At 59.9% G+C, this 230,686-nt stretch carries 204 protein-coding genes, 7 tRNA genes, 3 rRNA genes and 2 pseudogenes (1 of these 216 cut by a window edge); 131 read left to right on the top strand and 85 right to left on the bottom strand.

The annotated features are described in order from the left end of the window. Nucleotides 1–158, bottom strand: the 5' end (the start) of a protein-coding gene (locus HU715_RS23730) for a choline ABC transporter substrate-binding protein (RefSeq protein ID WP_186707122.1). The gene continues 790 nt to the left of window position 1, outside the view; 158 of the gene's 948 nt are visible here — the first part of the coding sequence; it begins with the start codon at nt 156–158; the stop codon falls past the left edge of the window. A 424-nt stretch (nt 159–582) separates the two neighbouring features. Here HU715_RS23730 and HU715_RS23725 point away from each other — a divergent pair, with 424 nt between their 5' ends. Together HU715_RS23725 and gbdR are read left to right on the top strand one after the other, a co-directional pair. Beyond that, nucleotides 583–1,959: an L-serine ammonia-lyase gene (locus HU715_RS23725; RefSeq protein ID WP_186707123.1), complete on the top strand. Its 1,377-nt coding sequence runs from the start codon at nt 583–585 to the stop codon at nt 1,957–1,959. 576 nt (nt 1,960–2,535) lie between these two features. Next, complete coding sequence (gene gbdR, locus HU715_RS23720; RefSeq protein ID WP_042731607.1) at nt 2,536–3,639, top strand: choline metabolism transcriptional regulator GbdR; 1,104 nt, start codon at nt 2,536–2,538, stop codon at nt 3,637–3,639. 127 nt (nt 3,640–3,766) lie between these two features. On the opposite strand, the gene HU715_RS23715 is transcribed toward gbdR, so the two are convergent. The 6 genes from HU715_RS23715 to choX all read right to left on the bottom strand — a co-directional run bounded on the left by HU715_RS23715 (nt 3,767) and on the right by choX (nt 9,244). Next, complete coding sequence (locus HU715_RS23715) at nt 3,767–4,030, bottom strand: hypothetical protein (protein WP_186707124.1); 264 nt, start codon at nt 4,028–4,030, stop codon at nt 3,767–3,769. Nucleotides 4,031–4,401: 371 nt separating this feature from the next. Continuing rightward, nucleotides 4,402–5,565, bottom strand: coding sequence for a gamma-butyrobetaine dioxygenase (locus tag HU715_RS23710; protein ID WP_186707125.1), 1,164 nt, complete (start codon nt 5,563–5,565; stop codon nt 4,402–4,404). Between the two features lie 20 nt (nt 5,566–5,585). Then, nucleotides 5,586–6,062: a thioesterase family protein gene (locus HU715_RS23705; RefSeq protein ID WP_186707126.1), complete on the bottom strand. Its 477-nt coding sequence runs from the start codon at nt 6,060–6,062 to the stop codon at nt 5,586–5,588. 126 nt (nt 6,063–6,188) lie between these two features. Further along, entirely contained in the window at nt 6,189–7,154 is a 966-nt protein-coding gene (locus HU715_RS23700) for an L-carnitine dehydrogenase (RefSeq protein ID WP_186707127.1), read from the bottom strand. Between the two features lie 185 nt (nt 7,155–7,339). After that, the gene (cdhC, locus tag HU715_RS23695; protein ID WP_186707128.1) at nt 7,340–8,227 is read right to left on the bottom strand and encodes a 3-dehydrocarnitine:acetyl-CoA trimethylamine transferase CdhC; all 888 of its coding nucleotides are present in this window, start codon (nt 8,225–8,227) and stop codon (nt 7,340–7,342) included. A 72-nt stretch (nt 8,228–8,299) separates the two neighbouring features. Then, a complete protein-coding gene (gene choX / locus HU715_RS23690; protein WP_186707129.1) occupies nt 8,300–9,244 on the bottom strand; it encodes a choline ABC transporter substrate-binding protein in 945 nt (314 codons plus the stop codon). A 187-nt stretch (nt 9,245–9,431) separates the two neighbouring features. Between choX and HU715_RS23685 the strand changes: the two genes are divergently transcribed. Both HU715_RS23685 and HU715_RS23680 read left to right on the top strand, forming a co-directional pair. Beyond that, complete coding sequence (locus tag HU715_RS23685) at nt 9,432–10,391, top strand: GlxA family transcriptional regulator (RefSeq protein WP_186707130.1); 960 nt, start codon at nt 9,432–9,434, stop codon at nt 10,389–10,391. Nucleotides 10,392–10,459: 68 nt separating this feature from the next. Continuing rightward, complete coding sequence (locus HU715_RS23680; protein WP_186707131.1) at nt 10,460–11,635, top strand: ATP-binding protein; 1,176 nt, start codon at nt 10,460–10,462, stop codon at nt 11,633–11,635. A 232-nt stretch (nt 11,636–11,867) separates the two neighbouring features. On the opposite strand, the gene HU715_RS23675 is transcribed toward HU715_RS23680, so the two are convergent. From HU715_RS23675 to HU715_RS23660, 4 genes are all read right to left on the bottom strand, one after another. Next, nucleotides 11,868–12,284, bottom strand: a complete 417-nt coding sequence (locus tag HU715_RS23675) for a DUF3010 family protein (RefSeq protein WP_186707132.1) — start codon at nt 12,282–12,284, stop codon at nt 11,868–11,870. Between the two features lie 32 nt (nt 12,285–12,316). Then, nucleotides 12,317–12,640, bottom strand: a complete 324-nt coding sequence (locus tag HU715_RS23670; RefSeq protein WP_003206335.1) for a helix-turn-helix domain-containing protein — start codon at nt 12,638–12,640, stop codon at nt 12,317–12,319. Then, nucleotides 12,624–12,878, bottom strand: coding sequence for a type II toxin-antitoxin system RelE family toxin (locus HU715_RS23665; protein WP_186707133.1), 255 nt, complete (start codon nt 12,876–12,878; stop codon nt 12,624–12,626). The genes HU715_RS23670 and HU715_RS23665 overlap by 17 nt, the downstream gene beginning before the upstream one ends. Before the next feature lie 88 nt (nt 12,879–12,966). Further along, nucleotides 12,967–13,368, bottom strand: coding sequence for a lysozyme inhibitor LprI family protein (locus HU715_RS23660; protein ID WP_186707151.1), 402 nt, complete (start codon nt 13,366–13,368; stop codon nt 12,967–12,969). Between the two features lie 233 nt (nt 13,369–13,601). On the opposite strand from HU715_RS23660, the gene HU715_RS23655 reads away from it, so the two are divergent. The 10 genes from HU715_RS23655 to HU715_RS23610 all read left to right on the top strand — a co-directional run bounded on the left by HU715_RS23655 (nt 13,602) and on the right by HU715_RS23610 (nt 30,037). Beyond that, entirely contained in the window at nt 13,602–14,579 is a 978-nt protein-coding gene (locus HU715_RS23655; RefSeq protein WP_030139307.1) for a dipeptidase, read from the top strand. Nucleotides 14,580–14,657: 78 nt separating this feature from the next. Continuing rightward, the gene (locus HU715_RS23650; RefSeq protein WP_018612374.1) at nt 14,658–15,188 is read left to right on the top strand and encodes a DUF5943 domain-containing protein; all 531 of its coding nucleotides are present in this window, start codon (nt 14,658–14,660) and stop codon (nt 15,186–15,188) included. Nucleotides 15,189–15,203: 15 nt separating this feature from the next. Then, nucleotides 15,204–17,264: a dimethylglycine demethylation protein DgcA gene (gene dgcA / locus HU715_RS23645; RefSeq protein WP_045157161.1), complete on the top strand. Its 2,061-nt coding sequence runs from the start codon at nt 15,204–15,206 to the stop codon at nt 17,262–17,264. 164 nt (nt 17,265–17,428) lie between these two features. Beyond that, nucleotides 17,429–19,378, top strand: a complete 1,950-nt coding sequence (gene dgcB / locus HU715_RS23640; protein WP_186707134.1) for a dimethylglycine demethylation protein DgcB — start codon at nt 17,429–17,431, stop codon at nt 19,376–19,378. Further along, the gene (gene etfA, locus HU715_RS23635; protein WP_186707135.1) at nt 19,378–20,598 is read left to right on the top strand and encodes an electron transfer flavoprotein subunit alpha; all 1,221 of its coding nucleotides are present in this window, start codon (nt 19,378–19,380) and stop codon (nt 20,596–20,598) included. The genes dgcB and etfA overlap by 1 nt, the downstream gene beginning before the upstream one ends. Before the next feature lie 15 nt (nt 20,599–20,613). Beyond that, nucleotides 20,614–21,384, top strand: coding sequence for an electron transfer flavoprotein subunit beta (gene etfB, locus HU715_RS23630; protein WP_186707136.1), 771 nt, complete (start codon nt 20,614–20,616; stop codon nt 21,382–21,384). A 186-nt stretch (nt 21,385–21,570) separates the two neighbouring features. Further along, nucleotides 21,571–22,137, top strand: coding sequence for a GNAT family N-acetyltransferase (locus HU715_RS23625; RefSeq protein WP_186707137.1), 567 nt, complete (start codon nt 21,571–21,573; stop codon nt 22,135–22,137). A 1,155-nt stretch (nt 22,138–23,292) separates the two neighbouring features. Further along, nucleotides 23,293–26,745: a GMC oxidoreductase gene (locus HU715_RS23620; protein WP_186707138.1), complete on the top strand. Its 3,453-nt coding sequence runs from the start codon at nt 23,293–23,295 to the stop codon at nt 26,743–26,745. A 151-nt stretch (nt 26,746–26,896) separates the two neighbouring features. After that, nucleotides 26,897–28,765: a c-type cytochrome gene (locus tag HU715_RS23615; protein WP_186707139.1), complete on the top strand. Its 1,869-nt coding sequence runs from the start codon at nt 26,897–26,899 to the stop codon at nt 28,763–28,765. A 27-nt stretch (nt 28,766–28,792) separates the two neighbouring features. After that, nucleotides 28,793–30,037, top strand: a complete 1,245-nt coding sequence (locus HU715_RS23610) for a metallophosphoesterase (RefSeq protein ID WP_186707140.1) — start codon at nt 28,793–28,795, stop codon at nt 30,035–30,037. 128 nt (nt 30,038–30,165) lie between these two features. Here HU715_RS23610 and gbca read toward each other — a convergent pair whose 3' ends face one another. Continuing rightward, entirely contained in the window at nt 30,166–31,461 is a 1,296-nt protein-coding gene (gbca, locus tag HU715_RS23605; RefSeq protein WP_186707141.1) for a glycine betaine monooxygenase oxygenase subunit, read from the bottom strand. A gap of 283 nt (nt 31,462–31,744) precedes the next feature. Between gbca and gbcB the strand changes: the two genes are divergently transcribed. Next, the gene (gene gbcB, locus HU715_RS23600; RefSeq protein WP_186707142.1) at nt 31,745–32,845 is read left to right on the top strand and encodes a glycine betaine monooxygenase reductase subunit; all 1,101 of its coding nucleotides are present in this window, start codon (nt 31,745–31,747) and stop codon (nt 32,843–32,845) included. 242 nt (nt 32,846–33,087) lie between these two features. Here the strand turns inward: gbcB and HU715_RS23595 are convergent, their stop codons facing one another. After that, on the bottom strand, nt 33,088–34,128 hold the full coding sequence (locus HU715_RS23595) for a threonine aldolase family protein (RefSeq protein ID WP_186707143.1): 1,041 nt from the start codon (nt 34,126–34,128) through the stop codon (nt 33,088–33,090). 193 nt (nt 34,129–34,321) lie between these two features. Here HU715_RS23595 and HU715_RS23590 point away from each other — a divergent pair, with 193 nt between their 5' ends. The 8 genes from HU715_RS23590 to fdhA all read left to right on the top strand — a co-directional run bounded on the left by HU715_RS23590 (nt 34,322) and on the right by fdhA (nt 44,459). After that, nucleotides 34,322–35,026: a TraX family protein gene (locus tag HU715_RS23590; RefSeq protein WP_186707144.1), complete on the top strand. Its 705-nt coding sequence runs from the start codon at nt 34,322–34,324 to the stop codon at nt 35,024–35,026. Nucleotides 35,027–35,336: 310 nt separating this feature from the next. Further along, nucleotides 35,337–36,590 carry a serine hydroxymethyltransferase gene (gene glyA / locus HU715_RS23585; RefSeq protein ID WP_003206308.1) on the top strand — a complete coding sequence of 418 codons (1,254 nt, stop codon included), beginning with the start codon at nt 35,337–35,339 and terminating at the stop codon, nt 36,588–36,590. 22 nt (nt 36,591–36,612) lie between these two features. Next, entirely contained in the window at nt 36,613–37,863 is a 1,251-nt protein-coding gene (locus tag HU715_RS23580) for a sarcosine oxidase subunit beta (RefSeq protein ID WP_003177603.1), read from the top strand. 14 nt (nt 37,864–37,877) lie between these two features. Next, a complete protein-coding gene (locus HU715_RS23575) occupies nt 37,878–38,207 on the top strand; it encodes a sarcosine oxidase subunit delta (protein WP_186707145.1) in 330 nt (109 codons plus the stop codon). Continuing rightward, nucleotides 38,204–41,221, top strand: coding sequence for a sarcosine oxidase subunit alpha (locus HU715_RS23570; protein ID WP_186707146.1), 3,018 nt, complete (start codon nt 38,204–38,206; stop codon nt 41,219–41,221). The genes HU715_RS23575 and HU715_RS23570 overlap by 4 nt, the downstream gene beginning before the upstream one ends. Nucleotides 41,222–41,415: 194 nt before the next feature. Continuing rightward, nucleotides 41,416–42,048 carry a sarcosine oxidase subunit gamma gene (locus HU715_RS23565; RefSeq protein WP_186707147.1) on the top strand — a complete coding sequence of 211 codons (633 nt, stop codon included), beginning with the start codon at nt 41,416–41,418 and terminating at the stop codon, nt 42,046–42,048. Between the two features lie 160 nt (nt 42,049–42,208). Beyond that, nucleotides 42,209–43,066 (top strand): formyltetrahydrofolate deformylase, encoded by an 858-nt coding sequence (gene purU / locus HU715_RS23560; RefSeq protein WP_039590651.1) that lies wholly within the window; start codon nt 42,209–42,211, stop codon nt 43,064–43,066. Between the two features lie 193 nt (nt 43,067–43,259). Beyond that, nucleotides 43,260–44,459: a formaldehyde dehydrogenase, glutathione-independent gene (gene fdhA, locus HU715_RS23555; RefSeq protein ID WP_122566627.1), complete on the top strand. Its 1,200-nt coding sequence runs from the start codon at nt 43,260–43,262 to the stop codon at nt 44,457–44,459. A gap of 84 nt (nt 44,460–44,543) precedes the next feature. Here the strand turns inward: fdhA and HU715_RS27375 are convergent, their stop codons facing one another. Then, nucleotides 44,544–45,530 (bottom strand): RHS repeat-associated core domain-containing protein, encoded by a 987-nt coding sequence (locus HU715_RS27375; RefSeq protein ID WP_225917686.1) that lies wholly within the window; start codon nt 45,528–45,530, stop codon nt 44,544–44,546. 119 nt (nt 45,531–45,649) lie between these two features. On the opposite strand from HU715_RS27375, the pseudogene HU715_RS23545 reads away from it, so the two are divergent. Then, nucleotides 45,650–45,811, top strand: a pseudogene (locus tag HU715_RS23545) (formaldehyde dehydrogenase, glutathione-independent); the annotation flags it as partial. A gap of 114 nt (nt 45,812–45,925) precedes the next feature. On the opposite strand, the gene HU715_RS23540 reads toward HU715_RS23545, so the two are convergent. The 5 genes from HU715_RS23540 to HU715_RS23520 form a co-directional block, all read right to left on the bottom strand. Continuing rightward, the gene (locus HU715_RS23540) at nt 45,926–46,939 is read right to left on the bottom strand and encodes an RHS repeat-associated core domain-containing protein (RefSeq protein WP_186707148.1); all 1,014 of its coding nucleotides are present in this window, start codon (nt 46,937–46,939) and stop codon (nt 45,926–45,928) included. Between the two features lie 27 nt (nt 46,940–46,966). Continuing rightward, on the bottom strand, nt 46,967–47,179 hold the full coding sequence (locus HU715_RS23535) for a cold-shock protein (protein WP_186707149.1): 213 nt from the start codon (nt 47,177–47,179) through the stop codon (nt 46,967–46,969). Between the two features lie 189 nt (nt 47,180–47,368). Further along, entirely contained in the window at nt 47,369–47,641 is a 273-nt protein-coding gene (locus tag HU715_RS23530; protein ID WP_018603560.1) for a hypothetical protein, read from the bottom strand. 1,719 nt (nt 47,642–49,360) lie between these two features. Beyond that, nucleotides 49,361–49,936 (bottom strand): hypothetical protein, encoded by a 576-nt coding sequence (locus HU715_RS23525; protein WP_186706913.1) that lies wholly within the window; start codon nt 49,934–49,936, stop codon nt 49,361–49,363. A 106-nt stretch (nt 49,937–50,042) separates the two neighbouring features. Next, a complete protein-coding gene (locus HU715_RS23520; protein WP_186706914.1) occupies nt 50,043–50,465 on the bottom strand; it encodes a DUF3757 domain-containing protein in 423 nt (140 codons plus the stop codon). A gap of 300 nt (nt 50,466–50,765) precedes the next feature. Between HU715_RS23520 and HU715_RS23515 the strand changes: the two genes are divergently transcribed. After that, nucleotides 50,766–51,341, top strand: a complete 576-nt coding sequence (locus HU715_RS23515; protein WP_186706915.1) for a DUF2780 domain-containing protein — start codon at nt 50,766–50,768, stop codon at nt 51,339–51,341. A 36-nt stretch (nt 51,342–51,377) separates the two neighbouring features. Here HU715_RS23515 and HU715_RS23510 read toward each other — a convergent pair whose 3' ends face one another. The 3 genes and pseudogenes from HU715_RS23510 to yihG all read right to left on the bottom strand — a co-directional run bounded on the left by HU715_RS23510 (nt 51,378) and on the right by yihG (nt 54,199). After that, nucleotides 51,378–51,785, bottom strand: a complete 408-nt coding sequence (locus HU715_RS23510; protein WP_186706916.1) for a DUF3757 domain-containing protein — start codon at nt 51,783–51,785, stop codon at nt 51,378–51,380. Between the two features lie 900 nt (nt 51,786–52,685). Next, a pseudogene (locus HU715_RS27370) lies at nt 52,686–53,224 on the bottom strand (RHS repeat-associated core domain-containing protein); the annotation flags it as partial. Nucleotides 53,225–53,305: 81 nt separating this feature from the next. Further along, complete coding sequence (gene yihG, locus HU715_RS23500) at nt 53,306–54,199, bottom strand: 1-acylglycerol-3-phosphate O-acyltransferase, YihG family (protein ID WP_186706917.1); 894 nt, start codon at nt 54,197–54,199, stop codon at nt 53,306–53,308. Nucleotides 54,200–54,495: 296 nt separating this feature from the next. Here yihG and rloA2 point away from each other — a divergent pair, with 296 nt between their 5' ends. The 4 genes from rloA2 to creD all read left to right on the top strand — a co-directional run bounded on the left by rloA2 (nt 54,496) and on the right by creD (nt 58,773). Then, entirely contained in the window at nt 54,496–55,002 is a 507-nt protein-coding gene (rloA2, locus tag HU715_RS23495; protein ID WP_186706918.1) for a retropepsin-like aspartic peptidase RloA2, read from the top strand. A gap of 69 nt (nt 55,003–55,071) precedes the next feature. Further along, nucleotides 55,072–55,752 (top strand): two-component system response regulator CreB, encoded by a 681-nt coding sequence (gene creB / locus HU715_RS23490; protein WP_186706919.1) that lies wholly within the window; start codon nt 55,072–55,074, stop codon nt 55,750–55,752. After that, entirely contained in the window at nt 55,752–57,170 is a 1,419-nt protein-coding gene (creC, locus tag HU715_RS23485) for a two-component system sensor histidine kinase CreC (protein WP_186706920.1), read from the top strand. Before creB ends, creC begins: the two co-directional genes overlap by 1 nt. 229 nt (nt 57,171–57,399) lie before the next feature. Further along, nucleotides 57,400–58,773 carry a cell envelope integrity protein CreD gene (gene creD, locus HU715_RS23480; RefSeq protein WP_186706921.1) on the top strand — a complete coding sequence of 458 codons (1,374 nt, stop codon included), beginning with the start codon at nt 57,400–57,402 and terminating at the stop codon, nt 58,771–58,773. 181 nt (nt 58,774–58,954) lie between these two features. Here the strand turns inward: creD and HU715_RS23475 are convergent, their stop codons facing one another. The 8 genes from HU715_RS23475 to HU715_RS23445 form a co-directional block, all read right to left on the bottom strand. Then, nucleotides 58,955–59,584: a glutathione S-transferase gene (locus HU715_RS23475; protein ID WP_186706922.1), complete on the bottom strand. Its 630-nt coding sequence runs from the start codon at nt 59,582–59,584 to the stop codon at nt 58,955–58,957. A gap of 175 nt (nt 59,585–59,759) precedes the next feature. Beyond that, on the bottom strand, nt 59,760–59,939 hold the full coding sequence (locus HU715_RS27550) for a hypothetical protein (protein WP_346343465.1): 180 nt from the start codon (nt 59,937–59,939) through the stop codon (nt 59,760–59,762). After that, nucleotides 59,936–61,066, bottom strand: a complete 1,131-nt coding sequence (locus tag HU715_RS23470; RefSeq protein WP_186706923.1) for a PepSY-associated TM helix domain-containing protein — start codon at nt 61,064–61,066, stop codon at nt 59,936–59,938. The genes HU715_RS27550 and HU715_RS23470 overlap by 4 nt, the downstream gene beginning before the upstream one ends. A gap of 222 nt (nt 61,067–61,288) precedes the next feature. Continuing rightward, a complete protein-coding gene (locus HU715_RS23465; RefSeq protein ID WP_186706924.1) occupies nt 61,289–63,727 on the bottom strand; it encodes a TonB-dependent siderophore receptor in 2,439 nt (812 codons plus the stop codon). 233 nt (nt 63,728–63,960) lie between these two features. Then, nucleotides 63,961–64,935 carry a FecR domain-containing protein gene (locus HU715_RS23460; protein WP_186706925.1) on the bottom strand — a complete coding sequence of 325 codons (975 nt, stop codon included), beginning with the start codon at nt 64,933–64,935 and terminating at the stop codon, nt 63,961–63,963. After that, nucleotides 64,932–65,450: an RNA polymerase sigma factor gene (locus tag HU715_RS23455; protein WP_018607416.1), complete on the bottom strand. Its 519-nt coding sequence runs from the start codon at nt 65,448–65,450 to the stop codon at nt 64,932–64,934. The genes HU715_RS23460 and HU715_RS23455 overlap by 4 nt, the downstream gene beginning before the upstream one ends. 242 nt (nt 65,451–65,692) lie before the next feature. Next, the gene (locus HU715_RS23450) at nt 65,693–66,400 is read right to left on the bottom strand and encodes a 3'-5' exonuclease (RefSeq protein WP_186706926.1); all 708 of its coding nucleotides are present in this window, start codon (nt 66,398–66,400) and stop codon (nt 65,693–65,695) included. Next, nucleotides 66,397–68,331 carry a putative nucleotidyltransferase substrate binding domain-containing protein gene (locus tag HU715_RS23445; RefSeq protein ID WP_302474889.1) on the bottom strand — a complete coding sequence of 645 codons (1,935 nt, stop codon included), beginning with the start codon at nt 68,329–68,331 and terminating at the stop codon, nt 66,397–66,399. The genes HU715_RS23450 and HU715_RS23445 overlap by 4 nt, the downstream gene beginning before the upstream one ends. A 257-nt stretch (nt 68,332–68,588) precedes the next feature. Here HU715_RS23445 and HU715_RS23440 point away from each other — a divergent pair, with 257 nt between their 5' ends. Beyond that, nucleotides 68,589–69,035: a response regulator gene (locus HU715_RS23440; protein WP_053126003.1), complete on the top strand. Its 447-nt coding sequence runs from the start codon at nt 68,589–68,591 to the stop codon at nt 69,033–69,035. Nucleotides 69,036–69,276: 241 nt separating this feature from the next. On the opposite strand, the gene HU715_RS23435 is transcribed toward HU715_RS23440, so the two are convergent. Then, complete coding sequence (locus tag HU715_RS23435; protein WP_186706928.1) at nt 69,277–71,454, bottom strand: malate synthase G; 2,178 nt, start codon at nt 71,452–71,454, stop codon at nt 69,277–69,279. A gap of 525 nt (nt 71,455–71,979) precedes the next feature. Between HU715_RS23435 and HU715_RS23430 the strand changes: the two genes are divergently transcribed. After that, nucleotides 71,980–72,498: a glycine cleavage system transcriptional repressor gene (locus HU715_RS23430; protein WP_186706929.1), complete on the top strand. Its 519-nt coding sequence runs from the start codon at nt 71,980–71,982 to the stop codon at nt 72,496–72,498. 217 nt (nt 72,499–72,715) lie between these two features. Here HU715_RS23430 and rarD read toward each other — a convergent pair whose 3' ends face one another. From rarD to HU715_RS23405, 5 genes are all read right to left on the bottom strand, one after another. Next, nucleotides 72,716–73,603 carry an EamA family transporter RarD gene (rarD, locus tag HU715_RS23425; protein ID WP_186706930.1) on the bottom strand — a complete coding sequence of 296 codons (888 nt, stop codon included), beginning with the start codon at nt 73,601–73,603 and terminating at the stop codon, nt 72,716–72,718. Between the two features lie 224 nt (nt 73,604–73,827). After that, complete coding sequence (locus HU715_RS23420) at nt 73,828–74,802, bottom strand: serine/threonine protein kinase (RefSeq protein ID WP_186706931.1); 975 nt, start codon at nt 74,800–74,802, stop codon at nt 73,828–73,830. A 197-nt stretch (nt 74,803–74,999) separates the two neighbouring features. Then, entirely contained in the window at nt 75,000–76,895 is a 1,896-nt protein-coding gene (locus HU715_RS23415) for a PhoX family protein (protein WP_186706932.1), read from the bottom strand. A gap of 67 nt (nt 76,896–76,962) precedes the next feature. Beyond that, entirely contained in the window at nt 76,963–77,727 is a 765-nt protein-coding gene (locus HU715_RS23410) for a TOBE domain-containing protein (RefSeq protein WP_186706933.1), read from the bottom strand. Between the two features lie 58 nt (nt 77,728–77,785). Then, complete coding sequence (locus tag HU715_RS23405) at nt 77,786–78,526, bottom strand: ComF family protein (RefSeq protein WP_186706934.1); 741 nt, start codon at nt 78,524–78,526, stop codon at nt 77,786–77,788. 90 nt (nt 78,527–78,616) lie between these two features. Here HU715_RS23405 and bioB point away from each other — a divergent pair, with 90 nt between their 5' ends. From bioB to HU715_RS23350, 11 genes are all read left to right on the top strand, one after another. Then, on the top strand, nt 78,617–79,672 hold the full coding sequence (gene bioB / locus HU715_RS23400) for a biotin synthase BioB (RefSeq protein WP_186706935.1): 1,056 nt from the start codon (nt 78,617–78,619) through the stop codon (nt 79,670–79,672). Between the two features lie 151 nt (nt 79,673–79,823). Then, nucleotides 79,824–81,002: an 8-amino-7-oxononanoate synthase gene (gene bioF, locus HU715_RS23395; protein WP_186706936.1), complete on the top strand. Its 1,179-nt coding sequence runs from the start codon at nt 79,824–79,826 to the stop codon at nt 81,000–81,002. Next, nucleotides 80,995–81,726 carry an alpha/beta fold hydrolase gene (locus HU715_RS23390; RefSeq protein ID WP_186706937.1) on the top strand — a complete coding sequence of 244 codons (732 nt, stop codon included), beginning with the start codon at nt 80,995–80,997 and terminating at the stop codon, nt 81,724–81,726. The genes bioF and HU715_RS23390 overlap by 8 nt, the downstream gene beginning before the upstream one ends. Next, entirely contained in the window at nt 81,719–82,531 is an 813-nt protein-coding gene (gene bioC, locus HU715_RS23385) for a malonyl-ACP O-methyltransferase BioC (protein ID WP_186706938.1), read from the top strand. Before HU715_RS23390 ends, bioC begins: the two co-directional genes overlap by 8 nt. Then, a complete protein-coding gene (gene bioD / locus HU715_RS23380; RefSeq protein ID WP_186706939.1) occupies nt 82,528–83,208 on the top strand; it encodes a dethiobiotin synthase in 681 nt (226 codons plus the stop codon). The genes bioC and bioD overlap by 4 nt, the downstream gene beginning before the upstream one ends. Before the next feature lie 121 nt (nt 83,209–83,329). Beyond that, on the top strand, nt 83,330–83,626 hold the full coding sequence (locus HU715_RS23375; protein ID WP_186706940.1) for a pyrroloquinoline quinone biosynthesis protein PqqE: 297 nt from the start codon (nt 83,330–83,332) through the stop codon (nt 83,624–83,626). Between the two features lie 276 nt (nt 83,627–83,902). Next, the gene (locus tag HU715_RS23370) at nt 83,903–85,708 is read left to right on the top strand and encodes a phenylacyl-CoA dehydrogenase (protein WP_186706941.1); all 1,806 of its coding nucleotides are present in this window, start codon (nt 83,903–83,905) and stop codon (nt 85,706–85,708) included. A gap of 366 nt (nt 85,709–86,074) precedes the next feature. After that, complete coding sequence (locus HU715_RS23365) at nt 86,075–87,364, top strand: GGDEF domain-containing protein (protein WP_186706942.1); 1,290 nt, start codon at nt 86,075–86,077, stop codon at nt 87,362–87,364. Nucleotides 87,365–87,455: 91 nt separating this feature from the next. Then, nucleotides 87,456–89,252, top strand: coding sequence for an acyl-CoA dehydrogenase C-terminal domain-containing protein (locus HU715_RS23360; protein ID WP_186706943.1), 1,797 nt, complete (start codon nt 87,456–87,458; stop codon nt 89,250–89,252). A gap of 271 nt (nt 89,253–89,523) precedes the next feature. Beyond that, nucleotides 89,524–91,302, top strand: a complete 1,779-nt coding sequence (locus tag HU715_RS23355; RefSeq protein WP_186706944.1) for an acyl-CoA dehydrogenase C-terminal domain-containing protein — start codon at nt 89,524–89,526, stop codon at nt 91,300–91,302. A 347-nt stretch (nt 91,303–91,649) separates the two neighbouring features. After that, a complete protein-coding gene (locus HU715_RS23350; protein ID WP_003177654.1) occupies nt 91,650–91,808 on the top strand; it encodes a YqaE/Pmp3 family membrane protein in 159 nt (52 codons plus the stop codon). A 129-nt stretch (nt 91,809–91,937) separates the two neighbouring features. On the opposite strand, the gene HU715_RS23345 is transcribed toward HU715_RS23350, so the two are convergent. The 9 genes from HU715_RS23345 to HU715_RS23305 all read right to left on the bottom strand — a co-directional run bounded on the left by HU715_RS23345 (nt 91,938) and on the right by HU715_RS23305 (nt 102,316). Continuing rightward, the gene (locus HU715_RS23345) at nt 91,938–93,767 is read right to left on the bottom strand and encodes an alpha/beta hydrolase family protein (protein WP_186706945.1); all 1,830 of its coding nucleotides are present in this window, start codon (nt 93,765–93,767) and stop codon (nt 91,938–91,940) included. Continuing rightward, entirely contained in the window at nt 93,733–94,863 is a 1,131-nt protein-coding gene (pqqE, locus tag HU715_RS23340) for a pyrroloquinoline quinone biosynthesis protein PqqE (RefSeq protein ID WP_189656235.1), read from the bottom strand. Before pqqE ends, HU715_RS23345 begins: the two co-directional genes overlap by 35 nt. Further along, nucleotides 94,856–95,131 (bottom strand): pyrroloquinoline quinone biosynthesis peptide chaperone PqqD, encoded by a 276-nt coding sequence (gene pqqD, locus HU715_RS23335; protein ID WP_030139251.1) that lies wholly within the window; start codon nt 95,129–95,131, stop codon nt 94,856–94,858. Before pqqD ends, pqqE begins: the two co-directional genes overlap by 8 nt. After that, the gene (gene pqqC, locus HU715_RS23330; protein ID WP_186706947.1) at nt 95,128–95,880 is read right to left on the bottom strand and encodes a pyrroloquinoline-quinone synthase PqqC; all 753 of its coding nucleotides are present in this window, start codon (nt 95,878–95,880) and stop codon (nt 95,128–95,130) included. The genes pqqD and pqqC overlap by 4 nt, the downstream gene beginning before the upstream one ends. A 214-nt stretch (nt 95,881–96,094) precedes the next feature. After that, nucleotides 96,095–97,006, bottom strand: coding sequence for a pyrroloquinoline quinone biosynthesis protein PqqB (pqqB, locus tag HU715_RS23325; RefSeq protein WP_186706948.1), 912 nt, complete (start codon nt 97,004–97,006; stop codon nt 96,095–96,097). Between the two features lie 80 nt (nt 97,007–97,086). Continuing rightward, entirely contained in the window at nt 97,087–97,161 is a 75-nt protein-coding gene (pqqA, locus tag HU715_RS23320; RefSeq protein WP_003177660.1) for a pyrroloquinoline quinone precursor peptide PqqA, read from the bottom strand. 170 nt (nt 97,162–97,331) lie between these two features. Further along, the gene (gene pqqF / locus HU715_RS23315; RefSeq protein WP_186706949.1) at nt 97,332–99,764 is read right to left on the bottom strand and encodes a pyrroloquinoline quinone biosynthesis protein PqqF; all 2,433 of its coding nucleotides are present in this window, start codon (nt 99,762–99,764) and stop codon (nt 97,332–97,334) included. Between the two features lie 62 nt (nt 99,765–99,826). Further along, complete coding sequence (locus tag HU715_RS23310; protein ID WP_186706950.1) at nt 99,827–100,621, bottom strand: carbon-nitrogen hydrolase family protein; 795 nt, start codon at nt 100,619–100,621, stop codon at nt 99,827–99,829. Between the two features lie 12 nt (nt 100,622–100,633). After that, a complete protein-coding gene (locus tag HU715_RS23305) occupies nt 100,634–102,316 on the bottom strand; it encodes a flavin monoamine oxidase family protein (RefSeq protein ID WP_186706951.1) in 1,683 nt (560 codons plus the stop codon). Nucleotides 102,317–102,592: 276 nt separating this feature from the next. Between HU715_RS23305 and HU715_RS23300 the strand changes: the two genes are divergently transcribed. Both HU715_RS23300 and HU715_RS23295 read left to right on the top strand, forming a co-directional pair. Then, nucleotides 102,593–102,958 carry a type II toxin-antitoxin system RelE/ParE family toxin gene (locus HU715_RS23300; protein WP_186706952.1) on the top strand — a complete coding sequence of 122 codons (366 nt, stop codon included), beginning with the start codon at nt 102,593–102,595 and terminating at the stop codon, nt 102,956–102,958. Then, nucleotides 102,951–103,265, top strand: a complete 315-nt coding sequence (locus HU715_RS23295) for an XRE family transcriptional regulator (RefSeq protein ID WP_186706953.1) — start codon at nt 102,951–102,953, stop codon at nt 103,263–103,265. The genes HU715_RS23300 and HU715_RS23295 overlap by 8 nt, the downstream gene beginning before the upstream one ends. Nucleotides 103,266–103,325: 60 nt before the next feature. Here HU715_RS23295 and HU715_RS23290 read toward each other — a convergent pair whose 3' ends face one another. The 9 genes from HU715_RS23290 to rpsU form a co-directional block, all read right to left on the bottom strand. Next, nucleotides 103,326–103,787, bottom strand: a complete 462-nt coding sequence (locus HU715_RS23290; protein WP_018607342.1) for an Lrp/AsnC family transcriptional regulator — start codon at nt 103,785–103,787, stop codon at nt 103,326–103,328. 36 nt (nt 103,788–103,823) lie between these two features. Continuing rightward, nucleotides 103,824–106,112 carry a hypothetical protein gene (locus HU715_RS23285; RefSeq protein ID WP_225917685.1) on the bottom strand — a complete coding sequence of 763 codons (2,289 nt, stop codon included), beginning with the start codon at nt 106,110–106,112 and terminating at the stop codon, nt 103,824–103,826. A gap of 230 nt (nt 106,113–106,342) precedes the next feature. Continuing rightward, the gene (locus tag HU715_RS23280) at nt 106,343–106,918 is read right to left on the bottom strand and encodes a PIN domain-containing protein (RefSeq protein ID WP_186706955.1); all 576 of its coding nucleotides are present in this window, start codon (nt 106,916–106,918) and stop codon (nt 106,343–106,345) included. Beyond that, nucleotides 106,915–107,382 carry a helix-turn-helix domain-containing protein gene (locus HU715_RS23275; protein ID WP_186706956.1) on the bottom strand — a complete coding sequence of 156 codons (468 nt, stop codon included), beginning with the start codon at nt 107,380–107,382 and terminating at the stop codon, nt 106,915–106,917. Before HU715_RS23275 ends, HU715_RS23280 begins: the two co-directional genes overlap by 4 nt. 250 nt (nt 107,383–107,632) lie before the next feature. Next, nucleotides 107,633–107,709, bottom strand: a tRNA-Ile gene (locus HU715_RS23270). A 15-nt stretch (nt 107,710–107,724) separates the two neighbouring features. Further along, nucleotides 107,725–111,468 (bottom strand): bifunctional diguanylate cyclase/phosphodiesterase, encoded by a 3,744-nt coding sequence (locus HU715_RS23265; protein ID WP_186706957.1) that lies wholly within the window; start codon nt 111,466–111,468, stop codon nt 107,725–107,727. Between the two features lie 127 nt (nt 111,469–111,595). Further along, complete coding sequence (rpoD, locus tag HU715_RS23260) at nt 111,596–113,443, bottom strand: RNA polymerase sigma factor RpoD (RefSeq protein WP_186706958.1); 1,848 nt, start codon at nt 113,441–113,443, stop codon at nt 111,596–111,598. Between the two features lie 67 nt (nt 113,444–113,510). Beyond that, nucleotides 113,511–115,469: a DNA primase gene (gene dnaG / locus HU715_RS23255; protein ID WP_024616738.1), complete on the bottom strand. Its 1,959-nt coding sequence runs from the start codon at nt 115,467–115,469 to the stop codon at nt 113,511–113,513. Nucleotides 115,470–115,947: 478 nt separating this feature from the next. Then, entirely contained in the window at nt 115,948–116,163 is a 216-nt protein-coding gene (rpsU, locus tag HU715_RS23250; RefSeq protein WP_002551877.1) for a 30S ribosomal protein S21, read from the bottom strand. A 199-nt stretch (nt 116,164–116,362) separates the two neighbouring features. On the opposite strand from rpsU, the gene tsaD reads away from it, so the two are divergent. Continuing rightward, entirely contained in the window at nt 116,363–117,388 is a 1,026-nt protein-coding gene (gene tsaD, locus HU715_RS23245; RefSeq protein WP_186706959.1) for a tRNA (adenosine(37)-N6)-threonylcarbamoyltransferase complex transferase subunit TsaD, read from the top strand. Nucleotides 117,389–117,396: 8 nt separating this feature from the next. Here the strand turns inward: tsaD and plsY are convergent, their stop codons facing one another. Next, nucleotides 117,397–117,966 carry a glycerol-3-phosphate 1-O-acyltransferase PlsY gene (plsY, locus tag HU715_RS23240; protein ID WP_003206189.1) on the bottom strand — a complete coding sequence of 190 codons (570 nt, stop codon included), beginning with the start codon at nt 117,964–117,966 and terminating at the stop codon, nt 117,397–117,399. Between the two features lie 74 nt (nt 117,967–118,040). Here plsY and folB point away from each other — a divergent pair, with 74 nt between their 5' ends. Together folB and folK are read left to right on the top strand one after the other, a co-directional pair. Then, nucleotides 118,041–118,394, top strand: coding sequence for a dihydroneopterin aldolase (gene folB / locus HU715_RS23235; RefSeq protein WP_134926087.1), 354 nt, complete (start codon nt 118,041–118,043; stop codon nt 118,392–118,394). Next, on the top strand, nt 118,385–118,903 hold the full coding sequence (gene folK / locus HU715_RS23230; RefSeq protein ID WP_186706960.1) for a 2-amino-4-hydroxy-6-hydroxymethyldihydropteridine diphosphokinase: 519 nt from the start codon (nt 118,385–118,387) through the stop codon (nt 118,901–118,903). The genes folB and folK overlap by 10 nt, the downstream gene beginning before the upstream one ends. Before the next feature lie 151 nt (nt 118,904–119,054). Here folK and HU715_RS23225 read toward each other — a convergent pair whose 3' ends face one another. The 11 genes from HU715_RS23225 to HU715_RS23175 form a co-directional block, all read right to left on the bottom strand. Then, the gene (locus HU715_RS23225; protein ID WP_186706961.1) at nt 119,055–120,281 is read right to left on the bottom strand and encodes a multifunctional CCA addition/repair protein; all 1,227 of its coding nucleotides are present in this window, start codon (nt 120,279–120,281) and stop codon (nt 119,055–119,057) included. Between the two features lie 63 nt (nt 120,282–120,344). Beyond that, complete coding sequence (locus HU715_RS23220) at nt 120,345–121,910, bottom strand: SpoVR family protein (RefSeq protein WP_186706962.1); 1,566 nt, start codon at nt 121,908–121,910, stop codon at nt 120,345–120,347. Beyond that, on the bottom strand, nt 121,907–123,178 hold the full coding sequence (locus HU715_RS23215) for a YeaH/YhbH family protein (RefSeq protein WP_003206179.1): 1,272 nt from the start codon (nt 123,176–123,178) through the stop codon (nt 121,907–121,909). Before HU715_RS23215 ends, HU715_RS23220 begins: the two co-directional genes overlap by 4 nt. A gap of 118 nt (nt 123,179–123,296) precedes the next feature. Further along, entirely contained in the window at nt 123,297–125,219 is a 1,923-nt protein-coding gene (locus HU715_RS23210; protein WP_003177689.1) for a PrkA family serine protein kinase, read from the bottom strand. A gap of 299 nt (nt 125,220–125,518) precedes the next feature. Further along, on the bottom strand, nt 125,519–125,848 hold the full coding sequence (glpE, locus tag HU715_RS23205; RefSeq protein WP_186706963.1) for a thiosulfate sulfurtransferase GlpE: 330 nt from the start codon (nt 125,846–125,848) through the stop codon (nt 125,519–125,521). 32 nt (nt 125,849–125,880) lie between these two features. Next, nucleotides 125,881–126,756, bottom strand: a complete 876-nt coding sequence (locus tag HU715_RS23200; RefSeq protein ID WP_186706964.1) for a symmetrical bis(5'-nucleosyl)-tetraphosphatase — start codon at nt 126,754–126,756, stop codon at nt 125,881–125,883. Further along, nucleotides 126,756–127,136, bottom strand: coding sequence for a Co2+/Mg2+ efflux facilitator ApaG/CorD (gene apaG, locus HU715_RS23195; RefSeq protein ID WP_186706965.1), 381 nt, complete (start codon nt 127,134–127,136; stop codon nt 126,756–126,758). The genes HU715_RS23200 and apaG overlap by 1 nt, the downstream gene beginning before the upstream one ends. A gap of 116 nt (nt 127,137–127,252) precedes the next feature. Then, nucleotides 127,253–128,071, bottom strand: coding sequence for a 16S rRNA (adenine(1518)-N(6)/adenine(1519)-N(6))-dimethyltransferase RsmA (gene rsmA, locus HU715_RS23190; protein WP_186706966.1), 819 nt, complete (start codon nt 128,069–128,071; stop codon nt 127,253–127,255). Continuing rightward, nucleotides 128,068–129,057, bottom strand: coding sequence for a 4-hydroxythreonine-4-phosphate dehydrogenase PdxA (gene pdxA, locus HU715_RS23185; RefSeq protein WP_186706967.1), 990 nt, complete (start codon nt 129,055–129,057; stop codon nt 128,068–128,070). The genes rsmA and pdxA overlap by 4 nt, the downstream gene beginning before the upstream one ends. After that, nucleotides 129,054–130,370 (bottom strand): peptidylprolyl isomerase SurA, encoded by a 1,317-nt coding sequence (gene surA / locus HU715_RS23180; protein ID WP_139197732.1) that lies wholly within the window; start codon nt 130,368–130,370, stop codon nt 129,054–129,056. The genes pdxA and surA overlap by 4 nt, the downstream gene beginning before the upstream one ends. Next, nucleotides 130,351–133,119, bottom strand: a complete 2,769-nt coding sequence (locus HU715_RS23175; protein WP_186706968.1) for an LPS-assembly protein LptD — start codon at nt 133,117–133,119, stop codon at nt 130,351–130,353. The genes surA and HU715_RS23175 overlap by 20 nt, the downstream gene beginning before the upstream one ends. Before the next feature lie 130 nt (nt 133,120–133,249). Between HU715_RS23175 and HU715_RS23170 the strand changes: the two genes are divergently transcribed. The 3 genes from HU715_RS23170 to HU715_RS23160 are packed head-to-tail and all read left to right on the top strand — an operon-like array spanning nt 133,250 to nt 135,712. Then, complete coding sequence (locus tag HU715_RS23170) at nt 133,250–134,275, top strand: aminoglycoside phosphotransferase family protein (RefSeq protein WP_186706969.1); 1,026 nt, start codon at nt 133,250–133,252, stop codon at nt 134,273–134,275. After that, the gene (murU, locus tag HU715_RS23165; RefSeq protein WP_186706970.1) at nt 134,272–134,943 is read left to right on the top strand and encodes an N-acetylmuramate alpha-1-phosphate uridylyltransferase MurU; all 672 of its coding nucleotides are present in this window, start codon (nt 134,272–134,274) and stop codon (nt 134,941–134,943) included. Before HU715_RS23170 ends, murU begins: the two co-directional genes overlap by 4 nt. Nucleotide 134,944: 1 nt before the next feature. Further along, nucleotides 134,945–135,712: a TerB family tellurite resistance protein gene (locus HU715_RS23160; RefSeq protein ID WP_186706971.1), complete on the top strand. Its 768-nt coding sequence runs from the start codon at nt 134,945–134,947 to the stop codon at nt 135,710–135,712. A gap of 179 nt (nt 135,713–135,891) precedes the next feature. Here the strand turns inward: HU715_RS23160 and HU715_RS23155 are convergent, their stop codons facing one another. Beyond that, entirely contained in the window at nt 135,892–136,884 is a 993-nt protein-coding gene (locus HU715_RS23155; RefSeq protein WP_186706972.1) for an alpha/beta hydrolase family protein, read from the bottom strand. 74 nt (nt 136,885–136,958) lie between these two features. Here HU715_RS23155 and HU715_RS23150 point away from each other — a divergent pair, with 74 nt between their 5' ends. From HU715_RS23150 to trpE, 10 genes are all read left to right on the top strand, one after another. Further along, complete coding sequence (locus HU715_RS23150; protein ID WP_186706973.1) at nt 136,959–139,346, top strand: PAS domain-containing sensor histidine kinase; 2,388 nt, start codon at nt 136,959–136,961, stop codon at nt 139,344–139,346. A 205-nt stretch (nt 139,347–139,551) separates the two neighbouring features. After that, nucleotides 139,552–140,181 carry a response regulator gene (locus tag HU715_RS23145; protein WP_003206156.1) on the top strand — a complete coding sequence of 210 codons (630 nt, stop codon included), beginning with the start codon at nt 139,552–139,554 and terminating at the stop codon, nt 140,179–140,181. 347 nt (nt 140,182–140,528) lie between these two features. Then, nucleotides 140,529–141,653, top strand: a complete 1,125-nt coding sequence (locus HU715_RS23140) for an ABC transporter ATP-binding protein (protein ID WP_053125916.1) — start codon at nt 140,529–140,531, stop codon at nt 141,651–141,653. A 49-nt stretch (nt 141,654–141,702) separates the two neighbouring features. Then, nucleotides 141,703–142,746 (top strand): ABC transporter substrate-binding protein, encoded by a 1,044-nt coding sequence (locus HU715_RS23135; protein ID WP_003206153.1) that lies wholly within the window; start codon nt 141,703–141,705, stop codon nt 142,744–142,746. Between the two features lie 184 nt (nt 142,747–142,930). Next, nucleotides 142,931–144,178: an ABC transporter permease gene (locus tag HU715_RS23130; protein WP_186706974.1), complete on the top strand. Its 1,248-nt coding sequence runs from the start codon at nt 142,931–142,933 to the stop codon at nt 144,176–144,178. A gap of 14 nt (nt 144,179–144,192) precedes the next feature. Further along, on the top strand, nt 144,193–145,017 hold the full coding sequence (locus HU715_RS23125) for an ABC transporter permease (RefSeq protein ID WP_186706975.1): 825 nt from the start codon (nt 144,193–144,195) through the stop codon (nt 145,015–145,017). A gap of 202 nt (nt 145,018–145,219) precedes the next feature. Then, the gene (locus HU715_RS23120; RefSeq protein WP_186706976.1) at nt 145,220–146,368 is read left to right on the top strand and encodes an iron-containing alcohol dehydrogenase; all 1,149 of its coding nucleotides are present in this window, start codon (nt 145,220–145,222) and stop codon (nt 146,366–146,368) included. Between the two features lie 78 nt (nt 146,369–146,446). After that, nucleotides 146,447–147,121 carry a ribulose-phosphate 3-epimerase gene (rpe, locus tag HU715_RS23115; RefSeq protein WP_186706977.1) on the top strand — a complete coding sequence of 225 codons (675 nt, stop codon included), beginning with the start codon at nt 146,447–146,449 and terminating at the stop codon, nt 147,119–147,121. Further along, nucleotides 147,118–147,936 (top strand): phosphoglycolate phosphatase, encoded by an 819-nt coding sequence (locus tag HU715_RS23110; protein ID WP_186706978.1) that lies wholly within the window; start codon nt 147,118–147,120, stop codon nt 147,934–147,936. The genes rpe and HU715_RS23110 overlap by 4 nt, the downstream gene beginning before the upstream one ends. A gap of 70 nt (nt 147,937–148,006) precedes the next feature. After that, nucleotides 148,007–149,488 (top strand): anthranilate synthase component I, encoded by a 1,482-nt coding sequence (gene trpE / locus HU715_RS23105; protein WP_186706979.1) that lies wholly within the window; start codon nt 148,007–148,009, stop codon nt 149,486–149,488. Between the two features lie 153 nt (nt 149,489–149,641). On the opposite strand, the gene estP is transcribed toward trpE, so the two are convergent. Further along, a complete protein-coding gene (estP, locus tag HU715_RS23100) occupies nt 149,642–151,549 on the bottom strand; it encodes an esterase EstP (protein ID WP_186706980.1) in 1,908 nt (635 codons plus the stop codon). A 410-nt stretch (nt 151,550–151,959) separates the two neighbouring features. Between estP and HU715_RS23095 the strand changes: the two genes are divergently transcribed. Genes HU715_RS23095 through HU715_RS23080 form a run of 4 tightly spaced genes read left to right on the top strand, consistent with a single transcriptional unit; the run spans nt 151,960 to nt 155,150 of the window. Further along, a complete protein-coding gene (locus HU715_RS23095) occupies nt 151,960–152,553 on the top strand; it encodes an aminodeoxychorismate/anthranilate synthase component II (protein ID WP_186706981.1) in 594 nt (197 codons plus the stop codon). A 9-nt stretch (nt 152,554–152,562) separates the two neighbouring features. Beyond that, on the top strand, nt 152,563–153,612 hold the full coding sequence (trpD, locus tag HU715_RS23090; RefSeq protein WP_092146427.1) for an anthranilate phosphoribosyltransferase: 1,050 nt from the start codon (nt 152,563–152,565) through the stop codon (nt 153,610–153,612). After that, the gene (gene trpC / locus HU715_RS23085; RefSeq protein ID WP_186706982.1) at nt 153,609–154,445 is read left to right on the top strand and encodes an indole-3-glycerol phosphate synthase TrpC; all 837 of its coding nucleotides are present in this window, start codon (nt 153,609–153,611) and stop codon (nt 154,443–154,445) included. Before trpD ends, trpC begins: the two co-directional genes overlap by 4 nt. 3 nt (nt 154,446–154,448) lie before the next feature. Continuing rightward, the gene (locus HU715_RS23080) at nt 154,449–155,150 is read left to right on the top strand and encodes a lipoate--protein ligase family protein (RefSeq protein ID WP_186706983.1); all 702 of its coding nucleotides are present in this window, start codon (nt 154,449–154,451) and stop codon (nt 155,148–155,150) included. Here the strand turns inward: HU715_RS23080 and crp are convergent. Next, the gene (gene crp, locus HU715_RS23075; protein ID WP_186706984.1) at nt 155,147–155,791 is read right to left on the bottom strand and encodes a cAMP-activated global transcriptional regulator CRP; all 645 of its coding nucleotides are present in this window, start codon (nt 155,789–155,791) and stop codon (nt 155,147–155,149) included. The genes HU715_RS23080 and crp overlap by 4 nt on opposite strands. A 235-nt stretch (nt 155,792–156,026) precedes the next feature. Between crp and HU715_RS23070 the strand changes: the two genes are divergently transcribed. Then, nucleotides 156,027–156,449 carry an OsmC family protein gene (locus HU715_RS23070; protein WP_003206127.1) on the top strand — a complete coding sequence of 141 codons (423 nt, stop codon included), beginning with the start codon at nt 156,027–156,029 and terminating at the stop codon, nt 156,447–156,449. Between the two features lie 125 nt (nt 156,450–156,574). Here HU715_RS23070 and coq7 read toward each other — a convergent pair whose 3' ends face one another. From coq7 to hemJ, 6 genes are all read right to left on the bottom strand, one after another. Continuing rightward, nucleotides 156,575–157,222: a 2-polyprenyl-3-methyl-6-methoxy-1,4-benzoquinone monooxygenase gene (coq7, locus tag HU715_RS23065; RefSeq protein ID WP_060740380.1), complete on the bottom strand. Its 648-nt coding sequence runs from the start codon at nt 157,220–157,222 to the stop codon at nt 156,575–156,577. A gap of 75 nt (nt 157,223–157,297) precedes the next feature. Further along, nucleotides 157,298–157,636, bottom strand: coding sequence for a histidine triad nucleotide-binding protein (locus HU715_RS23060; RefSeq protein WP_003316306.1), 339 nt, complete (start codon nt 157,634–157,636; stop codon nt 157,298–157,300). 83 nt (nt 157,637–157,719) lie between these two features. After that, a complete protein-coding gene (locus HU715_RS23055) occupies nt 157,720–158,508 on the bottom strand; it encodes an SDR family NAD(P)-dependent oxidoreductase (protein ID WP_186706985.1) in 789 nt (262 codons plus the stop codon). Nucleotides 158,509–158,570: 62 nt separating this feature from the next. Then, nucleotides 158,571–159,536 (bottom strand): DUF805 domain-containing protein, encoded by a 966-nt coding sequence (locus HU715_RS23050; RefSeq protein ID WP_186706986.1) that lies wholly within the window; start codon nt 159,534–159,536, stop codon nt 158,571–158,573. A gap of 51 nt (nt 159,537–159,587) precedes the next feature. Continuing rightward, complete coding sequence (locus tag HU715_RS23045; RefSeq protein ID WP_186706987.1) at nt 159,588–160,556, bottom strand: NAD(P)H-dependent flavin oxidoreductase; 969 nt, start codon at nt 160,554–160,556, stop codon at nt 159,588–159,590. 35 nt (nt 160,557–160,591) lie between these two features. Beyond that, nucleotides 160,592–161,023: a protoporphyrinogen oxidase HemJ gene (hemJ, locus tag HU715_RS23040; protein WP_186706988.1), complete on the bottom strand. Its 432-nt coding sequence runs from the start codon at nt 161,021–161,023 to the stop codon at nt 160,592–160,594. 135 nt (nt 161,024–161,158) lie between these two features. Here hemJ and argC point away from each other — a divergent pair, with 135 nt between their 5' ends. Together argC and erpA are read left to right on the top strand one after the other, a co-directional pair. Further along, the gene (gene argC / locus HU715_RS23035; RefSeq protein ID WP_186706989.1) at nt 161,159–162,193 is read left to right on the top strand and encodes an N-acetyl-gamma-glutamyl-phosphate reductase; all 1,035 of its coding nucleotides are present in this window, start codon (nt 161,159–161,161) and stop codon (nt 162,191–162,193) included. Between the two features lie 149 nt (nt 162,194–162,342). Then, entirely contained in the window at nt 162,343–162,693 is a 351-nt protein-coding gene (erpA, locus tag HU715_RS23030; protein ID WP_003177727.1) for an iron-sulfur cluster insertion protein ErpA, read from the top strand. A gap of 67 nt (nt 162,694–162,760) precedes the next feature. Here erpA and HU715_RS23025 read toward each other — a convergent pair whose 3' ends face one another. Both HU715_RS23025 and HU715_RS23020 read right to left on the bottom strand, forming a co-directional pair. Then, nucleotides 162,761–163,852 (bottom strand): anhydro-N-acetylmuramic acid kinase, encoded by a 1,092-nt coding sequence (locus HU715_RS23025; protein ID WP_186706990.1) that lies wholly within the window; start codon nt 163,850–163,852, stop codon nt 162,761–162,763. 2 nt (nt 163,853–163,854) lie between these two features. After that, nucleotides 163,855–165,273 (bottom strand): peptidoglycan DD-metalloendopeptidase family protein, encoded by a 1,419-nt coding sequence (locus tag HU715_RS23020; RefSeq protein WP_186706992.1) that lies wholly within the window; start codon nt 165,271–165,273, stop codon nt 163,855–163,857. Nucleotides 165,274–165,485: 212 nt separating this feature from the next. On the opposite strand from HU715_RS23020, the gene tyrS reads away from it, so the two are divergent. From tyrS to bfr, 56 genes are all read left to right on the top strand, one after another. Further along, a complete protein-coding gene (tyrS, locus tag HU715_RS23015) occupies nt 165,486–166,685 on the top strand; it encodes a tyrosine--tRNA ligase (RefSeq protein WP_186706991.1) in 1,200 nt (399 codons plus the stop codon). Between the two features lie 561 nt (nt 166,686–167,246). Continuing rightward, nucleotides 167,247–168,783 (top strand): 16S ribosomal RNA (locus tag HU715_RS23010). 160 nt (nt 168,784–168,943) lie between these two features. Beyond that, a tRNA-Ile gene (locus HU715_RS23005) sits at nt 168,944–169,020 on the top strand. A 30-nt stretch (nt 169,021–169,050) separates the two neighbouring features. Further along, a tRNA-Ala gene (locus HU715_RS23000) sits at nt 169,051–169,126 on the top strand. A gap of 246 nt (nt 169,127–169,372) precedes the next feature. Continuing rightward, nucleotides 169,373–172,264, top strand: a 23S ribosomal RNA gene (locus HU715_RS22995). Nucleotides 172,265–172,420: 156 nt separating this feature from the next. Continuing rightward, nucleotides 172,421–172,536: ribosomal RNA gene (rrf, locus tag HU715_RS22990) — 5S ribosomal RNA — on the top strand. Together the 16S, 23S and 5S rRNA genes with 2 tRNA genes alongside form the textbook arrangement of a ribosomal RNA operon. Before the next feature lie 133 nt (nt 172,537–172,669). Further along, complete coding sequence (gene birA, locus HU715_RS22985; RefSeq protein ID WP_186707742.1) at nt 172,670–173,626, top strand: bifunctional biotin--[acetyl-CoA-carboxylase] ligase/biotin operon repressor BirA; 957 nt, start codon at nt 172,670–172,672, stop codon at nt 173,624–173,626. Then, nucleotides 173,616–174,365, top strand: coding sequence for a pantothenate kinase (locus HU715_RS22980; RefSeq protein WP_186707740.1), 750 nt, complete (start codon nt 173,616–173,618; stop codon nt 174,363–174,365). The genes birA and HU715_RS22980 overlap by 11 nt, the downstream gene beginning before the upstream one ends. Nucleotides 174,366–174,372: 7 nt before the next feature. Beyond that, the gene (locus HU715_RS22975) at nt 174,373–174,828 is read left to right on the top strand and encodes a hypothetical protein (RefSeq protein WP_186707738.1); all 456 of its coding nucleotides are present in this window, start codon (nt 174,373–174,375) and stop codon (nt 174,826–174,828) included. Between the two features lie 142 nt (nt 174,829–174,970). Further along, nucleotides 174,971–175,055, top strand: a tRNA-Tyr gene (locus HU715_RS22970). A gap of 24 nt (nt 175,056–175,079) precedes the next feature. Beyond that, nucleotides 175,080–175,153 (top strand) — tRNA-Gly (locus tag HU715_RS22965). A 26-nt stretch (nt 175,154–175,179) separates the two neighbouring features. After that, a tRNA-Thr gene (locus HU715_RS22960) sits at nt 175,180–175,255 on the top strand. An 84-nt stretch (nt 175,256–175,339) separates the two neighbouring features. Beyond that, nucleotides 175,340–176,533: an elongation factor Tu gene (gene tuf, locus HU715_RS22955; RefSeq protein WP_186707736.1), complete on the top strand. Its 1,194-nt coding sequence runs from the start codon at nt 175,340–175,342 to the stop codon at nt 176,531–176,533. A gap of 53 nt (nt 176,534–176,586) precedes the next feature. Continuing rightward, a tRNA-Trp gene (locus tag HU715_RS22950) sits at nt 176,587–176,662 on the top strand. A 45-nt stretch (nt 176,663–176,707) separates the two neighbouring features. Beyond that, the gene (gene secE, locus HU715_RS22945) at nt 176,708–177,076 is read left to right on the top strand and encodes a preprotein translocase subunit SecE (protein WP_003206102.1); all 369 of its coding nucleotides are present in this window, start codon (nt 176,708–176,710) and stop codon (nt 177,074–177,076) included. Between the two features lie 9 nt (nt 177,077–177,085). Beyond that, nucleotides 177,086–177,619, top strand: a complete 534-nt coding sequence (nusG, locus tag HU715_RS22940) for a transcription termination/antitermination protein NusG (RefSeq protein WP_003186097.1) — start codon at nt 177,086–177,088, stop codon at nt 177,617–177,619. 117 nt (nt 177,620–177,736) lie between these two features. Then, a complete protein-coding gene (gene rplK, locus HU715_RS22935) occupies nt 177,737–178,168 on the top strand; it encodes a 50S ribosomal protein L11 (RefSeq protein ID WP_003210097.1) in 432 nt (143 codons plus the stop codon). Beyond that, a complete protein-coding gene (gene rplA, locus HU715_RS22930; RefSeq protein WP_003186095.1) occupies nt 178,168–178,863 on the top strand; it encodes a 50S ribosomal protein L1 in 696 nt (231 codons plus the stop codon). Before rplK ends, rplA begins: the two co-directional genes overlap by 1 nt. A gap of 198 nt (nt 178,864–179,061) precedes the next feature. Next, nucleotides 179,062–179,562 carry a 50S ribosomal protein L10 gene (gene rplJ / locus HU715_RS22925; protein ID WP_003206099.1) on the top strand — a complete coding sequence of 167 codons (501 nt, stop codon included), beginning with the start codon at nt 179,062–179,064 and terminating at the stop codon, nt 179,560–179,562. 78 nt (nt 179,563–179,640) lie between these two features. Beyond that, nucleotides 179,641–180,006, top strand: coding sequence for a 50S ribosomal protein L7/L12 (gene rplL / locus HU715_RS22920; protein WP_003206098.1), 366 nt, complete (start codon nt 179,641–179,643; stop codon nt 180,004–180,006). A 220-nt stretch (nt 180,007–180,226) separates the two neighbouring features. Then, complete coding sequence (gene rpoB / locus HU715_RS22915) at nt 180,227–184,300, top strand: DNA-directed RNA polymerase subunit beta (protein ID WP_053125867.1); 4,074 nt, start codon at nt 180,227–180,229, stop codon at nt 184,298–184,300. A 64-nt stretch (nt 184,301–184,364) separates the two neighbouring features. Next, complete coding sequence (gene rpoC, locus HU715_RS22910) at nt 184,365–188,564, top strand: DNA-directed RNA polymerase subunit beta' (protein ID WP_047230482.1); 4,200 nt, start codon at nt 184,365–184,367, stop codon at nt 188,562–188,564. A 216-nt stretch (nt 188,565–188,780) separates the two neighbouring features. After that, entirely contained in the window at nt 188,781–189,152 is a 372-nt protein-coding gene (gene rpsL / locus HU715_RS22905; RefSeq protein WP_003186084.1) for a 30S ribosomal protein S12, read from the top strand. A 102-nt stretch (nt 189,153–189,254) separates the two neighbouring features. Beyond that, the gene (rpsG, locus tag HU715_RS22900; RefSeq protein ID WP_003186074.1) at nt 189,255–189,725 is read left to right on the top strand and encodes a 30S ribosomal protein S7; all 471 of its coding nucleotides are present in this window, start codon (nt 189,255–189,257) and stop codon (nt 189,723–189,725) included. 30 nt (nt 189,726–189,755) lie between these two features. Further along, nucleotides 189,756–191,861 carry an elongation factor G gene (gene fusA / locus HU715_RS22895; protein ID WP_053125865.1) on the top strand — a complete coding sequence of 702 codons (2,106 nt, stop codon included), beginning with the start codon at nt 189,756–189,758 and terminating at the stop codon, nt 191,859–191,861. Nucleotides 191,862–191,891: 30 nt separating this feature from the next. After that, nucleotides 191,892–193,085 carry an elongation factor Tu gene (tuf, locus tag HU715_RS22890; protein ID WP_003186071.1) on the top strand — a complete coding sequence of 398 codons (1,194 nt, stop codon included), beginning with the start codon at nt 191,892–191,894 and terminating at the stop codon, nt 193,083–193,085. A gap of 156 nt (nt 193,086–193,241) precedes the next feature. After that, nucleotides 193,242–193,553, top strand: a complete 312-nt coding sequence (gene rpsJ / locus HU715_RS22885) for a 30S ribosomal protein S10 (RefSeq protein ID WP_003186070.1) — start codon at nt 193,242–193,244, stop codon at nt 193,551–193,553. A gap of 80 nt (nt 193,554–193,633) precedes the next feature. Continuing rightward, on the top strand, nt 193,634–194,269 hold the full coding sequence (gene rplC, locus HU715_RS22880; protein ID WP_003186059.1) for a 50S ribosomal protein L3: 636 nt from the start codon (nt 193,634–193,636) through the stop codon (nt 194,267–194,269). Nucleotides 194,270–194,281: 12 nt separating this feature from the next. Further along, on the top strand, nt 194,282–194,884 hold the full coding sequence (gene rplD, locus HU715_RS22875) for a 50S ribosomal protein L4 (RefSeq protein ID WP_003186057.1): 603 nt from the start codon (nt 194,282–194,284) through the stop codon (nt 194,882–194,884). Next, complete coding sequence (gene rplW / locus HU715_RS22870; protein WP_002555488.1) at nt 194,881–195,180, top strand: 50S ribosomal protein L23; 300 nt, start codon at nt 194,881–194,883, stop codon at nt 195,178–195,180. Before rplD ends, rplW begins: the two co-directional genes overlap by 4 nt. Before the next feature lie 14 nt (nt 195,181–195,194). After that, nucleotides 195,195–196,019: a 50S ribosomal protein L2 gene (gene rplB / locus HU715_RS22865; RefSeq protein ID WP_003186055.1), complete on the top strand. Its 825-nt coding sequence runs from the start codon at nt 195,195–195,197 to the stop codon at nt 196,017–196,019. A 16-nt stretch (nt 196,020–196,035) separates the two neighbouring features. Then, a complete protein-coding gene (rpsS, locus tag HU715_RS22860) occupies nt 196,036–196,311 on the top strand; it encodes a 30S ribosomal protein S19 (protein WP_002555486.1) in 276 nt (91 codons plus the stop codon). A gap of 11 nt (nt 196,312–196,322) precedes the next feature. Further along, nucleotides 196,323–196,655, top strand: a complete 333-nt coding sequence (gene rplV, locus HU715_RS22855; protein WP_003103908.1) for a 50S ribosomal protein L22 — start codon at nt 196,323–196,325, stop codon at nt 196,653–196,655. A 13-nt stretch (nt 196,656–196,668) separates the two neighbouring features. Next, complete coding sequence (rpsC, locus tag HU715_RS22850) at nt 196,669–197,355, top strand: 30S ribosomal protein S3 (protein WP_003176422.1); 687 nt, start codon at nt 196,669–196,671, stop codon at nt 197,353–197,355. Between the two features lie 12 nt (nt 197,356–197,367). Further along, nucleotides 197,368–197,781: a 50S ribosomal protein L16 gene (rplP, locus tag HU715_RS22845; protein ID WP_003186052.1), complete on the top strand. Its 414-nt coding sequence runs from the start codon at nt 197,368–197,370 to the stop codon at nt 197,779–197,781. Next, nucleotides 197,781–197,972: a 50S ribosomal protein L29 gene (gene rpmC / locus HU715_RS22840; protein WP_002555481.1), complete on the top strand. Its 192-nt coding sequence runs from the start codon at nt 197,781–197,783 to the stop codon at nt 197,970–197,972. The genes rplP and rpmC overlap by 1 nt, the downstream gene beginning before the upstream one ends. A 2-nt stretch (nt 197,973–197,974) precedes the next feature. Further along, nucleotides 197,975–198,241, top strand: a complete 267-nt coding sequence (gene rpsQ / locus HU715_RS22835; RefSeq protein ID WP_003176419.1) for a 30S ribosomal protein S17 — start codon at nt 197,975–197,977, stop codon at nt 198,239–198,241. 23 nt (nt 198,242–198,264) lie between these two features. Beyond that, a complete protein-coding gene (gene rplN, locus HU715_RS22830) occupies nt 198,265–198,633 on the top strand; it encodes a 50S ribosomal protein L14 (protein WP_002555479.1) in 369 nt (122 codons plus the stop codon). A gap of 11 nt (nt 198,634–198,644) precedes the next feature. Continuing rightward, entirely contained in the window at nt 198,645–198,959 is a 315-nt protein-coding gene (gene rplX / locus HU715_RS22825; protein ID WP_003186046.1) for a 50S ribosomal protein L24, read from the top strand. A 20-nt stretch (nt 198,960–198,979) separates the two neighbouring features. Then, nucleotides 198,980–199,519, top strand: a complete 540-nt coding sequence (gene rplE / locus HU715_RS22820) for a 50S ribosomal protein L5 (protein WP_003186044.1) — start codon at nt 198,980–198,982, stop codon at nt 199,517–199,519. 13 nt (nt 199,520–199,532) lie between these two features. Next, nucleotides 199,533–199,838: a 30S ribosomal protein S14 gene (rpsN, locus tag HU715_RS22815; protein ID WP_003186042.1), complete on the top strand. Its 306-nt coding sequence runs from the start codon at nt 199,533–199,535 to the stop codon at nt 199,836–199,838. Between the two features lie 210 nt (nt 199,839–200,048). Next, complete coding sequence (gene rpsH, locus HU715_RS22810; protein ID WP_003186040.1) at nt 200,049–200,441, top strand: 30S ribosomal protein S8; 393 nt, start codon at nt 200,049–200,051, stop codon at nt 200,439–200,441. Between the two features lie 12 nt (nt 200,442–200,453). Next, on the top strand, nt 200,454–200,987 hold the full coding sequence (gene rplF / locus HU715_RS22805) for a 50S ribosomal protein L6 (RefSeq protein ID WP_003186039.1): 534 nt from the start codon (nt 200,454–200,456) through the stop codon (nt 200,985–200,987). 10 nt (nt 200,988–200,997) lie between these two features. Further along, nucleotides 200,998–201,348, top strand: coding sequence for a 50S ribosomal protein L18 (gene rplR, locus HU715_RS22800; RefSeq protein WP_003186037.1), 351 nt, complete (start codon nt 200,998–201,000; stop codon nt 201,346–201,348). Nucleotides 201,349–201,351: 3 nt separating this feature from the next. Continuing rightward, on the top strand, nt 201,352–201,852 hold the full coding sequence (gene rpsE / locus HU715_RS22795; RefSeq protein WP_003186035.1) for a 30S ribosomal protein S5: 501 nt from the start codon (nt 201,352–201,354) through the stop codon (nt 201,850–201,852). Between the two features lie 2 nt (nt 201,853–201,854). Next, on the top strand, nt 201,855–202,031 hold the full coding sequence (rpmD, locus tag HU715_RS22790; protein WP_010438202.1) for a 50S ribosomal protein L30: 177 nt from the start codon (nt 201,855–201,857) through the stop codon (nt 202,029–202,031). A gap of 3 nt (nt 202,032–202,034) precedes the next feature. Then, complete coding sequence (gene rplO / locus HU715_RS22785) at nt 202,035–202,472, top strand: 50S ribosomal protein L15 (protein WP_003186032.1); 438 nt, start codon at nt 202,035–202,037, stop codon at nt 202,470–202,472. Then, nucleotides 202,473–203,801: a preprotein translocase subunit SecY gene (gene secY, locus HU715_RS22780; protein WP_018612224.1), complete on the top strand. Its 1,329-nt coding sequence runs from the start codon at nt 202,473–202,475 to the stop codon at nt 203,799–203,801. A 30-nt stretch (nt 203,802–203,831) separates the two neighbouring features. Beyond that, nucleotides 203,832–203,948 carry a 50S ribosomal protein L36 gene (gene rpmJ, locus HU715_RS22775; RefSeq protein WP_002555468.1) on the top strand — a complete coding sequence of 39 codons (117 nt, stop codon included), beginning with the start codon at nt 203,832–203,834 and terminating at the stop codon, nt 203,946–203,948. Between the two features lie 130 nt (nt 203,949–204,078). Further along, nucleotides 204,079–204,435 carry a 30S ribosomal protein S13 gene (rpsM, locus tag HU715_RS22770; RefSeq protein ID WP_003194635.1) on the top strand — a complete coding sequence of 119 codons (357 nt, stop codon included), beginning with the start codon at nt 204,079–204,081 and terminating at the stop codon, nt 204,433–204,435. A 30-nt stretch (nt 204,436–204,465) separates the two neighbouring features. Beyond that, complete coding sequence (rpsK, locus tag HU715_RS22765; RefSeq protein WP_002555466.1) at nt 204,466–204,855, top strand: 30S ribosomal protein S11; 390 nt, start codon at nt 204,466–204,468, stop codon at nt 204,853–204,855. A gap of 18 nt (nt 204,856–204,873) precedes the next feature. Continuing rightward, nucleotides 204,874–205,494, top strand: coding sequence for a 30S ribosomal protein S4 (gene rpsD / locus HU715_RS22760; RefSeq protein WP_003176404.1), 621 nt, complete (start codon nt 204,874–204,876; stop codon nt 205,492–205,494). Nucleotides 205,495–205,516: 22 nt separating this feature from the next. Continuing rightward, nucleotides 205,517–206,518 (top strand): DNA-directed RNA polymerase subunit alpha, encoded by a 1,002-nt coding sequence (locus HU715_RS22755; RefSeq protein ID WP_003186012.1) that lies wholly within the window; start codon nt 205,517–205,519, stop codon nt 206,516–206,518. A gap of 42 nt (nt 206,519–206,560) precedes the next feature. Next, nucleotides 206,561–206,947, top strand: coding sequence for a 50S ribosomal protein L17 (rplQ, locus tag HU715_RS22750; RefSeq protein ID WP_003186009.1), 387 nt, complete (start codon nt 206,561–206,563; stop codon nt 206,945–206,947). A gap of 223 nt (nt 206,948–207,170) precedes the next feature. Continuing rightward, nucleotides 207,171–208,619 (top strand): catalase, encoded by a 1,449-nt coding sequence (locus HU715_RS22745; protein ID WP_186707734.1) that lies wholly within the window; start codon nt 207,171–207,173, stop codon nt 208,617–208,619. A gap of 158 nt (nt 208,620–208,777) precedes the next feature. Next, the gene (bfr, locus tag HU715_RS22740; RefSeq protein WP_186707732.1) at nt 208,778–209,242 is read left to right on the top strand and encodes a bacterioferritin; all 465 of its coding nucleotides are present in this window, start codon (nt 208,778–208,780) and stop codon (nt 209,240–209,242) included. 92 nt (nt 209,243–209,334) lie between these two features. Here bfr and uvrA read toward each other — a convergent pair whose 3' ends face one another. Continuing rightward, complete coding sequence (uvrA, locus tag HU715_RS22735) at nt 209,335–212,169, bottom strand: excinuclease ABC subunit UvrA (RefSeq protein ID WP_186707730.1); 2,835 nt, start codon at nt 212,167–212,169, stop codon at nt 209,335–209,337. A gap of 179 nt (nt 212,170–212,348) precedes the next feature. Here uvrA and HU715_RS22730 point away from each other — a divergent pair, with 179 nt between their 5' ends. Further along, entirely contained in the window at nt 212,349–213,746 is a 1,398-nt protein-coding gene (locus tag HU715_RS22730) for an MFS transporter (protein ID WP_186707728.1), read from the top strand. A 9-nt stretch (nt 213,747–213,755) separates the two neighbouring features. Then, the gene (locus HU715_RS22725) at nt 213,756–214,277 is read left to right on the top strand and encodes a single-stranded DNA-binding protein (protein ID WP_003206078.1); all 522 of its coding nucleotides are present in this window, start codon (nt 213,756–213,758) and stop codon (nt 214,275–214,277) included. Between the two features lie 128 nt (nt 214,278–214,405). Here the strand turns inward: HU715_RS22725 and HU715_RS22720 are convergent, their stop codons facing one another. Beyond that, the gene (locus HU715_RS22720; protein WP_186707726.1) at nt 214,406–215,473 is read right to left on the bottom strand and encodes a substrate-binding domain-containing protein; all 1,068 of its coding nucleotides are present in this window, start codon (nt 215,471–215,473) and stop codon (nt 214,406–214,408) included. Nucleotides 215,474–215,684: 211 nt separating this feature from the next. On the opposite strand from HU715_RS22720, the gene HU715_RS22715 reads away from it, so the two are divergent. Both HU715_RS22715 and HU715_RS22710 read left to right on the top strand, forming a co-directional pair. Next, nucleotides 215,685–217,001, top strand: a complete 1,317-nt coding sequence (locus tag HU715_RS22715) for an MFS transporter (protein WP_186707724.1) — start codon at nt 215,685–215,687, stop codon at nt 216,999–217,001. After that, complete coding sequence (locus tag HU715_RS22710) at nt 216,998–219,385, top strand: glycoside hydrolase family 31 protein (RefSeq protein WP_186707722.1); 2,388 nt, start codon at nt 216,998–217,000, stop codon at nt 219,383–219,385. Before HU715_RS22715 ends, HU715_RS22710 begins: the two co-directional genes overlap by 4 nt. 50 nt (nt 219,386–219,435) lie before the next feature. Here the strand turns inward: HU715_RS22710 and HU715_RS22705 are convergent, their stop codons facing one another. Both HU715_RS22705 and HU715_RS22700 read right to left on the bottom strand, forming a co-directional pair. Next, nucleotides 219,436–219,930, bottom strand: coding sequence for a hypothetical protein (locus HU715_RS22705; protein ID WP_186707719.1), 495 nt, complete (start codon nt 219,928–219,930; stop codon nt 219,436–219,438). Between the two features lie 212 nt (nt 219,931–220,142). Then, nucleotides 220,143–220,700 carry a cysteine hydrolase family protein gene (locus HU715_RS22700; protein ID WP_186707717.1) on the bottom strand — a complete coding sequence of 186 codons (558 nt, stop codon included), beginning with the start codon at nt 220,698–220,700 and terminating at the stop codon, nt 220,143–220,145. Nucleotides 220,701–220,798: 98 nt separating this feature from the next. Between HU715_RS22700 and HU715_RS22695 the strand changes: the two genes are divergently transcribed. From HU715_RS22695 to HU715_RS22685, 3 genes are all read left to right on the top strand, one after another. Further along, nucleotides 220,799–221,797, top strand: a complete 999-nt coding sequence (locus HU715_RS22695) for a GlxA family transcriptional regulator (RefSeq protein WP_186707715.1) — start codon at nt 220,799–220,801, stop codon at nt 221,795–221,797. 332 nt (nt 221,798–222,129) lie between these two features. Next, entirely contained in the window at nt 222,130–223,233 is a 1,104-nt protein-coding gene (locus tag HU715_RS22690; protein ID WP_186707713.1) for a DUF3182 family protein, read from the top strand. Further along, nucleotides 223,223–223,981, top strand: a complete 759-nt coding sequence (locus HU715_RS22685; RefSeq protein ID WP_186707711.1) for an alpha/beta hydrolase family protein — start codon at nt 223,223–223,225, stop codon at nt 223,979–223,981. The genes HU715_RS22690 and HU715_RS22685 overlap by 11 nt, the downstream gene beginning before the upstream one ends. 159 nt (nt 223,982–224,140) lie before the next feature. Here HU715_RS22685 and HU715_RS22680 read toward each other — a convergent pair whose 3' ends face one another. From HU715_RS22680 to HU715_RS22665, 4 genes are read right to left on the bottom strand one after another with little or no spacing between them, the layout of a single operon-like run. Beyond that, complete coding sequence (locus HU715_RS22680) at nt 224,141–225,142, bottom strand: lysylphosphatidylglycerol synthase domain-containing protein (protein ID WP_186707709.1); 1,002 nt, start codon at nt 225,140–225,142, stop codon at nt 224,141–224,143. Beyond that, the gene (clsB, locus tag HU715_RS22675) at nt 225,129–226,427 is read right to left on the bottom strand and encodes a cardiolipin synthase ClsB (RefSeq protein WP_186707707.1); all 1,299 of its coding nucleotides are present in this window, start codon (nt 226,425–226,427) and stop codon (nt 225,129–225,131) included. Before clsB ends, HU715_RS22680 begins: the two co-directional genes overlap by 14 nt. Beyond that, nucleotides 226,424–227,236 carry an endonuclease/exonuclease/phosphatase family protein gene (locus tag HU715_RS22670; protein WP_186707705.1) on the bottom strand — a complete coding sequence of 271 codons (813 nt, stop codon included), beginning with the start codon at nt 227,234–227,236 and terminating at the stop codon, nt 226,424–226,426. The genes clsB and HU715_RS22670 overlap by 4 nt, the downstream gene beginning before the upstream one ends. Next, nucleotides 227,233–228,159 (bottom strand): DUF72 domain-containing protein, encoded by a 927-nt coding sequence (locus HU715_RS22665; RefSeq protein ID WP_186707703.1) that lies wholly within the window; start codon nt 228,157–228,159, stop codon nt 227,233–227,235. The genes HU715_RS22670 and HU715_RS22665 overlap by 4 nt, the downstream gene beginning before the upstream one ends. 289 nt (nt 228,160–228,448) lie before the next feature. Here HU715_RS22665 and HU715_RS22660 point away from each other — a divergent pair, with 289 nt between their 5' ends. Next, nucleotides 228,449–230,536 carry a mechanosensitive ion channel family protein gene (locus tag HU715_RS22660; protein ID WP_186707701.1) on the top strand — a complete coding sequence of 696 codons (2,088 nt, stop codon included), beginning with the start codon at nt 228,449–228,451 and terminating at the stop codon, nt 230,534–230,536. Nucleotides 230,537–230,686 lie beyond the last annotated feature (150 nt).

The raw sequence follows: 230,686 nt of genomic DNA, 5'->3' as shown, positions 1-230,686 counted from the left end.
GCATCCAGCACCACGCTGGTGGTCGCCGTGGTCACGGTAATGTCGGTCCAGCCGACATCGGAGAAGTTGACGGTGCTGCACTTTTCGGGTTCTGCGGCGTTGGCCAGCATCGGAAGACTCAGCATGGCGGCCAACAACAACGGCTTGGAACCTTTCATGGGTGGACTCCTGGTGTTTTATCGGCGGTGTCCGGTCAGGACAACCGCGCTTATGGATGTTGCGGTTGGTGGCGCGTGGGCACTCTTCTGACACGCGGCCTTGCAAACGAGCCGTAACCGATCATGTACCAGTGCAAATCTGACGCCTACAGGGTGGGTCGTATCCAGTACAGGGATGGTCGCATCCAGTGTCGGTGACGTCGTTTACAGATTTTTTCCGCCCCCGATGGACCTCTGACACGCAGAAAAACGCCGCAAAACCGGGGGCAGGGAGGGGCGGCGTTGCTGGGCATGATTGCGTCGGTGTCAGACGTCGGGCACCCAGGCAAAAACCGGATGATGCGGCCATCCCGGCGTTGAGCGTAGCAGCTCCGTCACCGGACGCTCCTGCGCCCGGATGTGCCTGTTCTGGAGGTTATCGGCAATGGCAATCAGCGTTTTCGACTTGTTCAAAATCGGTATCGGCCCGTCCAGTTCCCACACCGTGGGCCCCATGCGTGCCGCGGCGCTGTTCGTTGAAGCGCTGAAGGCCAAGGCCCTGCTCAATGATGTGCGCCGGGTCGAAGTGCAATTGTTCGGTTCGCTGTCGGCCACCGGCATCGGCCACGGCAGCGACAACGCCGTGATCATGGGCCTGATGGGGGAGTGGCCGGACGCAATCGACCCGTCGCAGATCGGCCCGCGCATCGAGTTGCTGCGTGAAACCCAGACCCTGCTGCTCGACGGTCGCCTGCCGGTACCGTTCGTATGGTCCCGGGACATGCGCTTGATCGACGAGAACCTGCCGTTCCACCCCAATGCGATGACCCTGGTGGCCGAGGGCGCCGACGGCGAGCTGCACCGTGACACGTATTACTCGGTCGGCGGGGGCTTTGTCGTCGATCAGGCCCAGGCCACCAGCGGCGTGGTGGACTTGGATCGCACTGAGCTGCCGTACGATTTTTCCAGCGCCGAAGAATTGCTCCAGTTGTGCCGCACTCACGACCTGCGGGTGGCCGAGTTGATGCTGGCCAACGAAAAGGTCTGGCGTTCCGAGGAAGAGATTCGCAGTGGCCTGATGAAACTGTGGCGGGCCATGCAGGACTGCGTCGAGCAGGGCCTCAAGCACGAGGGCATCCTGCCGGGCGGCTTGAATGTGCGTCGGCGCGCGGCCAAGTTGCACCGCAGCCTGCAAGAGCTGAACAAGCCCAATGTCATCGGCTCGACCCTGAGCGCCATGGAGTGGGTCAACCTGTTCGCCCTGGCGGTCAACGAGGAGAACGCCGCCGGCGGGCGCATGGTCACCGCGCCGACCAACGGTGCGGCGGGGATCATCCCGGCGGTGCTGCATTACTTCATGAAATTCAGCGAAGCGGTCACCGACGCCAACGTCGTGGATTATTTCCTGGGTGCGGCGGCCGTCGGGATCCTGTGCAAGAAGAACGCCTCGATCTCCGGCGCCGAAGTCGGCTGCCAGGGCGAGGTGGGATCGGCTTGCGCCATGGCGGCGGCGGGCTTGGCGGAGATCCTCGGGGCCACGCCGGAGCAATTGTGCAACGCCGCGGAAATCGGCCTGGAGCACAACCTCGGCCTGACCTGCGACCCAGTCGGTGGCCTGGTGCAGGTGCCGTGCATCGAGCGCAACGCGATCGCCGCGGTCAAGGCCATCAACGCCGCCCAAATGGCCTTGCGCGGTGACGGCCAGCATTTCATCTCCCTGGACCGGGTGATCCGCACCATGCGCGATACCGGTGCCGACATGCATGACAAATATAAAGAGACTTCGCGCGGTGGCTTGGCGGTCAGTGCGGTGGAGTGCTGAAACCTTGTTTGCACAATACTCTGTGGCAAGAGGGTTCTCTGTGGGAGCAAGGCTTGCCCGCGATGGCGTCAGTGGATTCAACCTGGATGTCGACTGACATACCGTCATCGCGAGCAAGCTATGCTCCCACAGGGATTCCCTTTATCCACGAGATCGAAAACCGCTCGTAAAATGAACACCCATCCGCAAACGCGCCACCTTTTAGCGCGTCGCAAACAGATAAGGCGTGACTTGTCGGTCACGCCTTTGTACGCCGCCCCACCGTCCGTCCCCGCGCTTGCGGTGACAACCCTCGCGCAAACGGCGCAGCCCAGTTCCCACAAGTGCTACCGAACTGCTCACGGCCCTTTGTGACCGGTGCCTGCCGCCATGGATGGCAGCTAAAACCTGGACTTGATCCACCCCTTATATAGACAGGCCGCCATGTCGTTTTCAGGATTTATTGAACACGCATTCAATTTTAGGCATGGCAATTGCTCTATCCCGATAAAGCCCCGTCTCACGCAAGAGAATGATGGGCAATAACAAGAGCCTCCGCCTGAGGCCATCACCCGCTTTGTGTGAGGAGATACCGCGATGACGACGTCCAACTCCGGGGCCCAACCCCAGAACCGTGCGCCTCAATCCATCGGCTTTTTGCTGCTGGACAATTTCACGCTGATTTCCCTGGCGTCCGCGGTAGAACCGCTACGCATGGCCAACCAACTGTCCGGCCGCGAGCTGTATCGCTGGACCACCCTGACCGTCGACGGCGGCCAGGTATGGGCCAGTGACGGCTTGCAGATCACCCCCGACGCCTCCATGCACAAGGCACCGCCCTTGGACACGGTCATCGTCTGTGGCGGTATCGGCATCCAGCGCACCGTAACCCGTGAACACGTGTCATGGCTGCAAGGCCAGGCCCGCCAGTCCCGTCGCCTCGGCGCGGTCTGCACCGGCAGCTGGGCCCTGGCCTGCGCCGGCCTGCTGGACGGTTTCGATTGCAGCGTGCACTGGGAATGCCTGGCGGCGATGCAGGAAGCTTTCCCGCGGGTATCGATGAGTACCCGCCTGTTCACCCTCGACCGCAACCGCTTCACCAGCTCCGGCGGCACCGCGCCGCTGGACATGATGCTGCATCTGATCAGCCGCGATCACGGTCGTGAGCTGTCGGCGGCGATCTCGGAAATGTTTGTCTACGAGCGTATCCGCAACGAGCAGGATCACCAGCGTGTGCCGCTCAAGCACATGCTTGGCACCAACCAGCCGAAGTTGCAGGAAATCGTCGCGTTGATGGAGGCCAACCTCGAAGAGCCGATCGACCTGGACGAATTGGCGGTGTACGTCGCTGTATCCAGGCGTCAGCTGGAGCGGTTGTTCCAGAAATACCTGCACTGCTCGCCGTCGCGCTATTACCTCAAGCTGCGGCTGATCCGTGCGCGGCAACTGCTCAAGCAGACGCCGATGTCGATCATCGAAGTGGCCTCGGTGTGCGGCTTCGTCTCCACCCCGCACTTCTCCAAATGCTACCGCGAGTACTTCGGCATTCCACCGCGCGACGAGCGCGTCGGTTCAAACACCACGCAACAGGTGGCGATGATGCCGCTGCCGCAGGCGCTGGTGCTGTCGCCATTGTCCGGGCCGCTGTCGGCGCTGAGCCAGGCGCGTAATGAGTCGACGTTTGCCAGTGTGAGGCTCTAAACCGCAGCGCTTTTGTGGCGAGGGAGCTTGCTCCCGCTGGACCGGGCTGGCGCTCCAGCGCGCAGCGGTCCCAAGCTTTTTGGGGCTGCTACGCAGCCCAGCGGGAGCAAGCTCCCTCGCCACAAGGTCAGGCGCTGTGGTTCTGCTGGTATTGCGTCAACGCCGGCAACAGCTGCTTATCGATCGCCTGGCGCACGGCTGGCAGGATGGTGGCGCTGCTGGTGTACATGTCCTTGACCATCCGCCGCAATTCATTGGCGCGGGCCCTGTCCAGCCCGCGCACGGCGCATTCGCATGCCTGCTCGGCGGTGGAGCCGCTGGGTATTTGCAGTCCCAGGGCCTTGAGATGGCCCAGCAGGTCTTCCTGGTCGATCAAATCGGCGTGCATCATGACGCTTTTCCTTGTTCAGGGATTGGGGTCGTGTCTCGATTCTGGTAGCCACCCGAAGCGGCGGCAAGGGTAAATGGTCGCAATGTCATGAATGACTATGGAGGCGTCGTTTTCGGCTAACTTGCCCGGGCCTGGACTGGGCACACTGGGCCCAAGCTGAATCACGATGGTTTGGTCACCCTCGCGCGACGGCTCCTCCAGTAACGCTCCTGCCCCGATCCTGTCACGGCTTGATCGGGGATTTTTTTGCCTGTGAAAATCAGGGAAAAATTGGGTTGTTTGGTCGGGCGCCTTCGCGAGCAAGCCCGCTCCCACATGGGAATGCGGATTCCTGTGGGAGCGGGCTTGCTCGCGAATGGCCGTTACGCGGTCTAACGCTGCAACACCAGAATCCGCGACAACAACTCATCCCGATCCACATAACACCCCTGGAAATGCCGAGCCCCGGAGGCCGGGTCGAAGGCGTTGCGGGCATGGAGGGTGCGGCGGTTGTCGAAGCACCAGAGCTGGCCGGGTTCGAGGCGTTGCACCAGGCGAAATTGCGGCTCGCGGGTCAGGGCGATAAAGCGGCGGTAGGCGCGGTAGAGCCTGGGCATTTGCTCGACCGAGGTGTCGAAGGGCCCGCGCAGGAAGTTCGCCATGCGGATTTCCGAGACCTGCCCCAGCGCATCCAGCGCGATGATGGGCGCCAGGCAGCGGTAGTCGCTGTGGCGGTCCTTGTTGCGAAACTCCACCGGGATCTGGCACAGCGCGTCGAAGGCCTCGGGGTCTTCCTGGCGCAGCGTCTGGGCAATGGCAAAACCGTCGACAAAAATGCTCTCGCCGCCGTCGGCGTCGTTCACCAGGCAGTGCAGGAATTGCAAACCCGGTTGCAACTCACGGGTCGGCAGGTCGCTGTGCAGCGGCAGGTTGAAAGCGGTGTACGCGTTGCTGTCGGCATCGGCCTTGGACTGCACGTTGAACAACACGCCGAAGTTGCTCTCGCGGATAAAGGAAATGCGTTGGGCGATCTGTTTCAGCGAGCCGGGCTCGGTGGGCACGCCGCGTACTTGGGTCAGGCCGATGTCGCGCACCGCCAAAAGCCATTGCAGCAGCGCGTCGGCATCCGTCAGCAGTGCCTGGTATTCGAACACAGGCAGTTCCAGGTCATGCCGCCACAGCTGGCGGCGTGGCTTGTTTGCCAGGCGTTCGGCCCTGGATTGATCGTCATACGCATGGGCGCGCAACCAGCCCGGATCGAATAGGCTTCGGTGGCCATCCTGCCAAACCACACACAGGTGGCCCGCGTCGTCGATGTTGATGTGGCGGGGCGTCACGTCTTCCGGGACATCGACAATCTCCAGGACCTGCTCGCGGGTAACGCTGTAGACGCATTGCGGGCACGGGCAGTTGTCCCTTAGCCATTGATGATGGAACGGGCTGACCCGGCCGTCGGCCCACGTCACTTGCACCCGGTCGGTCAAGGGGGTCGCAGCGGTCAATGCCTGGACAAGCGGATAGCGTCGGAAGTCGGCAACAGCGGCAGCGGTGTTCATGGCGATCTCCTGTTCGAGGCTTATCGGGCGGGTGGCAGGGCGATGACCCGACCAATGCAGGTCGGTGTCGGCAAGTCGGCTTGGCTGTCCAACAGGGCTTTGAGTCGGTCCAGGGTCTGCTCGGTAAATGGCGCTGAGCGCGGGCCGGCCAGGTCGACATGCAGTAACATCTGTTCATTGCCGGCCAGCTCTTTATCACCGCCGACCAGGTGCAGGCTGTGGTAGAGGTGCAAGCGTTTGGCGTCGTGGCCGATGAGCTGCGTATGCACCTCGACATCCGCGCCGAGCTTCACTTCGTGCAAGTAATTGAGGTGCAGTTCGAGGGTGAACAACGAGTGGCCGCTGGCTTCGCGGTTCTGGCTGTCCAGGCCGAGCCGGTCCATCAGCGCGTCGGTGGCGTAGCTGAAGATCAGCAAGTAGAAGGCATCGCGCAGATGGCCGTTGTAATCGACCCATTCGGGGAGGATGCGGGTTTGGTAGGTGGTGAGGGTGGGCATGACGACGATCCAACAGAAGAGAGGGATTCATGTGGGAGCGGGCTTGCTCGCGAAGACGGTGTATCTACCGCGCGATATTGAGCGGATGTACCGGCCTCTTCGCGAGCAAGCCCGCTCCCACGGGGGTTATTCAGTGAAAGACATTCCGTGCTTTTCCTTGGTGGTCTTCACAGCCTCCAGCACCGCCAGCAGGCAATCATCACGATAGCGCTCCAGGGCCGAGATGCTGTGGCTGCCCAATTGCTCGCTCGTGCCGTCCACCACATCATCGATCAATTTCTCGGTCAGCTCCGGCGCCGGCAAGTAGGTCCATGGCAGTTGCAGTGCCGGGCCGAACTGGGCCATGAAGTGCCGCATGCCGGCATCGCCGCCGGCCAGGGTGTAAGTCAGGAACGTACCCATGAATGACCAGCGCAGGCCGGCGCCAAAGCGGATCGCATCGTCGATTTCCCCGGTGGTGGCGACACCGTCGTTGACCAGGTGCAGGGCTTCGCGCCACAGCGCTTCGAGCAGGCGGTCGGCGATGAAGCCGGGGACTTCCTTGCGTACGTGCAATGGCCGCATGCCGAGGGATTCGTAGACTTCCATCGCTGCTTGCACCGCTTCGGGGGCGGTGTTTTTGCCGCCGACCACTTCCACCAGTGGCAACAAGTAGACCGGGTTGAACGGGTGCCCGACCACACAGCGTTCCGGGTGGGTGGCGTTCTCATAGAACTCGCTTGGCAGCAGGCCCGAGGTACTGGAACCGATCAACGCGTTTGGCTTGGCGGCGGCGCTGATCTGGGCGTGCAGTTCGAGCTTGAGTTCCAGTCGCTCGGGAGCGCTTTCCTGGATGAAATCAGCGTCGCGCACGCATTCTTCGATGGTGGCGACAAAGCGCAGCCGATCTTGCGAAGCGCCGGGGGCCAAGCCTTGTTTCTCCAGGGCGCCCCAGGCGTTGGCGACGCGTTTGCGCAGCGCCGCCTCGGCACCCGGCGCGGGGTCCCAGGCGACGACGTCGAGGCCATGGGCCAGGGCCCGGCTGACCCAGCCGCTGCCGATCACACCGCTGCCCAGGGCGGCGAAGGTCTTGATGTCGGTGATAAAGCTCATGGTGGTTTCCTGAAAAGGTCGGTGATCTAAAAAGTGTGGGAGCGGGCTTGCTCGCGAAGACGGCATTCCTTCCACAGGAGAACCATCGGATGTACCGGCCTCTTCGCGAGCAAGCCCGCTCCCACATTGGGTCAGTGGTGAATATGGAATCTGCCTTCACTGCAGATCCAAGGAATTGATTCGGTTCAGCCGCGCTGCACCAGGCCCATTTTCTTGCGGCCTTCAGCCGGGGTGAGCACTCGCGCGCCGAGGCGGCTGAGAATCTCGCCGGCGCGCTCCACCAGTTGCCCGTTGGTGGCGAGCACGCCTTTGTCCAGCCAAAGGTTGTCTTCCAGCCCGACCCGCACGTTGCCCCCCAGCAGCACCGCCTGGGCGGCCATCGGCATTTGCATGCGACCGATGCCGAAGCCGGCCCACACCGCGTCGGCCGGCAGGTTGTCGACCATGGCTTTCATGGTGGTGGTGTCGGCCGGAGCCCCCCACGGGATGCCCAGGCAGAGCTGGAACAGCGGGTTGTCCAGCAGGCCTTCCTTGATCAGTTGCTTGGCGAACCACAAGTGGCCAGTGTCGAAGATCTCCAGCTCGGCCTTGACCCCCAGCTCAGTGATGCGCTTGGCGCCGGCCCGCAGTTGTGCCGGGGTGGAAACGTAAATGGTGTCGCCGTCGCCGAAGTTCAGGGTGCCGCAATCCAATGTGCAGATTTCCGGCAGCAGCTCCTCGACATGAGCCAGGCGCGTCAGCGGGCCTACCAGGTCGGTGTTGGGACCGAACTCCATCGGTCGTTCGCCGCCGCCGATCTCCAGGTCGCCGCCCATGCCGGCGGTGAGGTTGACGATGATGTCCACGTCCGCCTCACGGATGCGCTCCATCACTTCGCGGTACAACGCCACGTCGCGGCTGAACTTGCCGGTCTGCGGGTCACGGACGTGGCAATGGACCACCGTGGCCCCGGCTTTCGCCGCCTCCACGGCAGCGGCAGCGATCTGTTTCGGGGTGACCGGCACGTGGGGGCTCTTGGCGGTCGTGTCGCCAGCACCGGTGAGTGCGCAGGTGATGATGACGTCGTGGTTCATGGTGCGGGTTCCTTCAGGCGTGGTGAGTCACTGCGCAGCCCTTGTACTGCTGCGCAGATGGCGATCGGTTGATCAGTTGCTGGTGAGTTTCAGGTTGTCCGCGGCCGGTTTGCCGTCGAAGGTGGTCACGCCTTCGAGCCAACGTTGTTTGTCTTGAGGATGATCCTTGAGCCATTGCCGGGCCGATTCGAGGGGATCCTTGTGATCGAGCAACGGTTGCATCATCCGGCTCTCGTCTTCGGCGCTGAAGGTCAGGTTGCTCAGCAAGCGACCGACGTTCGGGCATTGCTCGGCGTAGTTCGGCGCGGTGACGGTCCACACGGTGGCCATGCCTTCGTTCGGGCCGAGGGCGTCTTCGCTGCCGGTGAGGTAGGTCATTTGCACGTTGACGTTCATCGGGTGCGGGGCCCAGCCGAAGAACACCACGGCTTCCTTGCGCCGCACGGCACGGTCCACGGCGGCGAGCATGCCGGCTTCGCTGGACTCCACCAGTTGGAATTTGCCCAGGCCAAACTGGTTCTTGGCGATCATCGCCTTGATCTGGGTATTGGCGCCGGAGCCGGGTTCGATGCCGTAGATCTTGCCGCCCAACTCTTTTTCGAATTTGGCGATGTCGGCGAAGGTCTTCAGGCCCTTGTCGGCCAGGTAGGTCGGCACGGCCAGGGTGGCGCGGGCGTCCTTGAGGCTGGGCTGCTCCAGCACCTTGACCTGCTTGGCCTCGACGAACGGGGTGATGGTCTGGGTCATCAACGGGTTCCAGTAGCCGAGGAACAGGTCCAGGCGCTGGTCGCGGATGCCGGCGAAGATGATTTGTTGGGAGGCGCTGGTTTGCTTGGTCTTGTAGCCGAGGCCGTCGAGCATCACTTGAGTCAGGGCGCTGGTGGCGATGACGTCGGTCCAGTTGACCACGCCCAGGCGTACGTTCTGGCAGGCGGCGGGCTCGGCGGCCATGGCGGCCGGGCTCAGGAGAGGCGTGGCGCTGAGTGCGAGAACGCAGTAGCTGATCAGTCGTTTCATTGTCAGGTTCCTCGGCAGCTTATTGTTATGGGGCCCGGTGTCTGTGCGCCGGTGATGCCACGTTACGCAGCCCCGGGCAGGGCAAAACGCACAGCGGCGACGTGCTCTTGCACTGCAGCGACTCTTGAACGGTTGTTGCAACTGGCGTATCAAGGTCCGCACGCTGCCCGTCAACCGAGTGCGCTCCATGTCCCAGGATTTCTACTTCTTGTTGATGCCGGGTTTCTCGGCCATCGGTTTCATCTCGGCCATCGAGCCGTTGCGGGTCGCCAATCGCTTTCGCGGCGAGCTGTACCGCTGGCATGTGTTGAGCATCGATGGCGGGGCGGTGCTGGCGAGCAATGGCATGTCGGTCAACGCCGATGCCGCGCTGGAGCCCTTGAAGAAAGGCGCGACCCTTTGGGTGGTGGCGGGGTTCGAGCCGCTGAAGTTTGTCACCCCGGCACTGGAACGCTGGCTGCATCGGCTGGACAACGAAGGCGTGATCCTGGGCGGCATCGACACCGGCAGCGTGGTCCTGGCCGAGGCGGGGCTGCTGGAAGGGCATCGGGTGACGTTGCACTGGGAAGCCATCGAGGCATTCAAGGAGTCTTATCCGCAGCTTGGCGTGACCCAGGAGCTGTTCGAAATCGACCGTCGCCGTATCACCTGTGCGGGCGGCACCGCGTCCATCGACCTGATGCTCGACCTGATCGGCCAGGCCCACGGTTCGGAACTGGCGATCCAGGTCAGCGAGCAATTTGTGCTCGGCCGCATCCGTCCGCGCAAAGATCACCAGCGCATGGAAATCGCCAACCGCTACGGCATTCGCAACAAGAAGCTGGTGCACGTCATCGGCGAGATGGAAACCCACAGTGAACCACCACTGAGTACTTTGGCCCTGGCCGAGTCGATCAACGTCACTCGTCGCCAGCTCGAAAGGCTGTTCCGCCTGCACCTGAACGACACGCCGAGCAACTTTTACCTGCGCCTGCGCCTGGAAAAGGCCCGGCAGTTGCTGCGCCAGACCGACATGAGCGTGCTGGAAGTGAGCATCGCCTGCGGGTTTGAGTCGCCGTCGTATTTCACCCGCAGCTATCGGACCCGGTTCGCACGGTGTCCGCGGGAGGATCGGCGGCGGCAGGGGGATGGGCGGGAGTTGGTTTGACAGGCTTTTATACTCAATTATACTCGCGACTATAAATTATACCTGTCGCCATAATTGAGTATAAAACCATGTCCAAGCACCCCGGTTTTGTCTTCCGGCGTCCCGATCTGGCCCGCAATATTGTCGATGGGCTGGCCGGCGCCGGGATCCAGGATTACACCTCAGGCCTGTTCCTGGCCGCGCCAAGGCGTACCGGAAAAAGTACGTTCCTGCGCGAGGACTTGATTCCCGAATGCGAGACGCGAGGTTGGCTCGCGGTCTACGTCGACCTTTGGGCCAACAAGGAGAAGGACCCTGCCGACTTGATCGCTTCGGCCATCGCCGGGGCACTGGTGCCTTATGAGAAGGGCATCCGCAAGCTCGCCAAATCCATGGGCATCGACAAACTCAGCTTCTTGCGCACGTTGTCCTGGGATTTCAGCCAGCCGCAACTGCCCGATGGGGCGACGCTGACCCAGGCACTGGAGCTGTTGCACCGTGCCGCGGATAAAACCGTGGTGCTGGTAATCGATGAAGCCCAGCATGCCTTGACCACCGAGGCCGGGGTCAACGCGATGTTCGGCCTCAAGGCGGCCCGTGACCAGCTCAACCAGGGGCGCGAGGGCGATACCAGTGGCCTGCGGCTGGTGTTCACCGGTTCCAATCGCGACAAGCTCGCCCACTTGGTGCTGAGTCGCAACCAACCGTTCTACGGATCCAGCATCACGCCGTTCCCTTTGCTGGGCAGAGCCTTCACCCAGGCCTACACCGCCCATTTGAACGCACACTTGGCCCAGACCAATCAGTTCAACGCCGATGACCTGGACCAGGCGTTCGAGTTGGTAGGGCGCCGTCCGGAGATGTTGCGCAGCGTCATCGGCGAAATTGCCCTGGAACTGGGTGAGGCGAGCCATTTGGGGGAGTTGCTGCGCAACAGCGCCGAAATGCTGCGCGCCGGCGCCTGGACCGAATTCGAGAGCGCCTGGAATGCCCTGACGGTGCCGCAACGCGCCGTGTTGCAGGTCATGGCCGAGCGCTCGCAGAACAACGAGCCCTTCGCGCCCTTCACCGATTCAACATTGGAGGCGGTGAGCAAGGCATTGAAGAGCATGGGAAGCGAAGTCGTGCCCGGTACCCAGACCATCCAATCGTGTATCGATGCGTTGCGTGAAAAGGAATTGGTGTGGAAATCCAATCGCGGTGGTTATGCGTTGGAGGACAAGGCGTTTGCGGAGTGGTTGAAGGGGTATCGCCAGCGGCGTTGAAACTTGGACAATTTCCCGTGGCGAGGGAGCTTGCTCCCGCTGGCTGCCCCGTAGCTGTGTAGGAGCTGTGTAGGAGCTGTGTAGGAGCTGTCGAGTGCAACGAGGCTGCGATCTTGTTCCAGACACTTGAGTCTCAAGCGAAAGATCAAGATCAAAAGATCGCAGGCTTCGCCAGCTCCTACAGAGCCGAGCGGGAGCAAGCTCCCTCGCCACCGGTGCGGTGTTGGCAGGTCTATTTCTTCATCAGCGCCGAGCAGGCTGCTTTATAGGCTTCATGCTGATACTTGTTCAGCGTCGCCGGCAGGGCGAAGTCATGTTTCTTGCTCTGCGCATTGATGGTCTGCGGCGACAGCAGCGTTACCTCACAACCCTCCAGTAACTGGAAAACCCCTTCGATCTTGAACGTGGTCGGGCCACCGGCGAACTCGCCTTTCTTGCTGCGCTTCTTGATGGCGATGCGTTCGATGCCGTTGTCCGTCACGAACGTCCGCACCTGGGCAGCGAAAGCCTTGACGTTGGCGGCTTCGTCATCGTCGTCCAGGGCGATTTTCTTGGTGTTCAGCGCAACGTGACTCAACGCCTGTTGATCCAGCGAGGCAACGGCGATGATCGCTTCGCTGCCTTTGATTTCGATGCCGCACGTTTTCATGTGAATCCTTTTGCTGGAGGGTGGCGTGCAGCTTACAGCTCCAACTGGTCAGCATGGATACCAAAGGCCGCAGCAATTTTTTCGCGGGTGGCTCGGCGAGGCTTGGCGACCGACTCTTGCTGGGCAAACGCCGGTTGAGAAATACCCAGGCGCCTGGCGACTTCATCTTGAGTCAGGTTCAGGTGTTCGCGCCAGGCGCGAATGGGCGTGGCGCCGTCGACGATACGGCTGACGACTTCATGGGGAATCAGATCGGGTTCCAGTTTCTGCGCGACGTATTGGGCATATGGAATGACCACAAATGCCGGATGCCCGTCTGCGTCATTGATGATCTGAATATCAGTAGGTACGTTCATCGCGTTTCCTGACCTCTTGAATGCTGACGATCTTGATCGCCCCGTCCCAATCGAACATGACTCGATAGCGGCCTACCCGAAGGCGATAGGCGTAGTCATGGCCGACAAGCGCTTTGACGTTCGCCGCGTCGGGCATCTGGGCGAGCGCCGTAACGGCGTCCCGAACCTGGGCCTGATGGGGAGAATGCAATTTCAGAAGCTGCTTAGCGGCTTTTCTGGTCCAGTGGATGGTGTTCATGAAAGGATATAAGTCTTTTATAAGTTTTGCGAATCCTGACTTATATCCCCTCCAAGGCCAACGCATGAAAGGTGTCTGAATATTGCCCTCAGTCTTGCCCAATCGACTCCAAAAACTCCGACCGATCATCGCTCACCTGGGCCATGCAGTCGTTTTCGGCGATTTTGTAGGCGTCGCTGCCAGGTTTGGCCGGGAAGGCGGCGATGGCGCAGTCGGCGTCGCGCTGTTTTTGCCACAGTTGCTGGGCGGCCTTGACCTTGGCGGTGATGTCGTTGAGCTGGGCCTTGTCGCTGGCGTAGCGGGTTTGCAGGCGCTCCAAGAGGCTCTGCAGGTTTTCGCCCAGTAATTGTTCGGCGGCGGTTTTGCCATAGGCCGAGCAGGCCAGGGTCTGGACGTCGTTTTCAACTTCGTCGCAGGGGTTGGGCTCGGTGTCTTCGGTTGCGTGTGCCAGGGTGCTGATCAATGCCAATGCCAGGAAAAGTGATTTCATCGCGTTGCCGCTCAAGTCCAGTGAAAACCAGTGATGCGGCGGATTCTGGCGCAAGCGTCGGGTAAAGAACAGACGGGCAGGGTGGGCCCGTTGTAGCCCATTGTCGTGGATTGACGCTTTCGGCAATTCCCCTGTCGTTTTTGCACCGGGTCGCGACGGCCCTCAGGCATATGCTGGCCCCAAAGCGCCGGCACACGATTCGGCGCATGAATCGCTAACAAGGGGACTGCCTGATGAGCCCAGCCGAATTGCACGCCGACAGCATCGTTATCGACGGGCTGATCATTGCCAAGTGGAACCGCGACCTGTTCGAAGACATGCGCAAGGGCGGCCTGACCGCAGCCAACTGCACCGTGTCGGTGTGGGAAGGCTTCCAGGCCACCATCAACAACATCGTCGCCAGCCAGAAACTGATCCGCGAGAACAGCGACCTGGTGATCCCGGTGAAAACCACCGCCGACATCCGTCGCGCCAAGGAACAGGGCAAGACCGGCATCATCTTCGGCTTCCAGAACGCCCATGCCTTCGAAGACCAGCTCGGCTACGTCGAGATCTTCAAGCAGCTCGGCGTCGGTGTGGTGCAGATGTGCTACAACACCCAGAACCTGGTGGGCACCGGCTGCTACGAGCGCGACGGCGGCCTGTCGGGCTTCGGTCGCGAGATCGTCGCCGAGATGAACCGCGTCGGCATCATGTGCGACCTGTCCCACGTCGGTTCCAAGACTTCCGAAGAAGTCATCCTCGAATCGAAAAAGCCGGTCTGCTACTCCCACTGCCTGCCGTCCGGCCTGAAAGAACACCCGCGCAACAAATCCGATGAAGAGCTGAAGTTCATTGCCGACCACGGTGGTTTCGTCGGCGTGACCATGTTCGCGCCGTTCCTGGCCAAGGGCATCGATTCGACCATCGACGATTACGCCGAAGCCATCGAATACACCATGAACATCGTCGGTGAAGACGCCATCGGCATCGGCACCGACTTCACCCAGGGTCATGGCCAGGATTTCTTCGAGATGCTGACCCACGACAAGGGCTATGCCCGTCGCCTGACCAGCTTCGGCAAGATCATCAACCCCCTGGGCATCCGCACCGTGGGCGAGTTCCCGAACCTCACCGAGACGCTGCTCAAGCGCGGCCATCCTGAGCGGGTAGTGCGCAAGATCATGGGCGAGAACTGGGTGAATGTCCTCAAGGACGTCTGGGGCGAGTAAACCCCGCTGCATCACTGAATCCTTACCTGCGGCCACTCGCGCCGCAGGCACATCACGAATTTCCGGAGTCAAGTTTTCATGGCCAAGATCGCCCCGCAACTGCCTATCGAAGTCGACAGCGAAACCGGTGTCTGGACCTCCGACGCCCTGCCGATGCTGTACGTGCCGCGTCACTTCTTCGTCAACAACCACATGGGCATCGAGGAAGTGCTGGGCGCCGACGCCTACGCCGAGATTCTCTACAAGGCCGGCTACAAATCCGCCTGGCACTGGTGCGAAAAAGAAGCCGAGTGCCACGGCCTGGAAGGCGTCGCGGTGTTCGAGCACTACATGAAGCGCCTGTCCCAGCGTGGCTGGGGCCTGTTCAAGATCCAGGACATCGACCTGGACAAAGGCACCGCCAGCGTGAAGCTCGAACACTCGGCGTTCGTCTATGTGTATGGCAAGGTCGGGCGCAAGGTCGACTACATGTTCACCGGCTGGTTCGCCGGCGCCATGGACCAGATCCTCGCCGCGCGCGGCAGCCAGATCCGCACCGTGGCCGAACAGGTCTACGGCGGTTCCGAAGAAGGCCACGACGACGGCCTGTTCATCGTCAAGCCGTTGTAAGTCGAGGATCGCGCCATGGCTTTTGAAGCAATGTTCCAGCCGATCCAGATCGGCAAGCTGACCATCCGCAACCGCGTGCTCAGCACCGCGCACGCCGAGGTCTACGCCACCGACGGCGGCATGACCACCGACCGGTACGTGAAGTATTACGAAGAGAAGGCCAAGGGCGGCATCGGCCTGGCGATCTGTGGTGGCTCGTCGGTGGTTGCCATCGACAGCCCCCAGGAATGGTGGAGCTCGGTGAACCTGTCCACCGACCGCATCATCCCGCACTTTCAGAACTTGGCCGACGCCATGCACAAGCATGGCGCCAAGATCATGATCCAGATTACCCATATGGGCCGTCGCTCGCGCTGGGACGGCTTCAACTGGCCGACCCTGATGTCGCCGTCCGGCGTGCGCGAGCCGGTGCACCGTGCCACCTGCAAGACCATCGAGCCGGAAGAAATCTGGCGGGTGATCGGTAACTACGCCCAGGCCGCGCGCCGGGCCAAGGCCGGTGGCCTGGACGGCGTCGAGTTGTCCGCCGTGCACCAGCACATGATCGACCAGTTCTGGAGCCCGCGGGTCAACAAGCGTACCGACGAATGGGGCGGCAGCTTTGAAGGCCGCATGAAGTTCGGCCTGGAAGTGTTGAAGGCCGTGCGTGCCGAAGTGGGCGATGATTTCTGCGTGGGCATGCGCCTGTGCGGTGACGAGTTCCACCCGGACGGCTTGTCCCACGAAGACATGAAGCAGATCGCCAAGTACTACGACGACACCGGCATGCTCGATTTCATCGGCGTGGTGGGCTCGGGTTGCGACACCCACAACACCCTGGCCAACGTCATCCCGAACATGAGTTATCCACCAGAGCCGTTCCTGCACTTGGCCGCCGGTATCAAGGAAGTGGTCAAGGTCCCGGTGCTGCACGCGCAGAACATCAAGGACCCGAACCAGGCCACACGGATCCTGGAAGGCGGTTACGTCGACATGGTCGGCATGACCCGTGCCCACATCGCCGACCCGCACCTGATCGCCAAGATCAAGATGGGCCAGATCGACCAGATCAAGCAGTGCGTCGGTGCCAACTACTGCATCGACCGCCAGTACCAAGGCCTGGACGTGCTGTGCATCCAGAACGCCGCGACTTCCCGTGAATACATGGGCGTGCCGCACATCATCGAGAAGTCCACCGGGCCCAAGCGCAAAGTCGTGGTGGTCGGTGCCGGCCCGGCCGGGATGGAAGCCGCGCGCGTGGCCGCCGAACGTGGGCACGATGTGACCCTGTTCGAGAAGAAGGAATTCATCGGCGGGCAGATCACCACCGCCTCGAAGGCCCCGCAACGGGACCAGATCGCCGGTATCACCCGTTGGTTCCAATTGGAGCTGGCGCGGCTGAAAGTCGACCTGCGCCTGGGCGTGGCGGCTGATGCGGCGACCATCATGGACCTGCGTCCGGACGTGGTGGTGCTCGCCGTTGGCGGCCATCCGAACCTGGAGCAGAACGAACACTGGGGCGCCGCCGAAGGGCTGGTGGTCAGCAGCTGGGACGTGCTCGACGGCAAGGTCGCGCCGGGCAAGAACGTGCTGGTCTACGACACCATCTGCGAGTTCACCGGCATGTCGGTGGCCGACTTCCTCGCCGACAAGGGCAGCCAGGTCGAGATCGTCACCGACGACATCAAGCCGGGCGTGGCCATTGGCGGGACGTCGTTCCCCACCTACTACCGCAGCATGTACCCCAAGGAAGTGATCATGACCGGGGACATGATGCTGGAGAAGGTCTACCGCGAAGGCGACAAGCTGGTGGCGGTGCTGGAGAACGAATACACCGGCGCCAAGGAAGAACGCGTGGTGGACCAGGTGGTGGTGGAGAACGGCGTGCGGCCGGACGAAGAAATCTACTACGCGCTCAAGGAGGGTTCGCGCAACAAGGGCCAGATCGACGTCGAAGCCCTGTTCGCGATCAAGCCCCAGCCATGCCTGGAACAGAGCGGCGATGGCTACCTGCTGTTCCGCATCGGCGACTGCGTGGCCCAGCGTAATACCCACGCGGCCATCTACGACGCCCTGCGGTTGTGCAAGGATTTCTAACGGCTTGCACCAAACCCCTGTGGGAGCGGGCTTGCTCGCGAATGCATTTTGTCAGCCACACATAAGCTGACTGTCACACCGCCTTCGCGAGCAAGCCCGCTCCCACAGTGACCGAGTAAGGCATCTCGACCTGCAAGACCCTGAGGTCTTTGGGAGCAACACCTATGTTGAACACCCTTCTTCCAATCCTGCTGTTCGCAGCCCTCGGCCTCGCGGCCCTAGGCGCCTTGCGGCGGATGAACATGTGGCGCCGGGGACGACCGGCCAAGGTCGACCTGATCGGTGGCCTCTTTGCCATGCCCAAGCGCTACATGGTGGATTTGCACCATGTGGTGGCGCGGGACAAATACATTGCCAACACCCACGTCGCCACGGCCGGTGGGGCGGTGGCGTCGATTGTGTTGGCGATCCTGGTCCACGGTTTTGGCCTGCATAACCGCTTCCTCGGCTATGCGTTGCTGCTGATGTCGGCGGTGATGTTCGTTGGCGCGATCTTCATGTACCTGCGTCGGCGCAACCCGCCAGCGCGTTTGTCGAAAGGCCCGTGGATGCGCCTGCCGAAAAGCCTGCTGGCCTTCTCGGCGTCGTTCTTCCTGGTGACCTTGCCGGTGGCCGGCATCCTGCCGGAAAACTTCGGTGGTTGGCTGGTGGCGGCGATCCTGGGCGTCGGCGTGTTGTGGGGCGTGTCGGAATTGTTCTTCGGCATGACCTGGGGTGGGCCGATGAAACACGCCTTCGCCGGTGCCCTGCACCTGGCCTGGCACCGCCGCGCCGAGCGCTTTGGTGGCGGTCGTTCCACCGGTCTGAAGCCGCTGGACCTGAATGATCCGACGGCACCGCTGGGCGTGGAAAAACCCAAGGATTTCACCTGGAACCAACTGCTCGGCTTCGACGCCTGTGTGCAGTGCGGCAAGTGCGAAGCGGCCTGCCCGGCGTTCGCCGCCGGCCAACCGCTGAACCCGAAGAAACTCATCCAGGACATGGTCGTCGGCCTGGCCGGCGGCACCGATGCGAAATTCGCCGGCAGTCCTTACCCAGGTAAACCTGTCGGTGAGCACAGCGGCAACCCGCACCAGCCCATCGTCAACGGCCTGGTGGACGCCGAGACCCTGTGGTCCTGCACCACCTGCCGGGCGTGCGTCGAGGAATGCCCGATGATGATCGAGCACGTCGATGCCATCGTCGACATGCGCCGCCACCTGACCCTGGAAAAAGGCGCCACGCCGAACAAGGGCGCCGAGGTGTTGGAAAACCTCATCGCCACCGACAACCCTGGCGGCTTCGCCCCGGGTGGGCGGATGAACTGGGCGGCGGACCTGAACCTGAACCTGCTCAGCGAGAAGAAAGCCACCGATGTGCTGTTCTGGGTCGGCGACGGTGCCTTCGACATGCGCAACCAGCGGACCCTGCGCGCCTTCGTCAAAGTACTGAAGGCGGCGAAAATCGACTTCGCCGTGCTCGGCCTCGAAGAACGCGACAGCGGCGACGTGGCCCGGCGCCTGGGTGACGAAGCGACGTTCCAACTGTTGGCCAAGCGCAACATCCAGACCCTGGCCAAATACAGCTTCAACCGCATCGTCACCTGCGACCCCCACAGCTTCCATGTGCTGAAAAACGAATACGGCGCCTTCGACGGCAACTATCTGGTGCAGCACCACAGCACCTACCTGGCGGAAATCATCGACGCCGGCGCGTTGAACCTTGGCCAGCACAAGGGCGACAGCGTGACTTATCACGACCCGTGCTACCTGGGCCGCTACAACGGCGAATACGAGGCGCCGCGCCAAGTGCTGCGGGCGCTGGGCATCGAGGTCAAGGAGATGCAGCGTTCCGGTTTCCGTTCCCGTTGCTGCGGCGGTGGCGGCGGCGCGCCGATCACCGACATCCCGGGCAAGCAGCGCATCCCGGACATGCGCATGGACGACATCCGCGAAACCGGTGCCGAACTGGTGGCCGTGGGTTGTCCACAATGCACCGCGATGCTGGAAGGTGTGGTCGAACCACGGCCGATGATCAAGGACATTGCCGAACTGGTAGCCGATGCGCTGCTGGAAGACGCGGCCCCGAGCAAGCCCGTGGCCCCGGCCAAACGTGAACCCGCGGAGGTGCATTAATGAGCGACATCATCCGCCGCGACCCTCGCGCCGAGTGGATCGCCCGCAACCGCCTGCATCCACTGCACGCAGCCATGCAACCGGTGCAGCACAGCTGGATGGGGCCCAACGGCGTCATTCGCAAGAACGTCCATGGCGTCGGTTTCATCGGCCCCAATGGGATCAAACGGATTGATCGCAGCGGTGCCCAGCAAGGTGGGGCGAGCAAACGCACCGCTGCCGTTGAAGTGCAATTGCCGCTGCATCAGGTGCCGCAACCGGCGTTCCACATCTGTGTCGTCCCGGACATGGTCGGTGGCCGCCTCAGCAGTCACGACCGCGATCTGCTGGGCCTGGCCCATCAGTTGGCCGGCAGCGACGGCGCGGTGTTGGCGGTGGTCTTCGGCGAGCACAAGGAAAGCGCTTTCGCCACGGCGGGTGTCGACCGCTTGCTGGTGCTCGATGGCGAAGAGTTCAGCGGTTATGCACCGGAGCAACGCGTTCAGGGCTTGCGGGCTGTGGATAACCAGTTCAACCCACGCCATTGGCTGCTGCCTGACAGTCGCAGCGGCGGTGGTGAATTGGGCCGGCGCTTTGCCGCAGCCCTGGGCGAGCGCCCGGCCACGCGGGTCTGGCAGGTCAAGGGCGAAGAATGCATCGGCCGCGCCGGTGCGGGCCTGCAAGACTTGGCCCGGCCGTTGGCGCGCTTGATCCTGGCGGCGGCGGAATGCGCCGAGCCGGTCAGCGAAACCCGTCACGAAGCCTTGCCGGTGGAGTTATCCACAAGCGTGGCCCGCAGCTTGTCGCGCATCGAAGACCTTGGCGCGGTTGCCGTGGACCCGGGTGCGATCCCGATGGCCGAGGCCGAATTCATTTTCTCCGGCGGCAACGGGGTCAAGGACTGGGCGCTGTTCCACCAGACCGCCGCCGCCCTGGGCGCCACCGAAGGCGCTTCGCGGGTGGCGGTGGACGATGGTTTCATGGCCCGGGATCGCCAGGTTGGTGCGTCCGGCACCTGGGTCACGGCGCGGGTCTACGTGGCCGTGGGGATATCCGGGGCAATCCAGCACCTGCAAGGCATTGGCGCCTGCGACAAGGTGGTGGCGATCAACCTCGATCCGGGCTGCGACATGATCAAACGGGCAGACCTGTCGGTGATTGGTGACAGCGCGGCGATTCTCCAGGCCTTGATCGCGGCGGTAGAGGCTTACCGCAACGAAGCCAAGCGCGATGCGGCTTAAGCTAAGGAAACGTTCATGAGTACCCAAGTGATCAGCCTCGTCTCCATCGGCGCCCACCCGACCTCTGGCCGACCTCGACGGGCCGAGCAGGACGCCCGGGCCGTGGAGCTGGGCCTGCAACTGGCCGGCAACGACTTGCAAGTGCTGCACGCCGGCGACGTGGCCGAACCGGCCCTGCGCGCCTACCTGGGCATGGGCCTGGAGGAACTCCACGTCCTGGAAAATCCCGATGGGGCCGACGCCCTGCCGGCCTTGACCGACTACCTGCGTGACGCTGGCGCCCAAGTGGTGCTTACCGGCAGCCAGGCGGAAACCGGCGAGGGCTCGGGCATGTTGCCGTTTTTGCTGGCGGAAAACCTCGGCTGGCCGCTGGTGGTGGGTCTGGCCCAGGTCGAATCCATCGAAAACGGCGCGGCCCTGGTGCTGCAAGCCTTGCCTCGCGGCCAACGGCGACGTCTCAAAGTGCGCCTGCCGTTCCTGGCCACTGTGGATAACGCTGCGCCAAAACCTCGGCAAAGCGCCTACGGCCCGGCCCGGCGTGGAGCGTTGCATGCCGAGGAGGTCGAAGTGATCGACGACACGCTGCTGGCGGTAGCCACCCTGCAACCGGCCAAGCCACGGCCCAAGCGCTTGAAAGTGATCAAGGCCAAGAGCGGCGCCGACCGCATGAAAGCCGCCACGGCCAAGGCCAGCGGCGGAGGCGGACAAGTGCTCAAGGACGTGAGCCCGGAGGCAGGGGCCGAGGCGATTCTCAAGTTGTTGGTGGAGGAAGGGGTGGTTCGCTAGACCCAGGCTCAACACAAAACCTGTGGGAGCGGGCTTGCTCGCGAAGGGGAGCATCAGTCAACGAAAAAGGTTGCCTGATACACCGCTTTCGCGAGCAAGCCCGCTCCCACAAGTGAAATATGTGTTGCCCACAATCCTTGTGGGCCCCTTTGTGGATAACCGCCGTCAGCCAAATGGAGCCCAGCAATGGAAGTTGAATTTCGTCCGGCCTTGCCCATGGATGCACGGGAGATCGCCCGTCTGTTCCGGATTTCTTCGGAGGGTGCGTCGGATTACATCTGGAGCCAATTGGCGGAGCCAGGGCAGGACCTATTGGAAGTAGGGGCCGCTCGTTATGCCCGGGAGAATGTCGATTTTTCTTACCAGAACTGTTTTGTCGCCCAGGCGGATGGCCGGGTCATCGGCATGATGCACTGTTATGTCACGCGCGAGGATCCGCTGGCGGCGCCGGTGACGGATCCGGTCCTGGCGCCCTACGCCGACATGGAAGTGCCCGACACCCTCTATATTTCAAGCCTGGCCCTGCATGAAGGCTGGCGTAACAAGGGGCTCGGCGTGCGCTTTCTCGAGTTGGCGCAACAGCGTGCCGACCAACTGGCGCTCAAAGGCCTGAGCTTGATCGACTACGCCGCCAATACCGGCGCCCGGCGTTTCTATGAGCGCCAGGGCTTTGATATCGTCAAAACCTGCCAGGTTTTCCCGCATCCGTTGATTCGGGTGACGGGGGAGGCGTACCTCATGCATCGGCCTTGATCGCCGTGGCGGCTTCACCAGAAACCCTTTGTGGGAGCGGGCTTGCTCGCGAAGGCGGTGTGTCAGTCGGCGATGGGTTATCTGACACACCGCCTTCGCGAGCAAGCCCGCTCCCACATAGGATTGATGGTGTATGTGAATTTTGTATCTGCCCAAACATTATGGGAGCGAGTGTTACCCACAATCCCTGTGCGCGCCTCTGTGGATAACCTGTTCGCCCCTCGCGGCACCCCAGGCAAACCAGGCACTCCAGGCCTGCGATCAAAAAACAGCCAACCTAACCAACGGTTTTTACTGGCTTTTGTTTATGTATAACGCTTCCTTTCAGCCGAAACTTGCCCCCAATCTCTGTTGGCGCTTCTGTGGATAAGATGTTCGCTCTACGCTGCAAGCCAGACAGGCCGGGCTGTTCAGTGAATTGATCATAAACTGATCAAACGATCTTTTTTATCAGGAAAACCTCGGGAAAACCTTGATTTACATGCCGTCCAAAGGGTTTTCCACAGAATCGTCAAATTTACCCCCAAACCCTGTTGGCGCTTCTGTGGATAAGGTGTTCGCTCACCGCTACAGCCCAGGCGTTACAGGGCTTACAGAGTATCGGTTAAAAAACAACCGATAGCGTCGGCAAACCGTCGTTTTCCATAAGTCACGGTTTTTATTCACTTTGCGGCTGAAAGAATTCCCGACCTATCCCACTTGTCCCCATTTGCTGTGGGTGGTCATGTGGATAACTTGTTCGCCAAACGCTGCAAGCCACGGCTGGCATAGCGCACATCGCTATAGGTCAAATTTCATACAGTTCTAAGGAACCACCTTGACGCAGCCCTGTCGCCTGTCTTCACTTCCATGGCACAAGGACATCGCGACTTTATCCACATCAGGTTCAGGGAGAACACATGATGGATAGCAAGGTTCCCCGCTCACACCCGCTCTCCCCACAGACCTGCGTCCCGGCATCGCCCACTTCGTTGCACAAGCGCATCCATCGTCGCGCCACCAATCAGCGTGCGCGTCTATAGCGAGTACCCGATTTCCCCCTGTAACACCGTTGACTGCCGCTGGACCCTGCACGGGACAGTGGCCAGGCGTTTGTGCGCCTGTGGATTTGCAGGCAACCGCAGAGTTGCCCCTTCTGCCTGAGAGGACTTGAACATGACACGGATCTCAACCCCCATCAGTGATATCCAGGAGCACTACGACGTGGTCGTCATCGGTTCCGGCTACGGTGGCGGCATTGCTGCCTCGCGCCTGTCCCGGGCCGGACGCAAGGTGTGCCTGCTGGAGCGTGGCCGGGAAATCCAGCCTGGCGAATACCCCAACACCCTGCTCGCGGCTACCGAGGAACTGCAGGTCCATGACCCCGACGGTCACATCGGCTCGCGCACCGGCCTGTTCGACCTGCACGTCAACGCCCAGCAGAACGTGGTGGTCGGTTGTGGGCTGGGCGGCACGTCGCTGATCAATGCCAACGTCGCGTTGGAGCCCGAGCCTGGCGTGTTCGAGGACCCGCGTTGGCCGCAGGCGGTACGGGACCACCAGGACACGTTGCTCAAGGACGGCTACGCCCGGGCTCGGGAGATGCTCAAGCCCAATCCCTACCCGGCGTCGGCACCGAACCTGCCCAAGCTCGACGCCCACAAGAAATCAGCCGATTACCTCAAGCAAGGCGCGCACTTCTACACACCCCCCATCAACGTGACCTTCGACAAGCTGCCCAACAACCTCAACCACGTCGGCGTTGAACAGTTGCCCTGCAACGGCTGTGGCGATTGCGTCTCGGGCTGTAACAACAAGGCCAAGAACACCACGCTGATGAACTACCTGCCGGATGCCTGGAACCACGGCACGGAGATTTTCTGCCAGGCCGAGGTTCGGCACCTGGAGCGCGACGGCGATGGCTGGATCGTGCATTTTCAGTACCTGGACAGCGGCCGCGAGCTGTTCTCGGCGCCCACGTTGTTCGTGCGGGCCGATGTCGTCGTGGTCTCCGCCGGCACTCTGGGCTCCACCGAAATCATGCTGCGCTCGCGGGACAAGGGCTTGGCCATGTCCAGCCAGTTGGGCGAGCACATGAGCGGCAACGGCGACATCCTCGGGTTCGGCCACAACTGCGACCAAGTGATCAACGGCATCGGCTTCGGCGCCCATTCGGCCAAGGAACTGGAACCGGTGGGGCCGTGCATCACCTCGATCATCGACATGCGCACTGAAGGCGACTGGCGCAGCCGCATGGTCATCGAGGAAGGTTCGATTCCCGGTGCCCTCGGCCGGGCCATGGTGCCGAGCATGGCGGCGTTTGCAGAGATGATCGGCGTGCCCACCGACACCGGTTTCGGCGCCAGCCTCAAGTACAAGGGCCGGGAGGCCGAGAGCTTTCTGCGCGGGCCGTATTACGGCGCGCTGCACAACATGCAGACCTACTTGATCATGAGCCATGACAACGCCAAGGGCCGCATGTTGCTCGACCACAAGGACCAGTTGCGCATCGACTGGCCTGGCGTCGGCGAACAGGAAAACGTCACCCTCGGCAACGAGCGCCTGCACCAGAGCACCAAGGCCCTGGGCGGAATCTGGGTCGAGAACCCGATCTGGACCAAGCTGCTCAAGCACAGCATCGTCTCGGTCCATCCCCTGGGCGGTTGCGTGATGGGCGAGGATGCGACGCAAGGCGTGGTCAACCACAAGGGCCAGGTGTTCAGTGGCGCCAGCGGCACCGAGGTCTACCCGGGCCTGTACGTGACCGACGGCGCAGTGATCCCCACCTCCCTGGCGGTCAATCCGCTGCTGACCATTTCGGCGGTGAGCGAACGCAACATGGGGCTGCTGGCGGCCGACCGTGGCTGGATCATCGACTACACGCTGCCCTCGGCCCCGCGCAAAGCGGTGGCGGCGCCGACCCTCGGCGTGCAGTTCACCGAAACCATGAAGGGCTTCTTTTCCACAGCCTTCACCCAGGCCCAGGGCACCGATCTGAGCCTGTACGAAGCGTCGGCCAAGCGTGGCAAGGCCGACAACTCGCCCATCGAATTTACCCTGACCATTACCGCCGCCGACCTCAATCGCTTGATCAAGGAGCCGGAACACGCCGCGACCCTGGTGGGCACCCTCGATGCGCCGCTGCTGTCGCCCAAGCCATTGGTCGCCAGTAACGGGGTGTTCAATCTGTTCGAGCAGTACCAGGGACAGGTCGGCGTGCGGCACATGAACTACGACATGAAGCTGACCGCCGAAGACGGCAGCGACTATTACTTCAGCGCCTTCAAGACCGTGCCCGAGGACAACGGCGTGCTGAACATCTGGCCTGACACCAGCACCTTGTACGTCACGCTGTATCGCGGACCGGACAAGACCGGCGCGGTGCTCGGCTGCGGCGTGATGCACATCCTGCCGGCCGACTTCGCCAAGCAGATGACCACCATGAAAGTGCTCAACGCCCGCAATGAACGTGAGCGCGTGGAGGCGCTGGCGCGGTTCGGCAAGTTCTTCGCCGGGATCCTGTGGGAGAGCTACGGAGGCGTCTTCGCAGGCGACGTCTACTTCAACCCGGACGCGCCGCCCCGGTTGAAACGGCCATTGGATGCACCGGCGCCGGTGGTGCATTTCTTCCAGACCGAAGACAACGTCGAGCTGCGCCTGACCCGCTATCAGGCCGGCAAAAAAGGCCCGGTGATGTTGGTCCATGGCCTGGGGGTGGGCTCGAACATCTTTTCCACCGACACCATCCACACCAACCTGCTGGAGTATCTGTGCAAGCACGAGTACGACGTCTGGCTGCTGGATCTACGGGTGAGCATCCTGCTGCCGGCCAGCAAGAACGAATGGAACGGCGACCAGGTGGCCCAGTACGATTTCAAGGCGGCCATCGAGCAGATCCGGCAAGCGACGCTGGCCCGTGACGTGCAATGCGTGGTGCATTGCTACGGCGCGACGACCTTCTTCATGTCGATGCTGGCGGGGCTGCAAGGGGTGCGCTCGGTGGTCTGCTCGCAGATCGCCGCCGACACGGTGGTCGCCACCGCCACCGGTCTGAAGGCCGGTTTGCATTTGCCGGGAATGCTCGATGCCATCGGCATCAAGTCCATGACGGCCTACGCCGACACCAAGGAAAGCTGGTTCAACAAACTCTACGACAAGGCCCTTAACGGCTATGCCCGGATCGAGGCCCAGGGCTATTGCACCAACCCGGTCTGCCATCGCATCACGTTCATGTATGCGTCGCTGTACCGCCACGACACCCTCAACGAAACCCTGCACGACAACCTGCATGAGCTGTTCGGCGAGTCGAACATCCAGACCTTCGAGCACCTGGCGCTGATCGTGCGCAAGGGGCACCTGGTGGACTTCAAGGGCAACGACGTCTACATGCCGCATTTCGATCGGTTGAAGTTGCCGATCTGCTTCATCAGCGGCGCCGACAACCAGTGCTACCTGCCGCAAAGCACCCTCAAGACCTACGAGCGGTTGTGCGAGATGCACGGCCCGCATTTGTTCAGCCGCCATGAAGTGAAGGGTTACGGTCATATCGACTGCATGTTCGGCAAGGACGCGGTGGTGGATGTGTATCCGATCATTCTTGAGCACCTGGAGAAGACGGCGTTGGGCTAGCTGACTGCCCTCCGTGGCCAGAGATTGCTCCCGCTCGGCTGCGAAGCAGTCGTCGCTTTTGAAGTCTTGGGGGCCGCTACGCGGCCCAGCGGGAGCAAGCTCCCTCGCCACATGGGTTTTGTGGTGAGTCAAGAATAAGGAAAAGGATGCCATGAACACTTACATCCGCTGGTTCCAACGCATCATCTGGGTCGGGATTGTCATGAACATGTTCTTCGCGATCCCGGCGCTGTTCGCGCCGGCGTTGCTGACGTCCATGATCGGCCTGCCCCCCGTATTGTCCGATCCCTGGCTGGGAAACGCCGGCATGTTGCTGGTGGGGATCAGCCTGTTCTACATGCCCTCGGGGTTCAACGCGCCGCATTTCGTCGTGCACTCATGGTTGTGCGTGCTGTCGCGGCTGGTGGCGGTGGTGTTCTGGATTTACCTGATCAACACCAACAACCAGGGCCAGCTGTTCGTGCCGATGCTGATGGGCGACCTGAGCATGTTCCTGATCCTGGGCGTGCTGCTGTACCTGGGCAGCCCAGTGGCCAATCGTCCGCTGGCCTTGCTCTGCGCCGGTTGGCGGGAGTGGCGCGCCGGCTGGGCGCTGCGCTGGCAGAGCCACGGGTTCAAGGTCGGCACGTTGGTGGTGGTGTTGCTGTTGGGGTTCATCGGCTACCAGACCTGGTACCAGATGATCCGGGAGGTGCCACAGCCGGACTTCGCCTCCGACGAAGACCATTACAAATACGCCGCCATCGGCCTGGGCATCGAGGCGCGGATTCCCTACTACCTGTTCGCCGTGCTGCCGCAGATGTGCCCGGAAAAACTGCCCAAGCCGGGTGGCTACGAGGTATTCGGTTTTCTCTATGAAAACGGCAACGACCTGCCCATCGGCATGGCCAAGCGGCAGCTCGGTTACCCCACCGTGGAGCCGAACTGCGCCCTGTGCCACACCGGTTCCTACCGGGCCAATGCCAGTGACGTCGCGGTGCCGGTCGCCGCCGCGCCGGCCAATACCCTGCAACTTCAAGCCTTCCAATGGTTCGCCTACGAATGCGCCAGCGACCCGAAATTCACCCCCGAGGCGGTGATGACGGCGATCAATGGCAAGTTCCAACTGGGCTTCTTCGAGAAACTGTACAACCGCTACCTGATCATCCCGATGGCCAAGAGTGCGCTGCTCAAGCAGAAACAGGCCTACGCCTGGCAGAAGCTGCGTCCGGCCCAAGGGCCAGGGCGGACCGACACCTTCAACCCGACCAAAATGGTGGTGTTCGGCTTCCCGGATGATTCCACCATCGGCACCGTGGACCTGCCGCAGGTGTGGAACCAGAAGCCCCGCGAGTCCATGTACCTGCATTGGGACGGCAATAACAACAAGATCCACGAACGCAACTATGCAGCGGCCATGGCCGTGGGCGCGACGCCGCAATCGGTGCTGCCGCCGAGTTTCAATCGCGTCACGAACTGGCTGCTGGGCCACAAGGCGCCGGCTTGGCCGTTCGCCCTGGACCAGGCGAAAGTCGCCCAGGGCAAACCGATCTGGGAGAAAAACTGCGCCAGCTGCCATGATTTCGGCCGCAGCGACACCGGCCAGGTCACCACCAACATCGACCAGTTGGGCACCGACCCCCATCGCCTGAATTCCTTCACCACGGGCCTGGTGTCGGCGTTCCACGGCTTCAAGAAACCGCCGTTCGACTTTGGCGCCTATCGCAAGACCCAGAGCTACAGCAACACGCCGACCGACGGCATCTGGTTGCGGGCGCCGTACCTGCATAACGGTTCGGTGCCAACCCTGTGGGATCTGCTGCAAGCGCCGGAGCAGCGTCCGCAGGTGTTCTACACCGGCTCCGACATTTACGACCCGCAGAAGGTCGGCTTCGTCACCAGCGGCGCGCAGATGAAGGCGTCGGCGGATTTCAAATACGACACCCGCCTGGAAGGCAATCACAACGGCGGCCATCTGTACGGCACGCAGTTGTCGGACGTCGACAAACGGGCCCTGATCGAATTCATGAAAACCCTGTAGCCCAGGGCAAAACGAAGGAGCGTTCACATGTCATTACTGCACCATTGGGAACATGAGTTCGACAAGGTCAAGGTCCGCCTGCACGGGTTGGTTACTCGGCTGGAGATGTCCTGGAAGAAACTCATCAACGACCTGGAGCCCGAGGAGTTCCAGGCCATCGTCAAGTTGCTGCAGCGAGGCCACGACCAGGCCCGTCACGTCATCGACCACGGGGATTTGCCGGACGACGAACCGGCCGTGCCCTGGGAACTGGCTCACGGCTTGTCGATCCTGAAGATCGGCAACGCCACGCCGCTGCCGCAAAGCGAAGACGAGTTGCCGACCCGCGTGCTCAAGGACGGCACGTTACTGGGCTGTCGCAAATGGGAACTGTTGGATCTGCTGTGGAGCGAGGCGCTGCTCAAATGGATCGAAAACCTGCGCCACCACGCGCCGTTCGCCACTACCCCGGCGCTGGTGAAGATGGACAACGACGTTGTGCTCGCCATTGCCGGCGACTGGGGCACCGGGCCGTTCGACAGTCACGCCCCGGCGGTGGCGGTGGCCAACCAGATGCAATTGGCCCTGGCCGATTTCACCATCCACCTGGGCGACGTGTATTACGCCGGCACCCACTCCCAGGAAGACGTCGACATGGCCGGTTGGCCCCAGGGCAAGCACGGCTCGTTCACCCTCAACTCCAACCATGAGATGTACAGCGGCGCCCATGGTTACTTCAAGGAACTGGCGGCGCGTTTTCCGGTGCAGCAGGGCACCAGCTATTTCGCCTTGTACAACGATGACTGGCTGGTGGTTGGCCTGGACAGTGCGTACGCCTCGGACGCCATGAACCTGTACATGGACGGCACCCTCAACACCCAGCAGATCGAGTGGATGAAAACCCTGCCCAAGCGCAAGAAGCTGATGGTGCTCAGTCATCACCAGGGCTTCGATATTTCCGGGCATAACAAGACTGCGCTCTACCAACCGGTGTGTGATGCCCTGGGGCGTGAGCCGGATTATTGGTATTGGGGGCATTTGCACAATGGTATTTGCTATGCGGCGCAAGGCGGGTTGCATGCGCGCTGCGCCGGGCATGGAGCGATTCCCTATGGCACCACCAGCGAGTTGAATGGGCATGCGCGGGTGCTGTGGTCGGAAACTGAATTGGCGGGGGACGAGGCGTATCCGGAGCGGGTGTTGAATGGGTATGTGAAGGTGCAGTTGAGGGGGGAGGAGATTGTCGAGACGTTTTATGGGGAGGATGGCAGTGTGCGGTGGTCTTCACATTAGTCGTCGGCTGTTAGACCGCCTTCGCGAGCAAGCCCGCTCCCACATTCGATCTCATTCCTTCTGAAGAAACTCGGTCAACTGTGGGAGCGGGCTTGCTCCGGGCGGCGATCCGACGAAGCTTTTAGTTTTTAGCCCTGGACTGGAACACCTTTGAGGTACGGCGCCGGTTCAGCGCCCAGGTTGTTGAGCATGCGCTCGCTGTACCAGTCCACGAAGTTCACCACGCCGAACTCATAGGTCTTGGAGTACGGGCCTGGCTGGTAGGCGGTGGAGTTGATGCCGCGCTGGTTTTCCTCGGCCAGGCGACGGTCCTGGTCGTTGGTGGCGTCCCAGACCTGGCGCATGCGCTCCACATCGTAGTCCACGCCTTCGACCGCATCCTTGTGCACCAGCCACTTGGTGGTGACCATGGTTTCCTGGGCGCTGATCGGCCACACGGTGAACACGATGATGTGGTCGCCCATGCAGTGGTTCCACGAATGCGGCAGGTGCAGGATACGCATCGAGCCCAGGTCCGGGTTCTTGATGCGGCCCATCAGCTTGGCGCAGCCTTGCTTGCCGTCCATGGTCATCGACACGGTGCCCTTGAGCAACGGCATGCGCACGATGCGGTTGCGCAGGCCGAAGCTGGCGTGGGCGTAAGGAATCTTCTCGGCGTCCCAGGCGGCGGCGGAAGCGGCCACGTGGTCCTTGAAGGCCTGGTCGGCCCGCGGGTCGGTGACGTCGTCCCATTCCAGCAGGGTCTTGAGCAATTCGGGGTGCGAGGCGTTGCAGTGGTAGCACTCGCGGTTGTTCTCCAGCACCAGCTTCCAGTTGGCCTTTTCCATCAAGGTGGTTTGCACCGCCACCTTGGTGTTCTCCATGTCGTAGGGTTCCATGTAATGGTTCAGCGTCGACAGGAAGTCATCGATGGCCGGCGGGTTCTCGGCCAGGCTGATGAAGATGTAGCCGCCAGCGGTCTTCACATTCACCGGCTTGAGGCCGTACTGCTTCATGTCGAAGTCGGCGCCCATCTCGGTGCCGGCGAACAGCAGGCGACCGTCCAGCTCGTAGGTCCACTGGTGGTAGTGGCAGACCAGTTTGGCGACTTTGCCTTTTTCGCTGGTGCACAGCCGCGAACCGCGGTGGCGGCAGACGTTATGGAACGCGTGCACCACACCGTCGGCGCCGCGAATCACGATGATCGGGTTCTTGCCGACTTGCAGGGTCAGGTAGTTGCCCTTGGCCGGGATCTCGCAAGTCATGCCGGCGATCAACCATTCTTTCTGGAAGATTTCCTGCATGTCGATATCAAACAGGCGCTCATCACTGTAGAACGGTTGCGGCAGCGAAAAGGTACGCTCGCGCTCCTGCAGCATTTGCGCGGTGGCCTTGCGTGCGGGTTCCAGCGGATCGCCCAGGCTCAGGGTAGTGGTGACGTCCATCGTTTTATCCTCATGGCCATCTTTGTGGCCGGCGAAAAATGACTAATCGGTTGTGCTACGCAAGGCAGAAAGCTTTGTTTATCTGTTGGGGCGAGTGTGGGGCCGCGCAGGGGCGCAACCTTATCCATGGGCGACATGGCCCAATCTGTTCCCGACGCGCTAGCCCCGGTCGTTGGGGGCTGGTCGCGATAAGTATGTGAATGTCGCAGATAGGTAAATGGTCACCCAGGCGCCTGCGCACAATCGCCCTCATGAAGGCCGACAGTCGGCCGTGGAGATCAGCATGTCCAATAACTTCCTGAACCCGGTCACTACCCAGACCTGGGCCAATGGCCGACATATCGTACGTTGCGTCAAAGTCATCCAGGAAACCTGGGATGTGCGCACCTTCTGCTTCATGGCCGACCAGCCGATCATGTTCTTTTTCAAGCCCGGGCAGTTCGTCACCCTGGAGCTGGAAATCGAAGGCCAGCCGATCATGCGCTCCTACACCATCTCCAGCTCGCCGTCGGTGCCCTACAGTTTCTCGGTGACCATCAAGCGCGTGCCGGGGGGCAAGGTCTCCAACTGGTTGCACGACACCCTGCACGAAGGCCAGGAACTGGCGGTACACGGGCCGGTGGGGTTGTTCAACGCCATCGATTTCCCGAGCCCGAAAGTGCTTTACCTGAGCGGTGGCGTGGGGATCACGCCGTGCATGTCCATGGCCCGCTGGTTCTACGACACCAACGCCAATGTCGACATGACCTTTATCCACAGCGCCCGCTCGCCCAAGGACATCATCTACCACCGCGAGCTGGAACACATGGCGTCGCGGATCGACAACTTCAGCTTGCACCTGATCTGTGAAAGGCATGGTCTGGGCGAGCCCTGGGCCGGGTATCGCGGTTACCTGAACCACAAGATGCTGGAATTGATGGTGCCCGACTTTCTCGAGCGCGAGGTGTTCTGTTGCGGGCCGACCCCGTACATGACCGCGGTCAAGCGCCTGCTGGAAGCGGCCGGTTACGACATGAAGCGTTACCACGAGGAATCCTTCGGCGCCACGCCACCGGAAGCCCGTGCCGACGCCGTGGAACAGGCCGAACAGGCAGCCGATGCTCCGGAAGTCGATGCGGCGGACCTGCACCTGGTGGAGTTCACCTCTACTGGCAAGAGCATTCGCGTGGGGCCGGGAGAAACCGTCCACGCCGCCGCCGCCAAGCTCGGCATGATGATCCCCAAGGCCTGCGGCATGGGCATCTGCGGCACCTGCAAGGTGCTGAAGCTGGGCGGGGAAGTGGAGATGGAGCACAACGGCGGGATTACCGAGGACGACGAGGCCGAGGGTTATATCCTGTCGTGCTGCAGCGTGCCGAAGGGGGATGTGCGGATCGATTTCTGATTTGCTCGCTCAGGCAGGTGTAAATCCCTCTGTACCTGGAGGGATTTACTTTTACTGGGAGGGGTTTATCGGTGGCGAGGGAGCTTGCTCCCGCTCGGCTGCGCAGCAGTCGTCATCTGGTAACCACGAGCTACCTGATACACCGCATGGGGGCTGCTGCGCAGCCCAGCGGGAGCAAGCTCCCTCGCCACAAAAGCTTAAAAGCCCCAGAGCCCAAAAAACCGAAGATATCGGTCGTTGCTTCAGGCGCTCATCACTTCCCGAATATCCGCCGCCAATTCCCGCACCCGCGCTTCCTCGGTGTCCCACGAGCACATGAAGCGTGCGCCGCCCTTGCCGATGAAGGTGTAGAAGCGCCAGCCCTTGGTCGTCAGCGCGGCGATGGCCGGTTCCGAGAGTTGCAGGAACACGCCGTTGGCCTGGACCGGAAACATCAGTTCCACGCCGGGAATGTCGCTGACCAGTTCTGCCAGCAATTGCGCGCAGCGGTTGGCGTGGCGGGCGTGCTTGAGCCAGGCGTCGTTTTGCAACAGGCCGACCCAAGGCGCGGAGAGGAAGCGCATTTTCGACGCCAGCTGCCCGGCCTGTTTGCAGCGGTAGTCGAAATCTTCGGCGAGGTCGTGGTTGAAGAACAGGATCGCTTCACCGACCGCCATGCCGTTTTTCGTCCCGCCGAAGCACAGCACGTCCACGCCGGCCTTCCAGGTCAGGTCGGCTGGAGTACAGCCGAGGAAAGCGCAGGCATTGGAAAACCGTGCGCCGTCCATGTGCAGGTTCAACCCCAGTTCCTTGCAGGTGACGCTGATGGCGCGGATTTCATCCGGCGTGTAGACACTGCCGACTTCCGTGGCTTGGGTCAGGGTCACGACTCGGGGCTTGGGATAGTGAATGTCCTGGCGCTTGAGCGCGATCTCGCGGATCGACTCGGGGGTCAGCTTGCCGTTTTCGGTGCGAGCCACCAGCAGCTTTGAACCGTTGGAGAAGAACTCCGGGGCGCCGCATTCATCGGTTTCGACGTGGGCGGTTTCCGAGCAGATCACGCTGTGGTAACTCTGGCACAGTGACGACAGTGCCAAAGAGTTGGCCGCGGTGCCGTTGAACGCAAAAAATACTTCGCAGTCGGTTTCGAACAAGGACCGGAAATCATCCGCCGCGCGGTGGGTCCATTCGTCGTCGCCATAGGCGCGCTGGTGGCCCTGGTTGGCTTTTTCCATGAACGCCCAGGCTTCGGGGCAAATGCCGGAATAGTTGTCGCTGGCGAATTGTTGGCTCTTGTCGGTCATGGCCTTGCTCCTTGAATAGAGAGTCCTGGGTAAGAGATCCCTGGCGGAATTCCCGGGTGGGGGTTCCTTGGTTCGACGTGCTTGAGTCCGCGACGTCGTGGTCTATGTTGGTGCGCACTTTACCCAAGATTAGCGAGGGAACATAAGTGATGTTTCTGTCAGAAAATCACAACGTCCCAGGGCCAATGCAAACATGAGTCGGCGCGACGGTGCCTTGGACCTGCTCAAATGGCTGGCATTGTTGTCGATGGTGCTCGATCACCTGCGATATGTCGGTTTTTCCGCCGATTGGCTCTACGTGCCTGGACGGTTGGCGTTCCCGTGGTTCTGCCTGGCGATGGCGGCCAATCTTGCGCGCAGTGGGGCCGACAATGCGCGATGGCGTTACCTGGGTTGGCTGTTGCTGTTCAGTGCTGTCAGCGAAATTCCTTATCGCTTGTTCATTCCCGACCCCGCCACCTTGAATGTCATGCCTACGTTGGTGCTTGGGTTATTGGTGGCGCGCTGTTGGCAGACGCCCACCTTGGAAGCGCGCTGCCTGGCCGTGACGGCATTGCTGCTGGCGGCGCTGTTTTCGTCGCGGCTGATGTTCGGTTTCTTTGGTGTATTGCTGCCGCTGGTGATGTTGCTGGTATTCAAGCGTTCCTTGTATCTGGCCTTGTTGCCGGGATTGGTCTGCGTGGCGGCCAACCAATGGCGGGTGTTGTATGGCGCCGCGTGGCTGGGGGATGGGGTGGCGTTGTGGGGGCTGGTGGCTTGCCTGATCGCGCCATGGCTGGGGCTGGTGCTCTTGCGACAGGCCGGTCGTTTTCATCCATTGCCGATGCGGCGTTGGGCTTATGCGCTGTACCCCGCACATTTTTTGGTTCTGCTCGCGGTTCGCCAGATCGTCGCATAACCCATTGTGGCGAGGGAGCTTGCTCCCGCTGGGCTACGAAGTAGCCCCAAGACCAAACACCTGGGTTTATCAGGCAGATCTGCGTGGGCCTTTTTGGGAGGGCTTCGCCCTCCAGCGGGAGCAAGCTCCCTCGCCACAGGGGGGAGTGTTCCATTCCATTTGATCCCATGTCGTAAACGCACCTTTGCGTGGCGTCCATAGGCATTTGACATGCCTGCGCCAGCCATACCATCGCATCCAAAGGGCACGACCGAAACGGTCCGTGCCTCACCGAGACGAAAGGCGCACCGCCGCCGCTGGGAGAGACGCGATGTTCAGCAAGCAAGACCAAATCCAAGGCTACGATGATGCACTGCTGGCGGCGATGAACGCCGAGGAGCAACGCCAGGAAGATCACATCGAGCTGATCGCGTCAGAGAACTACACCAGCAAGCGCGTGATGGAGGCCCAGGGCAGCGGCTTGACCAACAAGTACGCCGAAGGCTACCCGGGCAAGCGCTACTACGGTGGTTGCGAACACGTCGACAAAGTCGAAGCCCTGGCCATCGAGCGCGCCAAGCAGTTGTTCGGTGCCGATTACGCCAACGTCCAGCCGCACTCCGGTTCGTCGGCCAACAGCGCCGTGTACCTGGCCCTGCTGCAAGCCGGCGACACCATCCTGGGCATGAGCCTGGCCCACGGCGGTCACTTGACCCACGGCGCCAAGGTGTCGTCCTCGGGCAAGCTTTATAACGCGGTGCAATACGGCATCGACACCACCACCGGCCTGATCGACTACGACGAAGTCGAGCGCCTGGCGGTCGAGCACAAGCCGAAGATGATCGTTGCCGGCTTCTCCGCCTACTCCAAGACCCTGGATTTCCCACGCTTCCGCCAGATCGCCGACAAGGTCGGTGCCCTGTTGTTCGTCGACATGGCCCACGTCGCTGGCTTGGTTGCCGCTGGCCTGTATCCGAACCCACTGCCGTACGCCGACGTGGTCACCACCACCACCCACAAGACCCTGCGCGGTCCACGTGGCGGCCTGATCCTGGCCAAGGCCAACGAAGAAATCGAGAAAAAGCTCAACGCCGCGGTATTCCCCGGTGCCCAGGGCGGCCCGCTGATGCACGTGATCGCCGGCAAGGCGGTGTGCTTCAAGGAAGCGGCGGAGCCTGGCTTCAAGGCTTACCAGCAGCAAGTGATCGATAACGCCCAGGCCATGGCTGGCGTGTTCATCAAGCGCGGCTACGATGTAGTGTCCGGTGGTACCGATAACCACCTGTTCCTGGTCAGCCTGATCCGTCAGGGCCTGACCGGCAAGGACGCCGATGCCGCACTGGGCCGCGCCCACATCACCGTCAACAAGAACGCCGTGCCGAACGACCCGCAATCGCCGTTCGTGACTTCGGGCCTGCGCATTGGCACCCCAGCGGTGACCACCCGTGGCTTCAAGGTTACCCAGTGCGTCACGCTGGCCGGCTGGATTTGCGACATCCTCGACAACCTCGGCGATGCCGATGTCGAGGCCAATGTCGCGCAGCAAGTGGCGGCCCTGTGCGCGGACTTCCCGGTTTATCGCTGAGTCGGTTTTGGAGTAAATGACTATGCAACGCTATTCGGGCTTCGGCCTCTTCAAACACTCACTCAGCCATCATGAAAACTGGCAGCGGATGTGGCGCACGCCGACCCCGAAAAAGGTCTACGACGTGGTCATCGTCGGCGGCGGCGGGCATGGCCTGGCGACCGCCTACTACCTGGCCAAGGAACACGGCATCACCAACGTGGCCGTGGTCGAGAAGGGCTGGTTGGGCGGCGGTAACACCGCGCGCAACACCACCATCGTGCGCTCCAACTACCTGTGGGACGAATCGGCCCACCTGTACGAACACGCGATGAAACTCTGGGAAGGCCTGTCCCAGGACCTGAACTACAACGTGATGTTCTCCCAGCGTGGCGTCTACAACCTGTGCCACACCCTGCAGGACATCCGTGATTCCGAGCGTCGCGTCAGTGCCAACCGCCTCAACGGCGTGGACGGCGAGCTGCTCAACGCCAAGCAAGTGGCCGACGAGATCCCGTACCTGGATTGCTCGAAGAACACCCGCTACCCGGTGATGGGCGCCACCGTCCAGCGTCGCGGCGGCGTGGCCCGTCACGATGCCGTGGCCTGGGGCTTCGCCCGGGCGGCGGACGCCTTGGGCGTGGACCTGATCCAGCAGACCGAAGTGATCGGTTTCCGCAAGGAAAACGGCGTGTGCATCGGCGTGGAAACCAACAAGGGCTTCATTGGCGCCAAGCGCGTCGGCGTGGTCACTGCCGGTAACTCCGGGCACATGGCCAAGCTCGCCGGCTTCCGCCTGCCGATCGAATCCCACCCGCTGCAAGCGCTGGTGTCCGAGCCGATCAAGCCCATCATCGACAGCGTGATCATGTCCAACGCCGTGCACGGCTACATCAGCCAGTCCGACAAGGGCGACCTGGTGATCGGCGCCGGTATCGACGGCTACAACGGCTACGGCCAGCGTGGCTCGTACCCGGTGATCGAACACACGGTCCAGGCCATCGTCGAGATGTTCCCGGTGTTGTCCCGCGTGCGCATGAACCGTCAGTGGGGCGGCATCGTCGACACCACCCCGGACGCCTGCCCGATCATCTCCAAGACCCCGGTGCCGAACATGTTCTTCAACTGCGGTTGGGGCACCGGTGGCTTCAAGGCCACCCCGGGCTCGGGCAACGTCTTCGCTGCAAGCCTGGCCAAGGGTGAAATGCACCCACTGGCCGCACCGTTTTCCATCGACCGTTTCCACAACGGCGCACTGATCGACGAACACGGCGCTGCTGCCGTCGCCCACTAACAGGAGAAATCCCTATGTTGCACATCTTCTGTCCTCACTGCGGCGAACTGCGCTCCGAAGAGGAATTCCATGCATCCGGCCAGGCGCATATCCCGCGTCCACTGGATCCGAACGCCTGCACCGACGAGGAGTGGGGCGACTACATGTTCTTCCGTGACAACCCTCGCGGGTTGCACCATGAACTGTGGGACCACGTCGCCGGTTGCCGCCAGTACTTCAACGCGACCCGTGACACCGTGACCTACGAGATTCTCGAAACCTACAAGATCGGCCAAAAGCCGCAGTTCACCGACAAGGCTGACAGTCCGAAAGCGGCTGCACAGGCTCTGGGAGAGAAGGTATGAGCCAGATCAATCGCCTGTCCAACGGCGGACGGATCGACCGCAACAAAGTGCTGAGCTTCACCTTCAACGGCCAGACCTACAAAGGCTTCGAGGGCGATTCCCTGGCCGCCGCGCTGCTGGCCAACGGTGTCGACATCATCGGTCGCAGCTTCAAGTATTCGCGGCCGCGCGGCATCTTCGCCGCCGGTGCCGAAGAGCCGAACGCGGTGCTGCAGATCGGCGCCACCGAAGCCACGCAAATCCCGAACGTGCGCGCCACGCAACAGGCGCTGTACCAGGGCCTGGTCGCCACCAGCACCAACGGCTGGCCGAACGTGAACAACGACATGATGGGGATTCTCGGCAAGGTCGGCGGCAAGCTGATGCCGCCGGGCTTCTACTACAAAACCTTCATGTACCCGCAATCGTTCTGGATGACTTACGAGAAGTACATCCGCAAGGCCGCGGGCCTGGGTCGCTCGCCGACCGAGAACGATCCAGACACCTACGACTACATGAACCGTCACTGCGACGTGCTGATCGTTGGCGCTGGCCCGTCTGGCCTGGCTGCCGCGTTGGCGGCTGGCCGTAGCGGTGCCCGCGTGATCCTGGCCGATGAGCAGGAAGAGTTCGGCGGCAGCCTGCTCGACTCCCGCGAGAGCCTGGACGGCAAGCCGGCGACCGAATGGGTCGCGGCTGCGGTGGCTGAACTGCGCGCGATGCCGGAAGTGGTGTTGCTGCCTCGCGCCACCGTGAATGGCTACCACGACCATAACTTCCTGACCATCCACGAGCGCCTCACCGACCACCTCGGCGACCGCGCACCGATCGGCCAGGTTCGCCAGCGCATCAACCGCGTTCGTGCCAAGCGCGTGGTGTTGGCGACCGGCGCCTGCGAGCGTCCGCTGGTCTACGGCAACAACGACGTGCCGGGCAACATGCTGGCTGGCGCGGTTTCTACTTACATCCGCCGCTACGGTGTGGCGCCGGGCAAGAAACTGGTGCTGAGCACCAACAACGACCACGCCTATCGCGTGGCCCTGGACTGGTTCGACGCCGGCCTGCAAGTGATCGCCGTGGCCGACGCCCGCAGCAACCCACGGGGTGCGCTGGTGGAAGAAGCCCGCGCCAAGGGCATTCGTATCCTCACCGGCAGCGCCGTGATCGAGGCCCGTGGCAGCAAGCGCGTCACCGGGGCACGTGTCGCCGCGATCGACGTTCGCGCCCACAAAGTCACCAGCCCCGGCGAATGGCTGGACTGCGACCTGGTGGCCAGCTCCGGCGGCTACAGCCCGGTGGTCCACCTGGCGTCGCACCTGGGCGGCAAGCCGATCTGGCGTGAAGACATCCTCGGTTTCGTACCGGGCGAAGCGCCGCAAAAGCGTGTCTGCGTCGGCGGTGTGAACGGCGTCTACAGCCTCGGCGATAGCTTGGCCGACGGTTTCGAAGGCGGCGTGCGCGCGGCCAGCGAAGCCGGCTTCAAGGCGGTGGAGGGCGTGCTGCCCAAAGCCCTGAGCCGTCATGAAGAACCGACCCTGGCGCTGTTCCAGGTGCCTCACGAAAAATCCACTGCCCGGGCGCCGAAGCAATTCGTCGACCTGCAGAACGACGTCACGGCCGCCGCCATCGAACTCGCCACCCGCGAAGGCTTCGAGTCGGTGGAACACGTCAAGCGCTACACCGCACTGGGCTTCGGCACCGACCAGGGCAAGCTGGGCAACGTCAACGGCCTGGCCATCGCGGCCCGTTCGCTGAACGTGAGCATCCCGCAGATGGGCACCACCATGTTCCGTCCGAACTACACGCCGGTGACCTTCGGCGCGGTGGCGGGCCGGCACTGTGGGCACATCTTCGAGCCGGTGCGTTTCACCGCGCTGCATGCCTGGCATGTGAAAAACGGTGCCGAGTTCGAAGACGTCGGCCAGTGGAAGCGCCCTTGGTACTTCCCGAAGAACGGCGAAGACATGCATGCCGCGGTCAAGCGCGAATGCAAGGCCGTGCGTGACAGCGTCGGCCTGCTGGACGCCTCGACCCTGGGCAAGATCGACATCCAGGGCCCGGACGCCCGCGAGTTCCTCAACCGCGTCTACACCAACGCCTGGACCAAGCTCGACGTGGGCAAGGCCCGCTACGGCCTGATGTGCAAGGAAGACGGCATGGTCTTCGACGACGGCGTGACGGCCTGTCTGGCGGACAACCATTTCCTGATGACCACCACCACCGGCGGCGCGGCGCGTGTACTGCAATGGCTGGAGATCTATCACCAGACCGAATGGCCGGACCTGAAGGTGTACTTCACCTCGGTCACCGACCACTGGGCGACCATGACCCTGTCGGGCCCCAACAGCCGCAAGCTGCTGAGCCACGTCACCGACATCGACCTGGACAAGGACGCGTTCCCGTTCATGACCTGGAAGGAAGGCCTGGTGGGCGGCGTGCCGGCGCGGGTGTTCCGGATCTCGTTCACCGGTGAACTGTCGTACGAAATCAACGTGCAGGCCGACTACGCCATGGGCGTGCTCGAACAAATCGTCGAGGCCGGGAAGCAGTACAACCTGACCCCGTATGGCACCGAGACCATGCACGTGCTGCGGGCCGAGAAGGGCTTCATCATCGTCGGCCAGGACACGGACAGCTCGATGACCCCGGACGACCTGAACATGGGCTGGTGCGTCGGCCGGACCAAGCCGTTCTCGTGGATCGGCTGGCGCGGCATGAATCGCGAAGATTGCGTGCGTGAAGACCGCAAGCAACTGGTGGGCCTCAAGCCGATCGACCCGAATGTCTGGCTGCCGGAAGGCGCGCAACTGGTGTTCAACACCAAGCAGGCGATCCCGATGACCATGGTTGGCCACGTGACCTCCAGCTATGCCCACAACTCCCTGGGTTATTCATTTGCCATGGGCGTGGTCAAGGGCGGCCTCAAGCGGATGGGCGAGCGCGTGTTCGCGCCATTGGCCGACGGCAGCGTGATCGAGGCAGAGATCGTTTCTTCGGTGTTCTTCGATCCGAAGGGGGATCGGCAGAATATCTAAAGGGACTTTGGTCCTGTGGGTGGGCAGCTTCACCGAGTCGCCTGATTCGCGAGCAAGCCCGCTCCCACAGGATCGAAGTCGCCAAAGGAATTTGAGCCAGGCATCAATCCAATGTGGGAGCGGGCTTGCTCGCGATGGCGGCAGAACAGCCACCACAAAGGCCGGAATCATAGAATTCAAGACAGGTGCTCCATATGACCGCAGTCAACGTGTACCAACAACGCCCAACCACCGGGGCCAAGGCCGAGTCGTCGCTGCATCATGCCGACCTCGCCAGCCTGGTGGGCAAGGGCCGCAAGAACGCCGGTGTGACCGTGCGCGAGAAAAAACTCCTGGGCCACCTGACCCTTCGTGGCGACGGCCACGACCCGGCGTTCGCCGCCGGTGTCCACAAGGCCCTGGGCCTGGAATTGCCAGGTGCCCTGGCCGTCGTCATCAAGGGCGAGACCAGCCTGCAATGGCTCGGCCCGGACGAATGGCTGCTGGTGGTGCCCACCGGCGAAGAGTTCGCCGCCGAGCAGAAGCTGCGTGAAGCCCTGGGCGACTTGCACATCCAGATCGTCAACGTCAGCGGCGGCCAGCAGATCCTCGAACTGTCCGGCCCGAACGTGCGCGACGTGTTGATGAAATCCACCAGCTACGATGTTCACCCCAGCAATTTCCCGGTGGGCAAGGCCGTGGGCACGGTGTTCGCCAAGTCGCAATTGGTGATCCGCCACACCGGCGAAGACACCTGGGAACTGGTGATCCGCCGCAGCTTCTCGGATTACTGGTGGCTGTGGTTGCAGGATGCCGCGGCGGAGTATGGGTTGAGCGTGCAGGCGTAAGGACTAAAGCCGACCACGGCTTTTGTGGCGAGGGAGCTTGCTCCCGCTGGGCTGCGCAGCGGCCCTCGCTTTTGGCGGTTGCTGCGCAACCGAGCGGGAGCAAGCTCCCTCGCCACGGGGTTCTGCGTCGCTTCGTTAATTTTGAACAGGAGTCACCGCAATGAGCCGCGCCCCAGACACATGGATCTTGACTGCCGACTGCCCCAGCGTGCTCGGCACGGTGGACGCGGTGACCCGCTTTCTGTTCGAGCAGGGCTGCTACGTCACCGAGCACCACTCCTTCGACGACCGGCTCTCGGCGCGTTTCTTCATTCGCGTGGAGTTTCGCCAGCCCGACGGTTTTGACGAGCAGAACTTCCGCGCCGGCCTGGCCGAGCGCGCGCAAGCCTTCGGCATGGTCTTCGAACTGACGCCGCCCAACTACCGGCCCAAAGTGGTGATCATGGTCTCCAAGGCCGATCACTGCCTCAACGACTTGCTCTACCGCCAACGCATCGGCCAATTGTCCATGGACGTGGTGGCCGTGGTCTCCAACCACCCCGACCTCAAGCCGCTGGCCGACTGGCACCAGATTCCCTACTACCATTTCCCCCTGGACCCGAACGACAAACCCGCCCAGGAGCGACAGGTGTGGCAGGTGATCGAAGACACCGGCGCCGAACTGGTGATCCTTGCCCGCTACATGCAAGTGCTGTCGCCGGAACTGTGCCGCAAGCTCGACGGCAAGGCGATCAATATCCATCACTCGCTGTTGCCGGGTTTCAAGGGCGCAAAGCCGTATCACCAGGCCTACAACAAAGGCGTGAAGCTGGTGGGCGCCACGGCGCACTACATCAACAACGACCTGGACGAAGGCCCGATCATCGCCCAGGGCGTGGAAGTGGTGGATCACAGCCACTATCCCGAAGACCTGATCGCCAAAGGCCGGGACATCGAAGGGCTGACCTTGGCCCGGGCGGTGGGGTATCACATTGAGCGAAGGGTGTTCTTGAACGCGAATCGTACTGTGGTGCTCTGATGGGCGCCTTCGCGAGCAAGCCCGCTCCCACATTCGATCGGGTTCCAACTTTGGAATGCAGCCGAATGTGGGAGCGGGCTTGCTCGCGAAGAGGCCATCACTAACAACGCAAAACAGCATCTACAACCCGAGCAATCAACGCGCTGCCTGCCTGGGCAACGCAGTTCCACAAAAACAACAGCGAGGTGAAAGCATGTCTGGTAATCGTGGTGTCGTGTATCTCGGCAACGGCAAGGTCGAAGTACAGAAAATCGACTATCCAAAAATGCAGGACCCGCGCGGCAGGAAGATTGAGCACGGTGTCATCCTGCGCGTGGTCTCGACCAACATCTGCGGCTCCGACCAGCACATGGTCCGCGGCCGTACCACTGCCCAGACCGGCCTGGTCCTGGGTCACGAAATCACCGGTGAAGTGATCGAGAAGGGCAGCGACGTCGAGAACCTGAAAATCGGTGACCTGGTGTCGGTGCCGTTCAACGTGGCTTGCGGGCGCTGCCGTTCCTGCAAGGAGCAACACACCGGTGTGTGCCTGACCGTCAACCCCGCCCGTGCCGGCGGTGCCTACGGTTACGTGGACATGGGCGACTGGACCGGCGGCCAGGCCGAATACGTGCTGGTGCCGTACGCCGACTTCAACCTGCTGAAACTGCCGGACCGCGACAAGGCCATGGAGAAAATCCGTGACCTGACCTGCCTGTCCGACATCCTGCCCACCGGCTACCACGGCGCCGTCACCGCCGGCGTTGGTCCTGGCAGCACCGTCTACATCGCCGGTGCCGGCCCGGTTGGCCTGGCCGCCGCCGCTTCCGCTCGCCTGCTGGGCGCGGCCGTGGTCATCATCGGCGACGTCAACCCGGTTCGCCTGGCCCACGCCAAGGCCCAGGGTTTCGAAATTGCCGACCTGTCCACCGACACGCCGTTGCACGAACAGATCGCCGCACTGCTGGGCGAGCCCGAAGTCGACTGCGCCGTCGATGCGGTCGGCTTCGAAGCCCGCGGCCACGGCCATGACGGCGTCAAGCACGAAGCCCCGGCCACCGTGCTCAACTCCTTGATGGGTGTAGTCCGCGTGGCCGGCAAAATCGGCATTCCCGGCCTCTACGTCACCGAAGACCCGGGCGCTGTCGATGCAGCTGCGAAAATGGGCAGCCTGAGCATCCGCTTCGGCCTGGGCTGGGCCAAATCCCACAGCTTCCACACCGGCCAGACCCCGGTGATGAAGTACAACCGCCAACTGATGCAGGCGATCATGTGGGACCGTATCAATATTGCTGAAATCGTTGGGGTGCAGGTGATCAGCCTGGATGATGCGCCGAAGGGGTACGGCGAGTTTGATGCGGGTGTGCCGAAGAAGTTTGTGATTGATCCGCATAAGTTGTTTAGTGCGGCGTAAGTGGTAAAGGGCTAGGCGGGGAAAGGGCGACTGTGATGTCGCCCTTTTTATTCATCTCAGCGCAGTGGTTGATGTGCGGCTGTTCTAAAAGCTACGTCGCCTACCTATTTCTTTCCTTATCGCATCGACATAAGTTGGAGGGTCCATGATCTCGTTGGTCAGGTTATCAAGATCTGCCTTGAACTTTTTTAGGTTTTGTTCGTGGTATTGTCTTTTGGTTTGCAAGTTGGAAAGCGATTCGCGGTACACGGGGATTTCAAGGTTTGGTTTTTTTGTGCCTGCTATCATGTGGGCTGTTGATTTTTCAAGGTTGATTAACTGTTCGCTTTCTTTTGTGAGAGCTTCTAAACGGTTGCGAATGGGTAGCGTGTCTTGTTCAGGTTTCAAAACGAACCCTGGCTCTGGATATTTCTTCGTGGGTGCTGTGAAAATGACTGCATCTAATCTGTCGCTAGGGGCGCGGTATTGCACGCCATGGACATCAATCGTTATTTTAGGTTTCTTGATCCTCAATGCTAATTTAATTGATTTAGGTAGCCCAAAATGGCCAGAAGGATCTACCGTGTTAACTGGGTTTCCATGCGTATATGCATAAGCGTTAACCCCCCCCCTTCCGAATGGGCTCATCGAGTCTGGGCTGTTAAACCGCATCAACACCGGATTGAACGCCCGATACCCATTACCCAACAAATAATGCCCCGTCACCGGGTCCGGCCGTTCGCCGTTGAAGCCGAGCAGGCTGAGTAAACCGTTTTCCGCAGGGCGATGACCGTAGGGTGTGTAGGCGAGGGGGGGACGCTGCGTGGCATCGAGCGCGTGCAACACCGAGCGTTGCTGATCGGTGGCGAGCAAGGTGGTTTCGATGCCGCCATCCTGGCGCTGTTGTTGCGCCAGGAGTTGGTCGTCCTGCTGGAATATCGAGCGCCGTACCGAGCCTTGGATTTCGCTGGTCAGGCGCTCCTTCAGGTAGAAGCGCTGGGTGTGGGCCTGGGCCGAGGGGGTGCAGTCGGCCAGGCGATCCAGTGGATCGTAGTGGTAACGGCAGAGCAAGGTTTCATCAGGGGAGGGCATGGGCTTTGCTCTGTGGGAAATACAGATAGCGCTATCATGTTCAGGGGGAAGGGCGGTTGTCTAGCTAGCAGAAGTGTTAGGTTTGATTGCCCAGGCTGGCCACGACCCGGGGGTACTGCCAACTGATGCAGGCGATCACGTGTGACCGTATCAACATTGCTGAAATCATTGGCGTGCAGGTGATCAGCCTGGATGACGCGCCGAAGGGTTACGGGGAGTTCGATGCGGGCGTGCCGAAGAAGTTTGTGATTGATCCGCATAAGTTGTTCAGTGCGGCGTAAGCGGCAAAGGGCAAGACGGAAAAAGGGCGACGGTAATGTCGCCCTTTTTAGAGGGGCAGTGGTAACGTAGCAACTAATAAAAAAACGATTCCATTTTGCTTGGTAAGATAAAGTTTAAATTTGATTGCGTATTTGTTGTGAGTGCTGCTTTGCCCACTCGTAAGTGGGAGGGCCGCCAAGATAGGTAAGATAGAATGATGTTGGTTTGAAGGTGTCGTCAGTCATCTGCTTGATTTCCGTTTCATACATGTGCAGATTGGCTTTGTGAACCGCTCTAGATTTTAGTGTTTTTTGAATATTTTTGTGAAAATCTTCTATTTTGGATGTGGGTTTGTTGGAATTTTTTAGTTGTCGAGCTAAAAATTTTTCGGCTTTGATTATGTCGTTGCTATCTGTCCATAGTTTGAGTTCGAAGCTGGAGATGTATGAAATTTCATGTTCCGGGCCTATAGGTGATATTAGAAATTCCTTTGTAGGAGATTTGAATATATCTATGTTTTTTATGTCGGTCGATGCAGGAAGTGATATGCCATGAACGTCTAGGGTCGGTCTTCCTATGATTTTCAGGTGTCTTAATACAGGCATTAAAAAGTTAGGTAAATGTCCCGTCGGATCGCTTCGATTCACCGGGTCCCCAACGCAGTATCCATACGCATTCAACCCACCCTTTCCAAATGGACTCAAACTGTCCGGGCTGTTAAACCGCATCAACCCCGGATTGAACGCCCGATACCCATTACCCAGCAAATAATGTCCCGTCACCGGGTCCGGCCGTTCGCCGTTGAAGCCGAGCAGGCTGAGTAAGCCGTTTTCCGCAGGGCGATGGCCGTAGGGTGTATAGGCGAGGGGATGAGGCCGGGTGGCATCGAGCGCATGCAATACCGAGCGTTGCAGGTCGGTGGCAAGCAAGGTGGTTTCGACGGCGTCGTCCTGGCGCTGTTGTTGCGCCAGGAGTTGGTCGTCCTGTTGGAATATCGAGCGCTGTACCGAGCCTTGAATTTCGCTGGTCAGGCGCTCCTTCAGGTAGAAGCGCTGGGTGTGGGCCTGGGCCGAGGGTGCGCAGTCGGTCAGGCGATCCAGTGGGTCGTAGTGGTAACGGCAGAGCAGCGTTTTGCGGTTCGCCGACATGGGGTCGTTTCCTGAATGGAAGGGTCTTTATTCCGGCGTCACTCTCGTAGCCTGCATGCCTTTATCGTTCTTCTCGATTTCAAAAAAGACCGTTTGCTTCTGTTTCAATGTTTTATAACCCTCGCCGGCAATGGCCGAGTAATGAACGAACAAGTCCTCGCCTCCATTGCCGCAGATAATGAAGCCATAGCCCTTTGCATCGTTAAACCACTTCACGGTTCCTTTGATTCGGTCGCTCATTTTTATTCTTCCTGCTTGCCCGAATGAAGAAAGGCACAGGGACTGTGGGATGCCCAGAGCCTTGTTTGTCGTTGTCACGGCTGAGCTTAGAGCCCGTAAAAGTGGCTGCCTACTGTCAAGGTTGACAGTAGGCAATACCGAGAGGAAATAACGGCTTGCGCCTTGATAGTCGAATGACTGCCGCAGCGGTCAGGCCATGGCTTGTGCCTGCAAGCGGCGGCCGATCACGTCCAGCACGTCGCAGCCATCGCGCAACGGAATCGCCAGGAGCAGGGCGAAGTCGTGGAGGACGACAGCGTCGGAACTGAGCTCTTCGCGAAAGGCGATGTTTTCCAATAGCTGGGTGACGGCGCGGATGCGGTAGGCGGCGGTTTCGTGGAGGACGTCGAGGGGGGCTTGGGTGTCGATGAGCAAGGCGGCGGGGGAGCAGTCGACGCCGGTGAGGGGCATGTATCGGTTCATGGCTAGAGCCTTTATTGATTAATAAAATTAGGACTTCAGGCCGTGGTGTATCGAGTCGCCAAACCCGAGTCGCCATGTGGACGACGGGACGAACTAAAGGCATCGCGGATTGGCTTGGGCAAGGCCCGCTGTTGCGGGTGATTTCCCAAGTAGTTGTAAGATTTTTAGTCGACGATGTTCGAGCGCTGTTGTGGCGAGGGAGCTTGCTCCCGCTGGGCTGCGAAGCGGCCCCAAAGCCAGTCACCGGGGTGTATCAGAAAGATGCCATCCGCTTCATTGGGGGCGCTGCGCACCCCAGCGGGAGCAAGCTCCCTCGCCACGGGGGTGGTGGTGGCTGGTTTATCTGTGAACACCCTCAGCGCCGGCGAGTAGGCGGGGCCTGGCTGAACACATTCCCCTGTGGGAGCGAGCCTGCTCGCGATAGGGCCGGGTCAGGCAACATTGATGGTGGCTGGTGTACCGCTATCGCGAGCAGGCTCGCTCCCACAGGTTTTTTCAGTGTTTGGTCCATGGGTGTCAGGGCATCACCTGCGCCGGCTCTTGTGGCGAGGGAGCTTGCTCCCGCTGGGCTGCGCAGCGGCCCCAAAGCCAGTCACCGGGGTGTATCAGAAAGATGCCATCCGCTTCATTGGGGCGCTGCGCACCCCAGCGGGAGCAAGCTCCCTCGCCACGGGGGTGGTGGCTGGTTTATCTGTGAACACCATCAGCGCCGGCGAGTAGGCGGGGCCTGGCTGAACACATTCCCCTGTGGGAGCGAGCCTGCTCGCGATAGGGCCGGGTCAGGCAACATTGATGGTGGCTGGTGTACCGCTATCGCGAGCAGGCTCGCTCCCACAGGTTTTTTCAGTGTTTGGTCCATGGGTGTCAGGGCATCACCTGCGCCGGCTCTTGTGGCGAGGGAGCTTGCTCCCGCTGGGCTGCGCAGCGGCCCCAAAGCCAGTCACCGGGGTGTATCAGAAAGATGCCATCCGCTTCATTGGGGCGCTGCGCACCCCAGCGGGAGCAAGCTCCCTCGCCACGGGGGTGGTGGCTGGTTTATCTGTGAACACCATCAGCGCCGGCGAGTAGGCGGGGCCTGGCTGAACACATTCCCCTGTGGGAGCGAGCCTGCTCGCGATAGGGCCGGGTCAGGCAACATTGATGGTGGCTGGTGTACCGCTATCGCGAGCAGGCTCGCTCCCACAGGTTTTTTCAGTGTTTGGTCCATGGGTGTCAGGGCATCACCTGCGCCGGCTCTTGTGGCGAGGGAGCTTGCTCCCGCTGGGCTGCGCAGCGGCCCCAAAGCCAGTCACCGGGGTGTATCAGAAAGATGCCATCCGCTTCATTGGGGCGCTGCGCACCCCAGCGGGAGCAAGCTCCCTCGCCACGGGGGTGGTGGCTGGTTTATCTGTGAACACCATCAGCGCCGGCGAGTAGGCGGGGCCTGGCTGAACACATTCCCCTGTGGGAGCGAGCCTGCTCGCGATAGGGCCGGGTCAGGCAACATTGATGGTGGCTGGTGTACCGCTATCGCGAGCAGGCTCGCTCCCACAGGTTTTTCAGTGTTTGGTCCATGGGTGTCAGGGCATGCACCTGCGCCGGCTCTTGTGGCGAGGGAGCTTGCTCCCGCTGGGCTGCGCAGCGGCCCCAAAGCCAGTCACCGGGGTGTATCAGAAAGAATGCCATCCGCTTCATTGGGGGCGCTGCGCACCCCAGCGGGAGCAAGCTCCCTCGCCACGGTTATCGATGGGCCGTTGCGGTTTCGACCCGTTCGCAGAATTCAGGGTAGAACCCTTTGGCGCTGGGGCCTTGGCAGTAGGCTTGTGCCTGGGCCAGGGCGTCGCCGCTGAATGTCAGGCTGCGGGGCATGCCGGCAAAGGTTTCGTAGCCGCCTTGTTGGGTCTTGATGGCGTCGAACCCCAGCATGTCGTAGACCAGTTCCACGTCATCCTCTGTAAGGATCCCCGCCTTGATCGTCACTTGCGTGTACTGCTTGCCCCCCGGCGCGCTATTGAGCGCCGCCAGGCCGTGGCCGACGACCCGCAGCATATGCGGAACCCAAGGCTCGCAGTCATCCGCGCACGCGCCAGGACGGTAGCGCACAGTCAGCGTTTGCTGGGCGCGGGTCACGTCGGTCAAAGTCGGGTCGGAGCGCTTGATGCGGTGTTCGATGGTCAGCCAGGTTTTTTGTTCGTCGCTGGTGCCCTCGGCAACGTCCGGATTCAGCGGACCGCGCTGGCATTCGTTGACGCCCAGGACGATGAGCATGCCGGTCAGGATGACCGCGAGGGTGGCGCCGCCGATTTGTACGTTCATGGACACACTCTGCTGGAGGAAGTCGCACTGTACGGTAAAGGGTGCAGGCGGTGGCAGAGCGCTTAGAGGCGGTGTGCTGGAACAGTGACGCAGTTGCCATTAGCGGTCAATAAATCAAGTTGAAGTAGTCGCCGTCCATCAACCTGCACATTCGCGTATCCGCGCTTTCGCAGCGATTGCTCACCCACTTTGAAAAGGCCGGCTCCAGGATCTGTTGATAGTCCAGCTTCAGGTTGATCGCCCCGTACCTGCAGGTGATGGTCGCACGGGAGGGTGTCTGCTCGTCCCCATCGTCCTTATGAATCACGTACTCGGCCCCTTCGAATTGCAACGATACCGGGTCGACCACGTCCACCAGACTTTCGCTCGCCCATTCGTGCTCGTCCTGCACATCGACGAAAAAAACGTCTTCCACCGATTCGATGTTTCTACGGATGTCAGTGACGGCGGGGCAAGTTATTTCACCGGCCTGGACGTGGCCGATGATCAGCAGAAGCAGCACCGCGCCTCCAGCCAGTATTTTTTTCATGTGCCAGGCTCCAGGGCTCAGTTCAACGATTCACGGCTTTGGTCGGGCGGGCTACTGTCGAGGCTGACAGTTATTTATGTCAATTTAGAACTGTATAGGGATGTTTGGTAACTTTTGGCTATATAAAAAAGCGTGGTTTTCGTTAAATCAGACACTTCTTACGCTCCTGGAAGAATTTTCTGTGATGGCTATCGGCTATTAGCTCAATACGTTTAGGAACAATCTTCGCCTGCGCCAGTCCAACCCACGCTTTAGCCGCCCTTCATGGGCGGCTTTTTCATGTTCAAGAGGATGTCCCGGATGAAGGTTTCACGCGGTTTTGCACTGTCTTGGCTGTTGATACTGGCCGCCAGCCCGGCCTTCGCGCAGTTCAGCCTCAGCGATGCCGCCAATGTGGTGTCGGCCATGCAGGGCAACCCAGGTGAGGAAGAGGGCATGGTGGCCGCTGCGCCGAAAGCGGCAGGGCTGCTCAATACCCTTGGATCGGAACTGAAGATCACGCCGGAACAGGCCATCGGCGGTGCCGGTGCGATGCTGGGGCTGGCGAGGAATCGGCTTAGCGAGCCGCAATTTTCCGAGTTGAGCAAAAGTGTGCCGGGCTTGGATCAGATCGCCGGTAACAGCGCCATCGGCGGGCTCAATGGCCTGGGTGGCTTGCTCGGTGGCGGGTCGGACAAAAATGCCTTGCTCGACGGCCTGCTGGGGAACGTCAAGGACACTGGCGACCTGAACAATGCCTTCAGCGCGCTGGGCATGGACAGTGGGATGATCGGTCAGTTTGCTCCGATTATTCTGCAGTACCTCGGTCAACAGGGCGTGGCGGGTTCGCTGCTGCAGAACCTTGGGGGAATTTGGGGGAGTGGTGCAGGCGTTTGATGAGGGTGGCGACATCGAAAATCCGCCACAGGGGGATCAGAATCTCAAGCTGAGGTAGTCGGCGTTTTCTCGCCTGCACGTGTGAGGGAACTGGCTGGCGCAACGCGTGTCCAGCCCTGGCATCAAGTTCAGCTCTTGGGGCGTGGGGTAATAATCCAGCGTGAGATTTCTCTCACCGTGTGTGCATGTAATGCTTACCTTTGCCGGTGTCTGTTGATTTTCGTCAGGCTCATGGATCGCGAACTCGGCGTCGTTGAAGGGCAGCGCCGCCGGGTTGAGCTCCTGCACGAGGCTCTGGCTTTGCCATTCGGGATCATCCTGCATTTCTACCGTCGCAGTGTTGTCATGGAGTTGTGTCACGGCTGGACAAGTGACTTCTCCAGCATGGACATGGCCGATCATCAGCAGAATTATTCCACCGCCGCCCGTCATGAAGTTTCGCATGGGTGTGCTTCCGATTAGGGTTCGGGGACATGGTTATGGCTGGGTCTGGTGAGGGGTACTGTCAGGGTTGACAGTTTTTTATGTTGATTTGGAATTAACTATATTCTGTAGATGTTTTTTTTGCATATGTCGAAGGTTCAATTATCTGTTGTTGATCGGCGCCAAGGCGTTGCGTGAGTTTGGGGCAGCGGTGAACCGGCGCGAAGGTTGACGGCGGATAAGCCGGATTGTGGAGCGCAGTGTGCTTTGATTTTATGACAATTGCCGAACTTTCCCCACCAGCGCTTAAAAGGTGGAGTCTTTTTCTATGAGGTAGTTAGGGGGCTCGGATTTCGAGAATTATATCTTTCTGCACCGTTATTGGATCAGTCCTCGGTTTAATAGGATAAAAGGTTACTGGGTCGGAGCGTGGTAGGATTGGTACCAGAAAACCGAACAACCCTCCTTTAAAGACTAGGCTTTCGCGGTTAGTGCCTGTGCCATCTATATTAACCGCAACTTGGCCCCGATAACCCTTTGTCGGTAGGCCCGAGATGTTTGCAATGTTCTGTGCTAATCCACTCTCGACTGAGTAACAAGATAATATGCGGATTGTTTTGTATTTTGCATAATTGACTCCGCCGACATGAAGTAGATCTTCAATATCATGATGGCTCAGACGTCCATTGTTCAACACAAGGCCGCTAAATTGTTCGTTGCCGTGTCCCACTATGTTCAAGCGAGGCCCTCTCTTGGTGACGTCATCGAATATCTCAAGGCCGCTGCCTGGGATGGGGTTCCAGTGATTAAACGCCTTCTTGATTTTTGTTCCATGAATGGGGGTGTGTCTTGCTACTTTAGATGCTATGTAATCTAGTCCTCCAGTTATCCAATTTATAACTGTGGATATGGTGGGTATGAGTGAATGTCCACTCGGATCGGTATTGTTTACCGGGTTGCCGGTGCAATAAGTATATGTATTCAACCCCCCCCCCTCCCCAAACGGACTCAAACTATCCGGACTATTAAACCGCATCAACACCGGGTTGAATTGCCCGGTACCCATTCCCCAACAAATAATGCCCCGTCACCGGATCCGGCCGTTCGCCGTTAAACCCAAGCAAACTGAGCAGACCGTTTTCCGCCGGGCGATGTCCGTAAGGGCTATAGGCAAGGGGATGAAGTCGGTTCGCATCGAGCACATTCAACACCGACCGCTGCTGATCGGTCGACAACAAGGCGGTATCGACCTTCACATCCTCGCGCCGAAGTTGCGCCAACAACTGGCCGTCGTGCTGGAAAACGCTGCGTTGCACCGCGCCCTGTATCTCCGTCGCCAATCGGCTCTTGCAGTAGAACCGCTGGATCCCAGCCTCAGCAGAAAGCGCGCAATCGACCACGCGATCCAGCGGGTCGTAGCGGTAGCGGCACAATACGGTTTCATGAGGGGCAGTAGGCATACGCCGAACTCCGCGCAAGGTCCAAAAAATCCGGACCTCCAGCATCGGAGCTTTTTCAGCCGCTGCCTACTATCAGAACTGTTAGGTTTCCATCCCCTCGTTGCGCAATTGGGCGATGCGCCGGTCCTTTTCAGTCCATAGCCGATTAACCCAGTCCTGCACTTGCTGGCGAAACACCGGGTCGTTTTCGTAGTCGCCTTGCCAGAGCGTAGGGTCCAGTTCGCGGGTCTGGATGTCGATGATGACCCTGGGCACCGCGCCGCTGATCAAGTCCCAGAACCCGGGGATGCGGTCTTGCGGATAGACCACGGTCACGTCCAGCACCGCGTCCAGTTGTTCACCCATGGCCGCCAGCACGAACGCCACGCCGCCGGCCTTGGGCTTGAGCAGGTGAGCGAAGGGCGATTGCTGTTGTTGGCTTTTGGCGGCGGTGAAGCGGGTGCCTTCGAGGTAGTTGACCACGGTGACCGGTTGACGCTTGAACAGCTCGCAGGCGGCCTTGGTGATTTCCAGGTCCTTGCCGGCCAGCTCCGGATTCTTTGCCAGGAACGCCTTGGTGTAGCGCTTCATGAAGGGGTAATCCAAGGCCCACCAGGCCAGCCCCAGGAATGGCACCCAGATCAGTTCTTTCTTGAGGAAGAACTTGAAGAACGGCGTGCGCCGATTGAGGGTCTGGACGAGGGCGGGGATGTCCACCCAGGATTGGTGATTGCTGATCACCAGGTAAGACGTATCGCCGCGCAGGTCAGCGCCGCCGCGGATGTCCCAGCGGGTGGGGATGCACAGGGCAAAGATCTGCTTGTCGATCTCGGCCCAGGTCTCGGCGATCCACATCACGGCCCACGAGGCATAGTCGCGAAAGCGCCCGGGCAAGACCAGTTTGAGCAGGGCGAACACCATCAGCGGCCCGAACAGCACCAGGGTGTTGAGCAACAGCAACAGGGTGACGAAACAGCCGGTGAGCAGGCGGCGCATAGATGACTCTTGCAAACGGGTGGGCGGGCCATGATAAGCAAGCTTCGGGTGGTAGGCCAAATCGGCTTGGACGAAAGTTTCACTTGGGCTAGGTTAGGCTGGGGGCGCTTTTGTGGCGAGGGAGCTTGCTCCCGCTGGGCTGCGAAGCGGCCCCCAATTGGCGGCCATGGCCAGACCGATTTACGACTGCTGCGCAGCCGAGCGGGAGCAAGCTCCCTCGCCACAGGGATGTTTAACCGAACGAATTCGTTGGCCACGGTCTAAAATCCCACGCTCACAATGGAAGCCCTAACTACATGAAATCAGTTCTCGCCCTGCTTTCCCTGATGGCCCTTCCGGTGCTGGCCGCCGAGCCGACCCTGTACGGGCGCTACGAATACATCGCGTTGCCGGAAATCGGCGGCGAAGTGCTCAAGGCCAAGATGGACACCGGCGCCCTGACCGCCTCGCTGTCGGCCAAGGACATCGAAACCTTTACCCGCGACGGCGACGATTGGGTGCGCTTTCGCCTGGCGACCAAGGACGCGAGCAACAAGGTCTACGAACACAAGATCGCCCGCATCAGCAAGATCAAGACCCGTTCCGAAGAAGATGAAGACGACGACGAAAAGATCGCCCCCACCAAGCGCCCGGTGGTCGACCTGGAATTGTGCCTGGGTAACGTCAAGCGCACGGTCGAGGTCAACCTGACCGACCGCAGCAGTTTCAATTACCCCTTGTTGATTGGGGCCAAGGCGTTGCGTGAGTTCGGCGCGGCGGTGAACCCTGCGCGGCGGTTTACGGCGGATAAGCCGGACTGCTGATTTCCCTGATTGACTCCCCCCAAACCTTGCGGCACCGTTCCGGCAACTTTACTGCCGGGCCCGCAAGCCATGCCTCATATCCTGATTGTCGAAGACGAAGCCGCCATCGCCGATACACTGGTGTTTGCCCTGCAAGGGGAGGGGTTTGACACCACTTGGTTGAGCCTCGGCGCAGCCGCTCTTGAACACCAGAAAAACACCCCGGCGGACCTGATCATTCTCGATGTGGGCCTGCCGGATATCAGCGGATTCGAGACTTGTAAAAAAATCAGACGTTTCAGCGACGTTCCGGTCATCTTTCTTACAGCCCGGGATGGCGAGATCGACCGGATCGTGGGGTTGGAGATCGGCGCCGACGATTATGTAGTCAAACCCTTCAGCCCCCGCGAGGTGGCGGCCAGGGTTCGGGCGATCCTCAAGCGCGTGGCGCCGCGGCCGGTGGCGGAGGTGGGCACGGCGTTGTTTCAGGTCGATGCCGACCGCGTGCAGATCAACTATCGCGGCACCCCGCTGAACCTCACCCGCCACGAATTCCGCCTGCTCAATTGTCTGCTGGAGCAGCCCGAGCGGGTTTTCAGCCGCGAACAATTGCTCGATGCCCTGGGCGTTGCCAGCGATGCCGGCTACGAGCGCACCATCGACAGCCACATTAAAAGCGTGCGCGCCAAGTTGCGCCTGGTCCGCGCCGAGGCTGAGCCGATCCAGACCCATCGGGGCCTGGGTTACAGCTACAGCCCGGGGCACAGCTGATGTCGCTGGGGATCCGGATTTTCCTGGTGTATGTGCTGTTTATCGCCTTGACCGGTTACTTCGTGCTCAACACGGTCATGGAGGAAATCCGCCCCGGCGTGCGCCAGTCCACCGAAGAAACCCTGGTGGACACGGCCAACCTGATGGCCGAGATCCTGCGGGACGATTTCAAGGCCGGCACCCTCAACCAGAATCGCTGGCCGCAGTTGCTCAAGGCCTACGGCGAGCGCCAGCCGGCGGCGACGATCTGGGGCTTGCCGAAAAACCAGGTCAGCCATCGCATCTACGTTACCGATGCCAAGGGCATGGTGGTGCTCGACTCCAGTGGCGTGGCGGTGGGGCAGGATTATTCGCGTTGGAACGACGTCTACCTGACCTTGCGCGGCCACTACGGCGCCCGTTCGAGTCGCAGCGATCCGGACGATCCGGCATCGTCGGTGATGCACGTCGGTGCGCCGATTCGCGACAACGGCCGGATCATTGGCGTTGTCACCGTCGCCAAGCCCAACAGTTCCTTGCAGCCTTATGTCGATCGCACCGAGCGGCGGCTGTTGATCTATGGCGCCGGGCTGGTCGCCCTGGGCTTGTTGCTGGGCGGCTTGTTGTCCTGGTGGCTCAGCGCGGCACTGCGGCGTTTGACGATCTACGCCCAGGCGGTCAGCCAGGGGCGTCGGGTGGAAGTGCCGCATTATCGCGGCGGTGAATTCGAGCAACTGGCCGGGGCGGTGGAGCACATGCGCACCCAACTCGAAGGCAAGGCCTACGTCGAGCGTTACGTGCACACACTCACCCACGAACTCAAGAGCCCGCTGGCGGCGATTCGTGGCGCCGCCGAGCTGCTGCAAAGCGACATGCCCGCCGCCCAGCACCAGCGCTTTGTCAGCAACATCGATAACGAAAGTGTGCGTATGCAGCAGTTGATCGAGCGCTTGCTCAACCTGGCCCAGATCGAGCAGCGCCAGGGGCTGGAAGAGGAGGTCGCCGTGCCGCTGGCGGCGCTGATGGCTGAGTTGCTGGAAGCGCGTGGCGGTTGGATCGAAAGTCGCCAGTTGACGGTTGAACAGCAGATCGCTGGCGACCTGGCGCTGACGGGAGAGCCGTTCCTGTTGCGCCAGGCCTTGGGCAATCTGCTGGAAAACGCCTTGGACTTCACCCCCATCAACGGCCTGCTGCGAGTGAGCGCCGAGCGCCGTGGGAATCGTGTCGAGATCCGCCTGTTCAATCAGGCCGCGCCGATCCCCGACTACGCACTGCCGCGCTTGAGCGAGCGCTTCTATTCCCTGCCGCGCCCGGACAGCGGCCGCAAGAGCACCGGCCTGGGGCTCAATTTTGTCGAAGAAGTGGTGCAGTTGCATGGGGGGCAATTCAGTATTGGCAATGTCGAGGGTGGGGTGGAGGTGGTGCTGAGGTTGCCCTGAAAACCCAGTTACTCAGTTTGGAACACTCTTGTGGCGAGGGAGCTTGCTCCCGCTGGGCTGCGAAGCGGCCCCTTTGCGACTGCTTCGCAGCCGAGCGGGAGCAAGCTCCCTCGCCACAGGTTTCATTGGTCAGGTGGATTTCAGTCTCCACACAATCTCCACATTTCCCCCATAAACCCCTCACACAGCCACCCCAGACTCTCCCTCATTCGAACAGGGAGAGCCCCACATGAACCGCAGCCTCGCCATTAAACTGGGCATGATCGCCCTCTTGATCCTCTTGCTGATGATCCCGCTGTTGATGATCAATGGCCTCATCGACGAGCGCCAGGAGTTGCGCGACGGTGTGCTGCAGGACATCGCCCGCAGCTCCAGCTACAACCAGCAACTGATCGGACCGATGATCGTGGTGCCGTTTCGCAAGAGCGTGAAGGTCTGGAACACCAATGAGAAGACCGGTGTGCGTTTCCTGGAAACCGTCGAACGAACAGGCGAGTTATATTTTTTGCCTGAGCAATTCGAGCTCGACGGCCAGATCCGCACTGAAACCCGTGCCCGGGGCATCTACGAAGCGCGGATGTTCCACGCCGACAACCGCATCGATGGCCGCTTCAAGGTGCCTGAGCGCTACGGTGTCGCTGCCAAGGACTTTGCCGATTACCGTTTTGACGAGCCGTACCTGAGCGTCGGCATCAGCGATATTCGTGGCATCGAGAATGCGTTGACCTTGACGCTGAACCAGCAGACCGTCGATTTCCTGCCCGGCTCGCGACTCGGCTGGCTGGGGCAGGGCGTGCATGTACCGCTGCCGATGATCACCGCCCAGGGCGGCCCCGAGCTGACCTTCGGTTTTGACCTGCGCCTGCAAGGCACGGGCGAGTTCCAGATTCTGCCGGTGGGCAAATCCACCAAGGTGCACCTGTCGGCCGACTGGCCACACCCCAGCTTCATCGGCAACTACTTGCCCACCAACCGCGAGATCAATGAGCAGGGCTTCAGTGCTGACTGGCAAACGTCGTTTTTCTCCACCAACCTGCTGGAAACGCTGCAAGCCTGCGAGCCAAGCGATAGTTGTGAAGCGTTCCGCAGCCGTGCCTTCGGGGTGAGTTTCATCGATCCGGTGGACCAATACCTCAAGAGCGACCGGGCGATCAAATATGCGTTGCTGTTCGTCGCGCTGACCTTCGCCGGTTTCTTCCTTTTCGAAGTGCTCAAGAGCCTGGCGGTGCACCCGGTCCAGTACGCCTTGGTGGGCGTGGCGCTGGCGTTCTTCTACTTGCTGCTGTTGTCGTTGTCGGAGCACATCGGTTTCACCCTGGCGTACTTGGTGTCGGCCAGTGCCTGTGTCGTATTGATCGGGTTTTATGTCTGCCATGTGCTGCGCAGCGTGAGCCACGGCCTCGGGTTTTCGGTGGGGCTGGCGGGCTTGTACGGTTTGCTTTATGGCCTGTTGAGCGCCGAGGATTATGCGTTGTTGATGGGGTCGCTATTGTTGTTCAGCCTGTTGGGCGTGTTCATGGTGCTGACCCGCAAGCTGGACTGGTATGGGGTCGGGTCGAAGCCGGCCGCGGCGATGAGCTTCGAGTTGGGGGAGGTGAAGTGAGCCGGTCGCTGGGGTTGCGGGAGGATCAGCGCCAGGGCGAAAAGTTGGTGGCGCTGATTGCTGGGTTGTTTCCTCTGGAACCGTATTGGCCCATTCGCGAGCAAGCCCGCTCCCACAAGTCTTGCGCAGACATTGTGGGAGCGGGCTTGCTCGCGAAGAGGTCGGTGCAGCCAATACAGAACTAAATCCTGGGCACCGTCTCGACCATCGAGGACCGCACGCTCACCTCGGCAAACCACTGCGCCAATTGCGGATTGGCCTTGCGCCACTCCAGGTCGGGATGGCGCAGGTCCAGATAGCCCAGGGCGCAGGCCACGCTGATGGAGGCCACGTCGAAATGGCTGGCCAATTCGGCAATCGCCTCGGCTTCGAGCAGGCCCAGGGCACGGCGAATCTTGTCCCGTTGCGCATCGAGCCATTCGTCCCAGTGTTTTTCCACGGGGCGCAGCGCGGTTTCGTAGCGGATCATCACCGCTGCATCCATGATCCCGTCGGCCAGGGAGGCGAGGGTCAGGCGCCGCCAGCGTGCCGCGCCGTCCCGGGGGATCAACGGGTTGCCGACGTGCTGGTGGTCGAGGTAATCGAGGATCACGCGGCTGTCATGGATCACTGTCCCGTTGGCCAGGCGCAGGGCCGGGATCTTGCTCAACGGGTTGTCATCGATAAGCGCCCGGTCCGGCTTGACCGGCGTGAGCTGGCTAAGCTGCAACGCCACGCGGTCTTGCTGGCCGGTTTCGTGCAGCAGCACCAGGACCTTGCGCACGAAGGGCGAAGCGGGATTGTGGAACAGCGTCATGCTGGGGGTGGACATGCGGATATCCTCGATTGGGCGGGCAGGGGCTTAGCCTAGACAGTTGCTGGGCGGCTGGCGAGTTCCAGTGTGGGAGCGGGCTTGCTCGCGAAGGCGGCGTGTCAGAAACACAATTGCGACTGACACGCCGCCTTCGCGAGCAAGCCCGCTCCCACAGGGGCGCGCCTGGCTGGGGTTATCCGCGTTTGATCAAGCCCCAAGTCCCCAGCACCGTGGGTATGCCTAACCCAACCCAGCTCACCGCATCCCATGCGCCGTCACCCAGCAACGCCGAAAACAGCCCTGCCGCACTAAGCGCACCGATCATCAGGGGAATACCAAACACCTTCCAGAAATTCGACTGCCGAGGCCTCACGAAGCGACCTCCGCGCCGACGGTTGCACGTTTGGCGGCTTTGCGCCGAACTACCCACAGATACACGCCGCTGCCCAGGACGATGATGGTCAGGATATCGAGGGTCGCCCAGAAGATCTGCATCGGCCGGCCACCGTAGTCGCCGAAGTGCAACGGCAGGGACAGGCTCATCATGTCCATGTACCACGGTCGTTCGGCGACGGCGGTGACGTCCAGGGTGGTGGCATCGATCAGCACGGGCGTGAGCAGGTGCGAGGTCAGGTGGGTGTCACCTTTCATGAACACGCTGTAGTGGTGCTCACTGGAGAACAGCGTACCGGGGAAGGCGATGAAGCTGGGCTCCATGCCCGGCGCGACGTCCTTGGCAATGTCCAGCAAACGCGTGGCCGGAGCCAGTTGGGTCAGCGGCGGGGCGTTGCGGTAGGGTTCGACCATGGCACTGAGGCTGTCGTTGCGCCATGCCGCGATGAGCAGGTCGGCGCACGCGGCGATGACGCCGGTCACGCCCACGGTCAGCGCCCAGACCAGCGTGACCACGCCGATCAGGTTGTGCAGGTCGAGCCAGCGCAGGCGCGTGGATTTGTCCTGGCGCACCGTGGCGAATTTCAAGCGGCGCATGAACGGTAAATACAGCACCACCCCGGAGACGATGGCAATCACGAACAACAGTCCCATGAAGGCCAGCAGTAGCTTGCCCGGCAACCCGGCGAACATGTCCACGTGCAGGCGCAACATGACCATCATGAAACCGCCATTGGCCGAGGGCATTTCCAAGGCTTCGCCGGTGCGCCCGTCGAGCATGAAGGTGTGGGAGGAATTGGGTTCGGTGCCCGGTGTCGGCGCCATGATGGTGATGACGCCGTTGGGCTCGTCCTCGTCCCAGCCAAAATACTGGACCACTTCACCTGGGCGATGGGCCTTGGCTTTTTCCACCAGTTGCTGCAAGTCCAGCGGCGGCGTGCCGGCCGGCATCTCCCGAAGCTCGGGGGCATCGCCCAGCAGGTGTTCGATTTCATGGTGGAAGATCAGCGGCAGCCCGGTGATTGCCAGCATCAGCAGGAAGACCGTGCAGATCAGGCTGGTCCAGGTGTGGACGAAAGACCAGCGGCGAATGGTTTTGCTTTTCATGATCGATCCGAATGCAAAAGGGCACTTGGGGGGATAACACTGTTCTTTTGGGGGACAGCCATTGTGGCGAGGGAGCTTGCTCCCGCTGGATTGCGCAGCGATCCCAAGCTTTTGGGGCCGCTACGCGGCCCAGCGGGAGCAAGCTCCCTCGCCACGGTTTTCCTTACATGGACAGCTTTGCCAACCGAGCACCCTCAAATAGGTTTTGCAAATGCTAACCGTTTACCATTTGTAATTCACGCTGGCGACGACATTACGTTGGTCACCGTAGTAGCAGTAGAAGCCGTCGCAAGTGGACAGGTAGTCCTTGTTGAAGATGTTTTTGGCATCCACGGCCACGGTGACGCCCTTGAGGGTTTTGTTCAAACGACCCAGGTCGTAATGGGCCGAGGCGTCGTACACGGTGTAGGACCCGACATGGCCCCAGTCGGTGTTGCTGGTGTTGCCGTAGGTGTCGCCGACATAACGCACACCGGCGCCGACACCGAAGCCATCCAGCGGGCCGTTGTGCCAGGTGTAGTCGGCCCAGGCGGTGGCCTGGTTACGCGGCACCTGGGCCATGCGCTTGCCTTCTTCAGCCGCGGTGCCCTTGGTGATTTCGCTGTCGTTGTAGGTGTAGGAACCGACCAGCTTCAAGTTGTCGGTGACATCGCCGGACGCTTCCAACTCAAGGCCACGCACCTGGACTTCACCCACCTGGCGGGTGACGTTGTTTTCAGTAACGGAGTTGTTTTTCTGGGTCAGGTCGAACACCGCGGCGGTCAGCAAGGTCTTGGTGCCGGGCGGTTGGTACTTGATACCAGCCTCGTACTGTTCGCCTTCGGTCGGCTTGAACGCTTCGGTGCTGTTGACGGTTGAACCTGCCGCCGCCTGGAACGACTGGGCGAAGGAAAGGTACGGCGTCACACCGTTATCGAAGACGTAGCTCAATGCCGCGTTGCCGCTGAACTTCTTGTCGCGCTGGGTGTTGGTGACGTTGTTCAGGTTGTGGAACACGGTGCCGGTGTGAATCCAGTCTTCACGACCACCTAGGGTCAGGCGCCAGTTGTCCAGGGCGATCTGGTCCTGGACGTACAGGCCGGTCTGGTGGGTCTTCTGGTTGTAGTCATACATGGTGAAGTACTCGACGTTGGAGAAATCCTGTCCATAGGTCGGGTTGTGGATGTTGCTGGTTGGCACGCCAGTCGAGCCCCAATCCCAGCGCGAATTGCTGTTGGAGCGCTGGTGATCCAGGCCCAGCAGCAGGGTGTGGCTGAGGGCGCCGGTCTGGAAGTCGGCCTGGAAGTTGTTGTCCACGGCGAACTGGCTGATGTCTTCATTGATGACGCTGGCGCTGCGCTTGACGTTGCCGTCGGCGTCCACCGATTGGTCGGGGCCGTCTGGCCAGAATTGGCCGCCAGCCGAGATACCCTGGGTTTCCAAATCGCTCTTGGTATAGCGCAGGTTCTGGCGGAACTGCCAGGTATCGTTCAAGCGATGTTCAAACGCATAACCGAGCGCGTAGTAGGTGCGGTCGTAGAATTCCCAGTCCGGATCGCCCAGGTTCTTGTGGTGGGAAATCTTGCCCGCCGGCGAGGACAGCTTGGTGCCTTGCAGTGGCAGGAATTGCCCGGTGATGCCGGTGTCGTCGCGGGTGTATTGCGACAGGAAGGTCAGGCGCGTGTCGTCGTTGATGTTCCAGGTAAGGCTCGGCGCGAGGTTGTAGCGCTTGTCCGGGATGTGATCGACCTGGGCGTTGCTGTCGCGCACGGTGCCGCTGACCCGATAGAGGAACTGGCCTTCGTCATCGACCTTGCCGGTGCTGTCGAAGTTGATCTGCTTGTGTTCGTAGCTGCCGGCCTGCAGCTCGACTTCATTGCTGCTTTCGGCTTGTGGGCGGCGGCTGACCATGTCCAGCATGCCGCCGGGTGGCGTCTGGCCGTAGACCGACGAGGCCGGGCCACGCAGCACGGCGATGCGCTCAAGGTTCCAAGGCTCGATTTTTGGCGTGATGTAGTTGCCCTTGGGCAGCGGCAGGCCATCGAGGAACTGGGTGGGCACGAAACCGCGCACCAGCAGCCAATCGTTACGCGAGTCCGAGCCGTAGCCGCTGCTCTGCACACCGGCGGTATAGCGCAGCGCGTCGTTGAGGTTGAGCACGGAGCGGTCTTCCATCTGCTGGCGGGTGACCACGGAGATTGAGCGCGGCAGTTCGACGATCGGTGTATCGGTCTTGGTGCCGGCGGCGGTGCGGGTGGCGGCGTAGCCCTCGGTCGGGCCCCACGCGGTTTCACTGAGGCCGGCACCGATCACGCTGGTTTCCGGCAAGGCCATGACCCCTTCAGGCATGGCCACCAGGCTGTAGGTGCCGGCGCTGCTTTGTTCCAGTTGCAGGCCGGTGCCGCGCAAGGCCTCGCGCAAGGCGCCGGTGGCGTCGAACTGGCCCTGGACGGGGGCCGAGGTCTTGCCCGAGGCCAGGGACGGATTCAGGCTCAGCGCAAGGCCGGCCTGGCTGGCGATCTGGTTCAGGGTGCTGGCCAGGGGCGCGGCGGGCAGGTTGTAGGCGCGCACGCTCGTGGCCTGTTCGGCGGCCAGCAGCGGGGCGCTGGTCAACGGGGCGGCAAAGGCAATGGCAACGGCCAACAAGCTGGGGCGCAACAGGGTGTCTAGCGGGCGGGACATACGGCGGCTCCTGAATGGAAATATTTCTCAATTGCCTGGGTGCCGGATGAAAATCGAAAAGTGATAGGGCTGGATGAAAATAATTTAGATTCAGTTTGCGGGTGATGGTGTCCAGTCTGTTTTTTTACTGGATCAACAGGCCTCTTCGCGAGCAAGCCCGCTCCCACAGGAGTCCGCATTCCCATGTGGGAGCGGGCTTGCTCGCGAAGGCGGCCTAACTGAGCAACGATCTCTCAGGGTTTCGGCGCGGTACTTGGCCCCACCACCACCCACCACCGGGTGTGATGCTCGACCTGCACTGGCAAGGTCGGCAGCAAGGCGGTCAGGGCCAGGTCGGTGTCGTGCAGCGGGAAACTGCCGGTGATGCGCAGGTCGGCCACTTGTGGTTCCACGCCCAGGTAGCCGCGCCGGTAACGCCCCAACTCATGGACCAGGTCTTCGAGGCGGGCGTTGTCCACCACCAGCATGCCGCGGGTCCAGGCATCGGCGCCGGGGTTCAGGGCGATGGTCGGGCCGAGGCCGTCGTGGCGCATCAGCACTTGTTGGCCTTCGCGCAGGATCTGTTCTTCATCGGTGGCCTGCGGGTGCGCGGCTACCGCGGATTTCAGTACGCTCAGGCGTGTGCCCTGGTCTTCGCGCTTAACCAGGAACCGTGTGCCCAAGGCGCGCATGCTGCCCTCGCGAGTTTCAACGATGAAAGGGCGCGGATCGTTATGGCCGGTTTCCACCAGGATCTCGCCTTCCTGCAGGATGATGCGACGCTGTTTGTCATCGAAACGCACGTCCAGGGCGCTGTGGGTGTTGAGGTTGATCAGCGTGCCGTCGGCCAGGCGCAGGGTGCGTTGTTCACCTGTCGCGGTGCGCTGGTCGGCCAGCCAGTAATCCAGCGGCAGGTAACGATCTGCGGCAAACAACGCCAGGCCGATGGCCGCGACAACGCTGGCAAGGCCGCTGCCCACCTTGCGTATCCGTCGGCGAATGCTCACCCGCGATTGCAGCAACGCCGCCCGCGCCGGCCCGTTGGCCAGGCTGAAGCGCTGGTCGAGCATGCCTAGCTGTCGCCAGGCCCGGGCGTGTTCTTCATCGGCGGCATGCCAGCGGACGAACGCTTCCCGCTCCTGGGCGCTGCTTGAGTCCAGGGACAACTGCCAGGCGATGGCGGCATCCAGCACGCTGGCCGAGACCGGTTTGGCATGGGCCTGGCTCACGTCGGTTCTCCATACAGGGCGATGTAGCACTGGCGGATGCCCTGAGCCAGATACTGCCGTACCCGCGGCACCGAAACCCCCAGGCGCTCGGCGATTTCGGCGTGGCCGAGGCCGTCGAGGCGGTTATAAAGGAAGGCTGCACGGGCCTTGCTCGACAGTTTGCCGAGCAGGCGGTCGATGGCCTTGAGGTCTTCCAGGATGATTTGCTGTTCTTCCACCGAGGGCTGCTCGGCCTCGGGGATCAGCATCAGTTCGGTGAGGTAAGCCTGCTCCAAGGCTGCGCGCCGGAAATAATCGAACAGCAGGCCCTTGGCGATGGCCACCAGAAACGCCCGGGGCTCGCGGGGTGCTTTCAGTTCCTCGCGACCCAGCAAGCGCACGAAAGTGTCCTGGCTCAGGTCCTCGGCTCGGTGCGCACACGCCACGTTGCGTCGCAGCCATGCCAATAGCCAAGCGCGATGGTCACGGTACAACGCACCAACCAAATCACTATGGGGAGTGGGGACTGACGACACGGAGCATCACCGACGTTTTAAGTAACGAGAATTGTTCGCGATTGTGGCAGAGGGTGGGGAGGGAAAGCAATTGGCGCTGGTCGGGCAGTGGCGATGGTGCGTTGTGCCTGCCTGAATGCAGTACTTATGTGGGAGCGGGCTTGCTCGCGAAGACGGCTGCACATTCAACATCAATGTAAGCTGATCCACCGCCTTCGCGAGCAAGCCCGCTCCCACAAAAAACTGGGTTCTCAGGCCTCAGGTTAAAGCGAAGGCGCCTGCTGCCGCCGTTTCCACTGGCCCAGGCGCTGTTGCAGCTCAAGCGCGCTGTGGATCTGTTGCTGACGGGCGCGGCTGAACAGGATCAGCGCCAGTTCCGCCGTGGCCAGGGCGTCGGCGCTGGCGTTGTGGCGGTCGAAGACTTGCAGCTTGAACCAGTCGATCCACTCGTCCAGGCCGGACTTGCGCAGATGGGCCTGGGGGCAAAGCATCGGGGCCAGGTCCGCCACGTCGAGAAACGGATGCTGCAGGCGATAGCCCAGGTAGTCTTTCAAGGCGCGCCCGAGCATGTGGGAATCGAACGGTGCGTGAAAGGCCAACAGCGGACTGTCGCCGACGAACTCCATGAACGCCAGCAGCGCCTCGGCCGGGTCGCTGCCAGCGGCAATTGTGCTGGGGGCCAGGCCATGGATCAACACACTGGGCCCGAGTTTCTGCTTATCGCACTGCAAGGTCCGTTCGAACTGTTGGCTGAAGTCGATGGCGCCGTCTTCAATGACCACCGCGCCGATGGACAGCACCTGGTCCTTGTTCAGGTTCAACCCGGTGGTTTCCAGATCCAGCACGACCCAGCGTTGCTCCCGCAGGTTGCTTTCACTCAGTGGCGAAGGCGCGGGGAGGCCCTCCAGGCGCTGTTGCAGCGCATCGGGTACCGTCGGTTGGGCCGGGCGCAGCCAGGAAAAAATACTCACAACTGGTACCTCAGCGTCAGGCTGCTTTGCAGGCGTTGGGCTTGGCGCAAGGATTCACGCAGGATGCGTCGATCCAGATGGTTGAGACTGTCGGGGTCGACGCGGTTGGAATAAGGCAGGTTCTCGCGGGTTTGCAGTTGGTGTTGCTGCATGCGGGTCTGTTGGATGAAGTGATAGGCCTCTTCATAGGCCGCGCCATCGAGCGGTTCGATCACCTCCTTGACGACCAATTGCCGCAGGCGCTCCAAGGTGTTGTTGGCTTCGATGCCGTTGGCCAGTGCCAGCAGGCGGGCACCATCGACGAAGGGCGTCAGGCCCTGCACTTTCAAGTCCAGGGTCGCCTTTTCGCCGTTCTTGCGGCTCAGCACGAAATCCCTGAAGCGGCCCACGGGCGGGCGATGGCGCAGCGCATTTTCGGCCATCATGCGCTGGAACAAGCGGTTGTCAGCCACCTGGCCGAGGATCTGCTGGCGCAACTGCTCGCAGCCTTGCTCGTCGCCCCAGACCACCCGCAGGTCGAAATAGATGCTCGATCCCAGCAGGTTTTCCGGCGTCGCTTCACGAATGAATGCCGAGAAGCGCCGGGCCCATTCGGCGCGGGACAGGCACAGCTCGGGGTTGCCGGCCATGATGTTGCCCTTGCACAAGGTGAAGCCGCACAGGGCCAGGCTCTGGTTGATCTGTTGGGCGATGGGCAGCAGCAAGCCACGGATCTGCGCGGCATGGGCGGCGTCCCGGGCTTCGAACAGAATGCCGTTGTCCTGGTCGGTGTGCAGGGTTTGCTCGCGCCGGCCTTCACTGCCGAAACACAGCCAACTGAACGGCACGCCCGGGTCGCCCTTGTCGGCCAGGGTCAGTTCGATGACCCGGCAGACGGTGTGATCGTTGAGCAAGGTGATGATGTGGGTGATCTGGGTCGACGACGCACCATGGGCCAGCATGCGTTCCACCAGTTGTCCGATCTCGCCGCGCAGGGCCACGAGGTTTTCCAGCCTGGGGGCGTTGCGGATGGTCCGGGCCAGGTGCACCAGATCGACCCGCTGCAAGGAAAACAGATCGCGCTCCGAGACCACGCCGCACAGGCGATGGTCCTTGACCAGGCAGACGTGGGCGATGTGGCGCTCGGTCATGGCGATGGCCGCGTCGAAGGCGCTGTGGTCCGGCGAGAGAAAAAACGGTGCCTGGGTCATATGTCCTACGATGGCCTGGGAAAAATCCCCGGCCCCATCGGCCACCACATGCCGCAGGTCGCGCAAGGTAAAAATCCCCACCGGCGCTTTTTGCTCATTCACCACCACGATGCTGCCGACCTGCTGCTCATGCATCAGCTTCACGGCTTCGCGTAGCGGTGTGTCCGGGCTGCAACTGACCGGGTGGCGCATCGCCAATTCGCCCAGCCGGGTATTGAGGGAGTATTGGGTGCCCAGGTTTTGCGCCGATTTTTGCTGGACCTGCTGGTTGACCTGATCGAGCAGGCTGCTGACCCCGCGCAGGGCGAAATCGCGAAACGGGCCGGACAGGGCGAACAGCTTGATGAAGGCGAATTTGTTCAGTTGCAGGCAGAACGTGTCTTCGCCGGCCCGGTGCTCGGTGCGCGTGGCTCGCTCGCCCAGCAGCGCGGCGAGGGGGAAACATTCGCCGGTGGTGATCTCGAAGGTGGTCTCGGTGCCACCCTTGGCCGAATGCGGACGTTCTCCTACCACCCGGCCCTGCTTGACGATGTAGAAGTGTTCCACCGGACCGTCGGCCGGCGTGATGATGGTGTCACCGGGGGCGTAGAAACGCAGCAGGCATTGCTCCACCAGGTAGGCCAGGTGGGCGTTTTCCATTTGGTTGAACGGGGGAAAGCGCTGGAGAAACTGCAGCGTCCCCTGGATGTTTTGCAACACCGCGGTTTTCCCTGCCTGGATGAAGGCGTCCGCTTTTTTCATAACCATTACGCAGTCTTATTCGAATTGTTGTGGTCGGATCTGTTCCCATGGTCGACCCCTCGGCGCGGGGTGCCCATTGGACGTAAGTCTAGGTCGCTATCCAGAGGGCCGGCCTACAGAAAAGTCCTACGCTAGACGTCAGAAAAATCTTCGTTGAATGTTCTTGGAAAAAAATCCGACGAAGTGCACATTGAAGCGCCTCGGAACGATGTCTGACCACTGTGCCAGGGGATCGATTTAAGAACGTAGAGAGCACCATGTCCGACCACGATATTTTGAGTGATGCCGAGCGCGAGGCGCTGAGTGCCGTCATGTTGGAACCTGACCTGCCGCCGCAGCGCGTCTTGATCGTTGACGACGACAAGGACGCACGGGAGCTGTTGTCGGAGATCCTGGCATTGGACGGGATTCACTGTATGACCGCCGCCAGTGGCGAAACGGCACTCAAGATGCTGGAAACCAAGCCGTCGATCGGTCTGCTGATCACCGACCTGCGCATGGGCAACGTCGATGGCCTTGAGCTGGTGCGCCTGGTGCGCGAGTCCGAGCGGGCGGCGTTGCCGATCATCATCGTCTCGGGCGATGCCGACGTGAAGGACGCCATCGAAGCCATGCACCTGAGCGTGGTGGATTTTTTGCTCAAGCCGATCGATACCGAAAAGCTGTTGGGGTTGGTCAAGCATGAGTTGGGGATGGATCTCTAGCCAGTCGCTTCTTCCAGGAACGAAGCCATGGCGAGATCGCCTTTGTGGCGAGGGAGCTTGCTCCCGCTGGGCTGCGAAGCAGACCTTTTCCAGACGTCGGAATCTCATTGACCTGTATTGCGGTCGCTGCGCAACCGAGCGGGAGCAAGCTCCCTCGCCACAAAGGCAGTCAGGTGTTGCAAATGAAAAAACCCTGATCGAGAGATCAGGGCTTTTTTTGTGCCGCGTGGCTACTGCTCAATCACAAACCATTGGCTGCCTTGAACTCACGACGACGACGGTGCAGCACCGGCTCGGTGTAGCCGTTCGGCTGCTTGGTGCCTTCGATCACCAACTCGACCGCCGCCTGGAAGGCGATGTTGCTGTCGAAGTCTGGTGCCAGCGGACGGTACAGCGGATCGCTGGCGTTCTGGCGGTCGACCACCGGCGCCATGCGCTTGAGGCTTTCCATCACTTGTTCTTGAGTGACGATGCCATGGCGCAGCCAGTTGGCGATGTGCTGGCTGGAAATACGCAGCGTCGCACGGTCTTCCATCAGGCCGATGTCATTGATGTCCGGCACCTTGGAGCAACCGACGCCCTGGTCGATCCAGCGCACCACGTAGCCAAGGATGCCCTGGGCGTTGTTGTCCAGCTCGTTCTTGATCTGCTCCGGCGTCCAGTTCGGGTTGACGGCCAGCGGGATGGTCAGGATGTCGTCCACCGACGCGCGGGCGCGCTTGGCCAGTTCGGCCTGGCGGGCGAACACGTCGACCTTGTGGTAATGCAGCGCGTGCAGGGCGGCGGCGGTCGGCGAGGGAACCCATGCGGTGTTGGCGCCGGCCAGCGGGTGAGCGATTTTCTGTTCGAGCATCGCCGCCATCAGGTCCGGCATCGCCCACATGCCCTTGCCGATTTGCGCGCGGCCTTGCAGGCCGGTGCTCAAACCGATGTCGACGTTCCAGTTTTCATAGGCGCCGATCCACTTCTCGGCTTTCATGTCGGCCTTGCGCACCATCGGGCCGGCTTCCATGGAGGTGTGGATTTCATCGCCGGTACGGTCGAGGAAGCCGGTGTTGATGAACACCACGCGCTCGCTGGCGGCCTTGATGCAGGCCTTGAGGTTGACCGTGGTACGGCGCTCCTCGTCCATGATCCCGACCTTGAGGGTGTTGCGCGGCAGGTTCAGCACGTCTTCGACGCGACCGAACAGCTCGTTGGTGAACGCGGCTTCGTCTGGACCGTGCATCTTCGGCTTGACGATGTACACCGAACCCGTGCGGCTGTTGCGGCGCGAGGTGTTGCCGTTGAGGCTGTGGATCGCCGCCAGGCTGGTGATCAGGCCGTCGAGAATGCCTTCCGGCACTTCGTTGCCATCCTTGTCCAGGATCGCGTCGATGGTCATCAGGTGGCCGACGTTGCGTACGAACAGCAGCGAGCGGCCGTGCAACGTGACGCTCGAACCGTCGACGGCGGTGTAGACACGGTCAGGGTTCATGGTCCGGGTAAACGTCTGGCCGCCCTTGGCGACTTCTTCCGACAGATCACCCTTCATCAGGCCGAGCCAGTTGCGGTAGATCACCACCTTGTCATCGGCATCGACGGCGGCGACCGAGTCTTCGCAGTCCATGATGGTGGTCAGCGCGGCTTCCATCAGGATGTCTTTGACGCCGGCGGCGTCGGTCTGGCCGACCGGGGTGCTGGCATCGATCTGGATTTCGAAGTGCAGGCCGTTGTGTTTCAGCAGCACGGCGGTCGGTGCCGAGGCATCGCCCTGGAAACCGATCAACTGGGCATCGTCACGCAGGCCGCTGTTGCTGCCGCCCTTGAGGGTGACCACCAGTTTGCCGTCGATGATTTTGTACGCGGTGGAATCGACATGGGAGCCGGCCGCCAGGGGCGCCGATTCGTCGAGGAAAGCACGGGCGAAGGCGATGACCTTGTCGCCGCGGACCTTGTTGTAGCCTTTGCCTTTTTCCGCGCCATCGGCTTCGCTGATGGCGTCGGTGCCGTACAGCGCGTCATACAACGAACCCCAGCGGGCGTTCGAGGCGTTGAGGGCGAAGCGGGCGTTCATCACCGGCACCACCAGTTGCGGGCCGGCCATGCGGGCGATTTCGTCATCGACGTTTTGGGTCGTGGCCTGGAAATCCGCCGCTTCTGGCAGCAGGTATCCAATGTCTTGCAGGAAGGCTTTGTAAGCCACGGCGTCGTGGGCCTGGCCGGCACGGGCCTGGTGCCAGGCATCGATCCGCGCCTGGAAATCATCGCGTTTGGCGAGTAGGGCTTTGTTCTTCGGGGCCAGGTCGTGGATGACCTTGTCGGCACCGGCCCAGAACGCGTCGGCGGTGAGGCCGGTTCCGGGAATGGCTTCGTTATTCACGAAGTCGAACAGGACTTTGGCGACCTGCAGGCCACCGACTTGAACGTGTTCAGTCATTGCTTGCCTCACTCTGCTCAGCTATTTCGCTTTTCAGCTCTTCGATTTTGACAATGAAGCCTCGGGACATTTAAACCACAAACCCCGGAACCAGTACATGCCATCGCTGGCGGCTGGGTATTCAAGCCTTGCTGACGGGGCTTTTCAGGGATGCGACTGGCCTTAAGCAGACATCGGTAAAACAGGGTTTTCGCGATTATGTAGTGCGCGCTGCGGAATACTACATGATCAATTGCGGTTGTGAAAATTAGACTAATTGCGTCGTTCCGCGACCGACTAAAGTGTTACGGTCACGTCGGGACACGGGATGTTCTCAAAAAACAGATGGATTGTTCCAGATAATTTTAGAGTTCGTACACAAATCACTGTGGCGAGGGAGCTTGCTCCCGCTTCAGTGCGCAGCACTGACATTCTGGGACCGCTGCGCGGCCCAGCGGGAGCAAGCTCCCTCGCCACAAAAGCGCGACCGTGCTGATTGTCTCTCTTGCCTATACTGTCCCTTCCATCAACAAGAGGACTGCGCCCATGGACCACCTCGTCATCACTGTTTTCGCCCCGGACAAGCCCGGGCAGGTCGAGCGCATTGCCGATTGCATCGCCGCCCATGGCGGTAACTGGCTGGAGAGCCGCATGTCGCACTTGGCCGGGCAGTTTGCCGGGATCCTGCGAATCAGCGCCCCGGCCGAGGCCCATGAAGAGTTGATCGAAGCGTTGCAAGGGTTATCGGCCCACAGCATTCGTGTGTTGATTGCGGAAAGCGCCGTTGAAGAGTCCTGCTCCTGGAAACCCATCACCATGGAGCTGGTGGGCAATGATCGTCCCGGTATCGTGCGGGACATCACCCGGTTGTTGAGCGAGCAGGGCGTCAATGTCGAACGCTTGGTGACCCATGTCCGGCCGGCACCGATGAGCAGCGAGCTGCTGTTTCATGCCGAGGCGCTCCTGGGCGTGCCCTTGACGCTGTCGCTGGAGGCGTTGCAGGAACGCCTTGAGACCTTGGCCGATGAGTTGATGGTGGAACTCAAGTTCAGCGACGAAGCGTGACGAGGGTTATCCAAGGAAAAACTGCGCCTGCCTGTGGATAACCTGTAGAGACCCGGCTCCAGCCCAGGCCTGCCGGGGCTCAGCGGCAGATGATCAAAAAATCACCAGTTTTCAAGGGCTTGTGCACAAACGGCGGGGATCACGCTGTGGATAACCTTGGGAAGGATAAGCGCAGGCCACGCCAGGCGTGGCCTGTAGAGGTTTGTATGTTTCTTGATCAGTTGCGCCGGCGCATGCTGATCACGGCATCGATGCTGTACACCGCCAGCCCGGCCCAGATAAACAGGAACGCTACCAGCGTGCTGGACGACAAATGCTCACCGAACAGCAGCACGGCGAGCAAAAGCACCAGCGTCGGCGCGATGTACTGCAGAAAACCGATGGTCGTGTAGGGTAAATGCCGTGTTGCGGCGTTGAAACACACCAACGGCACCAGCGTCACGGGGCCCGCCGCCACCAGCCACCAGGCTTCGGAGGTGGTCCAGAATGTCGCCTGGGCACTGGTGGCCGTGGGGTTGAACAGCAACCAGGCGATGGCGATTGGCACCAGCATCCAGGTTTCCACCACCAGTCCCGGCAAGGCCTTGACCGGCGCCTGTTTGCGGATCAGCCCATAGAAACCGAAGGTCAGCGCCAGCACCAGCGACACCCACGGCAGGCTGCCCACTTGCCAGACCTGCTGCGCCACGCCGACTGCCGCCAATCCCACCGCCAGCCATTGCATGCGGCGCAGGCGCTCACCGAGGATCAACATGCCCAGCAACACGTTGACCAGCGGGTTGATGTAATAACCCAGGCTGGCTTCGAGCATGCGCTCGTTATTCACTGCCCAGACGTAGGTCAGCCAGTTGGCCGCGATCAGCGTCCCGCTCAGGGCGAGGATCGCCAGGCGTTGTGGATTGTCCCGCAGTTCGCGCCACCAGCCCGGGTGTTTCCACACCAGCAGCAACGCCGCGCCGAACAGGGCCGACCACAGCACCCGGTGGATGATGATTTCCACCGACGGCACGCTGGCGATGGCCTTGAAGTAGATCGGGAACAGACCCCAGATGATGTAGGCACTCAGGCCCAGGATGTACCCGCGACGCGGGTTGGCGGCTTGCATGCAGAATCCTTGCTTAGGCAGCTAACAAAGGGGTGATTGTAAGGAGATTTGTCTGGTCGTGCTGTGAACCTTGTTAGGAATCGTCCCGGCACAAGTCCTTTGTAGGAGCGGGCTTGCTCGCGAAGGCGGCTGCACATTCAACATCAATGCAAGCCGATCCACCGCTTTCGCGAGCAAGCCCGCTCCCACAGAGGATTTGCGGTGACTGGCGGAACCCAGCCCAATCAGAAAAGCTTCAACGGCTCTTCATTGAGCGCCGCCAGTTGCTCGCGCAACGCCAGCACCTGGTCGCCCCAGTAGCGTTCGCTGCCGAACCACGGGAAGCTGCGGGGAAAGGCCGGGTCGTCCCAGCGCCGCGCCAGCCAGGCGCTGTAGTGCATCAGGCGCAGGGCTCGCAGTGGCTCGATCAGCGCCAGTTCACGGGGGTCGAAATCGTGGAACTCCTGGTAACCGTCCATCAATTCCGACAACTGTCCCAGGCATTCCTGGCGATCGCCGGCGAGCATCATCCATAAATCCTGCACCGCCGGGCCCATGCGGCAATCGTCGAGGTCGACGATGTGGAACACCTCGTCGCGGCACATCATGTTGCCGGGATGGCAATCGCCGTGCATGCGGATGTTCTGGTGGGGCGTGGCGGCGTAGACCTCTTCGACGCGCTTGAGCAGGTCCCGGGCGACCGACTCGTAGGCCGGCAGCAGGCTGCGGGGGACGAAGCCGCTTTGCAGCACTGTCTCCAACGAGTCGTGGCCGAAATTCTTCACGCCCAAGGCTTCACGGTGCTCGAATGGCCGGGTCGCCCCGAGCGCGTGCAGGCGCCCAAGCAGTTGGCCCAGGCGATAGAGTTGGTCGAGATTGCCCGGCTCCGGCGCTCGGCCGCCGCGACGGGGAAACAGGGTGAAACGGAACCCGGCGTGCTCGTGCAGGCTGGCGCCGTTGTGGATCAGCGGCGCCACCACGGGCACTTCGTAGTCTGCAAGTTCGAAGGTAAAGCTGTGCTCTTCCAGGATCGCTTCGTTGGTCCAGCGCTGGGGGCGATAGAACTTGGCGATCAGCGGCTCGGAATCTTCGATGCCGACTTGATAGACGCGGTTCTCGTAGCTGTTGAGGGCCAACACGCGGGCGTCGCTGAGAAAGCCGATGCTTTCAACGGCATCGAGCACCAGGTCGGGCGTGAGGGTTTCAAACGGATGGGACATGCTGACTCCTGCGCAGCGGCAGGGCTGCCGCGTCCGGCCCAGCATGGTAGCGCAAAGCAGTCGGGATTGATTGGTGAGACTTCGTGGCGAGGGAGCTTGCTCCCGCTTGGCCGGGCTGGCGCTCCAGTGCTTAGCGCCCACAAAAAAGTGGGGTCGCTGCGCAACCCAGCGGGAGCAAGCTCCCTCGCCACAGAGGGTCAGGCGCCGATGACTCCGCCATCCTCCCGCGTGATCACCATCACCGACGAGCGCGGCTTGCCGTTGGGCAGGTGCTCAGGGAAGGTCGAGGCGCCGCTGGGATGCTGGATCCCGACGAACAGCGTCTTGTAGTCCGGCGCGAAACTGATCCCGGTCACTTCGCAGCCTACCGGCCCTACCATGAAGCGGCGGATCTCACCGCTGTTGGGGTCGGCGCACAGCATCTGGTTGTTGCCCATGCCCGCGAAGTCGCCTGCGTTGCTCGAGTCACCGTCGGTCTGGATCCACAGCCGCCCGGCCTTGTCGAAACCCAGGCCATCGGGGCTGTTGAACATGTTCTGTGGGTTGATATTGGACGAGCCGGCCTTCGGCGTACCCGCGTGTACCGTTGGGTTGCCGGCGACCACGAACAGGTCCCAGTCGAAGGTCTTGGAGGCGTGATCGTCACGGTCGGTGCGCCAGCGCAGGATCTGCCCGTAGACGTTCTTGGCCCGAGGGTTCGGCCCGTCCACTGGCTGGCCGGCATCGCCACGCTTGGAGTTGTTGGTCAGGGTGCAATAGACCTGGCCGTCCTTGGGGCTGACCACGATCCACTCCGGGCGGTCCATGCGCGTGGCGCCAACGGCGGTGGCGGCCAGGCGCGCATGGATCAACACCTCGGCCTGATCAGCGAAACCGCTGCTGGCGTCGATGCCGTTCTTGCCATGGGTCAACTCGATCCATTGGCCTTTGCCCTTGGGATGGTCCGGGTTGCCGTCGCCGGCATCGAAGCGCGCCACGTACAACGTGCCATGGTCCAGCAGGTTGCGGTTGGCCTTGGCATTGCGATGGTTGATGCGCTCGCGGCTGACGAACTTGTAGATGAATTCGCCACGTTCGTCATCGCCCATGTACACCACGGCGCGACCGTCATTGGTCTGCGCCAGGGCCGCGTTTTCATGCTTGAAGCGGCCCAGGGCGGTGCGTTTCACCGGGGTGGATTCTGGATCGAACGGATCGATTTCCACCACCCAGCCGTGGCGATTGAGTTCGTTGGGGTTCTTCGCCAGATCGAAACGCGGGTCGTGCAGGTGCCAATTGATTTCGCTGCTGGTGACGGTGGCGCCATAGCGTTTTTGTGCCGCGTCGAATTGCAGGTCCGACTTGCTGCTGCCGAAGCAGTCAGTGAAGTTCTCTTCGCAGGTCAGGTAGGTGCCCCACGGGGTCATGCCGTTGGCACAGTTCTGGAAGGTGCCGAGCACTTTCTTGCCACTCTTGTCGGCGCTGGTTTTCAGCAGGTCGTGGCCAGCGGCCGGGCCGCGCAGGCGGATCGGCGTATTGCCATGGATCCGGCGGTTGTAGCGCGAGTCCTGGACGAATTGCCATTGGCCGCGACGGCGCTGGATTTCGATCACCGACACGCCTTCGCTGGCCTGGGCCTTGCGCACGTCTTCGGCCGACTGCGGTTGGCCGCCGTGAGGGAACAGGTATTGGTAGTTGGTGTACTCGTTGTTGATCGCCAACAGCGCCCGGTTCTTGTCGCCGGGGAATTCGAACAGGCTCATGCCGTCGTTGTTGTCGCCAAACTGCACTTCCTGTGCGCGGGCGGTGCCATTGCCGCTGGGGTCGAACGCCGGTGCATTTTTCTTCAACGGCTGGCCCCAACTGATCAGCACCGAGGCCTTGTAGCCCGGCGGCAACGTAATGGTGTCGGCGGTGGAGGCGGCAATGCTGTTGAAGCCCAGCATGCTTTTATTGCCTTCGCTCACGGCGGCGGCCATGACGCTGCGGCTCAGCAGGTTGCCGCCCAGGAACATCGCCGCGCCGCACAAGGCGCCAGCGCCGATGAAACGGCGACGGCTCAGGCCGACGATCTTTTCCAGGTCGGTGGATTGGTTTTCTTCTAATAGGCTCATCATCAGGCTCCCTGCTGGTTTTGGCAGTCACCTTAAAGCGGGTCGATGAAACTATTGTTGCAACGCGCTACAGCGGTGTGCCGAGCAGCACATTTGTCGCTGAAAACGTCACTTGCACAGGTGAGCCGGTTGCCAGGTCCTGCGCTTGCAACTGTAGCGGATCGGCCAGGGCACACAGCGTCTGGCCGTTGGGCAGGCCAATGCGCACTTCGCTGGGGCCGTCTTGGGCGGCGTCGACCTGCTCGATCACGCCGCGCAAAATATTGATCCCCGGTTTTTCCCCTAGCTCGACAGGATGCAATTGCAGCCAGCCGGCCTTGATCAGCGCCACCACGTCGGTGCCGACACCCAACTCCAGGCGCAGCGTGCTGTCGTGGGTGATCTGCGCTTCGATGACTAGGCCCCGGGCCAGCTCCAGGCGTACCCGGTCGTTATGTCCCTGGGCCTCGATGCCCAGGACCTTGCCGTGCAATTGATTGCGGGCGCTGGTGCGCAGCATCAGGCGGCTGAGCAGGCCGAGGTCGCCAGCGTCTTCGCTGGCTTCGAGCAGTTGTGCCTGCAGTGCTTGCAGGCGCAGATACAGGCGCAGCACCCGTTGGCCTTCCTCCGACAGCTTGGCGCCGCCACCGCCCTTGCCGCCGACGCTGCGCTCCACCAGCGGTTGATCCGCGAGGTTGTTCAACTCATCGATGGCGTCCCACGCCGCCTTATAGCTCAGGCCCGCGCTCTTGGCGGCGCGGGTGATCGAACCTTGCTCGGCGATGTGCTGCAACAGGGCGATGCGTTGGGGTCGCCGAACGATGTGCTGGGTCAGTAGCGTGGGCAATGACATGACAGAAAACTGCGTGCGAAGGTCGATGGGCGGACGTTGGCGCCTTGGGCGCGGCACGTCAAGCCGGCTCACCGGGTTTCGGCGTGCGGGCCAGGCAGTACACATCGACCCGCGCGGCGCCGGCATCCAGCAATAGAGCCGCCAGCGCCTGGGCGGTGGCGCCGGTGGTGAGCACATCGTCGACCAATGCCAGGTGACGGTTACGCAACGTTGCCTGGGGCGCCAGGGCAAAGGCCTGGCGCAGGTTATGTCGCCGAGCCCTGGCATCGAGGGCCTGTTGGGCGGGGGTATCCTGGGTGCGGCGCAGCAGGTTTTCATCGCAAGGGATCGCCAACGATCCACTGAGCCAGCGGGCCAGCAGCGCTGCTTGGTTGAAACCCCGCTGGCGCAGGCGTCGTGTCGCCAGTGGCACCGGTACCAAGGCGTCGGGCCGTTCCAGCCCTTCGTCGAAATGATGTTGCAGCGATTGCGCCAGCAGTTCGCCCAGCAGCCGGCCTAGAGGCCATTTCGCCTGATGCTTGAAGCGGGTGATCAGGCTGTCCACCGGGAAGTCATAGGCCCAGGGCGCCAAGACGCGTTCGAAGGCCGGCGGTCGCGAGGCACATTGGCCGCAGCGCAACCCGGCCATGGGCAGCGGCAGGGCGCAGACGCCGCATTGGTCGCCGAGCCAGGGCAGCTCGCTTTCGCAAGGGGTGCAGATAGGCTGCGGCGTATCGGTGCTTTCGCCACACAATAGGCAGAATTGTTTGTTTTTTAACCAGATGTAAACCGGTCCTTTGTATCGTGGTTGACAGCGCATGACTCTTCCTTAAATATGCCGAACATCCGTGTCGCGCCTGTGGGTATTCCATGCCCCAGGCGCCAGCCAAGCATAATCAAGGAAATGCCCATGAGCGCCAGCACCACTGCCAACCTGCGTCATGACTGGTCTTTGGCCGAAGTCAAAGCACTCTTTGTCCAGCCATTCAATGACCTGTTGTTCCAGGCGCAGACCGTGCACCGCGCGCACTTCGACGCCAATCGCGTCCAGGTTTCCACGCTGCTGTCGATCAAGACCGGCGCTTGCCCGGAAGATTGCAAATATTGTCCGCAGTCCGGTCACTACAACACCGGGCTGGATAAAGAGAAATTGCTCGAAGTGCAGAAGGTCCTCGAAGAGGCTGCACGGGCCAAGGCCATCGGTTCGACCCGCTTCTGCATGGGCGCGGCGTGGAAGCACCCGTCGGCCAAGGACATGCCGTATGTGTTGGAAATGGTCAAGGGCGTGAAGGCCATGGGCCTGGAAACCTGCATGACCCTGGGCCGCCTCGACCAGGAGCAGACCGAAGCACTGGCCCAGGCTGGCCTGGACTACTACAACCATAACCTCGACACCTCGCCGGAGTTCTACGGCAGCATCATCACCACCCGCACCTACAGTGAGCGCCTGCAAACCCTGGCCTACGTGCGTGATTCGGGAATGAAGATCTGTTCCGGCGGGATCCTGGGCATGGGTGAGTCCCTGGATGACCGCGCCAATCTGCTGATCCAGCTGGCGAACCTGCCGGAGCACCCGGAATCGGTGCCGATCAACATGCTGGTCAAGGTCGCCGGCACGCCGCTGGAGAATGCCGAAGACATCGATCCGTTCGATTTCATCCGCATGCTCGCCGTGGCGCGGATCATGATGCCCCAGTCCCACGTACGTCTTTCCGCCGGTCGCGAAGCGATGAACGAGCAAATGCAGGCCCTGGCATTTTTTGCCGGCGCCAACTCGATTTTCTACGGCGACAAGCTGTTGACCACCGCCAACCCGCAGGCCGACAAGGACATGCAGTTGTTCGCACGCCTGGGCATCCAACCCGAAGCCCGCGAAGAACATGCTGACGAAGTGCACCAGGCGGCCATTGAACAGGCGTTGGTGGAGCAGAAGAGCAGCGAGCAGTTCTATAACGCCGCCCTCTGAGCTAACACGACACCAAATGTGGGAGCGGGCTTGCTCGCGAAAGCGGTGCGTCAGGCAAAGTAATGTTGTCAGACACACCGCTTTCGCGAGCAAGCCCGCTCCCACAGGGGATCTACTTCAGCCCTTTAAATAGCGTTCACCCGAGGCCTGCATGCCCTTCGATCTCGCCGCACGCCTGGCTGCCCGTCGTGCCGACAATCTCTATCGCCAGCGCCCGCTGCTCGAAAGCCCCCAGGGCCCGGAGGTGGTGGTGGACGGCCAGCCCCTGCTGGCGTTCTGCAACAACGATTACCTGGGCCTGGCCAACCATCCGCAAGTGATCGAGGCCTGGCGCGCGGGGGCGGCCCGTTGGGGCGTCGGCGGTGGCGCTTCCCATCTGGTGATCGGCCACAGCGGCCCGCATCACGCCTTGGAAGAAGCCTTGGCCGACCTGACGGGGCGTCCGCGAGCGTTGCTGTTCACCACCGGTTACATGGCCAACCTCGGCGCAGTCACCGCGCTGGTGGGGCAGGGCGACACGGTGCTGGAAGACCGCCTCAACCACGCTTCGTTGCTCGACGCCGGGCTGCTGTCCGGTGCGCGTTTCAACCGATACCTTCACAACGATGCCCGGAGCCTGGCCCAACGCTTGGAAAAAGCAGTGGGCAACACCCTGGTGGTCACCGACGGTGTTTTCAGCATGGATGGCGATGTGGCCGATTTGCCGGCGCTTGCCCGTGAAGCCAAGGCCAAGGGCGCCTGGCTGATGGTCGACGATGCCCACGGTTTCGGTACGTTGGGCGTTTCCGGCGGCGGTGTCGTCGAACATTTCGGCATGAGCCGGGAGGACGTGCCGGTGTTGGTCGGCACGTTGGGCAAGGCGTTTGGCACGGCCGGTGCCTTTGTGGCGGGCAGTGAAGAGCTGATCGAAAGCCTGATCCAGTTCGCGCGCCCCTACATCTACACCACCAGCCAGCCGCCGGCCCTGGCCTGCGCCACCCTCAAGAGCCTCGAACTGCTGCGCAGCGAACATTGGCGTCGCGAACACTTGCAGGTGCTGATCCGCCAGTTCCGCCAGGGCGCCGAGCAGATCGGCCTGCAATTGATGGACAGCTTCACGCCGATCCAACCGATCCTGATTGGCGATGCGGGGCGGGCCATGCGCCTGTCGCAGATGCTGCGTGAGCGCGGGCTGATGGTCACGGCGATTCGCCCACCCACCGTGCCGGCCGGCAGCGCTCGCTTGCGTGTAACCCTGACCGCCGCCCACAGCGAGGCCCAGGTGCAGCTATTGTTGAATGCACTGGCCGAGTGTTTTGCCCTGTTGGGGCCGGAGCCAAGCCATGCGTGATCGACTGATATTGCTGCCCGGCTGGGGCTTGGGCGTTTCACCGCTGGAGCCGCTGGCGGCGGCCTTGCAAGGGCTCGACGAACACCTGCGGGTGGAAATCGAACCGTTGCCGGCCTTGCTATCGAGCGACCCCGATGAATGGCTCGAAGAGTTGGACGCCACCGTGCCCCAGGACGCCTGGCTGGGCGGTTGGTCCCTGGGCGGCATGCTGGCGTCGGCGCTGGCGGCGCGTCGGGGTGAGCGCTGCTGCGGCTTGTTGACCTTGGCCAGCAATCCGTCCTTTGTCGCCCATGAACAATGGCCGAGCGCGATGGAGGGCCAGACCTTCGATGGCTTTCTCGCCGGCTGTGCGGCCAACCCACGCCAGACTCTCAAGCGTTTCAGCTTGCTGTGCGCTCAGGGCTGCAGCGATCCGCGCGGCTTGTCGCGGTTGCTGTTGGCCGGGGCGCCGAACACTTCGTCCGAAGTGCTGATGGCCGGGCTCGAACTGCTGGCGCAGTTAGACACTCGCGCTGCATTGCAAAGCTTTCGCGGCCCGCAACTGCATTTGTTTGCCGGGCTCGACGCCTTGGTGCCGGCTGAGGCTGCGGGTGATTTGCTGGCCTTGTTGCCGGATGTTGAAATCGGCCTGATCGAACAGGCCGGCCACGGATTTCTTCTGGAAGACCCCCATGGTGTGGCGGGGGCGATCCAGGCTTTTTTGCATGAGTCCGGTGATGACTGATTTGTCTCTTCCCCTTTTGCCTGGTGCCTTGCCCGACAAACGCCAGGTGGCGGCTTCGTTTTCCCGGGCGGCGAGCAGCTATGACAGCGTGGCCGAGCTGCAGCGCGACGTCGGCCAGCAATTGCTCGACCGCTTGCCGCCTTCGTTCATGCCGCAACGTTGGCTGGACCTGGGTTGTGGCACCGGCTATTTCACCCGCGCCCTGGGCGCGCGTTTCGGCGCGAGCACAGGGCTGGCGCTGGATATCGCCGAAGGTATGCTCAACCATGCTCGACCCCAAGGTGGCGCCGCGCATTTTATCGCTGGTGACGCCGAGCGGCTGCCTTTGCAGGCGGCGAGCTGCGACCTGGTGTTCTCCAGCCTGGCGGTGCAGTGGTGCGAGGATTTTGCCGCGGTGCTGAGTGAGGCGTATCGGGTGTTGAAACCGGGCGGAGTGTTGGCCTTCACCAGCCTCTGCGTAGGTACGTTGTACGAATTGCGCGACAGTTGGCGTCAGGTGGATGGCTTGGTGCACGTCAACCGTTTCCGTGGATTCGAGACGTATCAACAGCTTTGCGCGGCCAGCGGGTTGAACGTTGTCAGTCTTGAAAACCGCCCCCATGTTTTGCATTACCCCGATGTACGTAGCCTGACCCACGAATTGAAAGCATTGGGTGCCCATAATCTGAACCCTGGTCGGCCCGGCGGCTTGACGGGCAGGGCGCGGATCCTCGCGCTGGTTGAAGCTTATGAGCAGTTTCGTCAGGCACAGGGGCTGCCCGCGACTTACCAAGTGGTCTACGCCGTTTTGGAGAAACCGCTATGAGCCAGGCTTATTTCATCACCGGCACCGATACCGATGTCGGCAAGACCACCGTCGCGGCGGGCCTGCTGCACGCGGCGCGGCAGGCTGGCATGAGCACGGCTGCCGGAAAACCCGTGGCCTCCGGCTGCGCCGTGACGCCCAAGGGCCTGCGCAACGCCGATGCCTTGGCCTTGCTGGCGGAATGCTCGATACCGTTGACTTATGCACAGGTCAACCCGGTGGCGTTCGAGCCGGCAATTGCGCCGCACTTGGCCGCCCGGGAGGCCGGTGTTGCGTTGACGGTGCAGTCGCTGTTGGGGCCGATGCGCGAAGTGCTGGCGCTGGACGCCGACTTCACGTTGATCGAAGGCGCGGGCGGTTGGCGCGTGCCGCTGGCCGGCCAGGATAATCTGTCCGACCTGGCGATAGCGCTGGGCTTGCCGGTGATCCTGGTGGTGGGTGTGCGCCTGGGTTGTATCAGCCACGCCTTGTTGACCGCCGAGGCGATCGCCCGTGATGGCTTGCCGCTTGCCGGTTGGGTCGCGAACATCATCGACCCGGCCACCTCGCGCCTGGAGGAAAACCTGGCAACCTTGGCCGAGCGACTTCCGGCGCCTTGCCTGGGCAGGGTGGCGCGGATCCAGAGCGTGACGGCTGAAGCCGTGGCCGAACACTTGCAATTGGATCTGCTGGACTGACACACCCCAGCAAGGTTTTGCCTATGGCAAGGCACTGTGCCATTAGTGTTTTTGTCGGGCCTTTTCCCTGGCCTTCTGATTCAATGGCCACTGTCGACCCTTCAAGAAGACGAACTCTGCCATGGAAATCTCAGGAAGCACCGCGTTCTACGCCGGTCTGAGCACGATTCAGACAGGGCAGAACCGCGTCGATCAGGCCTCCAGCCAGATCGCCAACAATACGATCGAGCGATCGGTCACCAGCCAGTCGTCCGAAGTCCAGGTGGATCGCTTGCGGTCAGTGGATCGCAGCCAGCAGTCGGACTTGGTCAGCAACATGGTCGAAATGGCCCAGGGCAAGTCCCAGGTGCAACTGGGTGTGAGCGTAGCCAAGGCATCCGACGAAATGCTCGGTACGTTGATCGATACCTTTGCCTGATCCCGTTCCTCCAGATTTACGAAAACGCCGCGATTATTCGCGGCGTTCTTGTCTCTAACGTCTTATTGCTCAACTAATCTTTTCCTACGCGCATCGCGGATTCTTCATTGCGATGGATTTCCCGTGTCCGACATTTTCTTCGGCTGATGACGAACGGCAAAAGATCGGCGCTTGACAAGATTTGGGCGTAAACGTATGTTTCAAACAACTGTTTGACCGCTATAACAAATCCACGCGGTCGTTCATTCCCGGTTACATCAGCAGAGGTTTATCGCTATGCCTGACTACAAGGCCCCCTTGCGTGATATTCGCTTCGTTCGTGACGAACTGCTTGGCTACGAAGCGCATTATCAGAGCCTTCCGGCTTGCCAGGACGCAACTCCGGACATGGTTGACGCCATTCTCGAAGAAGGCGCCAAGTTTTGTGAGCAGGTGCTGGCTCCGCTGAACCGCGTGGGTGACATCGAAGGTTGCACCTGGAGCGAGTCCGGCGTGAAAACCCCGACCGGTTTCAAGGAAGCCTACAAGCAATTCGTCGAAGGCGGCTGGCCAAGCCTGGCCCATGATGTCGAGCACGGTGGTCAAGGCCTGCCGGAATCCCTGGGCCTGGCGGTCAGCGAGATGGTCGGTGAAGCCAACTGGTCGTGGGGCATGTACCCGGGCCTGTCCCATGGCGCGATGAACACGATTTCCGAACACGGTACGCCCGAACAGCAAGAGGCCTACCTGACCAAACTGGTGTCCGGCGAATGGACCGGCACCATGTGCCTGACCGAACCGCACTGCGGCACCGACCTGGGCATGTTGCGCACCAAGGCCGAGCCTCAGGCCGACGGTTCCTACAAGGTTTCCGGCACGAAGATTTTCATCTCGGCCGGCGAACACGACATGGCCGACAACATCGTCCACATCGTGCTGGCACGCCTGCCCGATGCACCGGCCGGCACCAAGGGCATTTCCCTGTTCATCGTTCCCAAGTTCCTGCCTAACGCCGATGGCACCATTGGCCAGCGCAACGCGGTGAGCTGTGGTTCCCTGGAACACAAGATGGGCATCCACGGCAACGCCACCTGCGTGATGAACTTCGACGCGGCCACCGGTTACCTGATCGGCCCGGCGAACAAAGGCCTGAACTGCATGTTCACCTTCATGAACACCGCGCGTCTGGGCACTGCGCTGCAAGGCCTGGCCCACGCCGAGATCGGCTTCCAGGGCGGCCTGAAATATGCCCGTGACCGCCTGCAAATGCGTTCCTTGACCGGCCCGAAAGCGCCCGACAAGGCCGCCGACCCGATCATCGTGCACCCTGACGTGCGTCGCATGTTGCTGACCATGAAAGCCTTCGCCGAAGGTAACCGGGCGATGGTCTACTTCACCGCCAAGCAGGTCGACATCGTCAAATACGGCGTGGATGAAGAAGAGAAGAAAAAAGCCGATGCGCTGCTGGCGTTCATGACCCCGATCGCCAAGGCCTTCATGACCGAAGTCGGCTTCGAATCGGCCAACCACGGCGTGCAGATCTATGGCGGCCACGGTTTCATCGCCGAGTGGGGCATGGAGCAGAACGTTCGCGACAGCCGCATCTCGATGCTGTACGAAGGTACCACCGGCATCCAGGCCTTGGACCTGCTGGGTCGTAAAGTGCTGATGACCCAGGGCGAGGCACTCAAGGGCTTCACCAAGATCGTCCACAAGTTCTGCCAGGGCAACGAAGGCAACGAAGCGGTCAAGGAGTTCGTAGAACCCCTGGCTGCGCTGAACAAGGAATGGGGCGAGCTGACCATGAAGGTCGGTATGGCAGCCATGAAGGATCGCGAAGAAGTGGGCGCGGCCTCGGTGGACTACCTGATGTACTCCGGTTACGCCTGCCTGGCTTATTTCTGGGCTGACATGGCACGCCTGGCGGCGGAAAAACTCGCCGCCGGCACCACCGAAGAAGCCTTCTACACCGCCAAGCTGCAGACCGCGCGCTTCTACTTCCAGCGCATCCTGCCGCGTACCCGTACCCATGTGGCAACCATGCTGTCGGGCGCCAACAACCTGATGGACATGAAAGAAGAAGACTTCGCGCTGGGCTACTAAGCCTTAGGCGGTTCTTCCAAAAGCCGCTGCTTCTTCGGGAGCAGCGGCTTTTTTGTGTCTGCCATAACGCCAGTCAAGGCAAATTCGTGGCGAGGGAGCTTGCTCCCGCTGGGCTGCGAAGCGGCCCCCAAACCTGCCAAGTGCGGAATATCAGACACACCGCACCCGCCGGTTTACGACTGCTTCGCAGCCGAGCGGGAGCAAGCTCCCTCGCCACGGGAAGGGCGCGGTGATCCTGAAACAATATTCATCCAACCCAACCCTAAGAAATCCTCCCGCTCTGCCGTTACAGCGATGGCAGTGTGACATCGGTCACACAGCGCAGGCACAATGCCATCCTTGATCAGCCGGGTCGGAGCTTTACCCTTGCCGCGTTCTTCCGCTGTACGCCTGAGCCATTTCCTACCGTCGTTGCTGTTGTTGGTGGCGGGGCTTGCGGCTGCCTACGTCAAGGATCTCAACGTTTTCTTCACCTCGTTGTTCAACGTTCTGCCGACGCTGGTGTTGTTGCTGGGCGGGGCGTATTGCTCCGTCTACCGACGTCAACGTGAATTGTTTCTGATGGTCACGGTGTACATCGCCTACTTCCTGCTGGATACCCAGACCGATTTCTACCGCGACAACGGCAAGGTGCGTGAAGACGCGGCGGTGGTGTTCCATCTCGTCTGCCTGTTGCTGCCGCTGTTGTTCGGGCTGTTCGCGGCGTGGCAGGAGCGCACCCATTTGTTCCAGGACATGGTGGCGCGGTTTGCGGTGTTGCTGGTTTTCGGCAGCGTGGCGCTGGCGTTGGAGCAGAGCTTCCCACAGGCGTTGTTGTTGTGGCTGTCGGAGATCCGCTGGCCCGCGTTGCACGGCGCCTGGATGAGCCTGATTCAATTGTCCTACCCGATGTTCGCCGCCGCGTTCCTGCTGCTGGCCTGGCAATACTGGCGTAACCCCCGGCCGTTGCACGCGGCGCAGTTGGTGGGACTGCTTGGGTTGTTCTGGATGCTGCCGAAAACCTTCATCCTGCCATTCACCTTGAACATCATGTGCAGCCAGGTGATGTTGATGATCGCCGCGGCGGTCGCCCACGAGGCGTATCAAATGGCCTTCCGTGACGAGCTCACCGGCCTGCCGGGGCGTCGTGCATTGAATGAACGCATGCAGCGCCTGGGGCGTAACTATGTGCTGGCAATGAGCGACGTGGACCATTTCAAGAAATTCAACGACACCCACGGCCACGACGTGGGCGACCAAGTGCTACGCCTGGTCGCCAGCAAACTGTCGAAGATCGGCGGTGGCGGTAGGGCATATCGCTACGGCGGCGAGGAATTCGCCCTGGTGTTCGCGGGCAAGACCATCGACGAATGCATGCCCCATCTGGAAGTTATTCGCCAGTCCATCGAGACGTACGCTATCCAACTGCGTAATCCCGACAGCCGTCCCCAGGACGATCAGCAAGGTCGCCAGCGGCGCTCCGGCACTGGCGCCTCCAGCGTATCGGTGACCGTCAGCATCGGCGTGGCCGAGCGCATCGAGCAGCGTACGCCCGAAGAGGTGCTCAAATCGGCGGACCAGGCGCTCTATAACGCCAAGGGCGCGGGGCGAAACTGTGTGATCGCCTATGGGCAGAATCGCCGCGGCGCTGTGCGCATGGAAGCCGCCGCGGGTTGAGTGATGACGGCGCATTCAGCGTCTGGACTGTGATTGTGGGCCTGGGTGGCCGGCAGTAGGTTGGAGCGATCTGCTACCGGAGAAAACCACCATGCCCGAGTACAAAGCTCCCCTGCGCGACATGCGCTTCTTGATCGACCACGTCTTCGATTTTCATGGCCGCTATGCCGAACTGGGTGCCAGCGATGCCAGCCCAGACATGGTCAGCGCCATTCTCGAGGAGGGCGCTCGGTTCTGTGAGAACGTGCTGGCGCCCCTCAATCGCTCGGGTGATGAAGAGGGCTGCCATTTCGACAATGGCGTGGTGACTACGCCTACAGGCTTCAGGCAAGCCTTCGCACAGTACGTGGAAGGCGGCTGGCATGGCCTGGCGGCGGACCCAGATTACGGTGGCCAGGGCTTGCCCAGTTCCCTGGGATTGGTCATCAGCGAAATGATCGGATCGAGCAACACCTCTTGGGGCATGTATCCCGGCCTGACCCACGGCGCCATGTCGGCCATCCACGCCCACGGCACCGAGGAACAGAAGCAGACTTATCTCAGCAAACTCACCGCCGGCCAGTGGACCGGCACCATGTGCCTGACTGAAGCCCACTGTGGCACCGACCTCGGCATCATCAAGACCCGCGCGGTGCCCCAGGCGGACGGCAGCTACGCGGTGACCGGCAGCAAGATCTTCATCAGCGCCGGCGAGCACGACATGAGCGACAACATCATTCATCTGGTGCTCGCCAAGCTGCCCGATGCTCCGGCCGGGACCAAGGGCATCTCGCTGTTCATCGTGCCAAAGTTCCTGCCGGACGCCGCGGGTGAGGCCGGGAAGCGCAACGGCGTTTCCTGCGGATCGATCGAGCACAAAATGGGCATCAAGGCCTCGGCTACCTGCGTGCTGAATTTCGACGGGGCCAAGGGTTTTCTGATCGGCGAGGCGAACAAAGGCCTTAATTGCATGTTTACCATGATGAACCACGCGCGCCTCGGCACCGGCATGCAGGGCCTTTGCCTGGGGGAAGCGAGCTTCCAGGGGGCGATCAAATACGCCAATGACCGTTTGCAAATGCGCGCGCTGACCGGCCCCAAGGCGCCGGAAAAAGTCGCCGACCCGATCATCGTCCATCCCGATGTGCGCAGGATGTTGCTCACCATGAAGGCCTTCAACGAAGGCAACCGGGCGCTGACCTATTTCACTGCGCAACTGCTCGACACCGCGCACCTGAGCCCGGACGAAACCGCTCGCCAGGAGGCCGAGGACCTGCTGGCGTTCCTCACCCCGATCTGCAAGGCCTTCATGACCGACACCGGGCTGGAGGTGACCAACCACGGCATGCAGGTTTTTGGCGGACACGGTTTTATCCGCGAGTGGGGCATGGAGCAGCTTGTGCGCGATTGTCGGATCGCGCCGATCTACGAAGGCACCAATGGCATCCAGGCCTTGGACCTGCTGGGGCGCAAGGTGTTGGGCAGCCAGGGCAAGTTACTGCGTGGCTTCACTAAAATTGTCCATAAATTCTGCACCGCCAACGCCGGGCATCCGCAGCTCAACGCCTATATTGCGCAATTGGACGGGCTCAACCGGGAATGGGGCGAACTGACCACCCAGGTTGGCATGGCTGCCATGAAGAACCCGGATGAAGTGGGCGCCGCCTCAGTGGACTACCTGATGTACAGCGGCTACATCATCCTGGCCTACCTGTGGTTGCGCATGGCCTTGGTGGCCCAGGCGCAACTCGACGGTGGCACTGGAGACAGTGATTTTTGCCAAGGCAAACTGGCGACGTGCGAGTTTTACTTCAAGCGCCTGTTGCCGCGTACGACCGCCCATCGGGCCGCCATCGAGGCGGGGAGCGATTGCCTGATGCAATTACCTGCGGAGTTGTTTGCACTCTGATGGGCTGAAACATTTCTCTGTGGCGAGGGAGCTTGCTCCCGCTGGGCTGCGCAGCAGACCCTCTTTGTGAGCGCTGCGCACTGGAGCGCCAGCCCGGTCAAGCGGGAGCAAGCTCCCTCGCCACGATAAATTACTCGAACTTCTGTGATGACTAAAAATAACAAAACGGTCATGGGTTGACCCTATGTGTCGCAAAAGTTGTTGAGGTACACTCAGGTCACTGCGAAAACCGTCTTTTACGAACAATTGTTTAGATCCTGCGAGGTTTGCCATGGCTGACTACAAAGCGCCCCTGCGCGATATGCGCTTCGTCCTCAATGAAGTGTTCGAGGTCGCGAAACTCTGGGCCCAATTGCCGGTGCTGGCCGACACCGTGGACGCTGAAACGGTCGAAGCGATCCTGGAAGAAGCCGGCAAAGTCACCAGCAAAAGCATCGCGCCTCTCAGTCGCTCCGCTGACGAAGAAGGCTGCCACTGGGCGGACGGCGCCGTCACCACGCCGGCAGGTTTCCCACAGGCCTACAAGACGTATGCTGAAGGCGGTTGGGTCGGTGTCGGCGGCGATCCGGTGTACGGCGGCATGGGCATGCCCAAGGCCGTTTCGGCCCAGGTCGAGGAAATGGTCAACTCCGCGAGCCTGTCCTTCGGCCTGTACCCAATGCTGACCGCCGGCGCTTGCCTGTCGATCAATGCCCATGCCAGCGAAGAGCTGAAGGCGACGTACCTGCCGAACATGTACGCCGGCGTCTGGGCCGGCTCCATGTGCCTGACCGAGCCCCATGCAGGCACGGACCTGGGGATCATCCGCACCAAGGCCGAGCCCCAGGCCGACGGTTCCTACAAGGTCAGTGGCACGAAAATTTTCATCACCGGTGGCGAGCACGACCTCACCGAGAACATCATTCACCTGGTACTGGCGAAACTCCCGGACGCGCCGGCAGGCCCCAAGGGCATTTCGCTGTTCCTGGTGCCCAAGTTCATGGTCAATGCCGACGGCAGCCTGGGCGCGCGCAACGCGGCCAACTGCGGCTCGATCGAACACAAGATGGGCATCCAGGCGTCCGCCACCTGCGTGATGAACTTCGATGAAGCCGTGGGCTATCTGGTGGGCGAGCCGAACAAAGGCCTGGCGGCGATGTTCACCATGATGAACTACGAGCGCCTCGGGGTTGGCATCCAGGGCTTGGCCACCGGTGAGCGCTCCTACCAGAACGCCGTCGAATACGCCCGCGACCGCCTGCAAAGCCGCTCGCCCACCGGTGCGCAGAACAAGGACAAGGTCGCTGATCCGATCATCGTCCATCCCGACGTGCGCCGGATGTTGTTGACCATGAAAGCCTCGAACGAGGGTGGCCGGGCGTTTTCCACCTACGTGGCGATGCAACTGGACACCGCCAAGTTCAGCGAAGACCCGGTCACCCGCAAGCGCGCCGAAGACTTGGTGGCGTTGCTGACGCCGGTGGCCAAGGCGTTCCTGACCGACCTGGGCCTGGAAACCACCGTCCATGGTCAACAAGTATTCGGCGGCCATGGCTACATCCGCGAATGGGGCCAGGAACAACTGGTGCGTGACGTGCGCATCACCCAGATCTACGAAGGCACCAACGGTATCCAGGCGCTGGACCTGGTGGGGCGCAAGATCGTCGGCAGCGGCGGTGCGTTCTATCGCCTGTTCGCCGATGAGATTCGCCATTTCACCGCCACTGCGAGCGGCGACTTGGAAGAGTTCATCAAGCCGTTGAACGGCGCGGTCGACACGCTGGATGAGTTGACCGACTGGCTGCTGGACCGGGCGAAGAGCAACCCGAACGAAATTGGCGCAGCGTCGGTGGAATATCTCCAGGCGTTCGGCTACACCGCGTATGCCTACATGTGGGCGCTGATGGCCCGGGCTGCCTCGGGCAAGGAAAACCAGGATGATTTCTACGCGAGCAAACTCGGAACGGCGCGGTTCTATTTCGCTCGCCTGCTGCCGCGTATCCACTCCTTGAGCGCTTCGGTAAAGGCGGGCAGCGAGTCGCTGTTCCTGCTGGAAGCCAGCCAGTTCTGAAACGATGACGTTGTGTAAGTATTTGCTTACACAACGTGCTGGTGTTTTCCCTCTATCGGCGAATTGGATCCAGGGCTAACCTAGCTTCCATGGACGTAGCGCAGGACGCGCAAAAGTAACAACACGGACACGTAGGATTCTGCCAGGACGGCGGAGTGAAATGGATGTCAGGGAAACAGTCTGCAAAGCCCCGCTTCGGCGGGGTTTTCTTTTTGCCTGCGTTTTTTATTCTTGCAGGCGTCTAACCCTTGGGGCTGCTTCAGCATGCGTCCCACTGAACCCTGACGAGCGGTCTGGGGTCAATGAGCTATATGGCAATTTGGCCATCGTTGATCAGGGAGTCATCCATGGATTTCATTCGCATTATTATCGCCATCCTGCTGCCGCCACTGGGAGTGTTCCTGCAAGTCGGTTTTGGCGGGGCGTTCTGGCTGAATATCCTGCTGACGCTGTTGGGTTACATCCCAGGCATCGTGCACGCGGTGTATATCATCGCCAAGCGCTGAAGTTTCTGTTGTTGGATCTGTGGCGAGGGAGCTTGCTCCCGCTGGGTCGCGCAGCGGCCCCAAGCTTTTGCGATTGCTGCGCAATCGAGCGGGAGCAAGCTCCCTCGCCACAAGTGGTGTTCCCACTGCCTACAGATCGCTATCCATCACCTTGCGATAGAACAACCACTCATGCTCCAGGGCATGGGCCTGGTTCTTCGCCTTGCGAAAACCGTGGCGTTCCTCCGGGTAGTAGTGCGCCTCGACCGCCACGCCGTTGGCCTGTAAGGCGCTGACCATGTCGCGGGTTTGCTGCGGTACCACCACGGCATCCAACTCACCTTGGAAAAAGATCACCGGCACGCGGATGTTCCCGGCGTGCAACAGCGGAGTGCGGGCGCGATAGCGTTCGATGTCCTTTTGCGGGTCGCCGATCAGCCAGTCCAGGTAATCACCTTCGAACTTGTGCGTGGCCCGGCCGAGGGCGACAGGATCGCTCACGCCATAGAGGCTGGCACCGGCGCGGAATACATCCTGGAACGCCAAGGCGCAGAGGGTCGTGTAGCCACCGGCACTGCCACCGCGAATGAACGCGTGACGGCTGTCAATCAAGCCTTGTTCATCCAGATAGGCGACCACCGCGCAGGCGTCCTCCACATCCACCACGCCCCAATTCAAATGCAGCGCCTGCCGATAGGCCCGGCCATAACCGCTGCTGCCGCGGTAATTGAGATCGGCAACGGCAAAGCCGCGCTGGGTCCAATACTGAATACGTGGATCGAACAGGGGATAACAGGCCGAGGTAGGACCGCCGTGAATGAACACCACCAAGGGCGGCTTCGCTTGTGCATTCATGGCCGGGTAAAAGAACCCGTGGGCTTCACCTGACCCGGATGGATAGCGCAGGGTTCGCGGACGACTGATCTGTTCGATGGGCAATGGCGTGACGCCGCCGGCCAGCACCACTCCTTCATGACGCTGCCGCTCGATGGCAATGACTGCCGATGGATGAGTCGGCGAGGCGGCAATGGCGTAGATGAACCGCTCATCCAGCGCCAGGCTGCGAAAGCGGCTGTAGGTGTCGGTGAAGTCCTCGTTGGCATCGTCACGGCGGCACAAGCCCAGGCGTCCGAAACCTGCTTCGGTCCAACTCGCCAGGTAGGTGTGTTCGTCCAGCGGCAGCCAGGTACAGCCACCCAGTTGCCACGGCGCTGGGGCATGATCGGCTGCGGCGGCGGGCAGGGGTTCTAAGCCCTGGGCCGATTCCATCCAGGGCTGCCAGTAACCGCCGCGATCAGTCAGGCAATAAAGGCGACTGGCCGCGTCGAAGCGCGGTTGCTGGATGGATTCTTCCTCACCGTTGCCGGCCACACAGCGCGGCTCACTCCAGCCCGAAGCAGTGCGCTCGGCCAACATCAACCGCGTCGCTGTCCAGGGCTGATGCGGACGGCTCCATTCAATCCAGGCGAGCCGCTGGCCGTCCGGGCTCAGGGTAGGCGAAGCGTAGAAATCGGCGCCTTCGGCCAACAGATGCCGTTGATGATCCGCCAACCCGATCGACACCAGGCGATGCTGGTTGGCCTGTTCTTCCACCGCCAACACCTGGCCGTCGGCGAAGCCAAGGTCCCCATAGCGGCACTCACCGAAGGTCAGCGCCACGGGCTGTTCGTCACTCAGCGATTGATGGTACAGCTGTTGGTCGTCCTCGTTGACGAACAGCACGCCATCATGGCTCAGGCAGAACGACCCGCCGCCGTATTCATAGACCCGACTGCGGGCGCTGAATCCGTCCGGCGTCAGGCAGCGGGCCTCGGCGTCTTGCCAATGCCAGATCCGGCAGGCGCCGTCCGCGGGGCGGTATTCATTCCAGAACAAGCCCAAGGGCCCGACTTGCAGTTCGGCGAAGTCGGTGCCGGCGGCAACGGCCTGGGCGGCGCTGAAAGGCTCAGCCTTTAGCGATGAGGCGCGAGTTTCGTTCATTGCGAAAGGCCAACTGTTCAATGGTTTGTGTGGCGTGCTCGGCGTCTTCACGCGCTTTAAGGATCACCCCGTGATGTTCGGACTTGCTGCACACCGGGTCGGCGTTGCTGGCATCGCCCGTGAGCATGAACGCCTGGCAGCGGCAGCCGCCGAAGTCCTTTTCTTTTTCATCGCAGGAGCGGCACGGTTCAGGCATCCAGTCGTAACCGCGGAAGCGGTTGAAGCCGAACGAGTCGTACCAGATGTGCTGCATGCTGTGGTCGCGCACGTTGGGAAATTGCACCGGTAGCTGTCGGGCGCCGTGACAGGGCAGTGCCGTACCGTCCGGTGTGACGGTCAGGAAAATGCTGCCCCAGCCGTTCATGCAACCCTTGGGGCGTTCCTCATAGTAGTCCGGTGTGACAAAAATAAGCTTGCACGGGTTGCCTTCGGCTTCCAGCTTGGCGCGGTATTCATTGGTGATGCGCTCGGCCCGCACCAATTGCTCCCGAGTGGGCAGCAGGCCGACGCGGTTGAGCTGCGCCCAGCCATAGAACTGGCAGGTGGCGAGCTCGACGAAGTCAGCTTCGAGGGCGATGCACAGCTCGATGATGCGGTCGATCTTGTCGATGTTGTGCCGATGGGTCACGAAGTTCAGCACCATCGGATAACCGTGGGCTTTCACCGCGCGGGCCATTTCCAGTTTTTGCGCGAAGGCTTTCTTCGAGCCGGCCAGGAGGTTGTTCACCTGCTCGTCGCTGGCCTGGAAACTGATCTGGATGTGGTCCAGGCCGGCTTTCTTGAAGTCGCTGATCTTCTGTTCGGTCAAGCCGATGCCGGAGGTAATCAGGTTGGTGTAGAAACCCAGCCTGCGCGCCTCGCCAATCAGCTCCGCCAAGTCCTGGCGCACCAGCGGCTCCCCACCGGAAAAACCCAACTGCGCGGCGCCCATCTCCCGGGCTTCGCGAAACACCTTGAACCACTGCTCGGTGCTCAGTTCCTTGCCTTGCTCGGCGAAGTCCAGCGGGTTGGAGCAGTATGGGCATTGCAGCGGGCAGCGATAGGTCAGCTCGGCCAGCAGCCACAGCGGCAGGCCGACGGCGGGCTTCTCAGGCAAGGGTGATCCAGTGCTGTGCACGGGCGACCTCCATGAATTGCTCGATGTCGTCACCGAGCTCTGGCACACCGGGAAATTGTTTATCCAGCTCAGCGATGATTGCCGCCACATCGCGTTCGCCATCGATCAGGCCACCGATCAGCGCAGCGCTGTCGTTCAGCTTGATCATGCCTTCAGGATAGAGCAGCACGTGGCCTTTCTGGGCCGGTTCGTACTGGAAGCGATAGCCGGGGCGCCAGTTCGGGGTTTGGCTGCGATCGAAACTCATAGGGTAATTCCTTTATGCCAAACCCGTTGGTCGGTCACGGTGTGATAGGGCGGGCGATTCAGTTCGTAGGCCATGCTCATGGCGTCGAGCATGCTCCAGAGGATGTCCAGTTTGAACTGAAGAATCTCCAGCATGCGTTCCTGCCCTGCGCGGGTGGTGTAGTGCTGCAAAGTGATCGCCAGGCCATGTTCCACATCACGCCGGGCCTGGCCCAGGCGAGTGCGGAAATATTCGTAGCCGGTCGGGTCGATCCACGGGTAGTGCTGCGGCCAGCTGTCCAGGCGCGACTGGTGGATCTGCGGGGCGAACAGTTCGGTCAACGAGCTGCTGGCGGCTTCCTGCCAACTGGCCCGGCGGGCGAAGTTGACGTAGGCGTCCACCGCGAAGCGCACGCCCGGCAGCACCAATTCCTGGGAGCGCAGTTGATCGGGGTCCAGGCCCACCGCCTGGCCCAACCGCAGCCAGGCTTCGATGCCGCCGTCTTCGCCGGGCGCGCCGTCATGGTCGAGCAGGCGCTGGATCCACTCGCGGCGGATCTCCCGGTCCGGGCAGTTGGCCAGAATCGCGGCGTCCTTGAGCGGGATATTCACTTGGTAGTAGAAGCGGTTCGCGACCCAGCCCTGGATCTGCTCGCGAGTGGCACGGCCTTCATACATCGCCACGTGATAGGGGTGATGGATGTGGTAATACGCGCCTTTGGCACGCAGGGCGGCTTCGAACTCGGCGGGGGACAGGGGGGTGTCAGTCATTTCGGTTCTCCGGGGAATAACCGCTGGCGGTTGGGGTGCCTGGTCTGGCCTCTTCGCGAGCAAGCCCGCTCCCACATTGGTTTTGCGGTGCATGAAATATCAAGTCTTACTCGGTCTCTGTGGGAGCGGGCTTGCTCGCGAATGCGTCCTGTCAGCCAGCAATAATGTTGGCTGACACAACTGCAACCCCACGTCCACCATCGTCCCGCCCTTCCTACAACTCAATACTCATTCCGTCGTAAGCCACTTCAATCTTTCGACGTACAAGCTCAGCCCGCTCGGGCGAGTCTTCGTCCAGGATCGGGTTGGTGTTGTTGATATGGATAAGGACCTTGCGCTGCTCGGGCAGTTGCTCCAGCACTTCCAGCATGCCGCCGGGGCCGTTTTGAGCCAGGTGGCCCATTTCCCGACCGGTGCGGGTGCCGACGCCACGGCGTTGCATTTCATCGTCGTCCCACATCGTGCCGTCCACCAGCAGGCAGTCGCTGCCGGCCATGATCTCCAGCAACGACTCGTCGACCTTGCCCAGCCCCGGTGCATAGAACAGCTTGCCGCCGGTGCGCAGGTCTTCGACGATCAGTCCGATGTTGTCGCCCGGGTGCGGGTCGAAGCGATGGGGCGAATAGGGCGGCGCTGCACTGCGCAGGGGCAGCGGGGTAAAGCGCAGGTTCGGGCAGGCGGCGATGATGAAGCTCTGGTCGAGTTCGATACGGTTCCAACTCAACCCGCCGTTCCAGTGGGTCAGCATGTTGAACAGCGGAAAGCCCGTGCTCAAGTCTTCATGGACCATGTCGGTGCACCAGACTTGATGCGGGCAACCTTCACGCAGGCTGAGCAGACCGGTGGTGTGGTCGATCTGGCTGTCCATCAGGATGATCGCGCCAATGCCGGTGTCGCGCAGGGCCCGGCCCGGCTGCATCGGGGCAAACGCCTGGAGCTGGGCGCGAATGTCCGGGGAGGCGTTGCACAGCACCCAGTTCACCCCGTCATCGGACAGGGCGATGGATGACTGGGTACGCGCCTGGGCCCGCAGGCTACCGTTGCGAAAACCTGCGCAATTGGCGCAGTTGCAGTTCCACTGGGGGAAACCGCCACCGGCGGCGGAACCTAGAATCTGGACGAACATGGCTGCTCCATCTGCAAACCGAAATAAAAACGCCTCGGCTGGCCGAGGCGTAGTGCTGCGTGCTTGAGCGCCTGCAGCAATCAGCGGCTGGCGAAGTACATGGTGACTTCGAAACCGATACGCAGGTCGATATATGCGGGTTTGGACCAAGACATGGGAATACTCCTTTGGTTGGGGGAATCAGGTTCGATGGAACGGTGGAAACCTATACATATAGTCCACCTCCGTTCGGAGATGTTCAGATGCTTAGGCGGCTATGTTACTAAATCTGACAAATTCGTTCGCCGCGATTCTCGAAGAAAGCTCATTACAGCGGCTGCAATGATCATTGCGCCGCTTGCCAACGCTCTGTCAGGCAGGCGCCATTGCTCAGGCAATACCATCCCCCGTCAGCATCGACCAAACCCTGGGCGGCGGCTCGTAGTTGTGGGCGATCCAGTTGCAGGATGGCATCGGCCAGTCGCTCAAGATAATCCGACGGGCGGCCAGCCAACTTGCCCTGCCAGAGCAGTTCGGCGGCCTGGGCGCGGGGCAGGGCATCAATTTGGAGTTGAGCGGCGAGCGCCTGTTGCTGATCGGTCAGGGACGCATCATCGAGCTGCTGGATCAGCGCCGGTAACCCGGCCAGGAATGTCTCGATGTGGGCGATCAGTTGCGCCGCCGAGACGCTGGGCGATTGGACGCCGAACAGCAACCCGGTTTGCCCATCGACCTGCTTCAAGCCGCTGAACACGGCATAACCCAACTGCAGTTCCACCCGCAGGCGCTGATAGAACGGCGTCTGGCACAACTGTGCCAGCAACCGCCAGGCGGCCTCGTCGGCCAGCGCCAGGGTGGCGGTCGGGCAAAACAGCAACACGGCCGCTTCTTCACCGTGGGTCTGGAGCGTATGCCAGATGCGTTGCCCGCGCGGCGCCATCGCCAAGCTGATGTCCTCGCTGGCGATGCCTGGCACCCGGGCCAGCACAGGGCCCAGCGCGCCTTGAGTGGCGGTCGACAGACCGATGGACAGTCCATCCCAGCGGGCCGTTGTCCACACGCTTTGGTCGCTGTCGGGCATGGGCAACGCTGGCGATTGCCGGCAATGATTCGGCAGCGCTTTGAGCAGGTGTCGAATGGGTATCGGTGGGGGTTCGTAGGCGGCCTGAGCCATGGGCAGCGGTTGTACGAGTTTCGCCAAGACGTGTTCGAGCACCAACGGCACCGGGGTCTGCAAGCCGACCAGTTTCAGCAGCCATTGATTCCCTGAAGGTTCGAAACTGACGTCCACGCCGGCCTGGCGAGCATCCTCACGCACCTCCTCCAGATGCCGGTCGAGCCGGGATTGAAGATCCAGCGGTGGCTGAGTCGTCAGTTGCCAGCGCAGGTACACCGCGCCTTCACGACTGTTGTCGGGCAGCGCCTGGCTGAACTGCATGGGCGAGCGTTCCCGCCGGCCTCGGGAGCGGTCCTGGGCGAAGGTGCGCAAGCCGCGGTGGGCGCTGGTCTGTCCGCGTATCAATCCGGCGCGAGGCGCTTCGCTTGGCGTTTGTAGGAACGGGTTGGACGCGGGCAGTTGCCATTGTCCCGTGACGTTATCGACAGGGTGCAGTTGCTTGAGGATTTCCCTGAGCCTCACGAGGTCGTGTGCCAACAGCGGCCCGTCACGACCTTCACAATCCCAGCGGGCCAACTGCAAGGCCGACACTGTTTCCTGCCGGCGCTGCAGCAGTGCGGTGAACTCCTGGCGCAACGGCGCCCAGTCGTCCTGGGCGGCAAAGAAACCCAACCAGTCGTGCAGCAACGGCTGGATCTGCGCCGCTGTCTGGGCGTTGGCGTGCGTGAATTCGATATGCAGCAATGCCTGTCCGGTAAATTCATACAGTGCGGTAGCCTTGAGGCTGTCCGCCAAGTGGCGTTGACGCAACAGGGCGAGCAGGCCGCCCGGTTTGCTGGAGTTCAGCCACGTACAGAGAAAGTCCAAGGCCTGGGGCGAGGCGCTGGGCAAATCTTCGAAGGCGAACAGCAGATCAAGGCAACTCTCGCGGGCCTGTTGATAACTCGTCTGGGACGATGCCATCAGCTGTGGCGGTGCCGGCCTGGCAAGCGCTTCGCCGGCAGGTATCTGGCTGTCGAACTGTTCAGCCAGCGCTTTCAAAACGTCGATGCTTTGCGGGCCGGCCAGGCTCAGGCTCATCTGGCCGCTCTGGTAGAAGCTGCGATAGAAGTCATGCAATGCGCTTTGGAATTCGGCGTGCTCCACCGCGAGGCTATCGCGATTACCCGCATGAAAACCCCGCAGCGGATGGGTCGCCGACAGGCCGTCCTGCAAGGCAAGCTGTCGCTGGGCTGCAGCATCCCGGGACCAGGCGATGAACTCGGCGTGTAGCACTTCCCGTTCACGCAACTGATCGGCCTCATCCAGGCGTGGGTGAGCGAGCATGTCCCCCAGCCGTTCCAATCCGTCGGCGAAGGTGGCGGGTGGCAATTCGAAGAAAAAATCCGTGGTGCGTTCGCTGGTGCGCGCATTGACTTGGCCGCCATGGCGCTGCACGTAGGCCATCAGGTTCTCCCCGGTGGGAAAACGCTCGGTGCCGAGGAAGAACAGATGCTCGAGCAAGTGCGCCAATCCCGGCCAGGCCAGGGGCGCGTCATGGCTGCCAGCCGCGACTCGCAATACTGCAGCGCTGCGCTTGAGGCCTGGGACGTGACGCAATGTCACCCGCAAGCCGTTGGCCAGGGTTTCAGTGTGGGGGCGGAGGGAGTCGGGGGCCGGCATGAGCGCTTCCAGAACAAAGATGCGCTCATGCTAGCGGATTAGGCCGCGTTCTCAATCCTCAATCAGTGTTTGTGCAGGTCGTCGTAAAGCTCGGGGCGGCGATCATGCAGGTAGTTGTAGGCCGCTCGGGAATCGTCCATCAGTTGTCGATCCAGTTCTCCGACGATCAAGGCCTCGTCCAACCCCGCAAGCGCCGGTCGGCTGCCATTCGGTGCGGCGATGCTGCTTTGGCCGCAATACAGCAGTTCACCTTCGTGGCCGCAGTAGTTGGCGTAGGCCACGAAACACTGGTTTTCGATGGCGCGGGCACGGACGGTGATGTCCGCGATGAACTCGTAGGGTTGCATATTGGCGGTCGGCACCAGGATCAGCTCGGCGCCGGCCAGGGCCAGGCGGCGGGCGTTCTCTGGGAACTCCAGGTCGTAGCAGATCAGCAGGCCGAGCTTCCAGCCGTTGAGCTCGACGATAGGCAGCGCTGAGTCGCCGGCGCTGAACATGGCGTGATCGAGGTCACCGAACAGGTGGCTCTTGCGGTAGTTGGCCAGGCGCTCGCCCTGAGCGTCGATCAACTGCGCGGCGTTGTAGATCTGCCCGTCTTCGCTGCGTTCGGGGTAGCCATAGACGATCGCCAGGCCGGCCGCCTTGGCAATGCGGCCGATCTGTTGCGCCCACTCGCCGTTGTAGACCTCGGCCAATACATTCACCGCGTCGACGCCGATGTTGTAGCCGGTCATGAACATCTCCGGCAGCACCAGCACATCGGCGCCCCTGGCCTCCAGCGCCACCTGGTGCAGGCGTTGCAGGTTGCCGGCTGGATCCAGTGGCAGCGGTGGGCATTGGTAGAGGGCTACACGCATCAAAAACTCCTTTTATTCGGGCAGGGCGATCGGACCGATCTCGTGGAACACATCACCTGGACCCGGGTTCTCGGCGTGAGTTTCTCCGCCGAAGTGCTTCATGATTCCCCACACGGCATTGAGTGAGGTTTGTACCGCGCCTTCGACCCAGGCAGGTGTCCATGAGACGTCATCGCCGGCGATAAAGATCCCGCGTTGTTCGGCCGGCATGTCGTCCTGCATGAAATGCGCGTACATGCGCTGGTTGTAGCGATAGTGGCCGGGCAGGGCGCCCTTGAAGGCGCCGAGGAAATGCGGATCCGCTTCCCAGGACACGGTGATCGGATCGCCAATGATGCGTGCGGCGATGTCCACCTTGGGGTAGATCTTCTTCAAGGCATCGAGGGCCAGCTTCACGCGTTTTTCCACCGGATGCGGGAGCATTTTCAGCGCATCGCTCATCCAGGAATACGACAGGCAAATCACGCCGGGCTTGTCGTCGCCGTTGTCGAACAGATAGGTGCCACGGGTCAGGCGGTCGGTCAGGGTCATGCTCATCAGGTCGCGGCCGGTCTCCGGGTCCTTGTCCTTCCAGAACGGCCGGTCGACCATCACGAATGTCTTGGACGATTGCATGTAGCGGGTGCGATCCAGGGCCATCCACATCTTTTGCGAGAACAACGCTTCTTCACATTCGATCTGGGTGGTCAGCAGCCAGCTCTGGCAGGTGACCAGCACGGCGGCGTACTCGCGGGTGTTTTCCCAGACGTCCGTCACGCTGAACCGGCCATCGGCCGCACGGGCTATGCGCTTCACGCCGCTGCGGGGGGCGCCCAGGTGCAGCGAATTCAGGCTGGTTCCTTCGGGCCAGTGCGCACAGCGTTCCGGCACGTGGTTCCAGATGCCGTGAGGTACCTGTTCGACGCCACCGACCACCAGATGCTGGTGGTCGTCGCAGTTGGTCATCACGACGCGGAAGATTTCCAGCATCGAATTGGGGAAATCAGAATCCCAACCGCCCGTGCCGAAACCGACCTGGCCGAACACTTCGCGGTGCTGGAACGAGAGCTTGGCGAACGCCTTGGAGGTGGCGACGAAGTCGTAGAAGGTGCGGTCGTCCCAGAGGGGCACCAAGGTGTTCCACAGCTCCTTGAGGCGTGGCACGTCGCGGTCGCGGATCGCCTGCTGGATGTCGCCGAAGCGCGAGCCATCCTCCAGCGCATCGGCCCAGGCGTCGGCGACTTCCTGGAACAGTGCGGGAAGGTCCGCCAGTTTCTGGGCGTAATACGTCTGGCCTTCCAGGTCGATAACCGTGCTGCCGGACGCCGGGGTCAGCGGGTTGGGAAACGGTTTGGTCTCCAGCCCCAGTTTGTCGACGTAGTGGTAGAACGCGGTGGACGACACCGGAAAACGCATGCCGCCCAGCTCGGCGATCACCCCTTCAGCGCCGTTGAACGCCTGTGAGCGCAGGCGCCCACCCATCTTCGACGCCTCGTAGACCACGGGCTTGAGTCCCAGCTTCATCAGCTCGTACGCCGCCACCAGACCGGCGATCCCTGCACCGACAATCGCCACTTCCGTACCCTGGTTGTGCGCGGGGATGCTGCCCAGGCCGGCCGGATGTTCGATCCAGTCGTCAAAGGCGAAAGGAAAGTCCGGCCCGAAAATGGTGATGGGCTTCTTACCGTCTGCTGGGTGGCGATTGTTCTTGTTCATGGCTGACCTTGATGGGCGACTCGACGCGGCTTCGCGTCTGAGTATAGGAAAGATGCCAGCCATTCTAGGGAGGGTGGAACACGTTAATAAGACACAATATGTCGTCGTTTTGAATATGTTCCAGTCATTTTGACCAATTGCTCAATCGTAATGACGAAACCAGTCTCCCACAGAAACTCTCCCTAACAATTACCTGCGCGATCAACGGGAGCAGATACCCGCCGTTACTTCTATGGTTATTCCCTTGAGGTTATATAACCTAGGTGGCATATTTGTATGAAATGGGACGTTGAATACACGGATGAATTTGAGATGTGGTGGAACTGTCTCCGTGCGTCAGAGCAAGACTCGGTACAGGCTTCGGTAATGCTGCTCGGCGACACCGGGCCTTATCTGGGCTTTCCTCACACCAGTGATATCAAAGGTTCGCGTCATGGCAACCTTCGTGAATTACGAGTGCAACACGCAGGTAGGCCTTATCGTGTGCTCTATGCGTTTGATCCGCGCCGCTGCGCCATCCTCCTGATCGGGGGAGACAAAACTGGCCGGGACCGCTGGTATCAGGAATATGTGCCCTTGGCCGAACGCCTCTATGACGAGCATTTGGAAGTATTGAAGAGAGAGGGCTGTGACAATGGCTAAGAAGTTTTCCGACTTGATGGCGCGTCGTGCGCCTGACTCCCAGGCGCGTGCACAGGCTCTGTATCAGAAGTTGCGTGCAGAGATGCCATTGCACGAGTTGCGCCAAGCGCAGGAGTTGAGCCAGGAGGCCTTGGCCAAGTCACTGCATATCAACCAGGCGGCGGTCTCGAAAATGGAGCGCCGTACGGATATGTACATCAGCACGTTGCGAAATTACATCCGTGCCATGGGAGGCGAATTGGAGATTATCGCGACCTTTCCGGAGGGGCAGGTCAGAATCGAAAACTTTGCCTATCAAGCACCATAACTGACGATTTTCCCCTGTGGGAGCGAGCTTGCTCGCTCCCACGGGTTAAGTTGCGCAGGGCTAGACGGGCTGGCCCCGATCGATCTTGCTGCTGAGGATGATCGAGGTGGTGGTTTTCTCCACGCCATCCACGCTGCCAATCTGGTCCAGCAGTTGATCCAGCTGTTCTGGAGAGTCGGTACGCAGCCAGGCGACGTAATCGAACTCACCGCTGACCGCACACAACTGCTGGACCTGGGCCATGGCGCTCAAACGTCGCAGCACGTCCTTGCCGGAGCGCGGTTGGACCTTGATGCCGACGTAAGCCTGCAAGCCGCCATCAATCACCCGTTGGCCCAGGCGCACGCCATAGCCGGTAATCACCTTGGTCTTTTCCAGGCGCGCCAGCCGCGACGTCACGGTCGTGCGGGCGATGCCCAGTTGCCGAGCCAGCATCGCGACGCTTTCCCGGGCGTTGATTTGCAGCGCCGCGATCAGTTGCCGGTCGATTTCGTCGAGGACGGGGGGGCGGGTATCAGTCAAAGTGGGCTCCGGCGCAGGCATTCGATGGCGAGCATGTTACAGGCTCTCACGTGCGAAATAGCCAATGGCAGGCAAAGCCAGTGCGCGCCAGGCGGGGGCCTGGTACACCTGTGAAACCCTGAACCAGAAACCGTCCTGGCAAACCAACTGTTCAGCGGGCAACTGCAACAGAGCATCCAGGGAGAACGCCTGCACTGAACCAGGGTCCTCATCGTCTTCGGCTGCCCAATCGCGCTCAAAGCAACGTACATGCAGTTGCTCGTCGAAGCGTTCAAACAGCGGCCGGTTGCCCAGCCATTGTGGGTGCACCCGCAACGTGTGCTGCTGGACGTCCAGAAGCAACAGTTGCCAGCCCCGGTAGCTGCCACACAGCTCTGCCGCATCGGTCGCCATGCAAGTCAGGGCGAGGTAACGGGCATCCGTCGACCAGATCATCGAGGGCGCCAAGTCGACCAACGCGCAGCCAGAGGCTGTCAGCAGATGGCCTCCGAGCCGGGGCGTCTGGGCACGCACCCAACTGTCGGCATATTCCGTTTCGCTGCCAAACAACCAGGCGGCATCCCGGTGGTCAGGCGCGGGCAGGATGAAGTCGCCGTCGGCGTTGGCCCCTTGCGGACAATCCACCAGGCGCCAGGGGGCGATGCTGTGCAATTGCGAGCCCGTCACCTGCAGCTCCACGGTGTTGTAGAACAGCCGGGAACGTTCGTCGGGATGAAAGAATGCCGGATCACCGCTAATCGGCGGCGCAGGAATGTTGAAGCGTTGTAGCGCGCTGCTGTCCAGATCCTGGTCAAGACGACCGGCAACCACCGCCAGGCTCAGCCGGCCATCACGAAAATCGAGGATGCGCTGCACCCACATCGGCGGCCCTACCAGCAGGCGTCGATCCTTCACGTCGGCAACCACCCCATGGGTGGTTACGGTCGTTGACTGTTCGAAGGGCAGCAGTGCCAGGTAACGTCCGCAGTCAGAGACGCGGTGATCCAGCAGCCAACTTCCCGGCAAGTGCCAGCCACCGATCTGGCAGCGATAGCCTCCCAGCCCGTCGGAATTATCGACAAGCCAGGTCAACCGCGCGCGTACTCCGTCCTGCATCGGTTGCGTTTCAATGAATGAATCGCCGCGCTGGCCTTGGCTGTCCAACGGCATCGCGATGGTCATGCGGGTCAGCATAAATTCGCCAACCTGCACGCGCCCTTGGGCGTCGTGACCGGCCTGGGTCTCGGTATCGCCGTGGATGCTGTCCAGGCGATAGCCATACCGGCCGGAGCCCGGTCGCGCATAGTCGAGGTACGAGCCGATAAACACGTGGTTGGTGTCGAGGCCCAGCAATTCATGCCAGTAGAAGGATGGTTCCGCTTCCCGCCTCACCCAGGGCGACGGCAAGGCCCGCCAACCGTTGTCGAGCTGCCACAACCAATACTGGTCGCCATCTGCTTGGGAATCTTGCGCCTGAGCCAGGCACACCAGGGCGCGATGATCGCTGCTCCAGATCAACGGCGCATCGGCCGCCATCCGCAGGCCGGAGGGTTGCCCGTTGATGCTGATGGTATAGCGCGGGGAAATCAGCGGTTCCAGCGGCTGGACCAGGTTGCGAAAGGTCGCGGGCAAGGCGATGTCGCCCCGCAGGCAGTGCTGGCCATCGGTGGAGCGCCGTTCAAAGGTCTGTTGAACCTGTTCGGGATGCCAATCGGATTCCAGCCACAGGTCAGCGAAGGGTAGCAGGTGCGTAACACTGGCCGTCTGGAATAGCTCAGGCAACCGAACTTCGCGAACGCTGTCGTTCACCAGTGGGCTATGGCGCCCGCTCAAAACGCCGAGGTCAAAAGCGTCCAGCTCCCAGAGCTCGCTGTCGGCGCAGCGATACACCTGACGCTGCTGGCGGTCGAGAATCAGCAGGCCCCAGTTCTGCCTGGACGGTATTGTCGCGGCGAAGTAGCGCCCGTCGCGGGAGAACAGGGCCGAGGAACCCAAGCCGAGAAGGAGGGCGCCATCGGGGAACAGATAGTCGCAATAGGTCGGGCCGCCCATGGCGATCTCACTGTGGTTGAAGACCCGGATCGGCTCGCCTTCAGGGGTCAGCAATGGCTCATTTCCACCCCAGGCACTCGGCCCTTTGCTGGAAACGGGTGCCAACCCAAGGCGCCGCTCCCAGCTACTGACGCAGGCGAGCCCGACGATGATGCCGACAATCGCCACCAAAATACCCCACCACTCAGGCAGCGCCCGACCCAGGCTGAAACCCAGGCCAAACACCGCGCCGACCGTCAACCGGGCAATGCCCCGGCCCATCGCCAAAAAGCCCAGGCGAGCGGCAAGGCCCATTAGCAATCCGAGGCAGACTACCGCCAGCAAGGCCAATGGGGGCGGCAGTATTGTGACGAAAAAGGCTGGTACCAGGAGGATGCCGAGTTGCCAGAACAGTTCAAGAAACAGGCGGGGAAGGCTGGGGCTGGCGATGATGGGCGTCTCGGCGATAGAGGTTGAGTAACAGAGGCGGACGTGGGGTGAGATGTTAATTCATCTTGGTAGCCTCAAGTCCTTCGCAGCAATCGTCAAATCAGGAATTCAAATCTGGAGAGCAATTTCACAGTTTCGGGGAGTTTTTGTTGGAGTAGCTTATCGAGGTATTGCCGCGCACTGTGGGGCGGATTTTTCAAGGATGCTCGCTGCCGCTGTGCTGCTTCGAGAACAGCCGCTTGGTCAATATCCCAAAGGTCGGCAACAAAATCGTCAGGGTGCAAAGGCTCGATATCAAATGCTTCGAGAGCACTCTTGGGAAAGTCCTTCAGGTTAAAAGTAACGATGACAGATGCATTGCATTTGATGGCTGCAGCAAGCACGTGACGATCATCGACATCCGGCAAATGAAGCCCTTCTATGAGGGGTTCATAGTCAGTCACGAGGCAGCCTGGCACGGCGCTATCCATCAGTGAGGACGTCCGATTCAATTGCTCGCAGGTAAGCTCCGGTCTATTTGACAGAAGATTTCGCTTCCACTCGTCATGGACTTGAGCTGACCAACGTGCACGATATATGCCGGTGAGCGCTAGATGCATCAAGAAGTCACGCAGTGGTGCAGGGTAGAGAACATTCGCGTCATAGAACGCCGTGAAAGCCGAACATCTCATTCGTAACCCATCCCTAGCTCCTGGGCTTGTGCTGCCAGTTCGTCCATGGCCGCACGGCTCGCGTGGTCACGCTGTTCCTTGTAGGCCATGAGATCAGCCAGTTTGATCCGGCGGTGCCGGCCCGTTTTTGTGTGTGGTAACGCGCCTTCATCCAAGAGTTTCACCAGATGAGGTCGCGAAACATTGAGTATGTCCGCACCTTCTTGGGTGGTTAGCTCGGCGTGAATGGGAACGACCTTGACTGCGTTACCCAGCGCGAGTTCGCCGAGGATTTCCCCGAGCAAACGAAGGGCAAACGTAGGCAATTCGACCACTTCGCGCTGCTGTGTCTCGTCAACCAGTTCTATGCGCTGGGTTTCGAATTTTGTCGAAAGGAAAGCAGCTAACTGCCGGCTTGACTCCATAGCTGCAGCAATTTCTTTCTCATCGGGAAGAACGGTGCGAGTGAGGTCGGTGGTGGTCATGACTATCTCCAGGAACCAGGTATTTGGTAGTGATCATGGTTCGGTGCAGCGATCACCTAAGAGATATATTCGAAATAAACGAAAATCGCAATAAACGAAACCTTTCCCACGACAATCGACGGGCTTGGAAATCGCCGTCCAAGAATGAAATTGGACGTTTTTTGGACGGAACGCCGTTTTTGAGGTTTTTAGGGCGTTGGTTTTCGGATGTCAGAAACGACGAAAGCCGCGCAATGCGCGGCTTTCAATTTGGTGGGCCCACACGGACTCGAACCGTGGACCAAAGGATTATGAGTCCTCTGCTCTAACCAACTGAGCTATAGGCCCTCAGTAGGCCGCGGATTATAGCGACGGTTTCTCGGCTGTGCTATCCGAAAAATCCGATACGGACACACATAGAAACGTTGCGGCGAACTCCTCGGCGCACAGGGGCAGGCTGACGATGTAGCCCTGGATCTGTTCGCAACCCTCTTCGGTCAGGAATTGCTGCTGGGCCAGGGTTTCGACGCCCTCGGCGATGATGGTGAATTGCATGCTGCGGCCCAGGGCGATGATTGCCCGCACGATGGCCACATCATGGGGATCATCGGGCAGGCCGCGGACGAAGGACTGGTCGATCTTGAGGATGTCCAGCGGCAGGCGCTTGAGATAACTCAGGGAGGAATAGCCCGTGCCGAAGTCGTCGATGGCCAGTTGCACGCCAAGCTTTTTCAGCTGGTGCAGCACCGTCAGGGCCTCTTCGGCCTGGCTCATGATGAAGTTTTCGGTAATTTCCAGTTGCAATAGGTCGGGCTTGAGTTGGTGTTCGCGCAGCAGTTGTTCGATACGCCCCAGCAAGTTGGGTTGACGCAGTTGGGCACCGGCAAGGTTGACCGACAGTGGGCCGAGGCTTTCGTAGGTGCTGTTCCATTCGCACAGCTGCCGGCAGGCACGTTCCAGAACCCAATCGCCAATTTGCAGGATCATGCCGTTTTCTTCCGCCAGCGGGATGAAGTGTTCGGGCGGGACGTCGCCAAACGTCGGGTGATTCCAGCGAATCAGTGCCTCGGCGCCTACCAATCGATTGTCGACGAGGCTGATTTTCGGTTGGAAGGACAGTGACAGCTCGTTGCGTTCAATCGCCCGGCGCAGCTCGTGTTCCAAGGCCACGCGCTCGCTGGCCTGGGCGGTGAGGTCGCGGGTGTATTTCTCCACCCGGTTGCGCCCCTTGGCCTTGGAGCGGTACATCGCCGCGTCGGCATTCTTGACCAGCGTGGCGACGTCGCAGCCATCCTGCGGGTAGAGGCTGGTGCCGATGCTGGCGCTGATGAAGAACTCGTGTTCGCCGGCCTGGAACGGTGCGGTAAAGCAGTTCAACAGTTTCTGGGCGATGTGCTCGGCATCGCTGGGCTGTTGCAGGCCCGGCAGCAGGATAATGAACTCGTCGCCGCCCAGGCGCGCCACGGTGTCGATGTCACGCAACTGCTCGCGCAAGCGCACGGCGATGCCCTTGAGCAGCAGGTCGCCGACCGGGTGTCCGAGGCTGTCATTGATGTGCTTGAAGCGGTCCAGGTCCAGGAACAGCACGGCACCCTGGCCGCCGTTTTCCTGCTGGCTGTTGAGGGCCGCCAACAAGCGGCTTTCGAACAGTGTGCGATTGGGCAGGCCCGTCAGCGGGTCGTGGTGAGCCTGGTAATCGAGCCGGGCCTGGGCGTGTTTGAGGCTGGAGATATCGGCGAAGACGGCGACGAAATGGGTGATCTGTCGGTCCCGATTGCGCACCGCGCTGATGGTCAGCCAACTGGGGTACAGCTCGCCGTTCTTGCGTCGGTTGGAGATTTCTCCCTGCCAGTGCCCCTCCGCTGTCAACTGGTGCCACATCGCCGCGTAAAACGCGCTGTCATGCAGGCCGGAAGCCAACAGCCGGGGTGTGTGGCCCAGGGCTTCGGTTTCGCTGTAGCCGGTGATTTCGGTGAACGCCCGGTTCACGGCGCTGATGTGTTGTTGGGTATCGGTGATCAGCACGCCTTCGGCAGTGCTTTCGAACACGGTGGCGGCCTGTTGCAGTTTTTCCTGCATCAGGTGGCGTTCGGTAATGTCCCGGGCGATGGTCAGCATGCAATCTTCGTTGCCGATGGGCAGCGGGCGGCTGGACACTTCGCAGAGCCGTATCTGCCCGTCGTTGCGACGGATATGGCAGCTGAAATCCCTGACGAAGCCGTCCCGTTTCAGCAGGTCGAGCATCTGCTTGCGCTCGTTGAGATTGACCCAGATGCCCAGGTCCAGGGTAGAGCGGTCGACCGACAGGGCGCTGTTGAAGCCGGTAATGCGGCTGAATCCTTCGTTGACTTCAATCAGCAAGCCATCGCTTTGCCGGGACAGCAGCAATCCATCGGGCGAGGCGTGGAATGCCTTGGCGAACTTCTCTTCGGATGTCTGCAGTTGTTGCTGGGTTTCCTTGAGCTGGCTGATGTCTCGCACCACCACGACCAGGGCTGGCGTCGTGTCGAGGTCGAAGGGCTCGGCGGAGATCAGCCCGGTGAACACCTGGCCATTGCTGCGGCGAAAGGGCATTTCCAGGTTGCGGATGCTGCCGGCCTGCAAACGCTGCAACAGGCCCGGCCCCACACCCTGGATGCCCCAGATATCCAGTGCGGTTGCGCTACGCCCTATCACGTCTGCGGCACTCAAGCCGATCTGCTCTTCGAAGGCCTTGTTGACCTCCAGCAGGCAACCGTCAAACAGCCGTGCAATCACCAGGATATCCGGGCACTGGCGGAACACCGAGGCAAATTTCTGCTCCGAAAGACGCAGGGCTTCCTCGGTACGCTTGGCTTCACTGATATCGATCATCAACCCGCGCATCAGCGGTTCGTGCCCGTGTTCGATCAGGCTGACAATATCGCGTACCCACAGACAGCGGCCATCGGCGGTGATCACCCGGTAATCGATGCAGTGGTCGCGCCCCGCCAACACTTCTTGATCACAGTAGCTCTGGGCACGGATCAGGTCGGCCGGATGAATGATGTTGCGCCAGAAACCTGGGACCAGCCAATGGGAGAGGGGATAGCCCAACAGGTCTTCGGCGTGGGGCGATACGTAGCTGTAGGTGAAATCGCTGACCCTTGCCTCCCAGGCAATGGCCGACAGGCTCTCCACCAGCCCACGGTAATGGTATTCGCTGCTGCGCAGCTCCTGCTCAAGCTCGACCCGTCGGGCGATCTCCGAACTGAGCCGGCGGTTGATGCGAATCACCACCGCCAATATGCCGACCAGGAGCAGCAGCGCCGGCAGGCCGTACAGCAGCAAGTCCGACCAGAGCTGGCGGTAGTCATGCACATTGCCGACCCATTTCTGCTGGATCTCGGCGACCTCGGCCGGGCTCATGTCCGCGATGACCTTATCCAGGATACTGACCAATATCTTGTTGTCTTGAGGGACGGCCATTGCTAGCTGGTAGCGATAGGGCGTTTCACCGCTGACATAAAGGCCTTCGAGCTTGAGTTGGCGCAGGCTCCAGACACTGGAAGCCAGATCGCCCACTACCGCATCCACTTCGTCGGTCGCCAGTGCTTGCAGGGCTGAGCTGACGTTGGGCAGTGCCACCAGGTTCAGGTCGGGATGATGGTTGCGTAGCAATTCATGGGGGGCATAGTTCTCCACCACGGCGATCTTCAGCCCGTACAGTTCCTTGAGGTTGTGAGGCCGGGCGCCACCGTGATGAGCCAGGATGACAATGGGGAAGTCCAGGTAGGGGCGGGTAAATGCCAGGTAATTCTGGCGCTCCGGGGTGGACATGATGCCTGGCAAAAGATCGATCTTGCCTTGTGCGACTTGCTCCAGCACGGCCGTCCAGCTGACCGGCTCGATCGGGGTGACCTTGACGGCCAATCGTTCACGGATGATCTCGATGTAATCGGCGGCCAGGCCTTGGTAACGGCCTTGATCGTCGCGGAACTCAAACGGCGGCCAGGAGGCGTCGACACCCAGGCGCAGGTCGGGGTGGTCCTTGAGCCAGCGGAGCTCCTCGTCGGTGAGCGTCAACGCGCCAGCTGTTGCGGTCCAGGTCATCAATGACAGCAAAAGCGCGGCCGTCAGTCTGGGCATCACTGTCTCGTCATGGCTTGGTGAGGATGAGTCGAGTGTAGACGGGCAACAGGGTGGTGAGGAGCGTAACGAAGGGGATTTTATCTGTGCATAACAAAACCCCCGGCAGGGCCGGGGGTTTTGAAGGTCACTCGTCGAGGAAGGAGCGCAGATGCTCGCTTCGCGTCGGGTGGCGCAGTTTGCGCAACGCCTTGGCTTCGATCTGGCGAATCCGCTCACGGGTCACATCGAACTGCTTACCGACTTCCTCAAGGGTGTGGTCGGTATTCATGTCGATGCCGAAGCGCATGCGCAGTACCTTGGCTTCACGGGCAGTGAGGCCGGAGAGCACTTCGCGAGTCGCTTCCTTGAGACTCTCGACCGTGGCGACATCAATCGGAGACTGCATGGTGGAGTCTTCGATGAAGTCACCCAGATGGGAGTCTTCGTCATCGCCGATCGGGGTTTCCATGGAGATCGGCTCTTTGGCGATCTTCAATACCTTGCGGATCTTGTCCTCAGGCATTTCCATGCGTTCGCCCAGCTCTTCCGGCGTCGGTTCGCGACCCATTTCCTGCAACATCTGCCGGGAAATGCGGTTGAGCTTGTTGATCGTCTCGATCATGTGCACCGGAATACGGATGGTGCGGGCCTGGTCGGCGATCGAGCGAGTGATCGCCTGACGGATCCACCAGGTGGCATAAGTCGAGAACTTGTAGCCGCGACGGTATTCGAACTTGTCCACCGCCTTCATCAGGCCGATGTTGCCTTCCTGGATCAGGTCGAGGAATTGCAGGCCGCGGTTGGTGTACTTCTTGGCGATGGAGATCACCAGGCGCAAGTTCGCTTCGACCATCTCTTTCTTCGCGCGACGGGCCTTGGCCTCGCCAATCGACATGCGACGGTTGATGTCCTTGATCTCGGCGATGCTCAGGCCGGTCTCGGCCTCCAGCGCACTCAGCTTTTGCTGGCAACGAACGATGTCCGGCTGCAGGCGGGCAATGGCTTCAGCATATTTGCTCTTGCCCTTGGCCAATGCATCGGTCCAGCTTTCGTCGACTTCGTGGCCAGGGAACTGGCGCAGGAAATCGGCACGTGGCATGCGGGCGTCACGCACGCAGAGCTGCATGATCGCGCGCTCTTGCTGACGAAGGCGATCCAGGGCGCTGCGAACACGCTCGACCAGGCCTTCGAATTGCTTCGGTACCAGCTTGATCGGCATGAACAGCTCGGCCAGTGCCAACAGCTCGGCGATCGCCTGCTTGTTGTTGCGGCCATGCTTCTTCAGCGCCTTGCGGGTGATTTCCATCTGGTCGGCCACGGCGCCGAAACGCTGTGCGGCGATGACCGGATCCGGACCGCTTTCGGCTTCTTCCTCGTCGTCGCTGGCTTCGGCGTCGTCGTCATCGGTATCGTCGTCGGCCTTGACGGCTTTCGCGTCGATCGGCGGCGGCACTTCGGCGGCAGGCGGCGCAATGCCGTCGTCCGGGTCGATATAGCCGCTCAGGACGTCAGACAGGCGGCCACCTTCGGTGGTGACGCGGGTGTACTCGGAGAGAATATGGTCAACCGTGCCAGGGAAGTGCGCGATTGCGCCCATCACTTCGCGGATGCCTTCTTCAATACGCTTGGCGATTTCGATTTCGCCTTCACGTGTGAGGAGCTCTACCGTACCCATTTCACGCATGTACATGCGCACGGGGTCCGTGGTGCGACCAATGTCGGTCTCGACCGCTGCCAACGCTGCGGCCGCTTCTTCAGCGGCCGCCTCGTCGGTATCGGCGTCGGCCAGCATAAGGGCATCCTTATCTGGAGCAACCTCGAATACGTTGATCCCCATGTCGTTGATCATGCGGATGATGTCTTCCACCTGTTCCGGATCTGAAATATCCTCCGGCAGGTGGTCGTTGACCTCCGCGTAAGTCAGGTAGCCCTGCTCACGACCCAATAGGATCAACTCTTTGATACGAGACTGCTGTTGCGCTTTTCCGGACATAACACCCTATCCACTGAAGGTCTTGGCGGGCAAAAAACAAGCCGAGGATTATACCTGAGCTGTGACCTCACGCGCCAGTTGAGGTCGGGTTTGATGCGCAAACATTGCGGCTGAGTAAGTCGCGCAATTGGTTTTTCTCTTCGCTGGTCAACTCGCTCTGGCGAGCTTTTCGCAGAAGTTGTTCCAGGTTTCGCTCGCGTTGGCGGGCGGACAAGCTAGTAATGGTGTCGAAAAACTGTTGTTCAAGGTTGTCTCCCTCAATCAGCCATTCCTTCTCGGCCAGTGCCTTCAGGAGGCGTCCCTGCTCGGTACCGTGCCATCGTGCGATCAACTGGAACGAGTTTAGCTTGGGGTTCTTCTGCACGGCTTCAAGGAGTGCCACCAGCAATTGTGTATTGCTGTGGTCCTCGGCGGCGAAGTGCCCTGCGTCCTCGACTTTCTCCGCCAGTTGCGGGTGATGCAGCAAGGTGCGCAGGGCGGCCAGTGTTGGTGGTTCGACGGCGGCCGGCACGCGCGGGGCACGTGGTTGGTCGCGATCGCCGCGCTTGCCGTTCTTGTCCCAGGGTTTTTTGTCCCATTTCTTGCCACCACTGCCGGGTTTTTTTGGCGTCCATTCCTGTTGCGGCGCGTAATCCTGCTGGGGTTGATGATAGTCGGCGAAGTCGGGCATCGCGTCGTAATCGATGCCCGGGTCATACGCCGGCGGCGCCTCCTGGGGGGCGCTGTGCACCAGTTGGTTGACTGCTTCGCTATTCAGCCCGGTGATTTCGGTCAGGCGCTGGCGCATGAGGGTGCGCAGGTTGGCGCCGGGCACCTTGTCGATCAGTGGCGCCGCGAGGGTGGCCATGTGGGCCTTGCCTTCGAGGGAGCGTGGATCGGCTTCTTCGGTCAACTGCTGGAAAAAATAGTCGGCCAACGGTTGTGCGTGCTGGTTGATCCGCGCACGGAACGCGTCGGTGCCTTCGGAGCGCACCAGGGTATCCGGATCCTCGCCCTCGGGCAGGAACAGGAAGCGTGCCCGGCGCCCATCCTGCAGGCACGGCAAGGTGGCTTCCAGTGCGCGCCAGGCAGCGTTGCGGCCGGCCTGGTCGCCGTCGAAGCAGAACAGCACGTTGGGCACCACGCGAAACAGGCGCTTCATGTGCTCTTCGCTGGTGGCTGTGCCCAGGGTCGCGACGGCATTGCGCAGGCCTTGCTGGGCCAGGGCAATCACGTCCATGTAGCCTTCGACGACGATGATTTCGTCGAGGTTGCGGTTGTTCTTGCGCGCTTCGTACAGGCCGTAGAGTTCCTGGCCCTTATGGAATACCGGGGTTTCCGGAGAGTTCAGGTATTTCGGCTTGTCGTCGCCCAGTACCCGGCCACCAAAGGCGATGATCCGCCCGCGTGTGTCGCGGATCGGAAACATGACCCGGTCGCGGAAGCGGTCGTAGCGCTTGCCGGTTTCGGCGTTTTCGATCAGCAGGCCGGCGTCGATCATGGCGCGCTGCTGCAGTGTGTCGCTGCTTAAGTGCTTGTACAGGTTGTCCCAGCCGGGCGGGGCGAAGCCGAGGCCGAAGTCTCGGGCGATTTCGCCAGTCAGGCCGCGGCCCTTGAGATAATCCACCGCGGCCTTGCGCGCCGGATGGCTTTTGAGGGCCTGGCGATAGAAATCGGCTGCAGCCGTCAGTAGCGGGTAGAGCGGCGAATCGGTCGGTTGGCGCGGCTTGTGTTGTCGACCGCTTTCCTCCCGGGGAATTTCCATGCCCGCGGCTTTGGCCAGTTCTTCGACGGCCTGGGGAAAGTCCAGGTTGTCGTGGTCCATGATGAAGCCGAGGGCGTTGCCGCCAGCGCCGCAACCGAAGCAATAGTAGAACTGCTTGTCGGGGCTGACGCTGAAGGAGGGGGTTTTCTCTTTGTGAAACGGGCAGCAGGCGGTGTAGTTCTTGCCTGCTTTCTTCATTTGCAGGCGAGAGCTGACCACGTCGACGATGTCGGTGCGGTTCAGGAGGTCGTCAATAAAGCTCTGGGGAATCAGCCCGGCCATGGCGTTCTCATCATCACTGCGCGAAATAGGGGCCCGAAATCGGCAGGCGTAACCGGGTCTGGGTTTGAGGCACGCTGAATCGGTGGCTCGACCGGGTCGTCTGCATCATCGCTGTCGGGAAGTGTATCTGCCGATAATCCACTGACGTTAATAACTATCAGTATTCGACTGTTTGAATGTGTTGCGCTGAGTCCGGTAACGGCCGGTCGGGCCTCGGATAGCTCATGAAGCGGGCACGCAGGTAGGTGCCTTGGGCTGATCGTCGTTAGAGGAATCAGGGTGTGCTCGTCGGTAGCCTTGGAAGGCTCGTCAGGAAAGACGTGCACCGCTGGCAAAAGAGCCAGGTCTGACGCAGTGAAGCGGTTGTCTTGGTCGCGTCTGCGGCTTCGACGGTGAAGCATCAAGCGTTATTCCGCAAATGCCATAAGCCCGGCTTGAAGGCCGGGCTTGGCAGAAGCTTGCTACGGACGTCTGTGTATTAGTACAGACGTACGGCGCGGCGCTGTTCGCGCTGAACTTTCTTGGCGTGACGCTTAACAGCGGCTGCTGCCTTGCGCTTACGCTCAGAAGTCGGCTTCTCGTAGAATTCGCGGCTACGAACTTCAGCCAGAACACCGGCTTTTTCGCAGGAGCGCTTGAAACGACGCAGAGCTACGTCGAAGGGTTCGTTCTCTTTTACTTTGACGGCTGGCATCCAGAGCTACCTTCATTCATTACCGGGGTCAACATCCTCGCGGCAAAAGAGCACTTGAAGACGTCGGTTTTTAAGGGTTGCGGATGTTAACCCCTCAACGCTCGGAATGCAAAGCCTCTGATCGAAAACCGCTGGTCGGGGCACAAAGCGGCGACTATTATGCGCGCCTTCGAATTCAGCCTCTACAAGGCGCAAACCCATGCTAGTACTGGGATTAGAAACCTCCTGCGACGAAACCGGTGTCGCACTCTACGACAGTGAGCGCGGCCTGCTGGCCGATGCGCTGTTCAGCCAGATCGACCTGCATCGTGCCTATGGCGGGGTGGTGCCCGAGCTTGCCTCTCGCGATCACGTCAAGCGCATGCTGCCCTTGATCCGCCAGGTGCTGGCCGAGGCCGGCTGCGTGCCGACCGAGATCGACGGCATCGCCTACACCGCCGGCCCGGGCCTGGTGGGCGCGTTGCTGGTGGGCGCTTCCTGTGCCCAGGCGCTGGCCTTTGCCTGGGGCATTCCAGCCTTGGGCGTGCATCACATGGAAGGCCATTTGCTGGCGCCGATGCTGGAGTCGCAACCACCAGAATTCCCGTTCGTCGCTTTGTTGGTTTCGGGTGGCCATACGCAGCTCATCCGGGTCGATGGAATCGGCCAATACGAGCTGCTCGGCGAAACCCTCGACGATGCCGCCGGCGAAGCGTTCGACAAAACCGCAAAAATGATGGGACTCAATTATCCAGGCGGGCCGGAAATTTCCCGGCTGGCGACGCAAGGGGTCGAGGGGCGTTTCGTGTTCCCGCGGCCGATGTGCGACCGTCCCGGCCTGGATTTCAGTTTCAGTGGGCTGAAGACCTTCGCCCTGAACACCTGGCAGCAGTGCGTCAGCGCCGGGGACGACAGTGAACAAGCCCGTTGCGACATCTCACTGGCGTTCCAGCAGGCCGTGGTGGAGACTTTGACCATCAAGTGCAAGCGTGCCCTGAAACAGGCCGGACTCAAGCGGTTAGTCATCGCCGGCGGCGTGAGTGCGAACAAGGCCTTGCGGACATCGTTGGAGAAAATGCTCGGCGACATGAAGGGCGACGTTTACTACGCCCGGCCGGAGTTCTGCACAGATAACGGTGCGATGATTGCCTTTGCCGGCTGCCAGCGTTTGCAGGCCGGCCAGCAGGAAAGCCTGGCTATCAGCGTGCAGGCGCGCTGGCCCATGGAGCAGTTGGCACCCTTGTGAAACGTTATTTAAAAATGCCGTTCGCGCCCGGCGAACAGGTCGCGTAGATTGCCGCGGTGACGCCAGACGATCAGGGCAACCAGCGCGGTCATTGGCAGCAAGGCCGCCGGTTCCTGCCAGGCCAGTAACGGCAGGGTCAGCGGTGTGGCGATCAGCGCGGCCAGGGAGCTGGTGCGGGTCAGGTAGAACGTCAGCAGCCAGGCACAGACAGCCAGCAGGGCGGCGGGCGGGTACAGGCCCAGCAGCATGCCGGCGGCGGTGGCGACACCCTTGCCGCCACGAAAGCGAAAGTACAGCGGGAACAGATGGCCGATGACGGCGCAGACGCCGATCCAGGCCTGTTGCTGCAACGAAAGCCCTGCAAGGCTGGCGATCAATACCGGGACAAGGCCTTTGCAGAGGTCGCCCAGCAGGGTCAGGATCGCAAGTTTGCGTCCGGCCAGGCGCAGCATGTTGGTGGCGCCGGCATTGCCCGAGCCACTCATTCTCGGATCCGGGCGACCGGTCAGGCGGCTGAGCAAAATGGCGAAGGACAGCGAGCCGAGCAGGTAGGCGAGAATCGCCAGTAACCAAAACATGCTAACTATTCCGGGCGAGGACGCCCTGATTCTAACGGGGCATCGCGCCCTTGTCGTGCTGCGGAGAAGAGTGCTTGGACAGAGTGTTTATCGAGGGCCTGGAAGTCGACACGGTAATCGGTGCCTACGACTGGGAGCGAGGCATCCGACAGTGCCTGCGGCTTGACCTGAGCTTCGCCTGGGACAACCGCCCGGCCGCCGCAGGCGACGACCTGACCCTGGCGCTCGACTACGCCAGCGTGTCGTCGCGCATCCAGGTATTTGCCGAGCAGGCGCAGTTCCAATTGGTCGAGACCTTCGCCGAGCGGCTGGCCCAGGAACTGATGGATGAGTTCAAGATCACCTGGCTGCGTCTGAAAGTGACCAAGCCTGGCGCCGTACCGGCGGCCAGCGGCGTTGGCGTGGAGATCGAGCGCGGATGTCGCTGACTCAGGTTTTTCTCGGGCTCGGCAGCAATATCGAGCGCGAAACCCATTTGTGCGCCGGTCTTGAGGCCTTGGCTGGATTCCTCGTGGACATGCGCTGTTCAGCCGTGTTCGAGAGCCAGCCGGTGGGGATCAAGAGCGGGCCGTTCTTCAATTTTGTCGTCTCGGCCTTCACGGATCTGCCGCTGATGGAATTGGACCGTCGCCTCAAGTTCATCGAGGCGGATAACGGTCGCTATGCGCCGGACCGCAAGGGATTGCCACTGGATATCGACGTGTTGTTGTATGGCGAACAGGTCGGCAACTTCGATGGGCTGATCCTGCCGCGCGCGGAAATTCTCAAGAACGCCTTCGTCCTGTGGCCTTTGTCATTGATGGCGCCGGATCGAATTCATCCGGGCGTGGGCAAGAGCTTCGCCACGCTGTGGAAAGAGGCGCAGATCGACCAGGTGCTGGCACCGGTGGCTTTCGAATGGCGAGGCCAGCCGCTTACGCCGTCGAATCTGTTGTGAGACGGCTGCCGCTATCGCGAGCAGGCTCGCTCCCACAGTGGATCTCGGTCAGGCACAAGATATGTGCCCGCTGAAATCCTAATGTGGGAGCGAGCCTGCTCGCGATGGCGGTTGTATATTCAGCAGAAATATCAGTTGGTCCAAACTCCCGTCAGCTCGCCGCTTCCTTGTAGACCTTCAACACCCTGAGACGCTCACGCTTGATCGCCTCTCCCAGCTCCGGTCCCTTGAAACCCTTCTCCAACAAAGGCTGCACAGCCACTGCACGGGCCGCTGCCGCAGCGCCTCGCAGATATTCAGCCTGTGGATAACTTCGCTCTTCGAGCCCCTTGCGCCCCCGTGCATCCATCTCGCATGCCGCGATGAATTCCTCGAAGCGCTGGGGCCGACGATACACATCAAAACTTTGCAGCAGCTCAAGCAAAGTAGAGGCCTTCAGTTCAAGCGCACGGTGGCCATGGGTGTGGTACTGGCCAACCAGTAACGCCAGTTCCTGACAGTCCCGCGGTGCTTTGAAGCGTTCGCTGACGGCTTTGATCAGCTTCAGGCCCGTGTGCTCATGGGCGATGTGACGCGGCCATTCGTGTTGGGGTGTCAGGCCTTTACCCAAGTCATGGAGCAGGCAGGCCCAGCGGACCGTTAGCGGTTGTTGGTGCAATGCCGCCTGCTCCAGCACGCTCAAGGTGTGGACGCCGGTATCGATTTCCGGGTGATGGGCTTCAGGCTGCGGCACGCCAAACAGCGCGTCGACCTCGGGCATCAAGATCTTGAGCGCCGTGCAATCGCGCAAGACCTGGATAAATACCTGTGGCTGTTTTTCCATGAGCGCGCGGGAAATTTCTTTCCAGCTGCGCTCGGCCGTCAATGCTTCCAGTTCGCCGGACTCGCTGAGCTGGCGCATCAGTTCGAGGGTTTCGTCCGCTACCTTGAAACCCAGCGGCGCATAACGCGCGGCAAATCGGGCAACCCGCAGGACTCGGAGTGGATCTTCGGCGAAAGCGGGGGAAACGTGGCGCAATACCCGGGCTTCCAGATCGCGCTGGCCGTGGTACGGATCGGTCAGGTTGCCATGGTCATCTTCAGCCATGGCATTGATGGTCAAGTCCCGGCGAACCAAGTCTTCTTCCAAGGTCACTTCGGGGCTGGCATGGAACACGAAGCCGCCATAGCCGCGGCCGCTCTTGCGCTCAGTGCGGGCGAGGGCGTATTCCTCGCCAGTCTTCGGGTCGAGGAATACTGGAAAATCGGCCCCCACAGGGCGAAAACCCTTGGCGAGCATTTCCTCGGCAGTCGCCCCCACCACGACCCGATCGACGTCGGTGACGGGAATGCCCAGCAGGCGATCGCGAACGGCGCCGCCAACTTTATAGATCTGCATAAAAAACCTCCGTTGGTCCGACAGGATAACCTTTGCGTCGGACCTCTGGAGGCGAAAACGGGATCAAAGATGGATGACGGCCAGGTCCAGGCGGCCATAGTCGCCTTCGGCTTGTTCGCTTCTTGGAGGGACGTGATGGGTTTTCATCACTTGGTCACCTTGCAGGGTTTCCAGATGAATATCGAAGCCCCAGAGCCGATGCAGGTGCTTGAGCACTTCATCGGTGGAGTCACCAAGAGGTTTACGGTTGTGGGCCTGGTGGCGCAGGGTCAGCGAGCGGTCTCCGCGGCGATCGATGCTGTAGATCTGCACATTGGGTTCGCGGTTACCCAGGTTGTACTGCGCCGCCAGGGTTTCGCGGATGATGCGGTAGCCGCTCTCATCATGAATGGCAGGAACCACCAAGTCATCCTTCTGATCGTCATCAAGGATGCTGAACAATTTCAGGTCGCGGATCACCTTGGGTGAGAGGTACTGCAGGATGAAGCTTTCGTCCTTGAAGCTGCTCATGGCGAATTTGATGGCGGACAACCAGTCCGAGCCGGCGATCTCAGGGAACCAGCGACGATCTTCCTCGGTCGGGTTTTCGCACATGCGCCGGATGTCGCGGTACATGGCGAAGCCCAGTGCGTAAGGATTGATGCCACTGTAGTACGGGCTGTCGAAGCCAGGTTGGAACACCACGCTGGTATGGGACGTCAGGAACTCCATCATGAAGCCGTCGGTGACCAGGCCCTCGTCGTACAGGTCGTTCATCAGCGTGTAGTGCCAGAACGTGGCCCAGCCTTCGTTCATCACCTGGGTCTGGCGCTGTGGATAGAAGTACTGGGCAATCTTGCGCACGATGCGCACGATTTCCCGCTGCCACGGCTCCAGCAACGGCGCATGTTTTTCAATGAAATATAGAATGTTCTCCTGGGGCTCGGCCGGGAAACGGGCATTGTCTTTTTCGTTGTACTTGTCGGCACCTTTGGGAATGGTGCGCCATAGATCGTTGATCTGTTTTTGCAGGTGCTCTTCGCGGTCCTTCTGGCGCCGACGTTCCTCTTCGGCGGAAATCGGATAGGGGCGCTTGTAGCGATCCACGCCGTAGTTCATCAGGGCGTGGCAGGAGTCCAGCAAGTCCTCCACCGCGTCGATCCCATGGCGCTCCTCGCATTGCATGATGTACTGCTTGGCGAACACCAGGTAATCGATGATCGAACTGGCATCGGTCCACGTGCGGAACAGGTAGTTGCCCTTGAAGAAGCTGTTGTGCCCGTAGCAGGCGTGCGCCACCACCAAAGCCTGCATGCAGATGGTGTTTTCTTCCATCAAGTAGGCGATGCATGGGTCGGAATTGATCACGATCTCATAGGCCAGCCCCATCTGGCCTCGGCTGTAGGATTTCTCGGTACTGAGGAAATGCTTGCCGTAGGACCAATGGTGATAGCCCAGCGGCATGCCGACCGACGCGTAGGCGTCCATCATTTGCTCGGCGGTGATCACCTCGATCTGGTTTGGGTAGGTGTCCAGGGCATAACGGTCCGCGATACGGCTGATTTCGCGGTCGTAGGCCTTGATCAGCTCGAACGTCCATTCGGAGCCGGTGGAAATGGGCTGGCGCTTCTGCTCTTTTTTGGCGGTCATGTCACTAACCTGCGCTGGAAGAGTTCACGGAAGACCGGGTAGATATCCCCGGCCGAGACCAGTTGCTGTTGGGCAAACGTGTCGGAAAATGCTTCGGCAATCCGTTCGTATTCGTACCACAAGGCCTGGTGTTCCCGTGGGGTAATTTCCACATAGGTGTAGTACTGGACGAACGGCATGATCTGGTTGATCAGGATGTCACGGCAGATCGGCGAATCGTCGTTCCAGTTGTCACCGTCCGACGCCTGGGCCGCATAGATGTTCCATTCGTTGGCTGGGTAGCGTTCGGCCATGATTTCCTGCATCAGCTTCAGGGCGCTGGACACAATGGTGCCGCCTGTCTCCCTGGAGTAGAAAAACTCCTCTTCATCCACTTCCCGGGCGCTGGTGTGGTGGCGGATGAACACCACGTCGATCTTGTCGTAATTCCGTTTCAGGAACAGGTACAACAGGATGAAGAAGCGCTTGGCGATGTCCTTGGTCGCTTGGGTCATGGAGCCGGATACGTCCATCAGGCAGAACATCACCGCCTTGGAACTGGGGTTTGGCTGTTTCACCAGCAGGTTGTACTTGAGGTCGAAGGTGTCGAGGAACGGGACGCGATGGATGCGGGCGCTAAGCTTCTCGATTTCCGCTTCGAGGTCTTGAATATCGCCGAAATTGTCGGGTTCTTCGCGTTTGAGGCGAGCCAGTTCTTCCTTGGCTTCGCGCAGTTTTGCCCGGCTGCTGCCCGACAGCGCGATGCGCCGGGCGTGGGCGGAGCGAAGGGTGCGGATGATGTTGATGCGTGATGGGTTGCCTTCATTGCTGATACCGGCACGCACGGTCTTGAAGGTGTCGGTGCCGGTCAGGTTGCGCTTGACCAGGTTCGGCAGCTCCAGGTCCTCGAACATGAACTCCAGGAATTCCTCCTGGGTGATCTGAAAGACGAACTCATCCATGCCTTCGCCGGAGTTGCCGGCCTTGCCGGGGCCTTTGCCGCCACCTCCGCCTTGGGGACGGGGGATATGCTCGCCACTGGTGAACTCCTTGTTGCCAGGGTGCACGACGGTCTGCTTGCCGCCGCGCCCATGGTGCAGCACCGGCTCGTCGATGTCGCGGCCGGGGATGCTGATCTGTTCGCCGTGTTCCATGTCGGTAATGGAGCGTCGGCTGACCGCCTCTTCAACGGCCTTCTTGATGTGGTCACGGTAACGCCGCAGAAACCGCTGGCGGTTCACCGTACTTTTGTTCTTGCCATTAAGGCGTCGGTCGATCACATAGCTCATAGGCCCCTCCGGGGGAGCTTCAAGTCGTGAGCTACAAGCTGCAAGTAAAAGCAGGCGCCCGTGCCCAGGGCTCACGCGCTTTTCTCTTGCAGCTTATAGCTTGTAGCTTGTCGCTGTACTACTGCGATTTCCGGACCCGCAGGTACCACTCGGAAAGCAGTCGTACCTGTTTGTCGGTGTAGCCACGTTCGACCATGCGTGTGACGAAGTCGTTGTGTTTTTGCTGGTCCTCCTTGCTGGCCTTGGCGTTGAAGCTGATAACGGGCAGCAGGTCTTCGGTGTTGGAGAACATTTTCTTCTCGATGACCACCCGCAGCTTTTCATAGCTGAGCCAGGTTGGGTTCTTGCCGTTGTTGTTGGCCCGGGCGCGCAGCACGAAGTTGACGATTTCGTTGCGGAAGTCCTTCGGATTGCTGATGCCGGCTGGTTTCTCGATTTTTTCCAGTTCCTCGTTGAGGGCCACGCGGTTGAGTATCTCGCCGGTTTCCGGGTCGCGGTATTCCTGGTCCTGGATCCAGAAGTCTGCATACAGCACATAGCGGTCGAAGATGTTCTGGCCATATTCGCTGTAGGACTCCAGGTACGCCGTCTGGATCTCCTTGCCAATGAACTCGATGTAGCGCGGTGCCAGGTATTCCTTCAAGAAGCGCAGGTAGCGTTCGCGGGTTTCGGCCTGGAATTGCTCCTGCTCGATCTGCTGTTCCAGCACATACAGCAGGTGAACCGGGTTGGCCGCGATCTCGTGGGGGTCGAAGTTGAAGACCTTGGACAGGATCTTGAACGCGAAGCGCGTGGACAGCCCGTTCATCCCTTCGTCCACACCCGCGTTGTCGCGGTACTCCTGGATCGACTTGGCCTTGGGATCGGTGTCCTTGAGGTTTTCACCGTCGTACACGCGCATCTTCGAATAGATGTTGGAGTTTTCCGGTTCCTTGAGGCGCGACAGCACCGTGAACTGGGCCAGCATTTTCAGGGTGTCGGGGGCGCAATGAGCCTTGGACAGCGAACTGTTGAACAACAGCTTGTCGTAGATCTTCACCTCATCGCTCACTCGCAGGCAGTACGGCACCTTGACGATATAGATCCGGTCGATGAAGGCTTCGTTGTTCTTGTTGTTGCGGAAGGTATGCCATTCCGATTCGTTGGAGTGAGCCAGCAGGATGCCGGTAAACGGAATGGCCCCCAGACCCTCGGTACTGTTGTAGTTGCCTTCCTGGGTGGCGGTCAGCAGCGGGTGCAGGACCTTGATGGGTGCCTTGAACATTTCGACGAATTCCATCAGGCCCTGGTTGGCCCGGCACAGCGCACCCGAATAGCTGTAGGCGTCGGCGTCGTTCTGTGGGAATTCTTCCAGTTTGCGGATATCGACCTTACCCACCAGGGCCGAGATGTCCTGGTTGTTTTCGTCGCCTGGCTCGGTCTTGGCGACCGCGATCTGATTGAGGATCGAGGGGTAGAGCTTGACCACCCGGAACTGGCTGATATCACCGCCGAACTCGGCCAGGCGCTTGGTCGCCCATGGCGACATGATGGTATTGAGGTAGCGGCGTGGAATGCCGAAGTCTTCTTCGAGGATCGCGCCGTCCTCGGTGGCGTTGAACAGCCCCAGGGGCGATTCGAACACCGGCGAGCCCTTGATGGCATAGAAGGGCACTTTTTCGATCAGTTGCTTGAGTTTTTCGGCCAGGGACGATTTACCGCCACCTACGGGGCCGAGCAGATAAAGGATCTGCTTCTTCTCTTCCAGGCCTTGGGCGGCGTGGCGGAAATAGGACACGATCTGTTCGATGCATTCTTCCATCCCGTGGAAGTCCGCAAAGGCCGGATAGCGGCGAATCACCTTGTTGGAAAAGATGCGCGAGAGCCTCGAGTTGGTCGAGGTATCCAGCAGCTCCGGTTCTCCGATGGCCAGCAACAGACGCTCCGCAGCCGACACATAGGCACTGCGGTCCTGCTTGCAGAGTTCGAGGTATTCCTGCAGCGAGTATTCCTCTTGCCGCGTGGACTCGAAACGTTGCTGGAAGTGGCTAAAAATGCTCATGACGTCACCTCGCTCGATACGTGGAGCCGGTGTCGGATCAATCAGTCGATGCTGGACAGCCCCTGGGGACCCAGTTGCCGTTTACCCCCCAGAATGCTTTCAAGAATGCAGGCTCCTGAAAGCTGACTCCCGATGACCCGCGCGCCGGTGTACCGGCTCTCCCCTGTTTTGGATGGCCTGAGGCTAAGGATAGTTCGGAATCGGGGAGGTAAAGGTGGAATACGTAATTAGTTGTGGCAGACCGTTCGTCTGCCATCGCTCAAGCCCACGGTTCACGCGGGCTTGGCCGGGATAAAAAATTATTCGTGGGTGCCTTGCGCTGTTTCTGCAGGATAAGTCGCACGCCATAGCTCAAATCCGCCGTCGAGGCTGTAGACGTCGCTGAAGCCCTGGCTGATCAGATAAGCGGCTGCGCTCTGGCTGGAATTGCCGTGATAGCAGACCACGACCGTGGGCGCATCGAGGTCGGCGGCACGGATGAAATCGGCAATGGAGTGGTTATCCAGATGTTTGGAGCCACGGATATGCAAAGCGGCAAAAGTGGCCGGGTCGCGGACATCGACGACGACCGCGCCTTGCTCGCGCAGGGTCTGGGCCTGTTCCGGGGGGATGCGTTTGAATTCGGTCATGGGGGACTCCTGTAGCGTGGGCGCAACGCCGGTCAAACGGCGGTGCCGGCCGGCGATGGTGCTGTGGCTGGGGGGTGGGTTTTGGCGTGGCCCTGTTCGTCGCAATCGCAGCGCAGTTGCTCGCCGGTGTCGATGTTCATCAGCGTCAGGGCGCTGCCCCACACGCAGCCGGTATCGAGGGCGAAGACGCCGGGTTCGTCGCACTGGCCTTCCAGCGCCGCCCAGTGTCCGAAAATGATCTTCAGGTGACGGGTCTTGCGCTCGCTGTGCTTGAACCACGGGGCATAGCCGGGTGGTGCGGTCTCGATGCCTTCCTTGCCCTTGAGGTCGAGCTTGCCGTCGCGGGTGCAGAAGCGCATCCGCGTGAAGTAATTGGTGATGACGCGAAGGCGGGCGCTGCCGGTGAGGTCGTTGTCCCACTTGACCGGCTCGTTGCCGTACATGCCATCCAGGTAGGGTGCGAACAAATTGTCGTCGCGTAATGCCTGTTCCACCTCGGCGGCGCACTTGAGCGCCTTGCGCAGGGACCACTGGGGCGGGATGCCGGCATGGACCATCGCCAGGTTGCGCTGCTCGTCGTAGTGCATGAGCTTTTGCTGGCGCAGCCACTCCAGCAATTCAACGCAATCGGGGGCGGCGAGGATTTCGCTCAAGGTATCGGATTTTTTCAGGCGCTCGATGTTCTGCCAGGTGGCCAGCAGGTGCAGGTCGTGGTTGCCGAGTACGCACACCACTGACTGGCGGATACTGTGTAGAAAGCGCAGCGTCTCAAGAGACTGCGGGCCGCGGTTGACCAGGTCACCCACCAGCCACAGCGTGTCTTTTTGTGGATCGAAGGCGACGCGCTCCAATAGACACTTGAGCGGGTCGAGGCAGCCCTGCAGGTCGCCGACCGCGTAGGTGGCCATTAGTGCAAGGCCCCGGGCACAGCCAGGCGAAAGGGCTTGATGACAGCATCGAAGCGTGTGCCGTCCTCGGCCAGCATTTGGTAGGTGCCCTGCATGGTGCCGACCTTGGTGGTCATCACCGTCCCGCTGCTGTAGCTGTGGCTTTTACCGGCGTCGATCAATGGTTGCTGGCCGACCACGCCTTCACCACGCACTTCTTCGACGTGACCGTCGCCGTCGGTGATGACCCAGTGCCGCGACAACAGCCTGGCCGGCAACGAACCGTTGTTGCTTACGGTAATGCTGTAGGCGAAGGCGAAGCGGTCATGTTCGGGTTGCGACTGTTCTGCCAGAAAACGGGTGGTGACGCTGACGTCGACTTGGTAACGAGGATCAGACATGCAAATAAGGCCTTAAAAACGAAGCGGGACGCGGGCGCGACTCAGGAGATGAGTCTAGGCCAAGTATCGGGTAGTAGACCAGACTGGCGTACTGCCCGATAGCGCTCGACCTCTGTTCAGTTGGCGTCGGCTTGCGGGGCGGCTTGTTCGCTGAGCTTGTCGGCCAAGCGTACGAACGCCGCCAGGTCCAACTGCTCGGGGCGCAGGCTGCCATCAACGCCGGCGGCTTCGATTTCGGCGCTGCTGAGCAACAGTTTCAAGGTGTTGCGCAGGGTCTTGCGGCGCTGGTTGAACGCTTCGCGCACCACCCGCTCCAGCAGGCGATGATCCTTGGCCGGGTGCGGCAGGACGGCATGAGGCACCAGGCGGACGATGGCCGAGTCGACTTTCGGCGGCGGGTTGAATGCACCCGGGCCTACGTTGAACAGGTGTTCGACCCGGCAATGGTACTGGACCATGATTGACAGGCGACCCCAGTCTCCACCGCCAGGGCCGGCGGCTAGACGTTCGACCACTTCTTTTTGCAGCATGAAGTGCATATCGCGGATCAGGCCGGCATTGCTCAGCAGATGGAAGATCAGCGGCGTGGAGATGTTGTACGGCAGGTTGCCCACTACCCGCAGGCTGTTCGGCGCGGCGTTCAGGCTATTGAAGTCGAACTTCAGCGCGTCGCCCTGGTGCAGGTTGAAGTTGCTCTTGCCGGCGAACTGCTGGTTGAGGATCGGGACCAGGTCTTTATCCAGCTCCACCACGTCCAGTTGTGCGCCGCTGTCGAGCAGGCCCTCGGTCAGGGCGCCCTGGCCCGGCCCGATTTCCAGCAAACGGTCGTCGGGCTTGGCCCGGATGGAGCGCAGGATGCGATCGATCACGCCGGCGTCATGCAGGAAGTTCTGGCCGAAGCGCTTGCGCGCGCGGTGTTGGTATTGCTCGGTCATAAATGGGTCTCGGCCATCTGGTAGGCGGTTTCCAGCGCGACTTGCAGGCTGCCGGTATCGATCTTGCCGCTGCCGGCCAGGTCCAGGGCGGTGCCATGGTCCACGGAGGTGCGGATGATCGGCAGGCCCAACGTCACGTTGACTGCCGCGCCGAAGCCTTTGTACTTCAGCACGGGCAGGCCCTGGTCGTGGTACATCGCCAGCACCGCATCGCAGTGCTCCAGATATTTGGGGGTAAACAGAGTGTCGGCAGGCAGCGGGCCACGCAGGTCCATGCCCTCGCTGCGCAAGCGCTCCAACGTGGGTTCTATGATGTCGATTTCTTCTCGGCCCAGGTGTCCGCCTTCACCGGCATGGGGGTTGAGTCCACAGACCAGGATGCGCGGTCGGGCGATGCCGAATTTTTCCTGGAGGTCGGCGTGCAGGATGCGCGTGACCCGTTCCAGGCGTTCCGGGGTGATGGCGTCGGCGATGTCCCGCAAGGGCAGGTGAGTGGTTACCAGGGCCACGCGCAGGCCACGAGTGGCGAGCATCATCACCACTTGCGCGGTGTGGGTCAGCTCCGCCAGGAATTCGGTGTGCCCGGAAAAGGCAATCCCGGATTCGTTGATCACGCCCTTGTGCACCGGCGCGGTGATCATGCCTGCGAACGCCTCATCCAGGCAGCCTTGACCGGCGCGGGTCAGGGTTTGCAGGACGAACGCGGCGTTGGCCTGGTCCAATTGCCCGGTGACGACCGGGGCGCCCAACGGCGTATCCCATACGTACAGGCTGTTGGCGGGCGCTGGAATATCCGGCCAGGCCTGCGGCGTCACCGGCAACAGGTCGACGACCACCCCCAGTTGCGCGGCCCGCTCAAGGAGCAGGTCGCGGCTGGTGATGGCAATCAGGGGATGCGGCTGGGGTTGCGAGGCGAGCAGCAGGCACAGGTCGGGACCGATGCCGGCTGGTTCGCCGGGTGTCAGCGCGAAACGCTTGGGTTTCACTGCGCTGCCTGGTCTGCACCAGGAAGTTTGATTTCAACGTAGGCTTCGTCGCGAATCTGACGCAGCCAGGTTTGCAGCTCTTCGTCGTATTTGCGGTTACGCAGTACGGTCATCGCCTGCTGTTCGCGCGCCTGGGTGGTGCTGTCGGTGGCGCGACGGCCGAGGACTTCCAGTACGTGCCAGCCATAAGGGCTCTTGAACGGCTTGGACAGCTGGCCTTGCGGCGTATCAGCCATGACCTGGCGGAACTCGGGAACCAGGGCATTTGGGTCAACCCAGTTCAGGTCGCCGCCGTTGAGGGCCGAACCCGGGTCTTCCGAGAAGCTCTTCGCCAGTTCGGCGAAGTCTTCACCCGCTTCGATGCGGTCGTAGAGTTTCTCCGCCAGACGCTTGGTCTCGGCTTCGCTGCGAATCTCGCTTGGCTTGATCAGGATGTGGCGAACATGAACTTCGTCACGGACCTGGGTTCCGCCACCGCGTTTTTCCAGCACTTTCAGGATAATGAAGCCACCAGGGGTACGTGCTGGCTGGGTGATGTCGCCGACGGCCATGGCGCTCAGCTCGCGGTCGAACGGAGGTGGCAGTTGAGCGGGCTTGCGCCAGCCCATGTCGCCGCCTTCCAGGGCGTTGTCGCTGCCCGACTTGGCAATGGCCATCTGGCCGAAGTCGGCCCCTTGCTTGAGCTGCTGGTAGACATCCATTGCCTGGCGATAAGCACTTTGAATAGCTTCGGAGTTAGCGCTTTCCGGGGTAGGAATCAGGATGTTCGCCAGGTGCAGTTCTTCGGAAAGCTGCATCTTGCCCAAGTCGGAGGCGAGGAAGTTTTTCACTTCCTGTTCCGACACCTGGATGCGTTCGGCGACACGGCGCTGACGCACACGGCTGATGACCATTTCGCGGCGGATCTGATCGCGGGCGTCCTCGTAGGAGAGGCCGTCGCGAGCCAGGGCGGCGCGGAACTGGTCGATGCTCATGTTATTGCGCTGGGCAATGGTGCCGACGGCCTGGTTCAGTTCTTCATCGGTGATGCGGATGCCGGAACGCTCGCCGATCTGCAATTGCAGGTTTTCGACGATCAGGCGTTCGAGCACTTGCTGGTCCAGCACGCCCGGAGGCGGCAGGCCTCCGCCGCGCTTGGCGATGGTTTGCTGCACTTCATGGACGCGCTGGTCCAGTTGGCTCTGCATGACCACGTCGTTGTCGACGATGGCCACTACCTTGTCGATGGACTGTACCGCGGCGTTGGCTGCGGTACCCAGGAACAGCGCGCCCAACATCAGCGGGCGCAGACAATCAGAAAGCTTGGTCTTCACGTTCACGATAACCTTGGATGCCTTTGTCGAGGAAGCTCTCTACCTTGGCGCCAGTCAGGCCGCCGAGTCCCTTCAGAACAATTTGGAGGAAGATGCCGTGGTCGCCTTTTTCGTTTTCCGGGGCGGCTTGACTGAACTCTTCGTAGTCGACCCAGTAACGGTTGATCAGGCGCAGTTTCCAGCAGCAGTTGTCGTATTCGAAACCACCGAAGGCTTCCAGGGTACGGTTGCGGTTGTAGTCATACTGCCAGCGGCTGATGAGGTTCCACTGTGGCACGATCGGCCAGATGACCGAGAAGTCGTGCTGCTTGATCTTGTAGTAGTCCTTCACGTAGTCCGCATCGCCCGGGCGACCATAGTCGCCACCGCCCACTTGCCATTGGCCAGTCGCCTCGTCGTAGCGGACCTGGTCGTTGCGGTAGCGGTAACCGGCATTGATGACCTTGTTCGGGTTGTCTTCCGGCTGGTAATGGAACATCGCGCTACCCGAGCGAGGGCTGCGGGTGTCCGGGTCCCAGTTGTAGGTCGCGGTGGTGCGCCAGTCGCGGTTCCAGTGGTATTCGTATTCCAGTGCGTACGGCGAAACGTCCGACTTGGCGTCTTCTCGGGTATCGAAGTCGATGCCTGGCAGTTGGACTTTGCGATCCTTGAAATAAAACGCCTGGCCGACGGCGATACGTTGGCGTTCAAAGCCGTTCTCTTCAATCCAGCGACTGGTCACGCCTAGGGACAGTTTGTTCTCGTCCCCGACACGGTCAGAGCCGGTGAAGCGATTGTCGCGGAACAACGAGGAATAGCTAAAGGTCGATTCGCTGGTATCGAAGATAGGAATGTCGCTCTGGTCCTTCTCGGGTACATAGAGATAGAACAGGCGTGGTTCCAGAGTCTGACGATAGTTGGTGCCAAACCATTGCGTGTTGCGGTCGAAGTACAGACCGCTGTCGATGCTGGCGATAGGGACACTGCGGTTTGGCGTGCTGTCGTAGCCGTTTCCAACGACGCTTTTGCCCGTACCATCCAGATCCAAATCATATTGGGTGTATTGGTACTTGAGGGACGGCTTGAGATAGCCATAGGACGCGGTCATCGGCAGGCTCATAACCGGCGCGAGGTTCATGCGATTGCCGTTAGCCCGTGCCAGGCCGCGAACGTTGGTATCCAGCCACGGCTCGACGTTGCCGTCCTCATCGGTATAGTTGCCAGTGCGCAAATCACGGTCAAACCGTACCAACTCTGTCTTGTATGCGAAATCCAGCCCATACGGATGCTCCGGCAGGGCACCACTGAACGTGATCTGAGGCAGGCGGTTATACGGTGTGATCTTCGAAATCGTCGCCAGCTGGTAAGCCTGTGCATTCAAGCGGGCAACATAGTTGTCCCCCCGATAGCTGACGACCCCTTGCTGATTGACGCGATCATTGGTCTCGATACCAATCTGATCGCTTTTAAGATCCTGGAAATAGTAAGGATCGCTGATCTTGGTGTAGTCGACTTCCGTCAGCACGCGCGAATCGAGACCGCCCTTGTGCTGCCAGTTGTACATGTAGCGGGTCTTGTCGTAATCGCTCTGCCCGCTGCGCTCATCGTCTTCGTCGTTGAGGTACGCAGCACCGAACTGACCTTCGCTGGACTTGGTCAGGTAGCGGAACTCGCCTTCCATCAACAGGCCGCGCTTGGCCATGTAGCGTGGGTACAACGTGGCGTCGTAGTTCGGCGCCAGGTTGAAGTAGTACGGGGTGACCAGCAGGAAGCCGGTGTCGCTGCCGCTGCCGATGGTCGGCGGCAGGAAGCCGGACTGGCGACGGTCGTCGATCGGGAAATAGATGTATGGCGTGTACAGGACCGGGAAGTCCTTGACCCGCAGCGTCACGTTGGTCGCGGTGCCGAAACCGGTGGCCGGGTTCAAGGTGATGTTGTTGCCCTTGAGTGTCCAGGCATTGCTGCCCGGCTCGCATGTGGTGTACGTACCGTCCTTGAGGCGGATGATCGCGTTCTCGGCGCGCTTGGCGTACAGCGCGTTACCGCGGATGCGCGATTTGTGCATCACGTATTCGGCGTTGTCGACCTTGGCTTCGCCGGTGTCCAGCTGCACATCGGCGTGGTCGCCGACAATCAGCGCACCGTTGTCGCGAACCCGCACGTTGCCGCTCAGCTCGCCACGGTTCTCGGCCTGGTACAGGCTGGCCTCGTCGGCCTCGACCTGCATGCTGCCTTGGCGCATGACCACGTCGCCGGCCAGGGTCGCCACCTGTTCTTCCTGCTGATAGCGCGACGCCTTGGCGCCGAGGAAGGTGGGCGCGTCGCTCTTGGCCGTCTTGTCATCCATGCCAGGACGCGTCGGCTCGATATAGGCACCCGCACAGTAAGGACCGGTTTCAGCCAGTTGCGCCGGGGTGAGGTTCTCGCGTGGAACCCAATCCAGGTGGCTGTAGTCTGCACTGCGCGACTTCAAGCCACGGCCCTTGGCTTCGGTCACGAGCATCGGCTTTTCGCCGGCTTCCTCGCCCGAGCTGCTGTCGGCCACAGCGGCGCCGCTGTCGGAAACCGCACTGCCATCATGCACGGGACGCGGCGGCAACGCGGCAGCCGGTGTCTTGGGTGCACAGTCCCAGGCACCCGAAGCGGAGACGGAGCAGTCATACTGCTGCGCCGCGACGACGAATGAAGAGGCCAGGGGTTGCAGGGCCAGCAGACTGCCGGTGACCAGCAACGGAAATTTTTTACGAAACGCGGGGGATTTCAATGCCATCTTATTAGTCCGGGCTTCCTGCGTGCCATCTGCCCGCGGTGTGGGCCGCACGCCTCTCGATGGTCTGAAAAAGATGCTGGATAATAAAGCATGACCCGCTTGACGGCTAGCGCCGTCGGAGACCCTTGCAATGCCCGACCAAGATGTACGCTTGCAACACCTGAAACTTTGGCTCGATGAACAGCTGCCGATCCTTTTCACTCAACAGGGGTGGGGGGCTGTACCCCCGGCCACGTTGACCGCCGCCAGCAGTGACGCGAGTTTCCGGCGGTATTTCCGCTGGGAAGGCGAGGGCCGCACGTTGATCGTGATGGATGCGCCGCCGCCCCAGGAAAACTGCAAACCCTTCGTGGATATTGCTTTTTTACTGGCGAAATCCGGCATCAACGTGCCGAAAATTTATGCCGAAGACCTCGAGCGCGGCTTTCTTTTGCTCAACGACCTGGGCAACCAGACGTATCTGGACGTGATCGACGGTGAAAATGCCGACGATTTATTCGCAGATGCCCTGCAAGCCTTGTTGGCTTTCCAGCAACTGCCGATGGTCGCGCCGCTGCCGAGCTACGATGTCGCGTTGCTGCGTCGAGAGCTGGAACTGTTTCCCGAGTGGTACGTCAAGCGCGAGTTGGGCATCGAACTCGATTCGGCCCAGCAGCAACTCTGGCAGCAAGCCACCGAGCTGCTGATCGACAGCGCCTTGGCCCAGCCCAAAGTGCTGGTGCACCGCGACTACATGCCGCGCAACCTGATGCTCAGCGTGCCGAACCCCGGCGTGCTGGACTTTCAGGATGCGGTCTATGGCCCGGTGACCTATGACGTGACCTGCCTGTTCAAGGATGCCTTCCTCAGTTGGCCCGAGGCGCGGGTGCGCGGTTGGCTGGAGCGTTACTGGCAGCAGGCCGGCGCCCTGGGTATTCCCGTCCAGCCGGATCTTGAGGATTTCCTGCGGGCCAGCGATTTGATGGGCGTGCAGCGTCATCTCAAGGTCATCGGGATATTCGCGCGCATTTGCCATCGTGACGGCAAGCCACGTTACCTCGGCGATGTGCCGCGTTTCTTTGCCTATATAGAAGCGGTCATTGCCCGTCGTCCTGAGCTGGCACCGCTCGATGAGCTGCTTGGCAGCCTGCGGCAATCGGCCGGGGAAACGGCATGAAAGCGATGATCCTGGCCGCGGGCAAGGGCGAGCGCATGCGCCCCTTGACCCTGACCACGCCAAAGCCGTTGATTCGTGTGGGTGGCGTGCCCTTGATCGAATACCACTTGCGGGCGCTCGCCAAGGCCGGTTTCACCGAGGTCGTGATCAATCACGCCTGGCTCGGCCAACAGATCGAAGATCACTTGGGGGATGGTTCACGGTTTGGCGTGAACATCCGTTTTTCCCCCGAAGGCGAGCCGCTGGAAACCGGCGGTGGAATCTTTCGGGCCTTGCCGCTGCTGGGCGATGACGCGTTTTTGGTGGTGAACGGCGATGTCTGGACCGATTACGATTTCAGTGTATTGCGCAAGCCGCTGGAAGGACTGGCGCACCTGGTGCTGGTCGATAATCCTGAGCATCACCCGGGCGGTGATTTCACCCTGGTCGACGGAAAGGTTCACGATGAGCAAACACCTGCCGACAACCTGACCTATAGCGGCATCGCCGTCCTGCATCCGCAATTGTTCAATGGTTGCTCGGACGGTGCCTTCAAGCTTGCACCGCTGTTGCGCACGGCCATGGCCGAGGGGCGCGTCAGTGGCGAGCACCTGAAAGGGCATTGGGTCGATGTCGGTACCCATGAACGTTTGGCGCAGGTCGAAACCTTGATAGAAGCGAGCGGTTGATATGTGGTGGCCAGGGACTCTGATTGGAGCCGGGGCGGGCTTTGCCATAGCCAGCATCCCGGGGGCCATGCTCGGCGCGTTGTTAGGGCAGGCGCTGGACCGGCGCCTGAACCTGCAGGGTTGGGCGCAAATACGTGAGCGTCTGGGCGGACGCCCGGCGTTACGCAACGACGAATTATTGTTTGTGTTGCTCGGACGCCTGGCCAAATGCGACGGGCGTGTGGTCGATGGCCATATCCAGCAGGCTCGCCAGGAGATGCGGGCGCTGGACTTGAGCGAATCGGCGCAACGCCGGGCCATCGCGGCGTTCAACCGGGGCAAGTCCGGCAACGATCGCTTGCGCGGCTATATGCGTCGCCTGGCCGCCCAGCCCCATGCGGCCGAAGGGGTGTTGCGCGCCTGTTGGCGGATGGTCTGGGCCGACGGACGCGCCGGTGTCGGCGAGCGAGAACTGGTGACCCAATGGGGACGCTGGTTGGGTTGGACGCCGCAACAGGTCCAGGCGTTGGCGGCTGATTACGAACCGCAGAAACTGTCGCGGCCCAACGCCGGCGTGACCTATCAGGAGGCCTTGCGCCTGCTGGGGGTTTCGGCCACCAGCGAACCGTCGCAGATCAAGCGCGCGTATCGGCGCCTGCTCAGTCGGCATCACCCGGACAAGATTGCCGGCAGCGGTGCGACACCCTTGCAGGTGCGTGAAGCCACCGATAGAACCCGGGAATTGCATAACGCCTATCGGTTGATTCGCGAGCGACGGGATTTTCGTTAGTCTCACCCGCCTCTGTGGCGAGGGAGCTTGCTCCCGCTCGGCTGCGCAGCAGTCGCAATCCGGTTCACGCGATCGTTCTTTGAAGAGCGGCGGCGCCTGGTCTCAGGACCGCTTCGCAGTCCAGCGGGAGCAAGCTCCCTCGCCACGGTGGATGGTGGGCGCACACGCTGGACTAGCCTTTACTCCCCCGCTTTCTGCGGATCCAACCAACCCCGCACCCGCCGAAACAGCTGTTCCTGCTCCGCCGACCGGTTCGGCAGGGCCTTGAGGGACACTTGGCTGAATGTGGAACCTTTCAAGCGTTTGCTCCCCTGCAAGCGCTCCAGCGCCGCGTTGCGATCCAGCGCCTTGTCCATGTAGAAAATATCGGCGGTGGCCAGTTTCAAGGTCGGGGTCAGTTCGGCCAGGCCAGGCTTGGCGGTGACTGGCGTCTGGGCGGCCACCATCACGAAGCGTTCGACTTGCGCAGGCTGTTTTTCACTCAAGTAACGCGCGGCCCAATAGGCGCCGGTGCCATGGCCCAGCAACACGATGCGGCGTGCGCTTTGCTGTTCGGCGTAGGCCAGCGCCGCGTCGATGCGAGCGAAGATGCGCTCGGCATCGGCCCTGGCGTGCTCTTCATCGGCTTGGGCAACGACTGGGTCCACCGCATCGGCTTCGCCGCCGGCGACTTGTTCGATCGGTGCCGAAGTGGTCGCGTCCGGTGCCGCTGCAACGGCGTCGGCCGGTTTGGTCTCGGGCGGCGCTTCCACCACGCGCGGTGCAATGACGTCGCTTTGCAGGTCCGGCAGGGTGATACTCAGGCTGCTCCACTGGGCATCGGGCAGTTTTTTACGTAATGGGCCGACGACTTGAGGCCAGTCAGCCGTTTCGCCGGCACCGGGGATTATGATGACCGCACCCCTGGGGTCACTGGTATTGGCCGGTTTCCACAGCGCCAGGAAGGTGTCGCTGCCGGTCTGCAACTGTTGCTGTTCCTGGGGGGGAACCTTTCGTTCAAGTGCCGTCGCTTCCTCCTGGCTACGCTCGAGCAAGGGTTGGCGCTCGACGGGTTTCTCCTCGGCAGGTTGCTCGGCGACGGGGGCCGTTTCGCTGGCCTGGACAGAAAAGGCACTTGGCAGGATCAGCGACAGGCACAATGCTGGCAATGCCAGGCGATAAACAAAGGGCATCGGATATTCCATGACCAGAAGTATTTCCGGCAGCCTAATGGGTTGGTCAGTATTTGTCAGTGCATGAGACTTCAATGATGCGTTTTTGCTGCCTGTGGGTTATCGGCTGTTTATGGCTTCCCTTGATGGCGTGGGCCGCCCCCGCGCCGTCGTCGCCTGGGGTGCAATTGAATGCAGGGCAGCGCCAATGGCTGGTGCAACATCCACAATGGCGGGTCGGCCTGGTCTTGCAGGCGCCTTATGCGCAATACGACCGACGCTTGCAGCGGTTGTCCGGCACCAACGTCGAGTTGATGCAATGGCTGGGCAAGGCATTGAACGTCGAGCTGACCTGGCGCAATTTCCAGGACGTGGCGCAACTGGAAGCCGCGGTGCGCGCGGGTGAGGTGGACATCGCTCCCGGCCTGACCCAGTCCCCGGGCGGGCTCAAGCTCTGGCAGTTCTCCAACCCCTACATGCGTGTGCCGCAATTGATCGTCGGAGCGCAGAAGGGCGCCGAGGGGGTGGAGTTGGAAAAACTCGACGCCCAGGCCCGCGTCGCCGTGCGCATGCCCAGCGCCACGGCTGATTACTTGCGCAGCAACTACCCGACACTGAATCTGCAAGGTGTGCCGCTGGAGCGCGAGGCCCTGCAATTGCTGCTGACCCAGCAGGCCCGATACGCGGTGGTCGACGAGGCGCAACTTGGACGACTGATGGTCGAACCCGAGTTCGCCGAGCTGGCGGTGGTGGGCGACATTGGCCTGCCGCAGCTGCTGCGGGTCGCCACACGCCGGGATTGGCCGGAACTGGCCGAGATCATCGACAGCGGTTTGCAGGCAATCCCGGCCAAGGAGCTGGAGCAACTGCACAGCCGTTGGCTCAAGCCCAAATACCCGCGCCTGACCGAAACCCCGGGTTTCTGGCAGAACCTGACCCTGTTGATCCTGGCCTTGCTGCTCAGCAGTGTCGCCATCGTGTTCTGGCAGCGCCGCCAGCAACGTGGCCTGGAGCGCCGATTGCGCTCCGCGCGGGAAGACATCGCCCAGCGTACGGCCAGCGAGGAGGCCTTGCGCCTGACGCAGTTCTCCATCGATCAAAGCACGGTGGGCATCCTCTGGGTCAATTGGGACAGCCACGTGCGTTATGCCAACCGAGCGGCCGAAACCATGCTTGGCTACGCCTCGGGCGCCATTATTGACCGACCCCTGATTGACTTCGAACCGGGCTTGCACATGGATCGCTGGTTGAACCTGTGGAAGCGCGCCCGGGCCAGTGAAGACGGACCGCAGAGTTTCGAGACCGAATGCGTGCGAGCCGATGGCAGCATCCTGCCGACCGACGTTTCCCTGAGCTTCCTGCGTTTTCGCGACGCCGAATATTTGGTGGTCTACCTCAACGACGTGACCGAACGCCGACGTGCGCTGGCGGCGTTGCGCGAAAGTGAGGCGCGGTTGCAAGGGATCGCCGCCAATGTGCCCGGCCTGGTCTTTCGCCTGGAGCGGGCGCCGGTGACCGGCCAGATCGACTTCGCCTACAGCAGCGAAAGCCTGGTGGGCTATTCCCCTGCAACCCTGGCCCGCAGCGACACTGGGCTGCGCAGCCTGGTGCACCCGCAGGACAAGGCCGATTACCACCGTACCCAGGACCAGGCGCTGGATACCGACAGTGACTGGTCCTGGCAGGGCCGTATCCTGACCCGCGAAGGCCAGGAACGTTGGGCCGAGATCAAGGCAATCACCCGTCGCCTCGAGGATGGCGCTTACGTCTGGGACGGTATCGTTTGGGACATCACGAACAGCAAGCGCATCGAGCTGGAGCTGGCCAGCTCCCGGGAGCAATTGCGCGAATTGTCGGCACACTTGGAGAGTGTGCGGGAAGAGGAAAAGGCCCGTATTGCCCGGGAAGTTCATGATGAGCTGGGCCAGATGCTGACGGTGTTGAAGCTTGAAACATCCATGTGTGAGTTGGCCTATGCGCAACTCGACCCGGGTCTGCAGGAGCGGCTTAACAGCATGAAGCGCCTGATTGCCCAGTTGTTCCAACTGGTGCGGGACGTGGCGACGGCGTTGCGCCCGCCCATCCTGGATGCGGGCATTGCCTCGGCCATCGAATGGCAGGCCCGGCGCTTCGAGGCGCGCACGCAGATTCCTTGCCTGGTGCAGGTGCCGGACAACCTGCCAACCCTGAGCGACGCCAAGGCCATCGGCCTGTTTCGGATTCTCCAGGAGGCGCTGACCAACGTGATGCGCCATGCCCAGGCGCATACCGTGGAGTTGACGCTAGTCCAGCAAGGTGCTGATTTATGTCTGACGGTCAGCGACGACGGTGTAGGATTTATTGCCGATACGAGCCGGCCCACATCCTTTGGCTTGGTCGGCATGCGCGAACGGGTGCTGATCATGGGTGGGCAATTGGCCTTGGACAGCGAGCCGGGGGAGGGCACGACCCTGTCGGTGCGGGTGCCGCTGCATGAGGCCTGATGGTCTTGGGTTGCCTGGGCTGGCGCCTTCGCGAGCAAGCCCGCTCCCACCTTGTATCGGGGTGGATTCAAGATGTGTGTTTACCGCCGATCCATTGTGGGAGCGGGCTTGCTCGCGAAAGCGGTGTATCGGCTTGCAAGGACGTCGAGCGTAAAGTAGCCATTGCGAACCCGTTCGCGATGAGATTTTAAACCTGGAGAAGAACGTGATCCGTGTACTGGTAGCCGAAGACCACACCATTGTCCGCGAAGGCATCAAGCAGTTGATCGGCCTGGCCAAGGATCTGGTGGTGGTAGGGGAGGCGAGCAATGGCGAACAATTGCTCGAGACCCTGCGTCACGTGCCCTGCGAAGTAGTGCTGCTGGACATTTCCATGCCGGGGGTCAACGGCCTGGAGGCGATCCCACGGATCCGGGCGCTGAACAATCCGCCGGCTATCCTGGTGCTGTCGATGCATGATGAAGCGCAAATGGCTGCTCGCGCGCTTAAAGTCGGCGCCGCCGGCTACGCGACCAAGGACAGCGACCCGGCCCTGCTGCTCATGGCGATTCGCAAGGTCGCGGCCGGTGGACGCTACATCGACCCGGACCTGGCCGACCGCATGGTCTTCGAAGTCGGCCTCACCGATACGCGGCCGCTGCACTCGCTGTTGTCCGAACGCGAATTCTCGGTCTTCGAACGCCTGGCCCAGGGTGCCAACGTCAACGACATCGCCCAGCAACTGGCCCTGAGCAGCAAGACCATCAGCACCCACAAGGCGCGGCTGATGCAAAAGCTCAACATCACCTCATTGGCGGAACTGGTGAAATATGCGATGGAGCACAAGTTGCTCTAATCCTCACCACAATTTCCCCTGTGGGAGCGGGCTTGCTCGCGAAGACGGACTGACATTCAGCGATTTGTCGACTGACACTCCGCCTTCGCGAGCAAGCCCGCTCCCACAAGGAAGATGGGTAGGCATATCCATTTGCGACACGCCCCAACAGCGCTTTTGCCCCTACTTGCGGCGTGCCGCTGCCAACTGCCCGCTGTCCTTACCCAATCCCGCCATCCTTGTAGGGCAATCCCTACCCCGACTCTTCCATCCGGCTGAGGCGATTCTCTCCTGCCCCCCGATTTGCGCGACCCCCAGGCTCCACTAGGCTTGATTCACAAGCAGTCATCAAAACAAAAGGTGCGGGTATGAGCCAGGTCGATTCAAGCGCGGGGGCCAGTGATGTGCTGGTCAGCTTTCGTGGTGTGCAAAAGAGCTACGACGGCGAGAACCTGATCGTCAAAGACCTCAACCTGGACATTCGCAAAGGCGAATTCCTGACCCTGCTCGGGCCCTCCGGCTCCGGCAAGACCACCAGCCTGATGATGCTCGCCGGGTTTGAAACCCCGACCGCCGGCGAGATCCTGCTGGCCGGGCGCTCGATCAATAATGTGCCGCCGCACAAGCGCGACATCGGCATGGTGTTTCAGAACTACGCTTTGTTCCCGCACATGACCGTCTCCGAGAACCTCGCCTTCCCACTGACTGTGCGTGGTTTGAACAAGAGCGACGTAAGCGATCGGGTCAAGCGCGTCCTGAGCATGGTCCAGCTGGACAGCTTCGCCCAACGCTACCCGGCGCAATTGTCCGGCGGCCAGCAGCAGCGGGTAGCCCTGGCCCGGGCGCTGGTGTTCGAGCCGCAGCTGGTGCTGATGGACGAACCCCTCGGCGCGCTGGACAAGCAATTGCGCGAACACATGCAGATGGAAATCAAGCACCTGCACCAGCGCCTTGGCGTGACCGTGGTCTACGTGACCCACGACCAGGGCGAAGCCTTGACCATGTCCGACCGCGTGGCGGTGTTCCACCAGGGCGAGATCCAGCAAATCGCCCCACCACGCACCCTGTATGAAGAGCCGAAAAATACCTTCGTCGCCAACTTCATTGGCGAAAACAACCGTCTCAACGGTCGCCTGCACAGCCACACCGGCGATCGTTGCCTGGTGGAGTTGGCGCGCGGCGAGAAAGTCGAGGCCCTGGCGGTGAACGTCGGCCAGCCCGGCGAGCCGGTGACCCTGTCGATCCGTCCGGAGCGGGTGAGCCTCAACGGTGTCAGCGAACAATGTGTCAACCGCTTCTCAGGGAGGGTGGCGGAATTCATCTATCTGGGCGACCACGTCCGGGTTCGCCTGGAAGTCTGCGGCAAGAACGACTTCTTCGTGAAACAGCCGATTGCCGAGCTCGATCCCGCGCTCGCCGTCGGGGACGTGGTTCCGCTTGGCTGGCAAGTCGAGCATGTGCGTGCGCTCGATCCCCTTTTAGAGGCGAATTGATCGCCCCCTGCTGTACCAACACCAACCCTGCACGTGGAGAGAACAATAAATGTTGAGATCCCTGAAGTTCACAGCCCTGACACTGGGCATGATGGGTGCGGCAAGCGCGATGGCGGCGGGCCCGGACCTGACCGTGGTGTCTTTCGGCGGGGCGAACAAGGCGGCTCAGGTCAAAGCCTTCTACGCACCGTGGGAAGCGGCCGGCAACGGCAAGATCGTGGCTGGCGAGTACAACGGCGAAATGGCCAAGGTCAAGGCCATGGTCGACACCAAGAGCGTTTCCTGGGACCTGGTGGAAGTCGAGTCTCCGGAATTGTCCCGTGGTTGTGACGAAGACATGTTCGAGCAACTCGATCCGGCCCTGTTCGGCAAGGCCGAAGATTACGTCAAGGGCGCTATCCAACCTTGCGGCGTCGGTTTCTTCGTGTGGTCGACCGTGCTGGCCTACAACGCCGACAAGCTCAAGACCGCACCGACCAGTTGGGCGGACTTCTGGGACACCAAGCAATTCCCAGGCAAGCGCGGCCTGCGCAAAGGCGCCAAGTACACCCTGGAATTCGCCTTGATGGCCGACGGCGTTGCACCGAAGGACGTCTACAAGGTGCTGGCCGGCAAAGATGGCCAGGACCGTGCGTTCAAGAAGCTCGATGAGCTCAAGCCGAATATCCAGTGGTGGGAAGCCGGCGCCCAGCCGCCGCAGTACCTGGCATCCGGTGATGTGGTCATGAGTTCGGCCTACAACGGCCGGATCGCCGCGGTACAAAAAGAAAGCAACCTGAAGGTGGTGTGGAACGGCGGCATCTACGACTTCGACGCTTGGGCCATCCCTCGCGGCCTGGACAAGACCCGCGCCGAAGCGGCGAAGAAATTCATCGCCTTCTCGGTGGCACCGCAGCAGCAGAAGACCTACTCGGAAAACATCGCCTACGGCCCGGCCAATACCCAGGCAGTGCCGTTGCTGGCCAAGGATGTCCTGAAAGACATGCCGACCACCCCGGAAAACATCGCCAACCAGGTGCAGATCGACGTCAGCTTCTGGGCTGACAACGGCGAGCAACTGGAGCAGCGCTTCAACTCCTGGGCTGCGAAGTAACCGCTGATGGTCGTGTGGGAGCGGGCTTGCTCGCGAAGGCGTCATCACTCTCGGCATTTGGGTTGACTGACACACCGCTTTCGCGAGCAAGCCCGCTCCCACGGGGTTTGCTTCAATCGGATGTTCAAAAGAACAGAGGCGGCTCGCCGCCCCTGTAACGATAAAAAGATTTGCGGAGTTCGCCATGGCCATCGCCGTTCCACTGAACGCGGGCACCAGCCCCACCCTCAAGCAGCGGCTCAAACATGCCGAGCGGGTCAACCGCTGGAAAGCCCAGGCCTTGATCGCGCCGCTGGTGCTGTTTCTGTTGCTGGTGTTTCTGGTGCCAATCGTGGCGCTGCTGTTCAAAAGCGTCAGCAACCCGGAAGTGGTGGGCGCCATGCCGCGCACTGTCGCCGCTGTCGCGGCCTGGGACGGACGCGGTCTGCCGGGCGAGCCGGTGTACAAGGCTGCCACTGAAGACCTGGCCGAAGCCCGCAAGAATCAGACCCTGGGCGATTTGTCCAAGCGCTTGAACATGGAATTGGCCGGCTACCGCAGCCTGCTGACCAAGACCGCTCGGGCGTTGCCGTTTGCCACCGAGCCGGCTTCCTATAAAGAAGCCCTGGAAAACCTCGATGAGCGTTGGGGCGACCCGGCGTACTGGCAGGTGATCCGCCGCAACACCAGTAACGTTACCCCGTATTACCTGCTGGCAGCCGTCGATCACCGCATCGATGACCTCGGCGAACTGGCCCCGGCCACCCCTGACCAGTCGATCTACCTCGACATCTTCGCCCGCACCTTCTGGATGGGCCTGGTGATTACCGCGATTTGCCTGGTACTGGCCTATCCGTTGGCCTACCTGTTGGCGAACCTGCCATCGCGCCAGAGCAACCTGTTGATGATTCTGGTGCTACTGCCGTTCTGGACGTCGATCCTGGTGCGGGTCGCGGCGTGGATCGTGCTGCTGCAATCGGGCGGCTTGATCAACAGCGCGCTGATGGCCATGGGTGTCATCGATAAACCCCTGGAACTGGTGTTCAACCGCGTCGGTGTGTACATCTCCATGGTTCACATCCTATTACCGTTCATGATCCTGCCGATCTACAGCGTGATGAAAGGCATCTCGCCTACTTACATGCGGGCGGCGATTTCCCTGGGCTGCCACCCGTTCGCCAGTTTCTGGCGGGTGTACTTCCCGCAGACCTACGCCGGTGTTGGCGCCGGTTGCCTGTTGGTGTTCATCCTTGCCATTGGCTACTACATCACGCCGGCGCTGCTGGGCAGCCCGAACGACCAGATGGTCAGCTACTTCGTCGCGTTCTACACCAACACCAGCATCAACTGGGGCATGGCCACGGCGCTCGGCGGGCTGCTGTTGCTGGCGACCATTGTGCTTTATCTGATTTACAGCTGGCTGGTGGGCGCCAGTCGCCTGCGCCTGAGCTAAGGGGGAGATCGAAAATGGTGAGTCCTTACATGTCCCCCATTGAGCGGGTTTGGTTCTACAGCCTGCGCATACTCTGCGGGTTGATCCTGTTGTTCCTGATCCTGCCGGTGCTGGTGATCATTCCGCTGTCGTTCAACTCCGGCAGTTTCCTGGTGTACCCGCTGCAAGGTTTCTCACTGCAGTGGTACCACGATTTCTTCGCCTCGGCCGAATGGATGCGGGCACTGAAAAACAGCATCATCGTGGCCCCGGCGGCGACCTTGCTGGCGATGATCTTCGGCACGCTCGCGGCCATCGGCCTGACCCGCGGCGACTTCCCCGGCAAGGCGCTGGTGATGGCCTTGGTGATCTCGCCCATGGTGGTGCCGGTGGTGATCATCGGCGTGGCCAGTTATCTGTTCTTCGCACCGCTGGGGATGGGCAACAGTTTCTTCTCGCTGATCGTGGTCCATGCGGTGCTGGGTGTGCCGTTCGTCATCATCACGGTGTCGGCGACCTTGCAGGGGTTCAACCACAACCTGGTCCGCGCCGCCGCCAGCCTTGGAGCATCGCCACTGACGGCGTTTCGTCGGGTGACCCTGCCGTTGATCGCCCCGGGCGTGATCTCTGGCGCACTGTTCGCCTTCGCAACATCGTTCGATGAGGTGGTGGTGACGCTGTTCCTCGCTGGCCCTGAGCAGGCAACCCTGCCACGGCAGATGTTCAGTGGTATCCGCGAAAACCTCAGCCCTACCATCGCCGCGGCGGCGACGTTGCTGATCGCCTTCTCGGTGGTCCTGCTGCTGACCCTGGAATGGTTGCGTGGGCGTAGCGAGAAGCTGCGCACTGCCCAAGTCTGACGGTTAGCGTTGATCCCTGTGGGAGCGGGCTTGCTCGCGAAAGCGGTGTAACAGTCGACCCAGTTGTTGGATGTTCCACCGCATTCGCGAGCAAGCCCGCTCCCACATTGGGTTTGCGGTGTATTCATAAGCTGAATGGCAGACAACCCTCAATACCGAGCTATCCTTGTGCCAGCCCATACTCGAATAAGAGGCCGCGCACATGAGTCTTTCCTCATTCAAGATCGCCCATAAACTGATCACCGGTGCCGCTGCCATCGAGCAACTGGCCGCCGAGCTGACGCGACTGGACGTCGACAATCCGCTGATCGTGACCGACGCGGCGCTGGTCAAGTCCGGCACCGTGGACTTGGCCCTGCAGCACCTGGGCGGGCGCGACTACGAGATTTTCGACCGGGTCATGCCGGACCCGGAAATCGCCATCGTCGAAGACTGCATGCAAGCCTACCGCGACGGCGGCCACGATGGCCTGATCGGCCTGGGCGGCGGCAGTGCCATCGACATCGCCAAATGCGTGGGCGTCTATGCCGGTTATCACGGCGAATTGCAGGACATGTTCGGCGTCGATCAGGTGCCGCGCAAAGGCCCGCCCATGATTGCCATCCCCACCACGGCCGGCACCGGTTCGGAAGTCACCAACGTGGCGATCCTCTCCGACAAGGCCGCGCAGCTGAAAAAAGGCATCGTCAGCGATTTTCTGTTGCCGGACGTGGCGCTGGTCAGCCCGCAAATGACCCTCACCTGCCCGCGCAGCGTCACGGCCGCCAGTGGCGTCGATGCGCTGGTGCACGCCATCGAGGCCTACCTGTCGCTCAATGCTTCGCCGATCACCGATGCCCTGGCCATCGGCGCAATCAAACTGATCACCCGCGCGCTGCCCAAGGCCTATGCCAATCCTAACCATCTGCAAGCCCGTGAAGACATGGCCACGGCCAGCTTGATGGCCGGCATGGCCTTCGGTAATGCCGGGGTCGGGGCAGTGCATGCGCTGGCCTATCCGTTGGGCGGGCGCTTTCATGTGTCCCATGGTGTCGCCAACGCCTTGTTGCTGCCGTATGTGATGGCCTGGAACAAGATGGCCTGCGTCGAGCGCATGCGTGATATCGGCGAGGCCATGGGCATCAGGACCGCTCATTTGAGTGATCTTGAAGCGGCCGACGAAGCCGTGGAAGCCATGGTTGCGCTGTGCGCCGCCGTGCAGATTCCCCAGGGCCTGAGCAGCCTGGGGGTGACCGAGGACGTGATCCCGTCCATGGCGGTGGAGGCGGCGGGGATCGAGCGCCTGATGCGCAACAATCCGCGTCAGTTGAGCGCCGCCGATATCGAGAAGATCTACCGCGCGGCGTATTGATCGACTGTCACGGTGGGCGCGCCAAATCTTGAGGTATACAATGCGCGCCATCGTGATTTCGCTCAAAACAGGTGCGTCATGCAGCCCTTCGCTATTGCTCCGTCGATTCTCTCCGCCGACTTCGCCCGCCTGGGGGAGGAAGTGGACAATGTTCTGGCCGCCGGGGCCGACATCGTGCATTTCGATGTCATGGACAACCACTACGTGCCCAACCTGACCATCGGCCCGATGGTCTGCGCGGCGCTGCGCAAATACGGCATCACCGCGCCGATCGACGCGCACCTGATGGTCAGCCCGGTGGACCGCATCGTCGGTGACTTCATCGAGGCAGGCGCCACCTACATCACCTTCCACCCGGAAGCCACGCTGCATGTCGACCGCTCCTTGCAGTTGATCCGCGAAGGCGGTTGCAAGGCTGGCCTGGTGTTTAACCCGGCGACACCCTTGGACGTGCTCAAGTACGTGATGGACAAGGTCGACATGATCCTGCTGATGAGCGTCAACCCTGGTTTCGGCGGGCAGAAGTTCATCCCGGGCACCCTCGACAAGCTGCGCGAAGCCCGTGCCCTGATCGACGCCTCGGGCCGTGACATCCGCCTGGAAATCGACGGTGGCGTGAACGTGAACAATATCCGTGAAATCGCCGCGGCCGGCGCCGACACCTTTGTCGCCGGCTCTGCGATCTTCAACGCGCCCGACTACCAAGAGGTGATCGCAAAAATGCGCGCCGAACTGGCCCTGGCGCGCCCATGAGCGGCTTCGAGCAGCTCTTCCCCGGCAGCTTGCCGCGTCTGGTGATGTTCGACCTCGATGGCACCTTGGTCGATTCGGTCCCGGACCTCGCGGCGGCCGTGGACACGATGCTGCTCAAGCTTGGGCGCCCGCCCGCCGGCATCGACGCGGTGCGCCACTGGGTCGGCAACGGCGCGCCCATGCTGGTGCGCCGGGCCCTGGCCAACGACATCGATGCCCAAGGCGTCGATGAGGCCGAAGCCGAGCAGGCGCTGGCGTTGTTCAATGAAGCCTACGAAGACAATCACCAGCTGACAGTGGTCTATCCTGGCGTGCGCTCCACCCTCAAATGGCTGAAGAAGCAGGGCGTTGAAATGGCCCTGATTACCAACAAACCGGAGCGTTTCGTTGCGCCGTTGCTGGACCAGATGAAAATCGGCCGCTATTTCCGCTGGATCATCGGCGGCGATACTTTGCCGCAGAAAAAGCCGGATCCGGCCGCGCTGTTTTTCGTGATGAAAATGGCCAACATCCCGGCTTCCCAATCCCTGTTCGTCGGTGACTCGCGCAGTGATGTGCTGGCGGCCAAGGCGGCAGGGGTCAAGTGCGTGGCGTTGAGTTACGGCTACAACCACGGCAGGCCAATCGCCGAAGAGTTTCCGACGCTGGTGATCGACGATTTGCGTCTGTTAATTCCCGGTTGCCTGGACCCGGCCGCTGAGATAACGTTGCCCGACGCTGTTCAATCCTCTTCTGGAAACGCCATCGTGGTGGTCACTCGCAAACTCTGGATGAAAGTCATGAAGGCCCTGGCCCGCTGGCGTTGGCGCGCCTGACGTGATCCTGGCCGGTTATCCGGCGCGTTTGCATACCTGACTGTCAGCTCCTCTTGCCACGAGGCACCCCATGATCCGTGAAGAATTCCTGCGTCTAGCCGCTGCCGGCTACAACCGCATCCCCCTTGCCTGCGAAACCCTGGCCGACTTCGACACACCGCTGTCGATCTATCTCAAGCTCGCCGACCAGCCCAATTCCTACCTGCTCGAATCGGTACAGGGCGGCGAAAAGTGGGGCCGATATTCCATCATTGGCTTGCCGTGCCGTACGGTGCTGCGGGTCCATGACCATCGCATCAGCGTGACCCACGACGGCGTCGAAATCGAAAGCCTCGAAGTCGAAGATCCGCTGGCCTTCGTTGAAACCTTCAAGGCCCGCTACAACGTGCCGACCATCCCCGGCCTGCCGCGTTTCAACGGCGGCCTGGTGGGGTATTTCGGCTACGACTGCGTGCGCTACGTGGAAAAGCGCCTGGGCACCTGCCCGAACCCTGATCCGCTGGGCGTGCCAGACATCTTGCTGATGGTCTCCGACGCGGTGGTGGTCTTCGATAACCTCGCCGGCAAGATGCACGCGATCGTCCTTGCCGACCCGTCCCGGGAAGATGCCTACGAGCAAGGTCAGAAAAGCCTGCAGGCACTGCTGGAAAAACTCCGTCAGCCGATCACGCCGCGTCCCGGCCTGGATTTCAGCAAGCAGTCGGCGGCCGACCCGGTGTTCCGTTCCAGTTTCACCCAGGACGATTACGAACGGGCCGTCGACACCATCAAGGAATACATCCTCGCCGGCGACTGCATGCAAGTGGTGCCGTCGCAACGGATGTCCATCGACTTCAAGGCCGCGCCCATCGATCTCTACCGGGCGTTGCGCTGCTTCAACCCGACGCCCTACATGTACTTCTTCAACTTCGGCGACTTCCATGTCGTGGGCAGTTCGCCGGAAGTGCTGGTGCGGGTCGAAGACAACCTGATCACCGTGCGCCCGATCGCCGGCACTCGCCCCCGTGGCGCCACGGAGGAGGCTGACCGGGCGCTGGAAGAGGACCTGCTGTCGGACGACAAGGAAATCGCCGAGCACCTGATGCTGATCGACCTGGGGCGCAACGACACCGGGCGGGTCTCGGAAATCGGTTCGGTGAAACTCACCGAGAAGATGGTCATCGAGCGCTATTCCAACGTGATGCACATCGTCTCCAACGTCACCGGCCAATTGAAGGCCGGGCTGACGGCGATGGATGCCTTGCGGGCGATCCTGCCTGCGGGCACTTTGTCCGGCGCGCCGAAAATCCGCGCGATGGAAATCATCGATGAGCTGGAGCCGGTCAAGCGTGGGGTATACGGCGGGGCGGTGGGGTATTTCGCCTGGAACGGCAACATGGACACCGCGATTGCCATCCGCACCGCGGTGATCAAGAACGGCGAACTGCACGTGCAGGCCGGCGGCGGTATCGTCGCCGACTCGGTGCCTGCATTGGAATGGGAAGAAACCCTGAACAAGCGCCGCGCGATGTTCCGCGCCGTGGCGCTGGCCGAGCAGACCTCGAACGACTGAAGCCCTTCAGCATACAACTGTGGCGAGGGAGCTTGCTCCCGCTGGCCTGCGAAGCGGGCCCATCACATTGATGCGACTGCTGCGCAGTCGAGCGGGAGCAAGCTCCCTCGCCACAGGTCCTTCAGGCAACTCCCTCCCACAGGGATTACACAATCAGAAGTCCAGGCTGACCCCCAGGCTCACCCCTTGCTGGGTCATGTCATCGTCCTTGCGCAGTGTATAACCGCCCCGCAACGCCAGGTCCTGGGTGAGCTTGTGGCTGACCCCCAGGCTCAGGCGATTCAGGTGGCTCTGTGGTGTGTAGCCTTCCAGTGTGAAGTCATTGGCCGGCAGGCTGTTGAGGGCGATGTTGACCTTTTGCGTGTCGTCTTCGTACTCGCGTTCGTGGGCATATTCGCCAAACACCTGGGTCTGCCGGGTGATGTTGTATTTGCCCTGCAAGCCAATGCCCAGGCGTTTCGAATCGCGGGTCTGGTCATCGAAGGTCAGGGCCGTGGAGCGGTTGCTCTTTTCCGAATAACCATCCACTTCCACCTTCGCATAATCAGCGCTGACAAACGGCGAGAGGTGCCATTCGCTGCCCGGCTGGGCGATGTCGTAGCCCACCCGCGTGCTGAATGCCCAGAGATGGCCGTCGGTGTCGCCTTTCTCCTGCGCTTCGTTGACGCCCAGGTCGAACTTGCGCTCCAGGTTGTCGTAGTCGAGCTTGCCGCCGGTCAGCGCCGCGTCGGCCCACCAGCGGTTTTGCTGGAACTGGGCGAAAGCCGTCGCCAGGTAGCTGTTGAGCTTGTACGTCGAATCGTTATCGCCTGCGTCCATGTCCTGGCGGTAGAAACCGGCGGCGACACCTATGCGCCAAGCCTCGTTGAGGCGATAGCTGCCGCCCACGTTGAGGCTGTAGCCGCTGCCGTCGGCGCTGGCGCCGCTGCCTTGGCTGTCCATGTCCAGGTGCTGGCCGCCACCGGCGACGATGGCTCGCCACTCGCCGACCGTCTGCCAGTCTTCCCAGTCCGATTGCCACTGGCTGCGCAATTCATCCTGGTGAGCACGTAAGGTCGAGTGGGCCATTTCCGGCAGCAGCGTCAGCTCCCAGGGCGCCGCGAGCAGGGAAAAGGCGTAGTCGGCGATCAGTTTCTGTCCGGCTTCGGTGGGATGGACCGCGTCGTTGTAGATCAGCTTGCTGGGATCCGGCGTGGCGCTGTTGATGCCATAGGTGGCGTTCTCCGTGCAGCCGTTGCCGCTGAAGCAAGTGGCGGTGAGGTTCTCGCCGGTGGCGAGGCCGAATCGTGCCGGGTCGGCGAAGCTTTCCTTCAGTAAAAGCGGAATGTTCAGCGGAATGATTTCGGCGTCGATGCCTTGCAGTCGGGTGATCAGTTGTTGGTTGAACTGATTGCCCAGCTGCGAAAAAAAGTCTTGTGCAGGGCTGCCGTTGAGGAAGGGCGTCAGGCCCAGGTCGGGTAGCAGCCAGACCATCACATAGCGGGCGCCGGCCGTTTGCAGCGCCTGGACACTGGTGGCCAGGCGGTCTGCGGCTTCACTCGCTTGCTCGAGGGTAAGCACCCGGCCTTGCAGGAAGTCGTTGCCTCCACCGGAAATGTAATACAGCGCATTCGGATCGGCACGCAGGCCATTGGACTGCAAGTAGCCGGGACGGCTGCGCTCGCCGGTGTCGGACACGCCAGTGATCGATTCGAGAATCTGGTCGGTGCGATACCCGCCTACCGCCCAGTTGTTGCCATCTGCCAGCCCCTCGCCGGCGCGGACCGCCGACGTGGAAGCGGCGGTCTCGTCGGCGGAATAGCCCAGGCGCCCACCAAGCAATTGGGTGGAGTTGGCCGAATAGGCTTCACCGCTGCCGTCGGTGTAGATCGGACCGGTTCGGTTGGTATAGCGCGCTGTCGAGCCGGGCGGGCCGTTCGGGTCGGCGAGCTGGCCGGCGTCGTTGAGGCTGTCGCCGAACACGATGAACTTGGAATAAGGGTTGGGGGCGGCGCTCGCCTGGGCGCAGGCCATTGCGAGCAGGCAACCGGCAATCGGTACGAACAGCGTCTTCTTTATCATGTGAAAGTCCGTTTTTATCTTATTTTTGTTAGAAAACGAGACGACAGTACCAAAAACTTCCGGCGTTTTGCCACCTGTCAGAAACGTCGTGATTGTTTCAAAGCCCTTCGGGATCGCTCATATTGCGTGCTCCGCCCAGCTAAGCTACTGTGCCGGGACGTATGAACGAGACTTCCCCTGTGTCGATTGTCAGCAAACTTCTGGATCAAATGATCAAGGCACACGCCCGTTGGCGTTGGCGCGCCTGACGATTCTCCGCCGGCCTCGCCGGACCTGTACCGATTTGCCTTCTTTACCCGCTGTAGAACCGCTTCGCCGGGGCATCAATCGCCTCGCCAAGCGCAGCAGCGTGCGGGTCACTCGCTGAAGGCTGTGTTTAAAGTCAGTGAATTCAATAGGTTGCTTACGCCATGTTGCTGATGATCGATAACTACGACTCTTTTACCTACAACGTTGTGCAATACCTCGGCGAGCTGGGCTCCGAAGTCAAGGTCGTGCGCAACGACGAACTGACCATCGCCGAAATCGAAGCCCTCAAGCCTGAGCGCATCGTGATTTCCCCCGGCCCCTGCACGCCGACCGAAGCGGGCATCTCCATCGACGCCATCAAGTACTTCGCCGGCAAGCTGCCGATCCTGGGCGTCTGCCTGGGGCATCAGTCGATCGGCCAGGCATTCGGTGGCGATGTGGTACGCGCCCGGCACGTCATGCACGGTAAGACTAGCCCGGTATTCCACGAGGACAAGGGCGTGTTCGCCGGGTTGAATCATCCGCTCACCGTCACCCGCTACCACTCGCTGATCGTCAAGCGCGAAACGCTGCCCGACTGCCTGGAATTGACGGCCTGGACCCAGCTTGAAGACGGCTCCGTCGATGAAATCATGGGGTTGCGCCACAAGACGTTGAATATCGAGGGTGTGCAATTCCATCCCGAGTCTATTCTCACCGAGCAGGGCCACGAGCTGTTCGCCAACTTCCTCAAACAAACCGGCGGCACGCGCTAAGGACTTTTCATGGATATCAAGACAGCCCTGAGCCGTATCGTCGGCCATCTCGACCTGAGCACCGACGAGATGCGCGACGTGATGCGCGAAATCATGACCGGCCAATGCACGGATGCGCAGATCGGCGCGTTCATGATGGCCATGCGTATGAAAAGCGAGAGCATCGATGAGATCGTCGGTGCCGTTTCGGCCATGCGTGAGTTGGCGGACAAGGTCGAACTCAAGACGCTGGACGGCGTGGTCGATGTGGTCGGCACCGGTGGTGACGGCGCCAATATCTTCAACGTGTCCACCGCCTCGTCGTTTGTCGTTGCGGCGGCCGGTTGCACCGTTGCCAAGCATGGCAACCGCGCAGTCTCAGGCAAGAGCGGCAGTGCCGATCTGCTGGAGGCGGCTGGCATCTACCTGAACCTGACGCCGGTTCAAGTGGCGCGCTGTATCGACAATGTCGGCATTGGTTTCATGTTTGCCCAGACGCACCATAGCGCAATGAAACACGCTGCCGCGCCGCGCCGTGAGCTGGGGCTGCGGACGCTGTTCAACATGCTCGGCCCGCTTACGAATCCGGCCGGCGTGAAGCATCAAGTGGTGGGCGTGTTCAGCCAGGCGTTGTGCCGGCCATTGGCCGAGGTCCTGCAACGCCTGGGCAGCAAGCATGTGCTGGTGGTCCATTCGAAGGATGGCCTGGATGAATTCAGCCTGGCGGCGCCCACATTCGTGGCCGAACTAAAAAATGATCAGATCAGCGAGTATTGGGTCGAACCTGAAGACCTCGGCATGAAGAGCCAGAGCTTGCATGGCCTTGCGGTCGATGGTCCGGCCCAATCGCTGGAGTTGATCCGCGATGCCCTGGGTCGCCGCAAGACCGAGAATGGCCAGAAAGCCGCCGAGATGATCGTGCTCAATGCCGGCGCCGCGTTGTACGCCGCCGACCACGCCAGCAGCCTAAAGCAAGGCGTGGAACTGGCCCATGACGCACTGCACACTGGCCTGGCCAGGGAAAAACTCGAAGAGTTGGGTGCATTTACCGCCGTATTCAAAGTGGAGAACGAAGGATGAGCGTGCCAACGGTTCTGGAAAACATTCTGGCTCGCAAGGCTGAGGAAGTGGCTGAGCGTCGCGCTCGCGTCAGTCTGGCCGAGCTGGAAAGCCTGGCGCGTTCAGCGGATGCGCCGCGGGGTTTTGCCACGGCGCTGATCGATCAGGCCAAGAAAAAACAGCCGGCGGTGATTGCCGAAATCAAGAAGGCGTCACCCAGCAAGGGCGTGATCCGTGAACACTTCGTTCCGGCCGACATCGCACGAAGCTACGAGAAGGGCGGCGCGACCTGTCTCTCGGTGCTGACCGACGTCGACTTTTTCCAAGGGGCCGACGACTACCTGAAGCAGGCGCGGGCAGCGTGCAAGTTGCCAGTGATCCGCAAGGATTTCATGATCGACCCGTACCAGATCGTCGAGGCTCGGGCGCTGGGCGCCGATTGCGTGCTGTTGATCGTTTCCGCCCTGGACGACGTGAAAATGGCCGAGCTTGCGGCAGTGGCCAAGAGTGTCGGGCTGGATGTGCTGGTGGAAGTCCATGACGGCGACGAGTTGGAGCGAGCCCTGAAAACCCTCGATACCAAGCTGGTCGGGGTGAACAATCGCAACCTGCACACCTTTGAAGTCAGCCTGGAAACCACTCTGGACCTGTTGCCACGCATCCCACGGGATCGCCTGGTCATCACTGAAAGTGGCATCCTCAATCGGGCCGATGTCGAGCTGATGGAAGTCAGCGATGTCTACTCATTCCTGGTGGGCGAGGCATTCATGCGGGCCGAGAACCCAGGGACGGAATTGCAACGGCTGTTCTTTCCTGAACGAGGCCTGCCGGTGAGCGGCTCGACGCTGGACTGACCCATGTCGCCTGTGATGTCCCTCACCGTCGAAGCGGGCCTGCAAGCCGAACAGGATCTGTTGGCCAGCATCTGCGCGGGCGACGCCGAGTTCGGCCTGCTGTTCTGGCAGCCCAATGACCGCGCGCTGGTCATGCCGCGCCGCTTGAGTCGCCTGCCAGGGTTCGAGCACGCCTGTGAAGTATCGGCCGCCCATGGCTGGCCAGTCCTGCTGCGCGAAACCGGCGGTGAGCCGGTGCCGCAGTCGGCCGCTACCGTCAATATCGCCTTGGTCTACGCGCCACCGCGCAGCGAAGGTGACCATGGCCGCATCGAAACCGGGTACCGCCGATTGTGCGATCCCATCTGCCAATTGCTGGATGAATTGGGCGGGGTGGCTTCGCTGGGCGAAGTGGAAGGGGCCTTTTGCGACGGACGCTTCAACGTCAATCTCGACGGCCGGAAGATGGTTGGCACCGCTCAGCGCTGGCGCCAGAGCAAGGGCGGTCAACGTCCGGTGGGTCTGGTTCATGGCGCGCTGTTGCTGGAGAACGAGCGCGAGTCCATGGTCGCGGCGGTCAATCGCTTCAATGAAGCCTGTGGCCTGGAGCAGCGAGTGCGTGCCGAGAGCCACATCGCCCTGCATGAAAAATTCCCGGCGCCTCACGCGTTGGAGCGACTCGAAGCGTTGTATCGGCAAATGCTGACCCAACTGCTGGGCGCTTAACGCGTTCCGAACACCACCATGGTCTTGCCTTTGACGCTGACCAGGTTGCGCTCTTCCAGGTCCTTGAGTACGCGACCGACCATTTCCCGCGAACAACCGACAATCCGTCCAATCTCTTGGCGGGTCACCTTGATCTGCATGCCGTCGGGGTGGGTCATGGCATCGGGCTGCTTGCACAATTCCAGCAGGCAACGTGCGACACGTCCGGTGACATCGAAAAACGCGAGATCGCCGACCTTGCGGGTGGTATTGCGCAGGCGTTGTGCGATTTGTCCGCTGAGGACGTAAAGAATGTCCGGGTCTTGCAGGGACAGTTCTCGGAATTTGGCGTAGCTGATTTCCGCAACTTCACATTCAATCTTGGTCCGCACCCAGGCACTGCGTTCTTGCTCCTTGCCCGCCTGTTCGAACAACCCCAGCTCGCCGAAGAAATCTCCGGAGTTGAGGTAGGCGATGATCATTTCCCGACCGTCGTCATCTTCTATCAGGATGGTAACCGAGCCCTTGAGGATGAAAAACAGCGTGTCGGAACGATCACCTGCACAAATGATGTTGTGTTTGGCTGGATAGCGGCGGCGCTGACAATGCATCAAAAGTTTGTCGAGATTCTTGATCTTGAGCGTGGGAGTAATGGCAACCATGGTTGTATCCCGAAAGACTGCGCAGTGTTGTGATTTGGTTTTGTGATGAGGGCGAATGGCTATCGCTAAAAGCTGGCCATACGCCAGCGAATTCGCGCCAGCTTAACAGAGGCGTCTTGAATAGATTCGAGAATTTACCTACAGGCTGACAGGAAGAGCTTCCTACGACGGAGAGCCGTCATGACGAGGTGCTGTGCTAAGCTGGCGACCCTTTTTTAACAGTGGAGTCTTGGCGATGAAGGCACGCATCCAATGGGCTGGCGAAGCCATGTTCCTCGGTGAGTCAGGCAGTGGTCATGTGGTCGTCATGGACGGCCCGCCAGAGGCCGGTGGCCGGAACCTGGGTGTTCGGCCGATGGAAATGCTCCTGTTGGGCGTGGGCGGTTGCAGCAACTTCGACGTGGTCAGCATTCTCAAGAAGTCCCGCCAGGCCGTCGAAAGCTGCGAAGCGTTCCTCGAAGCGGAACGCGCCACTGAAGACCCAAAGGTGTTTACCAAGATTCACATGCACTTCGTGGTGAAGGGGCGAGCCCTGAAGGAAGCCCAGGTCAAGCGCGCCATTGAGCTGTCTGCCGAGAAGTACTGCTCGGCTTCGATCATGCTCGGTGCCGCCGGGGTCGAAATCACCCACGATTATGAAATCATCGAGTTGGGTTGAGTCGCCATCCAAGGGCTTGCGACTTGCTGCACAGAAATTGTCGGATAGAAAAAAGGCGACTCCCGTTGGGAAGTCGCCTTTTTAGTTTCCGAGGAATGAGGATGGGTTATCCAGATTCCAATCCGTCAAATCCGATAAGTGCTCTTGGTCATGACCTTGGCCAGCAGGCTCATGCCGAATTTCACCGGGGCCGGGAAACGGAAACCACCGGCGTCAAGCGCACTTTCGGCATGGTGTTCTTCATCCACGCGCATCTGCTCGAGGATCGCTCGGGACTTCTCATCCTCAGCCGGCAATTGCTCCAGATGCTCGTTCAAGTGCTTGCACACTTGATGCTCGGTCGCCGCGACGAAGCCGAGGCTGACTTTGTCGCTGATCAGCCCGGCGACGGCGCCGATCCCGAACGACATCCCATAGAACAGCGGGTTCAGGACACTGGTGTGGCTGCCCAGTTGGCGAATCCGTTGTTCACACCAGACCAAGTGATCGATTTCTTCCTCGGCGGCATGTTCCATTGCCTCACGCACCTGCGGCAGCTTCGCTGTCAGCGCCTGGCCCTGATACAGCGCCTGGGCACAGACTTCGCCGGTGTGGTTGATACGCATCAATCCGGCGACGTGGCGGGTTTGCTCGTCACTCAATTGCGCGTCCGGTTGCACGATAGCCGGTGATGGGCGGTACGGCTGGCCACTGAAGGGCAGCAGGGTGCGCATCGCGGTGTCGGCTTGCAGCAACAGACGGTCAATCGGCGAGTAGTGACGTTGGGTAGTCATGCTTACCTCCGGGAAAAATCACAGCGGCCAGTTTAACCCAATCGGCCGTCGAAGATTTGCGTTGGGTCAGGGGTATCAGCCCGGCGGCCAGTTCATCTGGCGCTGACCCAGCACATGCATATGAATGTGATAGACCGTCTGCCCACCCAGTTCATTGCAATTCATCACCACGCGAAAACCTTCTTCACAGCCCAATTCCAGCGCCAGGCGCTGGGCAGTGAACAGAATGTGCCCGGCCAGGCCCTTGTCTTCTTCGGTAAGATCATTGAGCGTTCGGATCGGTTTCTTTGGAATGACTAGAAAGTGCACGGGCGCCTGTGGGGCGATGTCGTGGAAGGCCAGTACCTGGTCATCCTCGTAAATGATCTTCGCCGGGATTTCCCGGTTGATGATCTTGGTAAACAGAGTATCCACAGCTGTTTTCTCCGTTGGGTTCGTTGAGGTCGAATGCCTCGAAGGCCTCGGTTGAGGTGTCTTGGCTGTTCAGCGTGAGGGCATCAGTGCGGGCAGTAAGCCTTGTTGACCATGCCGGCGATCGTCCGGACCAGCCACCGTGATCCTAGCCGCGGCAGTGCGGCCAGCCAGCGGTTGCGGCGTCCGGGAATGATGATGGCGCGGTTTTTGTCCAGTGCGCGCACGGCGTACAGGGCGACTTCTTCCGGGCTCATCAGCGATTTGCTGGCGATGAGTTTTTGCTCGTCCATCTGCGCCTTGGAAAAAAAGCCGGTTCGGGTCGGACCAGGACAAAGCACCGAGACCTTGATCGCGCATTTCTTCAATTCAACCCGCAGGGCTTCGGAGAAGTGCAGCACATAGGCCTTACTGGCGTGGTAGGTGCTCATCCAAGGTCCGGGCTGGAACGCGGCGACCGAGGCAACGTTGAGGATCTGGCCGCCGCCAAGCAGCGCCATGCTATTGCCAACGGCATGACAAAGCCGTGTCAGGGCAAGAATGTTGACTTCGATCAGGTCCTGCTCGGTCATCCAGTCCTGGCCCAGGAACGGCCCGCTGGTGCCGATACCCGCGCAATTGACCAGCAGGTCGATTTGCCGTTCACCTTCCTCCAGTTCCAGCAAAAAGCCTGAAAGCCTCAGCGGTTCGCCCAGGTCGCAAGCCCGGAACAGTACCTCCACGCCAAACCGCTGGGTCAGTTCGATTGCAATGCTTTCCAGCCGATCACGTTGTCGAGCCACCAGTATCAAGTTGCGGCCACGCCGGGCCAGCGCTTCAGCCATGGCCAGGCCGATGCCGCTGGAGGCGCCAGTGATCAGTGCGTAACGGGTCATGCAGTTCTCCATCGCAACAGCCCGCCGCCAAATGACTGGGCTGTCACCGGCATGAAGCGCGCTTATTGTTCCTCTTCTTCTTCATAGTCTACAGAAGGCGGAGCGGGCTCGGCTGCCTCAACGGCGGGCTCTTCAGCGGTTTCGCTGCTGGACTCGCTGCTTTCGTAGCTGCTCAGGCTGCTGGTGTCGTAGTCTTCCTGGAGGGCTCCGAAGATGCCTGCAAACGTGGCGATGAAAATCAATACGATCATCACGAGCCAGAGCGAGGCCAACAGCTTGACCCCCGTGGTATTGCGCGGGGGTGGCGGGCCATATTGGTTTGCACCGGTGTTGCCTGGCGCGATGATGAGGATGAACGGGAAGATGCTGCCCACGAAGGGAACCAGGTTGATCAGCCACAACCACCCCGACCAACCGAGGTCGTGCAGGCGCTGGACGTTGAACTGGATGCTCACGAAGGCAAAGGCAAGCACAACGACCGCGGCGAGCAGGCCGCCGACAATGAGCGCCGCTATCGAGTCGGAAGCCAGCAGCCAGGTCGAGGCGAGCCAGAAGCCCACGCCGACCAAGGGCAGTAGAGCCAGGGTCAACGCCATGGTCCAGGCCAGGTAGCGAAGGCGCCCAATACGGCCATCGAAGCTGAAGGGCTTGAGGGTGCTGTACTCGGCAAGCGCTTCACCGACTTCGGCGCGGGGAGGCGCGTAGGGCGAGGCGGGTTCGATGATCGAATCGGGGTGGCGTCCACTCGGTTGCCGTGGCGCGTCCTGTACTTCGCCAAGGCTCAATTGGACGGTGGGTTCGGCTTCGATCCTGGCATCGATACCGCTTTTGTTGAGCGCTTCGAGGTACTGCTGCGCCTCGTTCTGGGACAGGTTGCTTTTCAGGGCCACCTTGCGACCGGTGAACAGTCGTTCAATGGCGGCGACGTCGCTCTTGAACAGCTCGGCGAGGTTGAGTTTGGCGGTGGTGGTATCGACGCCCGGCATCACGCCGCCGTCGAACACGATGTTGAAACGGGTTTCGCTCATGCCCGGCATCCTTGTCTCTGAAAGTTAAGTAGTTGTTTTGTTTGGGCTGGTTCAGCGCGGCCATTGCCCGCCAAGCTGTGCCGCCCGGGCTTGTGCTTGACGGTATTCTTCATCCAGGCGCGCCACCAACTGATCGACGCTGGGCAAATCATCGATTCCACCCACGCCCTGGCCGGCGGACCATACGGTTTTCCAGGCCTTGGCTTCATCGTTCAGCGGTTTGAGTTTCGAGCCAAAATCCACCTCGCCTTTGTTCTGCAGGGCGGCGAGATCGAAACCGGCATTCTCCAGGCTCTGGCGCATGAAACTCGCCGGCACCCCGGATACAGCAGGAGTATGCACGATGTCCGCGGCTCTGGATGTGAGCAACATCTCTTTATAAGCGTCAGGTGCGTGGCTTTCGCTTGTACCGATAAATCGCGTACCGAAGTAGGCCAGGTCCGCGCCGAGCAATTGTGCGGCCAGAATCTGATGGCCGTGGTTCAGGCATCCTGCAAGCAGCAGGGTCTTATCGAAAAACTGGCGGATCTCGGCAATCAGTGAAAACGGGCTCCAGGTCCCGGCATGCCCGCCTGCGCCGGCGGCAACGGCGATCAAGCCATCGACACCGGCTTCGGCGGCTTTTTCGGCATGACGTCGGGTCGTCACGTCATGGAACACCAGCCCGCCATAACCGTGCACCGCGTCCACCAGTTCTTTCACCGCGCCCAGGCTGGTGATGACGATCGGCACCTTGTGTTCGATGCAGATGGCCAGGTCGGCTTGAAGTCGCGGGTTGCTGTGATGGACGATCAGGTTCACGGCGTAGGGCGCCGGGTTTTCCAGGGTCGCCAGGCCTGCTTCGATTTCTTCCAGCCAGGCCTTGAAGCCGCTGCTTTCGCGCTGGTTCAACGCCGGAAAGCTGCCGACGATGCCATTGCGGCAGCAGGCCAGCACCAATTGCGGATTGGAAATCAGGAACATGGGCGCCGCCACGACGGGCAGGCGCAAGCGTTGTTCAAGCAGAGCGGGCAACGACATTGGAAGTACCCCGGATAATGAATGCTGATTGGAGATTAGAACGGTCGGACGACGACCAGAATTACGATAGCCAGCAATATCAGAACCGGCACCTCATTGAACCAGCGATAAAAGACATGGCTGCGGGTGTTTTCGCCACGAGCGAAGCGTTTCACCTGGGCGCCGCACATGTGGTGGTAACCGATCAACAGCACGACCAAGGTCAACTTGGCGTGCATCCAGCCTCCCTGAGTGAAGTAGGCACCGGCGTTGAGGCTCAGCAGCCAGATGCCGAATATGAGGGTGGCGATCATCGCCGGGCCCATGATGCCGCGGTACAGCTTGCGCTCCATGACGCTGAAGCGCTCTTTGCTGACGCTGTCCTCGCTTTGGGCGTGATAGACAAACAGGCGAGGCAGGTAGAACAGGCCGGCGAACCAGCAGACCATGCTGACAATGTGAAGTGCTTTGAGCCACAGATAGAGCATTTTTAGTTATTCCAAGAAATCACGGTAGCTCGATAGTAGAGGTTAGAGCGGCCGCACGTCACCTTGACGGTTGTCGCCACGCCCTGCGGCCCCTATCATCGACGGCTTTCCAGTGGGTTCGTTGAGGGCAGGTTTATGGTCAAGGTCGGTATCGTCGGCGGCACGGGTTACACCGGTGTCGAACTGCTGCGTCTGCTGGCACAGCATCCGCAGGCTGAAGTGGTGGTCATCACCTCCCGATCCGAGGCCGGCCTGGCCGTCGCCGACATGTACCCGAACCTGCGAGGCCATTACGACGGCCTGGCGTTCAGCGTTCCGGACGTCAAGACCCTCGGCGCCTGCGATGTGGTGTTCTTCGCCACGCCCCACGGTGTTGCTCACGCCCTGGCCGGCGAACTGCTGGCCGCCGGCACCAAGGTCATCGACCTGTCGGCGGACTTCCGCCTGCAGGACGCCGATGAATGGGCCAAATGGTACGGCCAGCCCCACGGTGCGCCGGAACTGCTTGAAGAGGCGGTCTACGGCTTGCCGGAAGTCAATCGCGAGAAAATCAAACAGGCACGATTGATCGCTGTGCCGGGTTGCTATCCGACGGCGACACAGCTGGGGTTCTTGCCGCTGCTGGAAGCCGATCTTGCCGATGCTTCGCGCCTGATCGCCGACTGCAAGTCCGGTGTCAGCGGTGCCGGACGTGGCGCCAGTGTCGGCTCGCTGTATTCCGAGACGTCGGAAAGCATGAAGGCGTACGCGGTCAAAGGGCATCGCCACTTGCCGGAAATTCGCCAGGGCTTGCGCCGGGCAGCGGGCAAGGACGTCGGCCTGACCTTCGTGCCGCACCTGACCCCGATGATTCGTGGTATCCATTCCACCCTGTATGCGACTGTCGTCGATCGTTCGGTGGATCTGCAGGCGTTGTTTGAAAAACGTTATGCCAACGAACCGTTCGTCGATGTGATGCCGGCTGGCAGTCATCCGGAAACCCGCAGCGTGCGCGGTGCGAACGTTTGCCGGATCGCCGTGCATCGTCCCCAGGACGGTGATCTGGTGGTGGTGTTGTCGGTCATCGACAACTTGGTCAAGGGCGCGTCCGGCCAGGCCGTGCAGAACCTGAACATCCTGTTCGGGCTGGATGAGCGTCTGGGACTGTCCCATGCGGGGATGTTGCCGTAATAGCAGCAATAAGCTTTATGTTGGCGGCTGCAAGCTTGAGGCTTGTAGCTCGCCGCTGCTCTTCTAAATAGTTGACCAATTTTCTAGGAGAAGCGGATAATGCCCGCCATCACGCATTATGGCGGCGTAAGCGCCGGGAGATATTCAGCATGAGCGTCGAAACCTTCACCCCCACGGCTTTGCAATTCACCCACGGTGCCGCGCACAAGGTGAAGAGCCTGGTCGATGAAGAGGGCAATGATCGTTTGAAGCTGCGCGTATTTGTTACGGGCGGCGGTTGTTCCGGTTTCCAGTACGGCTTCACTTTCGATGAAGAAGTGGCCGAAGACGACACCATTGTCGAGCGCGAAGGGGTCAGCCTGGTGGTCGACCCGATGAGCTTCCAGTACCTGGCAGGTGCCGAGGTGGATTATCAGGAAGGTCTGGAAGGCTCGCGTTTCGTGATCAAGAATCCTAACGCCACCACGACCTGTGGGTGCGGCTCTTCGTTCTCGATCTGAAGGCTTCAATAAAAACGCCGCGGTGCCTTAGGCCCTGCGGCGTTTTTTTTGTCCGTGATTATTGGATTCAGGCCGGGTAGATAGCGCCGAGTATGCGCAGGCCACGGGCGCCCGTGACACTTGGACGGTTACCTGGAATACCTTCAAGACAGCAATGGGCGAGCCAGGCGAACGCCATGGCTTCGACCCAGTCCGGATCCACGCCATATGCCGCCGTGCTGCTGACGGTGGCCTCTGGCAGCAATTCAGCCAGGCGCTTCATGAACGCCTGGTTGTGCGCGCCGCCGCCGCAGACCAGCAACTCCTGAGCATTCGGCTGGGCATACTGAAGTGATTCGACGATAGTCAGGGCGGTCAGTTCGAGTAACGTCGCCTGGACGTTTTCCGGGGCGAAGGCTGGCAACTGCGACAAATGCTGGCTCAGCCACGGCAGGTTGAATACTTCACGACCGGTACTTTTCGGACCCTTGGTGACGAAGAAGGGGTCGCTGAGCAGTGCCTTGAGCAAGGCTGGCTCGACTTTTCCGCTGGCGGCCCATTGGCCGTCGCGATCGAAATGCTCACCGCGTTGTTGATGAATCCAGGCATCGAGCAATACGTTGCCTGGGCCGCAGTCGAAACCGGCGACAGGTTTTGCGGGCGCTATCAGGCTGAGGTTGCTGAAGCCACCGACATTCAGCACGGCACGATGACCGGCTCGTTCTTCGAACAATGCTTCGTGAAACGCCGGGACCAGTGGGGCGCCTTGCCCGCCAGCGGCGACATCGCGGCTTCGGAAATCGCTGACGACGGTGATGCCGGTCAATTCGCTCAACAGTGCCGGATTGCCAATTTGCACAGTAAACCCACGGGCCGGTTCATGGCGGATGGTCTGGCCGTGGCTGCCAATCGCCCTGATGTCTTCAGGCTTGAGTTTCTGTTCGTTGAGCAGGGTATGGATGCCCTGCGCGGCCAGCTTTACCCAGCTTTGTTGGGCAATGGCGGAGCGGGCGATCTCATCGGGCCCGCTGCTGCACAATTCGAGCAATTCGGTGCGCAGAACGGCGGGCATGGGGATGTAGTGTGTGGCGATCAATTTGATCGCCGGGGCCAGTTCGATCAGTGCGATATCCAAGCCGTCCAGGCTGGTCCCGGACATCACACCGATATAAAGCGCCATGCTTAGCGCTTGCTCGAGGCCAGCATGGTGGCTTTCTCTTGATCCATGCGAGCCATCAAAGGTTGGCTTTGAGCCAGGAAGCGTGTGCGCTCGCCCTTGGCGATCGGATCGGCCATCGGCAATTTCTGGCCAAGTGGATCGACATGAACGCCGTTGACCTGGAACTCATAGTGCAAGTGCGGGCCGGTGGAGAGGCCGGTGGTGCCGATGTAGCCAATCACCTGGCCTTGCTTGACGGTGCCGCCAGTCTTCACGCCTTTGGCGAAGCCCTGCATGTGCCCGTACAGGGTGCGATAGGTATTGCCGTGCTGAATGATCACGGTGTTGCCATAACCGCCGCGACGGCCTGCCAGCAACACCTTGCCGTCGCCGGCTGCCTTGATTGGCGTGCCACGAGGGGCGGCGTAGTCGACACCTTTGTGGGCGCGAATCTTGTTCAGGATCGGATGCTTGCGACCTGCGGAGAACTTCGAGCTGATACGGGCGAAATCAACCGGTGTACGGATGAATGCCTTGCGCATGCTGTTGCCGTCGGCGGTGTAGTAGCTGCTGTTGCCTTGCTTGTTGGTGTAGCGCACCGCAGTGTACGTCTTGCCGCGGTTGGTGAAGCGCGCGGAGAGAATCGGGCCGTTGCCGACGCTCTTGCCATTGACCACTTTCTGCTCGTAGATGACGTCGAATTCGTCGCCCTGGCGAATGTCCTGGGCGAAGTCGATGTCGTAGCCGAAGACACTGGCCATATCCATGGTCAGGCTATGGGAAAGGCCGGCGCGCGCAGCGGACTGGGACAGCGAACTGTTGATGACGCCATGGACGTAGGCCGAGCGAACGGTAGGCTTGGCGGTGACGCGGTTGAATACATAACCCTTGTCATTTTTGGTCAGGGTGATGCTTTCCAGGTCACTCAGCTTGGTGTGCAGGTTGGTCAGCTGTCCGTCTGGATTGAGTTCGAATTCGAGTTTCTGGCCGCGTTGCAATTGAGTGAATTGCTTGGCTTGTTTGTCGCTGGCCAGGACTTCATGGACCGAAGTCGAAGGCAGGCCAACCTTTTCGAAGAGTGTGGAGAGAGTGTCGCCCTTGGCAACAATCACTTCGCGATGGTCCGGTCCTTTCTTTTCTTCTGCCACAGGCGCTTCTGCCTGAGAGGCGGCCTGGGCAGGGTCTTGCGGGCTGTTTTCAATCTGTGCAAACGGAGAAGCAGCCGGCTCGTTTGTGGCTTGAACGGCTTCGGCGGCGTCTTGTTCTTGTGTCAGTTGTTCAGCAGGGCTTTCCAGTTCAAGACTCAGAGTCGTCTTTTTGGCTTCAACATCGCTGGAGGGAAACACCAGGAGCGCCAGGCTAAGGAGGGCTGCGATGCCACTTGCGGCAAGCAGGTGGGTCTTCGGGTAAAGCGGCGGCGCTTTAGACGGTTCTGTGGTCATAAGTAATTTTGGCTTTTGAAAAAATGAATTGGAAAAGATGAATGACATGATGAAGATGAAATAACTGTATAAAATATAACCAAAACCCCTGCGAAGCAAGCCCGCGAACGCTCTGTTCTGTGGATTGGCGTCCTTGCGCCTGGCAAACCTTGTATTTGGTGCGCGATCTTGTATGGTTGGGGCCCTTTGAATCTGAGCCTTACGGGTCTGTTATGAAGTCGGTTGAAGAGCAGCTAGCGCTGATCAAGCGTGGTGCGGAAGAACTGTTGGTCGAGTCCGAGCTGATCGAAAAGCTCAAGCGTGGGCAGCCGCTGCGTATCAAGGCTGGCTTCGATCCGACGGCGCCCGATCTGCACCTGGGTCACACCGTGCTTATTAATAAGCTGCGCCAGTTCCAGGATCTGGGCCACCAGGTCATCTTCCTTATAGGGGACTTCACCGGCATGATCGGTGACCCGAGCGGCAAGAGTGCTACGCGCCCGCCGCTGACCCGCGAGCAGGTCCTCGATAACGCCGAGACCTACAAGACCCAGGTATTCAAGATTCTTGATCCGGCCAAGACCGAAGTGGCTTTCAACTCCACTTGGATGGATAAAATGGGGCCGGCGGATTTCATTCGCCTGACGTCTCAATACACCGTGGCTCGCATGCTTGAGCGCGATGACTTCGACAAGCGCTATACGACCAATCAGCCAATCGCTATCCATGAGTTCCTCTATCCGCTTGTACAGGGTTATGACTCGGTTGCGTTGCGCGCGGACGTTGAGCTCGGCGGTACCGATCAGAAATTCAACCTGTTGATGGGGCGTGAGCTGCAGCGCGGTTATGGTCAAGAGGCGCAGTGCATCCTGACCATGCCATTGCTGGAAGGGTTGGATGGCGTGAAGAAGATGTCCAAATCGCTGGGCAACTACGTGGGCATCCAGGAAGCGCCAGGCGTCATGTACAGCAAGCTGGTCTCCATTCCTGATGCGCTGATGTGGCGCTACTTCGAGCTGTTGAGCTTCCGGTCCATGGATGAGATCAATGCGTTTCGTGCTGATGTAGAAGCTGGGGCTAATCCGCGGGACGTCAAGATCAAGTTGGCCGAAGAGATCGTTGCTCGTTTCCATGGTGAAGAGGCAGCTGCCAACGCTCACCGTGCGGCGGGTAATCGTATGAAGGATGGCGAGCTGCCGGATGACTTGCCGGAGATCGAGCTGGTTGCTGCCGAGGATATGCCGATTGCGGCCGTCCTTAATAAAGCAGGCTTGGTCAAGAATGCAGCGGTGGCACGAGATCTCCTTGGTTCGGGCGGTGTGCGTGTAGATGGTGAGGTTGTGGATCGCACCTATATATATGAGCTGGGATCTACTCATGTATGCCAGGCCGGCAAGAAGGCTTTTGCGCGGATTACGCTGAAATCCGAATAAAGCTGAAATTAAGGGTTGACGGCAGATTCTGGAAGTCTATAATTCGCCCCACTTCCGGCGCAGTCGAAACGGAAAACTCCTTGAGATTCAATGAGTTAAGTAGGTTTCGAAGGTGTCGGGCTTCAGTTCATCGAAGCTTGGAAGGAGCAGATAGAGTGGTGATGTTTGGCTCTATCGGCGGTTCGATCTTCTCGGTCGAAAGCGGTGAAAAAGAGGTGTTGACAGCAGCGAGTAACGCTGTAGAATTCGCCTCCCGCTAACGAGAGATCGGAAGCGCAAGTGGTTGAAGTTGTTGATGTTTCCGAAGCGAAACTTTGAAAACTTCTTAAAATAACCGCTTGACAGATACACGGGGCGCTGTAGAATGCGCGCCTCGGTTGAGACGAAAGACTCAGCCAACCGCTCTTTAACAACTGAATCAAGCAATTCGTGTGGGTGCTTGTGGAGTCAGACTGCTAGTCAACAGATTATCAGCATCACAAGTTACTCCGCGAGAAATCAAAGATGTAACCAACGATTGCTGAGCCAAGTTTAGGGTTTTCTCAAAACCCAAAGATGTTTGAACTGAAGAGTTTGATCATGGCTCAGATTGAACGCTGGCGGCAGGCCTAACACATGCAAGTCGAGCGGTAGAGAGGTGCTTGCACCTCTTGAGAGCGGCGGACGGGTGAGTAATGCCTAGGAATCTGCCTGGTAGTGGGGGATAACGCTCGGAAACGGACGCTAATACCGCATACGTCCTACGGGAGAAAGCAGGGGACCTTCGGGCCTTGCGCTATCAGATGAGCCTAGGTCGGATTAGCTAGTTGGTGGGGTAATGGCTCACCAAGGCGACGATCCGTAACTGGTCTGAGAGGATGATCAGTCACACTGGAACTGAGACACGGTCCAGACTCCTACGGGAGGCAGCAGTGGGGAATATTGGACAATGGGCGAAAGCCTGATCCAGCCATGCCGCGTGTGTGAAGAAGGTCTTCGGATTGTAAAGCACTTTAAGTTGGGAGGAAGGGCATTAACCTAATACGTTAGTGTTTTGACGTTACCGACAGAATAAGCACCGGCTAACTCTGTGCCAGCAGCCGCGGTAATACAGAGGGTGCAAGCGTTAATCGGAATTACTGGGCGTAAAGCGCGCGTAGGTGGTTCGTTAAGTTGGATGTGAAAGCCCCGGGCTCAACCTGGGAACTGCATTCAAAACTGTCGAGCTAGAGTATGGTAGAGGGTGGTGGAATTTCCTGTGTAGCGGTGAAATGCGTAGATATAGGAAGGAACACCAGTGGCGAAGGCGACCACCTGGACTGATACTGACACTGAGGTGCGAAAGCGTGGGGAGCAAACAGGATTAGATACCCTGGTAGTCCACGCCGTAAACGATGTCAACTAGCCGTTGGGAGCCTTGAGCTCTTAGTGGCGCAGCTAACGCATTAAGTTGACCGCCTGGGGAGTACGGCCGCAAGGTTAAAACTCAAATGAATTGACGGGGGCCCGCACAAGCGGTGGAGCATGTGGTTTAATTCGAAGCAACGCGAAGAACCTTACCAGGCCTTGACATCCAATGAACTTTCCAGAGATGGATTGGTGCCTTCGGGAACATTGAGACAGGTGCTGCATGGCTGTCGTCAGCTCGTGTCGTGAGATGTTGGGTTAAGTCCCGTAACGAGCGCAACCCTTGTCCTTAGTTACCAGCACGTTATGGTGGGCACTCTAAGGAGACTGCCGGTGACAAACCGGAGGAAGGTGGGGATGACGTCAAGTCATCATGGCCCTTACGGCCTGGGCTACACACGTGCTACAATGGTCGGTACAGAGGGTTGCCAAGCCGCGAGGTGGAGCTAATCCCACAAAACCGATCGTAGTCCGGATCGCAGTCTGCAACTCGACTGCGTGAAGTCGGAATCGCTAGTAATCGCGAATCAGAATGTCGCGGTGAATACGTTCCCGGGCCTTGTACACACCGCCCGTCACACCATGGGAGTGGGTTGCACCAGAAGTAGCTAGTCTAACCTTCGGGAGGACGGTTACCACGGTGTGATTCATGACTGGGGTGAAGTCGTAACAAGGTAGCCGTAGGGGAACCTGCGGCTGGATCACCTCCTTAATCGACGACCGCAGCTGCTCCATGAGCTCCCACACGAATTGCTTGATTCATTGAAGAAGACGAAAGAAGCAGCCAAAAGGGTTGTAGCTTGGTTGGTTAGAGCGCACCCCATGCTCTGTGGTAAAGAGCAGGGTGAGGTCGGCCTTAGTAGCTCGAAATTGGGTCTGTAGCTCAGTTGGTTAGAGCGCACCCCTGATAAGGGTGAGGTCGGCAGTTCGAATCTGCCCAGACCCACCAATTTTGTGTGGGAAACGCCTGTAGAAATACGGGGCCATAGCTCAGCTGGGAGAGCGCCTGCCTTGCACGCAGGAGGTCAGCGGTTCGATCCCGCTTGGCTCCACCACTACTGCTTCGATTGTATAAAGCTTAGAAATGAGCATTCCATCGGTTCGATGGTGAATGTTGATTTCTAGTCTTTGACTAGTTCGTTCTTTAAAAATTTGGGTATGTGATAGAAAGATAGACTGAACGTTACTTTCACTGGTAACGGATCAGGCTAAGGTAAAATTTGTGAGTTCTCTTAGTTGAGAAATTCGAATTTTCGGCGAATGTCGTCTTCACAGTATAACCAGATTGCTTGGGGTTATATGGTCAAGTGAAGAAGCGCATACGGTGGATGCCTTGGCAGTCAGAGGCGATGAAAGACGTGGTAGCCTGCGAAAAGCTTCGGGGAGTCGGCAAACAGACTTTGATCCGGAGATGTCTGAATGGGGGAACCCAGCCATCATAAGATGGTTATCTTGTACTGAATACATAGGTGCAAGAGGCGAACCAGGGGAACTGAAACATCTAAGTACCCTGAGGAAAAGAAATCAACCGAGATTCCCTTAGTAGTGGCGAGCGAACGGGGACTAGCCCTTAAGCTTCTTTGATTTTAGCGGAACGCTCTGGAAAGTGCGGCCATAGTGGGTGATAGCCCTGTACGCGAAAGGATCTTAGAAGTGAAATCGAGTAGGACGGAGCACGAGAAACTTTGTCTGAATATGGGGGGACCATCCTCCAAGGCTAAATACTACTGACTGACCGATAGTGAACTAGTACCGTGAGGGAAAGGCGAAAAGAACCCCGGAGAGGGGAGTGAAATAGATCCTGAAACCGTATGCGTACAAGCAGTGGGAGCCCACTTTGTTGGGTGACTGCGTACCTTTTGTATAATGGGTCAGCGACTTATTTTCAGTGGCGAGCTTAACCGAATAGGGGAGGCGTAGCGAAAGCGAGTCTTAATAGGGCGTCTAGTCGCTGGGAATAGACCCGAAACCGGGCGATCTATCCATGGGCAGGTTGAAGGTTGGGTAACACTAACTGGAGGACCGAACCGACTACCGTTGAAAAGTTAGCGGATGACCTGTGGATCGGAGTGAAAGGCTAATCAAGCTCGGAGATAGCTGGTTCTCCTCGAAAGCTATTTAGGTAGCGCCTCATGTATCACTGTAGGGGGTAGAGCACTGTTTCGGCTAGGGGGTCATCCCGACTTACCAAACCGATGCAAACTCCGAATACCTACAAGTGCCGAGCATGGGAGACACACGGCGGGTGCTAACGTCCGTCGTGAAAAGGGAAACAACCCAGACCGTCAGCTAAGGTCCCAAAGTTATGGTTAAGTGGGAAACGATGTGGGAAGGCTTAGACAGCTAGGAGGTTGGCTTAGAAGCAGCCACCCTTTAAAGAAAGCGTAATAGCTCACTAGTCGAGTCGGCCTGCGCGGAAGATGTAACGGGGCTCAAACCATACACCGAAGCTACGGGTATCACGTAAGTGATGCGGTAGAGGAGCGTTCTGTAAGCCTGTGAAGGTGAGTTGAGAAGCTTGCTGGAGGTATCAGAAGTGCGAATGCTGACATGAGTAACGACAATGGGTGTGAAAAACACCCACGCCGAAAGACCAAGGTTTCCTGCGCAACGTTAATCGACGCAGGGTTAGTCGGTCCCTAAGGCGAGGCTGAAAAGCGTAGTCGATGGAAAACAGGTTAATATTCCTGTACTTCTGGTTATTGCGATGGAGGGACGGAGAAGGCTAGGCCAGCTTGGCGTTGGTTGTCCAAGTTTAAGGTGGTAGGCTGGAATCTTAGGTAAATCCGGGATTCCAAGGCCGAGAGCTGATGACGAGTTACCCTTTGGGTGACGAAGTGGTTGATGCCATGCTTCCAAGAAAAGCTTCTAAGCTTCAGGTAACCAGGAACCGTACCCCAAACCGACACAGGTGGTTGGGTAGAGAATACCAAGGCGCTTGAGAGAACTCGGGTGAAGGAACTAGGCAAAATGGCACCGTAACTTCGGGAGAAGGTGCGCCGGTGAGGGTGAAGCACTTGCTGCGTAAGCCCACGCCGGTCGAAGATACCAGGCCGCTGCGACTGTTTATTAAAAACACAGCACTCTGCAAACACGAAAGTGGACGTATAGGGTGTGACGCCTGCCCGGTGCCGGAAGGTTAATTGATGGGGTTAGCTAACGCGAAGCTCTTGATCGAAGCCCCGGTAAACGGCGGCCGTAACTATAACGGTCCTAAGGTAGCGAAATTCCTTGTCGGGTAAGTTCCGACCTGCACGAATGGCGTAACGATGGCGGCGCTGTCTCCACCCGAGACTCAGTGAAATTGAAATCGCTGTGAAGATGCAGTGTATCCGCGGCTAGACGGAAAGACCCCGTGAACCTTTACTATAGCTTTGCACTGGACTTTGAATTTGCTTGTGTAGGATAGGTGGGAGGCTTTGAAGCGTGGACGCCAGTCTGCGTGGAGCCATCCTTGAAATACCACCCTGGCAACTTTGAGGTTCTAACTCAGGTCCGTTATCCGGATCGAGGACAGTGTATGGTGGGTAGTTTGACTGGGGCGGTCTCCTCCTAAAGAGTAACGGAGGAGTACGAAGGTGCGCTCAGACCGGTCGGAAATCGGTCGTAGAGTATAAAGGCAAAAGCGCGCTTGACTGCGAGACAGACACGTCGAGCAGGTACGAAAGTAGGTCTTAGTGATCCGGTGGTTCTGTATGGAAGGGCCATCGCTCAACGGATAAAAGGTACTCCGGGGATAACAGGCTGATACCGCCCAAGAGTTCATATCGACGGCGGTGTTTGGCACCTCGATGTCGGCTCATCACATCCTGGGGCTGAAGCCGGTCCCAAGGGTATGGCTGTTCGCCATTTAAAGTGGTACGCGAGCTGGGTTTAGAACGTCGTGAGACAGTTCGGTCCCTATCTGCCGTGGACGTTTGAGATTTGAGAGGGGCTGCTCCTAGTACGAGAGGACCGGAGTGGACGAACCTCTGGTGTTCCGGTTGTCACGCCAGTGGCATTGCCGGGTAGCTATGTTCGGGAAAGATAACCGCTGAAAGCATCTAAGCGGGAAACTTGCCTCAAGATGAGATCTCACTGGGACCTTGAGTCCCCTGAAGGGCCGTCGAAGACTACGACGTTGATAGGCAGGGTGTGTAAGCGCTGTGAGGCGTTGAGCTAACCTGTACTAATTGCCCGTGAGGCTTGACCATATAACACCCAAGCAATTTGCTGACTCGAAAGAGCACCAGATTGCGGTGTGTGAAGACGAAACGAACCGAAAGTTCGAATCTCACAAAACACCGACACTATCACATACCCAATTTGCTGAAGCGAGGCCATCAGGCCACGACTCAGTACCCGAATTTCTTGACGACCATAGAGCATTGGAACCACCTGATCCCATCCCGAACTCAGCAGTGAAACGATGCATCGCCGATGGTAGTGTGGGGTTTCCCCATGTGAGAGTAGGTCATCGTCAAGATTAAATTCCGAAACCCCTATCTGCTGATGCAGGTAGGGGTTTTGTTTTGCCTGCGGGAAAGTCCTTTTCTGTTTCTATGCAACTGTCTTGCGCATGGCTATCATGCGGGCCTCATTATCAGGGCGCAGTCCGCATGCTCACGTTGCTAAAACTTCTGAAGGATGGCCGCTTTCATTCGGGGCAGGCGCTGGGTGTTGCACTGGGTATCAGTCGCAGTGCTGTATGGAAGCAGCTGCAGCACTTGGAGGCGGATTTAGGATTGTCTGTGCATAAAGTTCGAGGTAGGGGGTATCAATTGGCGAAGCCCCTGTTGCTTTTGGATGCGGCAGAAATCCGCGCAAAAGGCCTTTCTGAGTGGCCTGTCCATATATTTGACTCTATCGACTCCACTAACGCCGAGGCGCTGCGTTGCATTGAGCGTGGTGGAGCAGCACCGCTCTTGGTTTTGGCCGAGCGACAGATAGCGGGGCGCGGTCGTCGTGGTCGTAAGTGGGTCAGTCCCTTTGCTGAAAATCTCTATCACAGCCTAGTGTTACGCATTGACGGTGGCATGCGACAAATTGAAGGTCTGAGTCTGGTTGTCGGGCTCGCTGTCATGCATGTCTTGCGCGACATGGGCATCGCGGGGGCAGGACTGAAATGGCCCAATGATGTCCTGGTGGGTGAGAAAAAGATTGCCGGCATTCTGCTTGAATTGGTTGGAGATCCTGCAGATGTTTGCCATGTCGTCCTGGGCGTAGGGGTTAATGTGAACATGCAAGCAACTGATGAGGTCGATCAGCAGTGGACGTCCATGTGCCTTGAGGCGGGCAGGGATTTCGATCGGAATGAGCTGGTGGCGCGATTGGGTGCGAAGCTACAGCAGTATCTGGAGCGTCATCATGCATCGGGATTTACTGCGATCCAGTCGGAATGGGAGCAGTACCACCTTTGGCAGGGCCGAGCTGTATCTCTGATTGCAGGTGTTAACAAAATTGACGGCATTGTGCTGGGCATTGATCACCAGGGTGCACTGCGTTTGAAGGTAGATGGTGTGGAAAAGAACTTTAGCGGTGGTGAGCTCAGTTTGAGGTTGCGTGATGATTCTTGAGCTTGACTGCGGCAACAGCTTTATCAAATGGCGTGTTCTTCGTGCTGACGGGATAACGGCGGTCGAGGGGGGCGTGGTCAGCTCTGACGACGATCTGCTGACGAGCCTGAATGACGGAGGGAAGTTCCAGCTCAAAAAATGTCGTCTTGTTAGCGTCAGGACCTTGGCGGAGACGGACTCATTGGTCGCTTCGCTGGTCGACTTATTCGGGGTGTCGGTGGTTCGTGCTGTGCCCGCCCGGGAAATGGCAGGTGTGAAAAACGGCTACGAGGATTACGAGCGGCTAGGCCTCGATAGGTGGCTGGCCTTGCTCGGCGGTTTTCATCTTGCTTCGGGGGCGTGCCTGGTCCTTGATTTTGGTACTGCTGTTACTGCTGATTTCGTGGCGGCGGATGGCGAGCATCTCGGCGGATTCATTTGTCCTGGCATGCCGCTAATGCGTAATCAATTGCGTACCCACACACGAAAAATTCGCTATGACGATATAGCGGCCGAGCGAGCCCATGAAAGTCTCGCTCCAGGTCGCGCGACTGTCGAGGCGGTTGAGCGTGGTTGCATGCTGATGCTCAGGGGATTCGTCCTGACTCAGCTTGAATTGGCGCGGCAATATTGGGGAAAGGAATTCGTGGTGTTTCTTACAGGAGGAGATGCCAATCTGGTTTCCGGGGTTGTTCCAGATGCCAGGGTGGTGCCTGACCTGGTTTTTGTTGGCTTGGCGATGGCCTGCCCTTTGTCTTGAGGTCTCTATGCGGTGGCTGTTTCTGTTATTGCTGGTTTTGAATGTCTTTTATTACATCTGGCATCAGCAGGAGGCTCCGCTTCGCGCCAAGGATGTCACGCCGCTGAGTTTGTATCGCGGTTCGCAACAGGATATCCATCTTTTGAGTGAAACGGCGGATGCCCTTGTCAGGCGCGATTCAGCCAGGTCCGGTGAGGTAGCCCAAACCTGTGTCTACCTGGGTGGTTTTTCCCGTCCGGAGCTGGCCAGGCAGTTGGAGCAGCGTTTGGCGGCTTCGAGTGTCCTGGGTCGTTTCGTGGCGTCGGGCTCACAGAGCGCTCCTGAGGGTGGAGGGTTCTGGGTTCAGGTTTCCCAGGAAAGCGCGGGAAAGGTGAATGAAACGCTGCTTCAAAACCTTTCTAAAGAATTCAATGAGTTAAAACATAAAATAATGCCGTGCGAGGGGGTTGCACCCGCAGGGTAGTTTGCATAGAATGGCGCCCGCTTCGCAGCGAAGACCTTTAAAGGTAAGCGGTACGAAGCGACGTCAACGCAGCTAACCTCAGGTTTTTAATGAGAAAATGCTTGACAGAAGGCTGGCATGATATAGAATGCCGGCTCGCTTAGGAGGGGTTCCCGAGCGGCCAAAGGGATCAGACTGTAAATCTGACGTCTACGACTTCGAAGGTTCGAATCCTTCCCCCTCCACCATTTTTAGCGTGAGCTGCAAGCTCCGCGGGTATAGTTTAGTGGTAGAACCTCAGCCTTCCAAGCTGATGATGCGGGTTCGATTCCCGCTACCCGCTCCAAGTTTGCAGGTTGTGCAAAGTGTTTCGCTCTTGTAGCTCAGTTGGTAGAGCACACCCTTGGTAAGGGTGAGGTCAGCGGTTCAAATCCGCTCAAGAGCTCCATATAACAAGGCAGATATGCAAATATCTGCCTTTGTTTTAATGGCTTGTGTGACTCGCTAAATTCTTCTCCTAGGGGTGATTTCGATGGCTAAGGAAAAGTTCGAACGTAATAAGCCGCACGTCAACGTCGGTACCATTGGTCACGTTGACCACGGTAAAACCACGCTGACCGCTGCTCTGACCCGCGTCTGCTCCGAAGTTTTCGGTTCGGCCAAGGTTGACTTCGACAAGATCGACAGCGCCCCGGAAGAGAAAGCTCGCGGTATCACCATCAACACCGCTCACGTTGAATACGATTCGGCCGTGCGTCACTACGCACACGTTGACTGCCCAGGTCACGCCGACTACGTAAAAAACATGATCACCGGTGCTGCCCAGATGGATGGCGCGATCCTGGTTTGCTCGGCCGCTGATGGTCCGATGCCACAAACCCGCGAGCACATCCTGCTGTCCCGTCAGGTGGGCGTTCCGTACATCGTTGTCTTCCTGAACAAGGCTGACATGGTTGACGACGCTGAGCTGCTGGAACTGGTTGAGATGGAAGTGCGCGACCTGCTGAGCACTTACGACTTCCCAGGTGATGACACTCCAATCATCATCGGTTCGGCTCTGATGGCTCTGAACGGCCAAGACGACAACGGAATGGGCACCACTGCTGTCAAGAAGTTGGTGGAAACTCTGGACAGCTACATCCCAGAGCCGGAGCGTGCTATCGACAAGCCGTTCCTGATGCCGATCGAGGACGTATTCTCGATTTCCGGTCGCGGTACTGTTGTGACTGGTCGTGTTGAGCGTGGCATCGTTCGTATCCAGGAAGAAGTTGAGATTGTCGGTCTGCGCGACACTCAGAAAACGACCTGCACTGGCGTTGAAATGTTCCGCAAGCTGCTCGACGAAGGTCGTGCTGGTGAGAACTGCGGCGTACTGCTGCGCGGCACCAAGCGTGACGACGTAGAGCGTGGCCAGGTTCTGGTCAAGCCAGGCACCGTCAAGCCGCACACCAAGTTCACTGCAGAAGTTTACGTTCTGAGCAAGGAAGAAGGCGGTCGTCATACTCCGTTCTTCAAAGGCTACCGTCCACAGTTCTACTTCCGTACAACTGACGTGACTGGTAACTGCGAGCTGCCAGAAGGCGTTGAAATGGTAATGCCAGGTGACAACATTCAGATGACTGTTACCCTGATCAAGACCATCGCGATGGAAGACGGTCTGCGTTTCGCTATCCGTGAAGGCGGTCGTACCGTCGGCGCTGGCGTCGTAGCCAAAGTCATCGAGTAAACAGTTGTAATGTCTTTTTCGGGCCGGCATAATGGTCGGCCTGATTTTGTTTTAGGTCAGTAGCTCAATTGGCAGAGCGACGGTCTCCAAAACCGTAGGTTGGGGGTTCGATTCCCTCCTGACCTGCCAGATTCACTCGGTGTGTCTGGCTTTCTTTTCACAGGATCTTCATAGATGACTCCTAAAGCTGAAGCTCAAGGCTCTCGCTTCGATCTGCTCAAGTGGCTAGTGGTAGTCGCTTTGGTGGTTATTGGCGTTGTTGGCAATCAGTATTATTCTGCTTCGCCGATCCTGTACCGCGTACTTGCATTGCTCGCCATTGCTGCTGTAGCTGCCTTTGTAGGCCTGCAGACAGCCAAGGGCAAGTCTTTCTTTGTACTCGCTAAGGAAGCTCGCACCGAGATTCGTAAAGTCGTATGGCCGACTCGCCAAGAAACCACGCAGACCACGTTGATTGTTGTGGCTGTTGTTCTGGTAATGGCGTTGCTGTTGTGGGGGCTTGATTCCCTGCTCGGCTGGCTTGTTTCCTTGATTGTTGGCTAAGGGTGTCCCGTGGCTAAGCGTTGGTACGTTGTGCATGCTTACTCGGGTTACGAGAAGCATGTCATGCGCTCGCTGGTAGAGCGCGTAAAGCTGGCTGGCATGGAAGATGGCTTCGGCGAGATTCTGGTCCCCACTGAAGAAGTGGTTGAGATGCGCAATGGCCAGAAGCGCAAAAGTGAACGTAAGTTCTTTCCGGGCTACGTGCTGGTACAGATGGACATGAACGAAGGGACTTGGCACTTGGTCAAGGATACCCCTCGGGTGATGGGCTTCATTGGCGGTACCGCCGACAAGCCTGCGCCGATTACGGATAAAGAGGCAGAAGCGATTCTGCGTCGTGTCGCTGATGGTAGCGACAAGCCGAAGCCGAAAACGCTGTTTGAGCCGGGTGAGGTTGTACGTGTCACCGACGGTCCATTCGCTGATTTCAATGGCACGGTTGAAGAAGTTAACTACGAAAAGAGCCGGATCCAAGTGGCAGTGCTCATTTTCGGTCGCTCTACTCCGGTAGAGCTAGAGTTCAGCCAGGTCGAAAAGGTCTGATTGAACAGGCATCCCAACCCCGCAGCCCAAGGCTGTGGGGTTTTGTCGTCACTGGGATAAACGCGCAAGTAACCGGGGAGCCTTTCGAGGCGTTCGAACCCGTAATTGGAGTGCCTCATGGCCAAGAAAATTACCGCTTACATCAAGCTGCAAGTGAAGGCCGCTCAGGCTAACCCAAGCCCACCTGTTGGTCCTGCCCTGGGTCAGCACGGCGTGAACATCATGGAATTCTGCAAGGCCTTCAACGCCCGTACTCAGGGTATTGAGCCAGGTCTGCCGACTCCAGTGATCATCACTGTCTACAGCGACCGTAGCTTCACTTTCGAAACAAAAAGCACCCCGGCTTCGGTTCTGCTGAAGAAGGCTGCAGGTTTGACCAGCGGTTCCGCTCGTCCAAACACCGTTAAGGTTGGCACCGTTACCCGTGCTCAGCTGGAAGAAATCGCGAAAACCAAAAACGCGGATCTGACTGCAGCTGATATGGATGCAGCCGTGCGTACTATCGCCGGTTCTGCTCGTAGCATGGGCCTTAACGTGGAGGGTGTGTAATGGCTAAGCTGACCAAGCGTCAAAAGGCTATCGCCGGCAAAATCGAAGCAGGCAAGGCCTACAACTTTGTAGACGCCGCCGCTCTGCTGGCTGAGCTGTCGACTGTCAAGTTCAGCGAGTCGTTCGACGTTGCTGTAAACCTGGGCGTTGACCCACGTAAATCCGACCAGGTCGTTCGTAGCGCTACCGTGCTGCCACACGGCACTGGCAAGACCGTTCGTGTTGCCGTGTTCACCCAGGGCCCAGCAGCTGAAGCTGCTCTGGCCGCTGGCGCTGATCGCGTAGGCATGGACGACCTGGCTGCTGAAATGAAGGGCGGCGACCTGAACTATGACGTAGTGATCGCATCCCCGGATGCCATGCGTGTTGTAGGTCAGTTGGGTCAGATCCTCGGTCCACGTGGTCTGATGCCTAACCCTAAAGTCGGCACCGTAACGCCAGACGTAGCCACCGCGGTTAAAAACGCCAAGGCTGGTCAGGTTCGTTATCGCACCGACAAAAACGGCATCATCCACACTTCCGTTGGCAAGATCGGCTTCGACGCCGTCAAGCTGAAGGAAAACGTTGAAGCCCTGATCGCTGATCTGAAGCGTATCAAGCCAGCTTCTTCGAAAGGTATCTACGTCAAGCGCGTTACCCTGAGCACCACTATGGGCCCAGGTCTGGTCATCGATCAGAGCTCGCTCGACGCGTAAGACTCAGGTTGGCACGAGCAATCGCGCCAACCACAAAATTGGGGTCCCTGCCTGGCGGGGGCTGTCCAAGACCGTAGGCGACGCAAGTCTTAAACCACAAGCCTACGCAGATGGTGCTCCCGGTTCCTTACCGAATCAGACACCAAAACGACATTCGGTTTCGATCGAATGAAACGGTAACAAGCAGGAGTTAAACCCGTGGCAATTAAACTCGAAGACAAGAAGGCCATCGTCGCTGAAGTCAACGAGGCTGCCAAAGCTGCTCTGTCCGCTGTCGTGGCTGATGCCCGTGGCGTAACAGTAGGCGCTATGACCGGACTCCGTAAAGAGGCTCGTGAAGCTGGCGTTTACGTACGTGTTGTACGTAACACCCTGCTCAAGCGCGCTGTTGCTGACACTGAATACAGTGTCCTCAACGACGTGTTCACCGGCCCGACCTTGATCGCGTTCTCCACCCAACATCCTGGCGCTGCTGCCCGTTTGTTCAAGGAATTCGCCAAAGGTCAGGACAAGTTCGAGATTAAGGCAGCTGCGTTCGAGGGCAAGTTCCTCGCAGCTAACCAGATCGACGTACTGGCAACTCTGCCGACCCGTGACGAAGCAATTTCTCAGCTGATGAGCGTGATTCAAGGCGCAACCAGCAAATTGGCTCGTACTCTGGCGGCACTGCGCGACCAGAAAGAAGCTGCCGCAGCCTAAGGCTCGACACTCCTTTTCGCGTTTTTTGTTTATTTCGATGGTCGCGTAGGCCGTCCCCCAATCCAGGAATTTAGAGTCATGTCTATCTCTCAAAACGATATCCTCGAAGCCGTTGGCAACATGTCCGTAATGGAAGTTGTTGAGCTGATCAAAGCTTTCGAAGAAAAATTCGGTGTTACCGCTGCTGCTGCTTCCGCTGGTCCAGCTGTTGCTGCTGCCGTTGCTGAAGAGCAAACCGAATTCAACGTCATGCTGACCGAAGCTGGCGAGAAGAAAGTAAACGTGATCAAGGCAGTACGTGAACTGACCGGTCTGGGCCTGAAAGAAGCCAAGGCTGTAGTTGACGGCGCTCCTGCCATGGTTCTGGAAGCTGTTGCCAAAGACGCAGCTGACAAGGCCAAAGCAGTTCTGGAAGAAGCAGGCGCTAAAGTCGAGCTGAAGTAAGCATCGACTTTGCGTCTCCAGCCCGAGCGTTAAGCGACAGGCTGATGGCTGGTGGCTCTTGCCACCGGCCTTTTTCCGTTATTGGCAGCCGACTGGGTCGGTGCTGATCGCGAGCTGTAACCACCCGATGTGGTGGCGCAAACCATGGGGTTTGCACGATTTTCTGGCTGCTCCCGTCGGGAGGGGCCAAACAAGCAGGTGACCAAGCTGGGGAACGCTGATGGCTTACTCATATACTGAGAAAAAACGTATCCGCAAGGACTTTAGCAAGTTGCCGGACGTCATGGATGTGCCGTACCTCCTGGCCATCCAGCTGGATTCGTATCGTGAATTCTTGCAAGCGGGAGCGACTAAAGATCAGTTCCGCGACGTGGGCCTGCATGCGGCCTTCAAATCCGTTTTCCCGATCATCAGCTACTCCGGCAATGCTGCGCTGGAGTACGTCGGTTATCGCCTGGGCGAACCGGCATTTGATGTCAAAGAATGCGTATTGCGCGGTGTGACTTACGCCGTACCTTTGCGGGTAAAAGTGCGCCTGATCATTTTCGACAAAGAATCGTCGAACAAAGCGATCAAGGACATCAAAGAGCAAGAAGTCTACATGGGTGAAATCCCCCTGATGACTGAAAACGGTACCTTCGTAATCAACGGTACCGAGCGTGTAATCGTTTCCCAGCTGCACCGTTCTCCGGGCGTGTTCTTCGACCACGACCGTGGCAAGACGCACAGCTCCGGCAAACTGCTTTACTCCGCGCGCATCATTCCTTACCGCGGTTCGTGGTTGGACTTCGAGTTCGACCCGAAAGACTGCGTGTTCGTGCGTATCGACCGTCGTCGCAAGCTGCCTGCATCGGTACTGCTGCGTGCGCTCGGCTATACCACTGAAGAAGTGCTGGACGCGTTCTACACCACCAACGTTTTCCACGTGCAAGGTGAAAACCTCAGCCTGGAACTGGTGCCTCAGCGCCTGCGCGGTGAAATCGCTGTCCTCGATATCCAGGATGACAAAGGCAAGGTTATTGTCGAGCAGGGTCGTCGTATCACCGCTCGCCACATCAACCAGCTGGAAAAAGCCGGGATCAAAGAGCTGCAAGTGCCTCTGGACTACGTCCTGGGTCGCACCACGGCCAAGGTCATCGTGCATCCGGCCACTGGCGAAATCCTGGCAGAGTGCAACACCGAGCTGAACACCGAGATCCTGGCAAAAATCGCCAAGGCCCAGGTCGTTCGCATCGAGACGCTGTACACCAACGACATCGACTGCGGTCCGTTCATCTCCGACACGCTGAAGATCGACTCCACCGGCAACCAACTGGAAGCCCTGGTCGAGATCTATCGCATGATGCGTCCTGGCGAGCCGCCAACCAAGGATGCCGCCGAGACCCTGTTCAACAACCTGTTCTTCAGCCCTGAGCGCTATGACCTGTCTGCGGTCGGCCGGATGAAGTTCAACCGTCGTATCGGTCGTACCGAGATCGAAGGTTCGGGTGTACTGAACAAGGACGACATCGTTGCGGTCCTCAAGACCCTGGTCGACATCCGTAACGGCAAAGGCATCGTCGATGACATCGACCACCTGGGTAACCGTCGTGTTCGCTGCGTAGGCGAAATGGCCGAGAACCAGTTCCGTGTTGGCCTGGTGCGCGTAGAGCGTGCGGTCAAGGAACGCCTGTCGATGGCTGAAAGCGAAGGCCTGATGCCGCAAGACCTGATCAACGCCAAGCCTGTTGCTGCGGCAGTGAAGGAGTTCTTCGGTTCGAGCCAGCTGTCCCAGTTCATGGACCAGAACAACCCGCTGTCCGAGATCACCCACAAGCGTCGTGTCTCCGCACTCGGCCCAGGCGGTCTGACTCGTGAGCGTGCAGGCTTCGAAGTTCGTGACGTACACCCGACGCACTACGGTCGTGTATGCCCGATCGAAACGCCGGAAGGTCCGAACATCGGTCTGATCAACTCCCTGGCTGCCTATGCGCGCACCAACCAGTACGGCTTCCTCGAAAGCCCGTACCGCGTGGTGAAAGATGCCCTGGTCACCGACGAGATCGTGTTCCTGTCCGCCATCGAAGAAGCTGATCACGTGATCGCCCAGGCTTCGGCCACGATGAACGACAAGAAAGTCCTGATCGACGAGCTGGTAGCGGTTCGTCACTTGAACGAGTTCACCGTCAAGGCGCCGGAAGACGTCACCTTGATGGACGTATCGCCGAAGCAAGTAGTGTCGGTTGCAGCGTCGCTGATCCCGTTCCTCGAGCACGACGACGCCAACCGTGCGTTGATGGGTTCGAACATGCAGCGTCAAGCTGTACCCACCCTGCGTGCCGATAAGCCGCTGGTCGGTACTGGCATGGAGCGTAACGTAGCCCGTGACTCCGGCGTTTGCGTCGTGGCTCGTCGTGGCGGCGTGATCGACTCCGTCGACGCCAGTCGTATCGTGGTTCGTGTTGCCGATGATGAAGTTGAAACTGGCGAAGCCGGTGTCGACATCTACAACCTGACCAAATACACCCGCTCCAACCAGAACACCTGCATCAACCAGCGTCCGCTGGTGAGCAAGGGTGATCGGGTTCAGCGCAGCGACATCATGGCCGACGGTCCGTCCACCGATATGGGTGAACTGGCGTTGGGCCAGAACATGCGCATCGCGTTCATGGCATGGAACGGCTTCAACTTCGAAGACTCCATCTGCCTGTCCGAGCGTGTGGTTCAGGAAGACCGCTTCACCACGATCCACATCCAGGAACTGACCTGTGTGGCCCGTGACACCAAGCTTGGCCCGGAAGAAATCACTGCGGACATCCCGAACGTGGGTGAGGCCGCACTGAACAAGCTGGACGAAGCCGGTATCGTTTATGTAGGTGCCGAAGTAGGCGCAGGCGACATCCTGGTGGGCAAGGTCACTCCGAAAGGCGAGACCCAGCTGACTCCGGAAGAAAAACTGCTGCGTGCCATCTTCGGTGAAAAAGCCAGCGACGTTAAAGACACCTCCCTGCGCGTGCCTACCGGCACCAAGGGTACCGTCATCGACGTACAGGTCTTCACCCGCGACGGCGTTGAGCGTGATGCTCGTGCACTGTCCATCGAGAAGACTCAGCTCGACGAGATCCGCAAGGACCTGAACGAAGAGTTCCGTATCGTCGAAGGCGCGACTTTCGAACGTCTGCGCTCCGCCCTGGTAGGCCACAAGGCTGAAGGCGGCGCCGGCCTGAAGAAAGGTCAGGAAATCACCGATGAAGTCCTCGACGGTCTTGAGCACGGCCAGTGGTTCAAACTGCGCATGGCTGAAGACGCTCTGAACGAGCAGCTCGAGAAGGCTCAGGCCTATATCGTTGATCGCCGCCGTCTGCTGGACGACAAGTTCGAAGACAAGAAGCGCAAACTGCAGCAGGGCGATGACCTGGCTCCAGGCGTGCTGAAAATCGTCAAGGTTTACCTGGCAATCCGTCGCCGCATCCAGCCGGGCGACAAGATGGCCGGTCGTCACGGTAACAAGGGTGTGGTCTCCGTGATCATGCCGGTTGAAGACATGCCGCACGATGCCAATGGCACCCCGGTCGATGTGGTCCTCAACCCGTTGGGCGTACCTTCGCGTATGAACGTTGGTCAGATCCTTGAAACCCACCTGGGCCTTGCGGCCAAGGGCTTGGGCGAGAAGATCAACCGTATGATCGAAGAGCAGCGCAAGGTCGCGGACCTGCGTAAGTTCCTGCACGAGATCTACAACGAAATCGGCGGCCGCAACGAAGAGCTGGATACCTTCTCCGACCAGGAAATCCTGGATCTGGCGAAGAACCTGCGCGGCGGCGTTCCAATGGCTACTCCGGTGTTCGACGGTGCCAAGGAAAGCGAAATCAAGGCCATGCTGAAGCTGGCAGACCTGCCAGAAAGCGGCCAGATGCAGCTGTTCGACGGCCGTACCGGCAACAAGTTCGAGCGCCCGGTTACCGTTGGCTACATGTACATGCTGAAGCTGAACCACTTGGTAGACGACAAGATGCACGCTCGTTCTACCGGTTCTTACAGCCTGGTTACCCAGCAGCCGCTGGGTGGTAAGGCGCAGTTCGGTGGTCAGCGTTTCGGGGAGATGGAGGTCTGGGCACTGGAAGCGTACGGTGCTGCATACACTCTGCAAGAAATGCTCACAGTGAAGTCGGACGATGTGAACGGCCGGACCAAGATGTACAAAAACATCGTGGACGGCGATCACCGTATGGAGCCGGGCATGCCCGAGTCTTTCAACGTGTTGATCAAGGAAATTCGTTCCCTCGGCATCGATATCGATCTGGAAACCGAATAACACGTGACGCGAATCGAGAGCGGGGCTGTTTTGCCCGCTCTCTGCTCCGCCAGGAGGAAAGGCCTTGAAAGACCTACTGAATTTGCTGAAAAACCAGGGTCAAGTCGAAGAGTTCGACGCCATCCGTATTGGATTGGCCTCGCCTGAGATGATCCGTTCGTGGTCGTTCGGTGAAGTTAAAAAGCCGGAAACCATCAACTACCGTACGTTCAAACCTGAGCGTGACGGCCTGTTCTGCGCCAAGATCTTTGGCCCGGTCAAGGATTACGAGTGCCTGTGCGGTAAGTACAAGCGCTTGAAGCACCGCGGTGTGATCTGCGAGAAGTGCGGCGTTGAAGTCGCGCTGGCAAAAGTCCGTCGTGAGCGCATGGCGCACATCGAACTAGCCTCGCCGGTTGCCCACATCTGGTTCCTGAAATCGCTGCCATCCCGTATCGGCTTGCTGATGGACATGACCCTGCGTGATATCGAACGTGTTCTCTACTTCGAGAGCTATGTCGTTATCGATCCAGGCATGACCACTCTTGAAAAAGGTCAGCTGCTCAACGACGAGCAGTACTTCGAAGCGCTGGAAGAGTTCGGCGACGATTTCGATGCCCGCATGGGTGCCGAAGCTGTCCGCGAACTGCTGCACGCTATCGACCTGGAGCACGAGATTGGCCGTCTGCGCGAAGAAATTCCGCAAACCAACTCCGAAACCAAGATCAAGAAGCTGTCCAAGCGTCTGAAGTTGATGGAAGCCTTCCAGGGTTCCGGCAACCTGCCAGAGTGGATGGTGCTGACCGTTCTGCCGGTTCTGCCGCCAGACCTGCGTCCGCTGGTTCCGCTCGATGGCGGTCGTTTCGCGACTTCCGACCTCAACGATCTGTATCGTCGAGTGATCAACCGTAACAACCGCTTGAAGCGCCTGCTCGATCTGTCCGCTCCGGACATCATCGTGCGCAACGAAAAGCGTATGTTGCAGGAAGCGGTCGACGCACTGCTCGACAACGGTCGTCGTGGCCGCGCGATTACCGGTTCCAACAAGCGTCCTCTGAAATCCCTGGCTGACATGATCAAGGGTAAACAGGGTCGTTTCCGTCAGAACTTGCTCGGTAAGCGTGTTGACTACTCCGGTCGTTCGGTAATTACCGTAGGCCCGACCCTGCGTCTGCACCAGTGCGGTCTGCCTAAGAAAATGGCTCTGGAGCTGTTCAAGCCGTTCATTTTCGGCAAGCTGGAAATGCGTGGTCTCGCGACCACCATCAAAGCGGCCAAGAAAATGGTCGAGCGCGAGCTGCCAGAGGTCTGGGACGTTCTCGCTGAAGTGATTCGCGAACACCCAGTGCTGCTCAACCGTGCACCGACCCTTCACCGTCTGGGTATCCAGGCGTTTGAACCGGTACTGATCGAAGGTAAGGCTATCCAGCTGCACCCGCTGGTCTGTGCTGCGTACAACGCCGACTTCGACGGCGACCAAATGGCCGTGCACGTACCGCTGACGCTGGAAGCCCAGCTGGAAGCGCGCGCGTTGATGATGTCGACCAACAACATCCTGTCGCCAGCCAACGGTGAGCCAATCATCGTTCCGTCGCAGGACGTTGTATTGGGTCTGTACTACATGACGCGTGAAGCGATCAACGCCAAGGGCGAAGGTCGTGTGTTCGCGGATCTGCAAGAAGTTGACCGTGTGTTCCGTGCCGGCGAAGCTGCACTGCACGCCAAGGTCAAGGTGCGGATCAACGAAACCGTGAACGATCGTGACGGCGGCAGCGTGACCAACACTCGTATCGTCGACACCACCGTCGGCCGTGCGCTGTTGTTCCAGGTTGTGCCAAAAGGCTTGTCCTTCGACGTCGTCAACCTGCCGATGAAGAAAAAGGCGATCTCCAAGCTGATCAACCAGTGCTACCGCGTGGTGGGTCTGAAAGAGACCGTGATCTTCGCTGACCAGTTGATGTACACCGGTTTTGCCTATTCGACCATTTCCGGCGTTTCCATCGGCGTTAACGACTTCGTTATCCCGGATGAGAAGGCCCGCATCATCGGTGCTGCCACCGAAGAAGTGAAAGAGATCGAAAGTCAGTACGCCTCCGGCCTGGTAACCCAGGGCGAGAAGTACAACAAGGTGATCGACCTCTGGTCCAAGGCGAACGACGAAGTTTCCAAGGCGATGATGGCCAACCTCTCGAAAGAGAAAGTCATCGACCGTCACGGCAACGAAGTCGACCAGGAATCTTTCAACTCGATGTACATGATGGCCGACTCGGGCGCACGGGGTTCTGCTGCGCAGATCCGTCAGCTCGCCGGTATGCGTGGCCTGATGGCCAAGCCGGACGGTTCCATCATCGAGACCCCGATTACCGCGAACTTCCGTGAAGGCTTGAGCGTACTCCAGTACTTCATCTCCACTCACGGTGCTCGTAAGGGTCTTGCGGATACCGCGTTGAAAACGGCGAACTCCGGTTACCTGACTCGTCGTCTGGTGGACGTTGCCCAGGATCTGGTCGTGACCGAGATCGATTGCGGCACCGAACATGGCCTGGTCATGACGCCGCACATTGAAGGCGGTGACGTAGTAGAGCCATTGGGTGAGCGCGTATTGGGTCGTGTCATCGCCCGTGACGTATTCAAGCCGGGTACCGAGGACGTCATCGTTCCTGCTGGCACCCTGGTTGACGAGAAGTGGGTCGAGTTCATCGAACTCAACAGCATCGACGAAGTGATCGTACGTTCGCCGATCAGCTGCGAAACCCGCTACGGCATTTGCGCCAAGTGCTACGGTCGCGACCTGGCTCGTGGTCACCAGGTGAACATCGGTGAAGCGGTCGGCGTTATCGCTGCCCAGTCCATCGGTGAGCCGGGTACCCAGCTGACGATGCGTACGTTCCACATCGGTGGTGCGGCAAGCCGGACCTCCGCGGCCGACAGCGTCCAGGTTAAGAATGGCGGTACCGTCCGTCTGCACAACCTCAAGCACGTTGAGCGTGTCGACGGTCACCTGGTGGCTGTGTCCCGTTCCGGTGAGCTGGCCATCGCTGATGACTTCGGTCGTGAGCGTGAGCGTTACAAGCTGCCGTACGGTGCTGTGATTTCGGTGAAGGAAGGCGACAAGGTCGACGCTGGTGCCATCGTGGCCAAGTGGGATCCGCACACTCACCCGATCGTCACCGAGATGAAAGGTACCGTGACCTACGTGGGCATGGAAGAAGGCATCACGATCAAGCGTCAGACCGACGAATTGACCGGTATGACCAACATTGAAGTACTCGACGCAAAAGATCGTCCAGCTGCCGGCAAGGACATCCGTCCTGCTGTGAAGATGGTCGACGACAACGGCAAGGATCTGTTGCTGCCAGGCACTGACGTAATCGCTCAGTACTTCCTGCCAGCCAACGCCCTGGTCGGTGTTGCGGACGGTGCGCGGATCGCGATCGGTGACGTAATCGCTCGTATCCCGCAGGAAACTTCGAAAACCCGCGACATCACCGGTGGTCTGCCGCGTGTTGCCGACTTGTTCGAAGCTCGTCGTCCGAAAGAAGCCTCGATTCTGGCTGAAGTCAGCGGCACCATCGCGTTCGGTAAAGAGACCAAGGGCAAGCGCCGTCTGGTCATTACTCCGAACGACGGTAGCGATCCGTACGAAGAGCTGATTCCGAAGTGGCGTCACCTGAACGTCTTCGAAGGCGAACAGGTAAACCGCGGCGAAGTTATCTCGGACGGCCCGAGCGATCCACACGACATCCTGCGTCTGCTGGGTGTGAGTGCGCTGGCCAAGTACATCGTGAACGAGATCCAGGACGTTTACCGTCTGCAAGGCGTGAAGATCAACGACAAGCACATCGAGACCATCCTGCGTCAGATGCTGCGTAAGGTCGAGATCGCTGAATCCGGCGACTCGAGTTTCATCAAGGGCGACCAGATGGAACTGACTCACGTACTGGTGGAAAACGAGCGCCTGGCGACCGAAGACAAGTTCGTCTCCAAGTTCACTCGCGTGCTGCTGGGTATCACCAAGGCGTCGTTGTCCACCGAATCGTTCATCTCGGCGGCTTCCTTCCAGGAAACCACCCGCGTACTGACCGAGGCGGCGGTAACCGGCAAGCGCGATTACCTGCGCGGCCTGAAAGAAAACGTGGTCGTGGGTCGTCTGATCCCGGCCGGTACCGGCTTGGCCTATCACAGCGAGCGCAAGCGTCGCCGTGATGCTGACAAACCGTTGCGCGTAAGCGCCAGTGAAGTGGAAGCTGCACTGACCGAAGCGCTGAACTCGAGTGGTAACTGAGTTCTGCGGTAATTGAGTGCCTGGCCCTGGTCGCCCCGTTCGGCGGATCGAGACAAATTGTCGAGATCCGGCGGGCGGGGAGGTCGGGGCCTTGCCTTGACTGGGGACAAGATCCTCTTTAGACTCTTGATCCCCTAAATTTGGCGGGAATTCGTTCCTGCCATTTTGCTTTTCTTGTAAGACAATAGCGTCGCAAGACAACAGTGGAGCTAGTAGATGGCAACTATCAACCAGCTGGTACGTCAGCCGCGTAAGCGTATCGTCGAGAAATCCGACGTGCCTGCGCTGCAGAACTGCCCGCAACGTCGTGGCGTATGCACCCGTGTGTATACCACCACGCCGAAAAAACCTAACTCGGCACTGCGTAAAGTATGCCGTGTGCGTCTGACCAACGGTTTCGAGGTTTCCTCGTACATCGGCGGTGAAGGCCACAACCTGCAAGAGCACAGCGTGGTCCTGATCCGCGGCGGTCGTGTAAAAGACTTGCCAGGTGTTCGTTACCACACCGTTCGCGGCTCTTTGGATACTTCCGGCGTTAAAGGTCGTAACCAAGGTCGTTCGAAGTACGGTACCAAGCGTCCGAAATAATCGGCCGTTTTGCAGTTTTTAATTTTATTGAGTCGATAAGAGTAAGGTCGGGCACGCATCTGCTGTCCCGGGCTAACCTGAAGACCGTTTGAGGGCTTATCAATGCCAAGACGTCGCGTAGCAGCCAAACGTGAGATTCTGGACGATCCGAAATACGGAAGCCAGATTCTCGCCAAGTTCATGAACCACGTAATGGAAAGCGGCAAGAAAGCCGTGGCCGAGCGTATCGTTTATGGCGCACTGGACAAAGTTAAGGAACGCAAGAACAGCGATCCCCTGGAAATCTTCGAGAAAGCTCTCGACGCCATCGCTCCGCTGGTCGAAGTGAAGTCGCGCCGTGTAGGCGGTGCTACTTACCAGGTTCCGGTCGAAGTTCGTCCGTCCCGTCGTAACGCCCTGGCAATGCGCTGGCTGGTAGACTTCGCTCGCAAGCGCGGTGAGAAGTCCATGGCCCTGCGTTTGGCTGGTGAACTGTTGGACGCTGCTGAAGGTAAAGGTGCTGCAGTTAAGAAGCGTGAAGACGTGCACCGTATGGCTGAAGCCAACAAGGCTTTCTCGCACTACCGCTTCTAATTTTAGCGTCACTCAATTTGCGAGGGCTTTATGGCTCGTACTACACCGATTAACCGCTACCGTAACATCGGTATCGTTGCTCACGTGGATGCTGGTAAAACCACCACCACCGAGCGCGTCCTTTTTTACACCGGCAAAAGTCACAAAATGGGCGAGGTGCATGACGGCGCCGCGACCACAGACTGGATGGTGCAGGAGCAGGAGCGTGGTATTACCATTACTTCTGCTGCTATCACCGCCTTCTGGAAAGGTTCCGAGAAGCAGTACCCGCACGAGCACCGCTTCAACGTTATCGATACCCCAGGCCACGTAGACTTCACCATTGAAGTTGAGCGTTCCCTGCGCGTACTCGACGGCGCTGTCGTTGTGTTCTGTGGTACTTCGGGTGTTGAGCCTCAGTCGGAAACCGTATGGCGTCAGGCCAACAAATACGGCGTTCCACGTCTTGTTTACGTAAACAAGATGGACCGTGCTGGTGCCAACTTCCTGCGCGTGATCGCTCAGATCAAGCAGCGTCTGGGTCACACTCCGGTGCCGATCCAGTTGGCTATCGGTTCCGAAGACAACTTCCAGGGTCAGATCGATCTGATCAACATGCAAGCTGTCTACTGGAACGATTCCGACAAAGGCATGGTTCCTGTTCGCAAGGACATTCCTGCTGAATTGCTGGAAGAAGCTGAGAAGTGGCGCGGCAACATGGTTGAGGCTGCGGCCGAAGCCAATGAAGAGCTGATGAACAAGTACCTTGAGGGTGAAGAGCTCACCAACGAGGAAATCAAGGCCGCTCTGCGTCAGCGTACCATCGCTGGTGAGATCGTTCTGGCTGTTTGCGGTTCTTCCTTCAAGAACAAGGGTGTTCCCCTGGTTCTCGACGCCGTTATCGACTTCCTGCCGGCTCCAACCGACATTCCTGCTATCAAGGGTTCCAACCCGGATAACGAGGAAGAGGAAATGGAGCGTCACGCAAGTGATGACGAGCCTTTCGCGGCGTTGGCGTTCAAGATCGCTACCGACCCATTCGTGGGTACCTTGACCTTTGTTCGAGTTTACTCGGGCGTGTTGGCCTCCGGCGACGGCGTGATCAACTCGGTAAAAGGCAAGAAAGAGCGCGTGGGTCGTATGGTGCAAATGCACGCAAACGCCCGTGAAGAAATCAAGGAAGTACGCGCTGGCGACATCGCGGCCTTGATCGGCATGAAGGACGTCACCACCGGTGAAACCTTGTGCAACGCTGACAAGCCAATCATCCTGGTTCGCATGGACTTCCCGGAGCCGGTTATTTCGGTTGCCGTTGAGCCTAAGACCAAGGACGACCAGGAAAAAATGGGTATCGCTCTGGGCAAGCTCGCTCAGGAAGACCCGTCTTTCCGCGTCAAGACTGATGAAGAGACTGGTCAAACGATCATCTCCGGCATGGGCGAGTTGCACCTGGACATCCTGGTTGACCGGATGCGCCGTGAGTTCAACGTCGAAGCCAACATCGGTAAGCCTCAGGTTTCCTATCGTGAGCGCATCACGAAGAACTGTGAAATCGAAGGCAAGTTCGTTCGCCAGTCCGGCGGTCGTGGCCAGTTCGGTCACTGCTGGATTCGTTTTGCACCGGCTGACGAAGGTCAGGAAGGTCTGCAATTCGTGAACGAAGTCGTAGGTGGTGTGGTTCCTAAGGAATACATCCCGGCGATCCAGAAGGGTATCGAAGAGCAGATGAAGAACGGCGTTGTTGCCGGTTATCCGCTGATCGGCCTGAAGGCAACTGTGTTTGATGGTTCTTACCACGACGTCGACTCCAACGAGATGGCGTTCAAGGTGGCTGCTTCCATGGCAACCAAGCAACTGGCCCAGAAGGGCGGTGGTGAGTTGCTCGAGCCGATCATGGCAGTAGAAGTCGTTACGCCTGAAGACTACATGGGTGATGTCATGGGCGACCTTAACCGTCGTCGTGGCATGATTCTGGGTATGGAAGATACGGTTTCCGGCAAGGTCATTCGTGCCGAGGTTCCGTTGGGTGAAATGTTCGGTTATGCGACCGACGTTCGTTCCATGTCTCAGGGTCGCGCAAGCTACTCTATGGAATTCAAAAAATACAATACAGCTCCGTCGCACATCGTCGAGACTGTTACTAAAAAGCAAGGCTGATTCAGCCCTTTAGGCAAGGAGTTAATTGTCGTGGCTAAAGAAAAATTTGATCGTTCCCTACCGCACGTCAACGTTGGCACCATTGGTCACGTTGACCACGGTAAAACCACTCTGACTGCTGCTCTGACTCGCGTCTGCTCCGAAGTTTTCGGTTCGGCCGTTGTTGCTTTCGACAAAATCGACAGCGCTCCGGAAGAGAAGGCTCGTGGTATCACCATCAACACCGCGCACGTTGAGTACAACTCTTCGATTCGTCACTACGCTCACGTTGACTGCCCAGGTCACGCTGACTACGTGAAGAACATGATCACCGGTGCTGCCCAGATGGACGGCGCGATCCTGGTTTGCTCGGCCGCTGATGGTCCGATGCCGCAAACTCGTGAGCACATCCTGCTGTCCCGTCAGGTAGGCGTTCCGTACATCGTTGTCTTCCTGAACAAGGCTGACATGGTTGACGACGCTGAGCTGCTGGAACTGGTTGAGATGGAAGTGCGCGACCTGCTGAGCACTTACGACTTCCCAGGTGATGACACTCCAATCATCATCGGTTCGGCTCTGATGGCTCTGAACGGCCAAGACGACAACGAAATGGGTACCACCGCTGTCAAGCGTCTGGTAGAAACTCTGGACAGCTACATCCCAGAGCCAGTTCGTGTTATCGACAAGCCGTTCCTGATGCCAATCGAAGACGTATTCTCGATCTCCGGTCGCGGTACTGTTGTGACTGGTCGTATCGAGCGCGGTATCGTCAAGGTTCAGGATCCACTGGAAATCGTAGGTCTGCGTGACACCACCGTCACCACCTGCACCGGTGTTGAAATGTTCCGTAAGCTGCTCGACGAAGGTCGTGCTGGCGAGAACTGCGGCGTTCTGCTGCGTGGTACCAAGCGTGACGACGTTGAGCGTGGCCAGGTTCTGGTTAAGCCGGGTTCGGTCAAGCCGCACACCAAGTTCGAAGCTGAAGTGTACGTTCTGAGCAAAGAAGAAGGCGGTCGTCACACTCCGTTCTTCAAAGGCTACCGTCCACAGTTCTACTTCCGGACCACTGACGTGACCGGTAACTGCGAACTGCCGGAAGGCGTTGAAATGGTAATGCCAGGCGACAACATCAAAATGGTTGTCACCCTGATCAAGACCATCGCAATGGAAGACGGTCTGCGTTTCGCTATCCGTGAAGGCGGTCGTACCGTCGGCGCTGGCGTCGTAGCCAAAATCATCGAGTAAGCTCTTTTTGAGTCAGCTTCGATGAGTTGAGAAAGCCCCCGCCCAGCGGGGGCTTTTTTATTGGGTTGACACCTATATGGGGCGTCTATAGAATTGCGCCTCCTTTTAACGGGCGTATTGCGCTCGGTGGGAATAGCAGCCGGAGTCTGAAATCCAATGCAAAATCAGCAAATCCGTATCAGGTTGAAGGCTTTCGACCATCGCCTGATCGACCAATCCACCCAGGAAATCGTGGAAACCGCGAAACGTACTGGTGCTCAAGTGCGTGGTCCAATTCCACTGCCTACCCGTAAAGAGCGGTTCACCGTTCTGGTCTCCCCGCACGTCAACAAAGACGCGCGTGACCAGTACGAGATCCGTACTCATAAGCGCGTTCTGGACATCGTCCAGCCAACGGATAAAACCGTTGATGCACTTATGAAGCTTGATCTTGCGGCCGGTGTGGAAGTGCAGATCAGCCTCGGCTAAGACTCGGTCTTAGTCGTGTAACGCTCTGAAATGGGCGGCCATAGCGGGTGAAAGCCCCGTACACTCATGAGGTTTACAACATGACTATTGGTGTAGTCGGTCGTAAATGCGGTATGACCCGTATTTTCACCGAAGAAGGTGTCTCCATTCCGGTCACGGTCATTGAGATCGAGCCGAATCGCGTCACCCAGTTCAAAACTGAAGAGACCGATGGCTATCGTGCAGTGCAAGTCACTGTCGGCGAGCGTCGCGCTTCGCGTGTAACAGCAGCTCAGGCTGGCCACTTCGCCAAGGCGAACGTTGCCGCTGGTCGTACCGTAATGGAATTCCGCCTTGAAGAAGGCGAGTACCAGGCCGGCGATCTGATCAACGCTGAAATCTTCGCCGCTGGTCAACTGGTTGATGTAACCGGTCAGTCCAAGGGTAAAGGCTTCCAGGGTACGATCAAGCGTTGGAACTTCCGCGGGCAAGATAACACCCACGGTAACTCCGTATCCCACCGCGTTCCAGGCTCTATCGGCCAGTGCCAGACTCCTGGTCGTGTATTCAAGGGCAAAAAAATGTCCGGTCATATGGGCGCTGAGCGCGTGACCGTGCAGTCCCTCGAAGTAGTGCGCGTGGACGCTGAACGCAATCTGTTGTTGGTCAAGGGCGCTGTTCCTGGCGCTACTGGCGGCAACTTGGTTGTACGTCCAGCAGCCAAGGCTCGCGGTTAAGGGGAAGCTGACATGCAATTAAATGTAAATGACGCTCAAGCGATCGAAGTTTCCGAACTGACATTTGGCGGCGAATTCAACGAGACGCTGGTTCACCAAGCAGTCGTGGCCTACATGGCTGGCGGCCGTCAAGGTAGCAAGCAGCAAAAGACCCGTTCCGACGTTTCTGGTGGCGGTAAGCGCCCATGGCGTCAGAAAGGTACTGGCCGTGCTCGTGCCGGTACTATCCGTAGCCCAATCTGGCGTGGCGGCGGTACCACTTTCGCAGCTCGTCCTCAGGATCACTCCCAAAAGCTGAACAAGAAGATGTATCGCGCAGCAATGCGTTCCATCCTTGCTGAGCTGGTGCGTACTGATCGTCTGGTCGTGGTTCAGGACTTCGCTGTTGAAGCACCGAAAACCAAAGATCTGCTGAACAAGCTGAACGGCATGGGCCTGACTGACGTCCTGATCGTGTCTGACGCTGTTGATCAGAACCTGTACCTGGCTGCTCGCAACCTGCCGCACGTCGATGTTCGTGACGTTCAAGGTTCCGATCCGGTCAGTCTGATCGCATACGACAAGGTGTTGATCACCGTGTCGGCCGTGAAGAAATTCGAGGAGCTGCTGGGATGAACCAGGAACGCGTATTTAAAGTTCTGCTTGGCCCGCACGTTTCCGAGAAGGCTACGGTTCTGGCAGACAAGAAAGGCCAGTTCGTTTTCAAGGTTGCGACTGACGCAACCAAGCTGGAAATCAAGAAGGCCGTCGAAAGCTTGTTCAGCGTGAAAGTAGAGCGCGTGACTACCCTGAACGTACTGGGTAAAAGCAAGCGCACTGCTCGCGGTCTGGGCAAGCGTAATGACTGGAAGAAGGCAGTTATCTCCCTTCAGCCAGGCCAAGATCTCGATTTCAGCAGCAGTGCTGAGTAAGGAAGGGGTGCATCATGGCAATCGTTAAATGCAAACCGACTTCCCCTGGCCGCCGTTTTGTGGTCAAGGTGGTCAACCAGGAGCTGCATAAAGGCGCTCCTCACGCACCGCTGCTCGAGAAAAAATCGAAGTCTGGTGGTCGTAACAACAATGGCCGTATTACCACGCGTCACATCGGTGGTGGTCATAAGCAGCATTATCGTCTGGTCGACTTCCGTCGCAACGACAAGGATGGCATCGCTGCCACCGTCGAGCGTATCGAATACGATCCAAACCGTACTGCTCACATCGCTCTGCTGCTGTACGCAGATGGCGAGCGTCGCTACATCATCGCCCCTAAAGGCGTGAGCGCTGGCGACCAGCTGATCGCAGGTGCCCTGGCACCGATCAAGCCGGGCAACGCTCTGCAACTGCGTAACATTCCAGTTGGTAGCACCGTACACGGCATCGAATTGAAGCCAGGTAAAGGCGCACAGATCGCTCGTTCCGCTGGTGCTTCGGCTCAGCTGATCGCTCGTGAAGGTGTCTACGTGACCCTGCGTCTGCGTTCTGGTGAGATGCGTAAAGTACTGGCTGAATGCCGTGCGACCCTGGGCGAAGTCTCGAACTCCGAGCACAGCCTGCGTTCGTTGGGTAAAGCTGGTGCCAAGCGCTGGCGTGGCGTTCGCCCAACCGTTCGTGGTGTTGCCATGAACCCGGTTGACCACCCACATGGTGGTGGTGAAGGTCGTACCTCTGGTGGTCGTCATCCGGTATCGCCATGGGGCTTCCCGACTAAGGGCGCGAAGACTCGTGGTAATAAGCGTACCGACAAAATGATCGTCCGTCGTCGCAAGTAAATAGAGGGATACGACAGTGCCACGTTCTCTGAAAAAAGGTCCTTTTATTGATCTTCACCTACTGAAGAAGATCGAAGTGGCGGCGGAAAAGAACGATCGCAAACCAGTTAAGACCTGGTCGCGTCGTTCGATGATCCTGCCACAAATGGTCGGTCTGACCATCGCAGTACACAACGGTCGTCAACACGTCCCAGTTCTCGTTAACGAAGACATGGTCGGCCACAAACTGGGCGAGTTCGCCGGTACCCGCACTTATCGTGGGCACGTGGCAGACAAGAAAGCCAAGCGTTAAGGGGTTAGGAAATGGAAGTAGCCGCTAAGTTGTCGGGCGCTCGAATCTCCGCCCAGAAAGCCCGCTTGGTCGCCGACCAGATCCGCGGGAAGAAGGTGGGCGAAGCGCTCAACCTGTTGGCTTTCAGCAGTAAGAAAGCCGCCGAGATCATGAAGAAAGTGCTGGAGTCGGCCGTAGCCAACGCCGAGCATAACGAAGGCGCAGACGTTGATGACCTGAAGGTCAGCACCGTTTTCGTCAACGAAGGGCGTTCGCTGAAGCGCATCATGCCACGTGCCAAAGGCCGTGCTGATCGCATCGTCAAGCGGTCTTGCCATATCACTGTCAAGGTTGCTGACAAGTAACGGAGTCGAAGAGATGGGTCAGAAAGTACATCCCATTGGCATTCGCCTGGGAATCGTCAAGGAGCACACCTCCGTCTGGTACGCAGACGGTCGGACTTATGCGGACTACTTGTTCGCTGATCTGAAGGTGCGTGAGTATCTCCAAGACAAACTAAAAAGCGCGTCCGTAAGCCGTATCGATATCCATCGTCCGGCGCAGACTGCACGTATCACCATCCACACCGCTCGTCCAGGTATCGTTATCGGGAAGAAAGGTGAAGATGTTGAGAAACTGCGTCAGGACCTGACCAAGCAAATGGGTGTGCCTGTGCACATCAATATCGAAGAGATCCGCAAGCCGGAGCTCGACGGTATGCTGGTTGCGCAGAGCGTAGCTCAGCAGCTGGAGCGTCGCGTCATGTTCCGTCGCGCTATGAAGCGCGCTGTACAGAACGCAATGCGCATTGGTGCCAAAGGCATCAAAATCCAAGTGAGCGGTCGTCTCGGCGGTGCTGAAATCGCACGTACTGAATGGTATCGCGAAGGTCGTGTGCCACTGCACACCCTGCGTGCCGACATCGACTATGCCAACTACGAAGCTCACACCACTTACGGTGTGATCGGTGTAAAGGTTTGGATCTTCAAAGGCGAAGTAATTGGTGGTCGCCAAGAAGAACTGAAACCACAAGCACCAGCGCCTCGTAAAAAAGCTGCTAAGTAAGGGGTACGCCAAATGTTGCAACCAAAGCGTACGAAGTTCCGCAAGCAGATGACCGGTCACAACCGTGGCCTGGCATTGCGCGGTAGCAAAGTCAGCTTCGGCGAGTTCGCGCTGAAGTCTGTTGCTCGTGGTCGTCTCACCGCTCGTCAGATCGAGTCAGCGCGTCGTGCTCTGACCCGTCACGTAAAACGTGGCGGCAAGATCTGGATCCGTGTATTCCCGGACAAGCCTGTCACCAAGAAGCCACTCGAAGTTCGGATGGGTAAAGGTAAGGGTAACGTGGAGTACTGGGTTGCCCAGATTCAGCCAGGCAAAGTCCTGTATGAAATCGAGGGTGTTTCTGAAGAGCTGGCGCGTGAGGCTTTCGCCCTGGCTGCTGCAAAGCTGCCGCTCGCCACCTCCTTTGTTAAACGGACGGTGATGTGATGAAAGCGAATGAACTTCGTGAAAAATCAGCACAGCAGCTGAACGAGCAACTGCTCGGCCTGCTGCGCGACCAGTTCAATCTGCGTATGCAGAAAGCAACTGGCCAGTTGGGGCAGTCTCATCTGCTCTCGCAAGTTAAGCGTGACATCGCTCGCGTGAAAACTGTGCTCAACCAGCAGGCAGGTAAGTAATCATGGCTGAAGCCGAAAAAACTGTCCGTACGCTGACTGGCCGTGTTGTCAGCGACAAGATGGACAAAACCATCACCGTTCTGATCGAGCGTCGCGTTAAGCACCCGATCTACGGTAAATACGTTAAGCGTTCGACTAAGCTGCACGCGCACGACGAAACCAATCAGTGCCACATCGGCGACAAAGTCACTATTCGTGAAACTCGTCCTTTGGCCAAGACCAAGTCTTGGGCGCTGGTTGATGTTCTCGAACGCGCTGTGGAAGTCTAAGGACTAGGGGTCGGAGAAATTATATGATTCAGACTCAATCCATGCTCGATGTGGCCGATAACAGCGGCGCTCGCCGTGTTATGTGCATCAAGGTGCTGGGTGGCTCCCATCGTCGTTACGCTGGTATCGGTGACATCATCAAAGTTACCGTCAAGGAAGCAATTCCTCGCGGTAAGGTGAAAAAAGGCCAAGTGATGACTGCTGTTGTAGTCCGCACTCGCCATGGCGTTCGTCGTGCTGACGGCTCCATCATCCGCTTTGATGGCAACGCTGCTGTTCTGTTGAACAACAAGCAAGAGCCGATCGGCACCCGTATCTTTGGGCCAGTGACCCGTGAACTTCGTACTGAGAAGTTCATGAAGATCGTCTCGCTCGCCCCAGAAGTGCTGTAAGGAGATCCGACATGCAAAAGATTCGTCGTGACGACGAGATCATCGTGATCGCCGGCAAAGACAAAGGTAAGCGCGGTAAGGTGCTGAAGGTTCTTGCTGACAACCGTTTGGTTGTGGGTGGTCTGAACCTGGTCAAGCGTCATACCAAGCCTAACCCGATGTCGGGCGTACAGGGCGGTATCGTCGAGAAAGAAGCGCCACTGCACGCTTCCAACGTCGCCATCTTCAACGGCGAAACCAACAAGGCTGACCGCGTTGGTTTCAAAGTAGAAGACGGTAAGAAAATTCGTGTCTTCAAGTCGACCCAAAAAGCGGTTGATGCTTGAACACTGCTAGGTAGAAGACCATGGCACGACTAAAAGAGATTTACCGGAAGGAAATCGCACCGAAACTTAAGGAAGAACTTAAGCTTTCGAACGTGATGGAAGTTCCGCGCGTTACCAAAATCACCCTGAACATGGGTCTGGGCGAAGCGATCGGCGACAAAAAAGTCATCGAGCACGCTGTTGCTGACCTGGAAAAGATCACCGGTCAGAAAGTCGTCGTGACTTACGCTCGGAAATCCATCGCTGGCTTTAAAGTCCGTGAAGGTTGGCCGATCGGCGTCAAAGTGACCCTGCGCCGTGAGCGTATGTACGAGTTCCTGGATCGTCTGCTGTCGATCTCCCTGCCTCGGGTTCGCGACTTCCGCGGCCTGAATGCCAAGTCCTTCGATGGTCGTGGCAACTACAGCATGGGCGTTAAAGAGCAGATCATTTTCCCGGAAATCGATTACGACAAGATCGACGCTCTCCGCGGTCTGGACATTACCCTGACCACCACTGCTCGGACGGATGATGAAGGTCGCGCACTGCTGCGCGCTTTCAAATTCCCGTTCCGCAACTGATTGGAGTAGGAAAATGGCCAAGAAGAGCATGAAGAACCGTGAGCTGAAGCGTCAGCTCACCGTTGCCAAGTACGCCACCAAGCGTGCAGCGCTGAAAGCTATCATCGTTGATCTGAACGCAAGTCCAGAAGCGCGTTGGGAAGCTACCGTAGCCCTGCAGAAGCAGCCACGTGACGCAAGCGCCTCGCGCATGCGTAACCGCTGCCGCCTGACTGGTCGTCCGCACGGCGTGTACCGCAAGTTCGGCCTTGGCCGTAACATGTTGCGTCAAGCTGCAATGCGTGGTGACGTTCCAGGTCTGGTTAAAGCCAGCTGGTAAGCACTGTCAAAGTCACGGCGTTCGAGGTCGCAAGATCCTGACCGCCGGTGACCTTGAACTTGAATCAAGCCCCTATTGGGGCTTGATTCATTTGTGGGGTGTGTCTAGAATACCCGGCTCGCCTGAGCCCGTGTTTTTATTGCACGGATGCGCTCGGCGACACGTACTAGCCGAAAGGCTAATTTTTTGTGTATTAGGAGCGTCTAGCCCATGAGTATGCAGGACCCGTTAGCGGACATGCTAACTCGTATCCGTAATGCCCAGATGGCTGAAAAGTCCGTCGTAAGCATGCCATCTTCCACGTTGAAGGTAGCTGTTGCCAAAGTCCTGAAGGACGAAGGTTACATTGCGGGTTATCAGATCAGCAGCGAAATCAAGCCTCTGCTGTCCATCGAGCTGAAGTACTTCGAAGGCCGTCCGGTCATCGAGGAAGTGAAGCGCGTTAGCCGTCCAGGCCTGCGTCAGTACAAGTCCGTCGATGATCTGCCAAAAGTTCGTGGCGGTCTCGGTGTGTCTATCGTCTCCACCAACAAGGGTGTGATGACGGATCGTGCTGCGCGCGCTGCCGGTGTCGGCGGCGAAGTTCTTTGCACTGTGTTCTAAGGGGGGATAAGCATGTCACGCGTCGCTAAGAACCCCGTTAAGCTGCCAGCCGGTGTCGAAGTCAAATTCGCAGGCCAACAGCTTTCGGTGAAGGGTGCCAAGGGCACTCTGCAACTGAACATCCATTCGTCCGTCGAGATCGTTGAAGAAGCTGGTGAGCTGCGTTTCGCTGCTCGCAATGGCGATCAACAGACTCGCGCAATGGCTGGTACCACTCGTGCGTTGGTAAACAACATGGTCCAAGGCGTAAGCCAAGGCTTCGAGCGCAAGCTCCAGCTGGTCGGTGTTGGTTACAAAGCGCAAGCAAAAGGCACAGTGCTGAACCTGGCTCTTGGCTTCTCGCACCCAGTGGATTATGAACTGCCGGAAGGCATCACCGCTGAGACTCCTAGCCAGACCGATATCCTGATCAAGGGCATCGACAAGCAGCTGGTAGGTCAAGTGGCCGCCGAGATCCGCGACTTCCGTCCACCAGAGCCGTACAAAGGCAAAGGTGTGCGCTACGCGGACGAAGTCGTCCGTCGTAAAGAAGCCAAGAAGAAGTAGGGCATAGCAAATGACCGACAAAAAAGTTACTCGACTGCGTCGCGCTCGCAAAGCACGCCTGAAAATGCACGAACTCGAAGTCGTGCGTCTCTGCGTGTTCCGCTCGTCGCAGCACATCTACGCCCAGGTCATTTCGGCCGACGGCAACAAAGTCCTGGCAAGTGCCTCGACTTTGGATAAAGAACTGCGTGATGGCGCCACTGGCAACATCGACGCGGCCACTAAGGTTGGCCAGCTGGTCGCTACGCGTGCTAAAGCCGCTGGCGTCTCGCAGGTGGCTTTCGACCGCTCTGGCTTCAAGTACCACGGCCGCGTCAAGGCGCTGGCTGATGCTGCTCGTGAAGCTGGGCTGGAGTTCTAAGTTATGTCAAATAACGACCAAAAGCGCGACGAAGGCTACATCGAGAAGCTGGTTCAAGTTAACCGCGTAGCCAAAACCGTTAAAGGCGGCCGTATCTTCACTTTCACTGCGTTGACCGTAGTGGGTGATGGTAAAGGCCGTGTTGGCTTCGGCCGTGGCAAGTCGCGTGAAGTGCCTGCTGCGATCCAGAAGGCAATGGAAGCTGCTCGCCGCAACATGATCCAGGTTGATCTGAACGGCACCACTCTGCAGTACGCAATGAAGTCCGCCCATGGCGCTTCGAAGGTGTACATGCAGCCTGCTTCTGAAGGTACCGGTATCATCGCTGGCGGCGCTATGCGTGCTGTCCTCGAGGTTGCTGGCGTTCAGAACGTTCTGGCCAAGTGCTACGGCTCGACTAACCCGGTAAACGTGGTTCACGCCACTTTCAAGGGTTTGAAAGCAATGCAGTCTCCTGAATCCATTGCCGCCAAGCGTGGCAAAAGCGTCAAGGAGATCTTCTGATCATGGCTACCGTAAAAGTTACGCTGATCAAAAGCATGACCGGCCGCATCCCTAACCACAGACTGTGTGTTAAGGGTTTGGGTCTGCGTCGCATCGGTCACACTGTAGAAGTCCTGGATACTCCCGAGAATCGCGGGATGATCAACAAGGCTTACTACATGCTGCGTGTCGAGGGTTAATCGATGAAACTCAATGATCTGAGTCCAGCGCCGGGTTCCCGTCGCGAAAAGCATCGTCCGGGCCGTGGTATCGGTAGTGGTTTGGGCAAGACCGGTGGCCGTGGCCACAAAGGTCAGACCTCCCGCTCCGGTGGCACCATTGCTCCAGGCTTTGAAGGCGGTCAACAGCCGCTGCATCGTCGTCTGCCGAAGTTCGGTTTCGTTTCCCTGAAAGCCATGGACCGCGCAGAAGTGCGTCTGTCCGAGCTGGCCAAAGTGGACGGCGACATCGTCACCGTGCAGTCCCTGAAGGATGCCAACGTGATCAACCAGAACGTTCAGCGTGTGAAAATCATGCTGTCGGGCGAAGTTGCTCGTGCTGTCACCATCGGAAAGGGAATCGGCGCCACCAAAGGTGCGCGTGCGGCTATCGAAGCAGCTGGCGGCAAGTTCGAGGAATAAATGGCTAAGCAAGGTGCTCTCTCTGCGCTCGGCAAAGGCGGTATGTCTGAACTCTGGGCTCGTCTGCGTTTTCTGTTCCTGGCGATTATCGTCTACCGAATAGGCGCACACATCCCGGTTCCAGGTATCAACCCGGACCGACTCGCGGACCTGTTTCGACAGAATGAGGGGACCATTCTTAGCTTGTTCAACATGTTTTCCGGCGGCGCGCTGGAGCGGATGAGCATCTTTGCACTGGGGATCATGCCGTACATCTCGGCATCGATCATCATGCAGCTGATGTCCGCTGTCAGCCCGCAGCTGGAGCAGTTGAAGAAGGAAGGTGAAGCTGGCCGTCGCAAGATCAGCCAGTACACCCGCTACCTCACTGTCGTCCTCGCTCTCGTCCAGGCCGTTGGCATGTCCATCGGCTTGGCGGGGCAGGGCGTAGCGTTCACTGGTGACTTTGGCTTCCATTTCGTTGCGGTAACCACTTTTGTGGCGGGCGCGATGTTCATGATGTGGCTGGGTGAGCAGATTACTGAGCGTGGTGTTGGCAACGGTATCTCGATGTTGATCTTCGCAGGTATCGTCGCCGGTCTTCCGAGAGCGATTGGGCAGTCTTTCGAGTCTGCGCGTCAGGGTGATATCAACATCTTCGCCCTGGTTGCCATCGGTTTGCTGGCAGTAGCGATTATCGGTTTCGTGGTGTTCATTGAGCGTGGCCAGCGTCGTATTGCTGTTCACTACGCCAAGCGTCAGCAGGGCCGCAAGGTGTTTGCTGCGCAGACCAGCCACTTGCCGTTGAAGGTGAACATGGCCGGCGTTATCCCGGCTATTTTCGCGAGCAGCATCTTGCTGTTCCCGGCTTCGTTGGGTGCCTGGTTCGGCCAGTCTGAAGGTATGGGCTGGTTGCAGGACATCTCGCAGTCGATCGCTCCTGGTCAGCCGTTGAATATTCTGCTGTTTAGTGCAGGGATTATTTTCTTCTGCTTCTTCTATACGGCGTTGATGTTCAATCCGAAAGACGTAGCGGAAAACCTGAAGAAGTCCGGTGCCTTTATTCCGGGCATCCGTCCAGGTGAGCAGTCGGCGCGCTACATTGATGGCGTTCTGACTCGTTTGACCTTGTTCGGTGCTCTTTACATGACGGCCGTCTGCTTGCTTCCCCAGTTCCTGGTGGTTGCGGCAAACGTACCGTTCTACCTTGGCGGGACCTCGTTGCTGATCGTGGTCGTGGTTGTGATGGACTTCATGTCCCAAGTACAATCGCACCTCGTTTCGCACCAGTACGAATCCCTGATGAAGAAAGCCAACCTGAAGGGCTACGGCAGCGGCATGTTGCGCTGAGTAGCGTCCATAAGGTTCGAGGAGTTGGTGATGAAAGTTCGTGCATCGGTGAAAAAGCTGTGCCGTAACTGCAAGATTATTCGCCGCGAAGGTGTTGTTCGGGTAATTTGCAGCGCGGAACCGCGTCACAAACAGCGCCAAGGCTGAGTGTGATTGTGCTTTAAGCCCGGCAGCTAGTGCGCTGCCGGGTTGATTATTTGTTATTACAGCGATATTATCTCGCGCCCTATTTCTTGGCTTCCGGGGCGTAGGTAGCTGTCAATTGGAGTCCCACTGAATGGCCCGTATTGCAGGCGTCAACATTCCAGATAACAAGCATACTGTTATCTCGCTGACCTACATCTATGGTGTTGGTCGCACTACTGCGCAGAAAATTTGTGCAGTGGCTGGGGTCAACCCAGCGGCAAAGATCAAAGATCTGAGCGACGAGCAGATCGAACAGCTGCGTGGCGAAGTGGCGAAGTTCACCACTGAAGGTGACCTGCGTCGCGAAATCAACATGAAAATCAAGCGCTTGATGGACCTCGGTTGCTATCGCGGTCTGCGTCATCGTCGTGGTCTGCCAGTACGCGGTCAGCGTACCAAGACCAACGCGCGTACCCGTAAAGGTCCGCGTAAGCCGATCCGCAAGTAATCGCCCCAGCGAATCGACAGGAATTTAATCATGGCAAAACCTGCTGCTCGTCCTCGTAAAAAAGTTAAAAAGACAGTGGTTGATGGCATCGCCCACATCCATGCTTCTTTTAACAACACCATCGTGACCATTACCGACCGTCAAGGTAACGCTCTTTCCTGGGCTACCTCCGGTGGTTCGGGTTTCCGCGGTTCCCGCAAGTCCACCCCGTTCGCTGCTCAAGTAGCTGCTGAGCGTGCTGGTCAAGCTGCGCTGGAATACGGCCTGAAAAACCTCGACGTCAACGTCAAGGGTCCAGGTCCAGGTCGTGAATCCGCAGTCCGCGCTTTGAACGGCTGTGGCTACAAGATCGCCAGCATCACCGACGTGACGCCAATCCCGCACAACGGGTGCCGTCCGCCGAAGAAGCGCCGCGTGTAATCCAGGAGATTGTAAAGAATGGCTCGTTACATTGGTCCAAAATGCAAACTCGCTCGTCGCGAAGGCACCGATCTTTTTCTGAAGAGCGGCGTGCGCGCGATCGAATCGAAGTGCAACATTGAAGCAGCACCTGGTATCCACGGCCAACGCCGCGGTCGCCAGTCCGACTACGGCACCCAACTGCGTGAAAAGCAGAAGGTCCGTCGTATCTACGGCGTTCTCGAGCGTCAATTCAGCGGCTACTACAAAGAAGCAGCTGGCAAGAAAGGCGCAACCGGCGAAAACCTGTTGCAACTGCTCGAATGCCGTCTGGACAACGTTGTATACCGTATGGGTTTCGGTTCTACTCGTGCCGAATCCCGTCAGCTGGTATCGCACAAGTCGATCAGCGTTAACGGTCAGACCGTAAACGTTCCGTCCTACCAGGTTCGTGCTGGTGACGTGGTTGCTGTTCGCGAGAAAGCAAAGAACCAACTTCGCATTGTCCAAGCTCTCGATCTGTGTGCCCAACGTGGCCGCGTAGAATGGGTAGAAGTAGACACTGAGAAGAAGTCGGGCGTTTTCAAGAACGTTCCTGCTCGCAGTGATCTGTCCGCCGACATCAACGAAAGCCTGATTGTCGAGCTCTACTCCAAGTAAGGGCTAGAAAATAGGTGCATCCATGCAGATTTCGGTAAATGAGTTCCTGACACCCCGCCATATTGATGTGCAGGTTGTCAGTCCAACCCGCGCCAAGATCACGCTCGAGCCTCTCGAGCGTGGTTTCGGCCACACCCTGGGCAACGCGCTGCGCCGCATCCTGTTGTCCTCAATGCCCGGCTGTGCAGTAGTCGAGGCCGAGATTGACGGTGTGCTCCACGAGTACAGCGCCATCGAAGGTGTACAGGAAGACGTAATTGAAATCCTGTTGAACCTTAAAGGTCTGGCTATCAAGCTGCACGGTCGTGACGAAGTTACGCTGACCTTGTCGAAGAAGGGTTCGGGGGTGGTTACCGCTGCCGATATTCAGCTGGATCATGATGTCGAGATCGTTAACCCCGATCACGTAATCGCTAACCTGGCGTCTAACGGCGCCCTGAACATGAAGCTCACCGTAGCTCGTGGTCGTGGTTATGAACCGGCAGACTCGCGTCAGAGCGATGAAGACGAAAGCCGCAGCATCGGTCGCTTGCAGCTTGACTCTTCGTTCAGCCCGGTTCGCCGTATCGCATACGTGGTGGAAAACGCCCGTGTCGAACAGCGTACCAACCTGGACAAGCTGGTTATTGATCTGGAAACCAACGGTACCCTGGATCCTGAAGAGGCTATCCGCCGCGCTGCAACCATCCTGCAACAGCAGTTGGCTGCGTTCGTCGACCTCAAGGGTGACAGTGAGCCAGTGGTTGTCGAGCAGGAAGACGAGATCGATCCGATCCTGCTTCGCCCGGTTGACGATCTGGAACTGACTGTACGTTCGGCTAACTGCCTTAAGGCGGAAAACATCTACTACATCGGCGACCTGATTCAGCGTACCGAAGTAGAGCTGTTGAAGACTCCGAACCTTGGCAAGAAATCCTTGACTGAAATCAAGGACGTTCTGGCCTCCCGCGGTCTGTCCCTCGGCATGCGCCTCGACAACTGGCCGCCTGCAAGTCTTAAGAAGGACGACAAGGCGACTGCCTGATCGTCGTAATCACCGAACGTTGTGTTTGGTAAGGAATGAACCATGCGTCATCGTAAAAGTGGTCGTCACCTGAGCCGCACCAGCTCGCACCGCAAGGCCATGTTCCAAAACATGGCGGTGTCGCTGTTCGAGCACGAGCTGATCAAAACTACACTGCCGAAAGCCAAAGAACTGCGCCGCGTTGCTGAGCCGCTGATCACTCTGGCCAAGACAGATAGCCTGGCTAACCGCCGTCTGGCTTTCGACCGTACTCGCTCGAAAGCTATCGTTGGTAAGCTCTTCAACGACCTGGGCAAGCGTTACGCTACCCGTGAGGGTGGCTACCTGCGCATCCTCAAGTGCGGTTTCCGCGCTGGCGACAACGCGCCTATGGCGTACGTCGAGTTGGTTGATCGTGCTACCAGCGGTGAAGCTGTATCCGCTGAGTAAGTCGGCAACATACAAAAAACCGGGCCTTGTGCCCGGTTTTTTGTTGCCTGAAGAAAAGCCGGTGGGCCGTTTCGCCTGGCTTGGCTATCGGCAAGTGGTCAGTCTTAGATAATGACTATCGATGTCCATGATTTAATGAATTTGGATACTGTCACTAACATACTCGATACTCCTTTCCAGCCGATTAGCCGGCAGTTCGAAGACCGACCTAGGAAGATTGAGCATGAGCCAGATCAAAACGCTTACGACCGCCAGCGGCGCTCCAGTCGCCGATAACCAGAACTCTCGCTCCGCCGGTCCGCGCGGCCCGCTGCTGCTCGACGACTTTCACTTGATCGAGAAGCTTGCTCACTTCAACCGCGAGAACATCCCCGAGCGTCGTGTGCATGCCAAAGGGTCGGGCGCCTACGGCACCTTTACCGTCACCCAGGACATCACCCAATACACCAGCGCCAAGCTGTTCGAGTCGATCGGCAAGCAGACGCCCACCTTCCTGCGGTTTTCCACCGTGGGCGGCGAGCGTGGTTCGGCCGACACTGAACGGGATCCGCGCGGTTTCGCCTTGAAGTTCTATACCGAGGAAGGCAACTGGGACATCGTCGGCAACAACACGCCGGTATTCTTCATCCGTGATCCATTGAAGTTTCCAGATTTCATCCACACCCAGAAGCGTCTGCCGCAAAGCAACCTGAAAAGTGCCCAGGCGATGTGGGATTTCTGGTCGCATTCGCCTGAGGCGCTGCACCAGGTCACCATCCTGTTTTCCGACCGCGGCATTCCGGATGGCTACCGCCACATGCACGGCTTCGGCAGCCATACCTACAGCCTGATCAATGCACAAGGTGAGCGGCACTGGGTGAAGTGGCACTACAAGACCTTGCAAGGCATCAAGAACCTCGCGCCGGCAGAAGCGGCACGCCTGGCGGGCACCGACCCGGATTACGCCCAGCGTGACCTGTTCGAGGCCATCGAGCGCGGTGACTTCCCGAAATGGCGCGTTTGCATCCAGATCATGAGCGAGGGCCAGGCCGCGGCGCATTACGAGAACCCGTTCGACGTGACCAAGACCTGGTCGCAGAAAGAATTCCCGTTGATCGAAGTCGGCGAACTCGAACTCAACCGCAACCCGCTGAACTACTTCGCTGAAGTCGAGCAGGCGGCATTTGGCCCGAGCAACATGGTGCCAGGGGTTGGCCTCTCGCCGGATCGCATGCTGCAGGGCCGTGTCTTCGCCTACGCCGATGCCCACCGCTACCGTGTGGGCACCAATCACCAGCAATTGCCGGTGAATGCGCCACGTAGTCCGGTCAACACCTACCAGCGCGACGGCGCCATGGCGTTTGGCAGCAATGGCGGGGCGGCACCGAACTACGAGCCCAACAGCTATGTAGAGGCGCCGAAGCAGGCCCCGCGTTACGCGGAGCCGGCGCTGGCCCTCAGTGGCGCGGCGGATCGTTATGATCATCGCGAAGACACCGACTACTATAGCCATGCCGGTGCGCTGTTCCGCTTGATGAACGATGAGCAGAAAGCCCTGCTGATCAACAATATCGCTGGCGCGATGGGCGGTGTCTCGGCGGACGTAGTGGACCGTCAACTGCAGCATTTCTACAAAGCAGATACTGCTTATGGAGAAGGTATCGCGAAGGCGTTGGGCGTAGCGCTTAACTAAGTCTAAACGAGAAGCAGAACCGCCCTCATTAGGGCGGTTTTTGCGTTATTTAGCTTGGTTTTCTCAGATTTTCTTCGCTTTTATTGCGTTGAGGCAGTGACCTTGCGGTCAGCTTGGTTCAAACTACAACCTTTAAAAGCTTGTGGAGATGTAGGGCGATGCAAGGTCACCCAGACGTAATCGATTACCTCAACACGTTGCTGACCGGCGAGCTGGCAGCCCGTGATCAATATTTCATCCATTCGCGGATGTACGAGGATTGGGGTTTTACCGAGCTCTACGAACGTATCAACCACGAGATGGAAGAAGAGACCCAGCACGCCGATGCACTGATGCGCCGGATCCTGATGCTCGAAGGTACACCGCGCATGCGTGCCGATGACCTGGACGTCGGGACCACCGTACCGGACATGCTCGCCGCCGACCTGCGCCTGGAATACAAAGTCCGCGCTGCGCTGTGCAAAGGCATCGAACTCTGCGAGAAGCACAACGACTATGTGACCCGCGAGATTCTGCGGATCCAGCTCAACGACACCGAAGAAGATCACACTTACTGGCTGGAAAAGCAGTTGGGGTTGATCAAGCTGATCGGGTTGGAGAACTACCTGCAATCGCAGTTCTGATGGATTCATTGTGGAAGCAAGCTCGCTCCCACAGGAAAAAAAAGCCCCTGCCATCGATGAGATGACAGGGGCTTTTTCGTGCCCGGGTGAAATCAGTCCCGATCACGCTCCAGCAGCGGCTTGAGGTAGTAGCCCGTGTGGGACTGCTTCATCTCGGCCACTTGTTCCGGCGTCCCCACGGCGATGATCTGGCCACCTTTGGAACCGCCTTCCGGCCCCAGGTCCACCAGCCAGTCAGCGGTCTTGATAACGTCCAGGTTGTGTTCGATCACCACCACGGTGTTGCCGTGGTCGCGAAGGCGGTGCAGCACGTCGAGCAATTGCTGGATATCGGCGAAGTGCAGGCCGGTGGTCGGCTCGTCGAGGATATACAGGGTCTTGCCGGTATCGCGCTTGGACAACTCGCGGGACAACTTGACCCGCTGGGCTTCACCGCCAGACAAGGTCGTCGCCGACTGCCCGAGCTTGATGTACGAAAGCCCTACATCCATCAACGTCTGGAGCTTGCGCGCCAGGGCCGGTACCGCATCGAAGAACGCCCGGGCCTCTTCGATGGTCATCTCCAAGGTTTCGTGGATGTTCTTGCCCTTGTATTTGATCTCCAGGGTTTCGCGGTTGTAGCGCTTGCTCTTGCACACGTCGCACGGCACGTAGATGTCGGGCAGGAAGTGCATTTCCACCTTGATCAGGCCATCGCCCTGGCAGGCCTCACAGCGCCCGCCCTTGACGTTGAACGAGAAACGCCCCGGGCCGTAGCCCCGTGAGCGGGACTCCGGCACGCCGGCGAACAGTTCACGGATCGGTGTGAACAACCCGGTATAGGTCGCCGGATTGGAACGCGGGGTACGGCCAATCGGGCTCTGGTCGATGTCGACCACCTTGTCCAGGTGCTCCAGGCCCTTGATGCTGTCGTGGGCGGCCGCTTCCAGGGTGGTGGCGCCGTTCAGGGCCGTGGCACTGAGGGGGAACAGGGTGTTGTTGATCAGCGTCGATTTGCCGGAGCCGGACACGCCAGTGACACAGGTCAGCAGGCCGATGGGGATTTCCAGGTCGACGTTGCGCAAGTTGTTGCCGCGAGCCCCCTTGAGGGTCAGCGACAGCTTCTTGTTACGCGGCGTGCGCTTGGCCGGGACCTTGATCTTGACCCGGCCCGACAGGTATTTACCCGTCAACGAGTCAGGGTGCGCCATGACTTCGGCGGCGGTGCCCTGGGCGACGATGTGCCCGCCATGCACGCCTGCACCCGGGCCGATGTCCACCACGTAGTCGGCCAAACGGATGGCGTCCTCGTCGTGCTCGACCACGATCACCGTGTTGCCGATGTCCCGCAGGTGCTTCAGGGTTCCGAGCAACCGGTCGTTATCTCGTTGGTGCAAGCCGATGGACGGCTCGTCGAGGATGTACATCACCCCCACCAGGCCGGCGCCGATCTGGCTGGCGAGGCGGATACGCTGGGCTTCGCCGCCGGACAGGGTGTCGGCGCTGCGATCGAGGGTCAGGTAATCCAGGCCGACGTTTACTAGGAACTGCAGGCGCTCGCGGATTTCCTTGAGGATCTTGTCGGCGATTTCGCCACGACGACCGGTGAGCTTCAAGCCGCCGAAATACTCGGTGGCGTCGCCAATCGGCAGGTTGGTCACCGCCGGCAGCGTCTTCTCGCCGACCCACACATGCCGCGCTTCGCGACGTAGGCGCGTACCACGGCAATCGGGGCAGGGCTGGGTGCTGAGGAACTTGGCCAGTTCTTCGCGCACGCTGGCTGACTCTGTCTCGCGGTAGCGTCGCTCCAGGTTCGGCACGATGCCTTCGAACGGGTGGGAGCGCTTGACGATATCGCCGCGGTCGTTGAGGTATTTGAAATCGACATTCTGCGAGCCGCTGCCGTGCAGGATGAATTTCTGCTGGTCGGCGGGCAATTCGTTGAACGGCTTGTCCAGGCTGAACTTGTAATGGGCCGCCAGCGAACCGAGCATCTGGAAGTAATAGACGTTGCGCCTGTCCCAGCCGCGAATCGCGCCTTCGGCCAGGGTCAGTTCGCCATTGACCAGTCGCTTGGTGTCGAAGAACTGCTTGACCCCCAGGCCGTCGCAGGTCGGGCAGGCGCCGGCCGGGTTGTTGAAGGAGAACAGCTTGGGTTCCAGCTCGCTGATGGCGTGGCCGCAGATCGGGCAGGCGAAGCGTGCGGAGAAAATGATCTCTTCGCCGGGTTCGTCGTCCATCGGTGCGACCAGGGCGATGCCGTCGGCCAGTTTCAGCGCGGTCTCGAAGGACTCGGCCAGGCGTTGTTGCAAGTCGGCGCGGACCTTGAAGCGGTCAACCACCACATCGATCGAGTGCTTCTTCTGTTTATCCAGCTTCGGCAACTCGTCCAGTTCGCACAGCTTGCCGTTGACCCGGGCCCGCACGAAGCCCTGGGCGCGCAGCTCTTCGAATACCATCAGGTGTTCGCCCTTGCGCTCGCGAATCACCGGCGCCAGCAACATCAGCTTGCTGCCTTCCGGCTGGGCCAGCACCAGGTCGACCATCTGGCTGACGGTCTGGGCTTCCAGGGGAATATCGTGATCGGGGCAACGGGGAATACCGACCCGCGCATACAGCAGGCGCAGGTAATCGTAGATCTCGGTGATGGTGCCGACCGTCGACCGTGGGTTATGGGAGGTCGACTTCTGTTCGATGGAAATGGCCGGCGACAGGCCTTCGATGGTGTCGACGTCGGGTTTTTCCATCATCGACAGGAACTGCCGGGCGTAGGCCGACAGCGATTCGACATAGCGGCGCTGGCCTTCAGCGTACAGCGTGTCGAAGGCCAGGGATGACTTGCCGGATCCGGACAGGCCGGTGATGACGATCAGCTTGTCCCGTGGCAGGGTCAGGTCGATGTTCTTCAGGTTGTGGGTACGGGCCCCACGAATCAGGATCTTGTCCAAAGTGGCCTCGCTCGGCGGGCGTCGAAAACGTAGGAGTATACGGGCAAATACTGGATGGATGCACACTATTGAGGACGCGATTGCGGCCATACATGAAGACTGCGCGGCAAACGGTCGCCATATACCCTCTCAATCGATGGGACTGGTAGAATCGCCGCCGGTTCACATGAGGTTTTTCCATGCAAGATCCCCACAGCGAACGCATGAGTCGTGGCGAGACCCGCGCAGCGAGCGGCCTGGCCCTGGTGTTCGCCTTTCGTATGCTGGGCATGTTCATGGTGTTGCCGGTGCTGGCGACCTATGGCATGGACCTGGCGGGCGCGACGCCGGCCCTCATCGGCTTGGCGATCGGCGCCTATGGCCTGACCCAGGCGATCTTCCAGATCCCGTTCGGGATCATTTCCGACCGCATCGGCCGGCGCCCGGTCATCTACCTGGGGCTGATCGTCTTCGCCCTCGGCAGCGTGCTGGCGGCCAATGCCGACTCGATCTGGGGCGTGATCGCCGGACGCATCCTCCAAGGCGCCGGGGCTATTTCCGCGGCCGTCATGGCGCTGCTGTCAGACTTGACCCGCGAACAACATCGCACCAAGGCCATGGCCATGATCGGCATGACCATTGGTCTGTCGTTCGCCGTGGCCATGGTGGTCGGCCCCTTGCTGACCCGTGCCTTTGGCTTGTCGGGCCTGTTCCTGGCGACCGGCGCCATGGCCCTGGTGGGAATCCTGATCGTGGCGTTCATGGTGCCGCGCGCCACCGGACCGCTGCAGCACCGCGAGTCGGGGGTGGCGCGCCAGGCACTGATCCCGACGCTCAAGCACCCGGACCTGTTGCGCTTGGACCTGGGCATCTTCGTGCTCCACGCCATGCTGATGTCCAGCTTCGTCGCCTTGCCGTTGGCATTGGTCGAGAAGGCCGGCCTGCCCAAGGAGCAGCACTGGTGGGTGTACCTGACGGCGCTGGTGATTTCGTTCTTCGCCATGATTCCCTTCATCATCTATGGCGAGAAACGACGCAAAATGAAACGAGTTTTGCTCGGCGCCGTCGTGACGCTGATGCTCACTGAGCTATTCTTCTGGCAGTTCGGCGATAGCTTGCGAGCCTTGGTGATCGGCACGGTGGTGTTCTTCACCGCGTTCAATCTGCTGGAAGCATCGCTGCCGTCGCTGATCAGCAAGGTTTCACCGGCGGGCGGCAAGGGCACGGCGATGGGGGTCTACTCCACCAGCCAGTTCCTGGGCTCGGCGTTGGGCGGGATCCTCGGCGGCTGGTTGTTCCAGCATGGCGGTTTGTCGGTTGTGTTCCTGGGATGCGCCGCGCTGGCTGCACTTTGGCTGGCCTTTGCTGTTACCATGCGCGAACCTCCCTATGTGACGAGCCTGCGCTTGCCCTTATCGCCCGAGGCGATTCGTGAGGCTGGCCTGACCGAGCGTCTGAAGGCCGTCGTTGGAGTAACCGATGCAGTGGTGGTCGCCGACGAGGCGGCCGTATACATCAAACTGGACACCGAATTATTGGATCGCGCGACGCTCGAGCGCCTGGTGAACAACCCGGCCCCGACTACGTGCGAAGCCTAGGAGAACGTTATGGCCCGTGGGGTTAACAAAGTCATATTGGTCGGTACTTGCGGCCAGGATCCCGAAGTTCGCTACCTGCCGAACGGCAACGCCGTGACCAACCTGAGTCTGGCGACCAGCGAACAGTGGACCGACAAGCAGACTGGCCAGAAGGTCGAGAAGACCGAATGGCACCGCGTGTCGATGTTCGGCAAGGTGGCCGAGATTGCCGGCGAATACCTGCGCAAGGGTTCGCAGGTGTACATCGAAGGCAAGTTGCAGACCCGCGAGTGGGAAAAAGACGGCATCAAGCGCTACACCACCGAAATCGTGGTCGACATGCAAGGCACCATGCAGTTGCTCGGTGGCCGTCCGCAGGGCGACCAGCAGCAAGGTGGCAACAACTACCAGCAGTCGGCTCCGGCCCCACGTCAGCAGGCACCTCGTCCGCAGTCGGCGCCACAGCCACAACGCGAACGCCCGGCCCCACAACAGGCCGCGCCGCAGCCGGCTCCGGATTTCGACAGCTTTGATGACGATATTCCGTTCTGATCTGCCTAGGATTCAGTGGTATTGGTCGATGAGGCTCCTCACTCGTTGATACCTCAAGTTCGAAAAAAGCCCTCTTCGCTGCAAAGCCTGGAGGGTTTTTTTTCGTTCTGTGCAAAGCCGCGAATCAATCAGTCATAAATAATTTTCTGATAGACAGGCATTTGCTTGGCGCTGTGCTTGATGCGCCGCACTGAGCTGCCGGTGATGAGTTGCCCACCGAGAAGAAGATTGCCACAAGGCGATCGCGGTTCGAAAAGCTGCTGCCTCAAGACCCTTATCGCTTCTGCGCCCAATTCATCGCGGGGCACGTGAAGCGTGGTGAGCGGTATATCGTTGATGTCCGCCAGGTTGAAACCGTCCATGCTCATCACTGAAACATCCTGGGGAACCCTCAAGCCAGCATTCTGGAGCGCTTTAACGGCCCCAGCTGCCATGAAGTCACCCCCGGCCAGGATGGCAGTCGGTCGGTCGTCAGGTGCGCAGTTTTCCATAAAGGCCGCTACCCGCGCTTCGGATTCAGCACTGCCGAAACCCTCGGCAACCAATAGGTGTTTGGCTTCGATAAAATCGAGATTTTGCTCCTTCCATGCCTCACGAATTCCACGTATCCGCAGATCCATCGTGTACCGCCTGAGACATTGGAGAGTCAGCACATTTCGGTGCCCCATCTGAAACAGATAATTGATCGAATAATGACCGATTAAAAAGTGGTCGGGCGATATCGAGGGCAGGCGCATGCTGCGATCGATGCAGTTGATCAGCACCGTCGGCTTGCTGAGATCGGCCGCCAGTTGGTGTATGTGGGGATCATCGATGCCAATCAGGATCGCCGCACCGGTGTCCTTCTGATTCATCTTCTCCAAAAACAACAATGCGTCGCTATCGACCTCTTCAAGCTCGCAGTAGCGGACTCGTACATCATGTTGCGCGACCGCCTGTGTAATGCCCTGGATAACTTTGTAGTAAAAAATATCCGAGCGTACGTTGAAGGCCCGCGAGGGCGCGAAGATGGTCAGCCCGTTGAGCAGGAAACGACCATTGGCGAGGCCCTCCATCACGCCCTGTTGACGAGCCGCCGCCAGCACTTTCTCTCTCGTGGCCGGGCGGGTATTTGATTTGCCAGCAAGCACCCGCGACACCGTCGCGATGGACAGGCCCGTCTGTGCCGCTATTTCAGCAATGCGTAGTTTCGCCACCGCGGCTTATCCATTGAGACAATTTATGTAAAAGCTTTCATAGCAGAAAAGGGCCATCAATCCTAGCGTGTTTGGGTTTCTGAGAAGCAGTGCAAGAGCAGAATGTAAATTTATACAGGCTTGCTTCTGTACGAGTCCTGGGCAGTTGCCATAGCGTCAAGCCTCAAATAAAAACAAAACGCCGGAAAATCCGGCGACAGGCGAAGAATTGATGACTATCGATATCGAACGCAATGCTCGACTTTCGGCCAAGCTAAAGTTCATCCCGCATCTGCGTTGGTGGATGCTCTCGCTGTTTTTACTCGGCGTCACCGTCAACTACATAACCCGCAATTCATTGGGCATCCTGGCGCCCGAACTAAAAACTACCTTCAGCATGTCGACTGAACAGTACTCATGGGTGGTCGCCTCGTTTCAACTTGCCTATACCGTTTTCCAACCCATCTGCGGGTGGCTGATCGATGCGATCGGGCTCAAGCTCGGCTTCGTGATATGCGCCATCGTATGGTCAGTGATGTGCCTTCTCCATGCAGGGGCAGCGAGTTGGGTCCATCTGGCGATTCTGCGTTTTTTCATGGGCGCTTCGGAGGCAGCGGCTACGCCTGCCAATGCCAAGGCGATAGGGGACTGGTTTCCAAAAAAGGAACGACCTATCGCCGCGGGTTGGGCGGGGGTTGGTTTTTCCCTGGGGGCGATGCTCGCCCCTCCCATCATCTATCTGGCTCATGTAAGCCTGGGCTGGCAGGGCGCATTTCTGATTTCCGGGGGGATCGGCCTGATATGGGCCGCCGTCTGGGGATGGCTCTACCACGCCCCCAATATCCACCCGCGCTTGTCGCCCAATGAGTTGGAGCACATCCAACAAGACGGCGAAAAAATCGGCCAGCAAATGCCATTTTTCAAAGCGTTGAAAAAGATTGGTCGGGACAAGCGGTTTTACGGTATCGCGCTTCCCGCCTTCATGGCGGAACCGGCATGGGCGGTCATGAGTTTTTGGGTGCCGCTGTATCTGGCCAACGAAAGAGGAATGGACCTCAAGCAAATCGTACTGTTTGCCTGGGTTCCGTTTCTGGCGGCGGATCTGGGCAGTATCGCCAGCGGTTATCTCTCACGCGCTTACCATCGGTTTTTCAAGTGCACCCGGGTGAACTCGATCGTCGCCAGTTCAATCACCGGCGCGTTCCTGATGTTTTCGTTAGCCGTGATGACTCAGGTAAAAGACCCCTATGTTGCGATTGCGCTTATTTCCGTCGGCGGTTTTGGCCACCAGATTATTTCCTGCATGTTAAGCGCACTGGTTGTCGAAACGTTTGATCGGGATGAGTTGGCGACGGTGAACGGAATGCGAGGTTCATGCGCCTGGATTGCCAGCTTTATTTTCTCGCTGATCATCGGTGTCAGCGTGGACAAAATAGGATTCAACCCATTGTTCATTGCGATGGGGCTCTTTGACTTTATAGGTGCATTTTTCATGATTTTGTTTATCGCCGACAGAGTGTCCAAACCTAAAGCGGTGCGTGCCCAATGAAGTCACTTAAAGTCTGGACGTTGCAGGCCCAGGAAAAAGGCTACATCGAGCTCCTGGTCGAGGGCCGACATCTCTTCAGAATCTATATCCTCGAAGACGGTTTGGCGCGTGTCCTGCTCATACGCGCAGGCGCCTTGGCATTGGATCGGACCTGGAGCATTGCGCCCCGGGAGGACGTCGCCTGGGAGGGCCGGCCCCGCGAGTCGGTAGCGGATTTCTCTTTGCCCGCGTATCGGGTCGAAGCGTTCCAGGACCGGTTGGTACTGACGACTAAAAAACTGCGTATCACGGTAAATCGTCCGCTGTGGTTGCAGTGGGAATACCACGATGGCCAGTGCTGGAGGCCATTGGTCTCGGATCGGCCCACCGGTGCCTATGCGCTTGACGCTCATGGTGAAGGCCTGGAGCATTACCAACTGCGCGCGCCTGAACATCGCTACTACGGGCTCGGCGAAAAAACCGGCGATTTGAATCGCGCCGGCAAACGTTTTGAAATGCGTAACCTGGATGCAATGGGGTATGACGCTGCGAGCACCGACCCGCTGTACAAGCATATTCCCTTTGTCATCACGCACCAGGAACACGCCAGCTTCGGGATGTTTTATGACAACCTGAACACTAGCCTGTTTGACCTGGGTAACGAGCTGGATAACTATCACCGACCCTATCGTCGATACAAAGCGGATGCCGGTGACCTCGACTACTGGGTCCTTGCAGGCCCGCGCATACTGGATGTGACAAAGGCGTTCGTTCGCCTGACCGGCCGCACCTTGTTCCTGCCTAAATGGAGCCTGGGCTACAGCGGCTCGACCATGCATTACACCGATGCTGAAAACGCCCAGGAACAGTTGCTGGAGTTTCTTGACCTGTGCCGTCAGCACGATATTCCCTGTGACTCTTTCCAACTGTCATCCGGGTACACCTCCATTGGCGAAAAACGCTATGTGTTCAACTGGAACCATGAAAAAGTCCCGGACCCCAAGGCGCTTGCCCAGGCCTACCGCGATGCCGGTGTCAGGCTGATTGCCAACATCAAGCCTTGTCTGCTGCAGGACCATCCGCGCTACGCCGAGGTGGCCAGGCAAAAGATGTTCATCCGCGACTCTGAACACGACACGCCGGAGCGGTCGGTGTTCTGGGACGATGAGGGCTCGCATCTGGACTTCACCAACCCGGACGCTGTCGGTTGGTGGCAGTCAAATGTCACCTCACAGCTTTTGGAACTGGGCATCGAATGCACCTGGAATGACAACAATGAATTCGAGGTGTGGGACGGTGAGGCACGTTGCCAGGGCTTCGGGCGCGAGATAGCGATCAAACATATCCGGCCCGTCATGGCATTGCTGATGATGAGAGCGTCTCTAGAGGCACAACAGCGGTTTTCGCCATCGGAACGGCCCTACCTCATCTCACGCTCAGGGTGCGCCGGCATGCAGCGTTATGTTCAGACGTGGAGCGGTGATAACCGAACCAACTGGCAAACACTGCGCTACAACACCCGCATGGGCCTGGGCATGAGCCTGTCGGGGTTGTACAACGTGGGGCACGATGTCGGTGGGTTTTCCGGCAATAAACCGGATCCCGAGCTGTTTGTCCGTTGGGTCCAGAATGGTGTGATGCATCCGCGCTTCACCATTCACTCCTGGAACGATGATGGCACGGTCAATGAGCCCTGGATGCATCCAGCGGTCACCGATGCGGTCCGTGACGCGATCAGGCTCAGATATCGGTTGATGCCTTATTTCTACACCTTGCTGTGGCAAGCCAGTCACGCCGATGAGCCCATTTTGCGGCCTACGTTTCTTGACCACGAGCATGACCCTCAAACGTTCAAGGAAAACGACGAATTCATGCTTGGGCGAGACATCCTCGTCGCCAGCGTTGTGGCGGAAGGCGCACGCGAGCGCGAGGTTTGGCTACCCCTGAATGCGACAGGATGGTGCGACTGGCATACCGGTGACTGGTACGAAGGCGGCCAACACGTTGTTCTGGATGCGCCTTTGGAACGGTTGCCCTTGTTGGTGCGAGGGGGCGCTGCGATACCGAGCGGTGAATGCCACAAGCTTAACGATCCCTCGCTTGATCGGCGTCGCGAGCTGGTGGTTTTCCCTGCACCTTCAGGCGCCTCCAGCGGTGTGTTGTTTGAAGACGACGGCATCAGTCATGACTGGAAAAATGGAAACTGCCTCGTTATCAAATGGACCCTTGAATATGGCCCGGACTTCATTGATTTGACGATCGCCAAGACGGGGGATTTTCGTCCGGCGTGGGAGCAGCTTGAGGTGTCCTTGAAGGGCGCGGATGCGAGAGCCTTGAGAATCAATGGCCGTAGCGGCTGCGATTTGAAATTGGCCGATATTCCGGAGCATCGACCACTTCATTGATTCGCTGGTAAGTCTTGCCCTCCCCAGTCCAGGAGGGCAAATCCAGGAACTCACAAGTCCAGATCCAATAGCTCCTGCATCCTCTCGCCAATCGACTGCGTCAGCCACGTGGCATGGAACGCCATTTCCGCCACCGTGATGTCCGTCCGAAACCGAAGCGAAATCGGTTTGCCATCGGCTCCGGTGTAGCCGACATCAAAGTGATTCACGTTGGCAAAAGTGGTCAAGGTGTAGGGCTTGATGTAATGGATATCGCTGTAGGGGACGCTTTCTTCGGTGCTTTGCCGGGCAGGGCGGCGCTGGGTGAAGGTGAGGCGTTGCTGGCGTTCGTCGAAGCAGAACCCAAGGACTTCGGGTCCGGATGCCAGCCATTTGATCACGCAGACGGCCGCGAACGCACTGATGAACATGAGCGCGATAACCAGCGGTTCCATAATGACCTGCTTGTGAATCGGCGACAGGCCTTCGACCTTGAACAGCATCAGGGTAAACACTGCCAGCCAATAGACGGGCAGGGCCAGCAACATCCCCGCAGCGTAAATCATGGTCCCCAGGAATCCCGGCCTGGACACGTCGCTTGAGCAATCCCACGTGGGCGGGTGCCGTGGCGCTGAGGTAGCGATCGGGAAGGGCGATTCGACCAGGCGCGGCGGGCGTCTGCGTTTCATGCGGCTGGCTCTTGGGAAAATACCCGGCCATTCTCGTCGTAACGACTCGCACACGCCTAGTCATTTTCGCTTGCTGTTTATGGCTGCGCCTACGCCTGGCTGTCGCTCAGGAATTGCTCGGTACTCACCACACTCGCATAAGCAAACCCCAGCGCCGACATGAACGCCGCGTGCACGTGGGCGGCCGGGACCACAACGCCGTTGAATTCCAGATCAAGGGTCGCGCAGGCATCGTGGATCACCGTGACGCCGTAACCCAGGTCCGCCGCCGCCCGCACGACGCCATCGACGCACATGTGGCTCATGCTGCCGACCACCACCAGTTGCTCGACGCCGTGTTGTTCAAGGAGGGCTTGCAGTTCGGTTTCGCGAAACGAATTGACGAAGTGCTTGAGGACCACCGGTTCGTCGGCATGGTTGAGCACCTTGGGGTGCAACTGTGCGCCTTCGGAGCCTGGGGTGAAGAAGGGCGCGTCGTCGGAAGTGAATTCGTGGCGGATGTGCACCACGCTGTTTCCGGCCTGGCGAAACGCCTCGATCAGCCGCGCGGCGTTATCGGCGGCGGCGTCGGCACCGACCAGTGGCCATTTTCCCTGGGGGAAGTAGTCGTTCTGGATATCGACTACGATGAGCGCTTGCTTGGACATGAGGGCTTCCTCGATCAGGTTGGGTAGGGCGCCAGTATTGGCGTTTACCACCGGGTCGAGGATTGGCCACAACGACAATAAGCGAGGGAAAACTGACAATGACGCAGCAAAGGGCAACTGCCGAGCTGGGGGTGCTCATCTACCCCGGCGCGCAAATGGCGGCGGTGCATGGCTTGACCGATCTGTTCGCCGTGGCCCAGCGGATCGCGGCCGAGCAGGCCAGTGCACCATTGCCACGGCTGCGGGTCAGTCACTGGCAGACCGACAATGGCGAGGCGCCGCGGCGGGTCTTCGACAGCGAAACCGGTCCGGTGGGCCCGTTGGTTGCGCTGCTGATCCCGCCATCCATCGCCGGTTTCGATGAAGGCCTGGCGACGCCGGCGCTGATGGATTGGCTGCGTGCACAACATGCGGGCGGCACCGTGCTCGGCGGTGTGTGTGTCGGCTCGATCCTGTTGGCCGAGAGCGGCTTGCTCGACGGGCGCAGCGCCACCACTCATTGGACTTCGGCCAAGAATTTCGCTGCCCGTTACCCGAAGATCAAGCTCAACGCCGACAAACCCATCGTCGACGACGGCGATCTGATCACCACCGCCGGGCTGATGGCCTGGTCGGAACTGGGGCTGCGCCTGGTGGACCGCCTGCTCGGGCCCAGCATCGCTACGCGCACGGCGCAGTTCCTGGTGATCGAACACAGCGACAGCGCGAGCCAGTGCGGCAGTAACTTCGCGCCCATCCTCGGCCATGGCGACGGGGCGATTCTCAAGGTCCAGCATTGGTTGCAAGGCAACGGCGCGGTGGAGGTTTCCCTCGGGGCGATGGCCGAACGGGCCGGACTGGAAGAGCGCACCTTCCTGCGCCGCTTCCGTGCCGCCACCGGGCTCAAGCCCACCGAATACTGCCAGCACCTGCGGGTCGGCAAGGCCCGGGAAATGCTGGAGTTCACCAACGGCACCATCGACCACATCGCTTGGACCGTCGGCTACCAGGACCCCAGCGCCTTTCGTGCGACGTTCAGGAAAATCACTGGATTGGCGCCGAGCGATTACCGGGCGAGATTCGGAGTGAGCCCGTCGAGTTCTTCAAAACAGCCGTGACCCTTTGTGGCGAGGGAGCTTGCTCCCGCTGGGCTGCGCAGCAGCCCCACCATCCTGACTGACACACCGCGGTGGAGGTTCTTTTTCTGGGGGCGCTTCGCACCCCAGCGGGAGCAAGCTCCCTCGCCACAGGTTGGAGGCTGTGACTGCAGGCTGGCATCGTGCAATTTGCCGGAAGCCTGCCGTCTGTCGTGCAGAATGAAACAGGCCAGGTGCTATCAATTGCGCACAATGCGCCCGCTTGGCTGACACTCATCGCTCATGTCACCGTTGGCCTGATCTCTGCACCTTCCCTTTTCTCAAGCCATCGAGCGCAGGAAAAAGGGCACCGCATGACATCAGTCAATCGCAACAAACGGGTCGTGGCCTATTCGGTCAATCCACAAGCGCCGCGTCATGAAGTCGAGACCAACCGTGCACTGGCCCAGTGGCTGGCACAGATCCTGGGATGGGAATGCGGCGACCGTCATGATTCCCAGGCCGGTCATGATCTATATCTGTTGCCCACACAAACCCTGATCGGCCCTGAAGCCTTGATGCGCCTGGGGATCAAGGGGCCGGAGGATGTGTGGGGAGGGTACGTCGAGCACGATTTTATCTGCACCAAGGCGATTACCCACGGTCTGTTGAATAAGGACGCCGTGGCGCCCAAAGGCTGGTCGCCCCTGTTTGCCAAGCTCACCCGCGGCGCGGTGCTTGATGGTGTGACCGTCTTTTCCCTCAAGGATGCGCGTCCGGCCGCCGAACATTTGCTCTACACCGGGCCGATCCGCCTCAAGCCGATCCACGCCTGTGCCGGGCGTGGCCAACGGCTGATCAAGAGCCTGGCGCAGTTCGATGAAATCGTCGCCGATCCTGACGCCCAGGCGCTGTTTCGCGAAGGGGTGGTGCTGGAACAGCACCTCAACGAGGTCAAGACCCAGAGCGTCGGCCAGAGCTTCATCAACGGCAAGGTCATGAGCTATTGCGGCGTGCAGCACCTGACCCACGACAGCCAAGGGCTGGAGGTTTATGGCGGGTCGGACCTGCTGGTGGTGCAGGGCGGCTATATAGAGTTGCTCAGGCTCGAACTGCCCGACGATGTGCGCGAGGCGGTGCGCCTGGCACAAGTGTTCGATGACGCCGCCAACCAGGCCTATCCGAGCTTTTTTGCGTCGCGGCGCAACTACGACATCGCCCAAGGCCTGGATGCCGCCGGCCAGCCCCGTGGCGGCGTGCTGGAACAATCCTGGCGCATGGGCGGCGCCAGCAGCGCCGAGCTGGCGGCCTTGCAGGTGTTCGTCGAAACGCCTGAAACCAGCGCGGTGCGGGTGTCCTCGGTGGAGACCTACCGCGACCAACCGCTGCCGACCGGTGCCAGGGAGGTGTATCGCGGCGCGGCGGAAAACGGTGATTTCCTACTCAAATACGTAACGGTTCAATCCTATGACGGCTAGAAGCGAAACGATCCAGATTGCAATTGATGACGAGCATATGAACGGGACCTTCCTCAGCCCCAAGTCGAAGGTCCCTGGCGTGTTGTTTGTACACGGTTGGGGCGGCAGCCAGGAACGGGACCTGGAACGGGCCAAAGGCATCGCCGGCCTCGGCTGCGTGTGCCTGACCTTCGACTTGCGCGGACACACCGGCGGGGCGGGGATTCCCTTGTCCCGGGTCACCCGCGAGGACAACCTGCGGGATCTGTTGGCGGCATACGACCGCTTGCTCGCCCATCCGGGCTTGGACACGTCGGCGATTGCCGTGGTGGGCACCAGTTATGGCGGTTACCTGGCCTCGATCCTGACGTCGCTGCGCCCTGTGCGCTGGCTCGCCCTGCGGGTGCCGGCGCTGTACCGCGACGAGCAGTGGCACACCCCCAAGCGCGACCTGGACAAGACCGACCTGCTGGATTACCGCAGCACCCTGGTGCACGCCAGCACCAATCGCGCCTTGCAGGCGTGTTCGCAGTTCACCGGTGATGTGTTGCTGGTGGAATCCGAGACCGATACCTACGTGCCCCATGCCACGATCATGAGTTATCGGGCGGCGTGCCAGCAGACCCATTCATTGACGCACCGGATCATCGACGGCGCCGACCATGCCTTGAGCGACCCCGTGTCACAACAGGCTTACACCTCGATCCTGGTGGACTGGATCACGGAAATGGTGGTGGGAGAGCGGTTGAGCATTATTCAGGCGCGGTGATCGGGGGGGTGTATCGTCTGTGTGGGCCTCTTCGCGAGCAAGCCCGCTCCCACACTGGATCTACGAGAAACAAAAAATTTGTACCCAGCACAAATCCCTGTGGGAGCGGGCTTGCTCGCGAAGGGGCCCGCACAAGCAACTCATCATTCAGGCGACCCATCACTTGAGCCCAGGCTTGACCCGCAACGCCTTGGCCTTCGCTTCGATCACCAAATACATCACCACCGTAATCAGCAACGGCAGGATGAAGTAGATCGCCCGGTAGGCAATCAACCCCGCCAGCAGGCTGCCCCGCGACACCTCGTGTTGCAGCAGGGCGACGAACACCGCCTCCAACACCCCGAGCCCCGCCGGAATATGAGTGATGACCCCGGCAATGCTGCTGATCAGTAACACCCCGAGTACCACCGGGTAATCCAGTTTGCTGGGCAGCAACGTGAAGATCACCGCCGCCATCAGCGACCAGTTCAGCGCGCCCAAGGCCAGTTGCAGCACCGCCATGCGTGGCGACGGCAGGTTGATTTCCATGCCGCGCACGGTCCAGGCCCGACGCTTGGAAAACCGACAGGCCGCCAGGTACCCGGCACTTGCCAGCAATAACAGCACGCCCACGCCTTGCAGTGCCGTGCTGCTGAGTTTCCAGCCCGGCGGCATCGTCACCAGGCCGCTGCTGAACACCACCCCGGCCAGGGTCATGTAGCCGAACCAATTGGTGGCCAGGCTCAGGCCGAGAATCTTGGCGATGTTCCCGGTGCTGACCCCCAGCCGCGAATACAGCCGATAGCGCATGGCGATGCCGCCGACCCAGGCGCTGAGGTTGAGGTTGAAGGCGTAGCTGATCACCCCCACCGGCAGGATCTGCCGCCAACCGAGTTTCTGGCGGATGTACGTGCGACCGATCAGGTCGAAGCAGGCATAGGTGATGAAACTGGTGATGGTCAGCGCGGCGGCGATGATCAAGGTGCGCACCTTGAAATCGGCCAGGGTGGCAAACACTTCGGACCAGTCGATGCGCCGGGCCAAGGCCGTGAACAGCACGATCAGCAGCAGGAAGAACGCCAGGGTCAGCGGGCGTTTCCAGCGACTCCAGCGGGATTTGGGCTTGGCCTGCTCCGGCGCATGGGCATCCCTCGGCGCGGTGTGCGCTTCAGAGTGGTTCATGGGGTTCGCTCCGGACCGCCGTTGGCGGTGAAAAAGGTTTCAGACGCGGTTTGTGAGCCGGCAACCAGCCGGCCCAGGCCGGGAAATGACGCAGAAAGTGGAACACCATGAAACCGATGGTCATGCGCCACAGCAGGCCCCGGGGTGCATGGTTTTCGGGCATGGCGGTGCAGTGTTCGCGGCTCAGGTGATCGAGGCGCTCGAACAGCTCGCGGTTGAACGCCCGGTCGCGGATCAGCACGTTGGCTTCCAGGTTCAGCGACAGACTCAACGGGTCGAGGTTGCTCGAGCCGACGGTGCTCCAATCCTCATCCACCAGGGCGACCTTGCCGTGCAGCGGCCGCTCGCAATATTCATAAATTGTCACGCCGGCCTTGAGCAGATAGTCATAAAGCATCCGCGCCGCGAGCTTGGCGATCATCATGTCCGGCTGCCCTTGCAGGATCAGCCGCACCTCCACCCCGCGCCGGGCGGCATTGCGGATCTCGCGCAGCAACCGGTAGCCGGGGAAGAAATAGGCATTGGCGATCACCACCCGCCGTTTGGCGCTGCGCAGCACTTGTTGGTAGACCTCTTCGATGTCGGTCTGGTGCTCGTGGTTGTCCCGGTAGACCAGGCGCACCTGGCCGTCATGGTCGCTGAACGCCAGCTCGTTGCGGCGGCTGCGGCGGCGTTGCCACCAATACTTGGCCCGCGCGGGCCGGCCGCTCTGCAACAGCGCGAAGTGATGGATATCCACCACCGCCGGGCCTTTGACCTCCACGGAATAATCCTGCTTGGCCTCGGGGCCGAAATCCCCCAGGTGGTCGGCGGAAAAATTGATCCCGCCGATGAACGCAATCACCCCGTCCACCACCACGATCTTGCGGTGCAGGCGACGGAACCAGTTGGTGCGGATCCCCAAGTGCCGGGGCGCCGGGTCGAACATCTGCAAGCGCACCCCGGCGTCGCTCAAGGATGCCAGGAACTCGGTGGTCAGCTCACCGCAGCCGAAGCCGTCGAGGTTGACGGTGATCCGCACGCCGCGTCGGGCCGCATCCACCAGCAGGTCCCGCAGTTCACAGCCGACCTTGTCCTCGAAGAGAATGAAGGTCTCAAGGAGGATTTCTTCCTGGGCACGGCGAATCGCCTCGAACACCCGAGGGAAATATTCCTCGCCATTTTCCAGCAGGATGACGCGGTTGTTGCCGTGCCAGCCGTATTCGATGTCGGCCAGCGCCGGGTTGCGTTCGGTCGGCGGCACCTCGATCTTTTCCACCGTCGCCTTGTTCATCGTCGCGCTCATAATTCGATCTCCACCGACAGCGGTGCGTGGTCGGAAAGGTGCGACCAGGGGCGTACATTCAATACCTTGGCGTGATGGGCCTTGAGGTTGCGCACATAGATGCGGTCCAGGCGCAGGATCGGCAGGCGTGCCGGGAAACTGCGGGCCGGTTTGCCCCACTGTTCGGCGAACACCTCCCGCAGGCCGCAGGGTTGGAGCAGGTCGTTGGCCTTGCCGCGCCAGTCGTTGAAGTCGCCGGCGACAATCACCGGCGCGTCGGACGGCAATTCGCTCAGGCGCTGGCAAAGCAGTTTCAATTGCTCGACGCGATGGCCTTCGCGCAACCCCAGGTGCACGCAAATGGCATGCACCTCCTGCCCTTCGCCGCCTGGCAGGCGCAGCACGCTGTGGAGCATGCCGCGGCTTTCGTGGCCGCTGATGGACACGTCGAGATTCTCGTGGCGAATGATCTGGAATTTCGACAGCAGCGCATTACCGTGGTCGCCCGCCGGGTATACCGCATTGCGTCCGTAAGCGAACTGCGGCCAGAGGGTGTCGGCGAGGAATTCGTATTGCGGCATGCTCGGCCAGTTGCTGTAGCGCTGGGGATGGTGCTCGTGGGTGCCGTGGACTTCCTGCAGGAACACCACGTCGGCGGAGACACTGCGCACCGCTTCGCGCAGCTCGGGCAGGATGAAGCGCCGGTTCAGGGCCGTGAAACCCTTGTGGGTATTGACCGTCAGCACGGTGAAACGGCTGACTCGGTCGAGATCGTGGGGCCGTTGTTGGGTCGGCTCATGGGTCGCTTCGCTGTGTTCTGGACGGTTCATGGCAGCACCCCTTCGGCCGGACGCTCGCCGGGCGCGGTGGCGAGGTCCTTGTCCAGATGGAAGCGCTCCAGCAGATGACGTGCGTCGTAGGGCGCGCGGACTTTGATGTCGTTGTCGAAATAGCAGAACACTTCCCGGCTCTTGCGTGCCCGGGGTTTCTTGTCCGGGTCGATCAGGTGCGCATCGCTCGGCTGCTTGCCGTGGCTCCAGGCCTCGATCCGGTCGCCCCAGCGCTTCAACGCCTCGTCGGTGTAGCCGCTGGCGTACAGCTCTTCGGCGCCGTGCAGGCGCAGGTAGACGAAATCGCTGGTGACGTCTTCGCGATAGGGCCATTTACCGGCGGTGTCGGCGACCACCAGGGCCACGTTGTAGCGCTTGAGCAACGTGACGAAGTGCGGGTCGATAAAGCTTTCGTGGCGGATCTCCACGGCGTGGCGCAGTGGGCGTTTCTTTTCCGTCTCGGTGCTGGCGTGGCCGTCCAGGCGCGGCTCGTGCTCTCGGGCCAGGGCGGCGGCGCCTTCGGTGTCGTGGGGCAGTTGCTTGAGAAAGTCCTCGAACAGCCCAGGGTCGAATTTGAAGCTGGGCGGGAACTGCCAGAGGATCGCCCCCAGCTTTTCCTTGAGCTCCAGCACACCGGAGGCGAAAAAGTTGGCCAACGGCTTGCGAATGTCCCGCAGGCGCTTGATGTGGGTGATGAAACGCGGGGCCTTGACGCTGAACACGAAGCCGGGTGGGGTCTCGGCATACCACTGGGCATACCGTTCGGGGCGTTGCAGGGCGTAGAACGATCCATTGATTTCGATACTGTTGACCGCTCGCGAGGCGAATTGCAATTCCCGTTTCTGGGTCAGCCCCTTGGGGTAGAAATCCCCCCGCCAAGGCGTGTAGCGCCAGCCGGAAATACCAATGTGGATCGCCGTCATGTATCCCTCCCCGTGCCAATGACCTCGTACCGCCTGTGTCTTTTGATGACCGCCGCGCGAGCTGGAAAGTTTCGATGGTCTTACCGACGGAAGAGGGGAGACGCGGATTCTGTGGCGAGGGAGCTTGCTCCCGTTGGGCTGCGCAGCAGCCCCCAAAAAAACAGGGCCGCTACGCGCCCCAGCGGGAGCAAGCTCCCTCGCCACAGGGGTTGTATTGATCTTCCGGGCGAACTTGCCGGCCCAATATTGATCAGTTCCTTACCCATCCCGTGTGAAGGAGCCTCGCGTTTTGTCTCGATTGAGCACTGTATTGCTGCTGTTGTTGCTGGCGATGACCGGCACCAGCGCCTACGGGACCGCCGCTGTCCCTGGCACCGCCAAGCCCGACGAACCGCCCGCCGAGCCCGCGCCGTTGGTGCAGGGCGGGTTGTTGGGGGCCATCAGTTCGAGCATCGACGACGTCCAGGACAAACTCGACCTCAACCAGAGCCTGGTGGATGCCTGGCGCCTTCGGGCGGACCGGGCGGCGGACGAGGTGGACCGGCTGGTGGACCAGACGTCCCGGTCGTCCTGGCGTGTGGCGGGGGATTTCCTCTTGCTCTCCGGCGTGTGGCTGGGGACGTTTGCGCTGTTATGGGCTGGCGCGCGATTGCTGGTGCGGCGTCTCGGTCGGCGCCGTTGGTTGCGTACCCGTCAGCGCGTGCACGACCTACTCGGTTACCTGCTGCCCTATACCTTGCCGGCGGTGGCGTGCCTGCCGCTGACCCTCTATATCAGCCACTTTCTGCAAGTCTCGGTCGGTCGTGCCCTGGCGCTGTGCTTCGCCTACGCCACCAGCAGCGGTATTTTCTCCACCTCGGTGTTGCTCTGCGTGATCGTCATGTTCAACGCCGGGCACAAGCGTCGCGCGGTGGCGATCATTCGGCGCTTCAGCCCGCGGCCGTTGTTTCTGATCGGCTTTCTCGCCGCCCTCAGCGATGCCCTGACCAGCCCGCAGATCGCCCGGCAACTGGGCGGTAACATCACCAGCAGCGTCGCGGTGTTCACCGGGCTGTCGGCGTCGATGATCTTTGGCTGGCTGGTGATTCACATGCGCCGGCCAGTGGCGCACTTGATTCGCAACCGCCCGCTGGCCCAGCGCTTGAAGCAGCCGGCCTTGCAGGAGTCGCTGCGGATTTTTTCCGGGCTCTGGTATTGGCCGATCCTGCTGATGGTGCTGGTGTCGGCGGTGAGCCTGATCGGCGTCGGCGAGGACAACCAGAAAGCCCTGCGTTGTGCCTTGTTCACCACCATCCTGCTGATCGCCACGGTGTTTCTCAGCACCGTGTTCCAACATGTCTTCAAGTCGCCCAAGGCCGAAGCCATCCAGCGCAACAGCGCCTACAAGGGCCGTTTGCTAAGTCTGCTGCACGCCTTGCTACGCATCGTCATGGCGGTGGCATTCATTGAAATCCTCGGACGAATCTGGGGGATATCCCTGTTCGAATTCGCCTCGCGCAATGCCATCGGTCGGGCCATCAGTGATTCCTTGAGCCGCATCGGCCTGATCGTCCTGATGACCTGGCTCACTTGGGTGGTGCTCGACACGGCGATCCAGGAAGCCTTGAAGCCGCCGCTGAACAAGCGCGGCGCGCGCCAGCCCAGCACCCGGGTCAAGACCATCCTGCCGCTGTTGCGCAACGCCGCGAAAATCATCCTGGTGGTGATTTGCGCTATCACCACCATGGCCAACCTGGGCATCAACGTCGCACCATTGCTGGCCGGTGCCGGGGTGGTGGGGCTGGCGATCGGTTTCGGGTCCCAGCAACTGGTGCAGGACGTGATCACCGGGTTGTTCATCATCATCGAGGACACGCTGTCCATCGGCGACTGGGTGGTGCTCAGCTCCGGCCACGCCGGCACCGTCGAAGGCCTGACCATCCGCACCCTGCGCCTGCGCGACGGCAAGGGGTTCGTGCATTCGGTGCCGTTCGGCCAGATCAAGGCCGTGACCAACCAGTCCCGGCAATTCGCCTTTGCGTTCTTCTCCGTGCAATTCACCTACGACACCGACGTGGACGAGGCCATCGAGTTGATTCGCGAAGCCGGGCGTTCGATTGCCGAGGACCCGTTCCTCAAGTTCAACCTGCAAGGGCCGCTGGATGTGTTCGGCGTGGACAAGATGGACCTCAACGGCGTGGTACTCACGGCGCAGTTCCGCACCGTGTCGGGTGGGCAGTATGCGGTGAGCCGGGCGTTCAACCAGCGGCTGAAAAAGCTTGTGGATAACCACCCGGCGGTGCATTTTGCGCAGACTTATCCACAGCAGGTGGTGATGCCGAAGCGGTTGATGGATAGGCGGCAGGAGGGAGATGGAGCACTTGATCAACCTCAATAGCTGCTGAATGTTGTAGTGGGGCTTATGGCCTCTTCGCGAGCAAGCCCGCTCCCACACTGGATCGAGAGTGAACACAGAGTCTGAGTACACAGGAGGTCCAATGTGGGAGCGGGCTTGCTCGCGAAGGGGACAGCCCAGGCACCCTCAACC

The sequence above is a fragment of the Pseudomonas zanjanensis genome, assembly GCF_014268745.2.
In the GTDB taxonomy this organism is placed as follows: Bacteria; Pseudomonadota; Gammaproteobacteria; order Pseudomonadales; family Pseudomonadaceae; genus Aquipseudomonas; species Aquipseudomonas zanjanensis.
The sequence above is the reverse complement of the archived record's forward strand: the minus strand, read 5'-3'. Positions and strand labels throughout refer to the sequence as shown.

Coding starts and splice junctions, on each gene's coding strand:
- HU715_RS23725 (WP_186707123.1), top strand. CDS start 583: ATGGCAATCAGCGTTTTCGACTTGTTCAAAATCGGTATCGGCCCGTCC.
- gbdR (WP_042731607.1), top strand. CDS start 2,536: ATGACGACGTCCAACTCCGGGGCCCAACCCCAGAACCGTGCGCCTCAA.
- HU715_RS23715 (WP_186707124.1), bottom strand. CDS start 4,030: ATGATGCACGCCGATTTGATCGACCAGGAAGACCTGCTGGGCCATCTC.
- HU715_RS23710 (WP_186707125.1), bottom strand. CDS start 5,565: ATGAACACCGCTGCCGCTGTTGCCGACTTCCGACGCTATCCGCTTGTC.
- HU715_RS23705 (WP_186707126.1), bottom strand. CDS start 6,062: ATGCCCACCCTCACCACCTACCAAACCCGCATCCTCCCCGAATGGGTC.
- HU715_RS23700 (WP_186707127.1), bottom strand. CDS start 7,154: ATGAGCTTTATCACCGACATCAAGACCTTCGCCGCCCTGGGCAGCGGT.
- cdhC (WP_186707128.1), bottom strand. CDS start 8,227: ATGAACCACGACGTCATCATCACCTGCGCACTCACCGGTGCTGGCGAC.
- choX (WP_186707129.1), bottom strand. CDS start 9,244: ATGAAACGACTGATCAGCTACTGCGTTCTCGCACTCAGCGCCACGCCT.
- HU715_RS23685 (WP_186707130.1), top strand. CDS start 9,432: ATGTCCCAGGATTTCTACTTCTTGTTGATGCCGGGTTTCTCGGCCATC.
- HU715_RS23680 (WP_186707131.1), top strand. CDS start 10,460: ATGTCCAAGCACCCCGGTTTTGTCTTCCGGCGTCCCGATCTGGCCCGC.
- HU715_RS23675 (WP_186707132.1), bottom strand. CDS start 12,284: ATGAAAACGTGCGGCATCGAAATCAAAGGCAGCGAAGCGATCATCGCC.
- HU715_RS23670 (WP_003206335.1), bottom strand. CDS start 12,640: ATGAACGTACCTACTGATATTCAGATCATCAATGACGCAGACGGGCAT.
- HU715_RS23665 (WP_186707133.1), bottom strand. CDS start 12,878: ATGAACACCATCCACTGGACCAGAAAAGCCGCTAAGCAGCTTCTGAAA.
- HU715_RS23660 (WP_186707151.1), bottom strand. CDS start 13,368: ATGAAATCACTTTTCCTGGCATTGGCATTGATCAGCACCCTGGCACAC.
- HU715_RS23655 (WP_030139307.1), top strand. CDS start 13,602: ATGAGCCCAGCCGAATTGCACGCCGACAGCATCGTTATCGACGGGCTG.
- HU715_RS23650 (WP_018612374.1), top strand. CDS start 14,658: ATGGCCAAGATCGCCCCGCAACTGCCTATCGAAGTCGACAGCGAAACC.
- dgcA (WP_045157161.1), top strand. CDS start 15,204: ATGGCTTTTGAAGCAATGTTCCAGCCGATCCAGATCGGCAAGCTGACC.
- dgcB (WP_186707134.1), top strand. CDS start 17,429: ATGTTGAACACCCTTCTTCCAATCCTGCTGTTCGCAGCCCTCGGCCTC.
- etfA (WP_186707135.1), top strand. CDS start 19,378: ATGAGCGACATCATCCGCCGCGACCCTCGCGCCGAGTGGATCGCCCGC.
- etfB (WP_186707136.1), top strand. CDS start 20,614: ATGAGTACCCAAGTGATCAGCCTCGTCTCCATCGGCGCCCACCCGACC.
- HU715_RS23625 (WP_186707137.1), top strand. CDS start 21,571: ATGGAAGTTGAATTTCGTCCGGCCTTGCCCATGGATGCACGGGAGATC.
- HU715_RS23620 (WP_186707138.1), top strand. CDS start 23,293: ATGACACGGATCTCAACCCCCATCAGTGATATCCAGGAGCACTACGAC.
- HU715_RS23615 (WP_186707139.1), top strand. CDS start 26,897: ATGAACACTTACATCCGCTGGTTCCAACGCATCATCTGGGTCGGGATT.
- HU715_RS23610 (WP_186707140.1), top strand. CDS start 28,793: ATGTCATTACTGCACCATTGGGAACATGAGTTCGACAAGGTCAAGGTC.
- gbca (WP_186707141.1), bottom strand. CDS start 31,461: ATGGACGTCACCACTACCCTGAGCCTGGGCGATCCGCTGGAACCCGCA.
- gbcB (WP_186707142.1), top strand. CDS start 31,745: ATGTCCAATAACTTCCTGAACCCGGTCACTACCCAGACCTGGGCCAAT.
- HU715_RS23595 (WP_186707143.1), bottom strand. CDS start 34,128: ATGACCGACAAGAGCCAACAATTCGCCAGCGACAACTATTCCGGCATT.
- HU715_RS23590 (WP_186707144.1), top strand. CDS start 34,322: ATGAGTCGGCGCGACGGTGCCTTGGACCTGCTCAAATGGCTGGCATTG.
- glyA (WP_003206308.1), top strand. CDS start 35,337: ATGTTCAGCAAGCAAGACCAAATCCAAGGCTACGATGATGCACTGCTG.
- HU715_RS23580 (WP_003177603.1), top strand. CDS start 36,613: ATGCAACGCTATTCGGGCTTCGGCCTCTTCAAACACTCACTCAGCCAT.
- HU715_RS23575 (WP_186707145.1), top strand. CDS start 37,878: ATGTTGCACATCTTCTGTCCTCACTGCGGCGAACTGCGCTCCGAAGAG.
- HU715_RS23570 (WP_186707146.1), top strand. CDS start 38,204: ATGAGCCAGATCAATCGCCTGTCCAACGGCGGACGGATCGACCGCAAC.
- HU715_RS23565 (WP_186707147.1), top strand. CDS start 41,416: ATGACCGCAGTCAACGTGTACCAACAACGCCCAACCACCGGGGCCAAG.
- purU (WP_039590651.1), top strand. CDS start 42,209: ATGAGCCGCGCCCCAGACACATGGATCTTGACTGCCGACTGCCCCAGC.
- fdhA (WP_122566627.1), top strand. CDS start 43,260: ATGTCTGGTAATCGTGGTGTCGTGTATCTCGGCAACGGCAAGGTCGAA.
- HU715_RS27375 (WP_225917686.1), bottom strand. CDS start 45,530: ATGCCCTCCCCTGATGAAACCTTGCTCTGCCGTTACCACTACGATCCA.
- HU715_RS23540 (WP_186707148.1), bottom strand. CDS start 46,939: ATGTCGGCGAACCGCAAAACGCTGCTCTGCCGTTACCACTACGACCCA.
- HU715_RS23535 (WP_186707149.1), bottom strand. CDS start 47,179: ATGAGCGACCGAATCAAAGGAACCGTGAAGTGGTTTAACGATGCAAAG.
- HU715_RS23530 (WP_018603560.1), bottom strand. CDS start 47,641: ATGAACCGATACATGCCCCTCACCGGCGTCGACTGCTCCCCCGCCGCC.
- HU715_RS23525 (WP_186706913.1), bottom strand. CDS start 49,936: ATGAACGTACAAATCGGCGGCGCCACCCTCGCGGTCATCCTGACCGGC.
- HU715_RS23520 (WP_186706914.1), bottom strand. CDS start 50,465: ATGAAAAAAATACTGGCTGGAGGCGCGGTGCTGCTTCTGCTGATCATC.
- HU715_RS23515 (WP_186706915.1), top strand. CDS start 50,766: ATGAAGGTTTCACGCGGTTTTGCACTGTCTTGGCTGTTGATACTGGCC.
- HU715_RS23510 (WP_186706916.1), bottom strand. CDS start 51,785: ATGCGAAACTTCATGACGGGCGGCGGTGGAATAATTCTGCTGATGATC.
- yihG (WP_186706917.1), bottom strand. CDS start 54,199: ATGCGCCGCCTGCTCACCGGCTGTTTCGTCACCCTGTTGCTGTTGCTC.
- rloA2 (WP_186706918.1), top strand. CDS start 54,496: ATGAAATCAGTTCTCGCCCTGCTTTCCCTGATGGCCCTTCCGGTGCTG.
- creB (WP_186706919.1), top strand. CDS start 55,072: ATGCCTCATATCCTGATTGTCGAAGACGAAGCCGCCATCGCCGATACA.
- creC (WP_186706920.1), top strand. CDS start 55,752: ATGTCGCTGGGGATCCGGATTTTCCTGGTGTATGTGCTGTTTATCGCC.
- creD (WP_186706921.1), top strand. CDS start 57,400: ATGAACCGCAGCCTCGCCATTAAACTGGGCATGATCGCCCTCTTGATC.
- HU715_RS23475 (WP_186706922.1), bottom strand. CDS start 59,584: ATGTCCACCCCCAGCATGACGCTGTTCCACAATCCCGCTTCGCCCTTC.
- HU715_RS23470 (WP_186706923.1), bottom strand. CDS start 61,066: ATGAAAAGCAAAACCATTCGCCGCTGGTCTTTCGTCCACACCTGGACC.
- HU715_RS23465 (WP_186706924.1), bottom strand. CDS start 63,727: ATGTCCCGCCCGCTAGACACCCTGTTGCGCCCCAGCTTGTTGGCCGTT.
- HU715_RS23445 (WP_302474889.1), bottom strand. CDS start 68,331: ATGAAAAAAGCGGACGCCTTCATCCAGGCAGGGAAAACCGCGGTGTTG.
- HU715_RS23440 (WP_053126003.1), top strand. CDS start 68,589: ATGTCCGACCACGATATTTTGAGTGATGCCGAGCGCGAGGCGCTGAGT.
- HU715_RS23435 (WP_186706928.1), bottom strand. CDS start 71,454: ATGACTGAACACGTTCAAGTCGGTGGCCTGCAGGTCGCCAAAGTCCTG.
- HU715_RS23430 (WP_186706929.1), top strand. CDS start 71,980: ATGGACCACCTCGTCATCACTGTTTTCGCCCCGGACAAGCCCGGGCAG.
- rarD (WP_186706930.1), bottom strand. CDS start 73,603: ATGCAAGCCGCCAACCCGCGTCGCGGGTACATCCTGGGCCTGAGTGCC.
- HU715_RS23420 (WP_186706931.1), bottom strand. CDS start 74,802: ATGTCCCATCCGTTTGAAACCCTCACGCCCGACCTGGTGCTCGATGCC.
- HU715_RS23415 (WP_186706932.1), bottom strand. CDS start 76,895: ATGAGCCTATTAGAAGAAAACCAATCCACCGACCTGGAAAAGATCGTC.
- HU715_RS23410 (WP_186706933.1), bottom strand. CDS start 77,727: ATGTCATTGCCCACGCTACTGACCCAGCACATCGTTCGGCGACCCCAA.
- HU715_RS23405 (WP_186706934.1), bottom strand. CDS start 78,526: ATGCGCTGTCAACCACGATACAAAGGACCGGTTTACATCTGGTTAAAA.
- bioB (WP_186706935.1), top strand. CDS start 78,617: ATGAGCGCCAGCACCACTGCCAACCTGCGTCATGACTGGTCTTTGGCC.
- bioF (WP_186706936.1), top strand. CDS start 79,824: ATGCCCTTCGATCTCGCCGCACGCCTGGCTGCCCGTCGTGCCGACAAT.
- HU715_RS23390 (WP_186706937.1), top strand. CDS start 80,995: ATGCGTGATCGACTGATATTGCTGCCCGGCTGGGGCTTGGGCGTTTCA.
- bioC (WP_186706938.1), top strand. CDS start 81,719: ATGACTGATTTGTCTCTTCCCCTTTTGCCTGGTGCCTTGCCCGACAAA.
- bioD (WP_186706939.1), top strand. CDS start 82,528: ATGAGCCAGGCTTATTTCATCACCGGCACCGATACCGATGTCGGCAAG.
- HU715_RS23375 (WP_186706940.1), top strand. CDS start 83,330: ATGGAAATCTCAGGAAGCACCGCGTTCTACGCCGGTCTGAGCACGATT.
- HU715_RS23370 (WP_186706941.1), top strand. CDS start 83,903: ATGCCTGACTACAAGGCCCCCTTGCGTGATATTCGCTTCGTTCGTGAC.
- HU715_RS23360 (WP_186706943.1), top strand. CDS start 87,456: ATGCCCGAGTACAAAGCTCCCCTGCGCGACATGCGCTTCTTGATCGAC.
- HU715_RS23355 (WP_186706944.1), top strand. CDS start 89,524: ATGGCTGACTACAAAGCGCCCCTGCGCGATATGCGCTTCGTCCTCAAT.
- HU715_RS23350 (WP_003177654.1), top strand. CDS start 91,650: ATGGATTTCATTCGCATTATTATCGCCATCCTGCTGCCGCCACTGGGA.
- HU715_RS23345 (WP_186706945.1), bottom strand. CDS start 93,767: ATGAACGAAACTCGCGCCTCATCGCTAAAGGCTGAGCCTTTCAGCGCC.
- pqqD (WP_030139251.1), bottom strand. CDS start 95,131: ATGAGTTTCGATCGCAGCCAAACCCCGAACTGGCGCCCCGGCTATCGC.
- pqqC (WP_186706947.1), bottom strand. CDS start 95,880: ATGACTGACACCCCCCTGTCCCCCGCCGAGTTCGAAGCCGCCCTGCGT.
- pqqB (WP_186706948.1), bottom strand. CDS start 97,006: ATGTTCGTCCAGATTCTAGGTTCCGCCGCCGGTGGCGGTTTCCCCCAG.
- pqqF (WP_186706949.1), bottom strand. CDS start 99,764: ATGCCGGCCCCCGACTCCCTCCGCCCCCACACTGAAACCCTGGCCAAC.
- HU715_RS23310 (WP_186706950.1), bottom strand. CDS start 100,621: ATGCGTGTAGCCCTCTACCAATGCCCACCGCTGCCACTGGATCCAGCC.
- HU715_RS23305 (WP_186706951.1), bottom strand. CDS start 102,316: ATGAACAAGAACAATCGCCACCCAGCAGACGGTAAGAAGCCCATCACC.
- HU715_RS23300 (WP_186706952.1), top strand. CDS start 102,593: ATGAAATGGGACGTTGAATACACGGATGAATTTGAGATGTGGTGGAAC.
- HU715_RS23295 (WP_186706953.1), top strand. CDS start 102,951: ATGGCTAAGAAGTTTTCCGACTTGATGGCGCGTCGTGCGCCTGACTCC.
- HU715_RS23285 (WP_225917685.1), bottom strand. CDS start 106,112: ATGGGCCTTGCCGCTCGCCTGGGCTTTTTGGCGATGGGCCGGGGCATT.
- HU715_RS23280 (WP_186706955.1), bottom strand. CDS start 106,918: ATGAGATGTTCGGCTTTCACGGCGTTCTATGACGCGAATGTTCTCTAC.
- HU715_RS23275 (WP_186706956.1), bottom strand. CDS start 107,382: ATGACCACCACCGACCTCACTCGCACCGTTCTTCCCGATGAGAAAGAA.
- HU715_RS23265 (WP_186706957.1), bottom strand. CDS start 111,468: ATGCCCAGACTGACGGCCGCGCTTTTGCTGTCATTGATGACCTGGACC.
- rpoD (WP_186706958.1), bottom strand. CDS start 113,443: ATGTCCGGAAAAGCGCAACAGCAGTCTCGTATCAAAGAGTTGATCCTA.
- dnaG (WP_024616738.1), bottom strand. CDS start 115,469: ATGGCCGGGCTGATTCCCCAGAGCTTTATTGACGACCTCCTGAACCGC.
- rpsU (WP_002551877.1), bottom strand. CDS start 116,163: ATGCCAGCCGTCAAAGTAAAAGAGAACGAACCCTTCGACGTAGCTCTG.
- tsaD (WP_186706959.1), top strand. CDS start 116,363: ATGCTAGTACTGGGATTAGAAACCTCCTGCGACGAAACCGGTGTCGCA.
- plsY (WP_003206189.1), bottom strand. CDS start 117,966: ATGTTTTGGTTACTGGCGATTCTCGCCTACCTGCTCGGCTCGCTGTCC.
- folK (WP_186706960.1), top strand. CDS start 118,385: ATGTCGCTGACTCAGGTTTTTCTCGGGCTCGGCAGCAATATCGAGCGC.
- HU715_RS23225 (WP_186706961.1), bottom strand. CDS start 120,281: ATGCAGATCTATAAAGTTGGCGGCGCCGTTCGCGATCGCCTGCTGGGC.
- HU715_RS23220 (WP_186706962.1), bottom strand. CDS start 121,910: ATGACCGCCAAAAAAGAGCAGAAGCGCCAGCCCATTTCCACCGGCTCC.
- HU715_RS23215 (WP_003206179.1), bottom strand. CDS start 123,178: ATGAGCTATGTGATCGACCGACGCCTTAATGGCAAGAACAAAAGTACG.
- HU715_RS23210 (WP_003177689.1), bottom strand. CDS start 125,219: ATGAGCATTTTTAGCCACTTCCAGCAACGTTTCGAGTCCACGCGGCAA.
- glpE (WP_186706963.1), bottom strand. CDS start 125,848: ATGACCGAATTCAAACGCATCCCCCCGGAACAGGCCCAGACCCTGCGC.
- HU715_RS23200 (WP_186706964.1), bottom strand. CDS start 126,756: ATGGCCACCTACGCGGTCGGCGACCTGCAGGGCTGCCTCGACCCGCTC.
- apaG (WP_186706965.1), bottom strand. CDS start 127,136: ATGTCTGATCCTCGTTACCAAGTCGACGTCAGCGTCACCACCCGTTTT.
- rsmA (WP_186706966.1), bottom strand. CDS start 128,071: ATGACCGAGCAATACCAACACCGCGCGCGCAAGCGCTTCGGCCAGAAC.
- HU715_RS23175 (WP_186706968.1), bottom strand. CDS start 133,119: ATGGCATTGAAATCCCCCGCGTTTCGTAAAAAATTTCCGTTGCTGGTC.
- HU715_RS23170 (WP_186706969.1), top strand. CDS start 133,250: ATGCCCGACCAAGATGTACGCTTGCAACACCTGAAACTTTGGCTCGAT.
- murU (WP_186706970.1), top strand. CDS start 134,272: ATGAAAGCGATGATCCTGGCCGCGGGCAAGGGCGAGCGCATGCGCCCC.
- HU715_RS23160 (WP_186706971.1), top strand. CDS start 134,945: ATGTGGTGGCCAGGGACTCTGATTGGAGCCGGGGCGGGCTTTGCCATA.
- HU715_RS23155 (WP_186706972.1), bottom strand. CDS start 136,884: ATGCCCTTTGTTTATCGCCTGGCATTGCCAGCATTGTGCCTGTCGCTG.
- HU715_RS23150 (WP_186706973.1), top strand. CDS start 136,959: ATGATGCGTTTTTGCTGCCTGTGGGTTATCGGCTGTTTATGGCTTCCC.
- HU715_RS23140 (WP_053125916.1), top strand. CDS start 140,529: ATGAGCCAGGTCGATTCAAGCGCGGGGGCCAGTGATGTGCTGGTCAGC.
- HU715_RS23135 (WP_003206153.1), top strand. CDS start 141,703: ATGTTGAGATCCCTGAAGTTCACAGCCCTGACACTGGGCATGATGGGT.
- HU715_RS23130 (WP_186706974.1), top strand. CDS start 142,931: ATGGCCATCGCCGTTCCACTGAACGCGGGCACCAGCCCCACCCTCAAG.
- HU715_RS23125 (WP_186706975.1), top strand. CDS start 144,193: ATGGTGAGTCCTTACATGTCCCCCATTGAGCGGGTTTGGTTCTACAGC.
- HU715_RS23120 (WP_186706976.1), top strand. CDS start 145,220: ATGAGTCTTTCCTCATTCAAGATCGCCCATAAACTGATCACCGGTGCC.
- rpe (WP_186706977.1), top strand. CDS start 146,447: ATGCAGCCCTTCGCTATTGCTCCGTCGATTCTCTCCGCCGACTTCGCC.
- HU715_RS23110 (WP_186706978.1), top strand. CDS start 147,118: ATGAGCGGCTTCGAGCAGCTCTTCCCCGGCAGCTTGCCGCGTCTGGTG.
- trpE (WP_186706979.1), top strand. CDS start 148,007: ATGATCCGTGAAGAATTCCTGCGTCTAGCCGCTGCCGGCTACAACCGC.
- estP (WP_186706980.1), bottom strand. CDS start 151,549: ATGATAAAGAAGACGCTGTTCGTACCGATTGCCGGTTGCCTGCTCGCA.
- HU715_RS23095 (WP_186706981.1), top strand. CDS start 151,960: ATGTTGCTGATGATCGATAACTACGACTCTTTTACCTACAACGTTGTG.
- trpD (WP_092146427.1), top strand. CDS start 152,563: ATGGATATCAAGACAGCCCTGAGCCGTATCGTCGGCCATCTCGACCTG.
- trpC (WP_186706982.1), top strand. CDS start 153,609: ATGAGCGTGCCAACGGTTCTGGAAAACATTCTGGCTCGCAAGGCTGAG.
- HU715_RS23080 (WP_186706983.1), top strand. CDS start 154,449: ATGTCGCCTGTGATGTCCCTCACCGTCGAAGCGGGCCTGCAAGCCGAA.
- crp (WP_186706984.1), bottom strand. CDS start 155,791: ATGGTTGCCATTACTCCCACGCTCAAGATCAAGAATCTCGACAAACTT.
- HU715_RS23070 (WP_003206127.1), top strand. CDS start 156,027: ATGAAGGCACGCATCCAATGGGCTGGCGAAGCCATGTTCCTCGGTGAG.
- coq7 (WP_060740380.1), bottom strand. CDS start 157,222: ATGACTACCCAACGTCACTACTCGCCGATTGACCGTCTGTTGCTGCAA.
- HU715_RS23055 (WP_186706985.1), bottom strand. CDS start 158,508: ATGACCCGTTACGCACTGATCACTGGCGCCTCCAGCGGCATCGGCCTG.
- HU715_RS23050 (WP_186706986.1), bottom strand. CDS start 159,536: ATGAGCGAAACCCGTTTCAACATCGTGTTCGACGGCGGCGTGATGCCG.
- HU715_RS23045 (WP_186706987.1), bottom strand. CDS start 160,556: ATGTCGTTGCCCGCTCTGCTTGAACAACGCTTGCGCCTGCCCGTCGTG.
- hemJ (WP_186706988.1), bottom strand. CDS start 161,023: ATGCTCTATCTGTGGCTCAAAGCACTTCACATTGTCAGCATGGTCTGC.
- argC (WP_186706989.1), top strand. CDS start 161,159: ATGGTCAAGGTCGGTATCGTCGGCGGCACGGGTTACACCGGTGTCGAA.
- erpA (WP_003177727.1), top strand. CDS start 162,343: ATGAGCGTCGAAACCTTCACCCCCACGGCTTTGCAATTCACCCACGGT.
- HU715_RS23025 (WP_186706990.1), bottom strand. CDS start 163,852: ATGGCGCTTTATATCGGTGTGATGTCCGGGACCAGCCTGGACGGCTTG.
- HU715_RS23020 (WP_186706992.1), bottom strand. CDS start 165,273: ATGACCACAGAACCGTCTAAAGCGCCGCCGCTTTACCCGAAGACCCAC.
- tyrS (WP_186706991.1), top strand. CDS start 165,486: ATGAAGTCGGTTGAAGAGCAGCTAGCGCTGATCAAGCGTGGTGCGGAA.
- birA (WP_186707742.1), top strand. CDS start 172,670: ATGCTCACGTTGCTAAAACTTCTGAAGGATGGCCGCTTTCATTCGGGG.
- HU715_RS22980 (WP_186707740.1), top strand. CDS start 173,616: ATGATTCTTGAGCTTGACTGCGGCAACAGCTTTATCAAATGGCGTGTT.
- HU715_RS22975 (WP_186707738.1), top strand. CDS start 174,373: ATGCGGTGGCTGTTTCTGTTATTGCTGGTTTTGAATGTCTTTTATTAC.
- tuf (WP_186707736.1), top strand. CDS start 175,340: ATGGCTAAGGAAAAGTTCGAACGTAATAAGCCGCACGTCAACGTCGGT.
- secE (WP_003206102.1), top strand. CDS start 176,708: ATGACTCCTAAAGCTGAAGCTCAAGGCTCTCGCTTCGATCTGCTCAAG.
- rplK (WP_003210097.1), top strand. CDS start 177,737: ATGGCCAAGAAAATTACCGCTTACATCAAGCTGCAAGTGAAGGCCGCT.
- rplA (WP_003186095.1), top strand. CDS start 178,168: ATGGCTAAGCTGACCAAGCGTCAAAAGGCTATCGCCGGCAAAATCGAA.
- rplL (WP_003206098.1), top strand. CDS start 179,641: ATGTCTATCTCTCAAAACGATATCCTCGAAGCCGTTGGCAACATGTCC.
- rpoB (WP_053125867.1), top strand. CDS start 180,227: ATGGCTTACTCATATACTGAGAAAAAACGTATCCGCAAGGACTTTAGC.
- rpsL (WP_003186084.1), top strand. CDS start 188,781: ATGGCAACTATCAACCAGCTGGTACGTCAGCCGCGTAAGCGTATCGTC.
- rpsG (WP_003186074.1), top strand. CDS start 189,255: ATGCCAAGACGTCGCGTAGCAGCCAAACGTGAGATTCTGGACGATCCG.
- fusA (WP_053125865.1), top strand. CDS start 189,756: ATGGCTCGTACTACACCGATTAACCGCTACCGTAACATCGGTATCGTT.
- rpsJ (WP_003186070.1), top strand. CDS start 193,242: ATGCAAAATCAGCAAATCCGTATCAGGTTGAAGGCTTTCGACCATCGC.
- rplC (WP_003186059.1), top strand. CDS start 193,634: ATGACTATTGGTGTAGTCGGTCGTAAATGCGGTATGACCCGTATTTTC.
- rplD (WP_003186057.1), top strand. CDS start 194,282: ATGCAATTAAATGTAAATGACGCTCAAGCGATCGAAGTTTCCGAACTG.
- rplW (WP_002555488.1), top strand. CDS start 194,881: ATGAACCAGGAACGCGTATTTAAAGTTCTGCTTGGCCCGCACGTTTCC.
- rplB (WP_003186055.1), top strand. CDS start 195,195: ATGGCAATCGTTAAATGCAAACCGACTTCCCCTGGCCGCCGTTTTGTG.
- rplV (WP_003103908.1), top strand. CDS start 196,323: ATGGAAGTAGCCGCTAAGTTGTCGGGCGCTCGAATCTCCGCCCAGAAA.
- rpsC (WP_003176422.1), top strand. CDS start 196,669: ATGGGTCAGAAAGTACATCCCATTGGCATTCGCCTGGGAATCGTCAAG.
- rplP (WP_003186052.1), top strand. CDS start 197,368: ATGTTGCAACCAAAGCGTACGAAGTTCCGCAAGCAGATGACCGGTCAC.
- rpmC (WP_002555481.1), top strand. CDS start 197,781: ATGAAAGCGAATGAACTTCGTGAAAAATCAGCACAGCAGCTGAACGAG.
- rpsQ (WP_003176419.1), top strand. CDS start 197,975: ATGGCTGAAGCCGAAAAAACTGTCCGTACGCTGACTGGCCGTGTTGTC.
- rplN (WP_002555479.1), top strand. CDS start 198,265: ATGATTCAGACTCAATCCATGCTCGATGTGGCCGATAACAGCGGCGCT.
- rplX (WP_003186046.1), top strand. CDS start 198,645: ATGCAAAAGATTCGTCGTGACGACGAGATCATCGTGATCGCCGGCAAA.
- rplE (WP_003186044.1), top strand. CDS start 198,980: ATGGCACGACTAAAAGAGATTTACCGGAAGGAAATCGCACCGAAACTT.
- rpsN (WP_003186042.1), top strand. CDS start 199,533: ATGGCCAAGAAGAGCATGAAGAACCGTGAGCTGAAGCGTCAGCTCACC.
- rpsH (WP_003186040.1), top strand. CDS start 200,049: ATGAGTATGCAGGACCCGTTAGCGGACATGCTAACTCGTATCCGTAAT.
- rplF (WP_003186039.1), top strand. CDS start 200,454: ATGTCACGCGTCGCTAAGAACCCCGTTAAGCTGCCAGCCGGTGTCGAA.
- rplR (WP_003186037.1), top strand. CDS start 200,998: ATGACCGACAAAAAAGTTACTCGACTGCGTCGCGCTCGCAAAGCACGC.
- rpsE (WP_003186035.1), top strand. CDS start 201,352: ATGTCAAATAACGACCAAAAGCGCGACGAAGGCTACATCGAGAAGCTG.
- rpmD (WP_010438202.1), top strand. CDS start 201,855: ATGGCTACCGTAAAAGTTACGCTGATCAAAAGCATGACCGGCCGCATC.
- rplO (WP_003186032.1), top strand. CDS start 202,035: ATGAAACTCAATGATCTGAGTCCAGCGCCGGGTTCCCGTCGCGAAAAG.
- secY (WP_018612224.1), top strand. CDS start 202,473: ATGGCTAAGCAAGGTGCTCTCTCTGCGCTCGGCAAAGGCGGTATGTCT.
- rpmJ (WP_002555468.1), top strand. CDS start 203,832: ATGAAAGTTCGTGCATCGGTGAAAAAGCTGTGCCGTAACTGCAAGATT.
- rpsM (WP_003194635.1), top strand. CDS start 204,079: ATGGCCCGTATTGCAGGCGTCAACATTCCAGATAACAAGCATACTGTT.
- rpsK (WP_002555466.1), top strand. CDS start 204,466: ATGGCAAAACCTGCTGCTCGTCCTCGTAAAAAAGTTAAAAAGACAGTG.
- rpsD (WP_003176404.1), top strand. CDS start 204,874: ATGGCTCGTTACATTGGTCCAAAATGCAAACTCGCTCGTCGCGAAGGC.
- HU715_RS22755 (WP_003186012.1), top strand. CDS start 205,517: ATGCAGATTTCGGTAAATGAGTTCCTGACACCCCGCCATATTGATGTG.
- rplQ (WP_003186009.1), top strand. CDS start 206,561: ATGCGTCATCGTAAAAGTGGTCGTCACCTGAGCCGCACCAGCTCGCAC.
- HU715_RS22745 (WP_186707734.1), top strand. CDS start 207,171: ATGAGCCAGATCAAAACGCTTACGACCGCCAGCGGCGCTCCAGTCGCC.
- bfr (WP_186707732.1), top strand. CDS start 208,778: ATGCAAGGTCACCCAGACGTAATCGATTACCTCAACACGTTGCTGACC.
- HU715_RS22730 (WP_186707728.1), top strand. CDS start 212,349: ATGCAAGATCCCCACAGCGAACGCATGAGTCGTGGCGAGACCCGCGCA.
- HU715_RS22725 (WP_003206078.1), top strand. CDS start 213,756: ATGGCCCGTGGGGTTAACAAAGTCATATTGGTCGGTACTTGCGGCCAG.
- HU715_RS22715 (WP_186707724.1), top strand. CDS start 215,685: ATGACTATCGATATCGAACGCAATGCTCGACTTTCGGCCAAGCTAAAG.
- HU715_RS22710 (WP_186707722.1), top strand. CDS start 216,998: ATGAAGTCACTTAAAGTCTGGACGTTGCAGGCCCAGGAAAAAGGCTAC.
- HU715_RS22705 (WP_186707719.1), bottom strand. CDS start 219,930: ATGATTTACGCTGCGGGGATGTTGCTGGCCCTGCCCGTCTATTGGCTG.
- HU715_RS22700 (WP_186707717.1), bottom strand. CDS start 220,700: ATGTCCAAGCAAGCGCTCATCGTAGTCGATATCCAGAACGACTACTTC.
- HU715_RS22695 (WP_186707715.1), top strand. CDS start 220,799: ATGACGCAGCAAAGGGCAACTGCCGAGCTGGGGGTGCTCATCTACCCC.
- HU715_RS22690 (WP_186707713.1), top strand. CDS start 222,130: ATGACATCAGTCAATCGCAACAAACGGGTCGTGGCCTATTCGGTCAAT.
- HU715_RS22685 (WP_186707711.1), top strand. CDS start 223,223: ATGACGGCTAGAAGCGAAACGATCCAGATTGCAATTGATGACGAGCAT.
- HU715_RS22680 (WP_186707709.1), bottom strand. CDS start 225,142: ATGAACCACTCTGAAGCGCACACCGCGCCGAGGGATGCCCATGCGCCG.
- clsB (WP_186707707.1), bottom strand. CDS start 226,427: ATGAGCGCGACGATGAACAAGGCGACGGTGGAAAAGATCGAGGTGCCG.
- HU715_RS22670 (WP_186707705.1), bottom strand. CDS start 227,236: ATGAACCGTCCAGAACACAGCGAAGCGACCCATGAGCCGACCCAACAA.
- HU715_RS22665 (WP_186707703.1), bottom strand. CDS start 228,159: ATGACGGCGATCCACATTGGTATTTCCGGCTGGCGCTACACGCCTTGG.